The organism is Streptomyces sp. NPDC039736 (assembly GCF_055596485.1).
On sequence record NZ_JBVIUQ010000010.1, the window covers coordinates 115,344 to 303,209 of the forward strand.

General features: G+C 72.4%; 156 protein-coding genes, 5 tRNA genes, 1 rRNA gene, 2 pseudogenes and 2 riboswitches (1 of these 166 cut by a window edge). Of the genes and pseudogenes, 39 read left to right on the forward strand and 125 right to left on the reverse strand.

Features of this window, described 5'->3' with window-relative positions; genetic code table 11:
• The 15 genes and pseudogenes from dprA to ACZ56L_RS28210 form a co-directional block, all read right to left on the reverse strand.
• On the reverse strand, window positions 1–486 hold the beginning of the coding sequence (dprA, locus tag ACZ56L_RS28140; RefSeq protein ID WP_471067133.1) for a DNA-processing protein DprA. 690 nt of this gene lie to the left of the window's left edge; only the first 486 of its 1,176 coding nucleotides appear in the window; it begins with the start codon at window positions 484–486; the stop codon falls past the left edge of the window.
• A complete protein-coding gene (locus ACZ56L_RS28145) occupies window positions 483–2,123 on the reverse strand; it encodes a YifB family Mg chelatase-like AAA ATPase (protein ID WP_345228081.1) in 1,641 nt (546 codons plus the stop codon). Before ACZ56L_RS28145 ends, dprA begins: the two co-directional genes overlap by 4 nt.
• Complete coding sequence (locus ACZ56L_RS28150) at window positions 2,123–2,509, reverse strand: YraN family protein (protein WP_345228083.1); 387 nt, start codon at window positions 2,507–2,509, stop codon at window positions 2,123–2,125. The genes ACZ56L_RS28145 and ACZ56L_RS28150 overlap by 1 nt, the downstream gene beginning before the upstream one ends.
• Before the next feature lie 114 nt (window positions 2,510–2,623).
• Window positions 2,624–2,932, reverse strand: coding sequence for a DUF2469 domain-containing protein (locus ACZ56L_RS28155; RefSeq protein ID WP_185034425.1), 309 nt, complete (start codon window positions 2,930–2,932; stop codon window positions 2,624–2,626).
• Window positions 2,933–2,987: 55 nt separating this feature from the next.
• The gene (locus tag ACZ56L_RS28160; protein WP_345228087.1) at window positions 2,988–3,509 is read right to left on the reverse strand and encodes an NUDIX hydrolase; all 522 of its coding nucleotides are present in this window, start codon (window positions 3,507–3,509) and stop codon (window positions 2,988–2,990) included.
• Window positions 3,506–4,234 carry a signal peptidase I gene (gene lepB, locus ACZ56L_RS28165; RefSeq protein ID WP_401762248.1) on the reverse strand — a complete coding sequence of 243 codons (729 nt, stop codon included), beginning with the start codon at window positions 4,232–4,234 and terminating at the stop codon, window positions 3,506–3,508. The genes ACZ56L_RS28160 and lepB (ACZ56L_RS28165) overlap by 4 nt, the downstream gene beginning before the upstream one ends.
• 47 nt (window positions 4,235–4,281) lie before the next feature.
• On the reverse strand, window positions 4,282–5,235 hold the full coding sequence (lepB, locus tag ACZ56L_RS28170; protein ID WP_380837801.1) for a signal peptidase I: 954 nt from the start codon (window positions 5,233–5,235) through the stop codon (window positions 4,282–4,284).
• Window positions 5,168–6,214 (reverse strand): annotated as a pseudogene (gene lepB, locus ACZ56L_RS28175) (signal peptidase I); the annotation flags it as partial. The pseudogene lepB (ACZ56L_RS28175) and the gene lepB (ACZ56L_RS28170), both read right to left, overlap by 68 nt.
• Window positions 6,207–6,971, reverse strand: coding sequence for a signal peptidase I (lepB, locus tag ACZ56L_RS28180; RefSeq protein WP_471067136.1), 765 nt, complete (start codon window positions 6,969–6,971; stop codon window positions 6,207–6,209). The pseudogene lepB (ACZ56L_RS28175) and the gene lepB (ACZ56L_RS28180), both read right to left, overlap by 8 nt.
• A 45-nt stretch (window positions 6,972–7,016) precedes the next feature.
• Window positions 7,017–7,367, reverse strand: coding sequence for a 50S ribosomal protein L19 (rplS, locus tag ACZ56L_RS28185; RefSeq protein ID WP_345228099.1), 351 nt, complete (start codon window positions 7,365–7,367; stop codon window positions 7,017–7,019).
• A 131-nt stretch (window positions 7,368–7,498) separates the two neighbouring features.
• The gene (gene trmD / locus ACZ56L_RS28190) at window positions 7,499–8,320 is read right to left on the reverse strand and encodes a tRNA (guanosine(37)-N1)-methyltransferase TrmD (protein ID WP_471067138.1); all 822 of its coding nucleotides are present in this window, start codon (window positions 8,318–8,320) and stop codon (window positions 7,499–7,501) included.
• The gene (gene rimM, locus ACZ56L_RS28195) at window positions 8,320–8,916 is read right to left on the reverse strand and encodes a ribosome maturation factor RimM (protein ID WP_345228103.1); all 597 of its coding nucleotides are present in this window, start codon (window positions 8,914–8,916) and stop codon (window positions 8,320–8,322) included. The genes trmD and rimM overlap by 1 nt, the downstream gene beginning before the upstream one ends.
• A gap of 121 nt (window positions 8,917–9,037) precedes the next feature.
• Entirely contained in the window at window positions 9,038–9,277 is a 240-nt protein-coding gene (locus ACZ56L_RS28200) for an RNA-binding protein (RefSeq protein WP_033266910.1), read from the reverse strand.
• Between the two features lie 2 nt (window positions 9,278–9,279).
• Entirely contained in the window at window positions 9,280–9,717 is a 438-nt protein-coding gene (rpsP, locus tag ACZ56L_RS28205) for a 30S ribosomal protein S16 (RefSeq protein ID WP_345228106.1), read from the reverse strand.
• A 192-nt stretch (window positions 9,718–9,909) separates the two neighbouring features.
• Window positions 9,910–10,503: a hypothetical protein gene (locus ACZ56L_RS28210; RefSeq protein ID WP_471067141.1), complete on the reverse strand. Its 594-nt coding sequence runs from the start codon at window positions 10,501–10,503 to the stop codon at window positions 9,910–9,912.
• Between the two features lie 539 nt (window positions 10,504–11,042).
• Here ACZ56L_RS28210 and ACZ56L_RS28215 point away from each other — a divergent pair.
• Window positions 11,043–11,873: a methyltransferase domain-containing protein gene (locus ACZ56L_RS28215; RefSeq protein ID WP_468692807.1), complete on the forward strand. Its 831-nt coding sequence runs from the start codon at window positions 11,043–11,045 to the stop codon at window positions 11,871–11,873.
• Window positions 11,874–12,061: 188 nt separating this feature from the next.
• Here ACZ56L_RS28215 and ftsH read toward each other — a convergent pair whose 3' ends face one another.
• The 6 genes from ftsH to nsdA all read right to left on the reverse strand — a co-directional run bounded on the left by ftsH (window position 12,062) and on the right by nsdA (window position 21,898).
• Window positions 12,062–13,993, reverse strand: a complete 1,932-nt coding sequence (gene ftsH, locus ACZ56L_RS28220; protein ID WP_345228113.1) for an ATP-dependent zinc metalloprotease FtsH — start codon at window positions 13,991–13,993, stop codon at window positions 12,062–12,064.
• A gap of 116 nt (window positions 13,994–14,109) precedes the next feature.
• A complete protein-coding gene (gene ffh, locus ACZ56L_RS28225; RefSeq protein ID WP_345228115.1) occupies window positions 14,110–15,669 on the reverse strand; it encodes a signal recognition particle protein in 1,560 nt (519 codons plus the stop codon).
• A 185-nt stretch (window positions 15,670–15,854) separates the two neighbouring features.
• Window positions 15,855–18,287 (reverse strand): [protein-PII] uridylyltransferase, encoded by a 2,433-nt coding sequence (locus ACZ56L_RS28230; protein ID WP_471067144.1) that lies wholly within the window; start codon window positions 18,285–18,287, stop codon window positions 15,855–15,857.
• Window positions 18,288–18,432: 145 nt separating this feature from the next.
• Window positions 18,433–18,771: a P-II family nitrogen regulator gene (locus ACZ56L_RS28235; RefSeq protein ID WP_003965965.1), complete on the reverse strand. Its 339-nt coding sequence runs from the start codon at window positions 18,769–18,771 to the stop codon at window positions 18,433–18,435.
• Entirely contained in the window at window positions 18,768–20,156 is a 1,389-nt protein-coding gene (locus tag ACZ56L_RS28240; protein WP_345228116.1) for an ammonium transporter, read from the reverse strand. The genes ACZ56L_RS28235 and ACZ56L_RS28240 overlap by 4 nt, the downstream gene beginning before the upstream one ends.
• A 266-nt stretch (window positions 20,157–20,422) precedes the next feature.
• Window positions 20,423–21,898 carry a transcriptional repressor NsdA gene (nsdA, locus tag ACZ56L_RS28245; protein WP_380837819.1) on the reverse strand — a complete coding sequence of 492 codons (1,476 nt, stop codon included), beginning with the start codon at window positions 21,896–21,898 and terminating at the stop codon, window positions 20,423–20,425.
• Window positions 21,899–22,417: 519 nt separating this feature from the next.
• Here nsdA and ACZ56L_RS28250 point away from each other — a divergent pair.
• Complete coding sequence (locus ACZ56L_RS28250) at window positions 22,418–23,071, forward strand: bifunctional DNA primase/polymerase (protein ID WP_345228117.1); 654 nt, start codon at window positions 22,418–22,420, stop codon at window positions 23,069–23,071.
• A gap of 124 nt (window positions 23,072–23,195) precedes the next feature.
• Here ACZ56L_RS28250 and ftsY read toward each other — a convergent pair whose 3' ends face one another.
• Window positions 23,196–24,401, reverse strand: coding sequence for a signal recognition particle-docking protein FtsY (gene ftsY, locus ACZ56L_RS28255; RefSeq protein ID WP_471067148.1), 1,206 nt, complete (start codon window positions 24,399–24,401; stop codon window positions 23,196–23,198).
• Between the two features lie 196 nt (window positions 24,402–24,597).
• Here ftsY and ACZ56L_RS28260 point away from each other — a divergent pair, with 196 nt between their 5' ends.
• Together ACZ56L_RS28260 and ACZ56L_RS28265 are read left to right on the forward strand one after the other, a co-directional pair.
• Window positions 24,598–26,052, forward strand: coding sequence for a cytosine permease (locus ACZ56L_RS28260; RefSeq protein ID WP_471067150.1), 1,455 nt, complete (start codon window positions 24,598–24,600; stop codon window positions 26,050–26,052).
• A 51-nt stretch (window positions 26,053–26,103) separates the two neighbouring features.
• On the forward strand, window positions 26,104–27,102 hold the full coding sequence (locus ACZ56L_RS28265; protein WP_471067152.1) for an LLM class flavin-dependent oxidoreductase: 999 nt from the start codon (window positions 26,104–26,106) through the stop codon (window positions 27,100–27,102).
• 3 nt (window positions 27,103–27,105) lie between these two features.
• On the opposite strand, the gene ACZ56L_RS28270 is transcribed toward ACZ56L_RS28265, so the two are convergent.
• The 4 genes from ACZ56L_RS28270 to ACZ56L_RS28285 all read right to left on the reverse strand — a co-directional run bounded on the left by ACZ56L_RS28270 (window position 27,106) and on the right by ACZ56L_RS28285 (window position 33,446).
• The gene (locus ACZ56L_RS28270; RefSeq protein WP_345228121.1) at window positions 27,106–28,530 is read right to left on the reverse strand and encodes a sugar porter family MFS transporter; all 1,425 of its coding nucleotides are present in this window, start codon (window positions 28,528–28,530) and stop codon (window positions 27,106–27,108) included.
• 219 nt (window positions 28,531–28,749) lie between these two features.
• Window positions 28,750–32,298 (reverse strand): chromosome segregation protein SMC, encoded by a 3,549-nt coding sequence (smc, locus tag ACZ56L_RS28275; protein ID WP_471067154.1) that lies wholly within the window; start codon window positions 32,296–32,298, stop codon window positions 28,750–28,752.
• A gap of 240 nt (window positions 32,299–32,538) precedes the next feature.
• Entirely contained in the window at window positions 32,539–32,760 is a 222-nt protein-coding gene (locus ACZ56L_RS28280; protein WP_345228123.1) for a hypothetical protein, read from the reverse strand.
• 392 nt (window positions 32,761–33,152) lie between these two features.
• A complete protein-coding gene (locus ACZ56L_RS28285; protein ID WP_345228124.1) occupies window positions 33,153–33,446 on the reverse strand; it encodes an acylphosphatase in 294 nt (97 codons plus the stop codon).
• A 134-nt stretch (window positions 33,447–33,580) separates the two neighbouring features.
• Here ACZ56L_RS28285 and ACZ56L_RS28290 point away from each other — a divergent pair, with 134 nt between their 5' ends.
• Window positions 33,581–34,504, forward strand: a complete 924-nt coding sequence (locus ACZ56L_RS28290; protein ID WP_471067157.1) for a CAP domain-containing protein — start codon at window positions 33,581–33,583, stop codon at window positions 34,502–34,504.
• A 272-nt stretch (window positions 34,505–34,776) separates the two neighbouring features.
• Here ACZ56L_RS28290 and mutM read toward each other — a convergent pair whose 3' ends face one another.
• From mutM to rpmB, 10 genes are all read right to left on the reverse strand, one after another.
• Window positions 34,777–35,643, reverse strand: a complete 867-nt coding sequence (mutM, locus tag ACZ56L_RS28295) for a bifunctional DNA-formamidopyrimidine glycosylase/DNA-(apurinic or apyrimidinic site) lyase (protein ID WP_345228126.1) — start codon at window positions 35,641–35,643, stop codon at window positions 34,777–34,779.
• Between the two features lie 101 nt (window positions 35,644–35,744).
• Window positions 35,745–36,539 carry a ribonuclease III gene (gene rnc, locus ACZ56L_RS28300; protein WP_345228129.1) on the reverse strand — a complete coding sequence of 265 codons (795 nt, stop codon included), beginning with the start codon at window positions 36,537–36,539 and terminating at the stop codon, window positions 35,745–35,747.
• Window positions 36,540–36,558: 19 nt separating this feature from the next.
• Window positions 36,559–36,732 (reverse strand): 50S ribosomal protein L32, encoded by a 174-nt coding sequence (rpmF, locus tag ACZ56L_RS28305; RefSeq protein WP_003965982.1) that lies wholly within the window; start codon window positions 36,730–36,732, stop codon window positions 36,559–36,561.
• 2 nt (window positions 36,733–36,734) lie between these two features.
• Window positions 36,735–37,373, reverse strand: coding sequence for a YceD family protein (locus tag ACZ56L_RS28310; RefSeq protein ID WP_345229124.1), 639 nt, complete (start codon window positions 37,371–37,373; stop codon window positions 36,735–36,737).
• Window positions 37,374–37,543: 170 nt separating this feature from the next.
• A complete protein-coding gene (locus ACZ56L_RS28315) occupies window positions 37,544–38,635 on the reverse strand; it encodes an ATP synthase F0 subunit B (RefSeq protein WP_471067160.1) in 1,092 nt (363 codons plus the stop codon).
• Between the two features lie 91 nt (window positions 38,636–38,726).
• The gene (gene coaD / locus ACZ56L_RS28320; RefSeq protein ID WP_401762203.1) at window positions 38,727–39,227 is read right to left on the reverse strand and encodes a pantetheine-phosphate adenylyltransferase; all 501 of its coding nucleotides are present in this window, start codon (window positions 39,225–39,227) and stop codon (window positions 38,727–38,729) included.
• Between the two features lie 26 nt (window positions 39,228–39,253).
• Window positions 39,254–39,874 carry a 16S rRNA (guanine(966)-N(2))-methyltransferase RsmD gene (gene rsmD, locus ACZ56L_RS28325; RefSeq protein ID WP_471067162.1) on the reverse strand — a complete coding sequence of 207 codons (621 nt, stop codon included), beginning with the start codon at window positions 39,872–39,874 and terminating at the stop codon, window positions 39,254–39,256.
• 299 nt (window positions 39,875–40,173) lie between these two features.
• Entirely contained in the window at window positions 40,174–42,387 is a 2,214-nt protein-coding gene (gene recG, locus ACZ56L_RS28330; protein ID WP_471067164.1) for an ATP-dependent DNA helicase RecG, read from the reverse strand.
• Between the two features lie 48 nt (window positions 42,388–42,435).
• On the reverse strand, window positions 42,436–45,498 hold the full coding sequence (locus ACZ56L_RS28335; protein WP_471067166.1) for an AfsR/SARP family transcriptional regulator: 3,063 nt from the start codon (window positions 45,496–45,498) through the stop codon (window positions 42,436–42,438).
• Window positions 45,499–45,614: 116 nt separating this feature from the next.
• Window positions 45,615–45,800, reverse strand: a complete 186-nt coding sequence (gene rpmB / locus ACZ56L_RS28340; RefSeq protein WP_003957616.1) for a 50S ribosomal protein L28 — start codon at window positions 45,798–45,800, stop codon at window positions 45,615–45,617.
• 245 nt (window positions 45,801–46,045) lie between these two features.
• Between rpmB and ACZ56L_RS28345 the strand changes: the two genes are divergently transcribed.
• Together ACZ56L_RS28345 and ACZ56L_RS28350 are read left to right on the forward strand one after the other, a co-directional pair.
• A complete protein-coding gene (locus ACZ56L_RS28345) occupies window positions 46,046–47,695 on the forward strand; it encodes a DAK2 domain-containing protein (protein WP_471067168.1) in 1,650 nt (549 codons plus the stop codon).
• Window positions 47,696–47,834: 139 nt separating this feature from the next.
• Entirely contained in the window at window positions 47,835–49,061 is a 1,227-nt protein-coding gene (locus ACZ56L_RS28350; RefSeq protein WP_471067170.1) for an FAD-dependent monooxygenase, read from the forward strand.
• A gap of 14 nt (window positions 49,062–49,075) precedes the next feature.
• Here the strand turns inward: ACZ56L_RS28350 and thiD are convergent, their stop codons facing one another.
• Both thiD and ACZ56L_RS28360 read right to left on the reverse strand, forming a co-directional pair.
• Window positions 49,076–49,915 carry a bifunctional hydroxymethylpyrimidine kinase/phosphomethylpyrimidine kinase gene (gene thiD, locus ACZ56L_RS28355; protein ID WP_345228141.1) on the reverse strand — a complete coding sequence of 280 codons (840 nt, stop codon included), beginning with the start codon at window positions 49,913–49,915 and terminating at the stop codon, window positions 49,076–49,078.
• A 34-nt stretch (window positions 49,916–49,949) separates the two neighbouring features.
• On the reverse strand, window positions 49,950–50,915 hold the full coding sequence (locus tag ACZ56L_RS28360) for a thiamine-phosphate kinase (protein WP_189825813.1): 966 nt from the start codon (window positions 50,913–50,915) through the stop codon (window positions 49,950–49,952).
• Between the two features lie 219 nt (window positions 50,916–51,134).
• Between ACZ56L_RS28360 and ACZ56L_RS28365 the strand changes: the two genes are divergently transcribed.
• The gene (locus tag ACZ56L_RS28365) at window positions 51,135–51,368 is read left to right on the forward strand and encodes an Lrp/AsnC ligand binding domain-containing protein (RefSeq protein WP_345228146.1); all 234 of its coding nucleotides are present in this window, start codon (window positions 51,135–51,137) and stop codon (window positions 51,366–51,368) included.
• A 20-nt stretch (window positions 51,369–51,388) separates the two neighbouring features.
• Window positions 51,389–51,877, forward strand: coding sequence for a DUF3515 domain-containing protein (locus tag ACZ56L_RS28370; protein ID WP_471067173.1), 489 nt, complete (start codon window positions 51,389–51,391; stop codon window positions 51,875–51,877).
• A gap of 132 nt (window positions 51,878–52,009) precedes the next feature.
• On the opposite strand, the gene ACZ56L_RS28375 is transcribed toward ACZ56L_RS28370, so the two are convergent.
• From ACZ56L_RS28375 to ACZ56L_RS28385, 3 genes are read right to left on the reverse strand one after another with little or no spacing between them, the layout of a single operon-like run.
• On the reverse strand, window positions 52,010–53,167 hold the full coding sequence (locus ACZ56L_RS28375; protein WP_471067175.1) for a D-alanine--D-alanine ligase family protein: 1,158 nt from the start codon (window positions 53,165–53,167) through the stop codon (window positions 52,010–52,012).
• Between the two features lie 58 nt (window positions 53,168–53,225).
• Window positions 53,226–54,224 (reverse strand): NAD(P)H-dependent glycerol-3-phosphate dehydrogenase, encoded by a 999-nt coding sequence (locus ACZ56L_RS28380; RefSeq protein ID WP_468692760.1) that lies wholly within the window; start codon window positions 54,222–54,224, stop codon window positions 53,226–53,228.
• The gene (locus ACZ56L_RS28385) at window positions 54,221–55,000 is read right to left on the reverse strand and encodes a lysophospholipid acyltransferase family protein (RefSeq protein ID WP_345228154.1); all 780 of its coding nucleotides are present in this window, start codon (window positions 54,998–55,000) and stop codon (window positions 54,221–54,223) included. The genes ACZ56L_RS28380 and ACZ56L_RS28385 overlap by 4 nt, the downstream gene beginning before the upstream one ends.
• A gap of 228 nt (window positions 55,001–55,228) precedes the next feature.
• Here ACZ56L_RS28385 and cofC point away from each other — a divergent pair, with 228 nt between their 5' ends.
• Together cofC and ACZ56L_RS28395 are read left to right on the forward strand one after the other, a co-directional pair.
• A complete protein-coding gene (gene cofC, locus ACZ56L_RS28390) occupies window positions 55,229–55,927 on the forward strand; it encodes a 2-phospho-L-lactate guanylyltransferase (RefSeq protein WP_345229125.1) in 699 nt (232 codons plus the stop codon).
• 10 nt (window positions 55,928–55,937) lie between these two features.
• Window positions 55,938–56,177, forward strand: a complete 240-nt coding sequence (locus ACZ56L_RS28395; protein WP_345228156.1) for a hypothetical protein — start codon at window positions 55,938–55,940, stop codon at window positions 56,175–56,177.
• Window positions 56,178–56,323: 146 nt separating this feature from the next.
• On the opposite strand, the gene ACZ56L_RS28400 is transcribed toward ACZ56L_RS28395, so the two are convergent.
• The 4 genes from ACZ56L_RS28400 to leuC all read right to left on the reverse strand — a co-directional run bounded on the left by ACZ56L_RS28400 (window position 56,324) and on the right by leuC (window position 59,685).
• Window positions 56,324–57,010 (reverse strand): HU family DNA-binding protein, encoded by a 687-nt coding sequence (locus tag ACZ56L_RS28400; protein WP_345228159.1) that lies wholly within the window; start codon window positions 57,008–57,010, stop codon window positions 56,324–56,326.
• A 160-nt stretch (window positions 57,011–57,170) separates the two neighbouring features.
• Complete coding sequence (locus ACZ56L_RS28405; RefSeq protein ID WP_345228162.1) at window positions 57,171–57,398, reverse strand: SCO5555 family protein; 228 nt, start codon at window positions 57,396–57,398, stop codon at window positions 57,171–57,173.
• 257 nt (window positions 57,399–57,655) lie between these two features.
• A complete protein-coding gene (leuD, locus tag ACZ56L_RS28410) occupies window positions 57,656–58,249 on the reverse strand; it encodes a 3-isopropylmalate dehydratase small subunit (protein ID WP_345228164.1) in 594 nt (197 codons plus the stop codon).
• A 5-nt stretch (window positions 58,250–58,254) separates the two neighbouring features.
• A complete protein-coding gene (gene leuC, locus ACZ56L_RS28415) occupies window positions 58,255–59,685 on the reverse strand; it encodes a 3-isopropylmalate dehydratase large subunit (RefSeq protein ID WP_345228166.1) in 1,431 nt (476 codons plus the stop codon).
• A gap of 174 nt (window positions 59,686–59,859) precedes the next feature.
• Here leuC and ndgR point away from each other — a divergent pair, with 174 nt between their 5' ends.
• Window positions 59,860–60,579 (forward strand): IclR family transcriptional regulator NdgR, encoded by a 720-nt coding sequence (gene ndgR / locus ACZ56L_RS28420; RefSeq protein ID WP_189825801.1) that lies wholly within the window; start codon window positions 59,860–59,862, stop codon window positions 60,577–60,579.
• Window positions 60,580–60,787: 208 nt separating this feature from the next.
• On the opposite strand, the gene ACZ56L_RS28425 is transcribed toward ndgR, so the two are convergent.
• The 9 genes from ACZ56L_RS28425 to ACZ56L_RS28465 all read right to left on the reverse strand — a co-directional run bounded on the left by ACZ56L_RS28425 (window position 60,788) and on the right by ACZ56L_RS28465 (window position 64,885).
• Window positions 60,788–60,860: transfer RNA gene (locus tag ACZ56L_RS28425), tRNA-Glu, on the reverse strand.
• 27 nt (window positions 60,861–60,887) lie between these two features.
• Window positions 60,888–60,959: transfer RNA gene (locus ACZ56L_RS28430), tRNA-Gln, on the reverse strand.
• 37 nt (window positions 60,960–60,996) lie between these two features.
• Window positions 60,997–61,069: transfer RNA gene (locus ACZ56L_RS28435), tRNA-Glu, on the reverse strand.
• 63 nt (window positions 61,070–61,132) lie between these two features.
• Window positions 61,133–61,205 (reverse strand) — tRNA-Glu (locus ACZ56L_RS28440).
• Window positions 61,206–61,253: 48 nt separating this feature from the next.
• Window positions 61,254–61,325: transfer RNA gene (locus ACZ56L_RS28445), tRNA-Gln, on the reverse strand.
• An 89-nt stretch (window positions 61,326–61,414) separates the two neighbouring features.
• On the reverse strand, window positions 61,415–62,134 hold the full coding sequence (locus ACZ56L_RS28450; RefSeq protein ID WP_471067180.1) for an HAD family hydrolase: 720 nt from the start codon (window positions 62,132–62,134) through the stop codon (window positions 61,415–61,417).
• Window positions 62,135–62,270: 136 nt separating this feature from the next.
• Window positions 62,271–63,755, reverse strand: a complete 1,485-nt coding sequence (gltX, locus tag ACZ56L_RS28455; protein ID WP_471067182.1) for a glutamate--tRNA ligase — start codon at window positions 63,753–63,755, stop codon at window positions 62,271–62,273.
• Window positions 63,748–64,533 (reverse strand): fumarylacetoacetate hydrolase family protein, encoded by a 786-nt coding sequence (locus ACZ56L_RS28460; RefSeq protein ID WP_345228174.1) that lies wholly within the window; start codon window positions 64,531–64,533, stop codon window positions 63,748–63,750. The genes gltX and ACZ56L_RS28460 overlap by 8 nt, the downstream gene beginning before the upstream one ends.
• 112 nt (window positions 64,534–64,645) lie before the next feature.
• Window positions 64,646–64,885: a hypothetical protein gene (locus tag ACZ56L_RS28465; RefSeq protein WP_345228176.1), complete on the reverse strand. Its 240-nt coding sequence runs from the start codon at window positions 64,883–64,885 to the stop codon at window positions 64,646–64,648.
• A 531-nt stretch (window positions 64,886–65,416) separates the two neighbouring features.
• On the opposite strand from ACZ56L_RS28465, the gene ACZ56L_RS28470 reads away from it, so the two are divergent.
• From ACZ56L_RS28470 to ACZ56L_RS28505, 8 genes are all read left to right on the forward strand, one after another.
• The gene (locus tag ACZ56L_RS28470) at window positions 65,417–69,514 is read left to right on the forward strand and encodes a sensor histidine kinase (protein ID WP_471067185.1); all 4,098 of its coding nucleotides are present in this window, start codon (window positions 65,417–65,419) and stop codon (window positions 69,512–69,514) included.
• Between the two features lie 9 nt (window positions 69,515–69,523).
• Window positions 69,524–69,937, forward strand: a complete 414-nt coding sequence (locus ACZ56L_RS28475; RefSeq protein ID WP_189825947.1) for a roadblock/LC7 domain-containing protein — start codon at window positions 69,524–69,526, stop codon at window positions 69,935–69,937.
• 141 nt (window positions 69,938–70,078) lie between these two features.
• The gene (locus ACZ56L_RS28480; RefSeq protein WP_345228181.1) at window positions 70,079–70,495 is read left to right on the forward strand and encodes a DUF742 domain-containing protein; all 417 of its coding nucleotides are present in this window, start codon (window positions 70,079–70,081) and stop codon (window positions 70,493–70,495) included.
• Window positions 70,476–71,063: a GTP-binding protein gene (locus tag ACZ56L_RS28485; RefSeq protein ID WP_189825795.1), complete on the forward strand. Its 588-nt coding sequence runs from the start codon at window positions 70,476–70,478 to the stop codon at window positions 71,061–71,063. Before ACZ56L_RS28480 ends, ACZ56L_RS28485 begins: the two co-directional genes overlap by 20 nt.
• Window positions 71,064–71,474: 411 nt before the next feature.
• Entirely contained in the window at window positions 71,475–74,915 is a 3,441-nt protein-coding gene (locus tag ACZ56L_RS28490) for a nitrate- and nitrite sensing domain-containing protein (protein ID WP_471067187.1), read from the forward strand.
• A 10-nt stretch (window positions 74,916–74,925) separates the two neighbouring features.
• Window positions 74,926–75,339 carry a roadblock/LC7 domain-containing protein gene (locus tag ACZ56L_RS28495; RefSeq protein WP_030980891.1) on the forward strand — a complete coding sequence of 138 codons (414 nt, stop codon included), beginning with the start codon at window positions 74,926–74,928 and terminating at the stop codon, window positions 75,337–75,339.
• Window positions 75,340–75,495: 156 nt separating this feature from the next.
• On the forward strand, window positions 75,496–76,194 hold the full coding sequence (locus tag ACZ56L_RS28500; protein WP_471067189.1) for a DUF742 domain-containing protein: 699 nt from the start codon (window positions 75,496–75,498) through the stop codon (window positions 76,192–76,194).
• Window positions 76,175–76,756 carry a GTP-binding protein gene (locus ACZ56L_RS28505; protein WP_185034326.1) on the forward strand — a complete coding sequence of 194 codons (582 nt, stop codon included), beginning with the start codon at window positions 76,175–76,177 and terminating at the stop codon, window positions 76,754–76,756. The genes ACZ56L_RS28500 and ACZ56L_RS28505 overlap by 20 nt, the downstream gene beginning before the upstream one ends.
• Window positions 76,757–76,925: 169 nt before the next feature.
• Here the strand turns inward: ACZ56L_RS28505 and ACZ56L_RS28510 are convergent, their stop codons facing one another.
• From ACZ56L_RS28510 to ACZ56L_RS28545, 8 genes are all read right to left on the reverse strand, one after another.
• Window positions 76,926–77,138, reverse strand: coding sequence for an acyl-CoA carboxylase subunit epsilon (locus tag ACZ56L_RS28510; protein WP_345228188.1), 213 nt, complete (start codon window positions 77,136–77,138; stop codon window positions 76,926–76,928).
• A 53-nt stretch (window positions 77,139–77,191) separates the two neighbouring features.
• A complete protein-coding gene (locus tag ACZ56L_RS28515) occupies window positions 77,192–78,781 on the reverse strand; it encodes an acyl-CoA carboxylase subunit beta (RefSeq protein WP_401762162.1) in 1,590 nt (529 codons plus the stop codon).
• A 154-nt stretch (window positions 78,782–78,935) separates the two neighbouring features.
• Complete coding sequence (locus ACZ56L_RS28520; protein WP_471067192.1) at window positions 78,936–80,258, reverse strand: extracellular solute-binding protein; 1,323 nt, start codon at window positions 80,256–80,258, stop codon at window positions 78,936–78,938.
• Window positions 80,255–81,274 carry a hypothetical protein gene (locus tag ACZ56L_RS28525; protein ID WP_471067194.1) on the reverse strand — a complete coding sequence of 340 codons (1,020 nt, stop codon included), beginning with the start codon at window positions 81,272–81,274 and terminating at the stop codon, window positions 80,255–80,257. The genes ACZ56L_RS28520 and ACZ56L_RS28525 overlap by 4 nt, the downstream gene beginning before the upstream one ends.
• A 200-nt stretch (window positions 81,275–81,474) precedes the next feature.
• On the reverse strand, window positions 81,475–83,067 hold the full coding sequence (locus ACZ56L_RS28530) for a vWA domain-containing protein (protein WP_471067196.1): 1,593 nt from the start codon (window positions 83,065–83,067) through the stop codon (window positions 81,475–81,477).
• Window positions 83,067–85,355 carry a tetratricopeptide repeat protein gene (locus tag ACZ56L_RS28535; RefSeq protein ID WP_345228200.1) on the reverse strand — a complete coding sequence of 763 codons (2,289 nt, stop codon included), beginning with the start codon at window positions 85,353–85,355 and terminating at the stop codon, window positions 83,067–83,069. Before ACZ56L_RS28535 ends, ACZ56L_RS28530 begins: the two co-directional genes overlap by 1 nt.
• Entirely contained in the window at window positions 85,352–86,725 is a 1,374-nt protein-coding gene (locus tag ACZ56L_RS28540) for a S1 family peptidase (RefSeq protein WP_468691621.1), read from the reverse strand. Before ACZ56L_RS28540 ends, ACZ56L_RS28535 begins: the two co-directional genes overlap by 4 nt.
• Window positions 86,726–86,824: 99 nt before the next feature.
• Complete coding sequence (locus tag ACZ56L_RS28545; protein ID WP_471067199.1) at window positions 86,825–90,697, reverse strand: endo-alpha-N-acetylgalactosaminidase family protein; 3,873 nt, start codon at window positions 90,695–90,697, stop codon at window positions 86,825–86,827.
• A gap of 231 nt (window positions 90,698–90,928) precedes the next feature.
• On the opposite strand from ACZ56L_RS28545, the gene ACZ56L_RS28550 reads away from it, so the two are divergent.
• Window positions 90,929–91,534, forward strand: coding sequence for a YceI family protein (locus tag ACZ56L_RS28550; protein ID WP_471067201.1), 606 nt, complete (start codon window positions 90,929–90,931; stop codon window positions 91,532–91,534).
• An 84-nt stretch (window positions 91,535–91,618) separates the two neighbouring features.
• Here ACZ56L_RS28550 and ACZ56L_RS28555 read toward each other — a convergent pair whose 3' ends face one another.
• The 8 genes from ACZ56L_RS28555 to ACZ56L_RS28590 form a co-directional block, all read right to left on the reverse strand.
• Complete coding sequence (locus ACZ56L_RS28555) at window positions 91,619–92,998, reverse strand: hypothetical protein (RefSeq protein WP_471067203.1); 1,380 nt, start codon at window positions 92,996–92,998, stop codon at window positions 91,619–91,621.
• 48 nt (window positions 92,999–93,046) lie between these two features.
• On the reverse strand, window positions 93,047–94,942 hold the full coding sequence (locus ACZ56L_RS28560; RefSeq protein ID WP_471067205.1) for an ABC transporter ATP-binding protein: 1,896 nt from the start codon (window positions 94,940–94,942) through the stop codon (window positions 93,047–93,049).
• A complete protein-coding gene (locus tag ACZ56L_RS28565; protein ID WP_345228211.1) occupies window positions 94,932–95,348 on the reverse strand; it encodes a lasso peptide biosynthesis B2 protein in 417 nt (138 codons plus the stop codon). The genes ACZ56L_RS28560 and ACZ56L_RS28565 overlap by 11 nt, the downstream gene beginning before the upstream one ends.
• Entirely contained in the window at window positions 95,345–95,620 is a 276-nt protein-coding gene (locus ACZ56L_RS28570; RefSeq protein ID WP_345228213.1) for a lasso peptide biosynthesis PqqD family chaperone, read from the reverse strand. Before ACZ56L_RS28570 ends, ACZ56L_RS28565 begins: the two co-directional genes overlap by 4 nt.
• Window positions 95,617–97,509 carry an asparagine synthase-related protein gene (locus ACZ56L_RS28575; protein WP_471067208.1) on the reverse strand — a complete coding sequence of 631 codons (1,893 nt, stop codon included), beginning with the start codon at window positions 97,507–97,509 and terminating at the stop codon, window positions 95,617–95,619. Before ACZ56L_RS28575 ends, ACZ56L_RS28570 begins: the two co-directional genes overlap by 4 nt.
• A 24-nt stretch (window positions 97,510–97,533) precedes the next feature.
• Window positions 97,534–97,650, reverse strand: a complete 117-nt coding sequence (locus ACZ56L_RS28580; RefSeq protein ID WP_380837121.1) for a keywimysin-related RiPP — start codon at window positions 97,648–97,650, stop codon at window positions 97,534–97,536.
• A 249-nt stretch (window positions 97,651–97,899) separates the two neighbouring features.
• Window positions 97,900–99,558 (reverse strand): citramalate synthase, encoded by a 1,659-nt coding sequence (gene cimA / locus ACZ56L_RS28585; protein ID WP_345228219.1) that lies wholly within the window; start codon window positions 99,556–99,558, stop codon window positions 97,900–97,902.
• Window positions 99,559–99,891: 333 nt separating this feature from the next.
• Entirely contained in the window at window positions 99,892–101,160 is a 1,269-nt protein-coding gene (locus tag ACZ56L_RS28590; RefSeq protein ID WP_471067210.1) for a TolB family protein, read from the reverse strand.
• 204 nt (window positions 101,161–101,364) lie between these two features.
• Here ACZ56L_RS28590 and ACZ56L_RS28595 point away from each other — a divergent pair, with 204 nt between their 5' ends.
• Window positions 101,365–102,189 (forward strand): endonuclease/exonuclease/phosphatase family protein, encoded by an 825-nt coding sequence (locus ACZ56L_RS28595; protein WP_471067212.1) that lies wholly within the window; start codon window positions 101,365–101,367, stop codon window positions 102,187–102,189.
• Entirely contained in the window at window positions 102,186–103,358 is a 1,173-nt protein-coding gene (locus ACZ56L_RS28600; protein WP_471067214.1) for an amidase family protein, read from the forward strand. The genes ACZ56L_RS28595 and ACZ56L_RS28600 overlap by 4 nt, the downstream gene beginning before the upstream one ends.
• Before the next feature lie 464 nt (window positions 103,359–103,822).
• On the opposite strand, the gene ACZ56L_RS28605 is transcribed toward ACZ56L_RS28600, so the two are convergent.
• The 4 genes from ACZ56L_RS28605 to ACZ56L_RS28620 form a co-directional block, all read right to left on the reverse strand.
• Window positions 103,823–104,914 carry a branched-chain amino acid aminotransferase gene (locus ACZ56L_RS28605; RefSeq protein WP_345228227.1) on the reverse strand — a complete coding sequence of 364 codons (1,092 nt, stop codon included), beginning with the start codon at window positions 104,912–104,914 and terminating at the stop codon, window positions 103,823–103,825.
• Between the two features lie 257 nt (window positions 104,915–105,171).
• The gene (locus ACZ56L_RS28610) at window positions 105,172–106,215 is read right to left on the reverse strand and encodes a 3-isopropylmalate dehydrogenase (RefSeq protein WP_401762135.1); all 1,044 of its coding nucleotides are present in this window, start codon (window positions 106,213–106,215) and stop codon (window positions 105,172–105,174) included.
• A gap of 84 nt (window positions 106,216–106,299) precedes the next feature.
• A complete protein-coding gene (locus ACZ56L_RS28615) occupies window positions 106,300–106,452 on the reverse strand; it encodes a hypothetical protein (protein WP_345229192.1) in 153 nt (50 codons plus the stop codon).
• Window positions 106,453–106,846: 394 nt separating this feature from the next.
• Window positions 106,847–107,401 (reverse strand): GNAT family N-acetyltransferase, encoded by a 555-nt coding sequence (locus ACZ56L_RS28620; protein WP_345228232.1) that lies wholly within the window; start codon window positions 107,399–107,401, stop codon window positions 106,847–106,849.
• A gap of 112 nt (window positions 107,402–107,513) precedes the next feature.
• Here ACZ56L_RS28620 and ACZ56L_RS28625 point away from each other — a divergent pair, with 112 nt between their 5' ends.
• A complete protein-coding gene (locus ACZ56L_RS28625; RefSeq protein ID WP_471067217.1) occupies window positions 107,514–108,341 on the forward strand; it encodes a DUF1206 domain-containing protein in 828 nt (275 codons plus the stop codon).
• A 101-nt stretch (window positions 108,342–108,442) separates the two neighbouring features.
• Here the strand turns inward: ACZ56L_RS28625 and pruA are convergent, their stop codons facing one another.
• Both pruA and ACZ56L_RS28635 read right to left on the reverse strand, forming a co-directional pair.
• Window positions 108,443–110,074, reverse strand: a complete 1,632-nt coding sequence (gene pruA / locus ACZ56L_RS28630; RefSeq protein ID WP_345228236.1) for an L-glutamate gamma-semialdehyde dehydrogenase — start codon at window positions 110,072–110,074, stop codon at window positions 108,443–108,445.
• Window positions 110,075–110,136: 62 nt separating this feature from the next.
• A complete protein-coding gene (locus tag ACZ56L_RS28635; protein WP_468691601.1) occupies window positions 110,137–111,063 on the reverse strand; it encodes a proline dehydrogenase family protein in 927 nt (308 codons plus the stop codon).
• 193 nt (window positions 111,064–111,256) lie between these two features.
• Here ACZ56L_RS28635 and ACZ56L_RS28640 point away from each other — a divergent pair, with 193 nt between their 5' ends.
• On the forward strand, window positions 111,257–112,429 hold the full coding sequence (locus tag ACZ56L_RS28640) for a PucR family transcriptional regulator (protein ID WP_401762128.1): 1,173 nt from the start codon (window positions 111,257–111,259) through the stop codon (window positions 112,427–112,429).
• Between the two features lie 31 nt (window positions 112,430–112,460).
• On the opposite strand, the gene ACZ56L_RS28645 is transcribed toward ACZ56L_RS28640, so the two are convergent.
• From ACZ56L_RS28645 to ACZ56L_RS28685, 9 genes are all read right to left on the reverse strand, one after another.
• Window positions 112,461–112,988: a hypothetical protein gene (locus ACZ56L_RS28645; protein WP_468691598.1), complete on the reverse strand. Its 528-nt coding sequence runs from the start codon at window positions 112,986–112,988 to the stop codon at window positions 112,461–112,463.
• The gene (locus tag ACZ56L_RS28650; RefSeq protein WP_468691596.1) at window positions 112,985–113,692 is read right to left on the reverse strand and encodes a hypothetical protein; all 708 of its coding nucleotides are present in this window, start codon (window positions 113,690–113,692) and stop codon (window positions 112,985–112,987) included. Before ACZ56L_RS28650 ends, ACZ56L_RS28645 begins: the two co-directional genes overlap by 4 nt.
• Window positions 113,693–113,757: 65 nt before the next feature.
• Window positions 113,758–116,064 carry a Tox-REase-5 domain-containing protein gene (locus ACZ56L_RS28655; RefSeq protein WP_471067221.1) on the reverse strand — a complete coding sequence of 769 codons (2,307 nt, stop codon included), beginning with the start codon at window positions 116,062–116,064 and terminating at the stop codon, window positions 113,758–113,760.
• A gap of 319 nt (window positions 116,065–116,383) precedes the next feature.
• On the reverse strand, window positions 116,384–117,979 hold the full coding sequence (gene serA, locus ACZ56L_RS28660) for a phosphoglycerate dehydrogenase (protein ID WP_345228250.1): 1,596 nt from the start codon (window positions 117,977–117,979) through the stop codon (window positions 116,384–116,386).
• Window positions 117,980–118,230: 251 nt separating this feature from the next.
• The gene (ilvC, locus tag ACZ56L_RS28665; RefSeq protein WP_345228251.1) at window positions 118,231–119,232 is read right to left on the reverse strand and encodes a ketol-acid reductoisomerase; all 1,002 of its coding nucleotides are present in this window, start codon (window positions 119,230–119,232) and stop codon (window positions 118,231–118,233) included.
• Between the two features lie 90 nt (window positions 119,233–119,322).
• Window positions 119,323–119,850 (reverse strand): acetolactate synthase small subunit, encoded by a 528-nt coding sequence (gene ilvN, locus ACZ56L_RS28670; protein ID WP_345228254.1) that lies wholly within the window; start codon window positions 119,848–119,850, stop codon window positions 119,323–119,325.
• Window positions 119,851–119,876: 26 nt separating this feature from the next.
• A complete protein-coding gene (locus tag ACZ56L_RS28675; protein WP_345228256.1) occupies window positions 119,877–121,727 on the reverse strand; it encodes an acetolactate synthase large subunit in 1,851 nt (616 codons plus the stop codon).
• A 224-nt stretch (window positions 121,728–121,951) separates the two neighbouring features.
• Complete coding sequence (locus ACZ56L_RS28680) at window positions 121,952–124,879, reverse strand: putative bifunctional diguanylate cyclase/phosphodiesterase (RefSeq protein WP_471067225.1); 2,928 nt, start codon at window positions 124,877–124,879, stop codon at window positions 121,952–121,954.
• Between the two features lie 421 nt (window positions 124,880–125,300).
• On the reverse strand, window positions 125,301–126,266 hold the full coding sequence (locus ACZ56L_RS28685) for a 2-hydroxyacid dehydrogenase (RefSeq protein ID WP_471067227.1): 966 nt from the start codon (window positions 126,264–126,266) through the stop codon (window positions 125,301–125,303).
• A gap of 77 nt (window positions 126,267–126,343) precedes the next feature.
• Here ACZ56L_RS28685 and ACZ56L_RS28690 point away from each other — a divergent pair, with 77 nt between their 5' ends.
• Both ACZ56L_RS28690 and ACZ56L_RS28695 read left to right on the forward strand, forming a co-directional pair.
• On the forward strand, window positions 126,344–127,366 hold the full coding sequence (locus ACZ56L_RS28690; protein ID WP_345228261.1) for an aldo/keto reductase: 1,023 nt from the start codon (window positions 126,344–126,346) through the stop codon (window positions 127,364–127,366).
• 114 nt (window positions 127,367–127,480) lie between these two features.
• Window positions 127,481–128,638, forward strand: coding sequence for a PQQ-dependent sugar dehydrogenase (locus tag ACZ56L_RS28695; RefSeq protein ID WP_471067229.1), 1,158 nt, complete (start codon window positions 127,481–127,483; stop codon window positions 128,636–128,638).
• Between the two features lie 18 nt (window positions 128,639–128,656).
• On the opposite strand, the gene ACZ56L_RS28700 is transcribed toward ACZ56L_RS28695, so the two are convergent.
• The 12 genes from ACZ56L_RS28700 to ACZ56L_RS28755 form a co-directional block, all read right to left on the reverse strand.
• On the reverse strand, window positions 128,657–131,767 hold the full coding sequence (locus ACZ56L_RS28700) for a helix-turn-helix transcriptional regulator (protein ID WP_471067282.1): 3,111 nt from the start codon (window positions 131,765–131,767) through the stop codon (window positions 128,657–128,659).
• Window positions 131,768–131,819: 52 nt separating this feature from the next.
• The gene (locus ACZ56L_RS28705) at window positions 131,820–132,005 is read right to left on the reverse strand and encodes a hypothetical protein (protein WP_345228264.1); all 186 of its coding nucleotides are present in this window, start codon (window positions 132,003–132,005) and stop codon (window positions 131,820–131,822) included.
• 240 nt (window positions 132,006–132,245) lie between these two features.
• The gene (locus ACZ56L_RS28710; RefSeq protein WP_401762105.1) at window positions 132,246–134,357 is read right to left on the reverse strand and encodes a phosphocholine-specific phospholipase C; all 2,112 of its coding nucleotides are present in this window, start codon (window positions 134,355–134,357) and stop codon (window positions 132,246–132,248) included.
• Between the two features lie 436 nt (window positions 134,358–134,793).
• The gene (gatB, locus tag ACZ56L_RS28715) at window positions 134,794–136,305 is read right to left on the reverse strand and encodes an Asp-tRNA(Asn)/Glu-tRNA(Gln) amidotransferase subunit GatB (RefSeq protein WP_468691581.1); all 1,512 of its coding nucleotides are present in this window, start codon (window positions 136,303–136,305) and stop codon (window positions 134,794–134,796) included.
• Window positions 136,306–136,321: 16 nt separating this feature from the next.
• On the reverse strand, window positions 136,322–136,561 hold the full coding sequence (locus ACZ56L_RS28720) for a hypothetical protein (protein WP_401762102.1): 240 nt from the start codon (window positions 136,559–136,561) through the stop codon (window positions 136,322–136,324).
• A gap of 88 nt (window positions 136,562–136,649) precedes the next feature.
• Window positions 136,650–138,143 (reverse strand): Asp-tRNA(Asn)/Glu-tRNA(Gln) amidotransferase subunit GatA, encoded by a 1,494-nt coding sequence (gatA, locus tag ACZ56L_RS28725; RefSeq protein WP_345228268.1) that lies wholly within the window; start codon window positions 138,141–138,143, stop codon window positions 136,650–136,652.
• Window positions 138,144–138,149: 6 nt separating this feature from the next.
• Complete coding sequence (gene gatC, locus ACZ56L_RS28730) at window positions 138,150–138,446, reverse strand: Asp-tRNA(Asn)/Glu-tRNA(Gln) amidotransferase subunit GatC (RefSeq protein ID WP_030851400.1); 297 nt, start codon at window positions 138,444–138,446, stop codon at window positions 138,150–138,152.
• Between the two features lie 248 nt (window positions 138,447–138,694).
• Window positions 138,695–141,208, reverse strand: a complete 2,514-nt coding sequence (locus tag ACZ56L_RS28735) for an EAL domain-containing protein (RefSeq protein ID WP_471067233.1) — start codon at window positions 141,206–141,208, stop codon at window positions 138,695–138,697.
• Between the two features lie 294 nt (window positions 141,209–141,502).
• The gene (gene ligA / locus ACZ56L_RS28740; RefSeq protein ID WP_345228269.1) at window positions 141,503–143,689 is read right to left on the reverse strand and encodes an NAD-dependent DNA ligase LigA; all 2,187 of its coding nucleotides are present in this window, start codon (window positions 143,687–143,689) and stop codon (window positions 141,503–141,505) included.
• Window positions 143,690–143,728: 39 nt separating this feature from the next.
• Window positions 143,729–144,739, reverse strand: coding sequence for a methionine synthase (locus tag ACZ56L_RS28745; protein WP_345228270.1), 1,011 nt, complete (start codon window positions 144,737–144,739; stop codon window positions 143,729–143,731).
• Window positions 144,736–145,425, reverse strand: a complete 690-nt coding sequence (locus tag ACZ56L_RS28750) for an SDR family oxidoreductase (RefSeq protein ID WP_471067236.1) — start codon at window positions 145,423–145,425, stop codon at window positions 144,736–144,738. The genes ACZ56L_RS28745 and ACZ56L_RS28750 overlap by 4 nt, the downstream gene beginning before the upstream one ends.
• Window positions 145,426–145,453: 28 nt before the next feature.
• Window positions 145,454–145,993 carry an LOG family protein gene (locus tag ACZ56L_RS28755; protein ID WP_345228272.1) on the reverse strand — a complete coding sequence of 180 codons (540 nt, stop codon included), beginning with the start codon at window positions 145,991–145,993 and terminating at the stop codon, window positions 145,454–145,456.
• A gap of 122 nt (window positions 145,994–146,115) precedes the next feature.
• Here ACZ56L_RS28755 and ACZ56L_RS28760 point away from each other — a divergent pair, with 122 nt between their 5' ends.
• Window positions 146,116–146,895: an alpha/beta fold hydrolase gene (locus tag ACZ56L_RS28760; protein ID WP_471067238.1), complete on the forward strand. Its 780-nt coding sequence runs from the start codon at window positions 146,116–146,118 to the stop codon at window positions 146,893–146,895.
• A gap of 220 nt (window positions 146,896–147,115) precedes the next feature.
• On the opposite strand, the gene ACZ56L_RS28765 is transcribed toward ACZ56L_RS28760, so the two are convergent.
• From ACZ56L_RS28765 to ACZ56L_RS28775, 3 genes are all read right to left on the reverse strand, one after another.
• Window positions 147,116–147,949 (reverse strand): alpha/beta fold hydrolase, encoded by an 834-nt coding sequence (locus ACZ56L_RS28765; RefSeq protein ID WP_471067240.1) that lies wholly within the window; start codon window positions 147,947–147,949, stop codon window positions 147,116–147,118.
• A 97-nt stretch (window positions 147,950–148,046) separates the two neighbouring features.
• Entirely contained in the window at window positions 148,047–148,877 is an 831-nt protein-coding gene (locus tag ACZ56L_RS28770; RefSeq protein ID WP_471067242.1) for an alpha/beta fold hydrolase, read from the reverse strand.
• A gap of 220 nt (window positions 148,878–149,097) precedes the next feature.
• A complete protein-coding gene (locus ACZ56L_RS28775) occupies window positions 149,098–150,255 on the reverse strand; it encodes a serine hydrolase domain-containing protein (protein ID WP_471067244.1) in 1,158 nt (385 codons plus the stop codon).
• A 398-nt stretch (window positions 150,256–150,653) separates the two neighbouring features.
• Between ACZ56L_RS28775 and ACZ56L_RS28780 the strand changes: the two genes are divergently transcribed.
• The gene (locus ACZ56L_RS28780; protein WP_471067246.1) at window positions 150,654–153,932 is read left to right on the forward strand and encodes an AfsR/SARP family transcriptional regulator; all 3,279 of its coding nucleotides are present in this window, start codon (window positions 150,654–150,656) and stop codon (window positions 153,930–153,932) included.
• Window positions 153,933–154,170: 238 nt separating this feature from the next.
• Here ACZ56L_RS28780 and ACZ56L_RS28785 read toward each other — a convergent pair whose 3' ends face one another.
• The gene (locus ACZ56L_RS28785) at window positions 154,171–155,241 is read right to left on the reverse strand and encodes a methyltransferase (protein ID WP_471067248.1); all 1,071 of its coding nucleotides are present in this window, start codon (window positions 155,239–155,241) and stop codon (window positions 154,171–154,173) included.
• Window positions 155,242–155,293: 52 nt separating this feature from the next.
• On the reverse strand, window positions 155,294–156,136 hold the full coding sequence (locus ACZ56L_RS28790; protein ID WP_471067250.1) for a helix-turn-helix domain-containing protein: 843 nt from the start codon (window positions 156,134–156,136) through the stop codon (window positions 155,294–155,296).
• A 123-nt stretch (window positions 156,137–156,259) separates the two neighbouring features.
• On the opposite strand from ACZ56L_RS28790, the gene ACZ56L_RS28795 reads away from it, so the two are divergent.
• Both ACZ56L_RS28795 and ACZ56L_RS28800 read left to right on the forward strand, forming a co-directional pair.
• Window positions 156,260–156,424 carry a transposase gene (locus tag ACZ56L_RS28795; RefSeq protein WP_471067284.1) on the forward strand — a complete coding sequence of 55 codons (165 nt, stop codon included), beginning with the start codon at window positions 156,260–156,262 and terminating at the stop codon, window positions 156,422–156,424.
• Window positions 156,425–156,925: 501 nt separating this feature from the next.
• Window positions 156,926–157,507 carry a sigma-70 family RNA polymerase sigma factor gene (locus tag ACZ56L_RS28800; RefSeq protein ID WP_471067252.1) on the forward strand — a complete coding sequence of 194 codons (582 nt, stop codon included), beginning with the start codon at window positions 156,926–156,928 and terminating at the stop codon, window positions 157,505–157,507.
• A gap of 48 nt (window positions 157,508–157,555) precedes the next feature.
• On the opposite strand, the gene mnmA is transcribed toward ACZ56L_RS28800, so the two are convergent.
• Window positions 157,556–158,698 (reverse strand): tRNA 2-thiouridine(34) synthase MnmA, encoded by a 1,143-nt coding sequence (gene mnmA / locus ACZ56L_RS28805; protein WP_345228279.1) that lies wholly within the window; start codon window positions 158,696–158,698, stop codon window positions 157,556–157,558.
• 88 nt (window positions 158,699–158,786) lie between these two features.
• Between mnmA and ACZ56L_RS28810 the strand changes: the two genes are divergently transcribed.
• Window positions 158,787–159,479: an N-acetylmuramoyl-L-alanine amidase gene (locus tag ACZ56L_RS28810; RefSeq protein ID WP_471067254.1), complete on the forward strand. Its 693-nt coding sequence runs from the start codon at window positions 158,787–158,789 to the stop codon at window positions 159,477–159,479.
• Here the strand turns inward: ACZ56L_RS28810 and ACZ56L_RS28815 are convergent.
• The 3 genes from ACZ56L_RS28815 to ACZ56L_RS28825 form a co-directional block, all read right to left on the reverse strand.
• On the reverse strand, window positions 159,476–160,774 hold the full coding sequence (locus ACZ56L_RS28815; RefSeq protein ID WP_401762080.1) for a cytochrome P450: 1,299 nt from the start codon (window positions 160,772–160,774) through the stop codon (window positions 159,476–159,478). The genes ACZ56L_RS28810 and ACZ56L_RS28815 overlap by 4 nt on opposite strands.
• Before the next feature lie 185 nt (window positions 160,775–160,959).
• A complete protein-coding gene (locus tag ACZ56L_RS28820; RefSeq protein WP_471067257.1) occupies window positions 160,960–162,129 on the reverse strand; it encodes a cysteine desulfurase family protein in 1,170 nt (389 codons plus the stop codon).
• A 75-nt stretch (window positions 162,130–162,204) separates the two neighbouring features.
• Complete coding sequence (locus tag ACZ56L_RS28825; RefSeq protein ID WP_471067259.1) at window positions 162,205–163,158, reverse strand: helix-turn-helix transcriptional regulator; 954 nt, start codon at window positions 163,156–163,158, stop codon at window positions 162,205–162,207.
• Window positions 163,159–163,269: 111 nt separating this feature from the next.
• Between ACZ56L_RS28825 and ACZ56L_RS28830 the strand changes: the two genes are divergently transcribed.
• Complete coding sequence (locus ACZ56L_RS28830; RefSeq protein ID WP_345228282.1) at window positions 163,270–163,449, forward strand: hypothetical protein; 180 nt, start codon at window positions 163,270–163,272, stop codon at window positions 163,447–163,449.
• Window positions 163,450–163,502: 53 nt separating this feature from the next.
• Here ACZ56L_RS28830 and ACZ56L_RS28835 read toward each other — a convergent pair whose 3' ends face one another.
• The 10 genes from ACZ56L_RS28835 to ACZ56L_RS28880 form a co-directional block, all read right to left on the reverse strand.
• Window positions 163,503–164,351, reverse strand: a complete 849-nt coding sequence (locus tag ACZ56L_RS28835) for a thioesterase family protein (protein ID WP_471067261.1) — start codon at window positions 164,349–164,351, stop codon at window positions 163,503–163,505.
• A 97-nt stretch (window positions 164,352–164,448) separates the two neighbouring features.
• The gene (locus ACZ56L_RS28840) at window positions 164,449–165,120 is read right to left on the reverse strand and encodes a trimeric intracellular cation channel family protein (RefSeq protein ID WP_345228284.1); all 672 of its coding nucleotides are present in this window, start codon (window positions 165,118–165,120) and stop codon (window positions 164,449–164,451) included.
• 72 nt (window positions 165,121–165,192) lie between these two features.
• The gene (locus tag ACZ56L_RS28845) at window positions 165,193–166,584 is read right to left on the reverse strand and encodes a M1 family metallopeptidase (protein WP_471067263.1); all 1,392 of its coding nucleotides are present in this window, start codon (window positions 166,582–166,584) and stop codon (window positions 165,193–165,195) included.
• Window positions 166,585–166,748: 164 nt separating this feature from the next.
• Window positions 166,749–167,798: an ABC transporter ATP-binding protein gene (locus ACZ56L_RS28850; RefSeq protein ID WP_345229130.1), complete on the reverse strand. Its 1,050-nt coding sequence runs from the start codon at window positions 167,796–167,798 to the stop codon at window positions 166,749–166,751.
• A gap of 95 nt (window positions 167,799–167,893) precedes the next feature.
• Window positions 167,894–169,039 (reverse strand): ABC transporter ATP-binding protein, encoded by a 1,146-nt coding sequence (locus ACZ56L_RS28855; RefSeq protein WP_345228286.1) that lies wholly within the window; start codon window positions 169,037–169,039, stop codon window positions 167,894–167,896.
• Window positions 169,036–169,995 (reverse strand): ABC transporter permease, encoded by a 960-nt coding sequence (locus ACZ56L_RS28860; RefSeq protein ID WP_380837123.1) that lies wholly within the window; start codon window positions 169,993–169,995, stop codon window positions 169,036–169,038. Before ACZ56L_RS28860 ends, ACZ56L_RS28855 begins: the two co-directional genes overlap by 4 nt.
• A gap of 169 nt (window positions 169,996–170,164) precedes the next feature.
• Window positions 170,165–171,943, reverse strand: a complete 1,779-nt coding sequence (locus tag ACZ56L_RS28865; protein ID WP_345228287.1) for an ABC transporter substrate-binding protein — start codon at window positions 171,941–171,943, stop codon at window positions 170,165–170,167.
• 128 nt (window positions 171,944–172,071) lie between these two features.
• Window positions 172,072–173,088: an ABC transporter permease gene (locus tag ACZ56L_RS28870; protein ID WP_345228288.1), complete on the reverse strand. Its 1,017-nt coding sequence runs from the start codon at window positions 173,086–173,088 to the stop codon at window positions 172,072–172,074.
• A gap of 425 nt (window positions 173,089–173,513) precedes the next feature.
• Window positions 173,514–174,296: an enhanced serine sensitivity protein SseB C-terminal domain-containing protein gene (locus ACZ56L_RS28875; protein WP_345228289.1), complete on the reverse strand. Its 783-nt coding sequence runs from the start codon at window positions 174,294–174,296 to the stop codon at window positions 173,514–173,516.
• Window positions 174,297–174,455: 159 nt separating this feature from the next.
• Window positions 174,456–175,214 carry an enhanced serine sensitivity protein SseB gene (locus tag ACZ56L_RS28880; RefSeq protein WP_471067286.1) on the reverse strand — a complete coding sequence of 253 codons (759 nt, stop codon included), beginning with the start codon at window positions 175,212–175,214 and terminating at the stop codon, window positions 174,456–174,458.
• 448 nt (window positions 175,215–175,662) lie between these two features.
• Between ACZ56L_RS28880 and ACZ56L_RS28885 the strand changes: the two genes are divergently transcribed.
• On the forward strand, window positions 175,663–176,247 hold the full coding sequence (locus ACZ56L_RS28885; protein ID WP_471067265.1) for a hypothetical protein: 585 nt from the start codon (window positions 175,663–175,665) through the stop codon (window positions 176,245–176,247).
• 57 nt (window positions 176,248–176,304) lie between these two features.
• On the opposite strand, the gene ACZ56L_RS28890 is transcribed toward ACZ56L_RS28885, so the two are convergent.
• Window positions 176,305–176,964, reverse strand: coding sequence for an AAA family ATPase (locus ACZ56L_RS28890; protein WP_471067267.1), 660 nt, complete (start codon window positions 176,962–176,964; stop codon window positions 176,305–176,307).
• 155 nt (window positions 176,965–177,119) lie between these two features.
• A riboswitch (glycine riboswitch) is annotated at window positions 177,120–177,217 on the forward strand.
• Window positions 177,218–177,326, forward strand: a riboswitch (glycine riboswitch).
• A 36-nt stretch (window positions 177,327–177,362) separates the two neighbouring features.
• Here ACZ56L_RS28890 and gcvT point away from each other — a divergent pair.
• From gcvT to ACZ56L_RS28910, 4 genes are all read left to right on the forward strand, one after another.
• Entirely contained in the window at window positions 177,363–178,478 is a 1,116-nt protein-coding gene (gene gcvT, locus ACZ56L_RS28895; RefSeq protein ID WP_345228291.1) for a glycine cleavage system aminomethyltransferase GcvT, read from the forward strand.
• 154 nt (window positions 178,479–178,632) lie between these two features.
• Entirely contained in the window at window positions 178,633–179,010 is a 378-nt protein-coding gene (gcvH, locus tag ACZ56L_RS28900; protein ID WP_401762062.1) for a glycine cleavage system protein GcvH, read from the forward strand.
• 20 nt (window positions 179,011–179,030) lie between these two features.
• Entirely contained in the window at window positions 179,031–180,290 is a 1,260-nt protein-coding gene (gene glyA, locus ACZ56L_RS28905; protein WP_345228293.1) for a serine hydroxymethyltransferase, read from the forward strand.
• A 173-nt stretch (window positions 180,291–180,463) separates the two neighbouring features.
• Window positions 180,464–181,849 carry an L-serine ammonia-lyase gene (locus ACZ56L_RS28910; RefSeq protein ID WP_471067270.1) on the forward strand — a complete coding sequence of 462 codons (1,386 nt, stop codon included), beginning with the start codon at window positions 180,464–180,466 and terminating at the stop codon, window positions 181,847–181,849.
• 6 nt (window positions 181,850–181,855) lie between these two features.
• Here the strand turns inward: ACZ56L_RS28910 and ACZ56L_RS28915 are convergent, their stop codons facing one another.
• The 7 genes from ACZ56L_RS28915 to ACZ56L_RS28945 form a co-directional block, all read right to left on the reverse strand.
• The gene (locus ACZ56L_RS28915) at window positions 181,856–182,605 is read right to left on the reverse strand and encodes a DUF1838 family protein (RefSeq protein WP_345228295.1); all 750 of its coding nucleotides are present in this window, start codon (window positions 182,603–182,605) and stop codon (window positions 181,856–181,858) included.
• 178 nt (window positions 182,606–182,783) lie between these two features.
• The gene (locus tag ACZ56L_RS28920) at window positions 182,784–183,257 is read right to left on the reverse strand and encodes a hypothetical protein (protein ID WP_345228296.1); all 474 of its coding nucleotides are present in this window, start codon (window positions 183,255–183,257) and stop codon (window positions 182,784–182,786) included.
• A gap of 25 nt (window positions 183,258–183,282) precedes the next feature.
• Complete coding sequence (locus tag ACZ56L_RS28925; protein WP_401762057.1) at window positions 183,283–183,543, reverse strand: hypothetical protein; 261 nt, start codon at window positions 183,541–183,543, stop codon at window positions 183,283–183,285.
• A gap of 84 nt (window positions 183,544–183,627) precedes the next feature.
• Entirely contained in the window at window positions 183,628–184,089 is a 462-nt protein-coding gene (locus ACZ56L_RS28930) for a hypothetical protein (protein ID WP_471067273.1), read from the reverse strand.
• Between the two features lie 244 nt (window positions 184,090–184,333).
• Window positions 184,334–185,593 carry a sensor histidine kinase gene (locus ACZ56L_RS28935; RefSeq protein WP_471067275.1) on the reverse strand — a complete coding sequence of 420 codons (1,260 nt, stop codon included), beginning with the start codon at window positions 185,591–185,593 and terminating at the stop codon, window positions 184,334–184,336.
• Window positions 185,590–186,306 carry a response regulator gene (locus tag ACZ56L_RS28940; protein ID WP_471067277.1) on the reverse strand — a complete coding sequence of 239 codons (717 nt, stop codon included), beginning with the start codon at window positions 186,304–186,306 and terminating at the stop codon, window positions 185,590–185,592. The genes ACZ56L_RS28935 and ACZ56L_RS28940 overlap by 4 nt, the downstream gene beginning before the upstream one ends.
• A 612-nt stretch (window positions 186,307–186,918) precedes the next feature.
• Window positions 186,919–187,569 carry a TetR/AcrR family transcriptional regulator gene (locus tag ACZ56L_RS28945; RefSeq protein ID WP_471067288.1) on the reverse strand — a complete coding sequence of 217 codons (651 nt, stop codon included), beginning with the start codon at window positions 187,567–187,569 and terminating at the stop codon, window positions 186,919–186,921.
• Here ACZ56L_RS28945 and ACZ56L_RS28950 point away from each other — a divergent pair.
• Window positions 187,517–187,642, forward strand: a pseudogene (locus tag ACZ56L_RS28950) (hypothetical protein); the annotation flags it as partial. The gene ACZ56L_RS28945 and the pseudogene ACZ56L_RS28950 sit on opposite strands and share 53 nt — an antisense overlap.
• A 145-nt stretch (window positions 187,643–187,787) precedes the next feature.
• Here ACZ56L_RS28950 and rrf read toward each other — a convergent pair.
• A 5S ribosomal RNA gene (rrf, locus tag ACZ56L_RS28955) occupies window positions 187,788–187,866 on the reverse strand; the annotation flags it as partial.

Below are 187,866 nucleotides of genomic sequence, written 5' to 3' on the forward strand. Positions count from 1 at the left end.
TCCGGAGACCACCACCCAGCCGCGCTCGGCGAGGCCGGCGGCGAGGGTGGTCGCCATGTGCGCCCCGTACGGGGTGCAGGCGCGGGCCCCGACCACGGCGACGGAGCGCAGGGCCCACAACCGCAGGTTCGCCCGCCCCCTGACCCACAGGGCGACCGGCCGGGCGTCCCCGAGGTCGTCGAGCTGTCCGGGCCACTCCTCCTCGCCGGGGCAGACCAGCCGCGCGCCGACGGAGGCCGCCGCCGCCCGGTACCGGTCCGCATCGGCCGCGGCGGCCCGGCTGCGGTAGCCGTCGAGCCGTTTCGCACTGGCGCCGGTGAGCGTGTCGTCGGGTCCGGGCGCGGGAACGGTCAGGCGTCGCAGCACCTCGACGGGCCCGTGCTCGCGCAGCCAGCGGCCGCCCGTCTCGTCGCCCGGCTCGATGATCCCGGTGAGGGCGGCCCGGGCCGCCCGCGCCGCCGCGGCCGGCCCGTCGTCCGGTGTCATGACACTCCCCCGCCCACCAGGACCGCCGGTTCCGGGCGGGAGGGGCGGACGGCTCCGCGGTCGACACCGGTGCGCATCTGGAGGGCGAGCTCCAGGTCGTTGCGGTCGGGCCGGTCGTGGCCGTGCAGGTCGGCGACGGTCCAGGCGACGCGCAGCACCCGGTCGAAGCCGCGAGCGGTGAGCAGGCCCCGCTCCATGTCCCGTTCGGCGGCGCCCAGCGCCTCGGGGGCCGACGCCCAGCGGGTGCGCAGTTCGTGCCCGGGCACTTCGCTGTTGTTCGTCCAGGGCGTGCCCTCCAGGCGGGCCGCGGCCCGCTGCCTGGCGGCCCGCACCCGCCCGGCGACGGCCTCGGTCGACTCCCCGCGGCCGCCGGCGTCCATCAGGTCGGCCCGGGTCACGGCCGCGACCCCGACCCGCAGGTCGACCCGGTCGATGAGCGGGCCGGACAGCCGCCCCTGATAGCGCCGGACCACCGCCGAACCGCAGTCGCACACCGCTTCCTTCTGCCCGAACCGTCCGCAGGGGCACGGATTCGCGGCCAGCACCATCTGGAAACGGGCGGGCAGGCGCACCACTCCGGCGCTGCGGGCCACCACCACGTGCCCGGACTCCAGCGGCTGCCGCAGCGAATCGAGCGCCTTGGCCGTGAACTCCGGGGCCTCGTCCATGAAGAGGATTCCCCGGTGGGCGAGGGAGACCGCCCCCGGGCGGGGCAGTCCGTTGCCGCCGCCGATCAGCGACTGCATGGTCGCCGAGTGGTGGGGCGCGCAGTACGGAGCCCGGGTCACCAGAGGCTCGCCGGGCGGCAGGATGCCCGCCACCGAGTGCACGGCGGTGACTTCGAGGGACTCCCGCCGGGTGAGCGGGGGCAGCAGGCCGCGCAGCCGCTCCGCGAGCATGGTCTTGCCCGCGCCCGGCGGCCCGTGGAGCAGCAGGTGGTGCCCGCCGGCCGCGGCGATCTCCAGGGCGAAGCGGGCGGTCTCCTGGCCCCCGACGTCCGCGAGGTCGGCCACCTCGTCCCCGCCGGCGGTCAGTCCGGTGCCCGCCCCCGCGCCGGGCACCATCAGCCCGGCCAGCATGGCGTCGGGCCGCCCCTCGTCGGCGGGCTCCTCGTCGGGCACCTCCTCCCCGGCGAGGACCGCGATGAGCTGGCGCAGGCTGCGTACGCCGAGGACGGAGACGCCCGGCACCAGGGCGGCCTCCGCCGCGCACTGTTCGGGCACCACCACCTGCCGGTAGCCGGCCTCCGCCGCGGCGAGCACCGCCGGGAGGATGCCCCGCACCGGTCTGACCCGGCCGTCGAGCCCCAGCTCGCCGATGACCACCAGGTCGGCGATCTCCCGGGGGTCGATCCGTTCGGCGGCGCTCAGCACGGCCACCGCCACGGCCAGGTCGAAGCCGCTGCCGGACTTGGGCACCGAGGCGGGGCTCAGCCCCACCGTCAGCTTCTTCTGCGGCCACTGGACCCCGGAGTTGACGACGGCCGCCCGCACCCGGTCCTTGCTCTCCACCAGGCTCTTGTCGGGGAGCCCCACCAGGGCGAAGGCCGCCACCCCCGGCTCCAGGTCGGCCTGTACCTCGACGACCACGCCCTCGACGCCGACCAGCGCCACCGAACACGTACGCGCGAACCCCATCAGGCCACCCCCCGCACGTGTTCCACGACGGGGGCCCCGCGCCGGGGCAGGGTGACGCCCACGAGGTCGATCCGGGCCCCGCCGGGCGGGACGGCGCCGTACTCGTGCAGATAGAGCTCGGCGAGGGTGTGCAGGCGTCGGGCCTTCTCGGCGGTGACGCCTTCCGCGGGTTGCTGGAAGGCGCCGGCCCGCCGGGTCTTGACCTCGCAGACGACGAGCGCGTCGCCGTCGCGGGCCACGATGTCGATCTCACCGGCCCGGCAGCGCCAGTTGCGCTCCAGGACGGTCATGCCGGCTTCGGCGAGCCGGCGGGCGGCGAGGTCCTCGCCGTACCGGCCGAGGGCTCCGCGCGCGGTCTTCGGGGCGTGTGCGTTCTGTGCGTTCATTCGGTTCCACCTCCGGAACCGAATGTGACGCATGCACCGCAAACCTGTGGATCTTGGTGGACAACCGGACGGATGTGGAAAACTCCGTCACCCGTCCGAGGGACCGCTGGGCATTCAGCCGCCCGGCAGCTCCAGATCGCTCTTGTTGAGCTCCTCCACGTTCACGTCCTTGAACGTGAGCACCCGCACCTGCTTGACGAACCGGGCGGGCCGGTACATGTCCCAGACCCAGGCGTCCGCCATGGATACTTCGAAAAACACCTCGCCCTGGACCGAGTGCACCTGCATCTCATAGTCGTTGGTGAGGTAGAAGCGCCGTTCGGTCTCGATCACATATTTGAACAGACCGACGACATCGCGGTACTCCCGGTAGAGCTTCAGCTCCATCTCGGTCTCGTACTTCTCGAGGTCCTCGGCGCTCATGGCATGTTCCCCTTCAGCCGTGCGTCCCCCTATTGTGCGCCAGCCCCGTACGCCCCTATGCGATTTCCGGGGCCAGGACGATCGGCGTACTCGGAGGACCCTCGTCGAGCAGCGTGCGCAGCAGCTCGGCGAGCCTGGTCGGGTACACCGTCTCACGCGTCGCCGACAGCGCGGCGGAGGACCACCACCGCAGCCCCGCCGTGCTGCGCCGTTCCAGCTCGGTGAGGCCGGTCAGAACCGTCCGGGTCTGCCGGGTACGGGCGAGGAAGAACCATTCCTCCTGGTCCCAGCGCCGCCCGTCGAACACGAAGGAGCAGACCCGCCGCCACAGCACGGGCCCCAGCTCCACGTCGGTGATCCCCGTCTCCTCCGCGACCTCGCGCAGCGCCGCCTCGGCGGGGGTCTCCTCGCCCTCCAGGCCGCCGCCCGGGGTGAACCACCACCTGCGGTCCGGCTCCGCGGGTTCGAAGCCGTGCATCAGCAGCACCCGGTCCTCGGGGTCGAGCAGGACGACCCGCGCGACCTTCCGCAGCGGCCTGCCCAGCACGTTGTCCGTGCCGGTCGCCCCGGTCGTCATGTACGCGCCTTCCGTCGTCGGGCCGCGGCGGCGAGCGGTCCGTACGCCGCCCCGCCGAGGATCAGCACCGCGCCGGCGACGACCGCCGCCACCAGGAGCCTGACCGGCCCCGGCGCGGACACCCCGCCCGGCAGCTCCGCGAAGGCGCGCGGCCGCTCCACCACGCCGCCGACGGGCCAGGCGACGGCGTCCACCCGGGCGTCGACCTTGGCCAGCGGGACCGTGCCCCGGGTGGAGTCCCCGAGGTGGCCGCGGGAGTCCACCGAGGTCCTCCGCTCGTCGCCGAGGAGGAACAGCTCCCCCTCGGGCACCGTCGCACTGAACGAGGTGACGGCGTCCCCCTGTCGGGACGCGGCCGGCAGATACGTTTCGTCGAGCGCCTTGCCGTTGAGCTGGAGCCGGTTCTGCTTGTCGCAGCAGACGACCTTGTCGCCGCCGACGCCGACCACCCGCTTCACCATCGGCATCGCGCCCCACACCTCGTCGGTGAAGACCACCACGTCCCCGCGCCGCACCTCCTCGCCCGCCAGACGCTGCGCGAGCACCCGGTCCCCGGTGTTGATCGTCGGGGTCATCGAGTCCGACGGCACGGTGTAGGGCTTGTAGACCAGCGCCCCCCAGGCGAACCCGCCGAGGAAGAGCACACAGCCGACGGCCACGGCCAGCCCCGACAGCACATTGCCGAGGCGGCCGCGGCCGTCTTCCTTGCGTCCTGTTCCGCCCATCCCAGCGCTCCCCCTGCTTTCGGAGACCAACGATCCGGGACGGCACCCTACCGGCCGGTACGAGTCCCGGACAGCCTCTTCCGTCGCCAGAGCACCAGCGGGAGGGCACCCGCCAGGCCCAGCGCGCCGGGCGCCACCGAGACCGCCGCGGTGGTCGCGCTCGCCAGACCCGACGTCTCGAAGGTGTCCGGCACCGGCAGCGTCGCCCAGCGGCTGATCGGCCAGGCCACCACGACGGCCCGCCCGACGACCTCGTCGGTGTCCACGAAGCCCTTGGTGGGGAGGTTGCGGTGGTAGCGCGAGTCGAGCGAGTTCTTCCGGTTGTCGCCCATCACCCAGATCTTGCCCTCCGGCACCTTCAGCGGGCCGAAGGGCTGGTCGTCGCACGGGGTGCCCTGCGGCGAGATGTACGACCTGTCGTCGAGCGCCTTGCCGTTGACGTGGACCGAACCGCCGGTCTTGCACTCCACGGTGTCGCCGCCGACCGCGACGACCCGCTTGATCAGGTCCTTGTCCTCGGCGGACGGCATCAGTCCGATGAAGCTGAGCACCTTCTGCACGGCGTTGGGCTCGACCACCGCGGTGTCGTTGAGCCAGCCGCCCGGGTCGTGGAAGACCACGACCTCGCCGCGCTCCGGCTCCGCGCCGAACCACGGGGTCAGTTTGTCGACCAGCACCCGGTCGCCCTTCTGGAGGGTCTCCTGCATCGACTCCGAGGGAATCGAGAAGGCCTGCACCAGGAAGGTCTTGATCAACAGCGCCAGAAGCAGCGCGATGCCGATGAGGAGCGGCAGCTCCTTCCAGAAGGAACGCTGCTTCTTCGCACCCTCGTTCTCGCTGCTGCCGCCGTCGTTCCGGCCGTCCTGCGCGTCACTCACCGTTCCACCGCTCCGCTGCTCCGTCGCCGGAGGGCCGGTCACGGGCGGGGACGCATCGGCACGCCGCTCGGGCTCGGGCCGCTCCTCGGGTCCCTCGTGTCCGGACCTGGCACCGACCGCCACATCCCCCACAACCACTCCTCACTCCGTGCCACCGCCCGCGCCCGATGAGGCGCAGGCCCACCACTCCCATAACGAGCGGGAGTTCCCCTGGGCTCGGGAGTAGGACCTGACGATCCTGGGACGCCACCCTATTCGACCCTCGTCCCGCAGCCGCCGTCCCGGCGCGCGGATCGGGCACGCGGGAGTAGGTGTCGGGGATCTCCAGCTTCCGCCAGTGCCCGACCGGCCAGCCGATCACGAAGGCCCGGCCCAGAACGTCCTCCTCCGAGACCGTTCCCTGGTACTTCTCGTTCAGGTGGAAACGCGAATCGGCCGAGTTCGACCGGTGGTCGCCGAGCACGAAGACCCGTCCCCGGGGCACCTCGACCTCGAAGGCGGTCGTCGAGGGCCGGTCGTTCGGAAACACATAGGGTTCACTGAGCGGCATGCCGTTGACGGTGACCTGACCATTGCTGTCACAGCACTTCACGGTGTCGCCGCCGACCGCGACCACCCGTTTGATGAGGTCCTGCTCGTCCGCGGACGGCAGCAGCCCTATCCAGGTCAGCCCCTCCTTGACCTGTCTGACGCCGACCGGGTCCTCCTGCGCCGGCTTCTTCTCCTGTTCCAGCCAGCCGCCCGGATCCTTGAAGACCACGACCTCGCCCCGCTCGGGACGCGACCCGAACCACGGGGTCAGTTTGTCGACCAGCACCCGGTCACCGATCCGGATCGTCTGCTCCATCGAGCCCGACGGAATCACGAAGGCCTGCACCAGGAACGTCTTCAGCACCAGCGCGATGAACAGCGCCACGACGACGAGGACGGGTATCTCCTTGACCGCGGACCTGCGCCGCCGCCGCTTCACCTTCCGCGCCAGCCTGCGCCGCTCGGCCCGGCCGGGGCCCGGCCGTTCCCCGGCGTCCACGGGCCGCGTGGAACGGCTGCCGGTCGGCAGCGGTTCCTGTGGCCGCGCCCGGTCCCGGCCGCGGCTACCCATGGGCGCCCGTCGCGTCCCGTACGCCGTCGAACGCGTCGGTACGCTGCGGAGCCCCCCAGCGGCCCAGCGGCCAGGCGATCCAGTCGGCCCGGCCGATCACCCGCTCCACCGGCACCATGCCGCCGCCGGGGCTGCCCAGGTGGTCGCGGGAGTCGCTGGAGCGCGAGCGGTGGTCGCCCATCACCCACAGCTTCCCCTCGGGCACCACGGCGTCGAAGGGCACCCGGGACGCGCTGTCGCCGGGATGGAGGTACCCCTCCTCGACGCGGCGCCCGTTCACCGAGAGCCTCCCCCGGCCGTCCACGACGACGCGGTCACCGCCCACCCCCACCACCCGCTTCACGAAGTCGCTCTCGTCCGGCTCCGCCAGGCCCAGCGAGGCGGCGGCCCAGTGCAGGGCGCCCGTGACGGGATCGCCTTCGGGCCGTTCCCGTACGAACGAGCCCTCCCCGTCGAAGACCACCACGTCACCGCGGTGCGGCTCGGCCCCGAAACGGTACGCCAGCTTGTTCACCAGCACTCGGTCGCCGACCTGGAGGGTGGGCTGCATCGAGGTGCTGGGGATCAGGAAGGGCTGCATCACCAGGCCGCTGAGCAGCAGGAGGAAGGCGAGACAGGCGACGGCGTACGTCAGCGGGCGGATCAGTGGACGGCTCGGCGGGCGGGAGGAACGCACGGAGCGCGACCGCTCCTCGTCCCCCGGAGGGGAGTCGGAGGAGCGGTCGCGCTCCGTGTGTTGTGCTGCTTCGGTGTCCATCGGAACCCGAGCCTATCCGGCCGGTTCCGGACGCCGGAGGCGCGATCAGTTGTCGCGCTTCTCCTTGATCTTGGCGGCCTTGCCGCGCAGCTCGCGCAGGTAGTACAGCTTGGCGCGACGCACGTCACCGCGGGTGACGACCTCGATCTTCTCGAAGATCGGGGAGTTCACCGGGAAGGTGCGCTCGACGCCGACGGAGAAGGAGACCTTGCGGACCGTGAAGGTCTCGCGGACGCCCGCGCCCTGGCGGCGGATGACGACGCCCTTGAACTGCTGCACACGGGAGCGGTTGCCCTCGATGACGCGGACGTGCACGTTGACCGTGTCGCCCGGACGGAAGGCGGGGACGTCGCTGCGCAGCGACGCGGCGTCGAGGGAGTCGAGCAGGTGAGACATGTGAGTCTGCTTTCTTCGCTGATGCCACAGGTCATCAGCGGCATGTGTCGAGACGAAAGGGAGTGCTGTTCACGTCGTCACGGGCGTCGTTCCCCCTGTGGCAGGGGCGCACGTGGACGGACAACAGCTGCTCATTCTTCCACGGCCTCGGGGTTGCGCCCAAATCGCCCGTCGGGACCGGGCCGCCAGCCCAGGATCGAGAGCATCTCCCGGTCCTTCTTGTCGAAGACGGCGGGATCGGTGCGCTCGATCAGGTCCGGCCGGTTCACGGTCGTACGGCGGAAGGCCTCGTCGCGGCGCCAGCGGGCGATCTTCCCGTGGTGGCCGCTCATGAGGACGTCGGGGATGCCGCGGCCGCGCCACTCGGGCGGCTTCGTGTAGACGGGTCCCTCCAGGAGGTCGGCCATCGCGCCGGGGGCGAAGGAGTCGTCCCGGTGCGACTCCGCGTTGCCGAGGACCCCGGGGAGCAGGCGGGCCACCGCCTCGGTGATCACCAGGACGGCGGCCTCGCCGCCCGCGAGGACGTAGTCGCCGATGGACACCTCGTACACCGGCATCCGGGTCGCGTACTCGTCCATGACGCGGCGGTCGATGCCCTCGTACCGGGCGGGCGCGAAGATCAGCCACGGCCGCGCGGAGAGCTCGACGGCCAGCTCCTGGGTGAAGGGGCGGCCGCTGGGGGTGGGGACGACCAGCACGGGGCCGTGCGCGCCCGTCTCGTAGCCGTCGGCGAGCGCCTCGTCGAGGCAGGCGCCCCACGGGTCGGGCTTCATGACCATGCCGGGGCCGCCGCCGTAGGGGGTGTCGTCGACCGTGTGGTGACGGTCGTACGTCCACTGCCTGAGGTCGTGCGCGTGGACGTCGAGGACGCCGCGGGCACGGGCCTTGCCGACCAGGGAGACGTTCAGCGGCTCCAGGTACTCGGGGAAGATCGAGACGACGTCGAGCCGCATCAGTTCGCGTCCTTCCCGGCGTCCTCGGCGGCTGCGTCCTCTTCGGCGTCCGGCTCGGCCCCGCGCGTGGAGGCCACGACGGCCTCGCTGTCGTCGATCAGGCCCGGCGGCGGGTCGATGACCGCGCGCTGCTCCTCCAGGTCGATCGAGGTGACGATCTCCTCGACGAAGGGGATCATCACCTCGCTGCCGTCCTCGCGCTCCACGATGAACAGGTCCTGCGAGGGCAGGTGGGTGATCTCGGTGATCCGCCCGATCTCCGTGCCGTCCGCGAGCACCACGTCCAGGTCGATCAGCTGGTGGTCGTAGAACTCCTCGGGGTCCTCGGGACGCTCCTCGGGGTCGACGTCCGAGATCAGGAGGGTGTTGCGCAGGGCCTCGGCCGCGGTGCGGTCCTTGACGCCCTCGAAGCGCAGCAGCAGCCGGCCGCTGTGCACCCGGCCGGTCTCGACGGTCAGCGGGCCCACGCCTGCGGGGTCCGTGGTCAGTACGGCGCCGGGGCCCAGCCGCAGCTCCGGCTCGTCCGTGCGCACCTCGACGGTGACCTCGCCCTTGATTCCGTGGGCGCGGCCGATCCGCGCGACTACCAGCTGCACTCTCGTTCTCTCCTGTTCGTACGACTGCGGTCCGCCGGGGACGACGGGCGGAAACGACAACGGGCCGGGGCGGGCCTCAGCCCTCCCCGGCCCCTGCCGGACATGCTCTACTGCCTGATGCTCAGTGGACCTGGTCTACGTCGACGAGGTCGACGCGGATGCCACGGCCACCGATGGCCCCCACGACGGTGCGCAGGGCGCGGGCGGTACGGCCGTTGCGGCCGATCACCTTGCCGAGGTCGTCGGGGTGCACCCGGACCTCAAGGACGCGTCCGCGACGCAGGGTGCGCGAGGCGACCTGCACGTCGTCGGGGTTGTCCACGATGCCCTTCACGAGGTGCTCAAGAGCCTCCTCGAGCATGATCAGGACTCGGTCGACTCAGCGGCGTCGGCCGGAGCCTCGTCCGCCTTCTTGTCGGCCTTCTTCGCCTTCGGGGTGATGGCCTCGCCCTTGGCGTCGCCACCCTCGAGGGCCTTCGCGAAGGCGTCGAAGGAAGCGCGCTTGTCTTCCTTGGTCGCCGGCTGCAGCAGCGGCGCGGGGGCCGGGAGGCCCTTGTGCGCCTGCCAGTCGCCGGTGAGCTTCAGGATGGCCATGACGGCCTCGGTCGGCTGGGCGCCGACGGACAGCCAGTACTGGGCGCGCTCGGCGTTGACCTCGATGCGCGAGGGGTTCTGCACCGGGTGGTACAGACCGATCTCCTCGATGGCGCGGCCGTCACGGCGGGTGCGCGCGTCGGCGACGACGATGCGGTAGTGAGGCGAACGGATCTTACCGAGGCGCTTCAGCTTGATCTTGAGCACTGGAGTGTTCTCTCCTGGAATTGACGTGGTTGGGCACCACGGGATGCCACGTGGGGTTGCGGTACTCGTTAGTGCCCGATGGACGCGTCAGCCGGAGGAGAGAGGGGTCCTGTGCGGCTGTCGAGTACAGCTGCCCATTGTGCCACAGCCACGGCGCACGCCGCCCCCCGCCCGGGGCCCCGCCCGGCGGCCTCAGCTCGCGGCGCCCACCGCGTCCGGAATGCGGAACGGCTTGCCGCAGCCGCCGCACACGATCGGGGCCTGGGCCAGCACCGACGGCACCACGCGGACGTTGCGCCCGCAGTCGCAGACCGCCTTGACCCGCACCCCTCCCCCGGACGATCCGTGCCGGGCGGCGGGGCCCCGGAAGGACCGCTTGGTGTCCGCCGCCGTCGCGACCGTGTGCGCCTTCAGCGCGCGCGACAGCCGCTCGATCGTGGGCCGGTAGCGGCGCTTCGCCTCGAGGTTGAGCGAGACCAGGGAGAAACCGCTGCTGGGGTGCGGCTCCTCCGGATGGTCCAGGCCCAACTCCTCGGCGATCGCCAGGAATCGGCGGTTGTGGTAGCGACCGGCACGCGAGGTGTCACGGATGCCGCGGGCGGCGGCGATGCCGTGGACTGCCTCGTGCAGCAGTCGTTCGAAGGAGAGGGCCGCGCCGCAGGCGGACGAGGACTCTCCGATCAGGGACTCGGGCGCGGCAAGATCGGGCAGCTCGGGGTGGTACCGCTGAATGTCGGCCCACGCCTGCGCCAGTTCTGCGGCGAGGACAGGTGGTGTCGTGCTCACGACGTGACAACGACCGGGAGTGCCCCCGTGTTCCTATTCCGGGGCATCCCAAATAATTTGCACGTACCAGTCAGTTCCCGCTGATGCCTCCCGACGAGGGCGGGTGCGCCGATCTGCGGAGGACCCGCGCAGCGCGCGCCAAGGGGGTGCGTATCCCCGGCTACGTCCGCGCGGCCGGCTCCGCCGCCGGTCGGGGGGCGTGCGTTGGTTCGGGTGCCACGTGTGGCGACGGGAGGAGCAGGGCCGTCGCCGGGGCGTCGCGCCGTCGCCGTCACCGCGGCGGGACGGTACCGGGGCGGCGCCCGCACCGGCTCCGGCGGTCGGACAGACGCCGTACGGTCGCCCGCGCTTCCGGCAGCGGGCCGCGGCGACACCGGTGGCCCGGCCCCGCAAAAGGCGCAAGCATTGCCCAATGCCCCCTGGACTTGGGGACGGATGCGGAGTTCCCTGACATACAGGGGAGTGCCGCAGCGCACACCACACGGGGGTTGCCATAGACGGGGAACGACCGACCTCACGGCGGATTGGGGCGCTTTGTGATGACACCCACGCTCGTCCGGCACCACCCGAGCGCGGCTTCGGCCCGTACCGGCACGCGTGCGCGTGACTGGGCCGAGATCCAGGAACGGATGCTGGTTCCGCTCTACGAAGCGGTGTACGAGCGGCTGGAGGTGGGTGCTGCCACCCGGCTGCTCGGCCTCGGCTGCGGCGCGGGCCTGGCCCTGCTCGTCGCGGCCTCCCGGGGCGCGCACGTCACCGGCGTCGACGCCGACCCGCAGTTCGCCGCCCACGCACGGGAGCGGCTCGACGGCGCTCCCGGGGGCGCCCCGGGTTCGGTGGTGTGCGGCGGTCCCGCCGACGCGGCCGACGGGGCGCCGTACAACCTGGTCACCGCCTTCGCGCCGATCGGCTGCGCGGCGGGCGACGCCGACGGGCTGTCCCCCGCGCTGGCGGAGGCCGTGCCGCTCGTCGGCCGCGGCGCCCCCGTGGTGCTGACCGGCTGGGGCCCGCCGGAACGGTGCGCCACCTCGGCGGTGCTGCGGGTGGCGGCCCGGCTGACGGACGCGCCGCGGTCGTCCGGGCCCGGCGGCTGGCGTCCGGCGCTGCGCGACGACCTGGAGGACGTGGCGTCGCGGTCCGGTCTCAAGCCGGACGGCTCGGGCCGGGTGGCCTGCCCGTTCGGGTACGGCGACATGGACAGTGCGGTACGGGGCCTGATGTCGACCGGTCTCTTCGACGCGGCGGCACGGGCGACGGACCCGGCGCAGGTGGAGAAGGAACTGGTGGAGGCGCTGCATCCGCATCTGCGTCCGGACGGGACGGTCTGGATGTCGAACGTGTTCCGGTACCTGATCGCCCGGAAGCCGTGACGGGGGTACGGGCCCCTCTCACCCGTACGCCTCCGTGCGCGGAGGGGAATTGACGCTTCCGCGCACTGGGGCTGTGTGCTCGGAGCGGAGTTGACGGCTCCGGGCACCTCTCGGCCGTACTCCTCGCGCGCGCTCCTCGGACGTGTGCGTCGAACGTGTACGTCCGGCGTACACCTCGGGCGCAGCGCTCAGGCGTCCGGCTTCGACAGGCGGGGGATGCCCGCCGCCCGGTACGCGGCCGCCTCCTCCAGGGTCTCGTTCTCCAGGAGGGCCCGGGACAGGGCGTCCAGCCTGGGCCGGTTCGCCTCCAGCAGCCGGATCGCCTCCGCGTAGCACTCGTCGACGATCCGGCGCATCTCGCTGTCGACCGCGTCCAGCGTCGCGGGCGCGGCGGACAGTCCGTACGCCTGCTGCGCATCGGACGGGATGGCGGTGAGACGGCCGACCCGCTCGCTCATCCCCCAGCGGCCCACCATGCCCCTGGCCAGGTTGGTGACCTGCTCCAAGTCGTTCTCGGCACCCGTCGTCACCACGTCGAAGACGACCTGCTCGGCGGCCATCCCGCCGAGCGCGCCGATGATCCTGCCGCGCAGATATGCCTCCGTGTAGGCGTACTTGTCGGCGTCCGGCGTGGACAGCGTGACGCCCAGCGCGCGGCCGCGCGGCACGATGGTGATCTTGCGTACCGGGTCCGCGCCCGGCTGGAGCATGCCGAGCAGCGCGTGCCCGCTCTCGTGGTATGCGGTCCTGCGGCGCTCCTCCTCCGGCATGACCAGCGGGCGTTCCGCTCCGAGCTGCACCTTCTCCAGTGCGTCGGACAGGTCGGTCTGGGTGACGGCGTCCTGCTTGCGCTTGACCGCGAGGAGGGCCGCCTCGTTGGCGAGGTTGGCCAGGTCCGCGCCGGTCATGCCCGGTGTCGTCCGCGCGACCTGGGCGAGGTCGACGTCGGCGGCGAGCGGGATGGACCGGGTGTGGATCCGCAGGATGGCCTCGCGGCCGCCCCGGTCGGGCGGGCTGACGGTGACCACGCGGTCGAAGCGGCCGGGGCGGGTGAGGGCGGGGTCCAGGACGTCGACGCGGTTGGTGGCGGCGATGACGACGACGCCCTCGGAGCCGGAGAAGCCGTCCATCTCGGTGAGGATCTGGTTGAGCGTCTGCTCCCGCTCGTCGTGGCCGCCCATGCCGGCGCCGCCGCCGCGGGCCCGGCCGATGGTGTCGATCTCGTCGATGAAGATGATCGCGGGGGCCACCTTGCGGGCCTCCGCGAAGAGTTCGCGGACCCGGCCCGCGCCGACGCCGACGATCATCTCGATGAACTCCGAGGCCGACGCCGAGAAGAAGGGGACGCCCGCCTCACCGGCGACGGCGCGCGCCAGGAGCGTCTTCCCGGTGCCGGGCGGGCCCGCGAGGAGCACTCCGCCGGGCATCCGGGCGCCGAGCCTGCGGTAGGCGTCGGGGTTCTTCAGGAAGCCGACGACCTCCTCCAGCTCACCCTCGACCTCGTCGATGCCCGCGACGTCCTCGAAGGTGGTCCGCTTGTCGGCGGTCACCTCGACGGGCTTCGGCGGCGCCTTGCGCCCGAGACCGCCCATGCCGCCTCCGCCGAGCCCGCGGCTCATGCGCCGGGCGATGACCACCCACAGCGCGACGAGGAGCAGCATCGGGGCGAGCGAGAGGAGCAGATTCGCGAGGAAGGAGCGTTCCTCCACGACCGGCTTCGCGGTGACGGTCACGCCGTCCTCGGTCAGTTCGTCCCACAGCTTGTCGTCGGCGAAGGCCGGGCGCTGGGTGAGGAACTTGGTGTACTTCTGGTCCTTCTCGCCGTCCGGAACGGGCTGTTCCTTCTTCAGCTCGCCCTGGATCGCATCTCCCTTGGAATAGATCTTGGAGACGTTGTTCGAGGTCACCTGCTTGCTGAACTCGGTGTAGGCGACCGTCGGCTCGTCGCCCTCGTTGAAGAAGCCCAGCACGATGTTGGTGAGCAGGTAGACGACCAGCGCCGTCAGCGCGAGCCGGCCCCAGCCGCCGGGCATCTTCGTCCTCTCGGGCGGCGGCGGTGGGGCGCCCTCGGACCGCCACGGCTGGTCGGGGGTCTGGCGCGGCGGCACGGGGTTGCTCATAGGGGGACGTTACGACACATACTCCGCCCGGGCATGCGGGGGGGCGCCCCCACGGAAAACGCCGTGGGCGCCCTCCGAGGAGGGCGCCCACGGCGTCGTACGAGCTGCTGCGACCGCTAGCCCATGAACTTCTTGAACTCGTCCGGGAGCTCGAAGTCCTTGCCGCCCTGGCCTGCGGGAAGACCGAACGCGCCACCGCCCTGCGCGGCGGCCTGCTCACGCCGCTCGGCGGCGGCCTGCTCCTCGGCCTTGCGCTTCATCGGGTTGCCGGACTTGCGCTTGCCCTTGGCCTGCTTGATCTGCTTCTTCTGCTTCCCGGGGCCGCCGCCCATCCCGGGGATGCCCGGCATGCCCGGCATGCCGCCGCCCTGGGCCATCTTCGACATCATCTTGCGGGCGTCGAAGAACCGGTCCACCAGGTTCTTCACGGCGCTGACCTCGACGCCGGAGCCCTTGGCGATACGGGCGCGGCGCGAGCCGTTGATGATGGTCGGCTCGGCGCGCTCCTTGGGCGTCATCGACTTGATGATGGCCGCGGTGCGGTCGACGTCCTTCTCGTCCAGGTTGGCGATCTGGTCCTTGATCTGCCCCATGCCCGGCAGCATGCCGAGCAGCTTGGAGATCGAGCCCATCTTGCGGACCTGCTCCATCTGGGCCAGGAAGTCGTCGAGCGTGAAGTCCTTGCCGCCCTTGGAGGACTGCAGCTTGGAGGCCATTTTGGCGGCCTCTTCCTGGCTGAAGGTCTTCTCCGCCTGCTCGATCAGGGTGAGCAGGTCACCCATGTCGAGGATGCGCGAGGCCATGCGGTCCGGGTGGAACGCGTCGAACTCGTCCAGCTTCTCGCCGTTGGAGGCGAACATGATCTGGCGGCCGGTGACGTGCGCGATGGAGAGCGCGGCACCGCCGCGGGCGTCGCCGTCGAGCTTGGAGAGCACCACGCCGTCGAAGCCGACGCCGTCGCGGAAGGCCTCGGCGGTGTTGACCGCGTCCTGGCCGATCATCGCGTCGACGACGAAGAGGATCTCGTCCGGGCTGACGGCGTCGCGGATGTCCGCGGCCTGCTGCATCAGCTCCTGGTCGATGCCGAGGCGGCCGGCGGTGTCGACGATGACCACGTCGTACTGCTTGGTCTTCGCGTACTCGATGGAGTCCTTGGCGACCGTGACCGGATCGCCGACGCCGTTGCCCGGCTGCGGGGCGTAGACCGCGACGCCCGCGCGGTCGGCGACGACGCTCAACTGGTTGACGGCGTTGGGACGCTGGAGGTCGCAGGCGACGAGCAGCGGCGAGTGGCCCTGGCCCTTCAGCCACAGGCCGAGCTTTCCGGCGAGGGTCGTCTTACCGGCACCCTGGAGACCCGCGAGCATGATCACGGTCGGGCCGGACTTGGCGAACCGCAGCCGGCGGGTCTCGCCGCCGAGGATGCCGACCAGCTCTTCGTTGACGATCTTGATGATCTGCTGGGCCGGGTTCAGCGCCTTGGAGACTTCGGAGCCGGAGGCGCGCTCCTTGACCTGCTTGATGAAGGCGCGGACGACGGGCAGCGCCACGTCCGCTTCCAGCAGGGCGATGCGGATCTCGCGGGCGGTGGCGTCGATGTCCGCCTCGGAGAGCCTGCCTTTTCCGCGGAGGTTTTTGAAAGTCGCGCTGAGGCGGTCGGAGAGGGTATCGAACACGGCGCTCGTTGGTCCTCGGGTGTCGGGGGCGGGTGAGTTTGGCTCCCAGCGTATCGGGCGTGCGGGCGGGCGAGACCTGCCAGGTCGGATTCCGCCGGTACGGGCGTCCTGCTCCCGGCTCCGCCACGCGGACGCGACGGGCCAGGGCCCCCTGGGGACAGCCGCCCGCCACCGGGACGGGGCGTCTATCCCCCCAGCGCCGCCCCCACCTCCCGCGCGACCCCCGCCGCCTCCCGCGCGGTCAGCGGCTCTCCCGCGCCCCCCGTCACGTAGAAGGCGTCGACCGCACTCGCCCCCAGGGTCGACACATGCGCGCTGCGCACCCGTACCCCCGCCTCCTCCAGCGCCCGCCCGATCCGGTGCAGCAGCCCCGGTGCGTCCTGCGCCCGTACCTCCAGCACCGTCGCGTGCCGGGACGCCGAGGCCGCCACCGTGACCCGGGGCGGCGGTGGCTGCACCGACCGGCGCCGGACGCCCGCCGCGTACGCCTTCTCCCGCTCGGCCAGCCGCGAGGACAGGTCCAGTGACCCGTCCAGCACCCGCACCAGGTCGGCCCGCAGCCGCGCGGCCTCCGGCAGGCGTCCGTACGCCGCCGCCACCCGCCACACCAGCAGCAGCACCGGTTCCGCCCCCTCCACCGGCACGTCCGCCGGCCGGATCTCCGCCGTGCGCACCGTCAGCCGGTGCATCGCCAGCACCCCCGCCACCGCCGGAAGCACCCCGGGCTGGTCCGGCACGGCGACCGACAGCTCCACCCCGAGCGCGGCGTCCCCCTCCTCCCGTGCCCGCAGCGCCACGACCGGGCCGCCCGTGCGGTGCGCCTCCACCGTGAGGCGCTCCTGCTCCGCGCTCAGTGCCGCCGGTCCCGGCTCCGCCTGCGGCTGCCCCGCCAGCACGGCGGCGACCCGCTGCACCAGGTCCGCCACCAGCGACGCCCGCCACGCCGACCACGCCGCAGGCCCCGTCGCCAGCGCGTCCGCCTCGGTCAGGGCGTGCAGCAGCTCCAGCGTGGCGGAGGACCCGACCGTTTCCGCCACCGCGCGCACCGTCGCCGGATCGTCCAGGTCGCGCCGGGTCGCCGTGTCGACGAGCAGCAGATGATGGCGTACGAGCGTGGCGATCACATCGACGTCCACCGCGCCGAACCCGATCCGCTCCGCCAGGTCGCGGGCGATGGTCTCCCCCACCACCGCGTGGTCGCCGGGCCACCCCTTGCCGATGTCGTGCAGCAGCGCCGCCACCAGGAGCAGGTCGGGACGGCCCACCCGCCGGGTCATCCCGGCCGCCCGCACCGCCGTCTCCACCAGGTGGCGGTCCACGGTCCAGGTGTGCACGGGATTGCGCTGGGGCCTGCACCGCACCCGTTCCCAGTCCGGCAGGAGCCTGGTGACCAGCCCCTCCGCCTCCAGCGCCGCCCACACCGGAACCGCCGCCTCCGCCGCCCCGAGCAGCGTCACCAGCTCCTCCCGGGCCGCCGCGGGCCAGGGCACCGGCAGCGGTGGAGCCGCCTTCGCCAACTGCCGTACGACATGGGGGTTGACCGGCACCCCCGCCTGCGCGGCTGCGGCCGCCGTCCGCAGCACGAGCACCGCGTCCTTCTCGGGCCGGGCGGTGCGCGCGAGCACCGCCTCGCCGTCCTGCTCGACCACCCCGTCGGCGAGCGGCGTGCGCTCCGGCGCCGGGCGCCCGCCGAGCAGGGCCTTCAGCCGCGGGCGCACGGAACGGGACGCGAGCACGCGTTCGGCCTCCCGCCAGGTCACCTCGCTCGCGTACGCGAGGGTGCGCGCGGCCTCGTACACCTGCCGCAGCAGCACGTCCGCGTCCAGCAGGCCCAGTGCCTCCGCGACCTGGTCCTGCTCCTGGAGGGCGAGGCGGTCGGTGGCGCGCCCGGTGGTGAGGTGCAGCGCGTCGCGTACGTCGAGGAGGGTGCGGCGGGCCGTCGCCAGGCCCTCGCGCGGGGCGTCGGCCACCCAGGAGGCGGCGACGGCGCGCAGGGCGGTGGCGTCGCGGAGGCCGCCGTGCGCCTCCTTGAGGTCGGGCTCCAGGAGGTACTGCAACTCCCCCGCGCGCTGCGCCCGTTCGCGGCACAGGGCGCGCAGCTCCGGGAGGCGTCCGGCGGCCCGGTTGCGCCAGTCGGTGAGGACGGCGGTGCGCAGGCCCGCGGTGAGGCCGGGGTCGCCCGCCACGTGACGGGCGTCGAGGAGTCCGAGGTGGACCTTGAGGTCGTCGCCGGCGACCTTGCGTGCCTCGCCCGGTGTGCGCACCGAGTGGTCGAGGGCGATGCCGAGGTCCCAGACCGGGTACCAGACGCGGTCGGCGAGGGCGGCGACGGCCCCGCTGTCGCGGCCGTCGTGCAACAGCAGCAGGTCGAGGTCGCTGCGCGGCGAGAGCTCGCCCCTGCCGTACCCGCCCACGGCGACGAGCGCGGCCCCGCGCACCCCGGACTCGCGGGCCGCGGTGTCGAAGAGGGCGCTGAGCCACGCGTCGGTGATCCGGGAGAGCCCGGACCGGCGCGGCGGTCCGGACGGCGAATCCGCGCCGAGGAGCCGCAGCCGGGCCGCCGCGTAGCCGCCGGGTCCCGAGGGTTCGGCCGGGTCGATGTCTGCCACGCTCGCCACCAGGGTCTCGTCGTCGGGGAATCGGGGTGGGAAGGGGTCCGGGGCGGCCGGGAAGGCCGCCCCCGCGACGGCTCCCGCCGCCGCCGTGCCCCCGCCGGGCCCGCGCCCATGAGGCCGGCCGGCCTCCCCGCCCGGCACTGCGGCCCTACAGCGCGTCCGGCCCCCGCTCGCCCGTGCGCACCCGGACCGCCGTCTCGACCGGCACGCTCCAGACCTTGCCGTCGCCGATCTTCCCCGTACGGGCGGCCTTCACGACCACCTCGATCAGCTGTTCGGCGTCCTCGTCCTCGACCAGCACCTCGATGCGGATCTTGGGGACCAGGTCGACGGTGTACTCCGCGCCCCGGTAGACCTCGGTGTGGCCGCGCTGGCGGCCATAGCCGCTGGCCTCGGTGACGGTGAGGCCCTGGACCCCGAAGGCCTGGAGGGCTTCCTTGATCTCGTCCAGCCGGTGCGGCTTGACGACCGCCGTGATCAGCTTCATGCGTCCACCTTCTTGCTCGCTCCTGCGATCGGGCCCGGGACCGGAGTGCGGGGCGCCGTGCCGCCGCCCGCTCCCGTGAAGTCGTACGCCGTCTCGGCGTGTTCGGTCTGGTCGATGCCGGAGATCTCGACGTCCTCCTCGACCCGCATGCCCATCGCCTTGTCGACGAGGAACGCGAGGAGCGCCGAGACCAGCAGGGAGTAGGCGAGGACGGCGAAGACGCCCACGGCCTGCTTGCCGAGCTGTTCGAGGCCGCCGCCGTAGAAGAGGCCCTTGGCCTCGGACTGGACCCCGCCGGTGGCGAAGAGGCCGACCAGCAGCGAGCCGAGCACCCCGCCGACCAGGTGGACGCCGATGACGTCCAGGGAGTCGTCGTACCCCAGCTTGTACTTCAGCCCCACGGCCATCGCGCAGACCACCCCGGCGACGGCACCGACGGCGATCGCGCCGAGCGGGGAGACGGAGCCGCCGGAGGGGGTGATCGCGACCAGACCGGCCACCGCGCCCGAGGCCGCGCCCAGCGTGGTGAACGCGCCGTGCCGGATCTTCTCGTACGCCAGCCAGGCCAGCATCGCCGCCGCCGTGGCGACCTGGGTGTTGACGAACATGACCGCGCCCACGCCGTCGTCGTTGCCCAGCCAGGAGCCGGCGTTGAAGCCGAACCAGCCGAACCACAGCAGCCCCGCGCCGAGCATCACCAGCGGCAGGCTGTGCGGCCGCATCGGGTCCTTCCGGAAGCCGATCCGCCTGCCGATGACCAGGATCACGCCGAGGGCCGCCGCACCCGCGTTGACGTGGACGGCCGTGCCGCCCGCGAAGTCGATGACGCCCATCTCGAAGAGCCAGCCGCCGGCGCCCCACACCCAGTGCGCGACGGGGAAGTACACGACGACCGCCCACAGGGTGATGAACAGCGCCCAGGCGGTGAACTTCACCCGGTCCGCCAGCGCACCGGAGATCAGGGCGGGCGTGAGGACGGCGAACATGAGCTGGAAGACGGCGAAGACGTACACGGGAATCGTGTAGCCGTCCCAGAGTTCGGTGAGCCCGATGCCGCTCAGCCCGACGAAGTCCGGGCTCCAGCCGATCACGGAGCCGATGTCGTCGCCGAAGGCGAGGCTGAACCCGAAGAGCACCCACAGGATCGTGACGATCCCGAGGCTGATGAAGCTCATCATCAGCATGTTGAGGGTGGACTTGACGCGGACCATGCCTCCGTAGAAGAAGGCGAGGCCCGGCGTCATCAGCATCACCAGGGCGGAACAGATCAGCAGGAAGCCGGTGTTGGCTGCGGACAGCGTCGGAGCCTCGGCGGCGAGCGTCACCGCCGGTGACGCCCCGGGAAGCCCTGAAGTCACAGCGTCTGTCGGGATGCCTGGGGGCATCGGCGTCTCCTCGTCTCGGGGCCGGCCGGTGCGGGGTGGCCGGTTATGGGCCCTGAGAGTGGCGGAGCGCGGTTTCGGCGGATGCCGCCGGGTGTTTCGCCGGGGTGACGAAGACGTCGTACGTGTTACGCGGAAATGAACGCGGCGATCAGCCGCCCGGACAGGGGCCGACCGCGACAGCGACCCGGTTGACCTGGCGTGGGGGAGCCGAGTCGGGCTTCACGGGGTGGCTGTCGCGGCCGGGTTCCGGGGGCCCTCGAAGGGGCCTAGACCGCCTCCAGGGCTTCGGGGAGCTTCGCCCCCAACTGATCGGTCAGGTCGTGGACTTCGGCCACGTCGCCGAATTCGCGCACCGCGCCCTCGACGGTCTTGCGCAGCCGGTTGTTGACCCGTTCGGAACGGATCCTCCCGGCGACCTCCAGCGCCCGCTCGGAGTACGAGACGGCCTGCTCGGGCTCCCGCTTGAGCAGGTGCACGGTGGCCATGCCGACCAGGTTGAGGGCGTACGAACGCTGGTGCTCGGCGTCCTTCTCGAAGAGCTGCACGGCCCGCTCCATGACCGGTTCGGCGAGCGAGGCGTAGGTGGGACTGCGTCCGGCGACGTAGGCGAGGTCGCGGTAGGAGTGCGAGTTCTCGCCGTTGAGTTCGGCCTCGGAGAAGAAGGTGATCCAGTCGGGGTCCTGCTCGTCGTCCAGGCCCGCGTCGGCGAAGGTGTCCTCGGCCATCCGGACGGCCCGCTTGCACTTGCTGGGCTGGCCCATGTTGGCGTACGCCCGCGCCTCCATCGCGTACAGCATGGCCTGGGTGCGGGCGGTGGCGCATTCGCGGCTGCCGTACTGGGCGAGGTGGATGAGTTCCAGCGCGTCGTCGGGGCGGCCGAGGTGGATCATCTGGCGGCTCATGCTGGAGAGCACGTACGAACCCAGCGGCTTGTCGCCCGCCTCCTTGGCGGCGTGCAGGGCCAGCACGAAGTACTTCTGGGCGGTGGGCTGGAGCCCGATGTCGTAGCTCATCCAGCCGGCCAGCTCGGCCAGTTCGGCGGCGCAGCGGAAGAGCCGCTTGGAGGTGATGCCGGGCTGCGGCTCCTGGAGCAGGTCGGTGACCTCGTGGAGCTGGCCGACGACGGCCTTGCGGCGCAGTCCGCCGCCGCACTGGGCGTCCCACTGGCGGAACATCTTGGTGGTCTCCTCCAGCAGCCTGAGCTCGGGCTCAGACAGCCGGGACGGCCGCCGGGACGCTCCCGCGGTCTCGGCGGGTCCCGGGTCGCCGGCCGGCGAGGGCACCAGCCAGCGCTGCATCGGCTCGATCAGCGCGGGCCCCGCGGACAGGGCGAGCGAGGAGCCGAGGAAGCCGCGCCGGGCGAGCATCAGGTCGCTGCGGGAGAACTCGCTGAGCAGCGACACGGTCTGCGGCCCGGCCCACGGCAGGTCCACTCCGGACACGGACGGCGACCGGTGTGCGGCGCGCAGCCCGAGGTCCTCGATGGCGACGACGGCGCCGAAGCGCTCGGAGAACAGCTCGGAGAGGATGCGCGGGATGGGTTCGCGCGGGTTCTCCCCGTCCAGCCAGCGGCGCACCCGGGAGGTGTCGGTGCTGATGTGGTGGGCGCCCATCTGCCGTGCGCGGCGGTTGACCTGGCGCGCCAGTTCGCCCTTGGACCAGCCGCTGCGTGCGAACCACGAGCCGAGCTGCTCGTTCGGGCGCTTTCCAGCGTTTCCTGCACCGGCGCTGCTGCCGCCCACGGGAACGCCCCCCATCCGTCGTCCGTCGTCCGGAGCGGGCCGCACACCGCACTCCGGGATTCCTGCCGCATCCATGCCCTGCATCGGCTCCGTATCCACCACGACCGCCGGAACGCAACCCCTTGCACAATGCCCTGGGTTGACGTCCCGTGTCCCCGCAATGCGCCCCTTCGAACGGGAATCCGGCTTGCCCCCGGCATACCCATGAGTGCGCGCACCGTCGGGGTTCATGCACTGAAAGTAATCCTACGATCACCCCTCTAGCGAGGGCACTTACAGAAACGCCACCATTCGCCACCCCTCCGAGTGAACTCCCGTCGCGCGAGGCGCGCTTCACTTGACGCGGGACGATCAGGAAAGGGCGGAGCGTCGCACACCCCAGCGCGCGCATCACCCCGCACCACCCCGGCCGCCCCGGAGCGCCGCCGAGGCCGGATCGACGGCACCCCCGACGCGACGGAGCGTCATCGCTCCGCTCCACCTCGTAACCACCGGCGCGCTCGACCCGTTGGAGGGGGCATGGGCTTCACGATCGGCGGCATCCGGGACATGCGCTCCGGCACACGGCGCCGCAGCCGTACCTCAGAGGGCACAGCGGTGGCGGAGTACACCGGGCTGTGGGGCTGGGACGTGGTCCCGGGACCGAGGGCCGCCGCGGGAGTCTGCTCCTGCGGCGACCCGCTGTGCCGGGCGCCCGGCGCCCACCCCTTCGACTTCGCGCAGGTCGTCCCGGCCGGCGCGACGCTGGACGAGGTCACGGCGGCCTGGGCGCAGTTCCCGGGGGCGTCGGTGCTGCTCCCGGTCGGCCGGACCTTCGACGTGCTGGAGGTGGCGGAGGCGGCGGGCCGCCGGGCGCTGATCCGGCTGGAGCGGATGGGCGTGCCGCTGGGCCCGGTGAGCGTGACGCCGGACGGGCGGGCGCACTTCTTCGTGGCGCCGGGCGCCGCGGCGGCGCTGCCGGAACTGCTGTACCGGATGGGCTGGGACGACGCGGAGCTGGACCTGCGCTGTCTGGGCCCGGGCTCGTACCTGACCGCGCCCCCCTCGGACCACGCGGGCCTGGGGCACGTCCAGTGGCTGCGTCCGCCGTCCCTGGACACCGCGACCAAGCCGCCGCAGGCGCGCCTCCTGCTGGGCACGCTGGCGTACATCTGCCACCGGCATCTGGCCTGAGGGCCGTACCGCGGACGGCCCGGGGGCCGTACGCACCGGAGCCGAAGGGCCCCACCGCATCTGCACCATGCGGTGGGGCCCTTCTCCGTGCGCACCGGGGAACGCTCCCCGGTGCGCGCCCGCGTCAGTCCCCGATGAGCGCGTCCACGAAGGCCTCGGGCTCGAACGGAGCCAGGTCGTCCGCGCCCTCGCCGAGGCCCACGAGCTTCACGGGCACGCCCAGCTCGCGCTGGACGGCGACGACGATGCCGCCCTTGGCGGTGCCGTCGAGCTTGGTGAGGACGATGCCGGTGATGTCCACGACCTCGGCGAACACCCGCGCCTGCACCAGGCCGTTCTGCCCGGTGGTGGCGTCCAGGACCAGCAGCACCTCGTCCAGCGGGCCGTGCTTCTCCACGACGCGCTTGACCTTGCCGAGCTCGTCCATGAGGCCGGTCTTGGTGTGCAGGCGGCCCGCGGTGTCGATGAGCACGACGTCCGCGCCCTCGGCGATGCCCTCCTTGACGGCGTCGAAGGCGATCGACGCCGGGTCGCCGCCCTCGGGGCCGCGGACCGTACGGGCGCCGACGCGGTCGCCCCAGGTCTGGAGCTGGTCGGCGGCGGCGGCGCGGAAGGTGTCGGCGGCGCCGAGCACGACCGAGCGGCCGTCGGCCACCAGGACGCGGGCGAGCTTGCCGGTGGTGGTGGTCTTGCCGGTGCCGTTGACGCCGACGACCATGACGACGCCGGGGGTGTCGACGCCGCTCTCGGTCTTGACGGCGCGGTCGAAGTCGGTGCCGACGAGGTGGAGCAGCTCCTCGCGGAGCAGGGTGCGCAGTTCGTCGGGGGTGCGGGTGCCGAGCACGCGGACGCGCTCGCGCAGGCGCTCGACGAGCTCCTGGGTGGGGGCGACGCCGACGTCGGCGGTGAGGAGGGTGTCCTCGATCTCCTCCCAGGTGTCCTCGTCGAGGTTGTCCCGGGAGAGCAGGGTCAGCAGGCCCTTGCCCAGGGAGTTCTGGGAGCGGGCGAGCCGGGCGCGCAGGCGGACCAGGCGGCCGGCGGTGGGCTCGGGGACGTCGAGCGCGGGAGCCTCGGGCTCCGGCACGACGACCGGCTCCTCGACGACGGGCGCGTCGGGGAGGTCGACCTCCTCGATGGTGCGGCGCGCTTCGTCCTTCGGCGGAGCGGCGTCCTCACCGACCTGAGGTTCGGCGGGCGGGGCAGTGATGGTCGGCGTGCTCGGCGGCGCCGAGGGCGGCAGCTGCTTCTTCTTGCGGCTGCCGACCACGAGCCCGCTGATCGCGCCGACCGCGACCAGGGCGATGACTACGGCAAGGATGAGGATGTCCATAACCCCACCAGTATCGGCCACGCGTCCGCCCGAGGGCCGCGTCGTGGCTTCCTCCAAGCGACATACCCCATTTCAGGGGCGCAGTCGGGTCAAAGTACGATGGCCTCACTCGTGTCAACGCGCGTAGAGTCCTCACGATCACTCCCCCACCGGCCCGCAACGTGGCGTGCCGAGCGAGAGGCATGGACCCCCCACCATGAGCACCACCGCAGAAAATCCTCCTGCCGAGGGCAACGAGGGCACGGTCGAGACCCGCGGTCTGGAACCCGTCCCCGACAACGAGCGCACCGGCCGGGTCGGCGAGCTCTTCCCGACCTGGGTCGCCGCCAACATCAGCGTGCTGCTGCTCACCATGGGCGCGGGCCTGATCGTCTTCAACGGCCTGAACTTCTGGCAGGTGCTGGTCGTCTCGGTCACCGCGCCGGTCGTCTCGTACGGTCTGGTCGGGCTGATCTCGATCGCGGGCAAGCGCGGCGGCTCCCCCGGCATGGCGCTCTCCCGCGCGGTCTTCGGCCAGCGCGGCAACCTCTTCCCCGGTTCGCTGATCTGGGTGGCCCGCTGGGGCTGGGAGACCATCAACGCGGTGACCGGCGCGTACGCCGTGCTGACGGTGCTCGATCTGCTCTTCGGCGTGCAGAGCAGCACCACGCTGGTCGTCATCACCCTGCTGCTCTTCGTGACGTGCACCTTCGTCGTGTCGGGCCTGGGCATCAACGCGCTGCGCGTGTGCCAGAAGTGGTCGACGTACCTCTTCGGCGTCTTCAGCGTCCTGGTGCTGGTCTACCTGATCGCCAACACCGACTGGGCCTCCGTCTTCGCCAAGCCCGCCGGCTCCACCGCGATGCTGATCGCCGGTATCGGCACGATCGCCGCGGGCGGCATCAGCTGGGTCCCCTCGGGCCCCGACTTCACCCGCTACCTGCCGCGCACCGCCTCCCCCAAGGGCATGGTCGGCGCGTCGATCGGCGGCGCGGGCATCGTGGTGCTGCCGATGGTCCTGATGGGCGCGGTCATGGCGGTCTCCACCCCGGACCTGGCGAAGGCGCAGGACCCGGTGTCCTTCATCGGTGAGCTGCTGCCGGCCTGGATCTCGGTCCCGTACCTGGTCATCGCGCTGATCGGGATGCTGCTGATCAACTCGATGTCGATGTACTCGGCCGGTTTCACCGCGCAGACCCTCGGCATCAAGGTGCCGCGCGCCTGGGCGGTCAGCGTCAACGCGATCATCAGCCTGATCTTCGGCTTCCTGCTGATGGTGGTGGCGACCAGCTTCATCGGCTCGTTCATCTCCTTCCTGACGCTGCTCGCGGTGGCGTTCTCGGCGTGGATCGGCGTCTTCGGCGTGGACATGTTCACGCGTACGTCGTACGACGGCGAGGCCCTGATGGACACCACGCGCACCAGCGCCTACTGGTACCGGGGCGGCTTCGCCTGGACCGCGATGGCGGCCTGGGGCGTGGCCCTGGTGGTGGGCCTGCTCTTCACCAAGGTCGACTGGTTCACCGGCCCGCTGGCCACCACCTGGCTCGGCGCGAACGGCCTCGGCTGGGTCGTCACGATCCTGGTCGCCGCCGCTCTGTACGCGGTGCTGCCGCGGCAGAGGCCCGCGTCCGACACGCCGGTGGAAACCCGCGAGACCCTGTCCATCTGACATCCCGTCAGTTAAGGTCCCCCTCCACCGGTGGAGGGGGATTCTCGCGTCATGGCGTTCTCAGTGGTCCGGTTCAACCTGGTCGATCCCGACGCGTCCCCGGCGTCGCTGTCCGCGCGCTACCGCGCCGCGCTGGAGATGGCCGCGTACGCCGACGAGCACGGCGTCGACACGGTCCAGACGGAGGAGCACCACGGCGCCGCCAACGGCTGGCTGCCCTCGCCCCTGGCCTTCGCGGGCGCGGTCTTCGGCGCGACGCGGCGCATCGCGGTCACCGTCTCCGCGATCATCGGCCCGCTGTACGATCCGCTGCGCCTGGCCGAGGACATCGCCGTCCTGGACCTGCTCAGCGGCGGCCGCCTGGTCACCGTCGCGGGGATCGGCTACCGGCCCGAGGAGTACGAGCAACTGGGCGCCGAGTGGGGCAGGCGCGGCAAGCTCCAGGACGAGCTGCTGGAGACCCTGCTGAAGGCCTGGTCGGGCGAGCCGTTCGTCTTCCGGGGCCGGACCGTGCGGGTCACCCCGCGTCCGTACACCCGGCCCCGTCCGACGCTGCTGGTCGGCGGCAGCTCCCGGGCGGCGGCCCGGCGGGCGGCCCGGCTGGGGCTGCCGTTCTTTCCGAGCGCGCACCTGCCGGAGCTCCAGGCGTACTACGAGCAGCAGTGCGCCGAGCACGGCACGCAGGGCTTCTGCCTGATGCCGGAGGCCGAGACACCGCTGCTGCACCTCAGCGAGGACCCGGAGCGCGCCTGGGCGACGTACGGCGGGCACTTCCTGCACGAGGCCCGGACGTACGCCTCCTGGCAGCGGTCCCAGGACGTCCGTTCGGCGGTGCGTTCCACCGCGAGCACCGTCGAGGAGCTGCGCGCCGAGGGGGTGTACCGGATCCTGACGCCGGAGCAGTGCGCGGCACTGGACGCCCGGAGCCTGGTGCTGCATCCGCTGTGCGGGGGGATGCCGGTGGAGGAGGGGCGGGAGAGCCTGCGGCTGTTCTGCGAACGGGTGCTGCCCCGGCTCGCGGAGCGGAGCGGGGCAGCGGCGGGGGACTGAGCCTCAGCCCATGTCCTCCAGCTTCTTGCCCTTGGTCTCCTTCACGAACTTGAGCACGAAGGGGATGGAGAGGGCCGCGAAGACCGTGTAGATGACGTACGTCCCGGAGAGGTTCCACTCCGACAGGCTGGGGAAGCTCGCGGTGATCGCCCAGTTGGCGATCCACTGGGCGGCCGCGGCCACGCCGAGGGCGGCGGCGCGCAGCCGGTTGGGGAACATCTCGCCGAGGAAGACCCAGACCACGACGCCCCACGACAGGGCGAAGAAGAGCACGAAGACGTGGGCGGCGATCAGGGCCACCATGCCCTGGGTGTCGGGCAGCTTGCCGTTCACCATGTCGGCCGAGAAGGCCCAGGCCTCGAAGGCGAGGGCGATCGTCATGCCGGCCGAACCGATCAGCGCGAGCGGCTTGCGGCCGATCCGGTCGACGAAGATCATCGCGATCACGGTGCCGATGATGTTGATGATCGACGTGGTGAACGAGTAGAAGAACGACTGGCTCGGGTCGATGCCCACGGACTGCCACAGCGTCGCCGAGTAGTAGAAGGCGACGTTGATGCCGACGAGCTGCTGGAAGACCGAGAGGCCGATGCCGACCCAGACGATCGGCAGGAAGCCGAACCTGCTGCCCAGCAGGTCCTTGAAGGACGACTTGTGCTCGCTGCGCATGCCGTGCTTGATCTCGGCGACGCGGGCGTCCAGGTCGATGCCCTCGCCCTCGACCTCGGTCAGGATCTTCTTTGCCCGGTCGACCTTGCCGACGGAGATCAGGAAGCGCGGGGACTCGGGGATGGCGAAGGACAGCAGGCCGTAGATCACGGCGGGGACCACCATGACGCCGAGCATCACCTGCCAGGCCTCGAGCCCGGCGAAGACCTTGTGCCGGTCGTCGCCGCCCGCCCAGTTGAGGATGCCCCAGTTGACGAGCTGGGAGATCGCGATGCCCAGCACGATCGCGCCCTGCTGGAAGGAGCCGAGCCGGCCGCGGTAGGCGGGCGGGGCGACCTCCGCGATGTACGCCGGGCCGATCACCGAGGCCATGCCGATCGCGATGCCGCCGAGGAAGCGCCACATGGTGAGGTCCCACAGCGCGAAGGGCAGGGCGGAGCCCACGGCGCTGATGGTGAAGAGCACGGCGGCGATCTGCATGACCCGGATGCGGCCGATCCGGTCGGCGATGCGGCCGGCGATCGCGGCGCCGATCGCACAGCCGATCAGGGCGACGGCGATGACCTGCCCGAGGGTGCCCGCCCCGATGTCGTACTTGGCGCCGATGGCCTTGGTGGCGCCGTTGATCACCGAGCTGTCGTAACCGAAGAGGAAGCCGCCCATCGCGGCGGCGGCGGTGATGAAGATGACGTGCCCGAGGTGGTCCGGGGCCGGCTGGCCGGCGGAGGACGCCGATGGGGTCTTCGCTGTGCTGGTCACGTGAACTCCTGGGCCCGGCCTCGTCGCCGGGCGTGTCCGTGGGGGCAGGCTCGTCAAGGGGACTTCCAGTGGCGCACACCTGCACGCTGTCCACCACTCGAAGCTTCTTGTAGCCGGTTGTCGCTACTTGAATCCAAAAGGAACAAAGGAGATCGTATTCCTTCACCCTTTGAAGCAAGTGGCGGGGTGTGTCCCCGGGGAACACGGAGCCGCGCGAGCTCAGCGCAGCCGCTGGCTGATCACCTTCGACACCCCGTCGCCCTGCATCGAGACGCCGTAGAGCGCGTCCGCCACCTCCATGGTCCGCTTCTGGTGGGTGATGACGATGAGCTGGGAACTCTCCTGGAGCTCCTTCATGATCCGAATCAATCGCTGGAGGTTCGTGTCGTCGAGCGCCGCCTCCACCTCGTCCATCACGTAGAAGGGGCTGGGCCTCGCCTTGAAGATCGACACCAGCAGCGCGACCGCGGTGAGCGAGCGCTCGCCGCCGGACAGGAGCGACAATCGCTTCACCTTCTTCCCCGGCGGCCGCGCCTCCACGTCGACCCCCGAGGTCAGCATGTTGTCGGGATCGGTCAGGACCAGCCGTCCCTCGCCGCCCGGGAACAGCCGGGCGAAGACGCCCTCGAACTCGCGCGCCGTGTCCCGGTACGCCTCGGTGAAGACCTGCTCCACCCGCTCGTCCACCTCCTTGACCACCTGGAGGAGGTCGGCCCGGGTCCGCTTGAGGTCCTCCAACTGCTCGGAGAGGAACTGGTGCCGCTCCTCCAGCGCCGCGAACTCCTCAAGAGCGAGCGGGTTCACCTTTCCGAGCTGCTGATACGCCCGTTCGGCGGCCTTCAGCCGCTTCTCCTGCTCCGCCCTGACGAAGGGCCTGGGCAGGTTGCGCGGGTGCTCCGGGTCCTCGGGCAGCTCCTCGCCGTCGACCGCGGGCGACGGCGGCACGGGCTGCTCCGGCCCGTACTCGCCCACCAGCGCCGCCGGCTCCACGCCCAACTCCTCCAGGGCCCTCGTCTCGAGCTGCTCGATCCGCAGCCGCTTCTCCGCTCCGAGTACCTCGCCGCGGTGAACCGAATCGGTGAGCTTGTCGAGTTCCTGCTTCAGCTCCCGCCCGCGCACCCGCTCCGCCGCGAGCTCCTTCTCCCACTCCGCCTTCGCCGCTTCCGCGACCGACCGCTCCTCGTCCGCCCGTACGAGGGAGACCTCGGCGTGCGCCAGCAACTGCCGGGCGCCGGCCGCGACCGCCGCCGCCACCCGCGCCTCGTAGCGCATCCGGGCCCTGCGCCGCTCGGCCCGCGCCCTGGCCTCGCGCTCGGCGCGGGCGCCCCGGTCGAGCGCGTCGGCCCGCCCTGCCAGGCCCTGCACGCGCTCCTCGTGCGTACGGACCTGAAGCCTGGCCTCCATCTCGGTCTGCCGGGCGTTCGCCCCGTCCGCCGCGAGCCGGTCCCGCGTCGCGGTGTCCGGCTCCTCCTCCACCGGCGCCTCCTCGGCCACCGCGAGCCGCTCCGCCAGTTCCTCGGCCTCCCCGACGGCCCGCTCCAGCGCCTCCTGCGCCCCGGCCGCCGCGGCGGCCGACCGCTCGGCCTCCCCCGAAGCGCCGCGCGCCTGCCCGGCGAGCCGCCCCAGCCGCTGCGCCACCGCCGACCGCTCCCGGTCCCCGGCCCGCCGCGCCTCCCCCAGCTCCTCCGCCAGGGCCGCGCACCGGGCCCTGCGCTCCTTGGCCGCCGTCTGCCGGCCGGCCAGCTCCGCGCACCGCACGGCCAGCTCCGCCAGCTCCGCGTCCGCCTCGTCCACGGACGCCTGCACCTCCAGCAGGCTCGGCGCGCCCGCCGAACCGCCCTGCGCGAAGTGCGCCCCGAGCACGTCGCCCTCTGCGGTGACGGCGGTCAGCCCCGGTTGCGCGCAGAGCAGGTCCTCGGCGTCCTCCAGCGTTCCGACGACCACCGTCCCGCGCAGCAGCCGCCGCACGGCTCCCATGAGCTCCTCGGGCCCCCGTACGAATTCCACGGCGTACGGCGCGGGGGCCTCGCCCTCGGCGGCCTCCCCCGGCTCACCGGCCAGCAGCAGCGCCGCCCGTCCCGCGTCCTGCTTGCGCAGCAGCCGGATCGCCTCGGCGGCGGCCCCGGGGCCGCGCACCGCGACCGCGTCGGCCGCCGCCCCGAGCGCCGCGGCGACCTGCACCTCGTACCCCGGGACGACCGTCAGCAGCTCCGCCGCAGGCCCCAGCAGCCCGGTCAGGGACTCCCCCGCGCCGAGCAGCGCGCCCGTGCCGTCCTTGCGGCGCAGCCCGAGCGCCAGGGCCTCCCGGCGGGCGGAGGTGGCGGCCCGCTCGCGCTCGGCCGCCGTCAGCTCCTCCCGCACGTCACCCAACTCGGCTTCCGCCCCGGCCAGTTCGCGCCGGGCGGCGTCGTGCCGCACGGCCAGCTCCGCGTCACCCGCGTCCAGTCCTTCGACCTCCGCCCTGAGCTGCTCGTACTCCTCCTGGGCCGCGTCCGCCCGCTGCTGCGCCGCGTCGCGGGCCTCGGCGAGCCGGTCGATCTCGGCCCGCGCGGAGCCGGCCCGGCTGCGGGCCGCGTCGACCTGCCCGCGCAGCCGGGCCAGCCCCTCCCGCCGGTCGGCGACGGCCCGGGCGAGGTCCTTCAGCCTGCGTTCCTCCGCCGCGAGGCCGCGCTCCAGCTCGGCGCGGTGCTCGACGGTGTTGTCCAGGGCGTGCCGCGCCGTCTCCAGAGCGGCCGTCAACTCGGCCTCCTGCTCGCGGACGCGGGCGGCCTCGCGCTCCATGTCCTCGGGGTCGCGGCCCCGGCGCTCCTCGACGGGAGCGGCGTTCGCGCTGGTCACGCGGGCGTCGGCGAGCGAGACCGTGCCGCGCACCCGCTCGGCGAACCGGGACAGCTCGTACCAGGCCTGCTGCGCCCGCTGGAGCCGGGGCGCGAGCCTGCGCACCTCCTCCTCCAGCTCGGCCTCCCGCTGGAGCGCGGCCTCGAGCTGGGCCCCGGCGGCCTCCTTGCGGGCCTTGAGCGCTGTCTCGTCGGCGATCTCGGCGCCGAGCGCCTCCTGCATCCGTACCAGGTCGTCGGCGAGGAGCCGCAGTCGTACGTCACGGAGGTCGGCCTGGATCACGGCGGCCCGCCGGGCGACGGCGGCCTGACGGCCGAGCGGCTTGAGCTGGCGGCGGAGCTCGCCGGTGAGGTCCTCGACGCGGGCCAGGTTGGCCTTCATCGCCTCCAGCTTCCGCAGCGCCTTCTCCTTGCGCTTGCGGTGCTTGAGGACGCCGGCCGCCTCCTCGATGAAGGCGCGGCGGCCCGTCGGGTCGGCGTGCAGGACGGAGTCGAGCTGCCCCTGACCGACGATGACGTGCATCTCGCGGCCGATGCCGGAGTCGGAGAGGAGGTCCTGGATGTCGAGCAGCCGGCAGGTGTCGCCGTTGATCTGGTACTCGCTGCCGCCGTTGCGGAACATGATCCGCGTGATGGTGACCTCGGCGTACTCGATGGGCAGCGCGCCGTCGGAGTTGTCGATGGTGAGCGACACCTCGGCGCGCCCGAGCGGAGGCCGCCCGGTCGTGCCGGCGAAGATGACGTCCTCCATCTTGCCGCCGCGCAGGGACTTGGCGCCCTGCTCGCCCATGACCCACGAGAGCGCGTCCACCACATTGGACTTGCCCGAACCGTTGGGGCCGACGACACAGGTGATGCCGGGCTCGAAACGGAGCGTCGTGGCCGACGCGAACGACTTGAAACCCCGGAGGGTCATGGCCTTGAGGTGCACGCAGCCGGACTTTACCGGGATGTCGCGATCATCCACCGGACTCGCCGGGCCGTCCCGGTTTCACCGATGAATGTGCAGGGCACATCAGACGTGAGGAAAACGGGGTGTGGCCGGGAGGTCGACCGAAGGCGACGAAAGATCGACAGAGGTCGACGAAAGGCAGAAGGGACGCCGGAAAAGACGTCCCTCGCAGAAACCGGGAAACCGCGCAGGTGTCGGCCTGCGACGGCGACTGCGGAATCAGGTGAGTGCGGGCTCCGCGCGCGGGACGTCCCTTTCGAAGTCCTCGTCGAGCACGGAAGAGTCTCCGCGGTGCTGAGCGGCGGCGGTGAGCGTGTCGTTCTCGTTCTGAATCCGGTTGAGCTCGGACTCGAGATCCTGGACACGCTGCTGAAGCCGTCGCATCTCGGCGAGGAGTCGCGGGTCGGAGCCGCCGACGTAACCGAGAAGCGCCTTTGCCATGATGAGTGGTCCTCCACACTGAGTGACCGACCGGGAGCGGTTGGGTCGTGAGGGAATCGCACCCGCGGTGCTTGGCAGTGCTGTTGTTTCACTGCGGTTCTCGCTGCCAAACAGCTAAGGTGCGCGGGGATTCCAGAGTCTCACCAAAAAGTTTGACGGTCAACACGATCACAGCCCGTATCGATGGGCGACCCGGGGGCGTTCGGCCGTCTGCGGCACGGGGACCGACGGCGACGCACTCTCTGCGGGGCCCTGAGGGCGCGGAGATCATCCTTGTACGGGCAGCCTTCCATGACTACCCGTTTCTGGCAACCACCAGGGCCTTTCTGCCGAACGCACATGCCAGGGGCACGTCTTCGCGCCCCGGCCCGACGGGTCCGGGGCGCGGCGGATCAGCGGATGGCGAAGCCGGTGTACCCCCCACGAGGTGTGCTCCATATCTCAGTGACACCGTCGACCCGGCCGGGAGTGTCGTCCGAGCGCAGCCACTCCAGCAGGCGGTGGCACTGCTCACGGGGACCCTCGGCGACCACCTGCACGCGGCCGTCGTCGAGATTGAGCGCGAAGCCTTCGAGGTCGCCGATCTGCAAAGCGTTTGCCCTGGTGAACCAGCGAAAGCCCACTCCCTGTACCCGACCGCGCACCCATGCGGTGAGCCGTGCGTCGGGCCGTGCGTCTTCGTTCATGACTGCACGCTAACCGGCCAATTGCCCAAGCGGCACTTCGCCCCCACCCGTCATGCCGTACAGTCCCGACGCAATGAGCCTCATCCTTATGGGTGAACACATGGACCGTCGAGTTTCTGAGGAAGGCACAGCAGATGGGACGCCATCGACGCACTGCCGCCGGGTCCGACGCCGCTGAGTTCGCGGACGGAACGGCCGGCGGCAACCACGGCGGCCACCGGAAGAAGCGCCCCGCACCGGTGCGCACCGGCCTTCTCGGTGTCTCCGCGGCCTTGGCCTTCGGCGCCGTGGCCGTGGCGTCCGGCATCCTCCCCGGCAGTGACAACTACACCCTCGGCGGCGGCGGCAACGGCTCCGGCGACCGGGTGACCGCGGGCGGCGCGGTGGACCTCAAGGCGCAGGGCGGTGCCACCGCGACCCCGGCGGACCGGGCCCCGGCCCCGGCTGCGACGCCCGGGGCGGACCGGCCGCAGGCCCCCTCGCAGACCCCCTCCCCGCAGCGCTCGAACCCGGTCGGCGCGACGCCGGAGCCGGACGCCGATTCGCAGCAGCAGACGAAGCCGGACACCGCGAAGACGGACACCGCGAAGGCTGCCCGGTCCGCGGCGGCGCAGCGTCCACAGACGCACACACCCGCCGCCACCCCGGCCGCCCCGCAACCGCGCAAGGCCCCCTCCTCCGCGAACGACGCGGCGGCGGCCGTGCTCTCCCTGGTCAACCAGGAACGCGCGAAGGCGGGCTGCCGCCCGCTGCGCCCGGACACCGGCCTGGCCACGCTCGCCGCCGGCTTCAGCCGCGACATGGCGGCCCGCGGCTTCTTCGACCACACCGACCCGGACGGCGCGACTCCGTGGGACCGCGCCGCGAAGGCGGGCATCAAGGACCTCGGCGGCGAGAACATCGCCCGCGGCCAGGCCGACGCCCAGGCCGTGATGGACGCCTGGATGAAGAGCGAAGGCCACCGCAAGAACATCCTGAACTGCGAGTACACGACCCTGGGCGTCGGCGTGCACATGGCCGACGGCGGCCCGTGGTGGACCCAGGACTTCGGTTTCTGACCGACCCCCACCGGGCTGGTGACCATCGGGGCCCGTGACCCCGGGGACTCCGGCCGCCGGGGATTCCGGCCGCCGGAATTCGCGGACCGTTCCGCCGGTCGCTGTCAGTGGCGGGCCGGGCGAACCGGGCTTGGCATGGAGGACGACGGCCTCCCGCGCGAAGAGTCCGGGCGTCGTGCAGGCCTCGGACATCGTGACTCCCTGTGCGGACACGGCGGATCAACGGAGCATCGACCGCACACTGGTCCGCACCACCGGCAAGCCCCGTCCCGCTACCGCGCGGTGACCACCCTCGGCGGACGCTGGCACTTGGGGCAGAAGTAGCTCGACCGGTTCATCCACGGCCGGCGCCGCATCGGAGTGCCGCACCGGCCGCACGGCAGGCCCTCGCGCCCGTACGCGTCGAGCGAGCGGTCGAAGTAACCCGATTCGCCGTTCACGTTGACGTACAGACTGTCGAAGCTGGTGCCGCCGACGGCGAGCGCCGCGGTCATCACGTCCCGGACGTGGCCGAGGAGTTCCGCCGAGCGCGGGCGGGTCATGGACGCGGTGGGGCGGTCGTAGTGCAGGCGCGAGCGCCACAGCGCCTCGTCCGCGTAGATGTTCCCGACACCGCTGATCAGCGACTGGTCGAGCAGCGCCCGCTTGATCGTCGTTCGCCGCAGCCGCAGCGCCGTGTGGAAGGCGTCGTCGTCGAAGGCCTCGTCGAGGGGGTCGCGGGCGATGTGCCCGATGACGTCGGGGAGGCCGTCGGCGGTGGTGTCGTGCAGCGAGAGTCCGCCGAAGGTGCGCTGGTCGACGAAGCGCAGCTCCGTACCGAGCCCGTCGGCGAAGCGCACGCGCACCCGCAGGTGCTTCTCGTCGGCGGCCTCCTCGGGCCGGACCAGCAACTGGCCGCTCATTCCGAGGTGCCCGAGGACCGCGAGCGGCGCGTCGTCCAGCGGCAGCCACAGGTACTTGCCGCGGCGCCGCGCGGCTCCCATCCGGTGCCCGCGCAGCCGCTGCGCGAAGTCCTCGCCGCCGGCGAGGTGGCGGCGCACCGCACGCGGATGCAGCACCTCGACCTCGGCCACCGTGCGGTCGGCGACCCACCGCTCCAGACCTCGGCGTACGACTTCCACTTCGGGCAGCTCGGGCACGGCGGTACTCCTGTCACGGTGTTCGGGTACACGTCCGGCCCCGGCGCCGCCCTGCGAGGGGCGCCACCGGGGCCGGACGTACTGCTGCTGGTCAAACGGGGTCAGGCGACCTGCGACGAGTTCTCGTCGTCCGGCTGGGGAGCCGGAACCGCCTCGGCCTCGGCCTTCGCCGCTGCCTCGCGCTCCGCCGCCGCCGCGCTGATCGCGCGCCATGCGGACTCCGCCGCCTGCTGTTCCGCTTCCTTCTTGCTGCGGCCGGTGCCGGTGCCGTACGAGACACCACCGACGCGGGCGGCAGCAGTGAAGGTCTTCTCGTGGTCCGGGCCCGTCTCCGTGACCAGGTACTCGGGAACCCCGAGCCCCTCGGCCGCGGTGAGCTCCTGGAGACTGGTCTTCCAGTCCAGACCGGCGCCGAGACTGGACGACTTCTCGATCAGCGGATCGAAGAGCCGGTGCACCAGCTCGGAAGCGGCGTCCAGACCCTGGTCGAGATAGACCGCGCCGATCACCGCTTCCAGGGTGTCGGCGAGGATGGATGCCTTGTCCCGGCCTCCCGTGCCCTCTTCGCCCCGGCCGAGCCGGATGAAGGAGCCGAGTTCGAGGCCGCGGCCCACCTCCGCCAGCGCACGAGAATTGACCACCGCGGCCCGGAGCTTGGCCAACTGGCCTTCCGGGAGGTCGGGGTGGGTGCGGTACAGCGTGTCCGTGACGACGAGGCCGAGCACGGAGTCCCCGAGGAACTCCAGACGCTCGTTCGTCGGCAGGCCGCCGTTCTCGTACGCGTACGAACGATGGGTCAGCGCACGCACCAGAAGGGCGGACTCGAGGTGATACCCGAGCCGCCCTTCCAGAAGCGTGTGAGACGAGGCATTGTCCGTCTTGTGTGACTCAGACATGGTGCCTCTCACCAGCCGCTCAGACCTCGAGGACCTGGCGCTTGTTGTACGTGCCGCAGCTCGGGCACGCAATGTGCTGGAGCTTCGGCTCCTGGCAGCGCTCGCACGACACCAGGGTGGGGACCGCAGCCTTCCACTGCGACCGGCGGTGGCGCGTGTTGCTGCGCGACATCTTCCGCTTCGGAACAGCCACGGCTACTTCTCCTGCTTCTCGTCGACGCCGGAATCAGCGTCGTGCACGTTGTCCTTCTCGTCGACCTGGCCGGTCTCGACGAGTCCCTGCAACGCCGCCCAACGGATGTCGACGGCGTCATGATGGTGGTCCGGGTTCTCGTTCAGGCTGGTCCCGCACTGCGAGCACAGACCTGCACAGTCCTCCCGGCACACCGGCTGCATCGGCAGTGCGAGCACCACCGCATCGCGCAGCACCGGTTCGAGGTCGAACAAGCCGTCCTCGAGGAAGAGTGTGTCCTCGTCGTCCTCGGCGTCGTCGCCCGGTTCCGCTTGTGCGCGGCCCCGGTCGTCGGCGTCAGGGTACGAGAACATCTCCTGGAAGTCGGCCGCGACCTTCAGTCGCACCGGCTCCAGACACCTTACGCACTCCCCCTCGGCCTCCGCACGGACGGTGCCTGTGACAAGCACCCCTTCCATGACGGATTCGAGGCGGAGCCTGATCTCCAAGGGCGCACCTTCCGGTACGCCGACGACCCCTTCGACACCGAAGTCCTTGGGGGCCTCCGCGGAGCGGGTCAGCCGCTGGAGCGCACCGGGACGCCGGCCCAGCTCGTGTGTGTCGAACACGAGGGGGTTGCGGTGGTCGAGGCGCGCGTTCAGGGGATTTCCTGCTTTCGGATTGCTTTCGGAGGGGCTGCCGTAGCGTCGCAGGACGGAAATCCATGGCGAATCGGGCAGCCGAGATCGCAGACGTGGTCCGCGACGAATGGCCAGGATACTTGACGCGTCGCCCAGTGCCCAATCCGGTCCCGGGGCCCCCGCGACGGGCGTCAGCGGCCCTGCTCGTACTCCCGCAACCGGTCGAGATCGATCATGCTCGTGTCGAACATGCTGGTCTCGTCAAGAGCGCCCTGCTGCTGGTGGGACTGCTGGGACTGCGGTTGCTGCGGCAGGGGCTGGCCGTACTGGTCGTACCCCTGCTGGGCGTAGGAGGCCGCATACGGGTCCTGCTGGTAGCCGTACGGGTCCTGCTGGCCGTAGGGGGCCGCGTAGGCGTCCTGCTGCTGGGGCTGCCGGCCGTACTGGGCCGCGTACGGGTCGTACGGCTGCTGGGCGGGCACCTGGGGCTGGAGCTGCGGGGGCTCGGGGGCGCGCGGCGGGGCGGGGGCCTGGACCGGGGCGGGCTGCGGCTCGGCCAGGTCGGCGAGGAAGTCGGCGTCGGAACCGCGGAGCTGCGAGTGGTCCAGGCCGTCCTGCTCGGCCATGTGCAGGCCCAGGTCGTCGGAGGCGACGCGGCCGTGCAGCTTCTGGCGGCCCTTGCCGACCGCCTCCAGCGTCTTGGCGAGGACGGCCTCGAAGGCGCCGAGCTTGGTGTCGACGTACTCGTCGGCGCGGCTGAGCAGGGTCGCCGGGTCGGGGCTGTAGTCCGGGGCGTCGTCGTCCTCGGGGTCGCCGTAGCCCTGTCCGCCGAGGCCCGGGCCCCGGCCGAGCAGCTTCTCGCGGCCGCGGCCCACCGAGCCGATGGTCTTGGTGAGGACGACCTCGAAGTTGGCGAGCTTGGAGTCGACGTACTCGTCGGCCTCGGCGCGGATCTCCTCGGCCTCCTGGCGGGCCTCGGCGAGGATGCGGTCGGCCTCGGCCTGGGAGCGGCGGGCGACCTCGGTGTCGGAGATCAGGTCGCCGCGCTGGGCCTGGGCGGTCTCGATGATCCGCGCGGCCTCCTCGCGGGCCTGCTCGACCAACTGCTCGCGGCCGCCGATCAGCTCCTGGGCGTGGGCGAGGGAGTTCGGCAGGGCCTGCCGCACCTCTTCGAGCATGTCCAGCAGGTCGGCGCGGTTGACCACGCACGAGGCCGACATGGGCATGGACCGGGCGTTGCCGATCGCCTCGACGATCCGGTCCAGCTTGTTCTGCACGTCCACCGTGTTCTCGCCACTCTCTCGGCCTGGTGTGGAGACGGACGGGACGACTGTAAGGCCAGTCGTGTCCCGCCCGACACCTGCTGACGGTCTGTCAGTTGTCCGGCGCCTGCGCGCGCTTCTCCGCGAGGCGCTTCGTCAGCGCCGCGTGCACGTGTTCCGGCAGCAGGTGCGCGACGTCGCCGCCCCAGGCCGCGACCTCCTTGACCAGGCTGGAGGAGAGGAAGCTGTAGGTGGGGTTGGTGGGTATGAAGAGGGTCTCGACACCGGAGAGCCCGTTGTTCATCTGCGCCATCTGGAGTTCGTAGTCGAAGTCGCTGACGGCCCGCAGGCCCTTGACGATCGCGGGGATGTCGCGCTCCTTGCAGAAGTCGACGAGCAGCCCGTGGTGGGACTCGACCACGATGTTGCCGTAGTCGGCGGTGGCCTCCCGGATCAGCTCGATCCGCTCCTCGACGGAGAAGAGACCTTTCTTCGACTGGTTGATCATCACCGCGACGTGCACCACGTCGTAAAGGCTGGAGGCCCGGCCGATGATGTCGAGATGTCCGTTGGTGATGGGGTCGAACGACCCGGGACAGACTGCCCGGCGCATCTGTGGTCCCTCGCTCTCCGGTCCGGTCATCGTGCGTCCGCGCCTTCGGGGGCGTCGTCGCACGGTCGTGCGTCGTCGCACGGTGAGGCGGCGCGACCGTACCAGAGCGTTCCCTCGCCGTAGCGACGGGCCCGCAGCGGCTCGAATCCCTTGGGCCACGTGAATTCTCCGCCCCTGGTGCCGCGTTCCACGGTGGCGAGCGCGTCCTCCGCGAGCCACCCCTGGGCGTGGAGTGTGAGGAGGATCTCCCGAAGATCGTCGTCCGTGACGGCGTACGGGGGGTCCAGGAAGACGATGTTGTACGGGTCGGCGGGCGGCTGCGCGGTCACGACCTGCTCGGCCTTGCCCGCGCGGACCTCGGCGCCGGGCAGGCCCAGCGTGCGCACGTTGTCCCGGATCGTCCGCACCGCCTTGGGGTCGGCCTCGACGAGCAGGGCGTGCACGCCGCCCCGGGACAGCGCTTCGAGCCCGACGGCACCGGAGCCCGCGTAGAGGTCGGCGATCCGCACCCCCTCCAGCGTCCCGAGCAGCGCCTCCCAGGTCGAGAAGAGGCCCTCGCGCGCGCGGTCGGAGGTGGGGCGGGTGCCGTTGCCCGGCGGTACGGCCAGGCGGCGTCCGCCGGCGGTGCCTGCGATCACGCGGGTCATGTGGTGAGGTCCTTGGTCGGTACGGGGTCGGGCTACCCGGCCAGTCTCTCAGCCCCACGCCCTTCCGGCAGGCGTGGGCCCCGCCGGAACGGGGTGCCCTTGTTCGCGGTGGAGTACGCGGCTCGCGGCGGAGTACGCGTACGGCCGGTCCTGGCCGATGGAGCCGTCCGCGTCGCCCGAGAAGGCGAAGGAGCCCGTGTCCCTGGGCCGTCGAAGAGGCCGCGACGGCACCGCGCGCCTCGCGCGCGTCCGCGTGACGTTCCGCGAGACGAGCGGCGGCCGGGCCGGCGCCGCCGTGGTCACCCCTTGTCCAGGTACTCCTCCCGGTCCTTGTCCAGCAGCGCGTCCAGCGCCGTCCGCAGCTCCGGGAGGCGTTCCAGTTCGGGGTCGGCGGCGACGATCTGGACGGCCTCCTCGCGGGCGGCCGCGATGACCTCCTCGTCCTCGATGACGGCGAGCACGCGCAGCGAGGACCGGACGCCGGACTGGGCCTGCCCGAGGACGTCGCCCTCCCGGCGCTGTTCGAGGTCGATGCGGGACAGCTCGAAGCCGTCGAGGGTGGCCGCGACGGCGGCCAGCCTGGCCCTGGCGGGACTGGCCTCGGGCATCTCGCTGACCAGCAGGCACAGCCCGGGGGCCGACCCCCGCCCGACCCGGCCGCGCAACTGGTGGAGCTGGGAGACGCCGAAGCGGTCGGCGTCCATGATCACCATCGCGGTGGCGTTCGGCACGTTCACCCCGACCTCGATGACCGTGGTCGCGACGAGGACGTCCACGTCCCCGGCCGTGAACCGGCGCATCACGTCGTCCTTGTCGTCGGGCTGCATCCGCCCGTGCAGCACCTCCACCCGCAGCCCCGCGAGCGCGCCGGCGCGGAGCTGCTCGGCGATCTCCAGGACGGCGAGCGGGGGCCGCTTCTCCGGGTCCTCGGCCTCCTCGGCGGCCTTCTTGGACTTCTTCTTCGGCTCGTCCTCGCCGTCCCCGATGCGCGGGCAGACGACGTACGCCTGATGGCCGTTCTCCACTTCCTCCCGTACGCGTTCCCAGGCGCGGGCCAGGAAGTGCGGCTTGTCCTTGGCCGGTACGACGTGGGTGGCGATCGGCGAGCGCCCGGCGGGGAGCTGGTCCAGCACGGACGTCTCCAGGTCGCCGAAGACGGTCATGGCGACCGTGCGGGGGATGGGGGTGGCCGTCATGACCAGCAGGTGCGGCGGCTGCTTGCCCTTGGACCGGAGCGCGTCCCGCTGCTCGACCCCGAACCGGTGCTGCTCGTCGACGACCACCAGCCCCAGGTCGTGGAACTGCACCTTGTCCTCGATCAGCGCGTGCGTGCCGATGACGAGTCCCGCCTCCCCCGTGACCAGGTCGAGCAGCGCCTGCCGCCGGGCGGGCATCCCCATCGACCCGGTGAGCAGCACGGCCTTCGTCCCGATGGCCGATCCGCCGAGCATCCCGCCCTCGGCCAGCTCGCCCATCATCTCCACGATCGACCGGTGGTGCTGCTGCGCGAGCACCTCGGTGGGCGCGAGCATCGCGGCCTGCCCGCCCGCGTCGACGACGGCCAGCATGGCGCGCAGCGCCACCATCGTCTTCCCGCTTCCGACCTCTCCCTGCAGCAGGCGGTGCATCGGGTGTTCGGTGGCGAGGTCGTCGAAGATCTCCTTCGAGACCTTCCGCTGGCCCTCGGTGAGGGTGAAGGGGAGCTTCGCGTCGAAGGCGTCCAGGAGGCCGTCCGGGGCGGGCCTGCGGGCGACGGCGGGCAGTTGCGTCTCTGCGTGGCGGCGGCGGGCCAGGGCGACTTGCAGGACGAAGGCCTCGTCCCACTTGAGGCGGTCGCGGGCGTCGGCGATCTCCGCCTTGGTGCGCGGGCGGTGGATCTGGCGGAAGGCGTCGGGGAGCGGGACCAGGCCCCGGCCCTCGCGCAGGGCGGCCGGGAGGGGATCGACCAGCTCCGCCCAGTCGGCGGCCTCCATGGAGGCCAGGACCACGTCGACGGTCTTGGCGATCTTCCAGCTCTCCATCTGGGCGCAGGCCGGGTAGAGGGGGATCAGTTGGTTCGCCCAGGCCTCGACGGCGTCGGAGCCCGCGTCCTTGCCGAGCATCTCGTACGCCGGGTGGGAGAGCTGGCGGATGTTGCGGAACACGCCGACCTTGCCGGAGAACATGCCCTTGCGGCCCGGCAGGAGTTCTTTCTGGTGGTGGTAGATCGCCTTGCCGAAGAAGACGAGCTGGAGGCGTCCGCTGCCGTCGGTGAGGGTGACTTCGAGGCGTTGGCCCTTGCCGTTGTTGAAGCGCAGCACGCGGGCGTCCGCGACCTGGGCGACGACGGTGGCGTGCTCGTCGAGCGGGAGGTCCGCGAGCTGGGTGAGCTCGCCGCGCTCGGCGTACCGCCGCGGGTAGTGGTGCAGCAGGTCACCGACCGTGTGCAGGTCGAGGTGCTCGGCCATCACCTTCGCGGTGGTGCCGCCGAGTGTCTTCTTGAGTGGTTCGTCGAGCGAGGGCACGAGATCCATTGGACACCATCCCTCTGACAAGGCCCGTCCCCTGTGGAGAACCCCGCCTCACGCGCGGGCCCGGCGGCCCCGCTCGTACGCCGCCCGGTACGACTCCTCCGTCAGCCCGGAGCGGGCCGCCTCCCTGGTCCGCACGACGTCCAGGTCGCCCAGCACGAGGGCGCCGCGCAGGGCCTCCGCCTCGCCGAGCAGTTCCGCCGCCCACTCCGGAGCACACGCCTCCGCCCGGGCTTCGGCGAGCTCGGCCGGGATCAGCCGGCCGGGCTGGCCGGCGGCCAGGACCGCGGCCTGGCCGAAGCACTCCTCGGCCCCCGCCCGGTCACCCTCCGCCAGGGCGGTGCGGCCGAGGCCGAGCAGCACGCGCAGGGTCTCGCCCGTACCGAACCAACTGTCCGTGCCGACGGCGACGGCCGCCTCGTAGTGCAGGCGCGCGCGTGCCGTGTCGCCGGCCAGACGGGCCGCGTCGCCGAGGCCGCGCAGCGCGCCGGCCGCCTTGTCGGGGACGCCGACGCTCCGGGACAGTTCGGCGGAGCGGGTGAAGAGGGCGACTGCCTCGCGGGGCCGGCCCGCGTGCAGCAGGACGTGGCCGCGCCGCATCAGCATGTCGGCGGTCTCCTCGGGGGCCCGGAGTTCGGTGACGAGGACCAGTGCCTCGTCCAGGAGGGCCAGCGCCCGGGCGTGGTCGCCGCGCCAGTGCGCGAAGGTGGCGAGCGGGTCGAGGGAGTTGGCGATGCCCCAGCGGTCCCCGGTCGCCCGGAAGCCGGTCAGCGCCGCCGTGAAGTCCTCCTCCGCGGCCCCGGGCCGCCCCGCGAAGAGCTGCTGGTAGGCGCGGCCCATCCGCAGCAGCGCCGCCGCCCAGGGGCTGCTGTCGCCGTACGCCGCCTCCGCCTCCGGCGGCGCCCCCGTGCTCGTGCGCGGGCCCGCCGCCAGGGACCACAGGGTGAGTGTGTGCGGGCGGCGCAGGGTGCCGATCAGGCCCGCGACGAGCCGGTCGGCGCGCGCGGTCAGTTCGTCGTCGTCGGCGGTGCCGTGCGGTCCCGCCCGGTGGTCGACGGCCGCCAGCAGGCACAGTACGTACTCCTCCGCCAGCCCCTCGGGAGGCCGCGGCCCGACCGTCTCCAGCACCGCACGGGCCGCCTGCGCCAGTTCCCCGGCGCGGCCGCGCAGCGGTGCGTACCAGGACAGGCAGGCGAGCAGCCGCAGGGAGGTGGCGGCGTCGCCGTGCCGCACGGCGGCCAGGAGGTCGGTGTGCTCGGCCTCCAGGCGGTCCAGCCAGCGCAGTTGGGCGGCCCCGCGCAGGTGCGGCTCGGCCCGTTCCGCGAGGTCCAGGAAGTACGCCGTGTGGGCGGTGCGGAACGTCTCCTCCTCCGCGCCCAGTCGCTCCGCGCAGAAGGCCCGGATCGTCTCCAGCATCCGGTAGCGCCCGTCGGCGGCCGTCACGAAGGACTTCTCGACGAGGGACGCGAGGACGTCCTCCGCGTCGTCGGCCGCGCACACCTGCCGCACGGCGTCCGCCGTCACGGCGCCGGCGAACACGGTGAACCTGCGCGCCAGCCGCTGTTCCGCCGCGTCGAGCAGTTCCCAGCTCCACTCCACCACCGCGCGCAGGGTGCGGTGCCGGGGCTCCTTGGTGCGGTCGCCGCGCGACAGCAGCCGGAAACGGTCGTCGCCCGGCCCGCCCAGCCGGTCGCCGAGGCGGTCCGCGAGCTCGCCGACGGTGAGGGTGCGCAGCCTGGCCGCCGCGAGCTCCAGGGCGAGCGGAAGGCCGTCCAGGGCCGCGCAGAGGCGCTCCGCGCGGGCGTGCCCCTCGCCGCCGGGGCGCAGGTCGACTCCCGGGCGCACGGCGGTCGCACGGTCCGTGAAGAGGCGTACCGCCGCCGCCCGCCCCAGCGGTTCCACCGTGACCAGCGTCTCCCCCATGATCGACAGGGCCTCCCTGCTGGTGGCCAGTACGCGCAGGTCGGGGTGGGCGCCGAGGAGCCGTACGGTCAGGGCCGCCGCCCCTTCCACCAGGTGCTCGCAGTTGTCCAGCACGACGAGGAGGCCGGGGCAGGCGGCCAGCGCCGACAGCAGCCGCTCCAGGGCGTCGGCGCCGCCCGCCCGGTCCGGGAAGCCGCTCTCGCGCACCCCGAGCGCCGCCAGTACGGCGTACGGCAGGCCCGCCGCGTCCCGCACGGGTGCCAGCTCCACGTAACAGACCTGGCCTCGCCGGCGCTCCGCCGCCTCCTGGGCGAGGCGCGTCTTGCCCGCGCCGCCGGGGCCGGTGAGGGTCACCAGGCGGGCCGTGCGCAGCAGTCCGTCAAGCTGCTTCAGGTCGTTCTCGCGTCCGACGAAGCTGGTGAGCCGGGCGGGCAGCGGCCTGGGGGCGGCGGCGCCTTCCGGGCGCAGGAGTTCCAGGTGGAGGGCGGCCAGTTCGGGCGAGGGGTCGGTGCCGAGCCGCTCGGCGAGGGTGCGCCGGGCGTCCTCGTGGACGGTGAGCGCCTCGGCGGTCCGCCCGGCCGCCCGCAGGGCCCGCATCAACAGTCCGTACGGCCGCTCCCGCAGCGGATGTGCGGCGATCAGCCCGCGCAGTTCCGGTACCAGGGCGGCGCCTCCCCCCAGTTCCAGCTCCGCCGCCGCGAGGTCCTCCCGGGCGTTCAGCCGTGCCTCCTCCAGACGGCGGGCCTCACCGGCGGCGAAGGCCGCGGGAGCGAGGTCTTCGAAGGCGTTCCCGCGCCACAGGGCCAAGCCCTCGCGCAGCAGTTCCGCGGCCCGTCCGTACTCCCCCGCGGCCAGTGCGGTGCGTCCGGCGCGCGCCGCGTCCTCGAAGAGGTGCACGTCGACGGTGGCGGGACCCGTGTCGAGCCGGTATCCGAAGGGAACCGACTCGACGCGTGCGCCGAGGGCTTCGACGCGTCTGCGCAGCCGGGACACCTGTGCCTGGAGGGCGTTCGCGGCTCCGGCCGGCGGCTCGTCGCCGTACAGGCCCTCGATGAGGCGCCCGGTGCCGACACCGCGCCCGGTGTGCAGGAGCAGCAGGGCGAGGAGAGTGCGCTGGCGTTCGCCGCCGGGATCGACGCTCCCGCCCGCGTCGGTGCGTATCTCCACGGGGCCCAGCAGTCCGAAGCGCATGCGCCGATTGTGCTGGGCGGGCGGCGGAGAGCCGGAAGCGGGCAAGAAAAAACCGGCCCACCCGAGGGTGGACCGGTTCTTCAAGCAACCAGCGAGGTGGCCGCGCTATCGAGACGTCAGCGCGAGACCTTGCCGGCCTTGATGCACGAGGTGCAGACGTTAAGCCGCTTCGGCGTCCGACCGACCACTGCACGCACGCGCTGGATGTTGGGGTTCCAACGACGCGAGGTACGGCGGTGCGAGTGCGAAATGTTGTTGCCGAAGCCCGGCCCCTTGCCGCAGACGTCGCAGTTGGCAGCCACGGTCACTCCAAAGACTTCAGATGCACTTACAGTGAATTCCGGCATGCCGGGAGATCCGAGGATCCTGTGGCGTAGCCGGGGGAATGTCCCGATTTTCATCGGGCAACCGGAGCAGCATACAACGACTGCTCTCGTACAACGAAACTACCACGGCTGCCGGGGCCCCCGCCCCGGGCCCTTCTGCCGCCGTCCCCGCCCCGGGGACTAATCTGCGAGAGTTCCCGCTGCTCAAGGAGGAGGCCCAGGTGCCGCAGTCCCCCGACGACCTCGACGCCGTCGCGGTACGCACCTGGTGCTCGCTGGCCCTCGCGGTCCTGGGCGCCGAACGCGAGGAGATCGACGCGATCAACGTCTATCCGGTCGCCGACGGGGACACGGGGACGAATCTGTATCTGACGATGGAGTCCGCCGCCCAGGCCGTGGAGGCCGTCTTCGCCGCCCACGAGACGGTGCCGGGCCCCGCCGCCTCTCTCCCCCTCCTCTCCGACGCGGTACGGGCCATGGCGCACGGTGCGCTGATAGGCGCCCGGGGGAACTCCGGCACGATCCTCTCCCAGCTCCTGCGGGGCATGTCCGAGGAGCTGGCCACGGTGGAGCGGGCGGACGGGGCGGCCCTGCGCAGGGCGTTGCAGCGGGCGGCGGCGCTGGCGTACGAAGCGGTGGCGCACCCCGTGGAGGGGACGGTGCTCACGGTCGCCACGGCGGCGGCGCGGGAGGCTGCCGCTTTCGGGGGCGACGGCGTGGCCGGTGTCGCCCGGGCCGCGTACGAGGGCGCCCGGGCCGCTCTGCCGCGGACCACCGCGCAGCTCGCCGCGCTCGGCAGGGCCGGGGTCGTCGACGCGGGCGGCCGGGGGCTGGTGGCGGTGCTCGGGGTGCTGGTCGAGGCGGTCACGGGGGAGGCGGTGGCCGTACGGGCGAAGGCGCCTGCCGTACCGCCCGCCGTGCCTCCGGCCGACGAGGACTGTGCGGCCGACCATTCCGACGAGGGCGGGCCCGCGTTCGAGGTGATCTACCTGTTGGAGGCGGAGGACGCGGCCGTGGACCGGCTGCGGCATCGGCTGGACGGTCTCGGGGACTCGCTGGTCGTCGTGGGTGGGGACGGGCTGTGGAACGTGCATGTGCACGTGGACGACGCGGGGGCCGCCGTCGAGGCGGGGGTCGAGGCGGGGCGGCCGTACCGGATCCGCATCACGCACTTCGGGGCCGACCGGACGGCCCCGCCCCGGGAACGGGCGCAGCGGGCCGTCGTCGCGGTGGTGCCGGGCGAGGGGCTCGTGGAGCTGTGCGCGGAGGCCGGCGCGACGACCGTCCTGGCCCGGCCCGGGGAGCCGCCGGCCAGCGGGGAACTGGTCGACGCGATCCGGCGGGCGCACGCGCGGGAGGTCGTGCTGCTGCCCAACGACGCGGATCTGCGGCACACGGCCGCGGCGGCCGCCCAGCAGGTACGGAGCGAGGGCGTGCGAGTCGCGTTGATCCCGACCCGGGCCGCGGTTCAGGGCATCGCGGCCCTCGCGGTGCACGAGCCGGAATGGCGCTTCGACGAGGACGTCGTCGCGATGACGTCGGCGGCGGGGGCCACCCGGTACGCGGAACTGGCCGTCGCGGAACGGCAGTCGTGGACGACGGTGGGCGTGTGCCAGGCGGGCGACGTGCTCGGGCTGATCGACGGGGACGTCGCGGTGATCGGCACGGAGGTCGCCGCCACGGCGCGGACGGTGCTGGACCGGATGCTGTCGGCGGGCGGCGAGCTGGTGACGCTGGTGCTGGGGGACGGGGCGCCGGAGGGGCTCGGGGAGGGGCTGGAGGCGCATGTGCGGGGGCGGCACCTGGCGGTGGACACCCTGCTCTACCACGGCGGTGACCAGGTCTCCCCCCTCCTGATCGGCATCGAGTAGCCCGCTGGGGGGCCGCCCCCTTTGAGCTCCGCAACCTCGCCTTCACCCCCGCCCTCCTGAAAGGGCGGCGGGCAGGGCTCAGCCGTGCCGTCAGGCGCCGGTCAGCCGGTGGTAAGGGCCGGGCGGCACGCTCCGGGGCATGACACCGCGACCGCAGTCCCAGGCCCTCGCCCACCTCCACGTCCTCATCTCCGGCGCCAGCATCGCCGGCCCCGCCCTCGCCCTCCAGCTCGCCCGGCGCGGAGCCCGCGTCACCGTCGTCGAGAAGGCCCCCGCCCTGCGCCCCGGCGGCTTCGCCGTCGACTTCCGGGGGCATGTGCACCGCACGGTCCTCCAGGACATGGGGATCTGGGACGAGGTGCACGCCCGGCAGACGCACATGGGCGTGCAGACCGTCGTCGACGCCGACGGCAGCCCCCGCGTCGACCTGCCCGCCGCCATGATGAGCGGCGACGTCGAGATCGCCCGCGGCAGCCTGGCCGCGATCATGTACGAGCGGACCAAGGACCTGGACAACGTCCGTTACATCTTCGCGGACTCCGTCGCCACCCTCCACGAGACCCCGACCGGCGTCGACGTCACCTTCGAGAGGGGCGCTCCCCGCACCTTCGACCTCGTGGTCGGCGCCGACGGCCTGCACTCGCGCACCCGTGCCCTCGCCTTCGGCGACGAGTCCCGGTACCTGACGTACCTCGGCTACTACGTCGCCGGGTTCGACGTGCCCAACCACCTCGGGCTCGACCGCACCGCCCGGCTCCACAGCGATCCCGGCCGCATGGTGGGCATCGGCAACGCCGACGGCGACCCCGCCCGCGCCAGGGCATCCCTCGTCTTCTCCTGCGCCGAGCGGCTCGACGTCGACCGCCGCGACCTCGCCCAGCAGCAGAAGATCCTGACGGAGAGGTTCCGGGGGATGGGGTGGGAGACCGCGCACGTCCTCGAAGCGCTGGCCCGGCTCACCTCCCCCGACGAGCTCTACTTCGACGCCATCGCGCAGATCCACGTGGACCGGCTGTCCGTCGGGCGGGTGGTGCTGGTGGGGGACGCCGGATACGGAGCGACCATGGGCGGCATGGGCACGGGCGCGGCGATCGTCGCCGCGTACGTCCTGGCCGGGGAGCTCGCCGCGGCGGGCGGCGACCACCGCACCGCCTTCGCCGCGTACGAGGCGGAGTTCCGCGACTTCGCCAAGGGCTGCCAGAAGATCGCCGGCAACGCGGGCCCCTTCCTCGCGCCGCCCACCGCCCGCGGAATCCGGCAGCGGGACCTCATGTACCGCGTGCTCGCCGCGCGCCCCCTGGCCGGGTTCTTCCAGCGGCTGACCCAGCGGGCGGCCACCGACATCGTGCTGCGGGACTATCCCTGACCGGCTCCCCCGAACTACTCCCGCCCCGCGCCCTCCGCCGGGTTCCGCAGCCGCCACCCGTGGTCGACCGGGCCGATGCCCGCGCCGAGCGCGAAGCCCGCCGCGATGGCCTCCGTGACGTACTCCTTCGCGGCGGAGACCGCCTGCGGCACGTCCAGTCCCTTGGCCAGACCCGAGGCGATCGCGGAGGCGAGCGTGCAACCGGTGCCGTGCGTATGGCGGTTGTCGTACCGCGGGGCGCGCAGCCAGTGCTCCTCGGCGCCGTCGGTGAGCAAGTCGACGGCGTCGCCCGGGAGATGGCCGCCCTTGATCAGCACCCAGCGCGGCCCGCAGGCCAGCAGCGCGTCCGCCGCCTCCCGCATCCCCTCCTCCGACTCCACCCGTACGCCGGTGAGTTGGGCCACCTCGTCGAGGTTCGGGGTGGTGACGGTGGCCGTCGGCAGGAGGTGCTTGCGCACGGACTCCACCGCCGAGGGGGCGAGCAGGGAGTCCCCGTGCTTGGAGACGCCCACCGGGTCCACGACGACCGGCGCGTCGGTGGTGGCCAGCAGGCCCGCCACCTCCTCCACCAGTTCGGCGGACGACAGCATGCCGGTCTTCACGGCCTGCACCCCGATGTCGTCGACGACGCTGCGGTACTGGGCGCGCACCGCTTCCACCGGCAGGTCCCAAACCCCCTGCACGCCCAGGGAGTTCTGGGCGGTGACGGCGGTCAGCACGCTCATCCCGTGCACGCCCAGGGCCAGCATCGTCTTCAGGTCCGCCTGGATGCCCGCACCGCCGCCGGAGTCGGAGCCGGCGACGGTCAGCACGCAGGGGAGCACGCCGTGACGTGCGGCAGGAGTTATTCGCATACCTGCGAATGTAACGCGCCCCCCGGGGAGCGGATCAGCCCTCGATGTCGCCGAAGTGGTCCCAGCCGCCCTTGTTGGTCCAGGGCGCCCCGTCGACCGTCACCTGCGGCAGCGCGGAGGGGTTCAGGACCTCGCCGATGACCTTCCAGCGGGCGGGGAGCTTCACGTCCGGCGGGAAGGTGGCCACGATCGCGTGGTCCTCCCCCCCGGTCAGCACCCACTGGATGGGGTCCACGCCGACCGCCTGCCCGATGTCCGACATCTGGGTCGGGATGTCGATGAGGCCCGAGCGCAGGTCGATGCGGACCTTCGACGCCTCCGCGATGTGCCCGAGGTCGGCGACCAGGCCGTCGCTGACGTCGGTCATCGCGGTCGCGCCGAGCCCGGCGGCCGCGGGGCCCGCGTGGTACGGCGGCTCGGGCCTGCGGTGCGCCTCGACGAAGGCGCGCGGCGAGCGGAAGCCGCGGGAGAGGACCGCGTGCCCCGCCGCCGACCAGCCGAGCCACCCGGTCACCGCGACGACGTCACCGGGGCGGGCCCCGGAGCGTACGACCGGCTCGTGGTTGCGCAGGTCGCCGAGCGCGGTGATCGCGACGGTGATGGTGTCACCGCGCACCACGTCCCCGCCGACCACCGCCGCGCCCGCGACCTGGCACTCGTCGCGCAGCCCGTCCATCAGTTCGGTCGGCCAGGTCGCCGGAAGCTCGGCGGGGACGACCAGCCCCAGCAGCAGGGCGGTCGGCACGGCGCCCATGGCGGCGATGTCGGCGAGGTTCTGGGCGGCGGCCTTGCGGCCCACGTCGTACGCCGTCGACCAGTCGCGCCGGAAGTGCCGCCCCTCCAGGAGGATGTCGGTGCTCGCGACGACCCGCCGGTCCGGCGCCGCGACGACCGCCGCGTCGTCGCCGGGCCCGAGCCGCACGGCCGGGGTGGAGGTGAGGCGGGAGGTCAGCTCTCTGATGAGGCCGAACTCTCCCAGCTCTCCCACGGTGCCCTTCATGAATGTGCCCCTTCTGCCCCAGTGCGCTTGCGGTCGCGAGCCAGCACTGCTCTAGGTACCGTCAACACGTACGTCAACTTCTGTTCGCCGCACGCCGCGAGCGCCTCGGGCGTACGGGCGCGACCGGCCGCGCAGGTCTCCCCACCGCCCGCGACGACACGGTACGGTGGCGTCTCTTTCCCCACCCCACATGATCCTCGTGGCCGCCTTGGAGGTTCCGTGGTACAGGCGTACATCCTCATCCAGACCGAAGTCGGCAAGGCTTCGACGGTCGCCGACATGATCGGCAAGATAACGGGAGTCATCCAGGCCGAGGACGTGACAGGACCCTACGACGTGATCGTGCGGGCCCAGTCGGACACCGTGGACGAGCTCGGCCGTATGGTCGTCGCCAAGATCCAGCAGGTGGACGGCATCACACGCACTCTGACCTGCCCGGTCGTCCACTTGTAGCCCCGTCTACGCTTGGCCGCATGGCTTCCTCGACCCACCGGCTCCGCCGTGCCTCGGCCGCCGCAGCGCTTCTGCTGTCGGCGGCCGTCGCCTGCTCCCCCGCGGGCGGTGCGGCCGTCGTGGCGGTTCCTTCGCCGGACACCGAGGTCGCGGGGTACTGCGAGGCGCTCCACGAGGAGCTGCCGGCCAAGGTCATGGACGACGTGGCGCGCCGCGACGTGTCGCCCGATTCCCCGTACACGGCGGCCTGGGGCGACCCCGCGATCGTACTGCGCTGCGGGATCGAACGGCCCGCCGAAGCGATGGATCCGGAGAACAACGCGGCGGAGGTCGACGGGGTCGGCTGGGTCGTCGACGACCGGGGCGACGACGGGATCCGGTTCATCTCCCGCTACCGCGAGGCGTACGTGGAACTGCTGGTCCCCGCCTCGTACCACCCGGACGCGAGCATCCTGGTCGACTTCGCGAAGCCCGTCGAGAAGTCGATCCCCAAGACCATCGACGACTGATCCGCCCGGCCCGGCCGAGCGGCCCGTCCCAGCAGGACCGGACGGCTGATCCGCCGGGCGGCCCGGCCCGGCAAAACCGCCGACGACCGGGCCGGTCCGCGCGGCGGCGGCCCGGCCCCGGTCGCCGGAGGCTCAGCGCAGGCCGGTGGAGCGGCGCAGGGCCGCCTGGACCAGCAGGTCCACCAGCTCCGGATAGGAGACGCCGGACTCCTGCCACATGCGCGGGTACATCGAGATCGGCGTGAAGCCCGGCATCGTGTTGATCTCGTTGATCACGAACTCGCCGTTGTCCTGGAGGAAGAAGTCCGCCCTCACCAGGCCCTCGCAGGACGCCGCGTCGAAGGCCGCGACCGCGAGCCGCTGGAGTTCGGCGGTCTGCTCCGCCGTCAGCGGCGCGGGGACGATGCCGGCCGCCGAATCGATGTACTTGGCCTCGAAGTCGTAGAAGTCGTGTGCGGAGACCGGCGGGATCTCGGCGGGCACGCTCGCCCGCGGCCCGTCCTCGAACTCCAGCACCCCGCACTCGATCTCGCGCCCGGTGAGCAGCGACTCGACCAGCACCTTCGGGTCGTGGCGCTGGGCCTCCTCGATCGCCTCGTCCAGCCCCGAGAGGTCGTTCACCTTGGTGATGCCCATCGAGGAGCCGCCCCGCGCGGGCTTCACGAACAGCGGCCAGCCGTGCTCCCCGGCGAAGTCCACGATCCGCTTGCGCGCGGCCGAGGGATCGGCGGCCCACTCGCGGGGCCGGACGACCAGGTACGGGCCGACCGGCAGCCCGAAGGAGGCGAAGACCCGCTTCATGTACTCCTTGTCCTGGCCGACGGCCGAGGAGAGCACGCCCGCGCCGACGTACGGAACGCCGGACAGCTCAAGGAGTCCCTGGAGGGTGCCGTCCTCTCCGTACGGACCGTGCAGGACCGGGAAGACGACGTCGACCTCGCCGAGCGCCTTGGGCACGGAACCCGGCTCGCTGTACACGACCTCGCGGTTGCCGGGGTCCACGGACAGCACGACGGAGGCCTCGGAGGCGTCGGTGAGCTGCTCGACGTTGGGGACCCGGCGGTCGGTGATCGCCATCCGGTCGGGTTCGTCGGCGGCCAGCACCCACCGCCCGTCCAGCGTGATGCCGATCGGCAGCACGTCGTACTTCTCGCGGTCGATGGCCCGCATGACGGCGCCGGCCGTGACGACCGAGATGCCGTGCTCGGAGCTGCGGCCGCCGAAGACGACGGCCACACGCGGCTTGCGGGGCTCCTGGTCAGGGCTCTGGGGAAGGTTCTGGCTGCTCATATCGGCTTGAGGGTACCCGAGGAGCCCCGGCGCATCCGTCGTGGACGCACTGCGGAATTCAGCGTTCCGGCTTGGCGCTGCGCGACATCAGCTCCTTCACCGCGACCAGCGGCGGCTTGCCCTCGTGGACGATGCTCACCACCGTCTCGGTGATCGGCATCTCGACGCCGTGCCGCCGCGCCAGATCCAGTACGGACTCGCAGGACTTGACGCCCTCGGCGGTCTGCTTGGTGGCGGCGACGGCCTCCTGGAGGGTCATGCCGCGCCCCAGGTTCGTGCCGAAGGTGTTGTTGCGCGACAGCGGCGACGAGCAGGTGGCGACCAGGTCGCCCATGCCCGCGAGCCCGGCGAAGGTGTGCGCGTCGGCGCCCATCGCCAGGCCCAGCCGGGTGGTCTCGGCGAGGCCGCGGGTGATGAGGGAGGCCTTGGTGTTGTCGCCCATGCCCATGCCGTTGGTGATGCCGACGGCCAGCGCGATGACGTTCTTGACCGCGCCGCCCAGCTCCACGCCGACCACGTCGGTGGTGGTGTACGGGCGGAAGTACGGGGTGTGGCAGGCCGCCTGGAACCGTACGGCGGCCTCCTCGTCGCGGCAGGCGACCACGGCGGCGGCGGGGTGCCGGGCGGCGATCTCCTTGGACAGGTTGGGCCCGGAGAGCACGGCGACCCGTTCCTCGGGGACCTTGGCGACCTCGGCGATGACCTCGCTCATGCGCTTGGCGGTGCCGAGTTCGACGCCCTTCATCAGCGACACGAGGACCGAGTCGGCCGGCAGGAGGTCCTTCCAGCCGCTCAGGTTCTCCCGCAGCGTCTGCGAGGGGATGCACAGCACGGCGAAGTCCGCGCCCGCGGCGGCCTCCGCGGCGTCCGCGGTGGCGGTGATGCCGTCGGGGAGCCGCACCCCGGGCAGGTAGTCGGGGTTGCTCCGCGTGGCGTTGACGACCTCCGCGCGGGCGGCGTTGCGGCCCCACAGGGACACCTCGCAGCCCGCGTCGGCGAGCACCATGGCGAAGGCGGTCCCCCAGGAGCCGTTGCCGAAGACGGCGACCCGTGTCACTTGGCGTTCTCCCCCGACTGCTGCTGCTGTTTCTTCTTCTCCAGGGCCCTGCGTCGCTGCTCGGCCCGGGCCTTGCGGTGGTCGTACACCTCGGCGGGCACCGGCTCCTGCCGGACCTCCGCGAGGAGTTCGGTGATGGCGGCCATGATGACCTCGGTCGCCTCGCGGAGCACGTCCGGCGTGGGTTCCTTGTCGTAGAACCGCTCCAGGTCGACCGGCGGCCCGGCCTGCACCTGGAGGGTCTTGCGCGGGAAGAAGTGCGTCTTCTTGCCCTTGGCGTACGGCGGCATGGCGAGGTTCGCGCCCCACTGGGCGACCGGGATCACGGGCGCCTTGGTCTGCAGGGCCACGCGGGCGGCGCCGGTCTTGCCGGCCATCGGCCACATGTCGGGGTCGCGGGTGAGGGTGCCCTCCGGGTAGAAGGCGACGCACTCGCCGCGCTCGACGGCCGCGATGGCGGCCCGGAAGGCGTTCATCGCGTCGGTGGTCTCGCGGTAGACCGGGATCTGGCCGGTGCCGCGCAGCATCATGCCGACGAAGGGCGTCTTGAACAGGCCCGCCTTGGCCAGGAAGCGCGGCACGCGGCCGGTGTTGTACTGCCAGTGCGCGTACGACAGGGGGTCCGCGTAGGAGTTGTGGTTCACGGCGGTGATGAAGCCGCCGTCCGCCGGAATGTGCTCCATTCCGCGCCAGTCCCGCTTGAAGAGCACAAGCAGCGGGGGTTTGGCGATGACCGCGGCCAGGCGGTACCAGAAGCCGATTCTGCGGCGGGACACTCGGGACACCTTCCTTCGGGACCCTGGCCACTGCACCCCGTGTGCACTTGTGCGCCTGGTTCAGGCGGACAAGTGTCGCCCCGGGTCCCTCGTCTGTCGAGAACACCGTACGCCCCGGTCCGGGGGCCGGGCCTCCTGGCCGGTCGGGCCCGGGGCGACAATGGGCCCGTCCGCCCCCCTGACCCCTCGCGCCGCCCGGCCGGGCGTCCGGCAAGAAAGGTCCGTCCCCTGAACGCGTTCCGGACCCCCCGCTGGTCCCTGGTGGTGCCGCTGAAGCCCTTGGCACGGGCGAAAAGCAGGCTCGCGCCCGCCGCCGGAGAGGCGCTGCGGCCGGGCCTGGCGCTGGCGTTCGCGCAGGACACCGTGGCCGCCGCGCTGGCCTGCGACGCGGTCCGCGATGTGGTGGTCGTCACGGACGACGCCACGGCCGCCGCCGCGCTCACGGAGTTGGGCGCCCGCGTCCTCGCCGACACCCCGGCCGCCGGCCTCAACGCCGCGCTGGCACACGGTGTGCGCACGGTGCGGTCCCGCCGCCCCGCCGCTTCCGTCGCGGCGCTCAACGCGGACCTGCCCGCACTGCGGCCCGCCGAATTGCGGCGGGTGCTCGACCGGGCGGCGGAATTTCCGCGCGCATTTCTGGCCGACGCCGCCGGAATCGGAACCACATTCCTTTCCACTGCGCCAGAAGTGGAATTCCTGCCCTCGTTCGGGGGACCTTCCCGCATCCGGCACATGATTTCGGGCGCCGAGGAGCTGCTGCTCGAATTGGTGGATTCCGTACGGCAGGACGTGGACACCGGCGACGATCTGCGCGCCGCGTTCGCGCTGGGCGTGGGCCCGCACACCGCCGCCCTCTCCCCCGCCTTCGCCCGGACTTCGGCCCCGCTCTCCCCGGACCGGCCGCTGTCCCCGCCCGGCAGGGCCTAGGCTTTCCGGCATGCAGGCGACCGCTTACACGTACGACCCCGAGACCCGCAGCGGCAGCGTGCTGCTCGACGACGGCACCCCGGTGCCCTTCGACGCGGCGGCCTTCGACGCGGGCGGGCTGCGGCTGCTGCGCGCCGGCCAGCGCGTACGCGTCGAAACGGCGGACGCGACGGCGGACGGCACGGCCCGCGGGACAGCGGGCGCGGCTCCGGTCCCCCGGATCACCCTGGTGACCCTCCAGACCTTCTGAAGACCTTCCGAGCGGGACCCGTGGGGCCGCTGAGCCCCTGTGAACGCCGGGGCCGCACCCCCCGGACGCACGACAGCCGGAGAACACCGCGGGCCGGGCTCCCCGGAGGGAGCCCGGCCCGGCGTGTGAGTACCGCGTCGCCAGAACTACTTCTTCTTGGCGGTGGTCTTCTTCGCGGTGGTCTTGCGCGCCGTGGTCTTCTTGGCCGGGGCCTTGGTGGCGGTGGCCTTCTTCGCCGGGGCGGTGTTCTTCGCGGTGGTCTTCTTGGCGGTGGTCGCCGTGGCCTTCTTGGCCGGGGTGGCCTTCTTCGCCGTCGCCGTGGTCTTCTTGGCCGCCGCCGGCGTGGCCTTCTTGGCCGTGGTCTTCTTCGCCGTCGCCGTGGTCTTCTTGGCTGCCGCCGGCGTGGTCTTCTTCGCGGCGGTGGCCTTCTTCGTCGCGGTCGCCTTCTTGGCGGTGGCCTTCTTGGCCGCGGCCTTGGCGGTCGTACGGGTGGAAGAACCGCCCGACAGGCTGCCCTTGGGCGCCTTCTTCACGGCCACGTCGTTCTTCGGGAGCTTCTTCGAGCCCGCGACGAGGTCCTTGAAGCCCTGACCGGCGCGGAAGCGCGGCACGGAGGTCTTCTTGACCCGGACGCGCTCACCCGTCTGCGGGTTACGGGCGTAGCGGGCCGGACGGTCCACCTTCTCGAACGAGCCGAAACCGGTGACCGAGACGCGGTCGCCGGCGACGACGGCGCGGACGATCGCGTCCAGGACGGCGTCCACGGCGTCAGCGGCCTGCTGACGGCCGCCGACCTTGTCGGCAATCGCTTCTACGAGCTGGGCCTTGTTCACGTCTTCCCCTTCGGAGACATTGCCGGAACGAAATGTCCGGCTTATTCGCACGTTAGGCAGATATATACCGCAAATCAAACACGAAACGGGCTAATCACCCTAGTGCCGCAACGTCGTAGGTCTTACGGGAGCCCGCAGGGGAGTTCCGCAGCCCCAGTTGCTACTCGCCTTCGGGGAATCTGCCTTCGTCGAGGTCCTTCATCAACCTGCTCAGACGCCTGTCGGCGGTCGCGAGATCGTGTTTCGCCACGGCCGATATGGCCAGCAGCTGCCGGGACAGCGCCATCCGTACGCCCTCCGGGACTTGCAGTGCACGCAACCGTGTGTGTGCTTCTTTCAGTTGGTCCGCGACCGCCTCGTGGAGCTTGAGTTGGCTGTCTCGTTCCATGCACCGATTGTGCCATCTGGGGCGAGTTGTCGCCTCCGCCGGGGGCAACTAACGGAATTCCAGGCTCCATCAGCCCCACAAGTCACTTCCGACTCACTGCCCAACTCATGTACTCACAAGCGCAGTTGAGACCCGGAACACAGTTCGGCGCCCCCTGCCACGAATGGCGGGGGGCGCCGAAAGTGAGGCGTGGATCTCAGGCCGAACGGGCTACGGAGGGGCCGAAAACCGACCCTCGAACGACGTCCGGCGGGGGATCAGGCGCGGATCGTACTCGGCTTGTGGGCCGGGCGGCCGGATTCGTACGCCTCGATCGCGTCCTCGTTCTGGAGGGTGATGGAGATGTCGTCCAGCCCGTTGAGCAGCCGCCAGCGGGCGTTCTCGTCCAACTCGAAGTCGGCCGTGACGCCCTGGGCCCGCACCTGCCGGTCCTGCAGGTCAACCGTGATTTCGGCGTTCGGGTCGGCCTCGGTGAGCGACCACAGCCGGTCCACGGTCTCCTGCGGCAGAACCACCGTGAGCAGGCCGTTCTTGAGCGAATTGCCCCGGAAGATGTCCGCGAAACGGGAGGAGACAACTGTCTTGAAACCGTAGTTCTGCAGGGCCCAGACGGCGTGCTCACGGCTGGATCCGGTGCCGAAGTCGGGTCCGGCGACCAGCACGGAGGCACCCTGGCGCTCGGGCTTGTTGAGCACGAACTCCGGGTCCTTGCGCCAGGCCTCGAACAGCCCGTCCTCGAAGCCGTCCCTGGTCACCTTCTTGAGCCAGTGGGCGGGGATGATCTGGTCGGTGTCCACGTTGGAGCGGCGCAGGGGCACGGCCCGGCCGGTGTGCGCGGTGAAAGCTTCCATGGTTCTCAGGCCTCCACGAGGGCGGTTGCGACTGCGTCGGACAGATCGGCGGGCGACGCCAAATGGCCCAGTACGGCCGTGGCCGCCGCCACCTGCGGCGACACGAGGTGGGTGCGGCCGCCCTTGCCCTGCCGGCCCTCGAAGTTGCGGTTGGAGGTGGACGCGGAGCGCTCACCGGGGGCGAGCTGGTCGGGGTTCATGCCCAGGCACATCGAGCAGCCCGCGTGCCGCCATTCGGCCCCGGCGGCGGTGAACACCTTGTCCAGGCCCTCGTCCATGGCCTGGAGCGCGACCCGCACCGAGCCGGGGACGACCAGCATCCGCACGCCGTCGGCCACGGAGCGGCCCTCGACGACGGAGGCGGCCGCCCGCAGGTCCTCGATACGGCCATTGGTGCAGGACCCCACGAAGACGGTGTCGACCCGGATGTCGCGCAGCGCCTGCCCTGCCGTCAACCCCATGTACTCCAGGGCCTTTTCGGCGGCGTTGCGCTCCGAAGGGTCATCGTACGAAGCCGGGTCGGGGACGTCGGCCGACAGCGGGGCGCCCTGGCCGGGGTTGGTGCCCCAGGTGACGAACGGGGCCAGCGAGGCGGCGTCGATGACGACCTCCGCGTCGAAGACCGCGTCGTCGTCCGTCCTCAGCGTCTTCCAGTACGCCACGGCGGCGTCCCAGTCCTCGCCCTCCGGGGCGTGGTCGCGGCCCTTGAGGTAGTCGAAGGTGGTGGCGTCGGGGGCGATCATGCCCGCCCGCGCCCCGGCCTCGATCGACATGTTGCAGATGGTCATGCGGGCTTCCATCGACAGCTTCTCGATGGCCGGGCCCCGGTACTCCAGGACGTAGCCCTGGCCGCCGCCGGTGCCGATCTTCGCGATGATCGCCAGGATCAGGTCCTTGGCGGTGACCTCGGCGGGCAGCTCGCCGTCGACGGTGATGGCCATCGTCCTGGGGCGGGCCATCGGCAGCGTCTGGGTGGCCAGGACGTGCTCCACCTGTGAGGTGCCGATGCCGAAGGCCAGCGCGCCGAACGCGCCGTGCGTGGAGGTGTGCGAGTCGCCGCAGACCACGGTGGTGCCCGGCTGGGTCAGTCCGAGCTGCGGTCCCACCACGTGGACGACGCCCTGCTCGACGTCGCCCAGCGGGTGCAGCCGCACCCCGAACTCGGCGCAGTTCCTGCGCAGCGTCTCCAGCTGGATCCGGGAGACCGGGTCCGCGATCGGCTTGTCGATGTCGAGGGTCGGGGTGTTGTGGTCCTCGGTGGCGATGGTGAGGTCCAGGCGCCGTACCCGCCGCCCGTTCTTGCGCAGCCCGTCGAAGGCCTGCGGGCTGGTGACCTCGTGCAGCAGGTGAAGGTCGATGAAGAGGAGGTCGGGCTCCCCTTCGGCACGCCGGACGACGTGGTCGTCCCAGACCTTCTCCGCGAGTGTCCTACCCATCGCTTTCCCTCCGGCCGGCGGCTTTGCCGGCTCAACTAGAGATGTCGGTGCACCCCGCCCGAACCCCCGTACGGGGCGGTGACCGCGGGCCTTCGTGTGGCCGCCGGTACAGCGTGACAAGTTCGTTGGAAAATTGAACTTGCGTTTCACAGAGTGAGACGCGAGTATCGACGCATGGACAACTCTAGCGGCGTCGGCGTTCTCGACAAGGCGGCGCTCGTGCTGAGCGCCCTGGAGTCCGGTCCGGCCACCCTCGCCGGGTTGGTCGCGGCCACCGGACTCGCACGACCCACGGCACACCGGCTCGCCGTGGCACTGGAGCACCACCGACTGGTGGCCCGGGACATGCAGGGCCGTTTCATTCTCGGCCCCCGGCTCTCCGAACTGGCCGCCGCGGCCGGCGAGGACCGCCTCCTGGCCACCGCGGGACCGGTGCTGACCCACCTGCGCGATGTGACGGGCGAGAGCGCGCAGCTCTACCGCCGCCAGGGCGACATGCGCATCTGCGTCGCCGCGGCGGAACGGCTGTCCGGACTGCGGGACACCGTCCCGGTGGGTTCCACGCTCACCATGAAGGCCGGCTCCTCCGCGCAGATCCTGATGGCCTGGGAGGAGCCGGAGCGCCTGCACCGGGGTCTCCAGGGCGCCCGCTTCACGGCCACGGCCCTGTCCGGGGTACGCCGCCGGGGCTGGGCCCAGTCGATCGGCGAGCGCGAGCCGGGCGTGGCCTCGGTCTCCGCGCCGGTGCGCGGACCCTCCAACCGCGTGGTGGCGGCCGTGTCGGTCTCCGGGCCGATCGAGCGCCTGACCCGCCACCCGGGCCGGATGCACGCCCAGGCGGTCATCGACGCGGCGGCCCGCCTCTCGGAGTCCCTGCGCCGCTCGGGCAGTTGACCTCCACTCCCCCGCAACCGCCCGTTTCCGTACGCCACTTCACCCGAGGCCCCGAACTCCCGCGCACCGCACCGGAGTTCGGGGCATCGGCCGTGCCGGGCCCGCCGTGGAACCCGACCGGCGCCGGGCAGGCGAGCCAGGGAATTCCACGGCAGGCCCGGACATGCGAAAAGGTCCCGCATCATTGATGCGGGACCTTTTCGGTGCGTACCCCCGACCGGATTCGAACCGGCGCTACCGCCTTGAGAGGGCGGCGTGCTAGGCCGCTACACAACGGGGGCTTGCTTTATGTGCAGTTGTGATCTGCGCTGGGCTACCAGGACTCGAACCTAGAATGACGGTACCAGAAACCGTAGTGTTGCCAATTACACCATAGCCCATGGTGGTTGAGACCATTTTGAATTGGTGTGCAACCAGTACCCCCGACCGGATTCGAACCGGCGCTACCGCCTTGAGAGGGCGGCGTGCTAGGCCGCTACACAACGGGGGCCCTAGCGATCCTCGCGTCGATACATCCAGGAGCGACCTGAAGGTGTCGGAAAGAAAGGATCTGTACCCCCGACCGGATTCGAACCGGCGCTACCGCCTTGAGAGGGCGGCGTGCTAGGCCGCTACACAACGGGGGCCCTAGCAGAGCTGCGTCTTGATCTACGAACTTCAACAGCTCTCGCAAGCTGGGCTACCAGGACTCGAACCTAGAATGACGGTACCAGAAACCGTAGTGTTGCCAATTACACCATAGCCCACCAAAACTCAACCCCCGAGTGGGGGTCTTTGTTCGGTTTGCGCTGTCCGGCCGGGCCTCTCGGCCCGCTCGGGCGGCGCAGAAAGAACATTACCCGAAGGTTCCCGGGGCTCCAAAACGGGTATTGCCCGCCAGCAGGTCAGGGAGCTGATCGAGCCCCGTGACGCTCACCAGCTCGGGCCGTCCGCCCGCGCCCGTGCGGTCCAGCCAGATGCCGGTCAGGCCGGCGGCGACGGCTCCGCGGGCGTCGATGTCCGGCTCGTCCCCGATGTACGCCACGTCTCCGGGCGGCAGCCCGAGCGCGTCACAGGCGGCGTGGAAGGCCTCCGGGGCGGGCTTGGAGACCCCGAGCTCGGCGGCGCACAGCACGGTCTCGAAGCGGTCCCACAGGCCCAGGGCCTTCAGCTTCCGCTCCTGGACGGTCAGGCTGGAGTTCGAGAGCACCGCGTGCCGGTAGCCGTCGCCGAGGGCGTCCAGGACCGGCACGGCGTCGGGGAACAGGGCCCAGGCCTGCTCGTAGTGCACGCGGTGGCGGTTGAACCAGTCATCGGCCTCCCGGTCGCTCAGCGGGCCGCCCAGGAAGCCCTCCACCCGGGCCCTGCGCTGTTCCTCGAAGGTGCACTCCCCCGCGGCGAACCGCTCCCAGTGCAGCTTCATCAGCTCCCGCCAGCGGTCCAGGGCCTGCTCGGCGCTCCCGTACCCGGCGGGCAGCCCCTCGGCGGCGAACTGGGCGCGCATCCCGGCGAGGTCGGCGGAGGTGTAGTCGAAGAGGGTGTCGTCGATGTCCCACAGGACGGCTCGGATCGGCATACGGGCCAGGCTAGGCGCGCGGCGGCGGCCGGCGTAGGGCGCAGACGTAGGGCGCAGACGTGCGTCCCGGGACGCGGGAAGGGGCGGCGGCCGGGGACAACCGGCCGCCGCCCCTTCCCGGGCGCGCGCAGGACGCTTATCCGGCGAGCTTGGCCAGCGCGGCGTCAATGCGGGCCAGGGTCCTGTCCTTGCCCAGGATCTCGAGGGACTCGAAGAGGGGCAGGCCGACCGTGCGGCCGGTGACGGCGACCCGGACCGGGGCCTGGGCCTTGCCGAGCTTGAGACCGTGGGCCTCGCCCGCGGTGAGGACCGCGTTCTTGAGGGACTCGGGGTCCGACCAGTCGGCGGCTTCGAGGTGCGCGCGGGCCGTGGTCAGGAGGGCGGCGGGCTCGCCCTTCATGGCCTTGGCCCAGGACGCCTCGTCCTCCACCGGCTCCTTCCGGAAGAGGAAGTCGACGTTGGCCGTGATGTCGGAGAGGACCGTCACCCGGGTCTGGGCGTGCGGCGCGATGGCCTCCCAGGCGGCGCGGTCGAAGTCCTCGGGGGCCCAGTTGGCGTGCGGGGCCGTCAGCCACGGCTCGCAGGCCTCGGCGAAGGCCTTGGGGTCGAGCAGCCGGATGTGGTCGGCGTTGATCGACTCGGCCTTCTTCAGGTCGAAGCGGGCCGGGTTGGCGTTGACGTCGGCGACGTCGAACTTCTCGATCAGCTCGGGGACCGTGAAGATGTCCTGGTCGGCGGAGAAGGACCAGCCGAGGAGGGAGAGGTAGTTGAGCAGGCCCTCCGGGAGGAAGCCGCGCTCGCGGTAGACGTTGAGGGACGCCTGCGGGTCGCGCTTGGAGAGCTTCTTGTTGCCCTCGCCCATGACGTAGGGGAGGTGGCCGAAGAGGGGGATCTCCTTGGCGACGCCCAGCTCGATCAGGGCCCGGTAGAGGGCGATCTGGCGGGGGGTGGAGGAGAGCAGGTCCTCGCCGCGCAGGACGTGGGTGATCTCCATCAGCGCGTCGTCGACCGGGTTGACGAGGGTGTAGAGCGGGGCGCCGTTGGCGCGGACGATGCCGTAGTCCGGGACGTTCTCGGGCTGGACGGTGATCTCGCCGCGGACCAGGTCCGTGAAGGTGATCGCCTCGTCGGGCATCCGGAAGCGGACGATGGCCGGGCGGCCCTCGGTCTCGTACGCGGCGGCCTGCTCGTCGGTCAGCGCGCGGCAGTGGCCGTCGTAGCCGGACGGCTTGCCGGCGGCGCGGGCGGCGTCGCGGCGGGCGTCCAGCTCCTCGGTGGTGCAGTAGCAGTGGTAGGCGAACCCACCGCTCAGGAGCTTCTCGGCGACGTCCTTGTAGAGGTCCATGCGCTGGGACTGGCGGTACGGCGCGTGCGGGCCGCCGACCTCCGGGCCCTCGTCCCAGTCGAGGCCGAGCCAGCGCATCGAGTCGAGGAGCTGCTGGTAGCTCTCCTCGGAGTCGCGCGCGGCGTCGGTGTCCTCGATGCGGAAGACCATGGTGCCGCCGGTGTGGCGGGCGTACGCCCAGTTGAAGAGGGCGGTACGGACGAGGCCCACGTGCGGGTTGCCCGTCGGGGAGGGGCAGAACCGGACGCGGACGGGGGACGAGGGGGTGTTAGCCACGCTTGATCACCTTGTTGGTGAGAGTGCCGATGCCTTCGATGGTGACGGCGACCTCGTCGCCGACGTTCAGGGGTCCGACACCCGCGGGGGTGCCGGTGAGGATGACGTCCCCGGGCAGGAGGGTCATCGCCTCGGAGACGTGCGCCACCAGGTCGGCGACCGAGCGGACCATGTCGCTGGTGCGGCCGAGCTGGCGCTGCTGTCCGTTGACCGTGCACTGGATCGTGAGGTCGGCGGGGTCCAGGTCGGTCTCGACCCACGGGCCCAGGGGGCAGGAGGTGTCGAAGCCCTTGGCGCGGGCCCACTGCTTCTCGCGCTGCTGGACGTCCCGGGCGGTGACGTCGTTGGCCGCGGTGTAGCCGAAGACCACGTCCTTGACGCGCTCCGGGGGGACCTCGCGGCACATGCGGCCGATGACCACGGCGAGTTCCGCCTCGTGGTGCAGTTCGGAGGAGAAGGAGGGGTAGGCGATCGAGTCGCCCGGGCCGATGACCGAGGTGGACGGCTTGAAGAAGGCGACCGGGATCTCCGGGACCTCGTTGCCGAGCTCCGCCGCGTGCTCCGCGTAGTTGCGGCCGATGGCCACGACCTTGCTGGGGAGCACGGGGGGCAGCAGCCGCACCTTGCTCAGGGGGACTTTGACGCCGGAGAGCTCGAAGTCGGCGTACGGAATGCCCTTGATGATGTCGAGGACGAGGTCACCCGACTCGGGTGTTCCCTCGCCCTCGACCGCGCCGAAGGCGACATTGCCGTCGATGGAGAATCTGGCGATGCGCACGGGATGCCTGCGCCCCTTACCTGAGCTGGCCGAAGTCTGACGCTCCAGGCTAACGCGGGAGGTGAGGTCGGCTCCGCCCGTCCTTGCGGGGAGGGGTCGGCGAGGGGGCCGGTCAGGCGGCGGGGGCGGCCTCGGGGAGGTGCTGGATCTCCGGGGCGACCATGAGGACGGTGCGGCGGGTGTTGGCGGTGGCGGCGGGCAGCTCCTGCGCGTACTCCGGGAGGGCGGCGGGCCGGGGGGTGCCGGTCTGCTTGTCCAGGTGGGCGAGGGTGGTGCGGCGCGGGTTGGCCAGATTGCGGATCGCGGAAGCCGTCTTCTTCGCGCTCTGCTTCGTTGTCGTGGAGTTCTGCATGAGAGTGCTCGCGCCTTGTCGATGAGGGCGCCGGACGGCGCCGGTGGTCGGATTCGCAATCCCTGTAAAGCGTCAGGCTAAACATCCGCTTCCCAGCCAAAGCCGGGAATGTGCCGGGATCTTCGTGTGAGTTTGCTCACGAACTTGGGGGCAATTCCCGCAATTCGGACTGTTGATCTTGTGGTCAGAAACGGACATTACCTATCTGAAGGATTGATTCCGCTCCTGATCGTCCCGACTGGGGCACCCCCCACCCGTAAGCGACTCGTACGCAAATGTCCCTTACGTAGGGGAAGTGAGTCTACGACTGGTGACACACCAGGCACAAAGCGTCACCCCAGGTCCGTCGGGTCGCTCGGGCCTTGTTGGAGATCCGGCACTGTGCTGGAATTCCCCGGACCGCGGTCACTCACGACCACCCAATGGGGATGATCCGGTACCCCACGACTCGACACCGTTCCGCCGCTCTGCGGTGGCACGCCTGGTCCAGAGGTTGCGACGCTAGTGCAGGGACGTTTCAAGAGGGATGGCATGGGGTCTCCCCAGGCCCGCCAGGGCCGTGGGGACACCCCGGCCGAGCAGGAGCCGCGCGGCCAGGCCGCCCCGGGCTCGTCGCCCCAGCCCCCGCACGCCCGGAACCCCCAGGGCGACGGCCCGGCGCAGCCCGGCGGCGGCCCCGGCCGGCCCGGCCAGGGCGGTCCCGGTGGACCCGGTGGCGCCTTCGGCGGAGGCGCCGGAGCCTTCGGCGGCGGTTCGCCGGAGCCCTCGAAGGCGCCCGGCGAGGCCAAGGAGAAGAAGCCCAAGGCCCCCAAGCCCATCACCGAGGGCACCCGAATATCCCTGCGCAACTGGAGCATCAGCACCCGACTGGTGTCGCTGCTGGCCCTCCCCGTGGTCGCGGCGACCGCGCTCGGCGCACTGCGCATCAACGAGTCGCTGAGCGATGTGCAGCAGCTCGAGCACATGCAGCTGCTGACCGACATGACCCGCAAGGCCACCGACCTCGCGGCGGCGCTGCAGAACGAGCGCGACAAGACCGCCGGCCCGCTGGCCAACGGCACCCGGCAGGACGACCCGACGGTCAAGGCGGAGCAGGACAAGAGCGACCGCTTCAAGGAAGCGTTCATCGCCGGCACCCGGGGCGTCGAGGTCGGGGAAGAGGGCGACGAGGCGCTCACGAGTATCCGTGACAGCCTCCGCGACATCAGCATGCGGCTGCAGACCCTGACGCAGATCCGCGACACCGCCTTCCAGGACCGCGGCGAAGCGGGCCACTCGCAGACGGTCAGCGCGTACAGCGGTCTGATCACCTCGCTGCTGAGCCTCTCCCAGGACATGGCGCAGGCGACCTCCAGCCCGGAGATGATCAAGCGCACCCGTGCGCTGGCGGCGTTCTCGAACGCCAAGGAGTTCGCCTCGGTGCAGCGCGCGATCATCGCCGCCGCGCTGCCGGCGAACCCGGACGACCCGAAGCAGAAGGTCAACCTCACCGAGAGCGACCGGCTGTTCGGCCAGACCGCCCGGTCCAACGAGAAGACCTCGCTGGGCACCTTCACCACCATCTACGGCCCGCAGTCCGCCATCCCGCTGCTGAGCGTCCTGACCAACAACAACCCGGACTCAAAGCGCGCCGACGACTACGCGGAGAAGGTCCTCAACACCGAGGGCGGCATCAAGCAGCTCAAGGTCCGGTCCTACAAGGACTGGGAGGACCAGGCGAGCAACGAGATCGACGCGATGAAGCGCATCGAGGCCACGCTGCTCACCCAGATGGAGCAGAAGGCCCGCGAGCTGAAGGCGGACTCCGAGCGCTCCACGTACATCTCCGGTGCGGTCATCCTGCTCGTGCTCGGCGTCTCGCTCGTCGGCGCGTTCATCATGGCCCGCTCGATGATCCGCTCGCTGCGCCGCCTGCAGGACACCGCGACCCGGGTCGCCCAGGAACGGCTGCCGGAGCTCGTCAAGGCGCTCTCGGAGTCGGACCCGCAGGACGTGGACACCTCCGTGGAGTCCGTCGGCGTGCACAGCAAGGACGAGATCGGCCGGGTGGCCACCGCGTTCGACGACGTGCACCGCGAGGCGGTGCGACTGGCCGCCGAGCAGGCCCTGCTGCGAGGCAACGTCAACGCGATGTTCACCAACCTCTCGCGTCGCTCGCAGGGCCTCATCCAGCGTCAGCTCTCGCTCATCTCCGAGCTGGAGGCCCGCGAGGCCGACCCGGACCAGCTCTCCTCGCTCTTCAAGCTCGACCACCTCGCCACCCGTATGCGCCGCAACGGCGAGAACCTCCTCGTCCTCGCCGGTGAGGAGCCGGGCCGCCGCTGGACGCGTCCGGTGCCGCTGGTCGACGTGCTCCGTGCCGCCGCCTCCGAGGTGGAGCAGTACGAGCGCATCGAACTGGCGTCGGTGCCCTCGACCGAGGTCGCCGGCCGGGTCGTCAACGACCTCGTGCACCTGCTCGCCGAGCTGCTGGAGAACGCCACCTCGTTCTCCTCGCCGCAGACCAAGGTGCGGGTGACCGGTCACGCGCTGCCCGACGGCCGGGTGCTCGTCGAGATCCACGACACCGGCATCGGCCTGTCCCCCGAGGACCTCTCCGCGATCAACGAGCGGCTCGCCGCGCCCCCGACCGTGGACGTCTCGGTGTCCCGCCGCATGGGCCTGTTCGTGGTCGGCCGCCTGTCCCTGCGGCACGGCATCCGCATCCAGCTCCGCCCGTCGGACTCCGGCGGCACGACGGCGCTGGTCATGCTGCCCGTGGACGTGGCCCAGGGCGGCCGCAAGCTCCCCGGCAAGCCCGGTGGGCCCGGCGCGCCCGGCGGCGCGCCGCAGATGCCCGCGGGCGAGGGCCAGCGTCCGGGTCTGCCCGGCGGCCCCGGTGCGGGCGGCGGCCCCGGTGGCCGTCCCGGCGCCCCGCAGGGCGGCGGCATGCTGGGCGCCGAGCCCTCGCGGCGTCAGGTCCCGGCCGGTTCGGGCCCGCGGACGGCGCTGCCGGGACGCACTCCGGGCGCCGGCCTCACCGGTGCGCCCCCGGCCGGTCCGCCCAAGCGCGGCGGTCTCGCCGGCGCCTTCGGCGGCGGTCGCGGCGGCCGTGAGGACGTGCGCCAGGCGCACGCCCCCGAGCCGGACCGCGGTCTGCCCCGGGCGGGCGGCCCGCGTGCCGAGCTGCCCGGCGGCCCGGCGGCTCCGCAGGGCGGCCGGCCCACCAGTTGGGGCGCCCGGCCGAACCCGGCCGACCAGCCGCGCGGCCACGAGGAGACCGAGGACCGTCAGGGCCCCGGCGCCACGGCCGAGTTCGACCGTCCCGACTTCAACGGGCCGCCGCCCGGTTCCGCGACGGGCCAGTTCGAGCGCCCGGACGTCCGGCAGGACCCGGCGTCCGCCGGCCGGTTCGAGCGCCCCGACGTACGCCAGGACCCCGCGGCCACGGGACAGTTCCCGCAGCCGGACTTCCAGGACCCCGCGGCCACCGGGCAGTTCCCCCAGGCCGGCTTCCAGGACCCCGCGGGCACGGGCCAGTTCCCGCAGGCCCGCGGGCCGCAGGACCCCGCGGCCACCGGGCAGTTCCCGCAGGCCGGCTTCCAGGACCCCGCGAGCACGGGCCAGTTCCCGCAGGCCCAGCACGGCGGTTTCCCGGACCCGGCCGCCACCGGCCAGTTCCCGCAGCCCGCTTTCCCGGGCCGCCAGGACACGCCCCCGGCCCGGGAGCAGTTCGAGCGTCCCGACGTACGCCAGGACTCCCCCGGTCCGTTCGAGCGCCCGGACGTGCGCGGGCCGCAGGGCCCCGGTTCGACCGGCCAGTTCCCGCAGGCCGGGCGCCGGGACGGCGCCTTCCCGGAGCCGGGTTCCACGGGCCAGTTCGCGCCGTCGGACTTCGCGGCCGCCACCGGGCAGTTCGAGCGCCCCGACGGGCGCGAGCAGCAGCAGCGGCCGGACCCGTACGACACCGGCGCGCACCGGAACGGTTCCTACGACCGTCCGGCGCCGGCCCCGGCGTCCGGTGCTCCGCGTCCGCGCGGCGGCCAGGACGACGCCGCCTTCCGGCCGCCGCGTCCGGTGGCGAGCCTGCCGGGCCAGGGTGCGCAGGACATGTACCCGCAGGTCCCGCAGAACCAGCAGCCCGACGAGACCCAGCAGGTCCCGCAGGTGCGGCAGCAGGAGTCGCTGCCGCCGGCCGCGGGTCCCGGGGACGGCCGTACGCCGCTCTTCGACACGCTGGAGTCGAACTGGTTCCACCAGGACCAGGGCGGCGCCCCCCAGCCCGCCGCGGCCGCCTCCGTGTCCGCCCGGCCGGCGGCCCCCGCCGCCGAGCGCGAGTCCGCCGAGGCCGCCTGGCGGCCCTCGCCGAACGACGAACTCGTCCGGCAGGCCGAGCGGGTGCGCAAGCCCGCCGCGGGCGGCGTCACCACCTCAGGACTTCCGCGTCGCGTCCCGAAGGCCAACCTGGTCCCGGGCACGGCGCAGGAACAGAACCACCAGACAGGTCCGCAGGTCTCCCGTGCGCCCGATGACGTACGCGGCCGGCTGACCAATCTTCGTCGGGGCATTCAGCAGGGCCGCCAGGCCGGAAGCAACGGCACCACTGGCACGTTCCGCACCGTTGACCCCACTCACCAGCAGGAGCGTTAGTTGAGTCCGATGAGCCAGGCGGCGCAGAATCTGAACTGGTTGATCACCAATTTCGTGGACAACACCCCTGGGGTGTCCCACACGGTGGTGGTCTCCGCCGACGGACTCCTTCTGGCGATGTCCGAAGGTTTCCCCCGTGACCGTGCCGACCAGTTGGCGGCGGTGGCCTCCGGGCTCACCTCGCTGACGGCGGGCGCGTCCCGGATCTTCGAGGGCGGCCCGGTCAGCCAGACCGTGGTGGAGATGGAGCGCGGCTTCCTCTTCCTCATGTCGATCTCGGACGGCTCGTCGCTGGCGGTGCTCGCGCACCCCGACGCCGACATCGGTCTGGTCGGATACGAGATGGCACTGCTGGTCGACCGGGCGGGCACGGTCCTCACCCCGGACCTCCGCGCGGAACTGCAGGGCAGCCTGCTTCACTAGGCGGCACGCCGGCTCGTACGACCCCACGCCCCTCAGGTAGTTCGCACCACCCAGCCCCACAACCGTCCGGCCGAAGTCCGATTCCCCCACCGGCCCCGTCAGACGGCACGCCGACCCCTTGCTGTCATGCCCGGAGGACCCATGACCCCGCCCCCCGCCTCTCACGATCCGTACGGCGGCGCGCATCTCGACGCGCCGTACGACGCGCACGAGGGCGATCAGCCGCTGGTGCGTCCCTACGCGATGACCGGTGGCCGGACCAGGCCGCGCTACCAGCTCGCCATCGAGGCGCTGGTCTCCACCACGGCCGACCCGGCTCACCTGTCCACGCTGCTCCCCGAGCACCAGCGGATCTGCCACCTGTGCCGCGAGGTCAAGTCGGTGGCCGAGGTCTCGGCGCTGCTCGCGATGCCGCTGGGTGTCGCGCGCATCCTGGTCGCCGACCTGGCCGAGGCCGGGATGGTGGCCATCCACCAGCCGGGCGAGGGCGCGGAGGCCGACGGAACGCCGGCCGTGACGCTGCTGGAAAGGGTGCTCAGTGGACTTCGCAAGCTCTGACGGCGCGACGGGCGCGGCCCGTTCCACCACCTCCGCCAAGATCGTCGTGGCGGGCGGCTTCGGCGTCGGCAAGACCACGTTCGTGGGCGCCGTCTCGGAGATCAACCCGCTGCGCACGGAGGCCGTCATGACCTCCGCCTCGGCGGGGATCGACGACCTGACCCACACCGGGGGCAAGACGACCACCACGGTGGCGATGGACTTCGGCCGCATCACGCTGGACCAGGACCTGATCCTGTACCTCTTCGGCACGCCTGGTCAGGACCGCTTCTGGTTCATGTGGGACGACCTGGTGCGCGGCGCGATCGGGGCGGTCGTGCTCGTGGACACCCGGCGCCTGGCCGACTGCTTCCCGGCGGTCGACTACTTCGAGAACAGCGGCCTGCCGTTCGTCATCGCCCTCAACGGCTTCGACGGCCACCAGCCGTACACGCCGGAGGAGGTGCGCGAGGCGCTCCAGATCGGGCCGGACACCCCGATCATCACCACCGACGCCCGGCACCGCGCGGACGCCAAGAGCGGCCTGATCACGCTGGTCGAGCACGCGTTGATGGCCCGGTTGAAGTAGGTCGTACGCCATCCGCAAGTAGGGGCGGGGATACGGAAGTTGTCGTAGTCCCACAGGGGCGGGCTGTGTCGTACGACACTCTCCGCCCCGGCTCCGCGGTGGAGTTCATAACGTTTCGAAGGAGAATTCGCCGAGCGCGGCAACCCGGCGCGTTCATCCGGTGCCGCTGTGCTCACACGGGCCCCGCCTTTTGGCGGGGCTCGTTCTTTATGCCCGTTTTATCTGAGGGATGGGCCACTAGGAAGGACTTCTTCCGGCTGTTTGGTCCAGAACCGTCGGCCGTGCTGGAATTCGGCGAAACTCCTGAGTAAGTACGTGGGCTCCGAGCGTGAGTGCACAGAAGCACAGCAGTACGGCCCCGAACGAAACACGGCACAGCACAGGTGCCGACGCCGAGAGGTTGTTGGTCGAGTGAGGCGAAGCAAGAAGAGCTCCGCAGAGCAGCAGACACGGGGCAACTTCACCCCGCCGTCGCGCACTGCGGCGCCGCCTGCCGCCGAGGCGCCCCCGGCGGGCGACGCAGCGGGCGGCAGTTCCAGCCGGATGTCTCCGCGCAACTGGCGCGTGGCCACCCGGCTGAACGCCATTCTCCTCATACCCGTCCTGGTCGCCCTCGTCATGGGCGGCTTCCAGGTCAACGGCTCCGTCAAGGCCTGGCGCGACGCGCAGGACGCGGAGAAGACCGCACTCATCGTGCGCGCCGCCGCCGAGTACGGGCACGCGCTGCTCAACGAACGCGACCTCACGGCGCAGCCGCTGCTCACCGGCAGGCGCACCGCGCCGGCCGTCGGGGACGCCAGGAAGGCGACCGACGACGCGAAGAAGAAGTTCGACGCCGCCGTCGCGGGCGCCCCCGACAACCAGGGCCTGAAGAACCGCCTCAACCGCATCCGGCAGGCCGAGCCGAAGCTGCCCGCCCTGCGCGGGACCGCGTACACCGCGGGCGTCGAGAGCAAGAACCCGGTCGCCACCGAGGAGGGCTACCGCGACGTCCAGCACTTCCTGATGGAGGTGTCGAACGAACTGAGCCTGGGTTCCGGCAACATCACCTCCTACGGCCGCACCGTGTACGCCGTCGAGCTGGCGAAGGCCGCGGAATCCCTGCAGCGCTCCATCGGCCTGCACCTGCTGATCCGGCCCAACGGCGAGGACGCGATCTTCGAGGGCCAGGTCAAGGCGTTCTGCTCGTACAACTACCTGGAGACCATCGCGCTCGGCGAGTACGTCTCCGGCGGCACCCAGCAGGACGTGGACCGGCTCAGCGACGTGATGAAGGGCAAGGCCGAGGAGGGCGGCCGGAAGCTCGCCGAGGCGCAGGCGGCGGCCAAGGCCCAGGGCAAGCCCCTTCCCACGCCGCCGGCCAGGAACGGCTCGGTCTTCGACGGGATGGCCGCCGAGATCTGCAAGGGCCAGAAGCAGAGCACGCTCGCCGCCAAGGGCATCGTCCCGCTGACCTGGCAGGCCGCGGCGACCGCCAAGTTCGACGGCTACACCGAGATCGAGAACGAGCTCGTCACCAAGGCCGTGACGGACGCCGCGCAGATCTCCGCCGACTCCCGCAACGACGCCCTCATCAACGGCGCCATCGTGGTCGTCGCCGTGCTCGCCGCCTTCGTGCTGGCCGGTGCGGTCGCCCGCCAGATGAGCCGCTCGATGAAGCGCCTGCGCACCGCCGCCTTCGGCATCGCCGAGCAGCGGCTGCCGATGCTGGTCGACCAGCTCTCCCGTACGGAGCCCGGCCGCGTGGACACCCGGGTGCAGCCGATCCCGATCACCTCGCACGACGAGATCGGCGAAGTCGCCCGCGCCTTCGACCAGGTGCACCGCGAGGCGGTGCGCCTCGCCGCCGAGCAGGCCATGCTCCGGGGCAACGTCAACGCGATCTTCACCAACCTCTCGCGCCGCAACCAGTCCCTGATCGAGGGCCAGCTGACCCTCATCACCGACCTGGAGAACAACGAGGCCGACCCGGACCAGCTCGAAAGCCTCTTCCGGCTGGACCACCTGGCCACCCGCATGCGCCGCAACGGCGAGAACCTCCTGGTCCTCGCGGGCGAGGAGCCGGGCCGCCGCTGGAACCAGCCGGTGCCGCTCGTCGACGTCCTGCGCGCCGCCTCCTCCGAGGTGGAGAGCTACGAGCGCATCGAGCTGACCGGCGTGCCGGAGTCGGAGATCCACGGCCAGGCCGTGACCGACCTCGTGCACCTGCTGGCGGAGCTCCTGGAGAACGCCACCACCTTCTCCTCCCCCCAGACCAAGGTCCGCGTCAACGCCACCCGGCTGCCCGACGGCCGGGTGATGGTCGAGATCCACGACAAGGGCATCGGGCTCACCCCCGAGGACTTCGCGGACATCAACCACAAGCTGGCCAACCCGCCGACGGTGGACGCCGCCGTCTCGCAGCGCATGGGCCTGTTCGTGGTCGGCCGCCTCGCCGACCGGCACGGCATCCGGGTCCAGCTCCGCCCCTCGGGCGAGCAGGCGGGCACGACCTCGCTGGTCATGCTCCCGGACGCGATCACCCACGGTGGCGGTGGCGAGAACCAGCCGCAGGGCGACTTCACCGTCTCCTCGATCATGGCGGAGCAGCAGACGCCGGAGCAGCCCTCGTTCGAGGCCGCCCCGCTGCGCACCGCCGCCGAGCTCGGCTTCGACGACTCGCGCTACGAGGCGGGACACGGCCGGCCGGGCGAGCGCACGCCGCTCGATCCGGTGAACCGCTCGCTGCTCCGCGAGGAGCGCCGGGCGGCCCTGGAGGGCCGTGCCGCGCAGGGCGACGACCGCCCGCTCTTCCGCGACGAGGTCCAGGAGCCGCAGCAGACCTCGTACGAGCAGGGCTACGAGAACCAGCAGACGGCCCCCCAGGGTTACGAGAACCAGCAGCCGGCCCCGCAGGGGTACGACCCGAACGCCTACGACCCGCAGCAGCAGGGCTTCCAGCAGCCCGCCTACGGAGAGCAGCAGGCCTACGACCCGAACGGCTACCAGGAGCAGCCCGCCCCCGGCGGGTTCGACGGCTTCGGCCCGCGCGACTCCTTCGGCTCCACGGAGCCCTTCCCGGCCCAGCAGGCCCCGCAGCAGCAGGGCTATGCGGAACCCGGGTACCAGGGGTACGGGGAGCAGCCGCAGCAGACATCCTGGCAGGACCCGAACGGACTGCCGTCCGGCTACGACCCCGCGCACCCGGCCGCAACGGAATCCGGAACCGCATCTTCCGGACAGTCTTCGCAGGAGGCTCCCCCGGCGGCCGACGAACCCGTAGGCTTCGAGGGTCCGGGCACTGCTCCGGACGCACCGCGCGAAGGTCACGCACTGACGGACGCGGGTCTTCCGCGCCGCGGCAGCCAGCCCGGCCAGGAGAGCATGCTCAGCCGGCACAGCAAGTCGGGCCGCGACGGGCAGCAGTCCTCCCCCCGGGAGGAGCAGCGGCCGCAGGCGGCCCTGCCGACCCGCAAGCCGCAGCAGCCGCCGGTGAGTTCGGTGACTTCGGTTCCCGAGCAGCCGCAGCGGTCCGCCCCGGCGCGGCAGGAGCCCCCGGCCGACAGCAACTGGCGCACGTCGAACGACGAGCGCTGGCAGCGGGCCGAGAAGCTCAAGGACCCCAAGGCGGGCGGGATCACTCCCTCCGGCCTCCCCAAGCGGGTGCCCAAGGCCAACCTGGTCGAGGGAACCGCGGAGCAGAGCCCGTCGAGCGGCCCCCAGGTCTCTCGCGCACCCGAGGACGTGCGGGGCAGGCTGAGCAACCTGCGCCGGGGCGTCCAGCGGGGGCGCAGCGCGGGGACCGACCAGAACCAAGCGGCCACTTACGATCAGCACAGTGGACCGGGTAGTACCTACAACCAGGAGCGTTAGTGTGAGCCCGATGAGCCAGGCGGCGCAGAATCTGAACTGGTTGATCACCAACTTCGTGGACAACACCCCCGGTGTTTCCCACACGGTGGTGGTCTCCGCCGACGGACTCCTGCTGGCGATGTCCGAAGGATTCCCCCGTGACCGCGCCGATCAACTGGCGGCCGTGGCCTCCGGTCTGACGTCGCTGACGGCGGGCGCCTCTCGGATCTTCGAGGGCGGCGCCGTCAACCAGACCGTGGTGGAGATGGAGCGAGGATTCCTTTTCATCATGTCCATCTCCGACGGTTCCTCCCTCGCCGTCCTCGCGCACCCCGACGCCGACATCGGCCTCGTGGGGTACGAGATGGCACTGCTGGTGGACCGGGCCGGCACGGTGCTGACCCCGGATCTGCGGGCCGAGCTCCAGGGGAGTCTGCTGAACTGAATCCCCCGGCGGAGGGCGTGTTCCTCCGCTGAGGGTTCTTGACGAAGTCTGTTCAACTGGCAGACACCCCGTGCGCAGTGGCATCCCCGGGCTTTAGGGTTCGGGGATGTGGCTCCACAGGTGATGGTGCCCGCAGTGCAGTCGGAGGAGGAGAACGTGGCAACGCCCCCAAACGGTTCGTCGGCCGACTGGCCTTATGGCCGCGGCCCGGGTCAGGGCCAGGGTGGTCAAAGCGACCCCTCGCAGAACCGGTTCAACTTCCCCTCTGCGCCCAGCCGTTCCCCGCGGGGCGGACAGCACTCCGCGGGTCGTCCGCAGGGCGAGCCGTCCGCCGGGTACCAGCAGTCCTACGAGCAGCGCCCCTACCAGCAGCAGCCCCCGCAGCCCCCGCGCCACGGGCAGCCCTCCGGCATCCCGCCGGCGTCGGCCCGCCAGCAGCCGGGCCGCGCGGGGTCCCCGTCCGTCCCTTCCCCGGGTTCCTCGGGTTATTCCGGGTCCTCCGGAAGCGGCGGTCACAACCCCCTGGTGCGTCCGTACGCCATGACGGGCGGCCGTACCAGGCCCCGCTACCAGCTCGCCATCGAGGCGCTGGTGCACACCACGGCGGATCCCAGCAGGCTGCACGGGCAGTTGCCCGAGCACCAGCGGATCTGCCAGCTGTGCCGTGAGATCAAGTCGGTCGCCGAGATCTCGGCACTCCTCTCCATCCCCCTCGGCGTAGCCCGGATCCTCGTCGCCGACCTGGCAGAGGCCGGACTCGTCGCCATTCACCAGCCCGGCGGCGACGAAGCCGCGGGCGGTCAGCCAGATGTGACACTGCTCGAAAGGGTGCTCAGTGGACTTCGCAAGCTCTAGCAGCGGAGCAGCCCGCTCCACAACCTCCGCGAAGATCGTGGTGGCGGGCGGCTTCGGCGTCGGCAAGACGACGTTCGTCGGAGCCGTGTCGGAGATCAACCCGCTGCGCACCGAGGCCGTCATGACCTCCGCCTCCGCGGGGATCGACGACCTCACCCACACCGGTGACAAGACGACCACGACGGTCGCCATGGACTTCGGGCGCATCACCCTGGACCAGGACCTGATCCTGTACCTCTTCGGTACGCCGGGCCAGGACCGCTTCTGGTTCATGTGGGACGACCTGGTGCGCGGCGCGATCGGCGCCGTCGTGCTGGTCGACACCCGGCGCCTGGCCGACTGCTTCCCGGCGGTCGACTACTTCGAGAACAGCGGCCTGCCGTTCGTCATCGCCCTCAACGGCTTCGACGGCCACCAGCCGTACAACCCGGAGGAGGTCCGCGAGGCGCTCCAGATCGGGCCCGACACCCCGATCATCACCACCGACGCCCGGCACCGCGCGGACGCCAAGAGCGCCCTGATCACCCTGGTCGAGCACGCGCTGATGGCGCGGCTGCGCTAAGCGCTCCCGTGCCACACGGGTTCGGGCCCGTGCCCCCTTCTCGGCCTGTCCGGGGGGCACGGGCCCTTCGGCGTCTTCGGGAGGGGCGGCGGGCCGGGGGCCGGCCGTCCGCGCACGGCGAAGGCCCGGCCCCGCGAGAACGGGGGCCGGGCCTTCGGGGCGGGAGGGCTCAGCCCTGCCAGCTGTGCGGCGCGCGGAAGCCGGGGGTGCGCTCCAGGCGGCGCCAGCCCGCGGAGGAGCTGCGCGGGTGGGGGGCCGAGACCTCGGCGGGGCGGGCGGCGGCGCGGGCCAGGAGGACCGCGGTGATGGCGGCCAGTTCCTCGGGGGCGGCCTCGCCCTTCTCGACGCGCAGGAGGTTCTTCGTGTCGGCGGGGGTGGTCATGTGTGGTGTCGTCTCCGTCGTCTCGTCGTCGTACGCACAGCGGGTGCGGGAATTCACTGGGGCGGGTTGCCGTGCTTGCGCGACGGCAGGTCCGCGTGCTTGTTGCGCAGCATCGCGAGGGAGGAGATGAGGACCTGGCGGGTCTCGGCCGGGTCGATCACGTCGTCCACGAGGCCGCGCTCGGCCGCGTAGTACGGGTGCATCAGCTCGGCCTTGTACTCCTTGACCATGCGCGCGCGCATCGCCTCGGGGTCCTCGGCCTCCGCGATCTGCTTGCGGAAGATCACGTTGGCGGCGCCCTCGGCGCCCATCACGGCGATCTCGTTCGTCGGCCAGGCGTAGGTGAGGTCGGCGCCGATGGACTGGGAGTCCATGACGATGTACGCGCCGCCGTACGCCTTGCGCAGGATCAGGGAGATCCGGGGCACCGTGGCGTTGCAGTACGCGTACAGGAGCTTCGCGCCGTGGCGGATGATGCCGCCGTGCTCCTGGTCGACGCCCGGCAGGAAGCCGGGCACGTCGAGCAGCGTCACGATGGGGATGTTGAAAGCGTCGCACATCTGGACGAAGCGCGCAGCCTTCTCGCTGGCCTCGATGTCCAGGACCCCGGCCAGGGACTGGGGCTGGTTGGCGACGATGCCCACGACCTGGCCGTCGAGCCGGGCCAGGGCGCACAGGATGTTGGTGGCCCAGCGCTCGTGGATCTCCAGGTAGTCGCCGTCGTCGACGAGCTCCTCGATGACCTTGCGCATGTCGTAGGGCCGGTTGCCGTCGGCCGGGACCAGGTCGAGCAGCACGTCGCCGCGCCGGTCGGCCGGGTCCTCGGAGACCACGGTCGGCGGGTTCTCGCGGTTGTTGGAGGGCAGCAGCGAGATCAGGTAGCGGACCTCGGCGATGCAGGTCTCCTCGTCGTCGTACGCGAAGTGCGCGACGCCCGAGGTCTCGGCGTGGACGTCGGCCCCGCCGAGACCGTTCTGGGTGATCTCCTCGCCGGTCACCGCGCGGACCACGTCCGGACCGGTGATGAACATCTGCGAGGTCTCGCGGACCATGAACACGAAGTCCGTGAGGGCGGGGCTGTAGGCCGCGCCGCCCGCGCACGGGCCGAGCATCACGGAGATCTGCGGGATGACGCCCGAGGCCCGGGTGTTGCGCTGGAAGATGCCGCCGTATCCGGCGAGCGCGGAGACGCCCTCCTGGATGCGGGCGCCCGCGCCGTCGTTCAGGGAGACCAGGGGCGCGCCGGCCGAGATGGCCATGTCCATGATCTTGTGGATCTTCGTGGCGTGGGCCTCGCCCAGCGCGCCGCCGAAGATGCGGAAGTCGTGCGCGTACACGAAGACCGTGCGGCCCTCGACCGTGCCCCAGCCGGTGATGACGCCGTCGGTGTAGGGCTTCTTGTTCTCCAGGCCGAAACCGGTCGCCCGGTGCCGGCGGAGCTGCTCGACCTCCTGGAAGGAGCCCGGGTCCAGCAGCAGCTCGATGCGCTCGCGCGCGGTCAGCTTGCCCTTGGCGTGCTGTGCCTGGGTGGCCCGCTCGCTCGGGCCCTGTACGGCCTGCTCACGCAGCGCGTGCAGCTCGGCCACCCGGCCGCGGGAGTCGGTGGGCTCGCCCGGGGCGCCCGGAGTATCCAAAACGGTCATGTGTCGACCCTACGAAGAACGCCAAGAAAACGGTCCGTCGACTCTGCACAGTCTCCGGGCCCGATCCCTGTGGGGGCCGGACAGAACCATGTCCGGATACGGAGGAAATCCCTGCTGGGCGCGGGGGGCGTTTGTAAAGAGGTCACAAAGAGGCTCAGTGTGGCGTGCTGCACACCCGCCTGACCGCGGCGGGCGCGCCCTGGGCCTTCTGCACCTTCTGGATGCCCCGGAGCCGGGGCATCGGATCGCTGCCGGGCTCGGCGAGCTGGAGGAGCACCGCCTCGTAGAAGGCGTCCCGGACGGCGGGGGACATCACGTCGGACGCGTCCAGGCAGCGGGGGGACGCCGCCCCGACGGCTCCCGGCGGGCGGCCGGTGAGCCGCCGGGCGATGCCGCTGTTCACGGCGTCCCCCGGCCGCGCTCCCCCGGTGAGGATGTCGGAACGGGCGGAGAACACCTCGCCGTCCTGCGTCCAGCGCTTCTGGCCCTCGTACGACACCAGGGCGGCCAGCAGCCGACGGGCCTCGGGGGTGTCGTTGAACAGCACCGCGAAGTCCGCCGACACCTCGTGGCCCCGCTGCGGGTAGGGGCCGCCGGGCAGCAGCGCCGCGGAGTCGACGAACGCGGCCGGGTCCTGGTCCCGCCGGTAGAAGAGAGGGGCGAAGGAACCCTGGTGCTCCAGGGTGCAGCCGCCGCCGAACAGCAGCCCGCCGCCCTTCTTGGCGGGGCCCCGGTGGTCGGTGAGCAGTGCCTTCCGCGCGGCCTTCGCGTCCTTGGCCATCAGCGCGCCCCACGCCCGCCAGGCCCCGGCGATCCGCGGGTCGGTCCACGCCACGTCGCCGGTCGCCCAGTCCTCGTACACCCGGGGCCCCTGCGACTGGAGGACGAGGTCCTCGATCCAGTCGCTGCCGGGCCAGCCGGACGCCCCGTCGTCGCCCATCCCCACGCACCAGGCGGCGGCCGGCGGGGGGCCGGCGGGCGGGCGGCGGTCCGCGCGGTGCCAGACGATGCTCTTGAGGTCGGCCTTGACGGGGACCCAGTGGAAGGGCCGGTTGCCGTCGCGGGACAGCCACAGGTCGTCGTACTTCTCCAGGTCCCGGTCGGCGAGCCAGTTCAGGGGCTTGAGCTGCTTCTGCTTGGCGTAGTCGGCCAGCTCCCCCACCCCCGGCATGATCGCCACGTCCGGCGCCGTGCCGGCCTGCACCTGGGCGAGCAGGACCTCGCGCTGGGCGGCGGTGCCCTGGTAGGTGTACGGGATGCCGAAGCCGTCCAGCAGCTTCGTGAAGCGTGCCTCCTGGCCCTCCGTCCACGGGCCGAGGACGGTGACGGGTTCCTCGTCCGACGCCCCGTCGGGGACGGTGAGGGTGCACGCGGCGGTCGTGAGCAGGCCCAGCCCCAGCAGGAGAGCGGCGGCCCGGACGCGGAGGCGGGCGTGCAAGCGGGGGCGGACGCGGGTCCCGCGCGGGTGGGGGATCATGAACTCGCCCTCCAGTAGTCGGCGTTGAGCCGTCGCGCGCACCCCACCACGGGCAGCACGCACACCAGGATTCCGCCCATGACGAAGGCGGGGAAGACCTCGGGCCGCCAGTGCCCCGAGGCGAGGTCCATGTCCGGGGCGGGCTGGGCCTGCTCCTGCTGCCGCACCGCCACCGGGCGGGTGTCGTCCCCCGCGCGGGTGACGTGCCGGGCGAGTTCGGCGCGGGAGCCGTCCACCCGGTTCTGGGTGACCGCCGTCGCCCAGAGCGGCAGCACGGCCAGCGCCACGGCGAGCAGCAGGGCGGCGACCAGCCAGCCGTCGTAACGCCGGCCGCAGCGGCGGCGCAGCACCCGCAACGCGGACAGGATCGTCAACGCGAGTCCGGTCAGGGCGACTTCGGCGACGGTCCAGCCGGCGATCTGGAGCGGGCCCAGTTCGGTGCCGGTCCTGATCCGGTCCAACTGGTCGCGCTGGAGCGCGTCGAGCCGGGGGACCAGGCCGACCCTGGCACGCCACAGGACGGAACTCGCCTCGCCGAACTTCTGCTCCCACATCGGCGAGGCGCCCTCGTACCGGACCGCGGCGTCGGTGACGGACTCCCGGTAGACCGTCATCAGCCCGTTGACGATGGACAGCAGGGCGCGGCCCCGCTCGCCGTCGACCTGCACCGAACGCAGCTCGGTGAGGGTCTGGTCGGCGGAGGAGAAGGCGGTGCGGTGCGGCTCACCGGTGCCGACCACGCCGCTGAGGCCCTTCTCCTTGGTGTACCGCACCTCCTCGTGGGCGCGCAGCAGCGACAGCCGGATCGCGGCGAGCTGCCGTACGGCGGACACGGAGGCGGTGCGGAGCTGCGCGGACGACTGGTCGGCCCTCTCGTACGAGAGCAGCATCGAGGCCGCGCCGAGGACGCCCAGCAGCAGGGCGACCGCGAGGTGCCGCTCCAGCAGACGGCGGGTGGCGGAGCCGGTGCGCCGGTGCCGCCACCAGGTGCGCAGGATGAGGCGCAGGGTGCTCACGGCGGCGGGGGCGACCGGCCTCCGGACGGCGGTGCGCGGGGGTGCTGCCGCACCGGTGCGCGGGGGCGCTGCCGCACCGGTGCGGGGGCCCGGGACTGCTTCCGTGCCCCGGGCCGCCGACGGCACGCCCGACGTCCCCGGCCCCGGCCCCGGTCCTCCGCCCGCTCCGGTTCCCGTCCCCGCTCCCGTCCCCGCCGCGCTCATCGTCGGGCTCCCGTCAGGGCCGTACCGCAGACGATGCAGTACTGGGCCGTCGCGCCCGCCGTCCGGCCGCAGCGGTGGCAGTCGAAGGTGATGAAGGCGGTCGGCTCCACCGCCATCGCCTCCGGCGCCGCGCTCGTGCCGCCCTCGCGGTGCAGGATGGACCGCTTCAGCTCCTCCCGGTCGACCGCCTCGTGCACCCGGACCACGCCCAGCCGCGCGTCCACGACCTCGGCGACCCGGCCGACCTCCTCCAGCGCCCACTCGACGCCCAGTTGGTGGGCGAGCTGGGCGGCGGCGCCCAGTCGGCGTTCGGCCTCCTCGTGCCTGCGGTCGTGCAGGGCGATCTTTCCCCGCTTGAGCTCCTTGCGCATCAGCTCGACGGCGCCGGCGACCACGACCGTGTTCTCCTCCGCGCCGTAGGCGAGGCCCCCTTCCGCCGGCGTGGCGGACGCGGCCTCCGGCTCCCGTGCCCCCAGGCCGCCGTGGGGCCGCGCCCGGGGCGGGGTCGGCCGGGGCCTGGGCCGGGTCTCCCAGCGGACCACGACAGGGGCGTGGCTGTCGCCGACGGACAGCGCCGCGAGCTGCAGATCGGTGGCCAGCGGGTCGCCGGTGGCGTCCAGGCCCAGCTTCAGCCGGTACGTGGAGGTGCCGGGCCGCCACGGGAGCGCCTGGGTGCGCAGCACTCCGGGCCGGCCCTGGACCTCGCGGGCGGGCAGCGGGTGGCTGCCCGGGGAGGTCTCCTCGAGGCCGACCAGGCGCACGCCGTGGCGCAGCACGATCTCCAGCGGCAGTTCGGGGGCGCTGCCGTGCCGGGCCGCGACCGCCTCCTCCGCCGCCGCGGCGAACCGGTCGGCCACCGGTGTCGCCCGCCCGTGCAGCCGCTCGGCGACCGCGAGCAGCGCGGCGGGCTCCCAGGGGCCGTCGAGGGCGAGCACGTCACAGGTGAACCGGCCCGCGCAGCGGTCGAGTTCGGCGTCGACGGCGGCGAGGCCGGCCTCCTGCCCGCCCCTGCCCGCCCCGCCCGCCGGGCCCGGCACCGGTCCGTGCCCCAGGCCGCCGCTGCCGTCCGTGACCAGCAGCAGATGCCGTACGGGCGGCACCCGGTCCCCGCCCCGGTCGAACTGCGCGCGAGCGGCGGCCAGCAGCCCCGCCACCCCCGCGCCGCCCGTACCGGGGCCCCACGCCTTGCGGTCGACGTACACCTGCCGGGTGCCCGTGGTGAACCCGGCGTCGCGCAGCGAGGCGGCGGAGGCGGTGGCCCACCCCCCGTCGAAGGGGTAGACGGTGCGGCCGTCCGCGCCGATGAGCGCGTAGGCGCAGCCCGGCGGCAGGGCGCCCAGGGTCTCGGCCAGGGCCTCCCGGGCGGCGGCGTCCCGGTCGGCGTCGAGGTCCACGGCGACGGCGACGGCCAGGTCGCCGTGGCGGGCCCCGGCCGCGTTCCCGGTCCGGGCGCCGTCCTCCCGCACCGTGATCCGGGCGCTCACCTCCAGGGTGACGTTGGCCCGCGGGCTCTGCTCCCGCCAGACCTGGACGCCGAGGTCGAAGGCGGTGCCCCGCGGGGACGCGAACCCGCCGGCCGGCGCGGCCATCAGAACCGGCTCCCCGGCCGGACGGTGTGGGACAGGTCGATCAGGTGCTCGAACTCCGCCCGGTCCGGTCGCTGCTGGGCCAACATCCGGTAGTTCCCCTCCAGTTGTTCGCGGACGGTCCGCTCCTCGGCGGACATCCGCTTCCACCACGGGCCGTCGGACGCGTCGTTCCAGGCGCGCAGGGTGTCCAGCCGCCACTCCAGCAGTTCGGTGCGCAGCCGCAGTACGTCGTCGTCCGACAGCCGGGGCAGCGCGTCGGGCGCGGTGTGCTCGATCTCGGCCAGGACCTCCGCCGACCGCTCGGGGGTGGGCAGCCCCTCCCGGTCCCCCGCCAGCCGTCCCGCGGTGATCCGCCAGACGGCGATCTGGACGACCGGCCAGTCCCGGGACGACGGCGGCACCCTGCCCAGCACCTCCAGCGCCCCCCGCCGGTCCCCCTCGGCGAGCGCCAGCCGGGCCAGGCCCAGGGCGGAACCGCCGTGCGAGGGGTTGCGCAGGTGCACCGCCTGGTAGTGCCGGTACGCGAGCGGCGCGGCGGGCTCCGCGGGGGTGGGCGGCGAGGTCGGCGCGTGGGGGCCGAGGAGTTCGGCGCAGTGCGCGAGGGCGAGCTTGGTGGCGTACTCGCCGGGCAGTGCCCGGTGCACCTCGGCGAAGTGGTCCAGGGCCCGGCCCACCTGCCCGGCGGCCAGCTCCACGAGCCCGCGGTGCCACTCCAGCCGCCAGCGCAGCCCGGCCCGCCTGCCCGGGATGCCGGCCGCCAGGTCGAGCTGCTCGCGCGCGTCGGCGAGCGCGGCGGGGGTGGCCTCGGCGACCCGTACGCGCACGTTGTGCAGGTGGATCTCGCCGGAGGGGTCGGCGGGGTCGGGCTGCTCGGCGCGGTAGCGCGCCGGGTCGTACAGCGTGGTGGAGAACCACTCCTTCTGCGGGTCGTCCTCGTGCGGTATCGGCACCGGCAGACCGCGCGCGATCTCCACCGGCGTCGGCGTCCCGAGGTCCAGCGGCGGGGCCTGCGCGACGCGGGCGCGCTCGTGCAGGGGCCGGGCGGTCCAGTGCTCCGGCGGCGGCACGGACCCGAGCCGGGCCCCGAGCAGCCGGGTGGCCGGGGTGAAGCAGGGCGAGGGCCGCGGCTGGTCGCGTTTGCCGCGCAGTGCCCTGATCTCCCGCAGGGCGCCGAGCAGTTGGTCCTCCATCTCCTTGGCGGTGGCGAACCTGGCGTCCGGGTCGGGGTCGGTGGCCCGGCGCACGATGGCCGCGAAGGAGGCGGTGCCGAGGCCCGGCACGTCGTCGCCGACGGCCCACTCGGCCAGTTCCCGGAGGGTGACGCCGACGGTGTGGATGTCGTGCGCGGCGGTCGGCACGAGGGTGGTGTCGATCTCCGGCGAGGTGTAGCGGTCGGTGCGGGTGATCTCCTTCTGCGGCACGCCCAGGTCGCGCAGCGCGCCGAGGTCGATGACCTTGATGTCCCGTTCGTGGTGGACGACGTTGGAGGGCTTCATGTCCAGGTAGGCGGAGCCCATGTCGTGCAGGTGCTGCAGGGCGTCGAGGATGCGCACGCCGTACGTGATGACGTGCTCGACGTCGAGGACGAACTCGCCGCGCCGGGTGGCGTCGATCATCGCCTCCAGGGTGCGGTCGCCGACGTCGTCCATCACGATGTACGCCCCGGTGAGCTTGGCGGGGTCGGCGGGGTCGAAGCGGCGGATGAAGTTGCGGATGCGCACGATGCGCTGGTGGCGGATGGCGGTGAGGTTGCGGCGCTCCTTGTCGGCCTGGGCGGGGCCGTTCTCCTCGTACCGGTTGAGCAGTCCCTTGATCGCGACGGTCTCGTCGAGGTGCAGGTCGTGGGCGAGGTAGACCCAGCCCTGGCCGCCGCGGGCGATGACGAACTGGAAGCGGTACTGCCCGTCGAGGGGCGGGGTGTTCTCGTCGAACTCGTCGGGCTCGTAGAAGTACGGGGTGTTGCAGCGCGGGCAGTGCCCCTTGGGTGGCACGGGTCCGGAGACGTACGGCGGGAAGAAGCGGATGCCGCACTTCTGCGACGAGCACCGCATGACGGCGGGCAGCCCGGGGTCCTTCTTGCGGTCGGCCGGGCTGCTGGGCCGCTGGAGGGGCAGTTCCAGGAAGCCCGCCGGACCGTTTCCGGCGGGGTGCGGGGCGAGCGGCGGCAGCGGCTGCGCCTCTTCGTGCCGCCCGCAGGTGCCGCAGTAGCCGGTGAACAGGACGCGCCCGGGGCAGGGGGCGCCGGTGACCCGCCGGTGCGGGCAGGGGGCCGTCACGGTCGTCGTCATCGCCACCACTTCTCCCACAGGTCCAGGTCCCGCTGGAGGTCCGCGACCAGTTTCAGCAGCCGGGCGATCCTGCGGTCGCAGCACGTGTGGTCCCCCGGCGGCGTCTCGCGCCGGATGCGCCGCAGGATCTCGGCGTGCCGCCGGGCGGTGCGCTCGCCGGGGCCGTGCTCGGCGCCGGGCTCGGAGGTGGTCAGCCGCTGCCGCTCGGCCAGCTCGGCCAGCCGGTCCGCCCCGGCCCGGGCGCAGTCGTCGAGCGCCTCGTCCAGCAGCCCGCAGCGGGCCCGGTGCCACGCCTCGCCGCCGCCCTCGCGGAAGGTCAGCAGGAGGCGGAAGCCCAGTCCGCGCAGCCGGCCGAGCAGTTGGATCAGGCCGTCGGGGTCCCGGTCGCGGTCGAGGGCGGTGACGGCCACGGTCATGCCGCGCACCGGCCGCATCCGAGCGACGGCGGGCGGGTCCTCGCCGGTCGTCAGCCATCGCTGCAGGGCCTCCAGCCGCCCGCTCTCCGGCACGATCAGGGCCGCGAGCTGTTCCGCGAACTCCCCCCGGTCGGTGCGCCCTCCGGCGTAGTGCACGTGCGCCCGGTACAGCTCGTGCCGCAGCGTCCGGTCCCGGCCGCCGCCCTCGGCGACGGCGCAGATCTTCACCCCGGGCTGCCAGCGCCCGGTGAACCAGGCGGTCAGGCGTTTGCGGAAGCCCGGGTCCCAGGCGCCGGGCTGGCTCAGTTCCCGTACCAGGGGCACCTGTTCGGCGATCTTGCCGATGGGGATCATGTACGACCGGGAGTGCTGCTCGCCGTTGGGCAGGGCGGGATCGTCCTCGCGCCGCCCGACGGTCATGCCGACCACGCGGGTGGGCCGGTCGTCGCGCGGGACGGTGAAGACGGCGCCGCCGCTGAAGCCGCGCCGGACGGCGTCGTTGGCGGAGTCCAACTGGGCCCAGTTGGCGTGCGGCCCCACCAGGCGGGCCTTCAGGGTCAGCCCGGACTCGTGGTAGTCGGGGTAGCCGGTGCTCATCACCTCCTCACCGGCGTGCAGGTCGGTGCTGAGCAGGGCGGGCCTGGCGCGCGGCCGCGGGGTCTCCAGCACCAGCAGTGCCACGTCGAGCCCGTGTTCCTCGCGTCCCGGCGGATGCCAGCTCCCGGGCCCCGGTACGACGGTGGCCCCGACCCCTTCGATCAGCGGGCTCTCCAGGAACTCGACCCAGATCTTCTCGTCCGGGCCGCCGACGACGTGCGCACAGGTGAGCACGTGGCGCATGGTGATCAGGATGCCCGCGCCGCACACGTCCCCGTGCGCGTCCTCGCGCCGGAGCCGGAGTCTCCAGTCCGCGTAGAAGCGATGTCTGCGGCTCTCCCCGCTCAACTCCCCCATGCACGGGGAGGATACGCCGGGCGGGGGGAAGCCCCCAGCGGTTGCGCCGACCACAGGGGGCTTCGTATCGCTTTTGTGTCAACTACCGCTCACGAAAGGTCATTTACCGCACAGAAAACGCGCACTCCCCCAGTCCGCGTGATCGTTCCCCGGCCCGTCGCCACCGTCCCCGGTCACCAGGTCGACGTACTTCGCGCCGGTGACGTCGGCGGTGAGCGCCCACCCGGGGTCGGCCCCGCGCAGCACCGGGGACTGCGCCCTGCGCGCACCGTCGGCGAGGACGGTGAACTGCACGCTGCCCCGCGCGCTCTGCACGTCGTCGAGTCCGACCGAGGCGGTGAAGGAGGTGCACGCGCCGCCCAGGTAGTAGCGGACCGTGCCGGGCGACGCGGTGCCGAGGCCCTTGGCGTGGACCACGCCGCCGAGGGTGATCGGCTTGCCGTCGCCGGGGGCGGTCTCGCCGTTGGACATGTCCTTCTCCGCGGGGCCCCAGCCGTTGTCCATCGCCGTCCAGTCCAGGTCACTGGCGTACGCGTCCCGGACCGGCGGCGGCGGAAGGGTGCGCACGGGCGCGGTGGCGGCGAGGGTGCGGGGCGTGCCGCCGACCGTGTAGGAGGCGGCCGACGTCAGCTCGTACGGCCGGTACGCGGCGTCCGCCGGCGGGGTGACCTGCCAGGTTCCCGTGACCTTCGCGCCCGCCGCGACGGACGGGAACGCGACCGGTCCGGCGGGCTCGGCGGTCCAGCCGTCGGGGAGGCCGAGGGTGAGCTCGACGCCGGTGGCGGCGGAGGCCTCGTTGTTGGTGAAGGCCGCCGCGACCCGGTGCTGGCGGCCGGGCTCGAAGGCGCCCGGCGCCGGGGTCAGGGCGAGGGTGCCGCAGGCGGCGCGCTCGGGGGCCGGACCCAGGTCGGTGACGGTGAAGCCGTCGAGGACGAAGTCGGCCCCGTCGGGTGCGCCCGCCTTCTTGCGCAGGCCCACCCAGGTGTCGCCGCAGCCCGCGGTGACGGTCTCGGAGAAGCGGGCGGTGGTGCGCTGTTCGGGCAGCGGGGTGCGGCGGGTCTCCACGGAGGCGGGTTCGCCGTCGGCGCCGACGCGGTCGTAGCCGGTCACCCACTCGTAGGAGTCGGCGTGGCTGGTCTGCCGGTCGAACGCGACTTGGTAACGGCGGCCGTCCTTCAGCGGGACGGTCCAGGGGGCGGTGCGGTAGACGAGCCCGTCGTTCTCCTCGTGCGACTTCAGGGATTCGGCCCCGCCGAGGACGTCGTCGACGCGCTTGCCGTTCCAGCCGGCCTGGGTGTACGGGGCGTGCTTCTGGGCGATGTGGGTGCGCGGGTCGGTGTCGCCGCCCGCGTCCCCCTTGAGGAAGGGGCCCCAGCCCTGGTCGACGTCCTCGAAGTCCTCGTGGACGAGGGCGCCCTGCTTGGTCGTGGGGGCGTTGGCGACGAGGCGCACGTCGTCGATCCGGACCCGTACGTCCGACGCGGCCCTGTCCGCACGGATGCCGAGCGTCGCCGAACCGCCGGGCGGCGCGGTGAAGTTGACCTTGGCGCGCTGGAAGTAGGTGCCGTGCCAGTCGTTGGCGGCGGTCCGCTCCTCGGCGGTGGAGCGTTCGACGACGACCTCCTTGCCGCCGATGCCCAGGGTCGTGCGCCGGGTGGCCCCGGGCTGGACCTCGATCCACGCGGAGGCGGTGTAGCGCCGGCCCGCCGTCAGGCCGGTGATGCGCTGGGAGAGGGCGGCGGGGGCGGTCCCGGAGAGGACGGCGCTGTTGCGGCCCCGGTCGTCGGTGTCGCGGGCGACCGTGCCCGTGGTGCGCCAGTCACCGAGCTCGGCGTCGTTGAAGCCGGGGTCGGCGACCTTGCCGCCCTCGCCCCAGTTCGCGTCGCGGGCGGCGGGGGTGCGGCCGGCCGGGTACAGGACGTACGGCTGGCCGGCTTCGGCCCGGAGGGTGACCCGGCCGTCCTCGACGGGGACGACGGCGGTCTTCACGCGGCCGTTGTCGGTGAGCTTGCTGACGGTGAGGGAGGCGGCCCCCCGCAGAGCGGCGGGGACGGTCCAGGTGGTCGTGCCGCCGGTCTTGTTGTAGTGGTAGAGCTTCTTCCCGTCGTCCCACGGGAGGAGGTAGTCCGACCCGTCGAGGACCTTGGCGTCGCCGACGTAGTAGGCGCGCTTGCCGTTCTCGACGGCGCCGCGCACGCCGCCGGTGAAGTCGATGCGGTCCTTGCCCCAACGCTGGATCTTCTCCTGCTGGAGGAACTTCGCGGGCAGGTTGCGCTCCCAGATGTTGCGGTAGAAGGCGTTCCAGTCGCTCTCGCCGGTCCAGCCCTCGAACTCCTCGACGGCGGTCTGGCCGAGGATCGGGTGGTCGTTCCAGACGTCCTTCTCGCCGTTGCGGATGAAGCGGATGATCTGGGAGTTGAGGCCCTTGTTGGTCTTGCCGCCGTAGTCGAGGTCGTTCGCCCAGTGCGACCAGAGGGAGGCGTGCTCGAACTTCTCCGACCACTCGGTGCCGACGGTCCAGCCCTGCTTCTGGACGGCCCGGAGGGTCTTGTCGGCGATCCAGCCGTGGGTGTAGTAGACGTCGATGTAGAGGAAGTTCAGGTTCCGGTCGGTCTCGTCGCGGAGCTGCTGGAAGCGTCTGGCGAGGTCGCCGCTGTTCACGTCGCGGCGCTGGTCGATGTAGTAGCTCTGGTTGAGCCAGTTCCAGCCGGGCCGGGTCTTGTCGACGAGGGTCTCGCTGAAGTTCCTGGCCTCGGGGTAGGACTCGGTGGCGTTGACGTGGACGCCGAAGGCGGCGCCCCATTTCCTGCCCGCCTTCAGCAGCTTGTTGAGGTCGGTGAGGCCGCCGGCCCGCTTGTTGTAGTTGCCCCCGTAGTCGGGGTGGGCGGAGTCGTGGCCCTCGGACCCGTACCCCTTGAGGACGGCGAGCTGTCCGAGCCCGTCGGTGGCCCGGCTGATCCTCTTGACGTCGTCGAGGGTGCGCAGGAAGGGGTGGGTGGCCTGGCTGGCGAAGTTGAACGGGATGTGGGTGACGACCCGGTCGGGGGTCTCCTTCGAGCCCGGGGCCTCGATCCCGACGGAGCGGAAGGCGATCGCGCCGTCCTGCCAGTCGACCTTCCCGTCCGCGTTGGCGTCGGGCGTCACGACGACCTTCGCCCAGGGCAGGTCCTCGCCGCTCTCCGGGCGGGGCGCTCCCTCCCCGCGGTACGTCCACTGGCCCGACCAGAGGCCGACGCGGACGCCGCCGTCCTCGCCCCGGGTCGCCCGGTGCCACAGCCGGGCTCCGTCGCGCGCGCTGGCGCCTGCGGGTTTGTCGTACGAGGAGTTGGACTCGACGGCCGCGGCGAGGGCGCCGGTGTTCACGATCCCGTACGAGGCGCCGACCGGGGCGGCGTCCACGGGGGTCGCCGCGGTCACCTTCCCGAAGACGTCGGCGGTGCGGGTGGAGTCGGGGTCGAGCCGGGTGAACGCGGTCTCGGCCCCGTCCTCGCCGCTGCCGACGGACACCAGGTCGTGCCCGGGTATGTCGAGCGTCCCGACCCGGAAGGCCGCCGTGTCGCGGATCGCCGTCACCCGGAAGGTGGTGGCGCGGCCGCGCACGGACAGCACGGCGTCGATCTCCACTCCCGGGAGGGAGGGCACCAGCAGGGTGTACGAGGCCGAGTCGCCCCGCACCCGGGGAGCGGCGGCGACCCGCACCGGGCGGGCGGTGCCGTTCAGGACGATCTCGGTGACCGGCCGCGTGCTGCCGAGCAGCCGGGCCCCGCCCGCGCGCTCGGTGTACGACAGGACCCGGGGGAAGTCCTCGGCCACGGTGACGGTGAGCTGCGGGGACTGGATGACGGCGGTGTCGGCGGCGGGGGCCGGGGCGGCCGGTACCGCGCCCGCCGTGGGCAGCGCCGGTCCTGCCAGCGTGAACACGACGGACGAGGCGGCGGCGACGGCGCACGACGCACGGAATCTCAGCGACATGGGGCCTGAGTAAGCCCGGACCCAGGGGCCCCGTCAACGGAAACGGACCCCCTGGGTCCCGGCAGTCCAACAACCCCGCTCCGGAAGTCCAAGCGGGCCGCGGCTGGGCCGAACGGCTGAATCCGTCCGGCTCCTCGCGCATAAAGGTTGAAAACCGAACTTCATTGCCCTATGGTCGGGTACATCGAAACACGTTGAAGGTTCAACAAACCTTTTCCCAGGAGGAACGTCATGGGCATCTTCGGCCGCAACAACAGCAGCACCCCCGCCACCGCCACCGCCGTGGACCCGTCGCTGGCCGCCCTGACCGGCACGTACACGGTCGACGCCAGCCACAGCAGCATCGGCTTCACCGCCCGCCACGCGATGGTGACGAACGTCCGCGGCGCCTTCACCGACCACGAGGGCACCCTCACGCTGGACGGCTCGAACCCGGCGGCCTCCGGGGCCTCCATCACCGTCCGCATGGCCAGCATCGACACCGGCGCCCCGGACCGTGACAACCACCTCCGCAGCGCCGACTTCTTCGACGTGGAGACCTACCCGGAGATGACCTTCCACTCCACCGGGGCGGAGCAGCTCGGCGGCTCGGACTACCGGATCACGGGCGATCTGACCATCAAGGACATCACCCGCCCGCTCTCCATCGACCTGGAGTTCAACGGCTCGGCCACCGACCCGTTCGGCAACGAGCGGGTGGGCTTCGAGGGCTCGGCGACCATCAAGCGCTCCGACTGGGGCCTGACCTGGAACGCGGCGCTGGAGGCCGGCGGCGTGCTGGTCAGCGACAAGATCAAGCTGAACTTCGACATCTCGGCGATCAAGCAGACGGCCTGACCCCGGACCCGCACCCCGCCTGACCCCGGACCCGCACCCCGGCGGCCGGCCGGTCGTCCTTTCCCGGCCCACCGCCTGACGGGGTCAGAAGTTGCCGCCGCCGAAGTCGCCGCCGCCCCCGAAGTCCCCTCCCCCGCCGAAGTCGCCGCCGCCCCCGAAGTCGCCGCCGCCGAAGGACGTGGGGTCGAAGTCGGAGCCCGAGACGTCGCCGCCCTCGAAGCCCGCGCCCGGGTCGTCGAACCCGGTGCCCGCGCCGTAGGCGGACGCGTAGGCCGGGGTGGCGAGCATCGAGCCGAGCATGGTGCCCATCAGCAGGCCGGGCAGGATGCCGCCGCCGAAGTAGCCGCCCGCCCACGGGCCGTACGCCGGGCCCGCGTCGTAGTAGGGGCGGCGGCCGTCCGGGGTGTCGACCGTGCGGACCGCCGGGTCCAGGCCGTCCGCGAGGCGGGCCGCGTCGGCCGCGCAGACCGGGACCTCGCGGGGCGCACCGCCCGCGGGCGACCAGACGGCGTCCGTGACGGAGGGGCCGTGGCGGGGGTCGAAGAAGCAGGGCGAGCGGCGTTCGGGGAGCGGCCGGCCCGTGCGGCGCGCGTCCAGGACCGCGAGGCAGTGGCGGCCGTCGTCGAGGGCCTCGGTCACCCCGCGCACGTCGTTGGGTTCGCGGACCGCCGCCATGCGGGACTTGGCCGTCTCGTAGAGGTCGAGGGCACGCTGGTAGTCCGCGCGCATCGCGTCCGTGGCGCCGGGCTCGGCGGGGTGGAAGTCCAGCCGGTCGAGTTCCTCGCCGTACGCCGTGATGTCCTCGTCCACGACGACCGTCAGCCTGCGCAGGGCCGCGAGGCGTTCCTCCTCCTTGCGTTTGCTGCTGCGGCGGGCCAGGGCGACCGCGCCCGCGCCCGCCACGACGACCACCGCGCCCACCCCCACCAGGGCGCCCGTGCTCACGCCGTCGTCCGAGCCGCCGTCCCAGGAGGCCGGGGCGTGCCCCCGGATCTGCGGGAGGGCCTGGTCGACGAAGGTGTTGAGCTGGGTGGCCGCGTCCAGTCCCGCGGGGGTCTTCGCCGCCGTGACCAGGTTGCGGACCGAGGCGTACGGCAGGGCGCGCCGGTCCGCGCCCGCTTCGAAACCGTCGCCCAGCCGGACCGCGTACACGCCCGTCACTCCGGTGGCGGTGCGGAGGTTGGCGCGGACCGTGTCGGGCGGGAACTCGGGGGTGCGGGGCAGGACCGCCACGAACAGCGGCTTGTCCGCCGACTTTATCTTCTGCGCGAGCGCATCCTGGTCGGCCCGGGAGAGCTGGGCCCTGGCCCCCGGGGCGACGTACACCGGGCCCTGCTTCAGGGCTTCGCCCGCCTCCGTCGTACCGGTCGCGGCAGCGGCGGCCGACGCGAACGGGAGCAGCAGGAGCAGCGCTCCCACCAGGGCGCAGAGGGCGGATATGACGGAAAGCGGCCGGTTCCTCATATGTTCGAACTTACCCGATGCGGGTCGAACACGGCGGGCGGCGGGCGGTCAGCCCCGGGGCAGCGCGTGCTCCGTGGCGAACTGCGTCGCCGCCAACTCCCCGTACAGCGCGTCCGACTCCACCAGCTCGGTGTGCGTCCCGACCGCGCGGACCCGGCCCGCCTCCATGACGACGATGCGGTCGGCCCGTACGACGGTGGACAGCCGGTGGGCGATGACCAGGACCGTGGTGTCGGCGGCGAGTTCGAGGACGAGCTCGCGCAGGTGTTCCTCGTTGACGGCGTCGAGCTGCGAGGTCACCTCGTCGAGGAGGAGCAGGGCCGGCTTGCGGAGCAGCGCGCGGGCCAGGGCGACGCGCTGGCGTTCGCCGCCGGAGAGGGTGGTGCCGCGGTGGCCGACCTGGGTGTCGAGTCCTTCGGGGAGGCGGGCGACCAGGCCGTCGAGGCGGGTGCGGGTGAGGACGCCGGCGAGTTCGGCTCCGGTGGCGTCCGGGGCGGCGAGCAGGAGGTTGTCGCGGAGGGTGCCCGCGAGGACGGGCGCGTCCTGTTCGACGTAGGCGAGGGCGGCGCGGAGTTCGGCCAGCGGCCAGTCGCGGATGTCGCGGCCGCCGACGGTGAGGGTGCCCGCGTCGTGGTCGTAGAAGCGTTCCAGGAGGGCGAAGACGGTGGTCTTGCCCGCGCCGGAGGGGCCCACGAGGGCGGTGAGGCCGCCGGGGGGCACGGTGAAGGTGATGCCGTGGTGGGCGGGGGCGCGGGTGCCGGCGTAGGCGAAGGCGACGTCCCGGAACTCGACGCCGAGGGGGGCGGTCCGGCGTTCCGTCCTCGTCGCGCGCACGGCGCTCTCGCCCGGCAGGGACTCGATCTCGTCGATCCGGCGGACGGCGGCCAGGCCCGTGTTCAGGCCGGTCCAGCCCTCGGTGAGCTGGCTGAGCGGGGCGAGCAGCCCGAAGACGTACAGGAGGAACGCGACGAGGGAGGAGACCTCCATCGTGCCGGCTGCCACCCGTGCGCCGCCGGCGCCGAGCACGGCGAGGAAGGCGAGCTGGGTGGCCAGGAACATCGCGACCTCGGAGGCGGAGGTCCAGCGGGCGACGGTGACGCCCCGGTCGTGCGCGGTCCTGGCGGCCCCCGCGACGGCGGCGGCCTCGCGGTCCTCGATGCCGCTGGCCTTGACCGTGCGGAACGCCTGGAGGGAGCGGTCGAGCAGCGAGCCCATCTCGCCGACGGCCTGCTGGGCCTGGAGCTGGGCGCGCTGGATGCGCGGCATGAGGAGGGCCAGGACGGCGCCGGAGAGAAGAAGGACGAGGGCGGTGACGGACAGCAGGAGGGCGTCCACCACGGCCATCAGGACGATCGTGCCGACCAGGGTGAGCGCGCCGGACGCGGCCTCGACGACGCTGCGGGAGAGGACGGTGTGCAGGAGGGTCGTGTCGCTGGTGGCGCGGGAGAGGAGGTCGCCGGGGGTGAGGCGGTCGGCGGCGGCGACCCGGAGGCGCAGCAGGTGGGTGACGAGGCGGCGGCGGGCCCGCAGGACGACGGCTTCACCGGTGCGCGCGAGGAGGTAGTGGCCGGTGGCGGCGAGGAGGGCCCCGGTGACGACGACGCCGAGCAGGGCGAGCAGGGGGCCCCGGGGGGAGGCCCCGCCCCCACCCCCGAACGCTTCGACGGCGTACTTGGCGGCCAGGGGCATGGCGAGGCCGGCCCCGGAGCCGAGGAGGGAGAGCAGGACGCCGGTGACGAGGAGGCGGCGGTGGGGTCGGGCGTGGGCGAGGAGGAGGGCGAGGGGGGCGGGGGCGTTTTCGGCCCGCCCGGCGTTCGAGGACGCGCGGGCGGAGCCCGTGCCGGGGGCGGGGGGCGCAGCTCCCTGGGGAACAGGACCCTGGGGAACAGGACCCGCCCCCTGCCCCGCCGGACCGGCGCCCCCGCCGGAGACCTCAGCGGCCACGCGGGGTGACCTTCAGCAGCGGGCGGAAGTCCGTGACGTTCTGTTCGCCTACCGTGCGGCCCTCCGCCTCGACCCACGCGTGCGGCTGGAAGGGCGGCGCGTTGCGGACGCCCGCGTGCCAGTCGGGGAAGGTGCCGGACATCCGGCAGAGCAGGGAGATCGCGATCGAGCGCGGCAGGCACCCGTACCAGCCCGCGCACTTGCGGCTCGTCGCCACCACCCGCTCGTACGTTTCGAGGGTGTCGTCGTAGGTGGCCGGGCGCGCCCCGCGGCTCAGCACCGTCAGGACCCCGCGCAGGCGGCCGGGCTTGAGCCTGGCGAGCAGCAGCGCCGCGGCCACGGCCGCGCGCAGGCGCACCCCGCCCGGGCCCGCGCCCCGGCGGGGCATCGTCATCTCGGTGGTCATCGGGCGGCCCCGGTCCGGGTGACGATCTTCGCCCTGAGGAGCTGGTCGGTCAGCTCCGCGACGTCCGCCTCGGCCTCCGCCCGCTCCACCTCGTACTCCGCGAGGAGCTGCTCGACGGCGTCGGACGGCGAGCGGCCCTCGGAGATGGCGGTCACCACGAGCGTGCCGCACTCGTTGAGCTGCCAGTACGTGCCGTCCTTCTCGTCCAGCAGGACGCCGCCGTACTCGGTGGTGGTGACGGCGATGCCCTTGCGGAGCTGCCACTCGCTCATGTGCGTGCCTCGCTGTTCGTGGTGGGGGCCCAGGCGTCCTGCGCCGTGCGCAGCCAGGTCTCGCAGGACACCGTGGAGTCGATGGGGTGCTGCTGGAGGAGCGGTGAGTAGGGGTCGTCGGCGAGGCGGCGGAGCTGGCCGGCGTCGATCAGGCCGCGCTCGGCGAGGACGGAGTCCGTCCACAGCTCCCGCAGGGAGGCGGCGTGTTCCCGCAGGCCCTGGATGTCGTCGGCGGACATGTGGTCCTTGGTGGTGCGGGCCAGGAGCTCGTCCGGGACCACCCCGCGCATCGCCTCCACCAGGAGCGGCTTGTACCGCCAGGGGACGACGCGGTCCTCCACCCGTACCGACAGGACCGCTTCGACGACCCGGTCGTCGAAGAAGGGCGCGGCGACCGGCAGGCCGAGGCCCGCGCCGAGGTCCTCCATGGCCTGGAAGCAGCGCGCGCCGAGCCGGACGGTGTCCAGGTCCATGTGCCGGCCGGGGCGCGGTGCGATGGGCTGCGCCCGTCGCGCGGCCGCCCGGAACTCCTCCCGGATCAGCCCGCGGGCCTTGTCCGTGAACCAGGGCCGCATCGCCTGCCGCATCCCCCAGCTCACCTGCGGGGTACGGGAGTCGGCGGTCGCGGTGTCGATGAGGGAGCCGGCCAGCCAGGCGCCGAAGGACGGCGGGAAGAGCATGCCGCGCAGGGTCGGCAGCAGCGGCCAGCCGGACTGGTGGCGCAGGGCGCTGATGCGGTTCCACGCCTTGAGGGGCTTGCCGGGCAGGAGGTCCTGGCAGGCGGAGGCCAGGCCGTTGAAGAGTTCGTCGCCGCCGTAGCCGGTGAGGTGGTACTCGGAGCCGGTGGCCGCGGCCCGTCCCAGCAGCATCGCGGCGCGGGCGCGCGCGGGGGCCACCGGGAAGGGCTCGTCGAGGAGTTCCCCGGCGGTGGCGCGCAGGTCGGCGTAGAAGAGGGGGGCGTCGTCGGCGGGCACCAGGGTGTGCTCGATCTTCCGCCCGCCGCCCGACCGGGCCGCGGCCCCGCGCGCCGCCGCGACTCCCTTCTCCGCCCAGAACTGGTCCTCCGAGCGGTCGTCGCGGGCGGCGACGGTGAGCAGCGTGGTGTCCCGCGCTCCCGCCCGCTGGGCCAGGAAGGTCACCGAGGTGGAGTCCATGCCGCCGGAGAGTTCACCGCTGACGCGGGTGCGCCCCTGGAGGTGCGCGGCGACGGAGGCGGCCAGCGCGGCGGCGACCAGCGGGGCGCCCTCCGCCAGGGAGAGGCGGGGCACCGGGGGCCGCCACCAGCGTCGCACCGAGTAGCGCGGACCCGGGCCGGGAAGCACCAGCGCGTACGCCGGGTCGATCTCCTCCACGCCCTGCCAGACCGGCCGCTCCCGCAGCGGGTGCGGCACGAAGTCCAGCAGCCGCAGGGCGAGCGCGCCGTCGTCGAGGGCCGCGCCGGTCAGGCGGGCGAGGGGCGCGGGGCGGTCGGAGGCGATCCGGCCCCCCGGGTGGGCGGCGTGGTAGACGCGGCGGTGGCCGGACGCGGTGCCGCGCACGCAGGTCTCGTCGCCGATCCGGCTCACCACGTGGCCGAGACCCGGCAGTTCGGTGAGCCGGCGGTGCAGGTCGAGGGTGTCGCGGGCCGGGCCGAGCACGGCGTCCAGGCGCGCGGCGGGGGTCGTGTTCGGGCCGATCAGCACCAGGGCGTCGGCGCCCCGGGTGACCTGGACCAGGTTCCGTACGAGCAGCCGTGCGAGGACCCACGGACGGCCCGACGGATGGGCGACGGTCTCGAAGGCGCCCTCGGGGGCCGCCGAGCGCAGATGCCCGGCCGCCGCCTCGCCTTCGTCGGTGTCCGGAAGGACGACAAAGAAGTCACGCAGGCTCTCGCGGCCGGGCATCTCCATCACTCAGTTACCGGTTTCCGCAGCTCAGATACAGAGCCGACGGGACCAGAACTCCTTGCACGAGGCATAGAACATGCCCGCGGTCTTCTTGCTGAAGTCGCCCTGGTTGAACAGCGACGGCTTGACGTAGGTCTTCTTCATCGTCGTCACGTCCTCTCCGTTAAGTAGGGGTGCACCGAGTAAGAAAGCGACTGTTGCGGATGTGCACGGTGGGAACCGTGTGGACTCCGTGACGGCCGGGGACAGTTGATCCGCTACTCGTACTCCTGTGCACCCCCGGACTCCGGAAGTGGCTTGATCACCTGCACACGTGACGGGTTCACCCCTCTTGACGCAGGGTGAACGAGCGCTTACTAGTTGCTCATTGAACGGGAGGGCGTGCCGGACGTCTCATTCGGTCGGTTCGACGCCCGCCCGCAGCAGTCCGTACGTGTACGCGTCCTCCAGCGCCTGCCAGGACGCCGCGATGACGTTCTCGGCGACGCCGACCGTCGACCAGTCGTCGCCCGAGCCGCCGCCGTCGCCGGTGGTGATGAGGACGCGGGTGGTGGACTCGGTGCCGTGGGTGCCCTCCAGGATGCGCACCTTGTAGTCCACCAGCTCCAGCTTGGCGAGCTGGGGGTAGATCCGCTCCAGGCCCACCCGCAGCGCCCGGTCCAGGGCGTTGACCGGGCCGTTCCCCTCGGCCGTGGCGACGATCCGCTCACCCTTGGCCCACAGCTTCACGGTCGCCTCGTTGGCGTGCGTGCCGTCCGGGCGGTCCTCGACGATGGCCCGCCAGGACTCGACGCGGAAGTACCTGCGGGCCCGCCCCTCCGCCTCCTCGCGCAGCAGCAGCTCGAAGGAGGCGTCGGCGGCCTCGTAGGTGTAGCCCTTGAGCTCGCGCTCCTTGACCCGGTCCACGACCCGGCCGACCAGCTCGCGGTCGCCGCCGAGCTCGACGCCGAGCTCCTTGCCCTTGAGCTCGATGGAGGCGCGGCCGGCCATGTCGGAGACCAGCATCCGGATGCGGTTGCCGACGAGGTCGGGGTCGATGTGCTGGTACAGGTCGGGGTCGACCTTGATCGCGGAGGCGTGCAGGCCCGCCTTGTGCGCGAAGGCCGAGACGCCCACGTACGGCTGGTGCGTGCTGGGCGTGAGGTTGACGACCTCGGCGATGGCGTGCGAGATCCGGGTCATCTCGCGCAGGGAGCCCTCGGGCAGGACCTTCTTGCCGTACTTGAGCTCCAGGGCGGCGACCACCGGGAAGAGGTTGGCGTTGCCGACGCGCTCGCCGTAGCCGTTGGCGGTGCACTGGACGTGGGTGGCGCCCGCGTCGACGGCGGCCAGGGTGTTGGCCACGGCGCAGCCGGTGTCGTCCTGGGCGTGGATGCCCAGGCGCGCTCCGGTGTCGGCCAGGACGGTCGCCGTGACGGCCTGGATCTGGGCGGGGAGCATGCCGCCGTTGGTGTCGCAGAGGACCACGACGTCGGCGCCGGCCTCGGCGGCGGCCCGTACGACGGCCTTCGCGTACTCGGGGTTGGCCCGGTAGCCGTCGAAGAAGTGCTCGCAGTCGACGAAGACGCGCAACCCCTGCTCCCGCAGGTAGGACACGGTGTCCCGGACCATCGCCACGTTCTCGTCGAGCGTGGTGCGCAGCGCCAGTTCGACGTGCCGGTCGTGGGACTTGGCGACCAGGGTGACCACGGGCGCGCCGGACTCGACCAGCGCCCTGACCTGCGGGTCGTCGCAGGCCCTGGCCCCCGGGCGGCGAGTCGCGCCGAAGGCGACCAGTCGGGCGTTGCGGAAGGTGATCTCCTGGCGCGCGCGGGCGAAGAACTCGGTGTCGCGGGGGTTGGCGCCCGGCCAGCCGCCCTCGATGAAGCCCACCCCGAAGTCGTCCAGATGACGGGCGATGGCCAGCTTGTCCGCGACGGTCAGGTTGATCCCCTCACGCTGGGCGCCGTCGCGCAGCGTGGTGTCGAAGACGTGGAAGCCGTCGCCGGGACCCACGCCGCCGTCGGGACTCTCTGTGGTGCCCGTGCTGTCTGCACTGCCTGCGGTCGTCATGCTGTCTGACTCCTGTCGGGTCCTGGGAGGGGCTCCCAGGCTGCGGAATGGCTTGCTCCACTTGCCCCCATCTTCGCGTGCGCCTCGCCCCGGGCCCTTGTGGGGCCGGAAAACGAAAAAACCCCTCGCGGGTGCGAGAGGTCTGCGCGCGGGTCTGGAGCTCGGTGGCCGCGCCGTACGGGCCGGTGGGCGTACGGGACGGTCACTGCGGACCGGCGCGCCTGCTGCCGATAATCATGGCGAACGAGGACACGGGGGCAGTCTGGCACACGGCTGCCCCCGTGTCTCACGGCGTCTCAGGATGCGGTCCCCCGGCCCGGCCCGGGGGGGCTGCTACTTCAGGTGGCGGACGTAGACGTGGTGGTCGTCCTGCGTGTCGCCCGGCACCAGGTCCGGGGAGGAGGAGCCGAAGACGACGCGGGAGCCCCCGCCGTCGACGGCCGGGTCGTGCGCGCCGTCCTTGCTCGGCCTGCCCGCGGTGTCGGCGCTGACCAGTCGGGTGGCGCCGGTTCGCAGGTCGCGCAGGTACACCCGGTCCGTGCGGTTCGGGTCGTTCGCGTCCGCGCTGACGAACGCCAGGTGGCGGCCGTCCGCGCTCAGCGCGCCGAAGCTCGTGTGGTCGGCCTTGCGCACGCCGTCGACGCGCCGTACCGAACCGGTCTCCAGGTCCCGGACGTGCACGTTGTGCGCGCCGTTGGTGTCGCCCGGGGTGAGCCGGGAGTCCAGCGAGCTGAACGCCACGTACCGGCCGTCGGCGCTGAGCCGCGTCTGCTCGGACTGCCCGTCGGAGACGGCCCCGGCGGGCGGCTTGTCCGCCTCGTACAGCTTTCCGGTGCGCACGTCGCGGACGTGGATGTCGCTCCAGTCGCCGCGCGAGGGCTGCGGGGAGAAGAACTGGTACGCCACCCGCTGTCCGTCACCGCTGATGGACAGGGACGTGGCCGAGCCGGGCCGCTCGGTGGTCGAGGGCTCGCTGATCCGTACCGTCCGGCCGGTGCCGCGGTCGAGCCGGTAGGCGCGGGTGTGCTGGTCGGGCTCGAAGGAGTGCTCCGAGCGCGACGCCGTGAAGGCCACGTACCGGCCGTCGGCGCTCAGCCGCACGCCGCCCGAGGTGTCGTAGCCCGGCGCGACGGCGTCCTCGACGCGTTCGACGGCTCCGGTACGGAGGTTCTTGACGTACGCGTGGACCTGTCCGCCGGTGTCGCCGGGGGCGAGGTTGGTCGCGGCCGAGACGAAGGCGACGTGGGTGCCGTCGGCGCTGATCGTCGGACCGTCGGCCGGGCCGTCGGCCTGGGCGCCGTTCGCGGCGGTGGAGACCCGGACCGTGGTGCCCTCGGCCAGGTCGCGCAGGAAGACGTCCGACGCGTTGTTCGTGTCGCCCGGGACGAGGTTGGCGGCCTCGGACCGGAAGACGACGTACCGGCCGTCGCGGCTGATCTCCGCGTCCGAGGCCCCCTTGGCCGCCTCGGCCCCGCCGGAGGAGACGCTGGCCTTCTCGGTGCGGGGCGCGGGGGCCGGGGCGGCGGTGGCGGACGGCAGGGTCAGGGCCGTCAGGGCGGCGACGACGGCCGCGCCCAGTGCGGTGCGTGTTGCTGCGTGCATGGTGTAACTCCCCGTGTTGGCAAGGTGGTTGACGGGCCTGGTGGGACGGCCCGGCAGTAGAAGGGACGACGTCCGCGACGGCTTGGTTCACCGGGACGGGCACGGATGTGAAGGACGTCGGGCCGGTGCCGCCCCGCCCCGCGCGCCGGTTCAGCGCCCTCCCGAGGCGCCCGCCGGGCGTGCGCCGGGCTATAGGTTCGGCGCATGCGCGTAGTGACGTGGAACCTGTGGTGGCGGTTCGGTCCGTGGGACACCCGCCGAAGAGCGATCCTCGACGTGTTGCGGGACCAGCGGGCGGACGTCCTGGTGCTTCAGGAGGTCTGGGCCGACGAGCGGGAGAACCTTGCCGGTTGGCTCGCCGGGGAGCTGGGGCTCGGGCACTGGACGTGGGTGCGGTTCGCGGAGCCGCACCACTGGCGGCGGCGGACCGACCAGGACACCTCCGACATCGGGGTGGCGGTCCTCAGCCGGTGGCCGATCGGCGAGGAGGCCGCGGTGCGGCTGCCCGCCGGCGGGGCCGTCGACAACGGGCGGATGGCGCTGTACGCGCGGGTGGACGCGCCCTTCGGGCCGGTACCGGTGTTCACCACCCACCTGAACTCGGCCGTGCACGACTCCGCCGCGCGCTGTGCGCAGGTGGGCGCCCTGCACCGGTTCGTGGCGGAGCACCGGGGCGACGGGCCGTTCCCGCCCGTGATCGCCGGGGACTTCAACGCCTGGCCGGACGCGGACGAGATCCGGCTCATGGGCGGGTACAAGACCGCGCCGCCGGTGGCCGGGCAGGTCTTCGTGGACGCGTGGGAGTACGCGGAGCCCGGCGCTCCGTACGCCACCTGGGACGCCGGGAACGGATACCACTCCCCCGGCCCGAGCACCCGGATCGACTACGTGTTCCTGGGCGTGCCGGGCCCCGGCGGGCTGGGCGCGGTGGAGTCGGTGGCCCGCTTCGGGCACGGGGCGGTGGACGGGGTGTGGCCGTCCGACCATGCGGGTGTACGGGTGGACCTGGCGACGGGAGAGCCGCGATGAGGGCGGCCGAGCTGGCCGGACGGGACGCGGGGACACAGGCGTTCGTGACGTACGCCGACCCGCCGCCGGAGTTCTCGGCGGGGCCGCTGAGCGGGGTCGCGGTCGGTGTGAAGGACATCGTCCGGGTGGACGGGATGCCGACCGGCGGCGGCTCCGCGCTCCCGCCCGAGGCCCTTGCCGGACCGCAGGCGACCGTGGTCAGCAGGCTGCTGGCGGCGGGGGCGTACGTGGCGGGCAAGACGGTGACCGCGGAGTTCGCGATCCTGGCGCCGGGCCCGACCCGCAACCCGCACAACCCGGCGCACACGCCCGGGGGTTCGAGCAGCGGCTCGGCGGCGGCGGTCGCGGCGGGCCTGGTGCCGCTGGCCGTGGGCACGCAGACGGTCGGCTCGATGATCCGCCCGGCGGCGTACTGCGGGGTGGTCGGCTTCAAGCCGACGTTCGGGCGGATTCCGGTGGACGGGGTCCTTCCGAACGCGCCCTCGTTCGACACGCTGGGCCTGTACGCGGCCGACGTGGCCGGGGTCGCGGTCGCGGCGGGCGTGGTGTGCGACGGCTGGACAAACCCCGGCCCGCCGGCCCCGCCGGTCCTCGGCGTACCCGAAGGGCCGTACCTGGAGCAGGCGTCGGCGGAGGCGCGGGAGGCCTTCGCGGGTCACGTACGGGCACTGCGGGACGCCGGGTACGAGGTGCGGCGGGTGCGGGTGATGGCGGACTTCGAGGAGGTGCGGCGGCAACTGTTCACCATGAACCGGTACGAGGCGGTGCGCTCGCACGCGCCGTGGTTCGGGAAGTACGGGCACCTGTACCGGGAGGAGACCGTGGCGGTCCTGCGCGAGGGCGAGGGGATCACGGACGCGGCGTACGGGGCGGCCCGCGCCGCCCGGGAGGTCTTCCGGGAGCGGCTGGCGGGGGCGGCGCACGCGGCGGGGGTCGACGTGTGGGTGACCCCGGCGGCCACCGGCCCGGCGCCGGCGTCGCTGTCCACGACCGGGAGCTCGGTGATGTCCCTGCCGTGGAGCCACGCGGGGCTGCCGTCGGTGTGCCTCCCGGCGGGCCGGGCGGGGAACGGGCTGCCGCTGGGGGTGCAGTGCGTGGCGGGGGCGGGCCGGGACGAGGCGCTCCTCGCCTGGTCGGCGGGCTTGGCGGAAGTCCTGCGGAACCTCTAGACCACCCTCCACGCTGCCGCCCCGGGGTGGGGTGGAGCGCTCCACCCCACCGCGGCTGGTCACCCAGCCCCTGCACCCCTGCCGGGCTCCCTCCTCCCCGCTCCCCCCGCCCCCTTGGGCGACGGGGCCGCCCCAAGGGGGCGAGGGGGGCACCCCCTGCTCGAGCGAAGCCGAGAGCTTGGGGGAGGGCGGGCAAGGGGGCGGCCCCTCCCGCTCCCGGCCCACCCGGGTGCCGCCCTTCGCGCAAGCGCCTGTGCCGGGCAGGCTCCTCCGCCAAGGCCGAGAGCTGAGCCCCGGCACCGGGACACCCAGCCCCGTCCGCTCGGGCAGGAGAGGCCCCGGACCCGCCCCTCCACCTAAAGCGCTCGCCGCGCGGCTGCCCCCGGTCCACCGCGGATGCGTCGTGGCGGGGCGCGCAGTTCCCCGCGCCCCCGGACGGGGCACAGCGCCGGGGCCCGGGCCCGTTACGCCAGCTCGTGCATCCAGCCGTGCGCATCCCGCGCCTTCCCCGTCTGGATCTCCAGCAGCGCCTTGCGCAGAGCCATCGTCACCCGGCCCGGCTCGCCGTCCGCCGTCGTCCACTCCGCCGCGGCGGACTTCACGTGGCCGACCGGTGTGATCACCGCCGCCGTACCGCACGCGAAGACCTCGGTGAGCGCCCCGGACTCGGCGTCCGCACGCCACTGGTCGGTGGAGACGCGGCCCTCCTCCGAGGTGTAGCCCAGGTCGCCCGCGAGCTGGAGGAGCGTGTCGCGGGTCACGCCCGCGAGGAGGGAGCCCGTCAGCTCCGGGGTGACGATCCTGTCGCCGTACACGAAGTACAGGTTCATGCCGCCCATCTCCTCGACCCACTTGTGGTCGAGCGCGTCCAGCCAGACCACCTGGTCGCAGCCCTTCTCGGCGGCCTCGGCCTGGGCCAGCAGCGACGCCGCGTAGTTGCCGCCGGTCTTGGCGTACCCCATGCCGCCCGGCACGGCGCGGACGTAGTTCTCCGAGAGCCAGACCGAGACCGGCTTCACGCCGCCCGGGAAGTAGGCGCCCGCCGGGGAGGCGATCACGATGAAGAGGTACTCGTTGGCCGGGCGCACGCCCAGCCCGACCTCCGTGGCGATCATGAAGGGGCGCAGGTAGAGGGACTCCTCGCCGCCGTGCGGCGGGACCCAGGCCGCGTCCTGCTTGACCAGCGCGTCGCACGCCGCGATGAAGGTCTCGACCGGCAGCTCCGGCATGGCCAGGCGGTGCGCGGAGGACTGGAAGCGCTTGGCGTTGGCCTCCGGCCGGAAGGTGGCGACCGAGCCGTCGGGGCGGCGGTAGGCCTTCAGGCCCTCGAAGATCTCCTGCGCGTAGTGCAGGGTCATGTTCGCCGGGTCGATGGAGAGCGGAGCGTACGGCACGAGCTGCGCGTCGTGCCAGCCGCGGCCCTCCGTCCAGCGGATGGTGACCATGTGGTCGGTGAAGTGGCGGCCGAACCCGGGGTTGGCGAGGATCGCCTCGCGCTCCGCTTCGGACAGCGGCGTGGAAGAGGGCTTGAGCTCGATCGTCGTGGGCGTCGTCATGAGTGCGTGTCCTTCACCGGTGTGTTGGGAGAGGGCCGCGTCACGCCTTCCGCCACATGTCAGTCACATGGAGGACGTCCGAGCTTCCTCTCGTACCGCGACCCTGCGTTCGATTATCGCGCGCGTAGGGACCGGTACGAAACGGGGTCTTTGACGTGGGGTGCGGCCCAGGGATCGATGGTCGCACCCGGGGCCGGAAAAGGAACAGCCGCCGGGTGTCGGGACCCGGCGGCTGTCACTGCGGAACGACAGGCGGGTCAGCCCGCTACTCGGGCCGCGAGCGCGTCGCCGATCTCGTCCGTGGTGCGGACGGCGGAGGCGGTGCGCTCGGCGAGGTCGGCGGAGACCGCCGCTTCGATGCGGGCGGCCTCGGACTCGTGCCCGAGGTGGCGGAGCAGGAGCGCGACGGAGAGGACCGTGGCCGTCGGGTCGGCCTTGCCCTGGCCCGCGATGTCGGGCGCGGAGCCGTGCACGGGCTCGAACATCGACGGGAACTCGCCCGTCGGGTTGATGTTGCCGGAGGCGGCCAGGCCGATTCCGCCGGAGACGGCGGCGGCCAGGTCGGTGAGGATGTCGCCGAAGAGGTTGTCGGTGACGATGACGTCGAAGCGCTCCGGCTGCGTGACGAAGAAGATCGTCGCGGCGTCGACGTGCAGGTAGTCCGTGGTGACGGACGGGTACTCGGCGGCGACGCGGTCGAAGGTGTTCTTCCACAGGTGGCCGGCGTAGACGAGCACATTGTTCTTGTGCACCAGCGTCAGCTTCTTGCGGGGGCGGGCCGCCGCGCGCTCGAAGGCGTCGCGGACCACGCGCTCCACGCCGTACGCCGTGTTGAGGCTGACCTCGGTGGCCACCTCGGCGGGCGTGCCGGTGCGCAGGCTGCCGCCGTTGCCGGTGTAGGGGCCCTCGGTGCCTTCGCGTACGACGACGAAGTCGATCTCGGGGCGGCCCGCGAGCGGCGTCGAGGTGTTCGGGAACAGCTTCGACGGACGCAGGTTGATGTAGTGGTCGAAGGCGAAGCGCAGCTTGAGGAGCAGTCCGCGCTCCAGGACGCCGGACGGGACCGAGGGGTCGCCGATCGCGCCGAGGAGGATCGCGTCGTGCTGCCGCAGGGCGGCCATCTCCGCGTCGGGGAGGGTCTCTCCCGTGCGGTGCCAGCGCCGGGCGCCGAGGTCGTACTCCTTGGTCTCCAGCTTCACGTCCTGCGGAAGGACGGAGTTGAGGACCTTCAGGCCCTGGGCCACGACCTCCCGGCCGATGCCGTCACCGGGGATCACTGCGAGATTGATGCTGCGAGACATGCTCGGACCCTACTCCGCGTCCCAGGGGATGACACGTCGCGTCCGCCATGTGGACGCGACGGTCACCCCGCGGCGGGCGGCGGCTCAGTGCCCCGTCTCGCCGCCGTTGTCACGGCGGTCCAGGGCGCGCTGGAGGGCGGCGGCCGCCTGCTTGCGGTCGGCGGCCTCGACGGAGCGGGAGGCGTGGCGGACGCGGCGGGCGGTGGCGGAGTGCAGGGTGATCGAGGTCTCGGACACGGGGGATCGACTCCTTCAGAGGCATGGACGTGCATGAGGGGACTGCTGCATCTGTGAGGCGCCGGAATGCGGCGGGGGGCGGGTGCGGCAGGGGTTGCCTGCTTCGGGGCACCGGCCCGCGGCCGCCAGTCGCTGATGGAGCGAGACGTTCGGCTCCTACAAAGCTAGGACAGGTCCGCGCGACTGTCTCCACAATTAGTCGGACTTCCTACTATCTGAGACGCGATCATGGACGGACGCACGGCCCCGCCCCATCGGACGGACGCCTGTCCGATACGTCCTGCCGGTCGCATCCGGCCGTGGGCGGGGGCTCGGCCGCCCCGGCGCCGAAGCGGGACGCCCGCGGGGGCGTGGCGGGCCCGGGGAGGCGGGCCACGGCGGAATGGAGCCGCCGTCACAGCACGTCGCCGTCCCGCCAGTCGAAGAAGAGCGTCGCCTCCGGGTCGGGGAGGGGCTGCCCCGGGGCGGGCCGTACGTACGTCGTGCCCTCCTCGTCCGGCAGGGGTACGACGCCGCTCGGGCCCAGCGCGGCCAGGCCGCCGGGCCACACCTGCCAGCCCCGGCCCGCGTAGAGCGCGGCCCCCGCGTCGGACGCGGACAGGGCGCCGAGGACGTACGCGCGGTCGGCGATCTCCTCCAGGGCGGCCATGATCCGCCCGGCCAGCCCCTCCCGGCGGCGGTCGGCCCGTACGGCCACGGCTTCGACGTAACCGACGCGCAGCGAGCGGCCGCGGTGCAGGACGCGGCGCGGGACAAGGCTCCCGTGCGCGAGGACCGCCCCGTCACGCGGGTCGGTGACCAGGGCGTGCATGCCGCCCAGCGCGTGGTCCCAGTCCTCGTCCGTGAAGTCGCCGTCGAACGCGGCGTCGAGGAGGGTGCGGACGCCGGCGAGGTCGGCGGGGTCGAGGTGGGCGGTATGGGCGAGGCGCGGCGCGGTGTACTCGGTCATGCCCAGCACTCTCGCAGGTCGGCGACCGGCGCCCGCCCCGTGCGCGCGTTCGTTTCCCTATCCCCGCCCGGGGCACACGCCAGCCGACGAGAAAGGCTGGAGGCGAACCCGTATGAACGCCACGAGTGCGACCGGAACGGCGAGGCGGGCGGCCCGCAGCGACACCATGAAGTACGCGGCCCGTGCGGGATTCGCCGCGCGCGGAGTGATCCACCTGCTCATCGGGGCGCTCGCCCTGCAGATCGCCCTGGGCGGCGGCGGAAAGTCCGCCGACCAGGGCGGGGCGCTGGCGGAGATAGCCGAGAAGCCGTTCGGGAAGGTGCTGCTGTGGGCCCTGGGCATCGGCTTGCTCGCAATGTCCCTGTGGCAGCTCACGGAAGCACTGTTCGGCTCGGTGGGCCCGGACGGCGACAAGCCGAAGAAGCGGCTGCTGGCCGCCGGTATGTTCGTCTTCTACGGCTTCGTCTCGTACTCGGTGCTGGCCTTCGCGGTCGGCAGCAAGGGCAGCGGCGACGGCGCCAGCGACAAGGAGTCGCAGGACGTCACCGCGAAGGCGATGGAGCTTCCGGCCGGACGGTGGCTGGTCGGCGTGGCGGCGCTGGTGGTCGTCGGGATCGGCGTGGGCATCGCCGTCCAGGCGATCCGGCGCAAGTACCACAAGGAAATGAAGAGGGGCGAGATGTCCCGCCGGACCCGGCAGTTCGTGGACGTCACCGGGGTCGGCGGCGGGGTGGCGCGCGGCCTGGTCTTCGTGGTCGCGGGCGGCTTCGCGGTGGCGGCGGCGGTGGCGTTCGACCCGAACAAGGCCAAGGGCATGGACGACACGATCCGCAGCTTCCGGGAGACCCCGGTGGGCCCCTGGCTGCTGGTGCTGCTGGCGGTCGGCCTGATGCTGTTCGGCATGTTCTCCTTCGCGATGGCCCGCTGGCGCAAGCTCTGACGCCCGCCCGCACCGGACGGGGGACGGACACGACACCGCCCCCGTCCGATGTGGGGTCGGACGGGGGCGGGGATCAGGGGCTGCCGACGCGGCCCAGGGGCTCAGCCCTGGTGCGGGTAGCGGTAGTCGGTCGGCGGGACCAGGGTCTCCTTGATGGCCCGGGTCAGGGTCCAGCGCTGGAGGTTCTGGGGGGCGCCGGCCTTGTCGTTCGTACCGGAGGCGCGGCCTCCTCCGAACGGCTGCTGGCCGACGACGGCGCCCGTCGACTTGTCGTTGATGTAGAAGTTGCCCGCGGCGTAGCGCAGCTTCTCCATCGTGTGGGCGGCCGCGGCGCGGTCGTTGGCGATGACGGCGCCGGTCAGGGCGTAGTCGGAGACCGACTCCATCTGCTCCAGCATCGCGTCGTACTGGTCGTCCTCGTAGACGTGGACGGCCAGGATCGGGCCGAAGTACTCGGTCGTGAAGACCTCGTTGGCCGGGTCCGAGCACTCGATGACGGTCGGGCGCACGAAGTAGCCGACCGAGTCGTCGTAGGTGCCGCCCGCGACGATCGTGCAGGAGGAGTCCTCCTTGGCCCGGTCGATCGCGGCCTTGTTCTTCGCGAAGGAACGCTCGTCGATGACGGCGCCGATGAAGTTGTCCAGGTCGGTGACGTCACCCATGGTGATGCCGTCGACCTCGGCCGCGAACTCCTCCTTGAAGCCGTCGTTCCAGATGGAGGCCGGAACGTAGGCGCGCGAGGAGGCCGAGCACTTCTGGCCCTGGTACTCGAAGGAGCCGCGGGTCAGCGCGGTCTTCAGGACGGCGCGGTCGGCGCTGGGGTGCGCGACGACGAAGTCCTTGCCGCCGGTCTCGCCGACGAGACGCGGGTACGTGCGGTACTTCGCGATGTTCTCGCCGACCGTCTTCCACAGGTACTGGAAGGTCGGGGTGGAGCCGGTGAAGTGGATGCCGGCCAGGTCGCGGTGGTTGAGGGCGACCTCGGAGACGGCGATGCCGTCGCCGGTGACCAGGTTGATGACGCCCTTGGGCAGCCCGGCCTCCTCCAGGAGCTGCATGAGCAGCACGGCGGCGTGGGTCTGCGTCGGGGACGGCTTCCACACGACGACGTTGCCCATCAGGGCCGGGGCGGTGGGCAGGTTGCCCGCGATGGCCGTGAAGTTGAACGGCGTGATCGCGTAGACGAAGCCCTCGAGCGGGCGGTGGTCCATGCGGTTCCACACGCCGGGCGCGTTCGCCGGGGGCTGCTCGGAGAGGATGTCGCGGGCGTACTTGACGTTGAAGCGCCAGAAGTCGATGAGCTCGCACGGGGTGTCGATCTCGGCCTGCTGGGCGGTCTTGGACTGGCCGAGCATGGTGGAGGCGGCCAGGGTCTCGCGCCACGGGCCGCTCAGCAGCTCGGCGGCGCGCAGGATGATCGCGGCGCGGTCGTCGAAGGACATCGCGCGCCACGCCGGGGCGGCGGCCAGGGCGGCGTCGATCGCGTCCTGGGCGTCCTGCGTGGTGGCGTTGGCGTAGGTGCCGATGACCGACTTGTGGTTGTGCGGCTGACGGACGTCGAAGCGCTCGCCGCCGCCCATCCGCTTGACGCCGCCGATGGTGCACGGCAGGTCGATCGGGTTCTCGGCCAGCTCCTTGAGCTTGGCCTCCAGGCGGGCGCGCTCCGGCGAGCCGGGGGCGTAGGAGTGCACCGGCTCGTTGACCGGGGCGGGGACCTGGGTCACTGCGTCCATGTGTTCCGTGGCTCCTTGCGTCGGGGTGTCGTCGGTGAGGGGTGTCCGGGGGCTGCCGGAGGTCAGTTCTTGGTGATGACGGAGCGGCCGAAGAAGAGCAGGTTCGCGGGCTTCTCGGCGAGGCGGCGCATGAAGTAGCCGTACCAGTCGGTGCCGTACGCCGTGTAGACGCGCATCCGGTGGCCCTCGGCGGCGAGCCGGACGTGCTCCTCGCTGCGGATGCCGTACAGCATCTGGAACTCGTACTCGTCCAGCTTGCGCCCGGCGCGCCGGGCCAGCTCCTGGGAGATGGCGATCAGGCGCGGGTCGTGGGACCCGATCATCGGGTAGCCGTCGCCCTCCATCAGGATCTTCGTGATCCGGACGTACGCCTTGTCGATCTCGGCCTTGTCCTGGTACGCGACGGAGGAGGGCTCCTTGTAGGCGCCCTTCACGATGCGCACGCGGCTGCCGGCGGCGGCCAGCCGGCGGGCGTCGTCCTCGGTGCGGAAGAGGTAGGCCTGGATGACGCAGCCGGTCTGCGGGAAGTCCTTCCGCAGCTCCTCGTGGATGGCGAACATCGAGTCGAGCGTGGTGTGGTCCTCGGCGTCCAGGGTGACCGTGGTGCCGATCGCGGCGGCGGCCTCGACGACGGGACGGACGTTCGCGAGGGCCAGCTCGTGGCCGCCCTCCAGCGCCTGGCCGAACATGGACAGCTTCACGGACATCTCGGCGCGCTCGCCCAGGCCCAGGTCCTCGAGGTGCGCGATCAGGTCGAGGTACGCGTCACGGGCGGCGTACGACTGCTCGCGGGTCGTGATGTCCTCGCCGACGACGTCCAGGGTCACTTCGAGGCCCTTGGTGGCGGCGTCCTTGACGATCGGGACCACCTGGTCGACGGTCTCGCCCGCGATGAAGCGGCTCACGACCTGTTTGGTGCCCGGGGCAGCCGAGACGAAACGGCGCATCTGGTCGCTGCGCGATGCGGCGAGGATCACGGGACCCAGCACGGGGCACCTCCACGAGTAAGTGTCGAAGGGGCCGCCTACCAGGTCTTTTGTGACAGAACTGGGACGGCACGGATAACCACGGTGAAATCTAGGGAGCGCGCCGAGCCTGGACTATCGACAGCTGTCACGCATCCCGGGCCGCCACCTCATACAGATGTCTGAAGATGCCGTACGCCGGTGCGAGAATGGGGGCGTGAATGCCGATTACCAGGACCTGGTCGATGAGATCTCCGCCCTGCTGGGCGCCCCCGCCACCCTCGAGGACCGGGATTTCCGGCTGATCGCCTTCGGCGCGCACGACAGCGAGGACGCCGGGGCGATGGACCCGGTCCGCACCCGCTCGATCCTGACCCGGCGCTCCACCACCGAGGTCCGCGCCTGGTTCGAACGCTTCGGCATCACGACCGCCGCGGGCCCGGTCCGCATCCCGGCGGACCCGGCGGCGGGCGTCCTGCGCGGCCGCCTCTGCCTTCCCGTACGCCACAGGGGCACCGTCTACGGGTACGTCTGGCTGCTGGCCGCCGACGACTCGGTGCCCGCTCTCCCCGAGCCGGCGCTCGACGCGGCGATGGCGGTGTGCGGCCGGATCGGCACCCAGCTCGCCGACGAGGCGCGGGCCCGCGCCGACCTCGGCCCCCGCCTCAACACGCTCCTGACCTCCGACTCCGACGAACGCCGCGCCTCGGCCCTGGCCACGCTCTCCGCCCCGCTGGGCGGGGGCGGCCCGTACGGGCTGGTGTGCGTCGCCCCGTGGCAGGCCCCGGTCCCGGGCGTGCGTACGGTGCCGGGCGCGTCCGTGCTGACCCTGGTGCCGGTGCCGGGCGCGTCCGGGCCGCGGCTGGCGGTCCTGGTCCGGCTGAGCGCGGGCGGCGAGCTCGGCCCGGCGCACGGGGCGGCGCGGGCGCTGCTGGGCACGGGGCCGGGCGGCGGGGCGGGCGCGGCCCCGCTCCGGGCCGCGGGCCTCAGCACTCCGGTGCGCAGCCTGGCCGACCTGCCCGCCGCCTGGCGCGAGGCGTCCGCCGCCGCGCGGGCGGCACTGGCCCGCCCGCACCTGGGCCCGGTGGCGGAGTGGTCGGCGATCGGCCCCTACCGCCTGCTCGCCGCGCTCCCGGACAGCGGCCCCGGCCACCCGGTGGACCCCGCGGTGAGCCCCCTCCTCGCCCCCGCGCACGCCGAACTCGCCCGCACCGCCGAGGTGTTCCTCGACTGCGCGGGCCAGGCGGGCCGCACCGCGACCGCCCTCAACATCCACCGCCAGACCCTCTACTACCGGCTCTCCCGGGTCGAGCAGCTCACCGGCCTGGACCTGCACGAGGGCGAGGACCGCCTCCTGCTGCACATGTCCCTGAAGGCCGCCAGGCTCTGAACGGGCCCCGCTCGGAGCGCGCTGCGGGCGCCTACTCCTCCAGTTCCCTGATCGGCCGGTCCGTCACCACGGCGATCAGGAAGTGCGCGGTGTCGCCGTCGATCTGGTTGGCGGAGATCCCGACCCAGCGGTCGGCGTCGCCGTCGGGCGCCCGCACCGGGCCCCAGACCCGCAGGTCCCCGAAGGCGTCGAGGCGGCGCAGCTCGGTGTACAGCGGCGGCACGGGCTCGCCGGCCGTCGCCCGGAAGACGGCGACCGCCATGCCGACCTCCTCGTGCCCGCCCCAGCGGGCGTCCAACTCCGCCGCCAGCGCGTCGAGATGGCCGGACGCCTGCTCCTCGGCGGCGTCCCATTCCCGGCCGTGCACCCCGTGCAGGTCCTCCCCCGCCCAGAGTTCGGCGATCACGAAGCCCTCGCCCCGGGAGGACAGCCAGTTCCCGGTGTACTTCTGCCGCTCGTCCGTGGTCGGCCCGGACGCCGGGACCTCTCCAGCGAGGAGCGCCTCGATCTCGGCCCGGGCCCGCGCGGCCTCGAAGGTCTCGCCGCCGCGCGCGTTCACAGCTTGCTCCGGTCCATCGGCTTGGGCAGCGGCTGGAGCGCGCCGGACTCGCGCAGGCGCAGATAGGCGGCGAGTACGGCTTCGTGTTCGCCGGGCGGGGCGATGTCCAGGAGGACGCCGCCGGTGGAGAGCGGGGTGCGGACGGCCTCCAGGTCGTCGGGGACGAGGGCGGCGCGGGCCGGGGAGAGGTAGCTCAGGCGGCCGACACCCGGTTCACCGACCCGGGCCCCTGCCTCGCCCAGCGCGTCCAGAAGGTCGTGGTCGACCACGTTCCCGTAGTCCGGGTCCCACAGCTCGGCGAGCGCTGCGAGGAGCCCGGCTTCCGGGAGTTCACTTCCGTCCGGCCACTCGACGGTGACGAAGACCGCTTGCGTCAGGTGCCCGGAGACACCGCCGGTCCGGCCGGACACCGAGACCTCCCGGCCAGGCGCCCCTTCGCACACGAGGTGGGGCGCGACACCGGTCTGGTCCGACCAGTCGTCCTCCGCCAGCTCTTCCTCGAGGACGGCCAGGAGTGAGGACACATCGGGGCGCACGGGCAGCGCGGGCCCGTTCGCACGGATGCGGTGCCAGCCCTCCCCGCCGCCCGGCACGGCCTCGGGAAGCAGTTCGGCAAGTCTGTCCAGCGTCGCCTTCCAGCGGGACGCCAGGGCTTCCGCCGATTCCTTCCGAGGCCCCCACAGACCCCGCACCGTGCATTCCATCTCCGGCCTCCATCAGCTCCCGCGCACGCCGTGCGCCGCCCCACGTCACCCGTCTTCGGGGAAGGTTAGTCAAAGGCGTCCGGCTTCCTGGGACCTCCGGGCTCCCGCTTGGTGGTCTTCACCACGATCGGCATGTCCTTGCTCGCGAACAACTTCCGGGCGGCGGCGGCCACTTCCTTGTTGGAGAAGTGCCACTCGACGGTCTTGCCGTTCGCGGCGGCGAGCTGCCCCTGCGCCTCGGCCACGAACTTGTCCGCGCCGGATGTGGTGAGCTTCTTCTTGCCGGGCCGGGAGAGGTAGCTGTCGTATCCGTTCTTGGCCTCCAGGAACACCTGACGCCCGGAGTCCCAGCCGTCGAACTCCACCGCCCTCTTGCCCTTCTCCGGATGCGGTACGACGTACTCCCGGCCCCGCACGGTGCCCGTGATCTGCTCCTGATAGCGGAGCCAGGACTCGTTCTTGAAGGTGGGCGCGGGGTTGCGGTCCCGGCCGGCCCAGTAGCCGTCGCCGAGGTCGGCATCACCGAAGGCAGGCGTCTTCAGGTTCTTGGCGAAGGCGCCCGGCTGATAGTTGCGGGGGTCCTTCTTGTCCCCGTGCTTCGGCTCGGGCCACTTCTTCGCGTCCTTCACCGCCTGGGCCGCACGGGCCGGCTCCTCCGCGCGCTTCTGCGCCAGGTAGGCGGCCCGCTCCTGCTTGCGGGCCTCCTCCGCCTGCTTCCTGGCGGCCGTGTCGCAGCCCTCGTCGGCGAGGTGGCGGACGCGGGGCGCGGCTGCGGCCGCGACGAGGCCCGTACCGGAGCCAGGCACGCCGGACATGCCGGACACGCCGGGGGCGTACGGCAGGGCGATCGGGCAGCCCGTCCGCCGTGCCCGGTCCTCCGCCCTGTCGGCTGCCTGGTCGGCCTCCCTGGCGGCCTTCCGCGCCCCCTCCACGTCACCCGCCTCGGCCGCCCTGCGGGCCCGTTGGGCGGCGGCGCCGGCGTCCCCGGCCGCCTCCGCCGCCTCGGCGGCGCCCTTGGCGGCCCTGCCCAGGTGGGTGAACTTCCCGGCGACCTTGGCGACGTCGTAACCGGGGATGAAGAGCGAGCCGATGTTCCAGGCGACGTTGGCGACGGCGCGCGTCTTTTGGCCGTTGTTCCAGCGCTCGCGGACCTCGTCGCCGACGAAGAGGTCGTCGGCGATCCCCAGGGCGGACTCACCGGTGGCCCCGGCCCAGTCCCCCACGGCTCCCAGGTAGTCGCCGTCCGCCCACTTCCCCGGCGCGTCCTTGGCGTTCTCGGCCCATTCGCCGCCGACCTGCTCGCCCCACTCGCCGATGCCCGTCCAGGTGTCGGCGCTGAACAGTCCGAAGAAGCCGCTGATGTCACCGCCGATCCCGTCGACGACGACGCCCTGGAAGACCTGCCCGACCTTGTCGGCGGCGCACCCGAGCACGCCCCACCCGGAGCAGTCCTCCTCCTCTTCCTTCTGTTCCTTCTCTGGTTCCTCCTGCGGCTGCTTGTCGTCGACCTGCTGCTGGGGGTCGTCCGGATCGGCCTCGGGCACGTCGTACCGGGCCTCGGGCTCCTGCTCCTCGCCCGGAGCGCCCTCCCCGCTCTCCGGTCCGAGACCGTCGACGGGCGCCACGTCCTCATCGACGCCGCCCGCACCCCCGGTCTCCCCGGCACCACCCGTGCCCCCGGTGCCACCCGCACCGCCCCCGGGACCACCGCCCCCGGCCCCGCCCACCGCACCCCACGCGTCCGCCCCGCCCGAGCCGCCGGCCGCGCCGCCCCGGGGCGGCCGGGCCTGCGGCACATCGCCGCCCCCGCCGCCCCCGCAGTCGGCGCCGCTCGTGATCGAGCAGACGGCCGTACGGAGCCCATCCACGATCCGGCCGCCGAAGCCGGTCAGGGTGAGGGCGAGCACAATGCCCGCGATGACGACGACCAGCCCGGCGTACTCGACGGTCGACTGCCCCCGGTCCCGCCGCCACCGGATCATCCGGGGCAGCGAGAACCGCCACCCCCGAGGCCGCCGTACCTCCCCGCGCCCCGGCCGCCGGAACCACTCCCGGCTCTCCGCCCGCGTCAGGAACCACAGCGTCAACAGCGGCAGCACCAACTGCGCGAACCCGCGCCCCGACCCGCCCCCCGCATTGCCGACGGCCCCCACGACCAGCCACAGCTGTACGGCGACCAGCCCGCCCCGCACCCGCCGCCCGCCGGTGCGCACCCGGCGCGCCAGCAGCATCCCCGCCACCCCGGGCGCGGCCCCGTACAGCACCAGTCCGAAGAGCGCGGCCAACGGCCCGTCCACCGCGAGCCCGGACCCGAGCAGCCCGAGCCCGCCGAGCAGACCGCACGCGAAGAGGAGGTGTGCCAGCGCCCGCACCGCCGCCACGGAAAACGGCAGCGGAGGCGGGGAAGGGGCCGGCCCGGGGCGTACCGGAACCGGCTCCGCGGGTATGCCTCCGTGCGCCGTCATGCGTCACCCCGACTGCCTTGCCCCGCAAGCGGAACGCGGCGCGGGACGGGTGGCCCACGCTAGGTGGGCCCGCCCGGCCCGTCATGGGCCCCAGGGCCCCACTCCGGGCCCACCCCGCCGTACCCGGCCGGCACCCGGACCGGCCCCGGACACGACGGACCCCCGCCCCCGGCGCTCGTGGAGGACGAACGCCGGGAACGGGGGTGCGTGAGACCCGACGGGCCTGCTAGTCGGCCAGGTTGACCGACCGGGCCGACGCCGCGCCGATCTCCTCCGCCAGCTCGGTCAGCACCGACTGCGGAACCGTGTCGTCGACGGTGAGGACCGCGAGGGCCTCGCCGCCGGCGTCGGCGCGGGCGACCTGCATGCCCGCGATGTTCAGCCCGGCCTCGCCCAGCACGCGGCCCACCGTGCCGACGACGCCCGGACGGTCCTGGTAGCGCAGGACGACCATGTGGTCGGCGAGCGCGAGGTCCACGTCGTACTCGCCGATGGCGACGATCTTCTTGAGGTTCTTCGGGCCGGCCAGCGTGCCGGAGACCGAGACCTCCTCGCCGCCGGTGAGGGTGCCGCGCACGGTCACCACGTTGCGGTGCTCGGGCGACTCGGACGAGGTGGTGAGCCGGACCTCGACGCCGCGCTCCTGCGCGAACAGCGGGGCGTTGACGTAACTGACGGTCTCGTCCACGACGTCCTCGAACACGCCCTTGAGCGCGGACAGTTCGAGCACCTTCACGTCGTGCTGGGTGATCTCGCCGTACACCTCGACGTCGAGCCGGGCAGCGACCTCGCCCGCGAGCGCGGTGAAGATCCGGCCGAGCTTCTCGGCGAGCGGCAGGCCCGGACGGACGTCCTCGGCGATGACGCCGCCCTGGACGTTGACCGCGTCGGGGACCAGCTCACCGGCGAGCGCGAGCCGCACCGACTTGGCGACGGCGATGCCGGCCTTCTCCTGGGCCTCGTCGGTCGAGGCGCCCAGGTGCGGGGTGCAGACGACCTGGTCGAGCTCGAAGAGCGGGGAGTCCGTGCACGGCTCCTTGGCGTAGACGTCCAGGCCGGCGCCCGCGACGCGGCCCTCCTTGAGCGCCGAGTACAGCGCGGCCTCGTCGACGATGCCGCCGCGGGCCGCGTTGACGATCCGCACGGCGGGCTTGACCTTGTGCAGGGCCTCGTCGCCGATCAGGCCGAGCGTCTCCGGGGTCTTGGGGAGGTGGACGGTGATGAAGTCCGAGACCTCGAGCAGTTCGTCCAGGGTGAGGACCTTCACGCCCATCTGGGCGGCCCGCGCGGGCTGCACGTACGGGTCGTACGCGACGACCTTCATGCCGAAGGCCGACATCCGCTGGGCGACCAGCGCGCCGATGCGGCCGAGGCCGACGACGCCGAGGGTCTTCTCGGCCAGCTCGACGCCGCTGTACTTGGAGCGCTTCCACTCGCCGTTCTTCAGGGCGGAGTTGGCCTGCGGGATGTTGCGGGCGGTGGCGAGGATGAGGCCGCAGGCGAGCTCGGCGGCGGTCACGATGTTGGAGGTCGGCGCGTTGACGACCATCACGCCCGACTTGGTGGCGGCGGAGACGTCGACGTTGTCGAGACCGACGCCGGCGCGGGCGACGACCCGCAGTTTCTTCGCGGCGGCGATGGCCTCCGCGTCGACCTTGGTCGCCGAGCGCACGAGGATCGCGTCCACGTCGGCAATGGCGGGCAGGAGTTCCGCGCGGTCGGCTCCGTTGCAGTGCCGGATCTCGAAGTCCGGCCCCAGGGCGTCGACGGTGGCGGGCGACAGCTCTTCAGCGATGAGTACGACAGGCTTGGCAGTGCTCACGTGAGTCCTCACTGGTCCTTTGCGGACGGCCGTCCCGACGGCCGCAGGCGGTGGAGGGGCTTGCCGCGTGGAAGACGCACGACGCTGTGGGCCTGACGCGTAGATGTGGTTCTGAAGTGTAGTGGTGCCGACCGGGTGATTCTTCGCCCGTTCGGCAGGATCACCCGTCCGTGGCTGGACGTTGTGTCGAGTCCCGGAGTGTGCAAGTGAGGGGCCGCAGCCCGCGGCTGCGGCCCCTCACTCCTCGCGGCTTACGCCTCGTCGTCGTTCACCCAGCTCATGAGCTTGCGGAGCTCCTTGCCGGTGGTCTCCAGCAGGTGGTTCTCGTCGGCCTTCTTGTACTCGTTGTACTTCTTCAGGCCGCCGTGGTACTCGTCCATCCACTGCTGGGCGAAGGTGCCGTCCTGGATCTCGGCCAGGACCTTCTTCATCTCGGCCTTGGTGGCGTCGGTGATGATGCGGGGGCCGGTGATGTAGTCGCCCCACTCGGCGGTCTCGGAGACCGACCAGCGCATCTTCTCCAGGCCGCCCTCGTACATCAGGTCGACGATGAGCTTCAGCTCGTGGAGGCACTCGAAGTAGGCGATCTCCGGCTGGTAGCCGGCCTCGGTCAGCGTCTCGAAACCGGCCTTGACCAGGGCGGCGGTGCCACCGCAGAGGACGGCCTGCTCACCGAACAGGTCGGTCTCGGTCTCCTCGGTGAAGGTCGTCTTGATGACGCCGGCCCGGGTGCCGCCGATGGCCTTGGCGTACGACAGGGCCAGCTCGAAGCCCTTGCCCGTGGCGTCCTGCTCGACGGCCGCGATGCAGGGGACGCCGCGTCCCTCTTCGTACTGACGGCGGACCAGGTGGCCCGGGCCCTTGGGGGCGACCATGGCGACGTCGACACCGGCCGGCGGCTTGATGAAGCCGTAGCGGATGTTCAGGCCGTGGCCGAAGAAGAGGGCGTCGCCGTCCTTGAGGTTGTCCTTGACGGACTCCTCGTAGACCTTCGCCTGGATCGGGTCCGGGACGAGGATCATGATGACGTCGGCCTCGGCCGCCGCCTCGGCGGGGGTGACGACGCGCAGGCCCTGCTCCTCGGCCTTGGCCTTGGACTTCGAACCCTCGTGCAGACCGACGCGCACGTCGACGCCCGAGTCACGGAGCGACAGCGCGTGGGCGTGGCCCTGGCTGCCGTAACCGAGAACCGCGACCTTGCGGCCCTGGATGACGGAAAGGTCTGCGTCGGCGTCGTAGAACAGCTCGGCCACTGGGTTTCTCCTATGTGTGCGGGTTGTGCGACCCACCGTACGGCGGGCGTGAAGGGATGCGTTCTCGGGTCTTGCTCTGCGGACGGCGTGCTACGCGCTGCGGTCCAGGGCCCGCAGCGAACGGTCCGTGATGGACCGCGCGCCCCGCCCTATGGCGATCGTGCCGGACTGCACGAGCTCCTTGATGCCGAACTGCTCCAGCATCTTGAGCATCGCTTCGAGCTTGTCCGCGCCGCCGGTGGCCTCGATGGTCACGGCGTCCGGCGAGACGTCCACGGTCTTGGCGCGGAACAGCTGGACGATCTCGACGATCTGGGAGCGGGTCTCGTTGTCGGCGCGGACCTTCACCAGCACCAGCTCGCGCGCGATCGCGGCGGCGGGCTCCAGTTCGACGATCTTCAGGACGTTGACCAGCTTGTTGAGCTGTTTCGTCACCTGCTCCAGCGGCAGGGCCTCGATCACGTTCACCACGATGGTGATGCGCGAGATCTCGGGGTGCTCGGTGGTCCCCACGGCGAGCGAGTCGATGTTGAAGCCGCGCCGGGAGAAGAGGGCGGTGATGCGGGCGAGGACGCCGGGCTTGTTCTCCACCAGGACGGAGAGCGTGTGCTTGGACATGATTCTCTCTCTGCTCTTGTCTGGCTCTAGTCGTCTTCGTTGTCGCCGAAGTCGGGGCGGACGCCCCGGGCGGCCATGACCTCGTCGTTGGAGGTGCCGGCGGCCACCATCGGCCACACCATGGCGTCCTCGTGGACGATGAAGTCGACGACGACCGGGCGGTCGTTGACGGCGTTGGCCTCCTCGATGCACTTGTCGAGGTCCTCGGGGCGCTCGCAGCGGATCGCGTGGCAGCCCATCGCCTCGGAGAGCTTCACGAAGTCGGGGACGCGGGTGCCCTTGGCCTCGTTGCCCTCGCAGTCCTGGCCGCTGTGCAGGACGGTGTTGGAGTAGCGCTGGTTGTAGAACAGCGTCTGCCACTGGCGGACCATGCCGAGGGCGCCGTTGTTGATGATGGCGACCTTGATCGGGATGTTGTTCAGGGCGCAGGTGGTGAGTTCCTGGTTGGTCATCTGGAAGCAGCCGTCGCCGTCGATCGCCCAGACGGTGCGGTCCGGCATGCCGGCCTTGGCGCCCATCGCGGCGGGGACCGCGTAGCCCATCGTCCCGGCGCCGCCGGAGTTGAGCCAGGTGGCGGGCTTCTCGTACTGGATGAAGTGCGAGGCCCACATCTGGTGCTGGCCGACGCCCGCCGCGTAGATGGTGTCCTCGGGGGCGAGTTCGCCGATGCGCTGGATGACCTGCTGGGGGGAGAGCGAGCCGTCGTCGGGGAGGTCGTAGCCCAGCGGGTAGGTCTCGCGCCAGCGGCTGAGGTCCTTCCACCAGGCGCTGTAGTCGCCCTTGTTGCCCTCGGTGTGCTCGGCCTGGACGGCCTGCACCAGGTCGGCGATGACCTCGCGGGCGTCCCCGACGATGGGCACGTCGGCGGCGCGGTTCTTGCCGATCTCGGCGGGGTCGATGTCGGCGTGGACGATCTTCGCGAAGGGGGCGAAGCTGTCCAGCTTGCCGGTGACGCGGTCGTCGAAGCGGGCGCCGAGGGCGACGATCAGGTCGGCCTTCTGGAGCGCGGTGACGGCGGTGACCGCACCGTGCATGCCCGGCATTCCGACGTGCAGCGGGTGGCTGTCGGGGAATGCGCCGAGCGCCATCAGGGTGGTGGTGACGGGCGCTCCGGTGAGTTCCGCGAGGACCTTCAGCTCGGCGGTGGCGCGTGCCTTGAGGACGCCGCCGCCGACGTACAGGACGGGCCGCCTGGCGGCGGTGATCAGCTTGGCGGCCTCGCGGATCTGCTTGGCGTGCGGCTTGGTGACGGGCCGGTAGCCGGGCAGGTCGTTGGTGGGCGGCCAGGAGAAGGTGGTCTGCGCCTGGAGCAGGTCCTTGGGGATGTCGACGAGGACGGGGCCCGGGCGGCCGGTGGAGGCGATGTGGAAGGCCTCGGCGATGGCGCGCGGGATGTCGGCCGGGTCGGTGACCAGGAAGTTGTGCTTGGTGATCGGCATCGTGATGCCGCAGATGTCCGCCTCCTGGAAGGCGTCCGTGCCGATCGCCTTGGAGACGACCTGGCCGGTGATCGCCACCAGCGGCACCGAGTCCATCATCGCGTCCGCGATCGGGGTGACCAGGTTCGTCGCACCGGGGCCGCTGGTCGCCATGCACACCCCGACCTTGCCGGTGGCCTGGGCGTAACCGGTGGCCGCGTGGCCCGCGCCCTGCTCGTGGCGGACCAGGACGTGGCGCACCCGGGTGGAGTCCATCATCGGGTCGTACGCCGGCAGGATCGTGCCACCGGGAATGCCGAACACCGTGTCGGCCCCGACCTCTTCGAGCGCCCGGATGAGCGACTGCGCGCCCGTGACGTGCTCGATCGCGCTGGACGGGGATCCGTGGTGACGGGGCCGGGGCTGCGGATGGTGGGCCCCGGTGGCCTGCTCGGTCATCGGCGTTCTCTTCTCGGAGCTGAGGGTGTGAGCTGAGGGTTTCGTGTGGTTCTGCAACGTGCCGGTGCAACAAAAAACCCCCCGTGCCGTCAGGCAAGCGAGGGGAGCGCGTCGGGGGGAGACAAGCAGGTTCAGCGGTGAACCGTGCTTCAGCCGACGCGCTTTCCAAGTACGAGAATTCGGGTGCGCATGGCACTGACCCTCCCTCCGGCCCACTGGGTGTGTCAAGTGGGTGGGATGGACGTCTCAGTATGTGAGCGCAGCGGTGGATGCGTGAACGAGTCCGTCGCAGGTGAGTTCGGGTGCCGTACGGGAAGGGGCCCGCCCGGCGGGCCCCCGGCCAGGACGGGCAGCGCGCCGCCCGTTCCACCGGGCACCGGGTAGTCCCCGCGCACCAGCGCGCGGCGCAGCCGGTACTCGTCCAGCGGCCCGGAGAAGGCCATGCCGAGTCCGTGCGTGCAGCCCATCGCGCGCAGGGCCTGCACCTGCTCGGGCAGGTCGACGCCGTCGGCCACGGACTCCATGCCGAGGTCGGTGGCGATCCTGAGCAGCCCGCTGGTGATCTTGTACAGCCGGGGGGACTCGACGACGCCCTCGACGAGTCCGCGGTCCAGCTTCAGCACGTCCACGGGGAGCCGGCGCAGCGCGTTGATCGCCGCGTGGCCGCTGCCGAAGCCGTCGAGGGCGATCCGTACGCCGAGCCGGCGCAGCGCGGTCAGGCGCTGCTCCAGGTCGTCGTAGGAGACCCGGGGGTCGCTGTCGGCCATCTCGATGACGAGCGCGCCGGACGGCAGCCCGTGCCGGGTCAGGAGGGCCTCCACGGAGCCGAGCGGCAGGGACCGGTCGAGGAGGCGGCGGGCGGTGAGGCGGACGGTGACGGGGACGGCGTGCCCGGCCCTGCCGCGTTCGGCGGCCTGCTCGACGGCCTCCTGCAGGAGCCAGCGGCCCAGTTCGGCGGTGCGGTCGCTGTCGTCGGCGACCCGCAGGAACTCGGCCGGGGTGAAGAGGATGCCCTGCGCGGAGCGCCAGCGGGCCTGGGCGGCGACGGCGGCGACCCGGCCGGTGGTGAGGTCGACCACCGGCTGGTGCAGCAGGGCGAACTCGCCGTCGTGCAGGGCGGTGCGCAGCCGGGTGGCCAGTTCGGTGCGGCGGACGACCTCGGCCTGCATCTGCGGGGCGTACAGCTCGACGCGGTCCTTGCCGGCGGCCTTGGCCCGGTACATGGCGAGGTCGGCGTTGCGCATGAGGTCGGTGGGGGTGATGCCGGGCTCGGCGAAGGCGACGCCGATGGAGGCGGCGACACGGACATCGTTGCCGTCCACGGTGTACGGCTGGGAGAGGGTGAGGCGGAGCCGGTCGGCGATCTCGCGGACCTGGTACTCGCGGGCGGCCCGGTCGCGGGTGCCGTCGCCGAGGATGAGGGCGGCGAACTCGTCGCCGCCGAGGCGGGCGGCGGTGTCGCCGACCCGGACGGAGTCCTGGAGGCGGCGGGCGGCCTGGACGAGCAGTTCGTCGCCCGCCTGGTGGCCGAGGCGGTCGTTGACCGCCTTGAAGCCGTCCAGGTCGATGAAGAGGACGGCGGTGCCGAGGTCGGTGGTCCGGCGTCCGGCGAGGGCCTGGCGCACCCGCTTGGTGAACAGGGCGCGGTTGGGCAGTTCGGTGAGCGGGTCGTGTTCGGCGTTGTGCTGCAACTGGGCCTGGAGCCGGACCCGTTCGGTGACGTCGCGGCTGTTGAAGATCAGGCCGCCCTGATGGCGGTTGACGGTGGACTCGACGTTGAGCCAGTCCCCCGTCCCGGATTTGAAACGGCACTCGATGCGGGTGGTCGGCTCCTCCTGCGGGGACGCGGCGAGGAAGCGCCGCACCTCGTGGACGACCGCACCGAGGTCGGCGGGGTGGATGATCGAGGCCAGCTCGGAGCCGACCAGTTCCTCCGCGTCGCGCCCGTAGACGCCGGACGCGGCGGGACTGACGTAGCGCAGTATCCCGGTGGGGGCGGCGATCATGATGACGTCGCTGGAGCCCTGCACCAGGGAGCGGAAGTGGTTCTCCTTCTGGGCCAGTTCCTGGGTGAGGGAGATGTTGTCGACGAGCATGATGCCCTGGCGCACGACCAGGGCCAGCACGACCGTGCAGCCGGTGGTGAGGACCACCCGGTCCAGCGTGTGGCCGTCCATGACGTTGTAGAGGATGCCGAGCACGCAGACGGCGGCCGCGAGGTACGGGGTGAGGGCGGCCAGCGAGCCGGCGATCGGCCGGCTGGAGCCCGCCCGGAGGGCGCGCGCCTGCGGCCCGCTGCGCCCGGGGGGCTGGGGCGGGGCCCCCTGCGGCAGTCCGTGCGGCGCCCGTTGCGAGGCCCGGCTCACCCCCCAGGGCGCGTACGCGAGGAGCAGCGAGCCGGCGAACCAGCCCGCGTCGAGGATCTGCCCGGAGTGGTAGCTGTCCCGCAGCAGCGGCGAGGTGAACAGCGCGTCGCACAGGACGGTCATGGCGAGGGCCGCGATCGCGGTGTTGATCGCGGCCCGATTGGCCGACGAGCGGCGGAAGTGCAGGGCCAGGACCATGCTGACGAGCGCGATGTCGAGCAGCGGGTAGGCGAGCGAGAGCGCGGCGTGCGCCGTGCTCGTGCCCTTGAGTTCCGTGGTGTGGGCGAGCGCCAGGCTCCAGGAGAGGGTGAGCAGCGAGCCGGCGATCAGCCACGCGTCGAGCACCAGGCACACCCAGCCGGCCCGGGTGACGGGCCGTTTGGCGAGGACCAGCAGGCCGATGATGGCGGGCGGCCCGAAGCAGAGGAAGAAGAAGTCGGCAAGCGAAGGGGCCGGCACCGGGCGCCGCAGCACCACCTCGTACCAGCCCCAGACCGCGTTCCCGCCCGCCGCCATCAGCGAGGAGAGGGAGAACAGCAGCCAGGCGGGCCGGAAGCCGCTCTCCCGCGTCCGCGCGTAGAAGTAACAGGAGACGGCGGCGATGAACGCGGCGACGGCGAGTCCGAAGTCGCCCATGAACAGCGCGAGCTGCCGGGACCCCCAGCCGAGCGCGGAGCCCGCCGCGTAGCCGCCGCAGACGAGTGCCAGCAGGAGCTGGGGCAGCAGCCCCGTCCCGCCGCGGCCGGAGGTCGGATGCTGGGCCAGTACGGCCCCCGGGGCGCTCATCGGGCCTCCCGGCACGGCGGTTCCGGGTGGCGGGGGGACCTCGGGCGGCCGGTCCCGCCCGGCGTCCTCGCCCCCGTGCGGCGGGCGGGCGGCTTCGGGCGGCCGGGCCTGCCGGACACCCCGTGGCGGCCGGGCCTGCCGGTCCGCTGCCGGTGGCCCGGCCGACTCCACCGCGTCGGATCGTCTCTCCATTGGCAGTGCATGGCCCGTCGCCCCCCTTGCCGTGTCCGTCGTGCTCCCCAGCGCCGTGGGTGTGGTGCGTGGCGCAGCCCCTAGGTCGGGACGATACACCAGTCCCGTCACTCAGGGACATAGTTCCTCTACGCTCCGTAACTATCAGCGGTGTTACGGGAACTGGGTGCGCCTACCCGGCTCCGGAGCGTGTTCACCGGCGGACTTTTCGGGCGGCCGGGGCAGGGCGTCAGCGCGGGCCCGCGACCACGTTGTCGAGCGCCTCCCCGGCCGCGAACCGGCCGAGCTGCCGTGCGATCAACCGCTTGGCGCGGGGCAGGAAGGCGGAGGAGCTGCCTCCGACGTGCGGGCTGATCAAGGTGTTCGGGGCGTCCCACAGGGGGTGCCCGGCGGGCAGCGGCTCCGGGTCCGTGACGTCGAGCGCGGCGCGCAGCCGCCCGGAGGCGAGCTCGGCGAGGAGGGCCCCGGTGTCGACGACGGGCCCGCGCGCCACGTTCACCAGGAGCGCCCCGTCCCGCATCCGCCCCAGGAACGCGGCGTCCACCAGGCCGGCGGTGTCCTCGGTGAGCGGCACGGACAGGATCACCACGTCCGCCTGCGGCAGGAGCCGGGGAAGTTCGGTGAACGCGTGCACGTCGCCGCGCTCCGTGGTGCGGGCGGAGCGCGCGACGCGCACCACCCGCGCGCACTCGAAGGGGGCGAGCCGGTCCTCGACGGCGGCGCCCACCGACCCGTGCCCGACGATGAGCACCGACTTGTCGGCGAGCGCGGGATAGAACCCCGACCGCCACTCCTGGCGCCGCTGCCCCTCGACGAATCCGGGAATTCCGCGCAGCGAGGCGAGGACGAGGGTGAGCGCCAGCTCGGCGGTGCTCGCCTCGTGCACCCCTCGGGCGTTGCACAGCCGCACCCCCCGCGGCACCCCGGCGCGGACGTCGTCGACGCCGGCGGTGAGGGTCTGCATGACCCGCAGGGAGGTCATCTGCCCGACCGGCCGCAGGGAGACCGCGGTCCCCTTCATGTACGGCACGACGTAGAACGCGCAGTCGGCGGGATCGGCGGGGAACTCCTCCTCCCCGTCCCACACGCGGTAGGCGAGGCCGTGCGCCGAAGGGTCGGGAAGTCCGTCGATCCCGGCCGGGTCGAACGGCAGCCAGACGTCGGCGGGGCGGTGGGGGATGTCGTACGCATTCATGCCCTGGAGGCTATGCGAACTCGCCTGACCTGCAACGGTTAGTTTGGGGGCGCGGCAAGACGGAGGGGTGCGGCACGGTGGAGCGCAGGACAATCGGGGCGACAGCGCTCGAAACGGGGGCCGTCGGGCTCGGATGCATGCCGATGAGCTGGGCCTACACGAGTTCGCGCCAGCGCGGCGAGGAGTCGGTCCGGGCCCTGCACCGGGCGCTGGACCTGGGCGCCAACCTGCTGGACACGGCCGACATGTACGGTCCCTTCACCAATGAGCTCCTCATCGGCCGCGTCCTGCGGGAGCGCCGGGCGGAGGCCTTCGTCTCCACCAAGGCAGGACTGCTCGTCGGCGACCAGCACATCGTCGCCAACGGCCGTCCCTCGTACATCCGCAGGGCGTGCGACGCCTCGCTGCGCCGCCTGCAGACGGACGTCATCGACCTCTACCAACTGCACCGCGCCGACCCGGAGATACCGATCGAGGAGACCTGGGGGGCGATGGCGGACCTGGTACGGGCCGGAAAGGTGCGGGCCCTGGGGCTGTGCGCGGTGGGCGCCCGGGCGTCGCGCCGCTCGGGCACCGGGGTGGGGCGTCCGGTCGCCGGGGGCCTGCACGAGGGGACGGTCCGCCAACTGGAGCGCGTGCAGCAGGTGTTCCCGGTCGCGGCGGTCCAGGCGGAGCTGTCCGTCTGGTCCCCCGAGGCGCTGGCGGACCTGCTGCCCTGGTGCGAGGCGCGCGGCGTGGGCTTCCTGGCCGCGATGCCGCTGGGCAACGGCTTCCTCACGGGCACGCTCACGCCCGGCTCGGGCTTCGAACCGGACGACGTCCGCGCCCGGCACCCCCGCTTCACGGCGGAGATGATGGCCGCGAACCAGCCGGTGGTGGCGGGCCTGCGCCGGGTGGCGGCCCGCCACGGCCCGGCGGCGACCCCGGCCCAGACGGCCCTGGCCTGGACGCTCGCCCAGGGCCGCCACGTGATCCCGGTGCCGGGTGCGAAGCGGGCCCGCTGGGTGGAGGAGAACGCGGCCGCCGCCGCCCTCACCCTCTCGGCGGCGGACCTGGCCGAGATCTCGGCCCTGCCGGCGGCCCTGGGCTCCTGGGACTGAGCCGGGCGTACGGAGCGGCTGCCGGGTCGTGGAAGGGGGGCGGACGGGATCCGGAAGGGGGGCGGGCGGTGTATGAACGAGTAGCAGTCTTCACCGACGGAGGGACACCCGATCGTGCGACGCCCCGCAGTGACCACCACCGCTCTCGCCGGCGCGGCCCTCCTGCTGGCGACGGGCTGCTCCGGCGAGTCCCCCCGGCCCCCCTCCCCGCAGGGCGGCTCCGCCACCCGGCCGGGGCCTGACGTGAGCCCCTCCCCCACCGCTCAGGGCGCCCCCGCCAAGGGTGCCGCCACCGTGACCGGCACGCTGGCGAAGGGCCTGAAGTCCCCCTGGGGCCTGGCCGCCCTCCCCGACGGCGACGTCCTGGTCTCCTCCCGCGACGAGGGCACCGTCACCCGCGTCGACGCCGAAACCGGCAGGCTCACCCCGGTCGGCCGGGTGGCCGGCGCGTCCCCCGGCGGCGAGGGCGGCCTGATGGGCCTGGCCCTGTCCCCCTCGTACGCCAAGGACCACCAGGTCTACGCCTACTTCACCACCGCGTCCGACAACCGCATCGCCCGTATGACGTACGACGAGAAGCGCCCCGCCGGGCAGCAACTGGGCGCGCCCGACACGGTGTTCCGGGGCATCCCCAAGGGCTCCAACCACAACGGCGGCCGGATCGCGTTCGGCCCGGACAAGATGCTGTACGCGGGCACGGGCGAGACCGGGGACACGAGCCTCGCCCAGGACCCGAAGTCGCTCGGCGGCAAGATCCTGCGGATGACCAAGGACGGCGAGCCGGTGCACGGCAACCCGGAGGCGGACTCGGTCGTCTACTCCCTCGGCCACCGCAACGTCCAGGGCCTGGCCTGGGACGCGGCGGGCCGGCTGTGGGCGGCGGAGTTCGGCCAGAACACCTGGGACGAGCTCAATCTGATCGAGCCGGGCAAGAACTACGGCTGGCCCGAGGTCGAGGGCAAGGAGGAGAAGGCGGGCTTCGTCCCCCCGGTCGCCCAGTGGAAGACCTCCGAGGCCTCCCCCAGCGGCATCGCGATCGCGCAGGGCTCGGTGTGGATGGCGGGCCTGCGCGGCGAACGCCTGTGGCGCGTCCCGCTGAACGGCGCCAGGCCGGTGGCGGAACCGCAGGCGTTCTTCCCGGAGGAGTACGGCAGGCTGCGGACCGTACTGGCCACCGGCGGCGACCAGTTGCTCCTCGTGACCAACGAGACGGACACCCGCGGCACCCCGGAGCCCGGCGACGACCGCATCCTGAAGGTGACCGTGAAGTAGCCCGTCCGCCCGCGCCCCTCACACCGCCGCGTCCTCCCGGAAGAGCCCCAGCCGGTGCGCCACCGCCGCCGCCTCGCCCCGCCCGGCGACCTCCAGCTTGGCCAGGATGTTGGAGACGTGGACGCTGGCGGTCTTGGGCGAGATGTAGAGCTCCTCGGCGATCTGCCGGTTGCTGCGCCCGGCGGCGACCAGCCGCAGCACGTCGCGCTCGCGCGGGGTGAGGTGGAAGTCCTGGCCCGCCGCGGCGGCCGGGACCGGCGCGGCGGACGGGGCGAGGCGGGCCCGCCGGGTGACGGCGGCGACCTGTTCGGCGAGCGGCCGGGCGCCCAGGCGGTCGGCGGTCGCCCCGGCCAGCCGCAGCAGCTCCGCGGCCCGCTCCCGGCCGCCGCTCCTCGCGGTGCCGTCGGGGTCCGGGTCCAGCAGCGACACGGCCAGCCGCAGTCTGACCCGGGCCAGGTCGTAGGGCCGCTCCAGCCGTTCGAAGGCGTCGACGACCGCGTCCCACTCCTCGGGCAGGTCCAGGCCCTCGGCGCGCCGCAGTTCGGCTCCCGTCCACTGGGCGTACGCGTCCCACACGGGCGCTCCGGTGGCGAGCCGCCGGGCGTGGGTGCGCAGCAGGGCGAGGGCCTCCGCGCGGCCGGGGGCCGCCACGGGGAGGGTGCGGGCGTCGGCCTCCAGCGCGGCGGCCTCCTGGAGGAGCGGCCAGGCGTAGCGGTGGGTGCCGAGGGGGAAGCCGTCGCCGACGGCCTCGACGACCTGGGCACGGGCGTCCAGGAGCCGTCCCTCGCGGGCGGCGACGGCGACGGTGAGCCGGTGGCGGGGCAGTTCGTGCTGCGGCATCCGGTCGTGCGGCCCGAAGTACCGTGCGGAGACGCCCAGTTGCGCCTTGGCCTCCTCGATCTCGCCCCGGTGCAGGGCGATCTCGGCGCGCCAGCGGGCGGCGGTGCCGCGCGGGCGGACGCTGGGCGAGGCGGCGAGCTCGGTGCGCCGGAAGTTGGCGGCGGCGTCCTCCCAGCGGCCCAGCGAGAAGTAGGACTCGGCCTGGTTGCCGAGGATCCAGTGCTCGCCGTCGACGAGGTTGTGGTCGCGGGCGTAGGCGAGGCCCTCGGCGCACAGGTCGGCGGACTGCCGGGAGCGGCCGATGCCTTCGAGGTGGGAGGGCAGGTTGGTGTGGGCGTGGTTGACCACGTGCACGATGCCCCGGGCCAGGGCGAGTTCGCGTGCCGCGGTCATCTCGGCGAGGCCCTGCTCGATGTCGCCCGAGTCGATCATCAGGCCGCCGAGGGTGAGCCGGGAGCGGAGTTCGGTGTCCTCGGCGCCGACTATGCGGGCGTACTCGACGGCCCGTTCGGCGGTGGCGACGGCCTCGGGTCCCGGCTCGTGGAGCATGGCCCAGCTCGCCACCATGGTGAGGATGTCGGCGTGCACGGCCGACGGCGGCAGCCCGCGCATCAGCTCCTGCGCGGTGGACAGCTCCTGCCACCCGTCGCCGCGCGAGAGCCCGGTGATCGCCTTGCCGCGCTGCACCCAGAACCAGGCGGCGCGCAGGGCGTCGGCCTCCCGCCCGTCCCCGGTGTCCTCCTCCAGGAGGCGCAGGGCGCGCTTGGCGAGCTTGAGGGCGCGTTCGCGCTCCCCGGCGAGGCGGGCGGCGACGGTGGCCTCGGCCATGAGGTCGAGGTAGCGCAGCGGGGCCGCGGCGGGGTCGCAGCCGCAGGGCGGGTAGACCTCGGCGTAGTCGATGGGTCGCAGCTTCGCCCGTACGTCCTCGGGGGCGTCGTCCCAGAGTTCCAGGGCCCGCTCCAGCAGTTGGAGCTGTTCGGCGCGGGCGTGCCGCTTGCGCGCCTCGACGGCGGCGGACAGCACGGCGGGCAGGGCCTTCGCGGCGTCGTGGGCGGCGTACCAGTAGCTGGCGAGGCGGGTGGCGCGGGCCTCCTGGCGGACGAGCGCGGGGTCGGCCTCCAGGGCTTCCGCGTAGCGGCGGTTGATCCGTGAGCGCTCGCCGGGCAGCAGGTCGTCGCTGACCGCCTCGCGCACGAGGGAGTGCCGGAAGCGGTAGCCCTCGCCGTCCGGGGCGACCTGGAGCAGATTGGCCCCCACGGCGGCCCGCAGCGCCTCGATCAGGTCGTCCTCGGCGAGCCGGGCGACGGCCGACAGCAGGGGGTACTCGACGGTCGAGCCGCCCTCGGCGACGATCCGCACCACCCGCTGCGCGTCCTCGGGCAAGGCCTCCACGCGTACCAGGAGCAGGTCGCGGAGCGAGTCGGTCAGCCCGGTCCGGCAGCCGCCCCCGATCGAGACGGCCAGTTCCTCGACGAAGAAGGCGTTCCCGTCGGACCGGCCGAACACCTCGTCGAGCAGGGCGGGTTCGGGCACGCCGTCCAGGATGCCGGTGAGCTGGAACCGCACCTCCTCGCGGGTGAAGCGGGGCAGATCGACGCGTTGCACGGTCCGCAGCCGGTCGAGTTCGGCGAGCAGGGGCCGCAGCGGATGCCGCCGGTGGATGTCGTCGGCGCGGTAGGTGCCCAGTACCAGCAGCCGCCCGCTGCGCAGCGTGCGGAACAGGTACGACAGCAGGTGGCGGGTGGAGGCGTCGGCCCAGTGCAGGTCCTCCAGGACGAGGACGACGGTGTGGTCGGCGGCGATGCGCTCCAGGAGGCGGGCGGTCAGTTCGAAGAGCCGCGCGGTGGCGTCCTCGCTGCCGACGGGGCCCGGCTGGTGGGCGTACGGCACCTGGCTCAGCTCGGGGAGCAGCCGCCCCAGTTCGTCCTCGTGCCCGGCGGTGGCCGCGGCCAGCGCGTCGGGGAGGCGGCGGTGGAGGGCGCGCAGGGCGGCGGAGAAGGGGGCGAAGGGGAGACCTTCCGCGCCGATCTCGACGCAGCCCCCGACGGCGACGACGGGACCGGCCGCGGCACCGGCCCCGGCGTCCGCACGGCTCCGGGTGCCGGTGGTCGCCCGCAGGAGGAACTCCTCCACCAGCCGCGTCTTGCCGACGCCCGCCTCGCCGCCGAGCAGCAACGCCTGCGGCTCGCCCGCGGTGGCGCGGGCGAGCGCATCGGTGAGGGTGCTCAGTTCGCCGGTACGGCCGACGAACACGGGGCTGACTGACCTGGTCTCCACGCCGCCGAGCATCGCACAGGGCTTCGAGGGGCCGGCACCCGCTGTCCGCATCGCGGTCGCCGGTTCAGGCGGCGCGGGTGAAATGGTCGCGCAGGGCCCGCAGTCCGCCCGGCGCGCCCTCCTCGTTCCTGCCCGCCCGCCGGGCACGGCGGGCCTCCTTGCGGACCTGGCGGGCCTCGCGCAGGAGGCGGGACCTGGCGGCGATCCGGACGAGCTCGTCGCGGCGGACCTGGTACTCGTACTCGTACATCTGCTGCTCCCTGGTGGGTTGGCGCTCACCGCTCGTTGCGATGCCTCAACTCTCGCCCGCCAGGGGGGTGCGGGACATCGGGAGTGTGCCCGATCTTGTGCGCGGCGGGGGGCCTCAGCCGGGGCCCGGGGGGCCTTAGACCTCCCCCGGACCGCCTTACCCGGCCTCAGGGCGGGCCGGGTCCGCCGCCGGGAAGGGGAGCGGGCAGCGGCCCGTGCGGCCCCCGCCCGCTCCCCCGCCTCAGCCGGAGACGCTCGCCCGGCCGTTCTCGATGTGGCCCATCAGCCGCCGCCGGAAGCCCGCCTCCCCCTGCACGGTGACCGCGAGGTCGTACCAGCCGTGGGCGTCGTCCGCCGAGTGCACGATGCTGCGGCTGCGCCCCGGCTTGACCACGACCCGGCGCGGCCGCCGCTCGTCGAGGTCGTCCTCGTCCGCGTACGCCAGCGGCTGCACCAGGAAGGTGACCGCCCGGCGGCCCCGGTTGGTCAGCGTCAGGTGCAGGTCCCGGTCGCGTGCCTCGATCCGGCTCGACACGTCGGCCGTCCCGGCCCGCGTCCCCTCGAACTCGCGCCGGAAGCCGTTCGGTCCGGTCACGGTGAAGCGGTACGCGTCCCCGGCGAGCGGCACGGTCCACTCGGCCCGTCCGCGCGCGGCGACGTCCAGGTGCTGCGGCACCGCGAACTCCCCGGCGTACGGGTACAGCGCGAAGTGCGCGCTGCTGCGCCCCTCGTTGCCGACGGTCAGCCGGAAGTTCGCGCCTCCGGCGGCCACCCGTCCGTACGCGTCCGGCTGGTACGGCAGCGGGCGCGCCCGGCGCACGCCCGGCTCCTGCTTCGGCATCCGCTGCACGGCCGGCGGCACGGGCCGCCACCGCCCGGTGAACGGCGGAACGGCTCCCGGCTGGTCGACGGACGGCTGCCGGTGCGTCCGCTTGAAGTCGAACGCCGAGGTCAGGTCGCCGGTGACCTGACGCCGCCACGGGGTGATGTTGGGCTCCCGCACGCCCGTCCACTGCTCCAGGAAGCGGACCACGGAGGTGTGGTCGAAGGTCTCGGAGCACACGTACCCGCCGACCGACCACGGGGACACGACGAGCATCGGCACCCGGATGCCGAGCCCGGTCGGCCGGCCCTTCCAGCGCTCGTCGGTGTTGTCGGTGGGCGGGACGGGCGGCGGGACGTGGTCGAAGAAGCCGTCGTTCTCGTCGTAGTTGATCAGCAGGACGGTGTGCCGCCACACCTCCGGATGCGAGCCGAGCGCGTCCAGCACCTGGTAGACCAGCGACGCGCTGGCCACCGGCGACGAGGACCCCGGGTGCTCGGAGTCGATCGCGGAGGGCACCAGGTACGACACCTCGGGCAGCTTGCCCGCCGCCACGTCGGCCCGGAAGTTCTTCGCCAGGCTGCCGGTCTCGCCGCGCCGCAGCCCCCGCTCGAACAGCGACCGCTCCCGCTTGTCGAGCGTCGCGACGCCCTCCTCCAGCAGCGCGAGCAGCTTCGCCCGCGCGGCGGCGTCCTTCGTCTCGCGCACCTCGGCGTAGAAGGACTCCATGAACGTGTGCCCGCCGGTCCTGGCGAGCGCCTTGCGCGCGATGTTCTTGAAGGAGGTGAAGAACTCGATGTTGTTGTCGGTGAAGTTCTCCCACTCGGTGTACGTCTGCCAGGTGTGCCCGGCCTTCTCCAGGCGCTCGGCGTACGTCGGCCAGGGGTAGCCGGGGTGGGTGCCCTCGGAGTAGGCGGCGTTGGTGACGGCCCGGCTGCCGTTGGCCTCGTACCCCGTCCAGCCGCTCCACAGGTGGTTGCGGTTCGGGCTGGTCGAGGTGTGGATGGACGAGTGGTAGGCGTCGCAGACGGTGAAGGTGTCGGCGAGCTCGTAGTGCAGGGGCAGGTCGCGGCGGTCGTAGTACGCCATGGTGGCGCCGGTCTTGGCGGTCACCCACCCGTTCATCCAGCCCTGGTTCCAGGCCTTGGCCCCGCCCTCCCAGGAGTGGTCCAGGTCGCCGATGTACTGGAGGTCCTTCTTCTGCGCCGCGGCGGCGTCGCGCACCGGGAAGGGCAGCACGCTGGTGAGCGGGCCCGGCTGCTCGAACACCGGTTTGCCGCCCGGGAGTTCGACGGCGTTGCGGTCGCCGAAGCCTCTCACCCCGCGGAGGGTGCCGAAGTAGTGGTCGAAGGAACGGTTCTCCTGCATGAGCACGACGACGTGCTTCACCGCCCGCAGCCCACCGGCCGGCGGCCGCTCGGCGGCGATGGCGGCTTGCAGCGAGGGCGGCAGCGCCGAGCCCGCGGCGGCGGCTCCGAGGGCGCCTCCGCCCACGGCGAGGAGTCGGCGACGGCTGAGGTCGGTGGGCATGGGTCCTCCCGGGTGAGTGGTGTGCTGCCCGGGAAACTACGGGCCGCGGGTGACACGCAGAAGTACCTGAGCAAGATCACCGGTGAACCGGACCTGCCCGTCGGACCGGAGTCCGGGACTCCGGTCGCAGGGGGCCGGCCCGGGTCCGGCCCTCCCGCGGCCCCGGAACCGCGCAGCCATGCCGCCATCGGCACCTGGCCGCTCCCGGTGTCCGTCCGCCGCTCCGGTCAGCCGGCCACGCCGCCCGGCGGTGCGCCCGCACGCGTCCTCGCCCCAGGGGCGGCCGCCGGGCCGGGCGCCGGGAGTTCCCGCAGGCCGTCCTCGTACGCACGGGCCGTCCTGGCGAGGACGCAGCACCCGGAGCGCCGGTTCACGCCGAAGGGGCCCCGGTCGCAGGATCGCGACCGGGGCCCCTTCGGCACGTACGAACGGGACGTCAGCCCTCGACGCCCAGCTTCTCCAGGATCAGCTCGCGCACCCGCGCGGCGTCCGCCTGGCCCCGGGTCGTCTTCATGACCGCGCCGACGAGAGCACCCGCCGCCGCGATCTTGCCGCCGCGGATCTTGTCCGCGACGGCCGCGTTGGCCGCGATGGCCTCGTCCACGGCGGCGCCCAGCGCGCCGTCGTCGGAGACGACCTTCAGGCCGCGCTTCTCGACCACCTGGTCCGGGTCGCCCTCACCCGCGAGGACGCCCTCGATGACCTGGCGGGCCAGCTTGTCGTTCAGGTCACCGGCGGCGACCAGGGCGGCGACGCGGGCGACCTGCGCCGGGGTGATCGGCAGCTCGTCGAGCGCGCGGCCGGTCTCGTTGGCGTTGCGGGCCAGCTCGCCCATCCACCACTTGCGGGCGGACGCGGAGTCCGCGCCGGCCTCGATGGTGGCGACGATCGGGTCGACCGCGCCGGCGTTGAGGATCGACTGCATGTCGTGCTCGTTGACGCCCCACTCCTCACGGAGCCGGTTGCGCCGCACGCGCGGCATCTCGGGGAGACCGGCGCGCAGTTCCTCGACCCACTCGCGGGCCGGGGCGACGGGGACCAGGTCGGGCTCCGGGAAGTACCGGTAGTCCTCGGCGTTGTCCTTGATGCGGCCGGACGTCGTGGAGCCGTCCTCCTCGTGGAAGTGGCGGGTCTCCTGGACGATCGTGCCGCCGCCGTTGAGGACCGCGGCGTGCCGCTGGATCTCGAAGCGGGCGGCGCGCTCGACGGAGCGCAGCGAGTTGACGTTCTTCGTCTCGCTGCGGGTGCCGAACTGCTCGCGGCCGTGCGGGCGCAGCGACAGGTTCACGTCGCAGCGCATCTGGCCCTTGTCCATGCGGGCCTCGGAGACGCCGAGCGCCTTGATGACCTCGCGCAGCTCGGCGACGTACGCCTTGGCGACCTCGGGGGCGCGCACGCCGGCCCCCTCGATCGGCTTGGTGACGATCTCGATGAGCGGGATGCCGGCGCGGTTGTAGTCGAGCAGCGAGTGCGAGGCGCCGTGGATGCGGCCGGTGGCACCGCCGACGTGCGTCGACTTGCCGGTGTCCTCCTCCATGTGGGCACGCTCGATCTCCACGCGGAAGATCTCGCCGTCCTCCAGCTGTACGTCGAGGTAGCCGTTGAAGGCGATGGGCTCGTCGTACTGGGAGGTCTGGAAGTTCTTCGGCATGTCCGGATAGAAGTAGTTCTTCCGGGCGAAGCGGCACCATTCGGCGATCTCGCAGTTGAGCGCGAGGCCGATCTTGATGGCGGACTCGACGCCGATCTCGTTGACGACCGGCAGGGCGCCGGGCAGGCCGAGACAGGTCGGGCACGTCTGGGTGTTCGCGTCCTGGCCGAGCTCGGTGGAGCAGCCGCAGAACATCTTGGTCGCGGTGCCGAGCTCGACGTGGACCTCAAGACCCATCACGGGGTCGTACGTCGCGAGGGCGTCCTCGTACGGCACGAGGTCGGTGGTGACAGTCACGGTGAAACTTTCCCTCTCAGCCCAGCAGGACGTCGTCGTCGCCCAGGCGCTTCAGCTCCCGCAGGAGGATGGCGACGCCGGTGGCGATGGCGGCGGCGGAGACGACGGCGTCGATGAGCTGGAGCGTGTCGTTGTCCGTGCGGGCCCTGCGGGCCTGCTTGATCACGCTCAGCGCGCCGAACGCGGTGGTGCCGATGGACAGGTACGTACCGGTGCGGGACTTCTTGAAGCCCTTGGCCTTGGTCAGTGCGCTCACTGCGTCTCTCCGTTCGCTTCTCCGCCCGCACGGCACAGCGGCGCGGCTTTCACGGTCAGGTGCGGCCCGGAGGCCGCGCGTGCGTCGCTCACAGCGACGGTGCCTCCTCGAGGAGGTGGTGCCCCCACTTTTCCACGAAGGCGGCCTCGACGGCGGCTCCCACCTTGTAGAGGCGGTCGTCCTTCAGGGCGGGGGCGATGATCTGGAGCCCGACCGGCATGCCGTCCTCCGGCGCGAGGCCGCAGGGCAGCGACATGGCGGCGTTGCCGGCCATGTTCGTCGGGATGGTGCACAGGTCGGCGAGGTACATCGCCATCGGGTCGTCGGCGCGCTCGCCGATCGGGAAGGCGGTGGTGGGCGTGGTCGGCGAGACGATCACGTCGACCTGCTCGAAGGCCTTCTCGAAGTCCCGCGTGATGAGCGTGCGGACCTTCTGGGCGCTGCCGTAGTACGCGTCGTAGTAGCCGGAGCTCAGTGCGTACGTGCCCAGGATGATGCGGCGCTTGACCTCGTCGCCGAATCCGGCCTCGCGGGTGAGGGCGGTGACGTCCTCGGCGGACTTCGTGCCGTCGTCGCCGACCCGCAGGCCGTAGCGCATGGCGTCGAAGCGGGCCAGGTTGGAGGAGCACTCCGAGGGGGCGATCAGGTAGTACGCGGAGAGCGCCAGGTCGAAGGACGGGCAGTCCAGCTCGACGATCTCGGCGCCGAGCTTCTTCAGCAGCTCGACCGACTCGTCGAAGCGCTGGAGGACGCCGGCCTGGTAGCCCTCGCCGCGGAACTGCTGGACGACGCCGACGCGCATGCCCTCGACGCTGCCGTTGCGGGCGGCCTCGACGACCGGCGGGACCGGGGCGTCGATGGAGGTCGAGTCGAGCGGGTCGTGCCCGGCGATGACCTCGTGCAGCAGGGCCGCGTCCAGGACCGTGCGGGCGCAGGGGCCGCCCTGGTCGAGGGAGGAGGAGAACGCCACCATGCCGTAGCGGGAGACCGCGCCGTAGGTGGGCTTGACGCCGACGGTGCCGGTGACGGCGGCGGGCTGGCGGATGGAGCCGCCGGTGTCCGTGCCGATGGCGAGCGGGGCCTCGTAGGAGGCGAGGGCGGCCGAGGAGCCGCCGCCGGAGCCGCCGGGGATCCTGGTGAGGTCCCAGGGGTTGCCGGTCGGGCCGTACGCGCTGTTCTCGGTGGAGGACCCCATGGCGAACTCGTCCATGTTGGTCTTGCCGAGGATGACGATGTCGGCGGCCTTCAGCCGCTTGGTGAGCGTCGCGTCGTACGGCGGGATCCAGCCTTCGAGGATCTTGGAGCCGACGGTGGTCGGGATGCCCTCGGTGGTGAAGATGTCCTTCAGCGCGAGCGGGACGCCGGCCAGCGGGCCCAGCTTCTCGCCTGCCGCGCGCTTGGCGTCGACGGCGCGGGCCTGCGCGAGCGCGCCCTCGCGGTCGACGTGCAGGAAGGCGTGGACCTTCTCGTCGACGGCGTCGATGCGCGCCAGGTGGGCCTCGGTGACCTCGACGGCCGTCAGCTCGCCGGAGGCGATCTTCTCGGCCGTCCGGGCCGCGGTGAGCTTGATGATCTCAGTCATGCTGTTTTAGTCCTCCCCCAGGATCTGCGGCACCTTGAAACGCTGCTGCTCCTGGGCCGGGGCGCCGGAGAGCGCCTGCTCGGGGGTGAGCGACGGGCGTACCTCGTCCTTGCGCATGACGTTGGTCAGGGGCAGGGGGTGGGAGGTAGGCGGTACGTCTTGGTCGGCGACCTCGGAGACGCGGGCGACCGCGCCGATGATGTCGTCGAGCTGACCGGCGAAGTGCTCAAGCTCTTCGGGCTTCAGCTCCAGACGCGCCAGCCGTGCGAGGTGTGCGACCTCCTCGCGCGTGATGCCAGGCATGCAGCGATCCTCAGGGGTTGGTGTGCGGTGTGGTTGGTGCGCCCAATCCTATGGGTCCGCGCCGCGTGCCCGCGAAACAGCCGCCACCGCCCCCGGCGCGGCCGCTCCCCCTGTCCCGGCCCGCCCCGATGCCGCCCCTCTCCTGCCCGCGCCCGCCGCGAGTGGGCCCCGGCGGAAAACACCGCCGGGGCCCACTCACCCGGTGGGCCCCGCGGGGGCGCCCGCGCGGTTCCCCGCGCGGCCCGGGGCTACTCCGGCTCCGCCCGCAGGGAGTCCGCTGCCGCCGCCGCCAGTTCCGCCGGGCGTTGCCAGCCCCGGGAGCCCCGCGCGAGGAGCCACGCCGTGGCCTCCTCCGGCGGCATCGCCGCCGCCACCAGCCACCCCTGCACCGCGTCGCACCGCAGGTCCCGCAGCCGCTCCCACGTCTCGTCGTCCTCGACGCCCTCCGCGACCACCAGCAGCCCGAGCGAGTGGGCCAGGTCGACCGTGCACCGTACGATCTCGGCGTCCTCGGTGTCGACGGCCAGCCGCGCCACGAACGAGCGGTCGATCTTCAGCTCGCTCACCGGCAGCCGCCGCAGGTGGACCAGGGAGGAGTACCCCGTCCCGAAGTCGTCCAGGGACATCTTCACCCCGTGCCCGGTCAGCCCGGCCAGGGTGTCGGCGGCCCGCTGCGGGTCCTCCAGCAGCACGTGCTCGGTTATCTCCAGTTGCAGGGACCCCGCCGGGACCCCGTGCCGCGCCAGCCGCGCCGCGACCGCCCCCGCGAAGCCCGGCGTGTGCACGTCGCGCGGGGAGACGTTCACCGCGACCGGCACGAAGAGGCCCTGGGCGCGCCACCGGGCGACCTGCGCGAGGGCGGTCTCCAGTACGTACTCCGTCAGGTGCGGCATCAGCCCCGACGACTCCGCGATGGCGATGAACTCGTCCGGAGGGACCCGCCCGCGCTCCGGGTGCACCCACCGCACCAGTGCCTCCAGACCGGCGACCTGCCCGTCGAAGCGCACCTTGGGCTGGTAGTGGAGTTCGACGTCGCCCGCGTCCAGCGCCCGGCGCAGGTCCCCCAACAGGCCGAGCCGGTCGGGGGTGTTGGAGTCCCGCTTGGACTCGTACACCTCGACCCCGCTGCGGTCCCGCTTCGCCTGGTACATCGCCACGTCCGCCCGCCGCAGCAGCCCTTCCGCGTCCAGCGCGTGGTCGGGGAAGACGGCGACCCCGGCGCTGGCCTCCAGGACGAGGGTCAGGCCGTCCAGGTCGAGGGGGGAGCCCAGTTCCGCGACCAGGTGCCGGGCGATGCGCTGGGCGCTCGTCGCCGACTCCGTGCGCGGCAGCAGTACGGCGAACTCGTCGCCGCCGAGCCGGGCCGCCTCCGCCCCCTTGGGAAGCGCCGTGCGCAGCCGGGCGGCTATCTGGAGCAGCAGCCGGTCCCCGGCGAGGTGGCCGAGCGTGTCGTTGACGGAGCGGAAGCGGTCCATGTCGATGAGGACCAGTGCCGCCCGGGAGCCGAGCGATTCCGCCTCCTCCAGCGCGGGCCAGGCGCGTTCCAGCAGCCACTGCCGGTTGGGCAGCCCGGTGAGGGGGTCGCGCAGCTGCTCCTCGGCCCGCGCCCTGGCTATCCACAGCGTGGAGTCCAGGGCGATCAGGGGCACGGCGAACAGCGGCAGCAGTACGGGCAGGGCGACCGCGACCACGCAGATCAGCGGGGCGATGCCCAGCAGCGCCCCGGCGACGAGTCCCTGGCGGACCAGGGAGGTCCGGGCGACGGCCGGCAGCCGGCCGTGCTGCGGGGCCCGGGCGAGCCACAGCAGCAGCCGGGTGACCACCACGTAGGCGCCGGCCGTGAGGACGACTTCGGGCAGGGCGCTCCAGTCCCAGCCGAGCGGCTGCCAGGGCTCCTCCACGGTCGGTACGTCGCCGAACAGGCTCAGGGTGAGGGCGGCGGCGACGATGCCGAGGATGTCGACGGCGCCGTGCAGCAGTCCCTGCCGCCAGCGGCGCCGGCGCGCGGTGCCGACCAGCACGACGACGGCCAGGCTGACCAGCCCGGCCGGAACCCATCCGTACAGCAGCAGGACGGCGAGGGTGAGCGCCGCCCCCGATCCCGTGCCGCCCCACCACCGGTCCCGGCCGAGCGCGACGAGGTGGCCGACGATGACGCCGGTGAGGACGGCCAGCGACCAGCCCGTCGCACCGGAGGGGAACACGGCGCGGCCCGCGCCGAGGGTGCCCACGACGCCCGCGCCGAGGACGAGGGCGGCGAGTGCGGCGGGCAGGGCGGGGAGCAGCGGCCCCCACAGCCGGCCGAGCCGGCGTCCCCTGGTCTCTTCGGGGGGCCCGCCCTGTCCGGCCGCGGGCGGCGGGGGCCGGTCCTGGGGCCGGGTCTGCGTCCGGGCCGCCGGGGGCTGCTGGGGGTATCCGGCCTGCGTCCCGTGGGTACGGCCGTTGCGCTGGGGCAGACCGGGCTGCGGCGACCCCGGCGGGACCTGGCCGACCGGCAGGGCCGGGAGGGCCGGGAGGGGGGGAAGGGGCGGGAGAGGCGTTCCGGCCGGTTGGGGTTGCCCGGTGGGCCGAAGTTGACCGGATTGCTGCGGTCGCCCGGTGCGGGGCGGCGGCCCGGCGTGCGGCGGCGGTGCGGGGCGGCTCGGCGGGTGCGGGGCACGCGGCCGGTGCCGGGGGCCCGCGGTCCGACGGCCGAACAGTGCGGCCAGCGCGGCCAGACCGCGCAGCCGGGAGGCCGAATCGGCACTCTCGGTCGGTTTCATTCCCGTCCCTCTCACAGCCGGCGGTGCCCGTGTCACGCGAGGTGGCCCCGTAGTCATGCCACCACGGCCACTCTCCCGCTTCCCGCCGCCCGGCGGGTGTTCCTTCCGGGGTCGCAGACACCCCGGAGGCGGCAAGCGGTTCCACAGCCGTGCACGACAGGCGCACGTCCCCACAGTAGGCCGCGGCAGGCTCTCCCGGGCAGCCGTAGCCCGCTGTTGCCCGAATGCGACCCGGCCGCCCGACGGCGTCTGCTATGCGCCGAACGGGTGGCCCCCAGGCCGCTGTTCTTCCCGCTACTGCTCCGCCGGAACCGCCGCTTCACGTGCGGCTTCCGGCCCTTGGGCGAGCAGCACCCCGAAGCCCTCCTCATTGAGCACCGGCACCTTCAGCTGCATGGCCTTGTCGTACTTCGAACCGGGACTGTCACCGACCACGACGAAGGAGGTCTTCTTCGAAACGGAACCGGTCACCTTCGCTCCGAGGTTCTGGAGCGATTCTTTTGCGCCATCCCTGGTGTGGTTCTCCAGCGTTCCGGTGACGACGACCGTCAGTCCCTCCAGCGGGCGGGGGCCCCGGTCCTCGTCCGCGCCCTCCTCCTCCATCCGCACTCCGGCGGCCCGCCACTTGCGGAGGATCTCCTGGTGCCAGTCGACCGCGAACCACTCCTTGAGCGAGGCCGCGATGATCCCGCCGACGCCGTCGACCCCGGCCAGTTCCTCCTCGCTCGCCTGCTCGATGCGGTCGATGGAGCGGAACTCGCGGGCCAGCGCCTCGGCCGCGACCGGGCCGACGTGCCGGATGGAGAGGCCGGTGAGGACGCGGGCGAGCGGCTTCTCCTTGGCGGCCCTGATGTTCTCCAGCATCGCCAGGGCGTTCTTGCGGGGCTCGCCGTCCTGGTTCGCGAAGATCAGGGCGACCTTGTCCTCGCCGGTCTTCGGGTCCTTCTTGGGCAGTCCGGAGTCCGAGTCCAGGACATACGACCTGATCGGCAGCAGTTGCTCGATGGTGAGGTCGAAGAGGTCGCCCTCGTCGAGCAGCGGCGGCTCGGCGGGCTCCAGCGGCTTGGTGAGGGCGGTGGCCGCGACGTAGCCGAAGTTCTCGATGTCGAGGCTCTTGCGGCCCGCGAGGTAGAAGAGGCGTTCGCGCAACTGGGCGGGGCAGGTCTGCGCGTTGGGGCAGCGCAGGTCGATGTCGCCCTCCTTCATGGGGCGCAGCGCCGTCCCGCACTCGGGGCACTCGGCGGGCATCACGAACTCGCGCTCGGTGCCGTCCCGCAGGTCCACGACCGGGCCGAGGATCTCCGGGATGACGTCGCCCGCCTTGCGCAGCACGACCGTGTCGCCGATCAGGACGCCCTTCTTCTTGACGACCTCCTGGTTGTGCAGGGTGGCGAACTCGACCTCGGAGCCGGCCACCGTCACCGGCTCGACCTGGGCGTACGGGGTGACGCGGCCGGTGCGGCCGACGCCGACGCGGATGTTGACGAGCTTGGAGTTGACCTCTTCCGGGGGGAACTTCCAGGCGATCGCCCAGCGCGGGGCGCGCGAGGTGGAGCCGAGGCGTCCCTGGAGCGGGATCTCGTCGAGCTTGACGACGACGCCGTCGATCTCGTGCTCGACGACGGAGTGCCGGTTCTTGCCGATGTACGCGATGAACTCCCGCACTTCGTCGAGGGATTCGACCACCCGGTTCTGCTGGGCGGTGGGCAGGCCCCACTCCCTGAGCAGTCCGTACGCCTCCGACAGCCGGGCGATGTCGAAGCCCTCGCGGGCGCCGATGCCGTGCACGACCATCCGCAGCGGGCGGCTCGCGGTGACCCTCGGGTCCTTCTGGCGCAGCGAACCGGCCGCCGCGTTGCGAGGGTTGGCGAAGGGCTTGTCGCCGGCCTCCACCAGGCGGGCGTTGAGCTCGCCGAAGGCCGCCATCGGGAAGTAGACCTCGCCGCGGATCTCCACCAGGTCGGGGACGCGCTCGCCCCGCAGGCGCTGCGGGATCTGGGCGATGGTGCGCACGTTGGGCGTGATGTCCTCGCCCGTGCGCCCGTCGCCGCGGGTGGCGGCGCGGGTCAGCCGGCCCTTCTCGTACGTCAGGTTGACGGCGAGGCCGTCGACCTTGAGTTCGCACAGCAGGTGGTACTCGATGCCGCCGAGCTCGCCCGCGAGCCGCTCGGCCCAGGCGGCGAGCTCCTCGTCGTCGAAGGCGTTGTCCAGGGAGAGCATCCGCTCGCGGTGCCGGACGGAGGTGAAGTCGGTCTCGTACGCCCCGGCGACCTTCTGGGTCGGCGAGTCGGGCGTGCGCAGCTCGGAGTACTCCTCCTCCAGTGCCTCCAGGGAGCGCAGCAGCTTGTCGAACTCGGCGTCGCTGACGACCGGCTGGTCGTTCACGTAGTACCGGAAGCGGTGCTCCTCGATCTGCTCAGCGAGCCGCGCGTGCTTCTCCCGTGCCTCTGCGGGTACCGCTGCGTGCTGTTCGCCAGCCACCGTCTCATCCTCCCGTTGGTCCCGTGCGGGGACTGTTCGTCACTCTGGGTTGTCCGCGAGCGACCGTGCCGCCCGGCTGCTGTGGGCGAGCGCCGCACGGGCGTACGCCGGGGCGGCCCCGGCGAGACCGCACGTGGGGGTGACGACCACGGACTCGTACAGGAGTCCGGGATTCAGCCCCAGCCTGCGCCACAACTGCCTGACACCCATGACGCTACCGCCCGGGTCTGACAATGGTCCTTCCACGCTCGGCACGACGCCCGCGAAGAGTTTCGTGCCGCCCTCGACCGCTTCGCCGATCGCGTCGTCGTCACGCTCAGTGAGCAGGGTGAAGTCGAACGAGATCCCGTCCGCCCCCGCCCGGCGCAGCAGCGCGAACGGCACGTCGGGGGCGCAGGAGTGCACCACGGCCGGCCCGTCGTGGACGCCCAGCACGTCGCGCAGCGCGCTCTCCACGACCTGCCGGTCGGGCGCCCGGTGGGTTCGGTAGCCGCTGGCGGTCCTCACCTGCCCGCGCAGCACGGCGATCAGCGACGGCTCGTCGAGCTGAAGGACGATCCGCCCGCCGGGAATGCGCCGCCGCACCTCCGCGAGGTGCCCGCGCAGCCCCTCGGCGAGCGAGGACGCCAGGTCGCGGCAGGCGCCCGCGTCGCCCAGCGACGCCTCGCCGCCGCGCAGCTCCAGGGCGGCGGCGAGCGTCCACGGCCCGACGGCCTGCACCTTGACCGGGCCCGTGTACCCCTGGGTGAACTCCTCCAGGGCGTCCAGGTCCTCGCCCAGCCAGGAGCGGGCCCGCCGGGTGTCGCGGCCCGGCCGGTCGCTGAAGCGCCAGCCGCTGGGCTCCAGGTGGACGTACATCTCGGCGAGCATTCCGGCGGTGCGGCCGATCATGTCCGCGCCGGGCCCGCGGCCGGGCAGCTCCGCGAGGTACGGGAAGTCCTCGAAGCTGCCGGTGACGGTTCTGGCGGTCTCGCGGGCGTCGCCGCCGGGCATGGAGCCGACGCCGGTGGCGGGGCCCCACCACTTCTCGGGGGTCTCCTGGGCGCTCATCGTCCGGGCCGTACCGTCAGGTCGTTGACCTCGGCGTCGCGCGGCAGGTCCAGGGCCATCAGGATCGTCGTGGCCACCGACTCGGGGTCGATGAACTTCGCCGGGTCGTACGCCTTGCCCTCCTGCGAGTGCACCTTCTCCTGCATGGGGCTCGCGGTGCGCCCGGGGTAGATGGAGGTGACGCGGACCCCGTTGGCGTGCTCCTCGTGGCGCAGCGAGTCGGCCAGGGCCTTCAGGCCGTGCTTGCTGGCCGCGTACGCGCTCCACTCGGGGCTCGCGTTCAGCCCGGCGCCGGAGTTCACGAAGACCACGTGCCCCTTGTCCAGGCGCAGTTGCGGCAGGAAGAGCCGGGTCAGTTCGGCGGGGGCGATGAGGTTGGTGTTGAGCTGGCTGTGCCAGGCGCGTACGCCCAGGTCGCCGACCGGGCCGAGGTCGACGACGCCCGCGATGTGCAGCAGGGTGTCGACCCGCTCGGGCATCGGCTGGTGCGAGAACGCCCAGGACAGCCGGTCGGGGTTGGACAGGTCGCCGACGAGGGTGCGCGCGCCGGGGAGCCCGGCCGCCAGTTGCTTGGCGCGACCGGCGTCGCGTGCCAGGAGGACGACGTCGTCGCCGCGCTCGTGCAGGCGGCGGGCGACGGCGGCGCCGATGCCCGATCCCGCCCCGGTGATCACATGAGTAGCCATGTGCCCCATGCTCGCACCTGCGGGACGCCTACCGGACCCCGGCGGACTCCTCCAGGTACGCGAGCGCCGCCACCCCGTCCTCGGCGAAGAACACCAGGTCAGTGAGGGGCACGGGCAGGAAGCCCTCCTCGTCCATGCGCTGGAACTGCTGCTTGAGCCCGTCGTAGAAGCCCTCGGTGTTGAGCAGCACCACCGGCTTGTCGGTCATGCCGTGCTTCTTCAGCTCCAGGATCTCGGTCGCCTCGTCCAGGGTTCCGGTGCCGCCGACCATGATCACGATCGCGTCCGACTTGCCGAGGAGCAGCGCCTTGCGCTCGGCGAGGTCCTTGGCGACGACCATCTCGTCGGCCCGCGGGCGGGCCTTCGCCTGGAGGAACTCCACGGACACGCCCACGAGCCTGCCGCCCGCCCGCTCCACACCGTCGGCGACGACCTTCATCAGGCCGACGTCGGAACCGCCCCAGACCAGGGTGTGACCGCCCTTGCCGAGGAGTTCGGCGAACTCCCGGGCGGGCCGGGTGTAGCGCTCGTCGAGGTCGGCCGCGGAGAGGAAGACACAGATGTTCATGGCCTCCAACCTAACGCCGGGCCCGGGGGCGCGGAACGCGGCGTCCGGCGGCGGGGCAGCGCCCGGGAAGAACTTTTTCCCACGAGCGATGAGTTCCGCGCGCGCCCGCAGTCCAAGTCGGTATGAGCAAAGTGATTTCGCGGGACGGCACCCCCCTCGCGTACGAGCGCACGGGCGGGGGCGCGCCGGTGATCCTGGTGGGCGGCGCCTTCAGCACGGGTACGGCGGAGGGCCCCCTCGCGGGCCTGCTCGCCGGGCGCTTCAGCGTCGTCACGTACGACCGCAGAGGCCGCGGCGGCAGCGGCGACACGGCCCCCTACGCGGTGGCCCGGGAGGTGGAGGACCTGGCGGCGCTGATCGAGGAGGTCGGCGGCAGCGCCTGCCTGTACGGAATGTCGTCGGGCGGCGCGCTGGTGCTGCGGGCGGCCGCGGCCGGGCTGAGCGTGCCGCGCGTCGCCGTGTACGAGCCGCCGTTCACGGTGCTGGAGGAGACGCGGGCCGAGAAGACCGCGTACACCCGGCGGCTGAACGCCCTGCTCGACGCGGGCGAGCGGGGCGCTGCGGTGGAACTGTTCCTGTCCGTCGTGGGCATGCCGGCGGAGTTCGTCGCCCGGATGAGACGGGCTCCGGTGTGGCGCTCGTTCGAGTCCCTGGCGCCGACGCTGGCGTACGACGACGCGGTGATGGGCGACGGGACGGTGCCGGTGGACCGGCTGGCGGCGCTCACGCAGCCGGTGCTGGTGGTGTCGGGGGACGCCGGCCCCGGTGTCATGCGCGACGCGGCCCGCCTGACGGCGGACGCGGTGCCCGACGGCCGCCATGTCGCCCTGCCGCAACAGACGCACGACGTGGACCCGCGGGAACTGGCGCCGGTGCTGGAGGAGTTCTTCGCCGCCGTCTGAGCCGGGTGCTCTCCGCCGCCGTCCGAACCGGGCGCGGGCCGGGCGGTGGGCGGTGCGGGCCGCCTCTCGGGGGGCTGCCGGGCGTCCGTGCTCCGCCGCCGTGGGGTCGGCGGCGGGGCACGGCCCGGGGGCCCGTCGGCTGACGGCCCGCGCAGGGGGGAACGGCTTCGGCCTCACCCGCCCGGCGCGCGCTCCGGACCGGGCGGGCGCCGGACGTCGGTCACTTGGCCAGGAACTCCAGGAGGGCCTCGGTGACCTCCTCGGCGTGGGTCCACAGCAGGCCGTGCGGCGCGCCGTCGATGACGACGTAGTCGGCCTGCGGGAGGGCCTGGTGGAAGGGGGTGCCGGTGGACTCGATGGGCAGGATGCGGTCGGCGGTGCCGTGCAGGATCAGCGCCGGGACGTCGATCTTCGGCAGGTCGGCGCGGAAGTCGGTGGACCACGTCGCCACGCAGGCCCGGGAGGCGTGCGCGGAGGCTCCTGCCGCGACGTTCCAGCTGTTGCGGACGGCCTCCTCGCTGATGCGGGAGCCGAGGTTCTCGTCGAGGTTGTAGAAGTCCTCGTAGAACGCGGTGAAGTAGGCGTAGCGGTCGGCGGTGACGGCCGCTTCGATCTCCGCGAAGACGGCGCCGTCGACACCGCCGGGGTTGTCGTCGGTCTTCAGGAGGAAGGGTTCCAGGGAGGCGAGGAAGGCGGCCTTGGCGATGCGGGCCGATCCGTACGTACCCAGGTAGCGGCCGACCTCGCCGGTGCCCATGGAGAAGCCGACCAGGACGGCGCCGGTGAGGTCGAGAGTCTCCAGGACCGTGTTCAGGTCGGCGGCGAAGGTGTCGTAGTCGTAACCGGTGGTGGGGTGGCTGGAGCGGCCGAAACCGCGCCGGTCGTACGTGATCACGCGGTAGCCGGCCGACAGCAGCGCGGCGGTCTGCTTCTCCCAGGAGTGGCCGTCGAGCGGGTAGCCGTGGATCAGTACGACCGGCTGACCGGTGCCGTGGTCCTCGTAGTACAGCTCGATGCCGGTCGAGTTCTCCTGGCCGACGGTGATGAACGCCATGGTGGAAATGTCCTTCGGTGCGGGATGCGGTGGAGGGTGGAACGGCCGGGCGCGGCTCTGGGGCCCCGTCCGGCCTCGGTGCGGGCGGTCCCGCCGTTCAGCGGACCGCGCGGGCCGCGCGCTCGACGACGCGGGCGACGGCGTCGGGGCGGGACACCGACACGGCGTGCGACGCGTCGACGACCGTGGTGCGTGCTCCGGCGCGACGCGCCATGTAACGCTGCGCGGCCTCCGGGATGTTGAGGTCCTGGGTGGTCACCAGGGCCCAGGAGGGGATCGTCTTCCAGGCGGCCTTCGTCGACTTCTCCGCCAGCGCGGCCGCGGCGACGGGACGCTGTCCGGCCGCCATGAGCCGGGCCTTGTCCGCCGGCACGTCCGCGGCGAACTGGCCCCGGAACTTCCCGGCCTCGATGTACACGTCCTCGCCCCGGGTGCCGTCGGGCAGCGTGTAGTGGACGGACTCGACGGCCCGGCCGAGGGTGCTGCCGGGGAACTTGTCCGTCAGCCCGAGCGAGCTCTCCCCGGTGTCGGGCAGGAACGCGGCGATGTAGACCAGCGCCTTCACCTTGCCCTCCAGGCCCGCCGCGGCCTGGCTGATGACCGTGCCGCCGTAGGAGTGGCCGACCAGCACCACGGGCCCGGCGATGCGGTCGACGACGCCGCGCAGGTGGGCGGCGTCGGCCGCCGGGCCGCGCAGCGGGTTGGCGGCGGACACCACGGCGTAGCCGGCTCGCTGGAGCCGCGCGACGACGCCGTCCCAGCTCCCGGCGTCGGCGAACGCGCCGTGCTCCAGCACGATCGTCGGCCGCTCCGGGCGCAGGGGCGCCGCACTGGCCCCGGCGGGCAGGGTGAGGGCGGCGGCGGACAGGCCGACGGCGGCTGTGACGCCGAGCAGGGCGGACCTGCGGGTGAGGGGGGTGGTGCGCATGCGGTGAACGTCCTTCTTCCTCGGCCGTCGGCCCGGTGCGGGCGCGGCGACGTGGGGCGGTGTGTACGGCGGGGGCGGGGCCCTGCGTCCTGCTCTACGACGGCGGACCCGCTTCGGTTCACCGGGAGGTCGGAACTGTCGGCGCCGGGTCCGGGCGGGCCCGCTCCCGGCAGGCCCGGGTCGGATCGGACCGGGTCGGATCGGGTCGGGTCAGGTCGGGTCAGGCTCGGTCCGAGGCGTCCAGGACGTCGTAGACCCGCTTCAGGTAGGTGTGCGTGCGCTCCGAGCCGAGGAGGCCGTCGCCCAGCCGGTTCATCGTGTACGAGAACGTGACGCGCCGGTCGAGGTCCATCAGCACGATCGATCCGCCCCGGCCGACCCAGAAGCAGACCCGCCCGGCGGCCGGCAGGTGGGGCATCGTCCGGGCGTCGGCGAGTGCGAAACCGACGCCCCAGCGCACCGGAACACCCAGGAACAGGTCGATCCCGTCGGCCTGCACGTCGAAGATCCGGTCCACCGTGTCCGCGGAGAGCAGCCGGGTGCCGTTGACCAGGCCGTGCCGGGAGATCGCGGAGAGGGCGCGGGCCATGCCCCGCGCGTTGCCGTGTCCGTTGACGGCTCCGAGTTCGGCACGGCGCCACCGGGGGGTGTCGACGTGTTCGTCCCGGGCGGGACTGCCGAACAGCGTCCTGGCGAAGATCCCCTCGGGGTCCAAGTCGGCGGGCAGTCCGGCGGCCTGCCGCGGGGCCACCAGGTCGGCGATGCGCGGCCAGTCGGCCTCCCGCGCACCGATCTGGACGTCCGCCCGGGCCGGCTTCGCGATCTCGGTGTGGACGAAGTCGGTCAGGGACCGGCCGCTGACCCGCCGGACCAGCTCTCCGATCAGCTGCCCCTGGGTCTGCACGTGGTAGCCCGAGGCACTGCCCGGCTCCCACCAGGGGGCCTGCGCGGCCAGCCGGGCGCTCGCGGTCGGCCGGTCGTACAGGTCGTCCATGGTGAAGGGCTGCTCCCAGCCCGAGAGCCCCGAGGTGTGGGCGAGGACGTGCCGCACCTCGATGTCCTGTTTGCCCCGGGCGGCGAATTCCGGCCAGTAGTGCGCGACCGGGCGGTCCAGATCGAGTGCGCCCCGGTCGACGAGGACGAGGGCCGCCAGGCTGCTCAGCGTCTTGGTGGTCGACCACAGACCGACCAGGGTGTCCTGACTCCAGGGCACGCTGCGGGCCGCGTCGGCGTGCCCGCCCCACAGGTCGACCTCCATGACGCCGTCGACGTCGACGGCGATCGACGCCCCCAGCTCCTCGCCGGACTGCAGGTTCGCTGCCAGCGCCTCCCGGACCGGCTCGAACCGCGCGGTGCTCGTTCCCTCGACGGTGACCATGGCTTTTCCTCACTCTTGACGACGTCCGTTCGGTCACACAACGGCACGGACCGCCCGCCGGTTCACCTCGTGTCGCGGGGCGTCGCAGGACCGGAAGGCGCGCGGGGCGGCGTCCGGGGAGCAGCCACCGCCGCCGTCGCCGTGCGCGAGGGCCCTGTTAGCATCGTGCCTGCTGTGCGGGCAGCGGACGACGCGGTCCTTGCCGCTCCGGACACCCGCACCGGCCTCCCCCTCCCCGCCTCGGCGGACCGCGCACCGCGACGAGGGCCGCACGGACGTCGGGGTGGCCCGTCCGCCCGGCTCACGTCACCGCGGGACGGACGCACGCAGGTCCGCGGGCCATGGCCGGGGACCTGCCCCGGCGGTGGCGCCGTCGAGCGGGATTCCGGGTGGATGCGATGACAGGTGCAGGGCAGGGGCTCGACTTCGGGCTGCTGGGTCCGCTGGTGGTGCGGCGGGCGGGCGCGGTCCTTGATCCAGGGCGACGCAGACAGCGGCTGCTGCTGATACGCCTGCTGCTCGCCGACGGCCGGGCGGTGGCGCCCCAGGTGCTGTGCGAGGAACTGTGGCCGCAGCAGCCGGCACGGTCGGCGGGCGGAGCGGTGAACTCCCTGCACGCGCACGTCAGCAAGCTGCGCGCGGTCCTGGAACCCCCGCACCTGCGCGGGAGCGGCCCCTTCGAGCTGCTGGTCACCGAGCCGCTCGGCTACGCCCTGCGGGTCCCGCCCGAGAGCCGTGACTCCGTACGCTTCGAACGGACGCTGGCGCAGGCGCGCCGGCACATGGACCGGGGCGAGCCCGAACGCGCCGCCGAAGAGGCGGAGACCGCGCTGGGACTGTGGCGCGGCACCGCGTTCGCCGACGCGGCGCACCACCTGTTCGTCGCCCAGGAGACCGCCCGGCTGGAGGAGCTGCGGCAGGCCGCCCGCGAGCTCCGCGCCACCGCACTGCTCCTGCTGGGCCGGAACGCCGAAGCCCTGGACGCGGCACGGGAGTTGACCACCGAGCACCCCCTGCGGGAAACCGGCTGGGCCCTGCTGCTGCGCGCCCTGTACCGCGCCGGACGGCACCCCGAAGCGCTTCAGCGCTACACCGAACTGCGCCGGCACCTCGCCGACGAACTCGGCCTCGAACCCGGCCCGGCCCTGCGCGCCCTGCACCAGGGCATCCTCCACCACGACCTGCCGCCGCTCCTCCCGGCCGGTGAGCCGACCGGATGCGGCACGACCGCCGCCCCTGGCACGTCCACCGCCCCCGGCACGCTCTGCGCCCCCGGCGCGGGCACTGAGCGCCGCCGCGACCCGATCGAGCGGACGGGTACCGGGCCCGGGATCGGAGTGCGGGGCACGACCGAGGCAGCCGCGCCCTCCAGCCCGACCGCCACCGGCCCGACCGTCACCGACCCGGCCACCGGCGTCCCGGCCGCCCCGCCGGAAGCACCTCGCACCCCCGCCCCGGAAGAGGAGACGGCACCCCCGCCCCCCGCGCGCCCCGCCCAACTGCCGCGCAGCCTCCCGGTGTTCGCGGGACGGGACACCGAGGGCGCGTGGCTGTCGGCCGTGAGCGGTGCGCCGGGCCGGTCCGGTGCGCCCGCCGCCCCCGTCGTCGTCATCAGCGGCACGCCCGGTGTCGGCAAGACCACCTTCGCCGTCCACCACGCCCACCGCGTCGCCTCGTCCTTCCCGGACGGGCAGCTCTTCGCCAACCTGTGCGGCTTCCACCCCCACGCGCCCGCCGTGGACCCCGGTGCCGTCCTGCACGGCTTCCTCACCGCCCTCGGTGTTCCCGCACAGCGCATCCCGGAGGACACCCCGGCCCGCAGCACGCTCTTCCGCTCCCTGCTCGCCGACCGGCGCGTGCTGCTGGTCCTGGACAACGCCCGCGACGAGCAGCAGGTGCGCCCCCTGCTCCCGGCGGGAGCGGGCTGCCTGACCCTGGTCACGAGCCGCAACCGGCTGCCCGGACTGATCGCCGCCGACGGCGCCAGGCCCCTCACCCTCCCGCTGCCCTCGCCGGCCGAGGCCCGCCAGGCCCTCGAACGACGCCTGGGAAGCGAACGGCTGGCCGCCGAGCCCACCGCCACCGCCGAGCTCATCGAACTGTGCGGACGGCTTCCGCTGGCCCTGGCCGTGGTCGCCGCCCGCGCCGAACTCGACCCGGCCTTCCCCCTGCACGCCGTCGTCGACGACCTGCGGCACACGCCCGGCGACCTCGACGCGTTCACCGGCTTCGACAGCAGCACCGATGTGCGCGCCGTCTTCTCCTGGTCCTACCGGGCCCTGGACGACCACGCCGCCCGGCTGTTCCGCCTCCTGGCCCTGCACCCCGGGCCCCACATCACGGCCCCCGCCGCCGCCAGTCTGCTCGGCCTCCCCGTGGCCGGGACCCGCCGCGCGCTCGCCGCCCTGGTCGGTTCCTGCCTCGTGGAACAGCCGCTGCCCGGCCGCTACGGCCTGCACGACCTGCTCCGCAGTTACGCGGGCGAGCTCACCCGGCTCCACGACACCGCCCAGGACCGCCGGCAGGCCACCCTGCGGGTGCTGGACCACTACCTGTTCACCGCCCACCGGGCCAACCAGCTCCTCAAGCAGGACACGACGGCCGAACTCGACCTCGGAGCGCCGCAGCCGGGCGTGGTCCCGGAGGAGTTCACCGGCGTCCAGCAGGCGAGCGGGTGGTTCGCCGCCGAACAGCGGGTCCTGGCCGACCTGCTCCACTGCGCCGTCACGCAGGATCTCGACCGCCACACCACCGGGCTCGCCTGGTCGCTCAAGGAGCACCTCCAGCGCCAGGAGTTCTGGCCCGAGGCCGTCGCCGCGCTGACCCCCGCCCTGACCGTGGCCCGGCGCCGGGGCGACCTGCTCGAAGAGGGCCGCTGTCTGCGCCACCTCGGCAGCATCCACGGCTACCTCGGCCATCAGGACGAAGCCCTGCGCCACCTGCGACGCGCCACCGCGATCTTCGAACAGCTCGACGCGACCGGCGAACAGGCGCGGGCCCACTACGTGATGGCGTGCGCGCTGTTCCTGTTCGGCCGCACCGAGGAGGCCGTGACGTTCTCCGAGCGGGGACTGGAGCTGTCCCGGGCGACCGGTGAGGAGCTGTGGCTGGCCGAGTGCCTGCTCGAACTCGCCTGGTTCCACTCCAACCTGGGGCACTTGGAGAAGAGCCTGCGGTACAGCGAGGAGGGCATCGCCCTGTTCCAGCGCCTGGACGCGCCGTGGCAACTGGCCCAGGGGTGGGACATCGTGGGCCACACCCTCCGTGCGCTCGGCCGGTACGAGGAGTCGGCGGCCACCTACCGGCGGGCGTCCCTGGCGTTCGAGGAACTGGGCGACCACCGGAACGCCATCGGCACCCTGATGCGTCTCGGGGACACCCGGCTGGCCCAGGGCGACCGGGACGGCGCCCGGGCGGACTGGGTCAAGGCCCTGGGCAACGCCGAGGAACGGGCCATGCGGCACAGCGCCCAGCAGGTCCGCGACCGGCTCACGGCCCTGGACACGGACGCGGATCCGGTGCCCGCCGTGCCGGAGCGGGTGGTCGGAAACCACCGGCTCCCGACCCCGCACCGGGACGCCGCCGCACGGGAGCCCGCCGGCCGGGGCGGGCGAACGACGGAACAGGCCCAGGGCACGGCCGTCCGGCGTACCGGCCGCGGGCTCCTTTCGTCCTGAACGACTGTCGGCACGGCCACCGGCCCCAGCGGAGCACATGTGTCCGGGTCGCATACCGCCCGCCGTGTGCCGCAGCGCCGCAGCGCCGACGAACGGGCCACCGCAGACACCCGGAACGGTGGCCCGCAGCCCCGCAGACGGCCACGGCCGTCTGCGGCACCACCGCCACCGGCCCAGCGGGTGCCCGGGAACGGTGTTCCCGCGGGTCAGTCGGCCCCTGCCCGGTGCGTGCTCGTGGTCAGCACGCCATGGTCTCGATCAGGTAGAAGGGGGACGCGCCCAACAGCGGGGTCGCCGACACGACGGACAGTCCCGCGCGGCGGCACACCTCTTCGAAGTCCTTGTGGGTCCGTTCCCTCCCGCCCAGGTTCACCAGCATGTTGAGGTCGCTGAGGTAAGTGATCCCGCCGTCTGCGGCGTGCGCGGCAGCGTCGGTACCCACGACTTCGGGAAGCACCGGCTCCACGATCAGGACGCGGCCGCCGGGCGGTAGCACCTCGCGGCAGTGGCCGAGGATCGTGACCGCTTGGTCGTCCGACCAGTCGTGCAGGACGCTCTTGATCAGGTACAGGTCCGAGCCGCCGGGCACGGAGCGGAAGAAGTCGCCCGCGGCCAGGGAGCAGCGGTCCGCCATCCCGTGCCGGTCAAGCGTCTTCGGTGCCTGGGCCAGGCCGTCCTTGGTGTCGTGGAGGACGCCGGTGAGCGCCGGGTGCGCGGCGAGTATGCCGGTGAGGACGCTTCCGTCGCCGCCGCCGATGTCGGTGACCGAGGTGAAGCGGCTGAAGTCGTAGGCGTGCGGCAGCACGGCGGCGGTCTCCTGGGAGGCCTGGCTCATCGCCGCGTTGAAGTCGGCGGACAGCTCGGGGTGTTGCCCGAGAAAGCCGAAGAAGTCGGTGCCGAAGACGGCGTCGAACGCGATGCCGCCGGTGCGGACGCTGCTTTCCAGACCGTCCCAGGCCCGCACGATCGCCGGGTCGGTGAACATCCGGACGAACGAGACGAGCGAGCCGGGGCGGCTGGAATCCAGAAGGGCGCCGGCGGCGGTCACCGAGAACGTGTCGGGTTCGTGCTCCTCCAGCAGGCCCAGACCGGCGAGGGCGCGCAACAGCCTCGTCATGGGTTGGTGCTCGGCTCCTGCGTCGGCCGCCGCCTCGCCGGCCGACCGTCGGCCGTCGCCGATCAGTTCGAAGACTCCGAGCCGCAATGCGGCGCGCAAGGTCTGCGAGGCCATGCTGCCGAAGGCGAGCCGGACGATCAGACCTCGGTCGGCCATGGCCTCTTCGGCAGCGGCTGTGTCCATGGTGCTCACGGATGACTTCCTTCCTCGTCGGGGTGGGTGGCTGTGGTGTTCAGGGGGCGGGTCAGAGGCCGGCCAGGGCGGCGGGCGTGCACCCGGCGAAGGCGAGGACGTCGCGGTGGAGGTGGGACTGGTCGGCGTATCCGTGCGCCAGGGCGATGTCCGCGGCGCTGCCACCCGCGCGGAGGGCCCGGGCGGCCCGGTCGAAGCGGACGAGCATGGCGGCGCGCTTGGGTGTGAGGCCGACCTGGGCACTGAATCGGGACCACAGCCGCTTGCGGCTCCACCCGCAGGACGCGGCGAGGTCGTCGACCCGGACCCGGCCCCCGTGCGCCACGATGGTGTCCCACACACCGGCGACCTCGGGTGCCATCGTCCGGCCCCGGGCGGCCCGGTGGGCGAGGAACTCGCTGACCAGTGTGAAACGTTCCTGCCACGCGGTGGCGGCGGCCACCCGTTCACGGAGCTGCCGTCCCTGCCACCCCCACAGGTCCTCCAGGCCGACGACCGCCCCCTCCAGTTCGTGCGGCGACACGCCCAGCAGGGCGTAAGCGGTGCCGGGCGACAGGCACATCTCGATGCACTCGACGTCCCGGCCGTGGATCCGCGTGGGACCGGGCGACAACGACGCGACCAGGCTGGGATGGGAGTTCGAGCCCGTCGAAGGTCGTTGCGCGGTGCCGCCTTCGACCGTGAACGGGTCGTTTCCCAGGCCGATGACGACGACCACGGCAGGCTGGGGCAGCACCCGCAGGTCCAGTGCCTGGCCGACGCGGTCCCGGAAGCCTGTCATCCGGACACCGGGAACGGCAGGCGTGCCACTGGGCCGCACCGTCTCCCACCCGCTGTCGGCCGCATGATCGCCGTCGGAGCCACGGCCCACGGCATCCACTTCGTCGCTGTGCATGCCCCCACCCTGGCGGGCCCGGGCCGCCCCGTCTTGGAAAAAAGTTCCGCGGGCCGGCGCGCGGAGCCCCGAGCGGCCGCCGGGGAGTTCTCTTCGGATCGTCTGATCGTTGGTTGACGTGTGGTGCTGGCTGACGCCCAGTGGGTGAGGATCGAGCCGTTGCTGCCGGGCCGGCACCCGAAGCGGGGAGGGCGGTGGCGGGATCATCGGCAGGTGATCGGCGCGTTCGCGTTCACATACCGCACCGGTACGCCGTGGACGGACCCGTCTGAGCACTTCGGGCCGTGAAAGACGTCCGCGAACGACTGCGGAGGTAAGTCGCCGAGGGCACCCGGGAGAAGGTCTTCACCGCTCTGCTCACCCAGGCCGACGTCGCAGGGGGCCTCGACCGGGTCATCGCGGTCGGCTCCACCGCCGTCCGCGCTCACCAGCATGCAGCCGGCGCCCGCCAAGGGGCCCTGGCCGACGAGCCCGGCCATCATGCCCTCGGCCGATCGGCCGCCCCAGGACCACACCGGACGTGGTCCTGGCTGACAGGCGTGTTCGTCCCGCGCGATCCGCACTCACCCCCGCCGGCACGGGATCCGGACGGCGGTCCGAAGGAAACGGCCCAGTCCACGAGAGCCACAGGACCGCAAGGAGCGAGAGGCCGGAGAACCGGGAAGACCGGAAAGCGCGACAAGGAGACGACAAGGTTCGGCAAAGGGGCCCCGACGAGTGTGTGAACCACTCCTCCGCAACCGCGGGAGAGCAGCTCACAGAGCACTCGAACAGGAACGGGCACCACCCATGGACGCAATCACGGAAGCGGGGGCCGGCACCCTCGCCCCGCCTCGGGCGCACCCGCGGCGCCTCGCCCCGGACGCCGACTGCGACGCCTTCGTGCGCGACGTCTACGACCGGTACGGGCCGCTGCTCCTGCGGTACGCCGCGCGGCTGCTCGACGGCGACTGGCACAAGGCGCAGGACATCCTCCAGGAGACCGCGGCCCGCGCCTGGAAGCACGGCCGGTTCCTGAGCACCCGCGGCGAACACGTCCGGCCGTGGCTGTTCACCGTGACGCGGAACCTGGTCGTCGACCACCATCGGGCCCGGCGGAACCGGCCGCTGGAGCTCATGCCGGCCGAGGACCTGGACGCCTCCTGGGACAGCACGGATTCCGCGATCACCACCCATGCGGTCCTGAACGCGCTGCGCGAACTGACCGAGCAGCAGCGAACCGTCATCCGTCTCATGTACTGCCTGGAGTACAGCGTGAGCCAGGCGGCCGAACAGCTCGACATCCCGCCCGGCACCGTGAAGAGCCGCTCCTTCTACGCCGTGCGGGCGCTGCGCAGGGCGCTGGCGAAGCAGGGTGTCCTCGCCGGGTGAGCCACGGCGCGGGCGTCCGGCTCCAACGGCCGCCTGCGAGCGGTCCGCTCAGACGGCCGCCTGCGTGCGCCGCGACGTCGTCGCGATCGTCGCCGAGCCGACCACGCGCGTGCCGTCGTACAGCACGATCGCCTGGCCGGGCGCGACCCCGCGCACCGGCTCCCCGGTGAAGGTGACGCGCAGTTCGCCGTCGACGACCTCGGCGTGCACCTCGGTCTCGCCGCCGTGGGCGCGGAGCTGGGCGGTGTACGTGCCCGGGGCGGCCGGCTCGGTGCCGCACCAGCGGGGGCGGATCGCGGTCAGCGCGGTGACGTCGAGGGCCTCGGCGGGGCCGACGGTGACGGTGTTGTTCACCGGCGAGATGTCCAGCACGTAGCGCGGCTTGCCGTCGGCGGCGGGGTGGCCGATGCGCAGGCCCTTGCGCTGGCCGATGGTGAAGCCGAACGCGCCGTCGTGGGTGCCCAGCTTCGCGCCCGACTCGTCGAGGATGTCGCCCTCGGCCCGGCCGCCGAGGCGGCTCGCCAGGAAGCCCTGGGTGTCGCCGTCGGCGATGAAGCAGATGTCGTGGCTGTCGGGCTTCTTGGCCACCGCGAGGTCACGGCGCTCGGCCTCGGCGCGGATCTCGTCCTTGGTGGTGAGGGTGTCGCCGAGCGGGAACATGGCGTGCGCGAGCTGCTTCTCGTCCAGGACCCCGAGGACGTACGACTGGTCCTTGGCCATGTCGGAGGCGCGGTGGAGCTCCCGCGAGCCGTCCTCCCTGACCACCACCGTCGCGTAGTGCCCGGTGCACACGGCGTCGAAGCCGAGCGCGAGGGCCTTGTCGAGCAGGGCGGCGAACTTGATCTTCTCGTTGCAGCGCAGGCACGGGTTCGGGGTGCGCCCGGCCTCGTACTCGGCGACGAAGTCCTCGACGACGTCCTCGCGGAAGCGCTCGGCGAGGTCCCACACGTAGAACGGGATGCCGATGACGTCGGCGGCCCGGCGGGCGTCCCGGGAGTCCTCGATGGTGCAGCAGCCGCGCGCGCCGGTCCGGAAGGACTGCGGGTTGGCGGAGAGCGCGAGGTGGACTCCGGTCACGTCGTGTCCGGCCTCCACGGCACGGGCGGCGGCGACGGCGGAGTCGACGCCGCCGGACATGGCGGCGAGGACGCGGAGGGGGCGCGGGGCAGCGGGGCGCGGGGTATCGGTCATAGCTCGTCCAGAGTAGTCGGAACCTTCACCGACCTCCCAAGCGTTACAGGATCAGGGGCAGGGGCAGGCAGACGGAGAGGGGGGCGCGGTGGCCGGCAGAGCGAAACCGCAGCCGTCGGCGGGCGGGAGGCCGAGCAGACGCGGCTTCCTCATCGGCGCGGGTCTGGTGGTGACCGGCGCGGCGGTGCTGTGGGGCGACGAGGCGTCCCGGCTGTGGTGGAAGGTGCCGGGCGTGGACAAGCAGCGCACGGACGGCGACGTGGACCAGCCGGGCGCGCGGTGGGTGCCGGCGTCGGCGCGCAACCTGCGCACGGCGGACCGCCCGGACGACTACCGCATCGACCGGATCGTGATCCACACCACGGAGGGCAGCTACGACTCGGCGATCCGGGTCTTCCGCGACCCGCTGCACGCGGCCGCCGCGCACTACGTGATCCGCGCCGAGGACGGGCACATCACGCAGATGGCCCGCGAGCTGGACGTGGCGTACCACGCGGGCGACCGCGGCTACAACGAACGCAGCGTCGGCATCGAGCACGAGGCGTTCGCGCACCGGAAGGGCACGCTGACGGAGGTGATGTACCGGTCCTCGGCCCGGCTGGCCGCCGGCATCTGCGCCCGGTACGGCATCCCGGTCGACCGCGAGCACATCGTCGGCCACGTGGAGGTCCCGGGCACGGACCACACGGACCCGGGCCCCTACTGGGACTGGGACCACTACCTGGGGCTGGTCCGGCAGGAGACCCGCCGCCTGGCCCCCCTCCCCGCGCGGAGCACCTAGCGCAGGTGCACCGGCAGCGAGTCGACGCCGTACACGATGGAGAGCTTGCGGAAGTCCAGGTCCTCCGGGCGCACCGCGAGCCTCAGCTGCGGGAAGCGGCGGACCAGCGCCGGGTAGGCGGCCCGCAGCTCCATGCGGGCGAGCTCGGCGCCGATGCAGCGGTGGATGCCGTAGCCGAAGGCGAGGTGGCCGGAGGCCTTGCGGTCGGGGTCGAAGCCGCCGCCGTCGGGGGTGTACGAGGCGTCCCGGTTGCCGCCGGCCAGGGAGCAGAGCACGAGGTCGCCCTTGGGGATGTGCACACCGGCTATCTCGATGTCCTGCCGGGCGAAGCGCGGGAAGGCGACCTGCACGACGGTGAGGTAGCGCAGCGCTTCCTCCACGAAGGGGGCGGCAGCCGCGTCGTCGTCGCGCAGCCGCTCGAAGGCCCGCGGGTTCTGGAGCAGCAGCAGGGAGCCGAGGGCGAGCATGCTCGCGGTGGTCTCGAAGCCGCCGGTGAGGACGCCGTCGGCGAGGCCGGCCAGCTCCTCGTCGCCGACGGTGTCGCCGTGGTCGCGGATGATCATGCCGATGAGGCCGTCGCCCGGGTTCTCGCGCTGCTTCTTGACCACGTCGCGGAAGTACGACAGGGACTCGGACATCGCGCCGAAGGGCGCCGTCGCGCCGCTGAACAGGTCGAAGCGCTCCATGGCGAGCTGCTGGAAGTCGTGGCGGTCCTCGTAGGGGACGCCGAGCAGCTCGCAGATGGTCAGGGAGGGGATCGGCAGCGCGAAGTTCTGCACCAGGTCGACCGGGCCGCCCGCGGCGCCCGCGGCCTCCATCGCGTCGAGCTGCTCCTCGATGAGGGTCTCGATGCGCGGGGTGAGCCGGCGCAGGCGGCGCATCGTGAACTCGGGGGTCAGGATGCGGCGCAGGTGCGTGTGGACCGGCGGGTCGCTGAAGCCGAGGCCGCCGGGGTTGTGCTCGGCGACGACGCCGGCGTTGCCCGCGAGGTTGGTGAAGTCACTGCTGAAGCCGTCGGTGGAGCCGAGGACCTCCTTCGTCTCCTCGTACCCGGTCACCACCCAGGCGTCCATGCCGAAGGGCAGCGGCACCTGGTAGACCGGGGACTGGGCGGCCCTGGCGGACAGCTTCGCCACCGGGTCGAGACCGTCGCGGCGCATGGGCAGGAGCAGGTCCTGGGGAAGCCGGTTGAGCAGCGAGGAGCTGATTCCGTGCTTCTGGATCCTGGCCAGGTACATGCGCCCGATCCGCGCGGTGATGCGGGAACGGAGGGTCGCCTTCAACGTGAACTCCATGGGTCGTCGTGCGGCCCCCACGCGCGGCGCGTGACTTCTGCGACTTCTGAGGGACATCAGAGGGCTCAAGTATAAAGAGCGATTGCGGGCCGTCAGGGTTGAGCGTGATGAGGGTTACATAAAACAGAGTCGGCCTCCGCTTCCGGTTCCGCCCCGCCCCGCAGGCCGGGGCGGGCGGCCCCGGATCAGCTCAGGCCGGCGGTGCGGGCCCGTTCCACGGCGGGGCCGATCGCCGCGGCGACCGCCGCCACGTCGGCCGCCGTGGAGGTGTGCCCGAGGCTGAAGCGCAGGGTGCCGCGCGCCAGGTCGGGGTCGGTGCCCGTGGCGAGGAGCACGTGCGAGGGCTGGGCGACGCCCGCGGTGCAGGCCGACCCCGTGGAGCACTCGATGCCCTGGGCGTCGAGCAGCAGCAGCAGCGAGTCCCCCTCGCAGCCGGGGAAGGTGAAGTGGGCGTTGGCGGGCAGCCGCCCGCCCGGGGCCGGGTCGCCGCCGAGGATCGCGTCGGGGGCGGCGGCCCGGACGGCCCGCACCAGGTCGTCGCGCAGCGCCCCGACCGTACGGGCGAAGTCCGCGCGCCGCTCGGCGGCCAGGACGCCCGCGACGGCGAAGGCGGCGACCGCGGGGACGTCGAGGGTGCCGGAGCGGACGTGCCGCTCCTGGCCGCCGCCGTGCAGGACGGGCACGGGGGTGTACTGGCGGCCGAGCAGCAGGGCGCCGATGCCGTACGGGCCGCCGATCTTGTGGCCGGAGACGGTCATGGCGGCGAGCCCCGAGGCCGCGAAGTCGACGTCGAGCTGGCCGTACGCCTGGACCGCGTCGGCGTGCAGCGGCACCCCGAACTCCGCTGCCGCGTCGGCGAGTTCGCGGACCGGCTGGACGGTGCCGATCTCGTTGTTGGCCCACATGACGGTGGCGAGGGCGACGTCGCCGGGGTCGCGGGCGATGGCGTCGCGGAGGGTGTCGGGGTGCACCCGGCCGTACGCGTCGACGGCCAGGTACTCGACGTCCGCCCCCTCGTGGGCGGCGAGCCAGTCGACGGCGTCCAGGACGGCGTGGTGCTCGACGGGGCTGGCCAGGACGCGGGTGCGGCGGGGGTCCTCGGCCCGCCGGGCCCAGTAGAGCCCCTTAACGGCGAGGTTGTCGGCCTCGGTGCCGCCGGCGGTGAAGACCACCTCGCTGGGGCGGGCCCCGAGGGACGCGGCGAAGGCCTCGCGCCCCTCTTCGACGGTACGGCGGGCTCGGCGCCCGGCGGCGTGCAGGGAGGAGGCGTTGCCGGTGACGGTCAGCTGGGCGGTCATCGCCTCGACCGCCTCGGGCAGCATGGGCGTGGTCGCGGCGTGGTCGAGGTAAACCATGGTGAGGGCGATTGTACGAGGCCGGGGGCCGGACGGCGGCGGGGTCCCGGCGGGGCCGGGGGCGCGGGGCCGGAACTAGCCCTCGTACAGGTCGACCACCTCGCGGGCCGCCCGCAGGAGTTCCGCCCGTGCCGCCGCCGGCGCCAGCACCTCCAGGCTCGCCCCGAAGTCCAGCAGTCCCCGCACCCACCGCAGGTCGGGATAGGCGAGGCAGAGGCCGGTCCAGCCGGCGGCGGCCTCCTCCGCCGGGCCCGTCACGTCCGCCCCGTGCATCCGCAGGAACATGTCCAGCCGCTCCGTGCGCACCCTCGCCCGCACCACCACCCCCGCCTGCCGCGACTCCACCTCCTCCCGCAGCAGCTCCCAGACCTGCGCCAGCTCCACCCCCGGCCGCCGCCGCACCGGGTCGTCCAGCAGGGTCGCCGAGCGCACCCGGTCGGCCCGGTAGAGCCGCGGCCGGGACCGGTGGTCGGCGACCAGGTACCAGGTCCCCGCCTTGGACACGAGCCCGTACGGATCGACCGTGTACGTGCGCGGTCCGGCGGCGTCCGCGTGCCGGTAGCGCAGCCGTACCCGCCGGTCGGCGAAGACGGCCTCGTGCAGCACCCCCAGGTCGGCGTCCCCCGAGGGCCGCCGCCACCGCACCGGGTCGACGACGATCCGCCGACTGGTCAGCTCGGCCGCGGGCCGGTGCGGCTCGGGAAGCGCCGCCATCACCTTCCGCAGCGCGCTCCCCAGCGCCCGGTCGAGCCCGAGGTCGGCGTGCGTGCTCCGCGCGGCCAGCACGAACAGGGCCCGCGCCTCGTCGCCGGTGAGCCCGGTGACGTCCGTCCGGTAGCCGGGCAGCAGCGCGAACCCGCCCCGCCTCCCGCGCTCCGCGTACACGGGCACGCCCGCCGCCGACAAAGCCTCCATGTCGCGGTGGACGGTCCGCACCGACACCTCCAGCCGTTCGGCCAGCTCGGCGGCGGACACCAGCCCACGCGTCTGGAGCAGCAGCAGGATCGACAGCAGCCGGTCGGATTTCACAACGCCCACCCTCCCACCGCATGTCCGTCGCGACCGGGGGCACCCGGCGCATAAGGATTCCGTAAGGGGTCGCAGGGCCAGTCAACTGGCAAGTACACAAGGAGACTTCAGATGCTGGCAATCGTGGGAGCCGTGCTCTTCGTCATCGCGTTCATCATCAACGCGGCCGACATCACGGCGAACGAGATCTTCATGCCGACCAGCCTGATGCTGCTCGGCCTGGCCTTCCTGGCCCTGCACGTGGCGGGCATCGGATCCGGCTGGGGCGGCCGGGGCCGCAACCACCGCTGACGCGGCGGCGGACGGTACGACCCCGACCCCGCGACCGGCCCGGAGCACCGCGCCTACTGCCGCGGCGCCCGCGCCAACTGCCGCGACTGCGCCACCAGCCGGTCCGCGCTGTCCCAGACCTCCGCGTCCTCCTCCAGGAAACCGCCCGCCAGGTTGCGGGTGACGACGGAGACCCGCAGGGGACCGGGCGCGGGCCGGCTGCGTACGTGACAGGTCAGCTCCACGGTCGGCGTCCAGCCCTTCAGGCCCAGCTCGAAGCTGGTCGGGGGCAGGGCGTCGACGGCGAGCAGCAGCGACAGCGGGTCCGCGTCCCGGCCGTCCGCGAGTCCGAACCAGGCCCGCATCTCGCCCTTGCCGGAGGGCGCGCCGACCGCCCAGCCGACCGTCGCGGGGTCGAGCCGCAGGTCGAGGCGTTCGGTGATGGCGTTGGAGCCGGGGATCTCGGGGGCGGGCCCGTCGGACGTGCCGAAGCAGTGCTCCTGCGGCGGGATCGCGGGCGGCTTCGCGGTCGTACGGACGTCCTCGCTCAGCGCGTCGAGGTCGCCGTAGGAGGCGAGGACGCGGATGCGTTCGACCTCGTTGCCCTCCGCGTCGCGCTGGAGGAGGGACGCCTGCCCGGAGGAGAGCGTGCGCCCGCTGCGGACGGCCTCCGTGCGGACGACGGCGGGTCCCGGCGTCGACGGCGTGAAGTAGTGCGCGGAGACCGTGAAGGGGTCCGGGTGCGGAAGCGCGTCGGCGAGCGCGCGGCCGATGACGGCGAGGAGGTAGCCGCCGTTGACGGCGTTCATGATCGTCCAGCCCGCGGAGAGCTCCACGTCGTACACGCCCGGCTCGCGCCGCACCACGGCGGTGTCGCGGTCGAACTCGCTGTCCCCGAGGGTTCCGATGGGTGTCTGTGCCATGCCCGGCACGCTACACCGGCCGATTACTGAGCGGTAGCTTTTCCTGTGCGCCCGAGCTTTCCCGTACGAGGACCTCCTCGCGCGACCGCCCGCCCGGCTAGCCCGCCTGGTCCGGCGCCTCCACCGACACCGACGACCTGTGCCACGCCCGCGGCGCCCGCCAGTGGAACCTCAGCGCGGCCAGCCGCAGCCCGAAGGCCGTGACCGCCGCGAGCCCGCTCGTGTACGGGTTCAGCACGTCGAAGCGGATGCACAGGGCGACCATCGCCGCCCCCACGATCGCCGGCACCGCGTACAGGTCCCGGTCCCAGCGCAGCAGCGAGGGCACCTCGTTGGCGAGGACGTCGCGCAGGACGCCGCCGCCGACCGCGGTGGCCAGGCCCAGCGTCGCCGACGCGGTGAGGCCGAGCCCGTAGTCGTACGCCTTCGCCGTGCCGGTGACGGCGAACAGGCCGAGCCCGGCCGCGTCGAAGACGTTCACCCCGAGCTGGATGCGTTCCACCTGGGGGTGCAGGAAGAAGACCAGGACGGTGGCGAGCAGCGGGGTGACGAAGTAGCCCAGGTCGCTGAAGGCGGCCGGCGGCACCGCGCCGATGATCAGGTCGCGGAACAGCCCCCCGCCCAGTGCCGTGACCTCCGCGAGGACCGCCATGCCGAAGACGTCGAAGTTCTTGCGGACGGCGAGCAGCGCGCCGGAGATCGCGAAGACGAAGATCCCGACGAGGTCGAGCACATGTTGGACGGAGGGGCTGAAGAGTTCCTGGAGCACGCGACATTCTTACCTGCCCACGGGTCGCGAACCCCGGGGTGACAGCCGGGCGGCCCACCGCGCGGGTCCGGCCTACAGCTTGGGCCTGCCCTTCGTGAACAGCCAGGTGCGGAAGAACCCGTCGAGCTGCTGCCCGGAGATCCGCTCCGCGTACGCGATGAACTCGCCGGTCTCCGCGTTGGCGTACCGGTAGTCGGAGGCCCAGGTGCGCAGCAGCTTGAAGAAGGCCCTGTCGCCGATCTTCTCGCGCAGCACCTGGAGCGTCATGGCGCCGCGGTTGTAGACGGCGGAGGCGAACATCGTGTCGCGCTGCGGGTCGCCGACCACCGTCTGCCAGAACGCCGACTCGGCGGGACGCGCATGGTAGGAAGCGCGCATGAGGTCGTGGGCGGTGCCGCGTCCCTTGTGCTCCTCCCACAGCCACTGGCTGTAGGTGGCGAAGCCCTCGTTCAGCCAGATGTCGTCCCACTCCTCCGGCGAGACCGAGTCGCCGAACCACTGGTGGGCCAGCTCGTGGGCGATGGTGCTCTCGCTGCGGACCGCGGAGTAGACCGGCTTGGTCTGGGTCTCCAGTGAGAACCCGGCCTGCGGCATGTCGTCGACGATCGCGCCGGTCTCCTCGAAGGGGTACGGGCCGAAGAGCGTGGACCAGTGGTCGGTGATCTCCGCGGTGAGGCCGTAGACATCGACGCTGTTGCTGTCCTTCAGCACCGGGTCGACGGCGACGTAGATCGGGGTGCCGCCGGGGGTGACGCCCCGCTGGACGTCGAACCTGCCGATGGTGGCGGTGGCCAGGTAGGTCGCCATCGGCTTGTCGGTGCGCCAGTGGTGGGTGGTCCTGTCGCCCCGGGTCGTGGTGGAGACCAGCCGGCCGTTGGAGACGCCCGTGAGGCCCTTGGGGGCCTTGATGCGGATGTCGAAGGTGGCCTTGTCGGAGGGGTGGTCGCTGCCGGGGAACCAGGTGGAGGCCGCGTTCGGCTCGCAGGCGACGAAGACGCCGTCGCCGGTCTTCATCCAGCCGTAGTCGGAGCCGAAGACGATCGGCCCGGACAGCGGCTCGGGCACTCCCCCGTAGACCACCTCGACGGTGAACCGGTCGCCCTTCTCCAGCCGGTGGCGGGGCGTGATGCGGAGGTCGTCGCCCCGGCGGCCGAAGTCCGCGCGTCTGCCGTTCACCTCGACGGACTCCACGGTGAGCTTCTGGAGGTCCAGGTGGAAGGAGGAAAGGTTCTTCAGCGCCTTGGCGGTGAGGGTGGCGCGGGCGTCGAGGCGGTCGGTGGCGGGGTCGTAGTCGAGCCCCAGGTCGTAGTGGCGGACGTCGAAGCCGCCGTTGCCGAGGTGGGGGAAGTACGGGTCGCCGACGCCCGGGGACCCGGGTTTCGCGCCCGGGGCGGCCGCGACCAGGCAGAAGGAGGAGGCGGCGAGGACGACCGCCGCCAGACGTGCCGAACGGGAGAGTGCCATGAGTCTTCCCTTCGAACGCGTTGTCCCGCCCCTCGGTGTGTGGGGCGGACGCGCCGACTCTGCACTCTCCCGTTCCGGGATGCGACCGACATGTACATGACTTTACGAAGTCGTGCCCTGCCGACCGGTTGGAAGCCGTACGTCCGGATTGAGCCGTCTCCGGCTCACGCCTCCTTGGCGACGTCCACGACCTTCACCGCGTCCTTCGCCTCCGCCACGATCTCCTCACCGGGGACCTGGTCCGGAGCGTTCTCCGGGTGGTGGCAGGCCACCTGCTGACCGGGCTTGAGTTCGAGGAGCGGCGGCTCCTGCGTGGTGCAGATCTCCGTCGCCTTCCAGCACCGGGTGTGGAAGCGGCAGCCGCTCGGCGGCTTGATCGGCGAGGGGACGTCGCCCTTGAGCAGGATGCGCTCGCTCTTGACGCCGCGCCGCTTCGGATCGGGGACCGGCACCGCCGACATCAGCGCCTTGGTGTACGGGTGCATCGGCGCCTTGTACAGCGACGTGCGGTCCGCCAGCTCGACGATCTTGCCGAGGTACATCACCGCGATCCGGTCGGAGACGTGCCGGATGACCGACAGGTCGTGCGCGATGATCACGTAGGTGAGGCCCAGCTCCTGCTGGAGGTCGTCCAGCAGGTTGACCACCTGCGCCTGGATCGACACGTCGAGGGCCGAGACCGGCTCGTCCGCGACCACCAGCTTCGGGTTGAGCGCGAGCGCGCGGGCGATGCCGATGCGCTGGCGCTGGCCGCCGGAGAACTCGTGCGGATAGCGGTTGTAGTGCTCGGGGTTGAGACCCACGAGCGCCATCAGCCGCTGCACCTCCTTCTTGACCCCGCCCTCGGGCGTGACGCCCTGGAGCTTGAACGGCGCGCTGACGATCGTGCCGATCGTGTGCCGCGGGTTCAGCGAGGAGTACGGGTCCTGGAAGATCATCTGCACGTCGCGGCGGTGCGGGCGCATCTTCGCCGTGGACATGTGGGTGATGTCGTGCCCCTCGAACTCGACCGTGCCGCCGGTCGGTTCGAGCAGGCGGGTGATCAGCCGGCCCATGGTCGACTTGCCGCAGCCGGACTCGCCGACGACGCCCAGGGTCTCCCCCGGGTACACCTCGAAGGACAGCCCGTCGACGGCCTTGACCGCGCCGGTCTGGCGCTGCATCAGCCCGGACTTGATCGGGAAGTGCTTGACCAGGTTCTGGACCCGCAGCAGCGGCTCACGGCCGGGCGCGGCGGCACCCGGCGCCCGCGTCTGCTCCTGGTCCTTCTCCTGCGTCTTCGTCTCGTTCTCGCTCACGGCTTCATCGCTCACAGCTTCGGCGCAATCTCTTCGGTCCAGATCCGGGTCCGCTGCTCGGCCGAGAGGTGGCAGGCCGAGAAGTGACCGCTGCTGACCTGTTGCAGCTCGGGCCGCACGGTCCTGGTGACGTTGTCCTTGGGCACGTCGGCGTACGGGCAGCGCGGATTGAAGGCGCAGCCGTCGGGGATGTTGATCAGCGACGGCGGGGAGCCCTTGACCGGGATGAGCCGCTCCGTCTGCTCGCGGTCAATGCGCGGCATCGAGCCCAGCAGGCCCCAGGTGTACGGGTGCTGCGGCTGGTAGAAGACCTCTTCCGCGCTGCCCCGCTCGACGCAGCGGCCGCCGTACATGACCAGGAGCTGGTCGGCCATCTCCGCGACGACGCCCAGGTCGTGCGTGATCATGATGACCGCGGACCCGAACTCCTTCTGGAGGTCGCGGATCAGGTCGAGGATCTGCGCCTGGACGGTGACGTCCAGGGCGGTCGTCGGCTCGTCGGCGATCAGCAGGTTGGGGTTGTTGACCAGCGACATCGCGATCATCGCGCGCTGGCGCATCCCGCCGGAGAACTCGTGCGGGTAGGAGTCCACGCGCTTGTCCGGCTGCGGGATGCCGACCAGGTCGAGCATCTCGACCGCCCGCTTGCGCGCGGTCTTCTTGTCCACGTTGTGGTGGACCCGGTAGGCCTCCACGATCTGCTTGCCGACCGTGTAGTACGGGTGCATGGCCGACAGCGGGTCCTGGAAGATCATCGCCATCTCGCGGCCGCGGAGCTTGCGCACCTCGTCCGGGTCGGCGCCGAGCAGTTCCTGTCCGTCGAACCAGATCTCGCCGGTGACGCGGGCCTTGCTGCGGCCGTACTGACCGGTGGTGTGCAGGCCCATGATGCCGAGCGAGGTGACCGACTTCCCGGAGCCGGACTCGCCGACGATGCCGAGGGTCTGGCCCTTCTCCAGCTTGAAGCTGAGGCCGTCGACGGACTTGACCAGGCCGTCGTCGGTCGGGAAGTGCACCCGCAGGTCCCGGACCTCCAGGAAGGAGGTCGAGGGCGCGGAGCCCACCGCCTGGGGGACGCCCACGGTGGTCTCGGGCACGGTCGCCGCGGCGGACACGGCGGTGGCCTCGTCCGTGCCGGGCTTGTCGAAGTCGGTCATCCGAGCCTCACTCGCGGGTCGATGACGGCGTACAGCATGTCCACGAGGAGGTTGGCGACGCAGATGAACATCGCCGCGATCAGCGTGACGCCGAGGATCACGGGCAGGTCCTTCTGGGCGATCGCGTCGACCGCGAGCCGGCCCAGACCCGGGAGGTTGTACGTGGACTCGGTCAGGATCGCGCCGCCGAGGAGCGCGCCGAGGTCCAGGCCGAGCAGGGTGAGGACCGGGGTCCAGGTGGAGCGCATCGCGTGCTTGCTGATGACGACGCGTTCGGTCAGGCCCTTGGCCCGGGCGGTACGGATGTAGTCCTCGCCGAGGATCTCCAGCATGCTCGCCCGGGTGAGCCGGGCGTACATGGCGGCGTACAGGAAGGCGAGGGTGATCCAGGGCAGCAGCAGGCTCTGGAACCACTGGGCGGGGTCGTCTGTGAACGGGACGAACTCGCCCTCGATCCAGCCGAGTTGGAAGCTGAAGACGGCCAGCGAGAGCAGCCCGGTGAAGTAGATGGGGAGCGAGACGCCGGCGAGGGCGATGGTCATCGCCGCCCGGTCCCACAGCGAGCCCCGGCGCAGCGCCGAGATCACGCCCGCGGAGACACCGCCGACGACCCACAGCAGGCACGCACCGGCCGCGAGGGACAGCGTGACCGGCAGGGCCTCGGTGAGCTGCGGCCAGACTTCCTGCTCGGTACGGAAGGAGTAGCCGAAGCAGGGGGCCGCGCACTGGGTGACGTCAGTCCCGCTGGAGTACTCCCGGCCGACGAACAATGCCTGGACGAAGTGCCAGAACTGGACGAGGACGGGGTCGGCGAGACCCAGCTTCTCCCGGATGCCCTCGATGGCCGCCGCGTCGGTCTGCTTGCCGACGAACAGCAGCGCGGGATCCTGGCCGGCCCATTTGGGCAGGACGAAGAAGATGACGAAGGTCGTCAGCGTGACGACCAACAGCATCATGACGACGGCGAACAGGCGCCGGATGACGTAAGCAAGCACTGTGCGCGGCCCGGTGGCGGCCGGAGGACCCCGGGTCACGGGTTCCTCCGGCCGCCTCCTGCGGCCATCACCTGCCCTTCGGGCTTGGCGGGTTGGCGATGGTGGGGATCGACTGGTCCTCGGGTGAGGACTACTTCATGACACCGAGCGACGCGTAGTCGTAGCGGCCGTTGTACGCGGTGGACGAGTAGACGTTCGTCAGCCGCGAGCTGCGCCACGAGAAGTTCTTCTCGTACAGGAACGGCATCTGGACGGCGAGGTCCGCGGTCTTGTGGTTGACCTTCTTGTAGAACTCGGCGGCCTTCTCCGGGTCGGTAGCCTTCAGCGCGTCGTCGAAGAGCTTGTTGATCTCCGGGTCGTTCGTCTCCGAGCCGTTGTAGTTGCCGGTCGGCGCGATGAAGCGGCCGTCGATCAGCGGCTGCGAGAAGCCCTGGCCGGTCGGGAAGTCGGGGCCCCAGCCGGTCATGATGAGACCGATCTTGCGCTGCTTGACGACGGTCGGCGAACCGGTGATGGACTGCGACTCGGCGCCGTCGATCGTCTCGACCTCGGCGTTGATGTTGACCGCCTTGAGGGCCTGCTGGAGGGCCTCGGCGGTCTCCTTCTCACCGGTGTTGTTGCTGCGGGCGCTGATCTTGGTGGTGAAGCCGTTCGGCTGGCCGCACGCCTTCAGCATCTCCTTGGCCTTGGCCACGTCCGGCTTGCCGCCGCGGGCCTTGACGCCGTACGGGTCGTAGTCGTCCGAGCCCTTGATGGTGGTGGGCAGCATGTTGGTGGCGATGGGGCCGCCCGCCTCCTCGCCGCCGCGGACCTCCTGGAGCGACTTGAAGTCGGTCGCGTAGACGACGGCCTTGCGGCACTCGACCTTGTCCAGCGGCGGGACCGGCGTCATGTCGACGTAGCGGGTGAACGACGTCTGGATGTTGTCGACGTTCGCCTTGTGCTTCTTCAGCGCCTCGATGCGGCCGGACTGGGTGAGGCCGGTGCCGTTCATGTCGACGTCGTAGTCACCCTTGATCAGGAGCTTGTCGAGAGCCTCCATGTTGGGGTTGACCGTGACGGTGACCTTGTCCGGCAGAGCGGCCCGGACGGTGTCGGTGTCCTTGCTCCAGTTGGTGTTGCGCACCAGCACGATGCTCTTCTTCGGCGCGTACGACTCGAACTTGTACGGGCCCGAGGAGAACGGCTTGAGCTGGTACTTGGCGCCGGTGTCCTTTTCCTTCTTCACCGGGGAGCCCGCCGGCATCGCCAGCATCTGCTCGAAGTCGACGTTGGGCGTCGCCAGGTTGAAGACGATGGTCTTGTCGTTCGGCGTCTCGATGCCCTTGGGGCCGTCGCTCGTCGTGTCCTTGTACGGACCCTTGTACTCGGCCTTCGGGTCGATGGCCTGCTTCAGGTAGCTCGGGCCGCCGGTGATGGCCTCCGTGGCCCAGATGCGCGAGATGCCGTACTTGATGTCCTTGGAGGTGATCGGCGAGCCGTCCTCCCACTTGAGCCCGTCCTTGAGCTCGTACGTGTAGGTCTTGCCGTCGTTCGAGATCTTGCCGTTGCTCTTCGCGAGGTCCGGCACCAGCTCGGCACTGGCGTCGCCCGGCTTGGCCGCGTAGGTGACCAGCTGGCGCGCGTAGAAGCGGGAGAAGTCCCAGGCCATGCCGTAGTACTGACGCTGCGGGTCGGCAGAGTCCAGGTCCTGCTTGCTGATCATCTTGAGCGTGCCGCCCGCCTTGGTGGACGGGTTCGCGATCTTCGTTCCGGTGGCGGCGTTGAAGCCCGCGCCCTTGCCGCCGCCCTTCTCCTCGTCCTTCTTGCCACCGCCGCCACCGCACGCAGCGGTGGTCATGAGGGCGGCCACGACGAGCGCCGCTCCGGCGACCTGCCTGATCCTCGCCGACGAACGCTGGGGATTCATGGGTTCTGCAACCTCCGGGTGAGTGCGGTTACCGGCACAGGGCCCGGGAACCTTCGAGGAGCCGCCTGGCCGTTGTGGCAGGGGCGGGAAAGACGGGACGCGGTCCTCGCGGGCCGCGCGCCCGGTGGTCAACGGGTGCCCTTCGGGTCGAGCGCGTCGCGCACTCCGTCGCCGAAGAGGTTGAAGGCGAGCACCGTGATGAAGATCGCCAGACCGGGCACGATCATGAACAGCGGGTCGCTCTCGTAGGTGTTGATGGCCTTGGAGAGCATCTGGCCCCAGGAGGAGGTCGGCGGCTTCACGCCGGCGTTCAGGAAGGAGAGCGCCGCCTCGGTGAGGATGTTGGTGGGAATCATCAGCGTCGTGTAGACGGTGATCGGCGCCACCAGGTTCGGCAGCAGCTCCTTGAACAGGATGTACGCGCGTCCCGCTCCCAGGCTGCGCGCGGCCTCGACGTACTCCTTCTCGCGCAGCGACAACGTTTGCCCGCGCACGATGCGGCCGATGTAGGGCCAGCCGAAGAAGCCGATGACCATGACCAGGATGAAGATGCGGACCGAGCTGCCGGTCATGCCGAGGAGGTCGCCCGGCAGCACCGAGACCAGCGAGATGATGAAGAGGAGCTGCGGGAAGGCCAGCAGCATGTCCATGACCCGGCTGATGACCGAGTCGATCCAGCCGCCGAAGTAACCGGCGACGATGCCCAGGATCGTGCCGAGGACGACGGCGACCACCGCGGCGAGGAAGGCCACCAGGAGGGAGATCCTGGCACCGTAGACGATGCGGCTGAACACGTCACGGCCGTTGCCGGGCTCGACACCGAGCAGGAAGTCGGAGCTGACACCGGCGAACATGCTCTCGTCGAGGCCCTCGGCGACGCCGAACAGCGGGTCGATCCTGTCCTGGTGGAACTCGTCCGGCGGGTGGCCGAGCAGGTTCACGATCAGCGGGGCGAAGAGCGCCACGAGCACCAGGAGGACGACGACCACGCCGCCGGTCAGCGCGAGCTTGTCGCGCTTGAGTCTGGTCCAGGCGATCTGGCGCAGCGACCGCCCCTCGACCGACTTCTTCGCAACATCGGCCGCGACGTCGGCGGGAGCGGCCTTGTCCGCGTCCGGCGAGGTGTCGTGCAATGGTGCCGTCATCGTGGTGGGGACCCCTCTCGGCCGACGGTGGTCGGCCCTTGCCCGCCGCTGTGGCGGCTTGGAGCTTGTCGAACACAGGGCGGAACGCCCCTTGATTCGGGGAGTCTTCAATGCGGACGCCAAACCCCGCCAGACCCCCCGGCCAATGGATGCGCAACCGTGATGCTTACTGCGGCTTTCCGCTATCCGAACGCGGGTGAACGACGGGCGAACAGTGGGCAATTGGGCGCAACGCCCGGCACTCACCCCCAACTGCCGCCCATAGCCGCCATATTGGGGCAGACCCATTTCCGTCGCGTGCGCAAGCCCCGTCTCAGCATGCAGACGTGCCCAACTCTGCCCACGGGCATGCCAATTGACCCCTCAGGGGGCTTTTGGCAGGACTTTCCGGGGGGACCTTCGGGTGGAAAAGAGGACGGAGCGGCTCAGTAGGCGCGCGACGGCGGGTAGCCGTATCCCGGCGCGCCCGTCGGGGCGGGGGCGTGCGCGTCGCGGTCGTAGAACGGGCGGGCGTTGGCCCGCAGCCACATGCCGACCGGGTCGTGCTCGTCGGTCATCGCGACCGTGGACACCGGCAGGCCGTCCGGGACGACGCCGATGGACTGCTGCATCATCGCCCGCACCGCCTCCACCGACTGGCGGCTGGTGTCGTACAGGTCCAGACCGATGGCGAGGTACGGGGCTCCGAGCATCGGCTGCACCCAGGCGCGGCTGAGCGCGCGGACGGCCGGGGTGCGGTGCGCGTTCTGGGAGAGCTGGGCGTAGAACTGCGGGATGTCCAGGGCCGGTTCGCTCATCCGCAGCGGCCCCGCCGGCATCCGGTCCAGACCGGTGGCGATGCGCCGCAGGTCGAGCCAGGGGATGCCGACGCCGCCGCCGGGGGCGTGCGGGTTGAGCCAGATGCCCCAGCGGTCGGGGTACAGGGCACGGGCCAGGTCACGGCCCTGCGCCACCTCGTACGCCCGGTTCCAGCCGCTCGCGGCGAGCTCCTGGGCGGAGGTCACGCAGGGCGCGTAGCCGCAGCCCTCGACCTCCATGTTCCCGTACTGGGCGTCGGGGGAGCCGGCGGTGCCGTGCCACAGCAGCATCCACACCTGGCCGTCCGCGAGGGCGTGCAGCAGCGCCTCGTACGCGTCGTACCGCCCCGGGGTCACCTGGCGCAGCATGTGCTCGACCTGTCCGGCCGCCGCGGAGCCTGACGCGCTCACCCTGGGTCCCGCCCCTCTTCGATCCACCGTGTCGACACCGCCCCCGTGTGGCGTGGTCATCGAACAGCTTAAGCGGCACCGCTGACACCGGGCCGGTGCCGGGCGGGAAGACTTGGCCCGCCTTCGACGACGCCGGCCGCCGCGCGGTCGTACGGGATCTCAGTGCTCGCGCGTGTAGAACGGCCGGACCCGCTCCAGCATCCAGTCCACCACCGGGTCCTGCGCCATGTCGAGCAGCAGCAGGTGCACCGGCCACGGCACGGACTCCCGGCCCAGCGCCCGCCCCAGCGCGTCCATCGGCGCGTTGCGGTCCGTCCCCTCCCACGACGACAGCTGTACGCCGACGAACAGGACCGGCGGGTCGCCCTCCACGCTCGCCAGGGCGCGTCGGGCGGTGACGACGACGCCGCTCTGCTGGAACTCCCCCGCCGCCGCGGCGAGGAAGTCGACGGGCTCGTCCTGCCAGTCGGGCTCGAAGAGCCGCACCCGGCCGCCGGTCGCGGGCCCGTGCAGCGGGGAGCGGCCGGTGCGGCACAGTTCGGCGACGGCGGGGGGCGGCAGCGGCATGCCGACCGCGCCTTCCGGGTTCACCACGATGCCCAGTTGGGGCGGCAGCCCGCGGGCGAAGTCGACGGCCGGGGCGACCGCGCAGTCCATGTGGCCGCCGGCGCAGGCGAGGAACTGCTGCTCGGAGCTGAAGACCGGCACGTACGCCTGCCCGTCCAGCTCGACGGTCGGCAGGTCGGGCGGGCCCTGGTCGGGGCCGCCGCCGTTGGGCAGCGGGATCCAGACCTGTGAGCGGGCGAACACCTCGACGAGCCGGGGGCCGGCGCCGGGGTCGCCGAGAGAGGCGGCGAGCACTTCCTCCAGCTCGTTGGCGGGCCAGCCGCCACCGGGGAGGCCGCCGCTCCCGGGCAGGTCACCACCGGGGAAAGCACCGCCGGGCAGGCCACCACTGGGGAGAGCACCGCCGGGCAGGTCGTTCCCGGGGAGGCCGCCGCCCCCGGGGAAGCCAGGGGAAGGGTCACCGCCGGGGAGACCCGCCCCACCCGGGGCGCCGTAAGGAGTGCCGCCGTACGGGCCCGGCTGCTCCGGCACCCCGTACTGCCCCGTCGTCTCCGGTATGTCCACGGACCGTCCCCTTCTCGCCTGCCGACCGCCCCCGCGCTGGGCCCGAGCCTATCGCCGGGCCGCTCCGGGTCCGCGGCGTGCACCCGAATGGCCACGTTCCGTGCCTCTCGTGTTGCGGAGCGTGCCGATCCGTTCAAGGGTGGCGGACAGGGACGACCGGCCGCCCCGCTCCACCGGCTGCCCCCGGACAGGTCGCCCCGCCCATGCTCTCCCCTCCGGAAGGAATCCCGCCGTCATGGCACCGAACAGGACTGCCGCCCTCGCCCTCTCCACCTCGCTCTGCGGGGCGCTGATCCTCGGCACCGCCGGTGCGGCCGCCGCCACCACCGCCACCGACGGCCGGCTCCCGGCGGCCTCCGCGCCCGTCCGGCAGGCCGAACCGGACCTGGACGCCCTCACCGAGGCCGTCATCGACCTGGCCTTCGCCTCCGCCGCGGACCGGACGGCGGCCCGCACCCGGTTCGAGGCCGAGCTGGCGGACACCCTGGCCGACACGGCGTCCGCCGTGCTGGCCCACGACCCGGAGCCGACGTCGGCCGGCGCCCGGCTGTCCCTGCTCCGGCCGGCCGACCCGGATGCGGGCTCCGCCACCGCGCCGGCCCCGGAGGACACGCGCACGCCGTCCACGGCCGTCGACCCGGGCCCGTCGGCCGCCGCCGCCCCGACCGCGCTGGAGGACGGCCTCAAGGCGTTCGCCAAGGCCGTCGCGACCGGCGACTGGAGCGCGGCGCGCCAGGCCCTGGGAACCGTGCAGCACGCTTCCATCGACCTGGCGGCCAAGGTGTGGTCCAAGACCTCGGCCGCCCGTTCCCCGGAGTAGTCCCGCCGCCCGCCGCCGGCGCACCCCGCCGGCGGCGGGCACCCGGGGCCCCGGCCCCTACTCCACCTCGAAGCCGATCTCCCTGAGCGCCCCCGCCGCGTCCCGGTCCAGCAGGACCGCCGAGGCGCACCCGGCCGGCAGCCGCCCCTGCTCCGCGTCCCCGACCAGGGCGCCGACGGCCCTGCGGTGCCGGGCGAAGGCGTAACCGGAGACTCCGCGTCCGCGCTCCCGCTGGCCGTCCCTGGCCACTTCGGGGGACACGTCGAGCAGGATCAGCCGCAGCCCGCGCCCGCGCCTGCGGGCCTCGCGCGCCAGCCACCGGCGCACCCACGCCTGCGTACCGCAGTCGTGCACGACGACGGACTCCCCGGAGCGCAGCGCACGGCGCAGCCCGGCGTAGTGCGCCACCCGGACGAGGGGCCGGTAGAGGGCGTAGGGCAGCAGACGCGGCGCCTTCGCGTCCCAGCGCTCGCGCACGTCCTGGGAGTCGATGGTCCGCACCCCCGTGGCGGCCCGCCCCATCAGCGTGGACTTGCCGCTGCCGGGCAGCCCGGACACCACGACCACGTCCCCCCGGGCGAACATCAGCCGCCGCGGACTGCGCCCCTCGCGTTCCCGCAGATCGCGTACGACCACGGTGGGCACGGGCCCCACCGCCCCCACGGCCGCCGCGATCCGCGGACCTGTCGTCGTAACGCATGCACTGGGCTGCTGCAACGTCCTCACCGCTCCCCCTCGGGTATGCCCTCACCCTTGCCCAAGAAGTGTAAAGAAAAGGTAATGCGGGACAAGCGATTTGCTGACCGGGAGGGCCGTGCAATGATGTGCGCGCCAGGCGTCCCCTGTGCACCCCCAACTTCACAAAGGCCGTATGAATCCGCGCGGGAGAGTCCTCGGCACCAGTGCCGCGGGACGCCGAAGGAGCAAGCTCCTCCCTTGAATCTCTCAGGCCCCGTACCGCGCGGGCGAGGCAGATCTGAAAAGCGGGTCCCCCCACCGGGCGGCCCCACCCAAGGTGCAAGCCGCACGCGCGTGTCGCGACGGCGAACCTCTCAGGTTCCGATGACAGATGGGGAGGACCGTCCCCGTCGTCATGCCCTGGGAGTCCTTCCGTCATGAGCACCGCCCCCCGCCACACCGCCCTCGATGCCCTGCATCGCTCGCTCGGCGCGACGATGACCGACTTCGCGGGCTGGGACATGCCGCTGCGGTACGCCTCCGAGCGCGACGAGCACAACGCCGTGCGCACCCGGGCCGGCCTCTTCGACCTCTCCCACATGGGGGAGATCACGGTCACCGGCCCGCAGGCCGTGGACCTCCTGGACTTCGCCCTCGTCGGCAACATCGGCACCGTGGGCCTCGGCCGCGCCCGGTACACGATGATCTGCCAGGAGGACGGCGGCATCGTCGACGACCTGATCGTCTACCGCCTGGGCGAGACCGAGTACATGGTCGTCGCCAACGCCGGAAACGCCCAGGTCGTCCTGGACGCCCTGACCGCCCGCGCCGAGGGCTTCGACGCGGAGGTCCGCGACGACCGCGAGGCGTACGCCCTGATCGCGGTCCAGGGCCCGGAGTCCCCCGGCATCCTGAAGTCCGTCACGGACGCCGACCTGGACGGCCTGAAGTACTACGCGGGCCTGCCCGGCACCGTCGCCGGGGTCCCGGCGCTGATCGCCCGCACCGGCTACACCGGCGAGGACGGCTTCGAGCTGTTCGTCGAGCCGCGGCACGCGGAGGCCCTGTGGCGGGCGCTGACCGAGGCGGGCGCGGGCGTCGGCCTCGTCCCGTGCGGCCTGTCCTGCCGCGACACGCTGCGCCTGGAGGCGGGCATGCCGCTGTACGGCAACGAGCTGACCACGCGGCTCACCCCCTTCGACGCGGGCCTCGGCCGGGTCGTCAAGTTCGAGAAGGAGGGCGACTTCGTCGGCCGTACGTCCCTGGAGGCGGCCGCCGAGCGCGCCGAGACCGCTCCGCCGCGCAAGCTGGTCGGCCTGATCGCCGAGGGCCGCCGCGTCCCGCGCTCCGGCTACCAGGTCGTCGCGGACGGCGAGGTCATCGGCGAGGTCACCTCCGGCGCCCCGTCCCCCACCCTGGGCAGGCCGATCGCCATGGCGTACGTCGACGCGGCCTTCGCGGCGCCGGGCACGGCGGGCGTCGGTGTCGACATCCGGGGTACGCACGAGCCGTACGAGGTCGTCGCGCTCCCCTTCTACAAGCGCCAGAAGTAGCGTTCCGGGGCGCCTCCCGCCGGGCGGGGCGCCCCGGACGTGACGTACGCCGCCCGCCCCTCCGCGGCCGATACGTCCCCTTCGCGGCGTACGCCCGTCTCATTCCGCAAGACCCCGTTCCTCAGCACTCCCCCGCATCCAGGAGAATTCAGCCATGAGCAACCCCCAGCAGCTGCGTTACAGCAAGGAGCACGAGTGGCTCGCGACGGCCGAGGACGGCGTCGCGACGGTCGGCATCACGGAGTTCGCGGCCAACGCGCTCGGTGACGTCGTCTACGCCGACCTCCCCTCCGTCGGCGACACGGTCACCGCGGGCGAGACCTGTGGCGAGCTGGAGTCGACCAAGTCCGTCAGCGACCTGTACTCCCCGGTGACCGGTGAGGTCGTCGAGGCCAACCAGGACGTCGTGGACGACCCCTCGCTGGTGAACTCCGCCCCCTTCGAGGGCGGCTGGCTGTTCAAGGTGCGCGTCACGGACGAGCCGGGCGACCTGCTCTCCGCCGACGAGTACACCGCGCTCTCCGGCAACTGAAACCCCTAGGGACTCGCCTGATGTCGCTTCTCAACTCCTCCCTCCACGAGCTGGACCCGGACGTCGCCGCCGCCGTCGACGCCGAGCTCCACCGCCAGCAGTCCACCCTCGAAATGATCGCCTCGGAGAACTTCGCTCCGGTCGCCGTCATGGAGGCCCAGGGCTCGGTCCTGACCAACAAGTACGCCGAGGGCTACCCGGGCCGCCGCTACTACGGCGGCTGCGAGCACGTCGACGTGGTCGAGCAGATCGCGATCGACCGCATCAAGGCGCTCTTCGGCGCCGAGCACGCGAACGTCCAGCCGCACTCGGGCGCCCAGGCCAACGCCGCCGCGATGTTCGCCCTCCTGAAGCCGGGCGACACGATCATGGGCCTGAACCTGGCCCACGGCGGTCACCTGACCCACGGCATGAAGATCAACTTCTCCGGCAAGCTCTACAACGTGGTCCCCTACCACGTCGACGAGTCCGGCCAGGTCGACATGGACGAGGTCGCCCGCCTCGCCAAGGAGTCCCAGCCGAAGCTGATCGTCGCGGGCTGGTCCGCCTACCCCCGCCAGTTGGACTTCGCCAAGTTCCGTGAGATCGCGGACGAGGTCGGCGCGTACCTCATGGTCGACATGGCGCACTTCGCGGGCCTGGTCGCGGCCGGGCTGCACCCCAACCCGGTCCCGCACGCCCACGTGGTCACCACGACCACGCACAAGACCCTGGGCGGCCCCCGCGGCGGTGTGATCCTCTCCACGCAGGAACTCGCCAAGAAGATCAACTCGGCGGTCTTCCCCGGTCAGCAGGGCGGCCCGCTGGAGCACGTGATCGCGGCCAAGGCGGTCTCCTTCAAGGTCGCGGCCTCGCCGGAGTTCAAGGAGCGCCAGCAGCGCACCCTGGACGGCGCCCGCATCCTCGCCGAGCGCCTGGTCCAGTCCGACGTCACCGAGCACGGCGTCTCCGTCCTGTCCGGCGGCACGGACGTCCACCTGGTCCTGGTCGACCTGCGCGACTCGGAGCTGGACGGCCAGCAGGCCGAGGACCGCCTCCACGAGGTCGGCATCACGGTCAACCGCAACGCCGTCCCGAACGACCCCCGCCCCCCGATGGTCACCTCGGGCCTGCGCATCGGCACCCCCGCCCTCGCCACCCGCGGTTTCCAGACGGAGGACTTCACCGAGGTCGCCGACATCATCGCGGCGGCCCTCAAGCCGTCGTACGACGTCGAGGCGCTCTCGGCCCGCGTCTCGGCCCTCGCCGACAAGCACCCGCTTTACCCCGGCCTGAAGTAATTCAGTCCGATTACGTAGGCTTCATCTGGGCGTCGCGTGGTAGGCGACTCCCAGCAATACGTGAACACGGGGCACCGCGCACACTGGACAGTGAGCACGGTGCCCCGTCCCCTGCCCCGCACATGTTCTGCCCGACGGACAACGGCGTCCGCCACCTTCTGAGGAGTTTCGCTGTGGCCATCTCGGTCTTCGACCTGTTCTCGATCGGCATCGGCCCGTCCAGCTCCCACACGGTCGGCCCCATGCGGGCCGCCCGCATGTTCGTGGGACGACTCAAGAAGGACGGCCTGCTCGCCCAGACCACCTCCGTCCGCGCCGAGCTGTTCGGCTCCCTCGGCGCCACCGGCCACGGCCACGGCACCCCCAAGGCCGTCCTGCTCGGCCTGGAGGGCCACTCGCCGCGCACCGTCGACGTCGAGACGACCGACGCCGAGGTCGAGCGCATCCGCACCACCGGCAAGCTGCGGCTGCTCGGCACGGAGATCGGCTCGGCCCACGAAATAGACTTCGACGAGCCGAACGAGCTGATCCTGCACCGCCGCCGCTCCCTCCCGTACCACGCGAACGGCATGACCCTCTTCGCGTACGACGCGCAGGGCACCCCCCTGCTGGAGAAGACCTACTACTCCGTCGGCGGCGGTTTCGTCGTGGACGAGGACGCGGTGGCGGGCGAGAACCCGATCGTCCCGGACGACACGGTCCTCAAGCACCCCTTCCGCACGGGCGACGAGCTCCTGCGCATGGCCCGCGAGACCGGCCTCTCCATCTCCGCGATGATGCTGGAGAACGAGAAGGCCTGGCGCACCGAGGAGGAGATCCGTGAGGGCCTCCTGGAGATCTGGCGCGTCATGCAGGCCTGCGTCTCGCGCGGCATGTCCCGCGAGGGCATCCTCCCCGGCGGCCTCAAGGTCCGCCGCCGCGCCGCGAACTCGGCCCGCCAGCTGCGCGCCGACGGCGACCCGAAGGCGCACGCCATGGAGTGGGTCACCCTCTACGCCATGGCCGTGAACGAGGAGAACGCCGCGGGCGGCCGGGTCGTCACCGCGCCCACCAACGGCGCGGCGGGCATCATCCCGGCGGTCCTGCACTTCTACATGAACTTCGTCCCCGGGGCCGACGAGGACGGCGTCGTCCGCTTCCTCCTCGCCGCCGGCGCGATCGGCATGCTCTTCAAGGAGAACGCCTCCATCTCCGGCGCCGAGGTCGGCTGCCAGGGCGAGGTCGGCTCCGCCTGCTCGATGGCGGCGGGCGCGCTGGCCGAGGTCCTGGGCGGCACCCCCGAGCAGGTCGAGAACGCCGCCGAGATCGGCATGGAGCACAACCTGGGCCTGACCTGCGACCCGGTCGGCGGCCTCGTCCAGATCCCCTGCATCGAGCGCAACGGCATGGCGGCCGTCAAGGCGGTCACCGCCGCGAAGATGGCGATGCGCGGCGACGGCAGCCACAAGGTCTCCCTCGACAAGGTCATCAAGACCATGAAGGAGACCGGCGCCGACATGAAGGTCAAGTACAAGGAGACCGCCCGCGGCGGCCTCGCGGTGAACGTCATCGAGTGCTGAGGAAGGTCACCGCCGGGCCGGGTGGAGCTTGCGCCAGTACGTCCAGCTCGTCTCGTTCGGCTCGCTCCACCGCTCCGGCGCGTGGGCGAACTCCGGGTGGCGGTCCGCGATGTACGCGCGGGTGCGCTCCGGGACCTCGGCGTACGAGCCGAGCTTGCGGCCCCGGCAGTGGTAGGTGAGCCCGCCGGGCCGTTGGCCCCGGCCCATCCAGGGCAGCCACGGCGACATCCGGCTCCACGACATGGTCGCCGGAACGCCGGGCGCGTCCCCCGCCAGGTCGGCGCGGTCGGCGAAGAACTGGAACAGCTCCAGCGCCTTGTACGTGTCTCCGGCGGAGGCGTGCGGGTAGTCGGCCACCGGCAGCGGTGAGGGGTGGGCGAGCGGGATCTCCAGGCTGAAGCAGACCTGGTCGCCGAGGTCGGTCGTCGGAATCGGGAAGGGCCGCCACTTCTGGTTCGCGGGGTCGTTCCAGATGTGCACCACCGGCAGGTCCTGCCAGGTCTCCAGGATCTCCCGGGTCGCCGGGTCCAGGTAGAAGGCGGCCTCGCGGGTGAGGAGCTGGTAGGCGTCCGGCCCGCTCCCGGGGTCCTCGACCAGGCGGGCGACGTTGAGGCCCTCGAAGCCGAAGAGACGCCGGTAGGGCTCGTCGGGGGCCCAGGAGTACACGTCGCCGGACCACCAGTACGTCACTTCCGCACCGTCGAGCGAGGCCCGGGTGCGGGCGAAGGAACGAAGAAGCTCTGCGGGTGTCGTCATGGGTGACAGCATGCGCGATGTGCCGCGGCCGTGGTCAATGCCGACGGACCGGCCGTGGCGGACATCCGACCAGCGCGGCGGACGGCCTCCCGGTCGTCCGCCGCGGGTGCGAGCGGAGTGGCGCGTTGCCGATCAGCTGTCGTCGATCAGGCTGGTCAGCTGTTGTCGATCAGGTTGATCAACTGTTGTTGATCAGGTTGATCAGCTGCTTGATGCCCTCGGTGCCCAGCGCCGCGAGGGCCAGCCGCACCGGGTGGTACCAGGGCAGGTCGTCCATCCACTTCTTGAAGGCGGTGTACCCCTTGGCGGCGGCCGACTTGGCGCCGGACCAGATCTTGCCGCCCGCCTTCTTCAGCGCTGCCAGCGCGGCCTTGGCGGCGGCCGACGCGGCGCTGCGCTGGATCTGGGGTGCGGCGTCGCCCCCGGCGACGGCCCGCAGGTCGGTCCGTGCCCGAACGCCCAGGTGCGGACGGAGTTCCGGCGAGTCCAGCACGGACCGCGCCTGGTCGGCGGTGAGCGGCGCGGGGGCCACGGCCGTCGCCGGGACGGCCGCCGGACGTGCCTGTGCGGCGGTGGCGGCGGGTGCGGCCACCCCGAGGGCGACCGCCGCCGCGACGGTGGCGGCGGCGACGCGAAGGTGCGAGATGTTCATGAAGCGGTGAGTCCTCATCGGGTCATCAGGTTCGGGTGAGCCAGAACACGGCGCCGAGCAGGACATGGAGCAGCGGAACGACCACGCCGCCCACCCCCGGGGGCACCTTGCGCAGGGCGAACCAGCCGTGCGCGAGAGCCGTGGCGGCGACGCCCGCGGCGTACAGGAGCCAGCCGGGCGCGGTGTTGCCGGGCAGCAGGTGGAAGGTGATCCAGCCCGCCAGCAGGGGCAGCGTGACCAGGCCCCAGACGGTGTCGGTCCGCTTCCGGTCGTTCGTCTCTTCCATGCTCAACCTCGTGGTTTCCCGTCGGGCCGGGTCCGGTCCGGCCACCGCGCGGGCGGCCGGACCGGTTGCGGGTCAGGGGCGCGGTCAGCCGACCTGCTTGGCGAGCCAGTCGATGATCTCGTACTGCACGGCGCCCGGCAGCGCCTTCAGGGTCCACTTGAGCGGGTTGAAGTTGGAGAGGCTGTCGACCCACTTGCGGTAGGCGTCGGCGCCCTTCTTCGCGGCCTTCACGGCCGCCTTGAACAGGGAGCCCGACTTCTTCAGCAGGGCCTTGACGGCCTCGGCCTTGGGGCTGCCGTACTGGACGACCTGCGCGTCCTGGAGCTGGGCGACGGCGGCGGCGTTGAGGCCGGCCTCGCCGTTCGCGGCCGCCGCCGGGTTCTGGGCAATCAGGGTGGCGAGCCGGGCCGTGTCGGCCTGCTGCACGCTCACCGCGGAGACCGGGATACGGGCGGTCTCGGCAGCGTGGGCCGCGGGGGCCGCGACGCCGAAGGCGACGGCGGTCAGGGCGGTGGCAGCGGCAAGGCGGATCTTCTGACGGTTCACGTGAACTCCGTTGAGCATCATGCGGAGAGGACGCCCGGGAGCGCGGCGAGGCGTGGAAACTTGGCCGTCTTCCGGGTGTCCTCGTCCCCCGAGGAATTGTCGAAGAGTTCCCCCACCGGGTGCGGCGCACGGCGCCGGTCCGGCAGTGCGGGCGAGTGCCCCTCTTCACGGGGAAAATCCTGTCAGCCCGTCGCGGTGTCCCTGTCATGCCCAGGGAGGATTGGCCGACGCCCGCCCCCGCCGGTCAGCGGGGGCCGGGTGGGGCGGCCTCCCGGTCAGGTGGCGGGTACCGGACGGGGCGCACCCCGGTCGGGCGGCGGGGCGGTCGGCGAGCCGGGAGGGTGGGAGGGTGGTCAGCGGAGTGTCCGGCGGGGAGCGGAAGCCGTACGCGGACGGCGAAGCCGCCGTCCGGTTCCTGTCCCGCCGTCATGCTTCCGCCCAGTCGGACCGCCCGCTCGCGCAGGCCGACCAGTCCGTGCCCCTGCCGCTCCTTGCCGCCGCCCCGGCCCCCCTCCCTGGACGGGGGCGAATTGACGACGTCGACGCACAGCTCCGCCGCACCGGAGGACACCGAAACCGACTCCGCCGCGGACACAGCCACAGCCACCGAGACCGTGATCCTGCTGCCGGGCGCGTGTTTCGCCGCGTTGGTCAGCGCCTCCTGCACGGTCCGGTACACGGCCAGCTCGCGGTCCGGCGTGAGCCCCGGATGCTCGGCCGGCACGGAGCAGCGCGCCTGTACGGGGAGCCCGCTGGCCTCGATGAGGCCGGGCAGCTCGGAGAGCCGGGGCAGCCTCTCCCGCGTGCCGGTACCGCGCAGCACTCCCAGCACGTCGCGGAGTTCGTCCACGGCCCTGCCGCCGAGCTCCCCGATGCGCTCGGCGCGGGAGCGGGCCTCGGCGTCCGTCGCCTCCAGCGCAAGCAGATGGGCCTCCATGGAGAGCAGGCTGACGTGGTGGGAGACGCCGTCGTGCATCTCCCGGGCGAGCCGGGCCCGCTCCTCCACGACGGCCATCTCCACGCTGAGCCGACGTTCCTGCTCCTTGCTGTGCTGGAGTTCGCGCAGCCGGGCGGCCAGTTCCCGGCGCGTGCGCACCAGTTGCCCCCACGCCGTGGGCCCGATGCTGAAGAGCGCCGGCCCGATCAGCGTCGCCGCCCATTCGTCGACGGTACGCTCGCGGGCCTCCGCGACGGACTTGGGCGAGGCGGCGGCGAAGAACATCAGCGCCGCACAGCCGTAGACCGCCAGCCGGGCGGGCACCGTCGCGGCAGCGGTGGCGAGCGCCGCGAGAGGCGCCAGCCAGAGATATCCGCTGGCCGCCGCCGGCACGGTGACGAGCGTGACAGCGACCGGCCACTTCCGGCGGAACACCAGCGCCGCGACGGCCAGGACGTAGGTGGCGGCCACCAGCGGCTCCACCCGGGAGCGGACCGTGAGGTACTCGCCTGCCGAGAGCAGGACGATCGAGGCGTCGACGGCCCACGGCGGAACCCTGCGCCTCATGCCCGGGAGCCCCGCTCCGCGCCCGCCCGGCCCGGCACCGCACCGACAGGGCGGGAGACCCGGTGGTGCGCGGCGACGGCCGCCTGGACGCGATTGGCCACTCCGAGCTTGGTGAGGATCGCGCTCACATGGTCCTTGACGGTCGAGCGGCTGAGGGAGAGCCGTTGGGCGATCTCCGTATTCGACATTCCGGTCGGCAGAAGTTCCAGAACGGTCCGTTCGCGTGAGGTGAGAATCTCGTCAACCGCCCCTGGCGGCACGGATTCCGCCGGACTCGCAGGCCCGGAAAACCCATTCTCGTGATTGTTCGCCAGCGCACGGACAACCCTGGACGACATTGCGCTTCCCCCGGCCGCGAGCAACCGCACGCCGGGAATGAGTTCATGCGGGTTGGCGTCCTTGAGGAAAAACCCGGCAGCGCCTTCGGACAGCGCCCGCACCACGTGCTCGTCGCTCCCGAACCCGGTCAGCATGGCGACGGCGGGCGGTGCCGCGAGACGGCGCAATTCCGCGAGAACACCGAACCCGTCGACGTCGGGCATCTGGATGTCGACCAGGGCCACGTCCGGGGTGTGCCGCTCCGCCATGGCCACGGCGTCACGCCCGTCGCACACCACGACGACGCGGAGGTCGGCCGCGGTCTCCAGAATGCGCTGCAATCCATAACGCAGAAGTTTGTCGTCATCGACGATCATTACGGTCACGACAGACATGGCCGGTTCCGTCCCCCACGGTTCCTGGTGATGATGCACGTGCACCCTAACCGACGGACGCGAACCGCCGTAATCCACCGGGCGCACATCACATTTCACCGGCCCGGCCGCCCACCGGATTGCTCCGGGCACCCGATTCACCGAACGAAATCGGAACACGCCCGGCCACGCAAGGACACCAAGTACCTTCAAGTGCCTTTACGAATACGGCAGTTAATCCCCCGCAGAACGCACCCATGCCCCCGCCCTCCGAAACACCTCGCCGGGTTCGCGGACGGCGGTGCCCCGGCGAGGGGCCTGCGCCTGGCGGTACGGGAAGGGCCGGCCGGCACCCTCGGCACGAGCAACCACACCACCCGGCACGAGATCCGGACGACTAAGGCCACCCGGGCCCCGGCCCGCCTCACCGCACTGCGCGAGGTCACCGAGGAGACCGGAGGTGACCCCGAACCAGGTCCGTACCGGCCTGGCCGCCGGGCGGCCCCCCGCCGGTGATCCCGCCTGCGGGGACCCCCAGTGTCGCCCAACTGGACCAGAACCTGGACGCGTTGACTCTCGGACGATCCCCGAGCAGCACGCCCACCCGGACGCGGCACACCGGGCCGGGCGGGATCAGCCGCCCGCCCGCACCGCGTAGTCACCGAACGACGCCTCCAGCAGGCCGAAGACCCGGCGGGCGTCGTCGGCGACCGTGGCGACGATGTCAGCGTTGGGCAGGCCGGACAGGGTCAGTCGCATGATGCGCTGGAACAGGGCCCGCTGCGCGGCCCCCAGTTGAGCGGCGACCGCGTACACCCCGAAGTCGTCGTTCGCCACGCCGGCTTCCTCCGCGAGGAGCCGGGCGAGCGCCTCCTCGCGCTGATCGTGCAGATCCCGCAGGCGGGCGGTGAGGGTGGGACTCTCGGCGATCATGCGACAGAACCGCTCCCCGGCAAACCCGATCACCGGGTCCTGCCGCTCCACACCGGCCAGGAACTCGCGCCGCAGCGCCCCCAGCGCCGACTCCCCCGCCGCCCGGCCGGCGACCGTGCGGGCGAGCTCGGCGACGAACTCCTCCTGGTGGTCGAGCTGGTGGTCGAGCACCAGGTCCTCCTTGCGGGCGAAGTAGTTGGTGGCCGTCTTCTTGGCGACCCTGGACGCCGCCGCGATGTCCGCGATGGTGGTCTCCTCGAAGCCCCTCTCGATGAACAGCCGGGTCGCGTGGTCGGAGATGAGCTGCCTGGCCTCGTTCTTCTTGGACTCCGAGCTGGAGCATTTCGTCACGGTGAAGGAGCTGGAGGCACCGGATTCTTCGGTGTACGTCATCTTCGACGTCGAGCGGGGCGAGAAATTCTGCTCCGTGGTGCCGCTGGACGCGATGGCGGCGCTGGAGGCGCGCGGGCGGACGGGCCTGGAGAGGGAAGCCGGACATCCCCAATACCCCGTGAACGCAGAAAAGCCCCGCACCATGAATGGTGCGGGGCTCTCCCGTATCAAAACTTGTTCGGCGGCGTCCTACTCTCCCACAGGGTCCCCCCTGCAGTACCATCGGCGCTGAAAGGCTTAGCTTCCGGGTTCGGA

Coding starts and splice junctions, on each gene's coding strand:
- glyA (WP_345228293.1), top strand. CDS start 179,031: ATGTCGCTTCTCAACTCCTCCCTCCACGAGCTGGACCCGGACGTCGCC.
- ACZ56L_RS28265 (WP_471067152.1), top strand. CDS start 26,104: ATGGCGTTCTCAGTGGTCCGGTTCAACCTGGTCGATCCCGACGCGTCC.
- ACZ56L_RS28350 (WP_471067170.1), top strand. CDS start 47,835: ATGACACCGCGACCGCAGTCCCAGGCCCTCGCCCACCTCCACGTCCTC.
- ACZ56L_RS28705 (WP_345228264.1), bottom strand. CDS start 132,005: ATGTACGAGTACGAGTACCAGGTCCGCCGCGACGAGCTCGTCCGGATC.
- gcvT (WP_345228291.1), top strand. CDS start 177,363: ATGAGCACCGCCCCCCGCCACACCGCCCTCGATGCCCTGCATCGCTCG.
- ACZ56L_RS28920 (WP_345228296.1), bottom strand. CDS start 183,257: ATGAACATCTCGCACCTTCGCGTCGCCGCCGCCACCGTCGCGGCGGCG.
- ACZ56L_RS28540 (WP_468691621.1), bottom strand. CDS start 86,725: ATGGGGGAGTTGAGCGGGGAGAGCCGCAGACATCGCTTCTACGCGGAC.
- coaD (WP_401762203.1), bottom strand. CDS start 39,227: ATGCGCCGGGCAGTCTGTCCCGGGTCGTTCGACCCCATCACCAACGGA.
- ilvN (WP_345228254.1), bottom strand. CDS start 119,850: ATGTCCAAGCACACGCTCTCCGTCCTGGTGGAGAACAAGCCCGGCGTC.
- ACZ56L_RS28680 (WP_471067225.1), bottom strand. CDS start 124,879: ATGAGCGCCCCGGGGGCCGTACTGGCCCAGCATCCGACCTCCGGCCGC.
- rnc (WP_345228129.1), bottom strand. CDS start 36,539: ATGTCTGAGTCACACAAGACGGACAATGCCTCGTCTCACACGCTTCTG.
- ACZ56L_RS28735 (WP_471067233.1), bottom strand. CDS start 141,208: ATGAAACCGACCGAGAGTGCCGATTCGGCCTCCCGGCTGCGCGGTCTG.
- ACZ56L_RS28575 (WP_471067208.1), bottom strand. CDS start 97,509: ATGGAGATGCCCGGCCGCGAGAGCCTGCGTGACTTCTTTGTCGTCCTT.
- ftsH (WP_345228113.1), bottom strand. CDS start 13,993: ATGAGCAACCCCGTGCCGCCGCGCCAGACCCCCGACCAGCCGTGGCGG.
- ACZ56L_RS28545 (WP_471067199.1), bottom strand. CDS start 90,697: ATGTCGCTGAGATTCCGTGCGTCGTGCGCCGTCGCCGCCGCCTCGTCC.
- ACZ56L_RS28515 (WP_401762162.1), bottom strand. CDS start 78,781: ATGACCGTTTTGGATACTCCGGGCGCCCCGGGCGAGCCCACCGACTCC.
- ACZ56L_RS28240 (WP_345228116.1), bottom strand. CDS start 20,156: ATGCCCCCAGGCATCCCGACAGACGCTGTGACTTCAGGGCTTCCCGGG.
- ACZ56L_RS28940 (WP_471067277.1), bottom strand. CDS start 186,306: ATGTCTGTCGTGACCGTAATGATCGTCGATGACGACAAACTTCTGCGT.
- ACZ56L_RS28775 (WP_471067244.1), bottom strand. CDS start 150,255: ATGGTCACCGTCGAGGGAACGAGCACCGCGCGGTTCGAGCCGGTCCGG.
- ftsY (WP_471067148.1), bottom strand. CDS start 24,401: ATGGACATCCTCATCCTTGCCGTAGTCATCGCCCTGGTCGCGGTCGGC.
- ACZ56L_RS28745 (WP_345228270.1), bottom strand. CDS start 144,739: ATGAGCGCCCAGGAGACCCCCGAGAAGTGGTGGGGCCCCGCCACCGGC.
- rsmD (WP_471067162.1), bottom strand. CDS start 39,874: ATGACCCGCGTGATCGCAGGCACCGCCGGCGGACGCCGCCTGGCCGTA.
- ACZ56L_RS28885 (WP_471067265.1), top strand. CDS start 175,663: ATGGCACCGAACAGGACTGCCGCCCTCGCCCTCTCCACCTCGCTCTGC.
- ACZ56L_RS28475 (WP_189825947.1), top strand. CDS start 69,524: ATGAGCCAGGCGGCGCAGAATCTGAACTGGTTGATCACCAATTTCGTG.
- ACZ56L_RS28830 (WP_345228282.1), top strand. CDS start 163,270: ATGCTGGCAATCGTGGGAGCCGTGCTCTTCGTCATCGCGTTCATCATC.
- ACZ56L_RS28815 (WP_401762080.1), bottom strand. CDS start 160,774: ATGGAGTTCACGTTGAAGGCGACCCTCCGTTCCCGCATCACCGCGCGG.
- ACZ56L_RS28160 (WP_345228087.1), bottom strand. CDS start 3,509: ATGACGACCGGGGCGACCGGCACGGACAACGTGCTGGGCAGGCCGCTG.
- ACZ56L_RS28845 (WP_471067263.1), bottom strand. CDS start 166,584: ATGGCACTCTCCCGTTCGGCACGTCTGGCGGCGGTCGTCCTCGCCGCC.
- lepB (WP_401762248.1), bottom strand. CDS start 4,234: ATGGGCGGAACAGGACGCAAGGAAGACGGCCGCGGCCGCCTCGGCAAT.
- ACZ56L_RS28550 (WP_471067201.1), top strand. CDS start 90,929: ATGGGCATCTTCGGCCGCAACAACAGCAGCACCCCCGCCACCGCCACC.
- ACZ56L_RS28405 (WP_345228162.1), bottom strand. CDS start 57,398: ATGGAACGAGACAGCCAACTCAAGCTCCACGAGGCGGTCGCGGACCAA.
- ACZ56L_RS28450 (WP_471067180.1), bottom strand. CDS start 62,134: ATGCCGATCCGAGCCGTCCTGTGGGACATCGACGACACCCTCTTCGAC.
- lepB (WP_471067136.1), bottom strand. CDS start 6,971: ATGGACACCGAAGCAGCACAACACACGGAGCGCGACCGCTCCTCCGAC.
- trmD (WP_471067138.1), bottom strand. CDS start 8,320: ATGCGGCTCGACGTCGTCTCGATCTTCCCCGAGTACCTGGAGCCGCTG.
- ACZ56L_RS28480 (WP_345228181.1), top strand. CDS start 70,079: ATGACCCCGCCCCCCGCCTCTCACGATCCGTACGGCGGCGCGCATCTC.
- recG (WP_471067164.1), bottom strand. CDS start 42,387: ATGGATCTCGTGCCCTCGCTCGACGAACCACTCAAGAAGACACTCGGC.
- ACZ56L_RS28570 (WP_345228213.1), bottom strand. CDS start 95,620: ATGAGCGAGTGGCAGCTCCGCAAGGGCATCGCCGTCACCACCACCGAG.
- rplS (WP_345228099.1), bottom strand. CDS start 7,367: ATGTCTCACCTGCTCGACTCCCTCGACGCCGCGTCGCTGCGCAGCGAC.
- ACZ56L_RS28555 (WP_471067203.1), bottom strand. CDS start 92,998: ATGAGGAACCGGCCGCTTTCCGTCATATCCGCCCTCTGCGCCCTGGTG.
- ACZ56L_RS28510 (WP_345228188.1), bottom strand. CDS start 77,138: ATGACCACCCCCGCCGACACGAAGAACCTCCTGCGCGTCGAGAAGGGC.
- ACZ56L_RS28820 (WP_471067257.1), bottom strand. CDS start 162,129: ATGGTTTACCTCGACCACGCCGCGACCACGCCCATGCTGCCCGAGGCG.
- ACZ56L_RS28395 (WP_345228156.1), top strand. CDS start 55,938: ATGCAGGCGACCGCTTACACGTACGACCCCGAGACCCGCAGCGGCAGC.
- ACZ56L_RS28250 (WP_345228117.1), top strand. CDS start 22,418: ATGGGCTTCACGATCGGCGGCATCCGGGACATGCGCTCCGGCACACGG.
- ACZ56L_RS28925 (WP_401762057.1), bottom strand. CDS start 183,543: ATGGAAGAGACGAACGACCGGAAGCGGACCGACACCGTCTGGGGCCTG.
- ACZ56L_RS28685 (WP_471067227.1), bottom strand. CDS start 126,266: ATGAATGCGTACGACATCCCCCACCGCCCCGCCGACGTCTGGCTGCCG.
- ACZ56L_RS28280 (WP_345228123.1), bottom strand. CDS start 32,760: ATGGCAAAGGCGCTTCTCGGTTACGTCGGCGGCTCCGACCCGCGACTC.
- mnmA (WP_345228279.1), bottom strand. CDS start 158,698: ATGACCGATACCCCGCGCCCCGCTGCCCCGCGCCCCCTCCGCGTCCTC.
- ACZ56L_RS28600 (WP_471067214.1), top strand. CDS start 102,186: ATGAGGGCGGCCGAGCTGGCCGGACGGGACGCGGGGACACAGGCGTTC.
- leuC (WP_345228166.1), bottom strand. CDS start 59,685: ATGGGTAGGACACTCGCGGAGAAGGTCTGGGACGACCACGTCGTCCGG.
- ACZ56L_RS28865 (WP_345228287.1), bottom strand. CDS start 171,943: ATGAATCCCCAGCGTTCGTCGGCGAGGATCAGGCAGGTCGCCGGAGCG.
- leuD (WP_345228164.1), bottom strand. CDS start 58,249: ATGGAAGCTTTCACCGCGCACACCGGCCGGGCCGTGCCCCTGCGCCGC.
- ACZ56L_RS28620 (WP_345228232.1), bottom strand. CDS start 107,401: ATGACCGAGTACACCGCGCCGCGCCTCGCCCATACCGCCCACCTCGAC.
- ACZ56L_RS28215 (WP_468692807.1), top strand. CDS start 11,043: ATGACACCCACGCTCGTCCGGCACCACCCGAGCGCGGCTTCGGCCCGT.
- ACZ56L_RS28335 (WP_471067166.1), bottom strand. CDS start 45,498: ATGCGCTTCGGACTGCTGGGCCCCGTGGAGATACGCACCGACGCGGGC.
- gcvH (WP_401762062.1), top strand. CDS start 178,633: ATGAGCAACCCCCAGCAGCTGCGTTACAGCAAGGAGCACGAGTGGCTC.
- gatA (WP_345228268.1), bottom strand. CDS start 138,143: ATGACTGAGATCATCAAGCTCACCGCGGCCCGGACGGCCGAGAAGATC.
- ACZ56L_RS28535 (WP_345228200.1), bottom strand. CDS start 85,355: ATGACGACGACCGTGACGGCCCCCTGCCCGCACCGGCGGGTCACCGGC.
- ACZ56L_RS28935 (WP_471067275.1), bottom strand. CDS start 185,593: ATGAGGCGCAGGGTTCCGCCGTGGGCCGTCGACGCCTCGATCGTCCTG.
- ACZ56L_RS28765 (WP_471067240.1), bottom strand. CDS start 147,949: ATGGCGTTCATCACCGTCGGCCAGGAGAACTCGACCGGCATCGAGCTG.
- ACZ56L_RS28290 (WP_471067157.1), top strand. CDS start 33,581: ATGGGACGCCATCGACGCACTGCCGCCGGGTCCGACGCCGCTGAGTTC.
- ACZ56L_RS28610 (WP_401762135.1), bottom strand. CDS start 106,215: ATGTCTCGCAGCATCAATCTCGCAGTGATCCCCGGTGACGGCATCGGC.
- ACZ56L_RS28580 (WP_380837121.1), bottom strand. CDS start 97,650: ATGAAGAAGACCTACGTCAAGCCGTCGCTGTTCAACCAGGGCGACTTC.
- ndgR (WP_189825801.1), top strand. CDS start 59,860: ATGGACAACTCTAGCGGCGTCGGCGTTCTCGACAAGGCGGCGCTCGTG.
- ACZ56L_RS28780 (WP_471067246.1), top strand. CDS start 150,654: ATGACAGGTGCAGGGCAGGGGCTCGACTTCGGGCTGCTGGGTCCGCTG.
- ACZ56L_RS28565 (WP_345228211.1), bottom strand. CDS start 95,348: ATGACCACCGAGATGACGATGCCCCGCCGGGGCGCGGGCCCGGGCGGG.
- ACZ56L_RS28710 (WP_401762105.1), bottom strand. CDS start 134,357: ATGCCCACCGACCTCAGCCGTCGCCGACTCCTCGCCGTGGGCGGAGGC.
- ACZ56L_RS28770 (WP_471067242.1), bottom strand. CDS start 148,877: ATGCGCACCACCCCCCTCACCCGCAGGTCCGCCCTGCTCGGCGTCACA.
- ACZ56L_RS28260 (WP_471067150.1), top strand. CDS start 24,598: ATGAGCACCACCGCAGAAAATCCTCCTGCCGAGGGCAACGAGGGCACG.
- ACZ56L_RS28855 (WP_345228286.1), bottom strand. CDS start 169,039: ATGACCGACTTCGACAAGCCCGGCACGGACGAGGCCACCGCCGTGTCC.
- ACZ56L_RS28150 (WP_345228083.1), bottom strand. CDS start 2,509: ATGAACGCACAGAACGCACACGCCCCGAAGACCGCGCGCGGAGCCCTC.
- ACZ56L_RS28520 (WP_471067192.1), bottom strand. CDS start 80,258: ATGATCCCCCACCCGCGCGGGACCCGCGTCCGCCCCCGCTTGCACGCC.
- ACZ56L_RS28915 (WP_345228295.1), bottom strand. CDS start 182,605: ATGACGACACCCGCAGAGCTTCTTCGTTCCTTCGCCCGCACCCGGGCC.
- ACZ56L_RS28495 (WP_030980891.1), top strand. CDS start 74,926: ATGAGCCAGGCGGCGCAGAATCTGAACTGGTTGATCACCAACTTCGTG.
- ACZ56L_RS28595 (WP_471067212.1), top strand. CDS start 101,365: ATGCGCGTAGTGACGTGGAACCTGTGGTGGCGGTTCGGTCCGTGGGAC.
- ACZ56L_RS28590 (WP_471067210.1), bottom strand. CDS start 101,160: ATGCACGCAGCAACACGCACCGCACTGGGCGCGGCCGTCGTCGCCGCC.
- ACZ56L_RS28145 (WP_345228081.1), bottom strand. CDS start 2,123: ATGGGGTTCGCGCGTACGTGTTCGGTGGCGCTGGTCGGCGTCGAGGGC.
- gatC (WP_030851400.1), bottom strand. CDS start 138,446: ATGCCTGGCATCACGCGCGAGGAGGTCGCACACCTCGCACGGCTGGCG.
- ACZ56L_RS28790 (WP_471067250.1), bottom strand. CDS start 156,136: ATGCACAGCGACGAAGTGGATGCCGTGGGCCGTGGCTCCGACGGCGAT.
- ACZ56L_RS28155 (WP_185034425.1), bottom strand. CDS start 2,932: ATGAGCGCCGAGGACCTCGAGAAGTACGAGACCGAGATGGAGCTGAAG.
- ACZ56L_RS28530 (WP_471067196.1), bottom strand. CDS start 83,067: ATGGCCGCGCCGGCCGGCGGGTTCGCGTCCCCGCGGGGCACCGCCTTC.
- ACZ56L_RS28755 (WP_345228272.1), bottom strand. CDS start 145,993: ATGAACATCTGTGTCTTCCTCTCCGCGGCCGACCTCGACGAGCGCTAC.
- ACZ56L_RS28750 (WP_471067236.1), bottom strand. CDS start 145,425: ATGGCTACTCATGTGATCACCGGGGCGGGATCGGGCATCGGCGCCGCC.
- ACZ56L_RS28605 (WP_345228227.1), bottom strand. CDS start 104,914: ATGACGACGCCCACGACGATCGAGCTCAAGCCCTCTTCCACGCCGCTG.
- ACZ56L_RS28370 (WP_471067173.1), top strand. CDS start 51,389: ATGGCTTCCTCGACCCACCGGCTCCGCCGTGCCTCGGCCGCCGCAGCG.
- cimA (WP_345228219.1), bottom strand. CDS start 99,558: ATGACGACCGCAGGCAGTGCAGACAGCACGGGCACCACAGAGAGTCCC.
- ACZ56L_RS28650 (WP_468691596.1), bottom strand. CDS start 113,692: ATGGAATGCACGGTGCGGGGTCTGTGGGGGCCTCGGAAGGAATCGGCG.
- ACZ56L_RS28700 (WP_471067282.1), bottom strand. CDS start 131,767: ATGCTCGGCGGCGTGGAGACCAGGTCAGTCAGCCCCGTGTTCGTCGGC.
- ACZ56L_RS28675 (WP_345228256.1), bottom strand. CDS start 121,727: ATGACCGAGCAGGCCACCGGGGCCCACCATCCGCAGCCCCGGCCCCGT.
- ACZ56L_RS28760 (WP_471067238.1), top strand. CDS start 146,116: ATGAGCAAAGTGATTTCGCGGGACGGCACCCCCCTCGCGTACGAGCGC.
- ACZ56L_RS28470 (WP_471067185.1), top strand. CDS start 65,417: ATGGGGTCTCCCCAGGCCCGCCAGGGCCGTGGGGACACCCCGGCCGAG.
- ACZ56L_RS28465 (WP_345228176.1), bottom strand. CDS start 64,885: ATGCAGAACTCCACGACAACGAAGCAGAGCGCGAAGAAGACGGCTTCC.
- ACZ56L_RS28235 (WP_003965965.1), bottom strand. CDS start 18,771: ATGAAGCTGATCACGGCGGTCGTCAAGCCGCACCGGCTGGACGAGATC.
- pruA (WP_345228236.1), bottom strand. CDS start 110,074: ATGGACGCAGTGACCCAGGTCCCCGCCCCGGTCAACGAGCCGGTGCAC.
- thiD (WP_345228141.1), bottom strand. CDS start 49,915: ATGCGAATAACTCCTGCCGCACGTCACGGCGTGCTCCCCTGCGTGCTG.
- ACZ56L_RS28625 (WP_471067217.1), top strand. CDS start 107,514: ATGAACGCCACGAGTGCGACCGGAACGGCGAGGCGGGCGGCCCGCAGC.
- ACZ56L_RS28200 (WP_033266910.1), bottom strand. CDS start 9,277: ATGCTCGAGGAGGCTCTTGAGCACCTCGTGAAGGGCATCGTGGACAAC.
- ACZ56L_RS28375 (WP_471067175.1), bottom strand. CDS start 53,167: ATGAGCAGCCAGAACCTTCCCCAGAGCCCTGACCAGGAGCCCCGCAAG.
- ACZ56L_RS28360 (WP_189825813.1), bottom strand. CDS start 50,915: ATGAAGGGCACCGTGGGAGAGCTGGGAGAGTTCGGCCTCATCAGAGAG.
- ACZ56L_RS28870 (WP_345228288.1), bottom strand. CDS start 173,088: ATGACGGCACCATTGCACGACACCTCGCCGGACGCGGACAAGGCCGCT.
- ACZ56L_RS28800 (WP_471067252.1), top strand. CDS start 156,926: ATGGACGCAATCACGGAAGCGGGGGCCGGCACCCTCGCCCCGCCTCGG.
- ACZ56L_RS28285 (WP_345228124.1), bottom strand. CDS start 33,446: ATGAACGAAGACGCACGGCCCGACGCACGGCTCACCGCATGGGTGCGC.
- ACZ56L_RS28835 (WP_471067261.1), bottom strand. CDS start 164,351: ATGGCACAGACACCCATCGGAACCCTCGGGGACAGCGAGTTCGACCGC.
- ACZ56L_RS28860 (WP_380837123.1), bottom strand. CDS start 169,995: ATGATGCTGTTGGTCGTCACGCTGACGACCTTCGTCATCTTCTTCGTC.